Below are 229,210 nucleotides of genomic sequence, written 5' to 3'. Positions count from 1 at the left end.
TCATCGCGCTGCGGCGCATGGTGCTTCAATCGATCAAGCGGATGGAAAAGGGAGAGCCTCCGATCGGCCTCGACCCCACGATTCCGACCGACAAAATCTACAGCGAAGGCGTCATTGCGCCCAAGGGCATCCCGTGGGAGGAAGCCTGTCCGCTGAATCCGGCATTCTCGCCGGTCAAAACCGAAAAGCCGGAGCTGGCGAAGGGGGGAGCCGGATGAACGGATCCCCGGCCGCGCACGACGGAACGGCGATCGGAGCCGTGCATTTGAAAGTAAGCGATCTGGCGCGGTCGGTCCGCTATTACACCGAAACGATCGGCCTTGGCGTGCTGAACCGCTACGGCGGGCTCGTGCGGCTGACGGCCGACGGCACGTATCCGCTCGTCGTGCTCGAGGAGCTTCCGAACGCGCGCGTGCTGCCTCCCGGACGCAACAGCGGCTTGTACCACTTCGCGCTGCTCGTTCCGAGCCGCGCCGATCTCGGCGGCGTGCTGAAGCGCTTGCTTGAGACGAAAGCCGGCTTCGGCTCGGCGGACCACGACGTGAGCGAGGCGCTGTACTTGACCGATCCCGACGGCATCGGCATCGAAATTTACCGGGATCGCGACCGGTCCGAGTGGACGACGCTGCCGAGCGGAGAGGTGTACATGTCCACGGACCCGCTCGACGGCAAGGGCCTGCTGCGGGAAGCGCCGGAAGGCGAATGGAAAGGGCTTCCGGTCGGCACGAAGGTCGGCCACGTGCATCTGCACGTCGGCGACTTGAAAACGGCGGAGGAGTTCTACTGCGGCCTGCTCGGCTTCCGGCCGATGCTGCGCTTCGGGCCTTCGGCGCTGTTTACCGGCGCCGGCGGCTATCATCACCATATCGGCCTGAACGTCTGGGCGGGCGTCGGCGCGCCGCCGACGCCGGACGACGCGACGGGGCTTTCATTCTTTACGATCGTTTATCCCGATCCGGCCCATATCGAGCTGATTCTGCGGGAGCTGGAGCGCCGCGGCGTCCGGACGGAGGCGAAAGGCGACGCCTATTACTTCCGCGATCCGTTCGGCATCGGCATCCGGCTGACGACGTGCGGCATTTTGTAGACGGCGATATGCGGCGGCGATGGCCGCCGCCAACGAAACGAGGTGAAAGCGATGTCCGCTTATGCGCTTGGAATCGATATCGGCACGACGGCCGTCAAAGTCATCCTGCTGTCGGAGGACGCGATCGTCTACCAAACGAGCGCGGAGCACCATTTGCTCTCCCCCCGGCACGGCTGGGCGGAGGAGGACCCGCGGCAGTGGTGGAGCAACGCCGCGAAGGCGGTTCGCGAGACGCTGGCCGCGGTGCCGGACGCGCGGGACGGCATCCGGGCGATCGGCGTCAGCGGCATGGTGCCGGCGATCGTGCTGCTGGACGAGCGCGGCGAGCCGCTGCGCAACAGCATCCAGCAAAACGACGCGCGGGCCGTCCGGGAGATCGAGGAAGTGAAGGGCGCGCTGCCCCAGGCGGAGCTGTTCGCGGCGACCGGCGGCTTCACCAACCAGCAGCACGTGCTGCCGCGGCTGCTCTGGGTGAAGCGCAACGAGCCGGACGTCTGGAGCCGGATCCATGCCGTGATGGGCTCTTACGATTACGTCAATTACAAGCTGACGGGACGAAAATCGCTCGAAATGAACTGGGCGGTCGAAAGCGGCATGTTCGACATCCGTTCCCGGAAGTGGCTTCCGGAAACGTTTTCCGGCTTCGGGCTTGCGCCGCAGTGGCTGCCCGAGGTGTTCGAATCGGGCGACATCGTCGGCGAGGTCGGCGCCGAAGCGGCGGCCGAAACCGGCCTTAAAGCCGGCATCCCGGTCATCGCGGGAAGCGCCGATCACGTGGCGTCGACGCTGGCGGCCGGCATCGTGGAGCCCGGCGAGCTGCTGATCAAATTCGGCGGCGCCGGCGACATCCTGTACTGCACGGACGAGATTCGCCCCGTGCCCGAGCTTTTTTTCGATTATCACGTGTGTCCCGGCAGCTATTTGCTCAACGGCTGCATGGCGTCCAGCGGCTCGCTCGTCAAATGGTACGCCAAGGAGTTTCTTCAGGACGAATCGCCAGACTTGTTCGCCCGGCTGGATCGGGACGCGCAGCGGGTTGCGCCCGGCTCCGACGGCCTGATCATTCTTCCGTATTTTCTCGGAGAGAAGACCCCGATTTTCGATCCGGAGGCTCGCGGCGTCATGTTCGGGCTCAGTCTCGCGCACAAGCGGGAACATATTTTCCGGGCGATTTTGGAATCGGTCATTTACGGCTTCCGGCATCACATCGAAATCATTCGCGAAAAGGGGTTCGAACCGACCGCGATCCGGGCGACGAACGGCGGCGCCAAAAGCAGGTTCTGGTGCCAAATCGCCGCCGACGCGCTGAACGCGGACATCCGCTCTTACCCTTCGCATCCGGGCTCGGCGCTGGGCGTGGCGTTTCTGGCCGGCAAGACGGCGGGCGTCTACCGCTCGTGGGAGCAGATCGCCGGCTTTCTGACCGAGTACCGGGATTTTCGGCCGCGGAAGGACGATGCGGCGATATACGACAAAAGCTATGCGATCTACCGGAAGCTTTATGAGCAGCTCAAGCCGTCGTTTCGGCAGGTAAACGGGCTGTACGGCTGACGGACGGATCACGGACGGATAACGGGCAGATCTCGAACGGATCACGGACGGCGGCAGGGGCAGGCGGTACGGTTCCGGCGAAAACGGCAGCCGCAGGCCCCTCGCGGGCGTCCGCGGCGCGCCCGTCGGAACCGGATCGCGCCATTCCGGCCGCGGCAACCGACAGGAGGAACGAACATGGGAGAACTCGACAATCAAATCGCCGTCGTGACGGGCGCGGGCAGCGGCATCGGCCGCAGCATCGCCGTTCGTCTGGCGGAGGCGGGAGCGACGGTCGTCGTCGCCGACGTGAGCGAACCGGCCGGGAAGGAGACGCTGGCGCGGCTTCCCGCCGCCCCGGGCGGCGAGCACGCGTTCGCGCGGATCGACGTCACGAGCAAGGACAGCGTCGGGGAGGCGTTCGCGTCGATCGCGGAGCGGTTCGGACGCATCGATATTTTGGTCAACAACGCCGGCGTCTCCACGATGAACCGGATCGAGCAGTTGACCGAAGCGGAATGGGATTTCAATTTCAACGTCAACATCAAAGGAGTGTTCCTTTGCACGCAGGCGGCTTTGCCGTACATGAAGGCGCAGGCGAAGGGAAAAATCGTCAACACCGCCTCGATGGCGGGCAAGCGCGGCGTGCCGCTGCTGGCCCACTACGCGGCGTCCAAATGGGCCGTCATCGGCTTCACGAAAAGCGCGGCGATCGAATTCGCGCCGTTTAACATCACGGTCAACTGCGTATGCCCCGGCTACGTGAAAACCGGCATGCAGGACCGGGAACTGCAATGGGAAGGCGAGCTTCGGGGCATGACGCCGGACGAGGTGCGGGAAGAGTATATTCGGCTGACGCCGCTCGGCCGGCTGGAGGAGCCGGAGGACGTCGCCAAGGCCGTCTGGTTTCTGGCGACCGACCACGCCGGCTTCATCACGGGCGAAGCGCTCGACGTCACCGGCGGAGCCGATCTGCTTTGATCCGCTCCGGCCCTTATTGCGGTAAGCAAGCACTCCTACTTTACGATCGGAGGGATCGTTCATGAAGTTCGACGCGCTGCACTATCCGAACCCGTCGCGCCGGACGGCCGTGTACGGCCGGAAGGGCATGGTCGCCACCTCGCAGCAGCTCGCCGCCCAGGCGGGGCTCGAGATGCTGAAGAAGGGCGGCAACGCCGTCGATGCGGCGGTGGCGACCGCCGCCTGCCTGACCGTCGTGGAGCCGACCTCCAACGGCATCGGCGGGGACGCGTTCGCGCTCGTTTGGACGGGCGGCAAGCTGCACGGGCTCAACGCGAGCGGTCCCGCTCCGGCCGGCATCTCCATCGCCGCGCTTGCGGCGCTGGGACATCGCGAAATGCCGAAATACGGCTGGCTTCCGGTCAACGTGCCCGGAGCGCCGGCCGGTTGGGCGGAGCTGTCGCGCCGTTTCGGCCGGCTGCCTTTTCGCGAGCTGCTTGCGCCCGCGATTCGCTACGCGGAGGAGGGCTATGCCGTATCCCCGACGCTCAGCCGCTTCTGGAACATGGCGTACGACCGCCACCGCGCGGAAATGACGGGCGAGCTTTTCGACGAGTGGTACAAGACGTTCACGCTGAACGGCAAGCCGCCCGCGCCGGGGCAAATCTGGGCGTCGCCGGATCATGCCCGGACGCTGCGCGAGATCGCCGAAACGGCGGCGGAGTCGTTCTATCGCGGCGAGCTGGCCGAGCGGATCGACCGGTTCGCGCGGGAAACGGGAGGCTTTCTCCGGAAGGAGGATCTTGCCCGCTTTGCGCCCGATTGGGTGGAGCCGATCAGCGCCCGCTACAAGGGCTACGACGTCTGGGAGATTCCGCCGAACGGCCAGGGCATCGTGACGCTGATGGCGCTCAATATTTTGAAGGGGCTGGACGAGAGCGCGTTCGGTTCGCCGGAGCATGTCCACCGGCAGATCGAAGCGATCAAGCTGGCGTTCGAAGACGGCTTGTGGGAAGTGACCGATCCGGCCCGCATGGCGCCGGGAACGGTCGCCTCGCTGCTGTCGGACGCCTATGCGGCGGAGAAGCGCAAGCGGATCGGAGACCGCGCGCTCGAGCCGCGCCCGTCGCCGGTTCCGACCGGCGGCACGGTTTACCTGTGCGCGGCGGACGGCGAAGGCAACATGGTTTCCTACATTCAAAGCAACTACATGGAGTTCGGTTCCGGCCTCGTCGTGCCGGGCACGGGCATCGCCCTGCACAACCGCGGCCATTCCTTCTCCCTGAACCCCGGCCACATGAACGCGCTGGAGCCGGGGAAGCGGACGTATCATACGATCATTCCGGGATTTTTGTCCCGGGACGGCGAGGCCGTCGGACCGTTCGGCGTGATGGGCGCGTTCATGCAGCCGCAGGGCCATCTCCAGGTCGTCGTGAACGCGGTGGACGGAGAGCTCAACCCGCAGGCGGCGCTTGACGTGCCGAGGTGGCGGTGGGACGAGGGCAAAAAGATTTTGATCGAGCCGTCGTTTCCGAAAGAGCTGGCCCGGGAGCTGGCGGAGCGGGGGCACGAGCTGGAAGTCGCCGAAAACGCCGGCTTGTTCGGCCGGGGGCAGATCATCTGGCGCGATCCGGACACCGGGGTGCTCTGCGGCGGCACCGATCCCCGCACCGACGGAGCCGTGGCGGCTTGGTAGCCCCGAAGGCTTCGCAAGCGGGGAATGTCCCCCGCGCAGGCCGCAGAAAGCAAACGCGAACAGGAGGGCGACCGAATGACGGCTTTGCGGATTAACGGACAGCGCTACGAGGTCGACGTCGTCGTGTTCGATAAAGACGGCCTGCTGTTCGATTCCCAGCATTTCTGGAAAGCGCTCGCCAAGGTTCGGATCCGCTGCCTGCGCGAAACGCTCGGCGACGAGGGCGTCCGCCGCTGGTGCCGGCTGTTCGGCGTCGCGCTGAACGAGCGGGAGGAGCCGGCGCGGATCGATCCGAACGGCATATTCGCCCTCGCTTCGCCTCAGGAGGAAATCGTCGTCACCGCGTCCGTGCTGAAATCGGTCACGGGAAGCGACTGGGGCGAGTGCCGCCGGAACGCCGCCGCCGCGTTCGAGCGGTCGGACCGCGAATTCGAGCCGGCCGAGGGGTTGCTTCCGAAGCCCGGCTTCCCCGACATTTTTCGCCGGCTGAAAGAAGTTTCGATTCCGTTCGGGATCGCCACCTCCGACGACTACGAGCGGACGAAAGCTTCCGTCGAGCGGTACGGCGTCTGGGACGAACTGCGGTTTCTCATTACGCCGGCCGACGTCGAGCGAGGCAAGCCGAATCCCGACATGCTCCTGCTAGCGGCCGAGAAGATGAACGTGCCGCTTTCGCGGATCGCGATGGTGGGCGACTCGTTCGTGGACGTGCAGATGGCCCGGGCCGCGGGCTGCATCGGGATCGGCATTCCCGACGATCCGGACATGGCGCGCAAAATGCGGGGGCTCGCGACGTGCATCGCCAGCGATTTGAACGCGATCGAGACGGAGCGGGCGCCCGCACGCGCGGAGGGAACGATTTTAACTTAACTTGCGAATGGGGAGTGTGCCAAATGACCTGGCTGAAAGATGTGATCGGAACCGAAAAACCGATTATCGCGATGTGTCACCTGCTGCCGTTGCCGGGAGATCCATACTATGACCGCGACAAAGGAATGGACTTCGTCATCGCGATGGCGCGCAAGGATTTGCGAGCGCTGCAGGACGGGGGCGTGGACGCGGTCATGTTCTCGAACGAATTCAGCCTGCCGTATTTGACCGACGTCAAGACGGAAACGGTCGCCGCGATGGCCCGGATCATCGGGGAGCTCATGCCGGACATCCGCATTCCGTTCGGCGTCAACGTGCTCTGGGACGCGAAAAAATCGCTGGACCTGGCGATGGCGACCGGCGCGAAGTTCGTGCGCGAAATTTTTACCGGCGCGTACGCCAGCGATTTCGGCATCTGGAACACGAACATCGGCGAGACGATCCGGCATCAGCGGAGCATCGGCGCGCAGGACGTCAAGCTGCTGTTCAACATCGTGCCGGAAGCCGCCAAATATTTGGCCGACCGGGACATCGAGAGCATCGCGCGCTCGACGGTGTTCAACAATCGTCCGGACGCGCTCTGCGTTTCGGGGCTGACGGCCGGTTCCGAAACCGACCCGCAAGTGTTAAGGCGCGTCAAACAGACGGTGCCGGGCACGGTCGTGCTCGCGAACACCGGCGTGCGGCTGGAAAACGTCGAGCAGCAGCTGTCGATTTCCGACGGCGCGGTGGTCGGCACCACCTTCAAATACGACGGAAAGTTCGAAAACCATGTGGATCCGAAGCGGGTGGAGGCGTTCATGGGCAAAGTGAAAAGCTTCCGCGCGGGTCTCGTGGAAAAAGCCGTCTAGGGCGTGCCGGGTCTGTGCATGTTAAGCCGAATACCGTGTGCAGTTAAGCGACCGTCCGGGAATTTCCCGGGCGGTCGTTTTTCTTCACCGTGTGAAAGTGTCCGAGCAAGCTTGCGTCACAGGCGTACCGCTCGGACGCGCTCCAGTTGAGTCGTGGCGACTCAGCTCGGCCCGCCATACGCCTATGCCCGCACGCAGTTGGGTGAAAATTACCCATCTCGCCGCCTCCGCATGTCCGCCAACGCTCCAATTGAGTCGTGGCGACTCAGCTCGGCCCGCTATGCGCCTATGCCCGCACGCAGTTGGGTGAAAATTACCCATCTCGCCGCCTCCGCATGTCCGCCAACGCTCCAGTTGAGTCGTGGCGACTCAGCTCGGCCCGCTATGCGCCTATGCCCGCACGCAGTTGGGTGAAAATTACCCATCTCGCCGCCTCCGCATGTCCGCCAACGCTCCAGTTGAGTCGTGGCGACTCAACTCGGCCCGCCATGCGTATGCATGCTTGAGGCGGTCGCCTTTGCCGGGGAAATTTCATGTCCTTGATAGCCAATATTCCCATCTATCCAAGGCAAAGCGGTTTTCAGCGTCCCCGCCTTCCAAAGCGAGGCCGGCTCGTCCCTTCGTTGGATTTCTTCAGATTTCTTCCAATCTACAGGAAGAAAAAAGCGACAGAGCGGCCTATGCAGGATTTTACCAACGGGAATCGGGGATTTCGGGCGAAATGCCTCAAAACCCGTTCCTTGGTTGGATGAAATCCAATCGGGGGCGGCGAAGCCTTCAAATAGACCGCTTTTCATTTGGATGCAATCTGATGAAATCCAATGGAGCCCGCGGGCCGGGGCGGCCTCAAAACACTGCCGGCACCGCCCGCCGCGAAGGCTTGTCCGCGTTCGGCCGGTGCTTCAGCGGTTTCCGGGAGACCGATCCTTCCGCAGCGTTTGCGCGATTTCCAGCATGAGCTTGGTCAGGTACGTTCGCAGCGGCATTCGTCCGTTTCGCATCCGTCCTATCCCTCCCTTGGTTCGTATGGAAAATTGTTCTATATTCAATTTCCCCGAAACGAACCGGGTTGAAACCCCGCGCCCGCTTATGACCCGCGAATGGCTTGCCTGCTCCCGCCGGCGGCCATTTCGCGGTCGTTTCCGGCCGATGTCGCTTTCCAAGGGCGCGGCCGCTAGCCGTGATAGCTGCCTGCCGGCTCGTTCAGCACCCATTCGAGCAGCAGCATTTGCTCCTCGAGGCGGGCGATCGCCGCCTGGCCGGCGGCGGAAGCTTCGCCTCCGGCATTTGCCGCTTCTTCCAGCTGCTTTTTGCGGGCGGCCAGCTCGTTGTATTTTCGCTTGATCTGATCCGCTGTTCTCATGTCGTCCCTCCCCTTCTTGTCCCTGCATGATCCCGCCGAAGCGGTTCTTTTCCTTCCATTGATAGCACAAACCGGGCCGGCGCGCAACGGAAAAGGCGGAGCGGTCCCGCGGGCCGTTCGGAACTGCCCTGGCGGATCGAACCCGTCCGAGCCTCCGGCCCTTGCAAACAAACGTCGAATTCCCGCAAGCAAATGGAAACTTTGCCCGGCAACAGGAATAAATTGATTGTTGTAAGGGAACGATTGTTCGTATTAGAATAGGAACATAAGTTCTGTTTGGGATTATCGGAATGGAGGCGGAGGCCATGCCCATGGAGAAGTACGTCGGGCACACGGTGGAGATTATTTACGTAGACGCCGAAGGACGGTTCACGCAGAGAAAGATCACGGTCCGCTCCGTGATCGACGGGCGCGTGCGGGCCTACGACCACTCGAGACGGGCGTTTCGGGTATTCAAAGCGTCGAATATTTTGGCGAGGAAGCCGGTGAACGGCCATGCCTCGTGAACGCACCATCTTCCTGGTCGACGGCCAATCGTTCTATGCCTCGGTTGAAAAATCGGGCTACCCCCAATACCGGAACAAGCCCGTCGCGATCGGGGATCCCGACCGGCGTTCGGGTATCATTCTGGCGGCTTGTCCGGTTGCCAAAGCCCGCGGAGTCACGACGGCGGAGCGGATCTTCGAGGCCCGCGCCAAATGCCCCGACCTCGTCGTCATCCGCCCGCGAATGCAGCGCTATATTTCCATCTCGCTGTTGATCACGCAGTTATTCGAAAATTTTACCGACCTGGTGGAGCCGTACTCGATCGACGAGCAATTTTTGGACGTGAGCGGGTCGATCTCGCTTTTCGGGAGTCCTTACGAAATCGCCCGCCAGATTCAGGCGCAGGTTAGGGCCTCGACCGGCGTATGGTCGCGGGTCGGGATCGGACCGACGAAAATCCTCGCCAAAACCGCGACCGACAACTTCGCGAAGAAGCGTTCCGACGGCATTTTCGAACTTAATCGGGACAACATCGAAACCGAGCTGTGGCCTTTGCCCGTTCACCAGATGTTCATGGTCGCCAATCGGATGACGCGCCATTTTATCCGAATGGGGCTTCCCACGATCGGCGACGTGGCCCGGCTGGAGCTGGGCGAGTTCAAGCGGCGGATGCGCCGGGAAATGGGCAAGCAGAGCGACATTCAGGCGGAATACTACTGGCAGACGGCGAGGGGGATCGATCCGTCCCCGGTCGTTCCCGGCATCCGGGGCGCGCTCAAGTCGGTCAGCCACGGAAAAGCGCTGCGAAGCAGCTTGTACCGCCGGCTCGAGGATATCGAGGTGGTGCTTTTGGAGCTTGTCGTCGAGGTATGCCGCAGGGCTCGCCGTCACGGGTATATCGGGCGCGTCGTCTCCGTCGGCGCCGTCGAAACGGACGGCGAAAGAACGCTGCATTTCGGCCGGCAAACGACGCTGCCGCACGCCACCTCCCTTACCCATGAAGTGGCAGCCGCCGCCCGCAAGCTTTTCGTCGACCATTGGCGCGGATTGCCGCTTAGCCGTTTGTTCGTTTCGCTCAACGAACTGTCGGACGACAGCGCGTACCAGCTTACGTTATTCGATGACCGGCCGGCAGCGTATGCGATCGAGCAGGCAACCGACGCGATCAAGGATCGTTTTGGAGATGCAGCGATCATGCGGGCTTCCTCCCTGCTGGAGTCGGGCGTCGCGCGGGAAAGAGCGGAACAGATCGGAGGTCATTATCGATGAGCAAATTGGACGGCAACGAACGGTGGAAATCGAAAATGCTGCTTACCGAGCATCAGGAGCAATACGAACAGCGCAACGCGAAACCGGTCAACCAGCAGACGGAGGAAGAACGTTATCTCGTTCGCGACTACGTCGTTTTGCCGCATATGCTGACGATGGCCGATAACAGCCACCGCGCGATCCTTTCCACGGCCAATCCGCTAAAGTCCGTTATCGCCGTTTTCCTGCAGGTGCTGATGGACCGAATCAGCGGAGAAATTCAGCGCACCGTCCGGGAGTTCGGAAAGCGGAACATAAGAGTCATGCAGGACGAGTGCGTCGACGGGATTTATTATTATCAGGTTCGCTGCCGCGGATTTACCGAGAAGGTAGGGTTTACGCGGGAAGTCATGAGGTCGGAGATCCGAAACAAAATGACCGAATTCACGGAAGAAATCCTGCAGCGGACCGGCGGGAAAAGGGCATGAGGGACAGAAGGATCGGAAATGGCCGCTCGAAACAGGGGGCCCCGGCCCCCCCCCCCCCCCCCCCACTGCCCCCAATACCCCCCCCCCACACCCCCCACCCAGCCCAACCCCCACTCGCCCCTCCAGTCCAAACCCACAGCGGGTGGGGGCAATAAGAGTCGTGCGTCACACGGGCACGGCAGGGCCTGGAAAAACAAGGGTGACCCCCCCCCCCCCCCCCCCCCCGAGTTCGAGCGGCTTTTTTTCGCATCTTCACAGCCCAGGACCCGGGAGCGGTTAGAAACGAATCGTGACACGCGTGCCGACCGGGACGAGCGATGACAGCGCCAGCACGTCCTCGTTGTACATCCGGATGCAACCGCGCGACACTTCATAGCCGATCGAAGAGGGATCGTTCGTGCCGTGGATGCCGTAGTGCGGCCGCGACAGCCCCATCCAGAACGCGCCGAACGGACCGCCGGGATTGGCCTGCTTGTTGATGATCGTGTATTCCCCGACCGGGGTTACCGTGGCAGCCCGGCCGATGCCGACGGGAAACTCCCGTTCGACGACGTTCCCGTCCAGCAAATAAAGCCGCCGATCCGACAGATCGACGATAATCCGGTAATCGGGCACGCGCGTTCTCTCCTTTGCGGCGATGGTTGATCAAAATCAGCTTATGCGGATAAAAAGGCAGGGGTAACCGGACGAAAACGGCCATATGGATGTCATAAAAGCGCTATCGGAGGTCGATCGAAAATGAACGAGGGCCAACTGTTCACCTGGGCATCCTTGTCGGCGATAGGCGGGGCGTCGCTGCTGACGTTTTTTGTCGTGCAATACACGAAAGAGCTGGTCGACCGTTACGCGAAGCGGCTGCCGACCGATCTATACGCGGTTTTGGTCGCGTTTGTCATTTTGCTGCTGGCGCAGCTGGCGAACGGAGCGAATGCGGGGGATTGGCGCGTTTGCGTGCTGGCGCTGGCCAACGGCTTTCTCGTGGCGGCCGCGGCGGGACAAATCCAGAACAAGGCGCTTCATCCTCCGGGAGCGAAGAAAAACAGCGGAAACGGCAACGGCGGCGACAAAAGCGCAGCGGGCGAAACGGAAGGCGGCCGTGGCGATTCCGGCGACGGAAACGCCGAAAAAAACGAGTAGAACGGAATTGTCAGCCTGAAAAGTTGCAAAAAAATGTCGAAAACGCACATTTGCTGTTAGAATGTGGTTAAGGGCTTCATTCATTTTCATCAAGGATCCGATAGTGAGAAAATATTATCTTGGCTATAACGGCCAAAGAGTAGGAGAGCCGATGCAGCGGGACGAGGCGACCAGGCTGCTGTTCGCCACCCGCCGCTCGGTCAAAGGGCTTTGCCTCCTGATCTATGACGAAAAAAACCGCCTGATTCGGCAAATCCCGAAAAAGTTAAAACGATAAAAGAGGCTTTCGGGGTTCCGATGACGGGATGATCGTGATATTTTATTACGAGGAGACCATAAGCGGGAGGAAAACATGAGACTTATCCGAACTTTTGCCGAGGGCGACGAAATAACGGGCTTTTACCTGTTGAAAAACGTGGAAATCAAACAAACGAACGGGACGCCGCCCAAGGACTTTCTCGATCTCGCGCTGGCGGACAAAAGCGGCGAAATTCCGGCCAAGCTATGGGACGCCTCCCCGACCGACAAGGAAGCGTTCGTGGCCCCCATGCTGGTCAAAGTGCGCGGAATCGTGCAGTCGTACCGCGAAAAGCCGCAGCTCAAAGTCATTCAAATCCGTCCGGTCGTTCGGGAGGACGGCCTGAACATTACCGATTTTGTCCGTTCCGCCCCGGTGCTGCCGGTGGATTTGCTTCACGCGATCGCGACGACGGCGGGCAGCTTTCAGGATCAGGACATCAAACGGATCGTGGAAATGTGCCTGGCCAAGGCTTCGGACAAGTTGATGCATTATCCGGCGGGAAAAGGCATGCACCATGCGTTTTACGCCGGCTTGGCCTACCATGTCGCCCGAATGCTGGAGCTCGGAGAGTTCGTGTGCAGGCAGCGGCCGTTTTTGAACCGGGATTTGCTGCTGGCCGGCATTATTCTGCACGATATCGCGAAGACGGAAGAAATGGAAGCGGAGCTCGGCGTCGTGTCGGACTACAGCGTCAAAGGCAAGCTGCTCGGCCATCTGGCGCTGGCTTACGGCTGGATTACCGAGTCGGCCGTCGCGCTTGGCATGAGCCTGGACGACGAGAAGGTCGTCGCCCTTCAGCACATCGTGCTGTCCCATCACAATTTGGGCGAGTGGGGCAGTCCCGTGCAGCCGCAGCTCCCCGAAGCGGTCGCCCTGCATTACATCGACCAACTGGACGCGAAGCTGCAGGCGGTCGAAGACGCGGTGGACGCCGCTCACGACAACAGCAAATGGACCGCCCCGGTTCGGGTCGCGGAAAACAAGCAAATGTACGTCATGAACAAGGCGTAACGCGCCTTGAGGTTTCGCCGTTATTCGAATCCCGCTTTTTTCAAATTGCGGTAACTGATGGCCAGGCTTTCGAACGCTTCCGTCGGCCCTTGATCCCGTTCGACCAAGTACCATTTCACTCCGGCATCCTCGCAGGCGGCGAAGATAGCCGGCCAGTTCAGATTGCCCTCCATCACCTCGGACATGGTCGTCTGCTCGTCGGCGATGGCCGAAAATTTTTTGGGGAAGGCGGCATAGCCGTCGGCGCTGCGGAATTCCTTGGGCGGCGCGTCGGGCCTCTCCGCGAGCCATTTATGCCTTTTTTTCCAAGGGTTCGGGCGGGGGAAGAAAAACAGGGGCCGCCGAAATCGTTGCCGCGGCAGCCCCGCAAACCCTTATTCCATCGTAGCGTGCAGCGACCAATAAAGCCGAACCAGCTGCGATTCGTACATAAAGTGCTTTTTGTAAAAGTAGATGTGTTTTTCCGGGTCGATGTGTTCGTAATATTTGGCCAAAGTACCGTACAGGCTTGCCTTTTGCAGCAGTTGCGCCAAACGCGGATCCAATTTCATCTCTCCTTGGGGTTGATTTCAAACCAGCATATGCGGAGTAGGCGTTTACCGCTACCGGAAAGGAGCGAGGGGAGGAATAAAGAAATCGAGCCACGTCTCGCGACGTAGCCCTCATGGGAGACGGATTTGCTTTTTCTGGAAGGCATTGTCGCCGGCTCGGCGAAGGCAATGGATGAAGTCGCGGCTGCAGTACACCGCCATGTAACAAAAGCAAGCTTTTCGGCATATGCTAAATCAATTTAATCTGATTGGAGGCAGCGGCCGATCAGATACTCCCGGCTCATCATCGGCCTGCCGGATGGAGAGTGACAAAATGGACAGGACAGCGAATATGGGACTCCCGCAGTTGGATCAAAATGATCCTTGGAGCGTGGAGGACTTTAATAACTCCCTTATGCAACTGGACAAAGAAATTGCGCATCGTGGAATCAATCTGAATTGGTATGGCTTGAGTTCCGATAATGCAGATAATTTACCCCACATACTCCGCGCGATTGATGAAAATCCGCCTGGAACGACCTTTATAACGCCTTACTCTCCGGCTCCTTACAAGATTAAGGGCACGATTAAACCGAAATCAGGCATGAAATTCCTATCGACAGAAGGAGCGGTATTCGATTCCTCAGAATTTAATGGTGATTTGTTTTTGATTGACAATGTAGATGGAGTGGAAATCAGCGGGGTTACATTTATAGGACCTGCAACTCCAGGCTATAGCCGTGCCATTACAATCTCCGGCACTTCGAAAAGATGCAAGGTGAAAGACAACGAGTTTCGCAATTATTACGGCGGTGCGGTATTTGTCAACGCAAGCCGCAATTATATCCTTCACAATGATTTTTACACGGTGAATAACAAGCCGACACCCAGCGAAGCTGATTTTGGTACAATCCATATCTCAGGCGATCGGAACGTAATGATCGGAAACATCATCCGCGATAATGACTATTCGGGGATTTCCCTCTACAAGGCATCGTACAACATTGTTCAATCCAATGAAATTGTGTGTAAAGATGGATTCGGTCCCGGACAGATGGGAATTTACATTCTTTCCGGTTGCAGTTACAATGACATCTCGCATAACGTCGTTAAAAACAGCGGAAACGAAGGAATTATCCTTAATTCCAACGACAACTACGGTCCGATCGAGCACAATATCGTGAGTAATAATATTCTTGTTAATTGTTTGTATGCGGGCATTTCACTAGAAAAAGGGGGCAGTTACGGGGTTAATTATAATATCGTTGAGGCGAATCAGATCGCTTCGTTTTCAGTGCCTATACCGACCACCGATACAAGCCATGGCATTCGAGTGAACGGGGCCAATCATAATCTGATTAAAGGAAATATCATTCGATCTGACAGATCCCGCTTATTGGTTGGCATTCGAATCGAAAACGGCGCTATTGCCAATAACATCGAAGGAAATCAGATAATCGGGGCAGCTAGAGGGATAGCTGTCACAGGTGAGGATGTACATGTTCAAAACAACCATCTTTATGATAGTTTTGAGCTATCCATGAGAATAAGCTACGCAAGAAACGGGATTATTGAAAACAACACGATCAAAAACTCCGGTCCCGGCGGGTCGATTGCAATGGGCAATGATTTACACGGGTGCGTAATTCGTAATAATAAATTAGACCGAATGCCATATGATGAGGTTGGAGCAGTTGGCGTTCGCGCAATGCTTCATAGCAACCACATCCATACCATCACATATCAAGGTACGGCTACGCTTGTTTCGGGCATGGCTGCGGTTTCTACCGTAGCGATAAATCCGGATAATTCCATTGGCGAGATTCAGTTGAGTTACTTAGCTCCGGCAGGTGTGGCTGCAAATCGTGGCGCATTATTTATAGACGGCGTCTTTAAAGAGAGCAGCCAGTTCGTTATTCGATCAACGAATCCTAACGATGCCTCAACAGTCGCATGGCGAATAATTCGATAAAAACAAAAAAATCGAGCCACGTCTCGCGACGTGGCCCTCATGGGAGAGGAGAAACCGGACGAAGAGCTTATGGGGAAACGTAAGTCTTCTCCGCGGTTGTCCCCGGCGCCTTGCGAGCGCCGGTACTATCATTGTGACCGCTTTGCGCGGAAATATACGCCGAACCGAAGAAAATTTTGAAACGCCGGTTCGGCGGCCGGAGGCTGCGCTTTTGCGATGCGGCGAAATGTGGTAACATAGCACCATTGACGCCTCGGACAAGCCATGCGCTTGCGAGGCGATGCGTGCGAGGGATAACAAACGTGAGAGTCATATCGGGACAAGCCAGGGGACGGCCGCTCAAGGCGGTTCCCGGCGACGCGACGCGTCCGACGACGGACAAGGTGAAGGAAGCGCTGTTCAGCATGATCGGGCCGTATTTCGACGGGGAAAGGGTGCTCGATCTGTTCGCCGGAACGGGCGGGCTCGGCATCGAGGCGCTAAGCCGCGGGGCGGGGCATGCGGTGTTCGTGGACGCGAGTCCCAAGAGCGTGGCGGTCGTCCGAAGCAATCTGGAGGCGACGAGGCTGGCCGATCGGGCGGAAGTGTACCGGAACGATGCCGGCAAGGCGATCCGGCTGCTGGAGAAGAAGGGGCTTAAGTTCGATCTGCTTTTTTTGGACCCTCCCTATATAATGAAAGATTGCGCGGAGCGGCTGCTCGACCTGGCCGCCAGGGGGCTTGTGGCCGAAGGCGCGACGGCGGTCGTGGAGCACGAATCGGCCTTCGATTACGGAGACGGGTTCGGCCCGTTTCGACGGCGGCGGCACGCGGCGTACGGCGAGGTTGCCTTATCCATCTATCGATATGAAGGAGAAGCGTAAATGACGCGGAACACATCCAGGCAGGAAGGCGAGCATCCGAACCGGATCGCGGTCTATCCGGGCAGCTTCGATCCGGTCACGTTCGGCCATTTGGACATTATCCGGCGGGCGGCGAAGCAGTTCGACCGGTTGATCGTGGCGGTGCTGAACAACACGAAAAAAAACGCGCTGTTCACGGTGCAGGAGCGAACCGAGCTGCTGCGGGAAGTGACGAAGGACATCCCGAACATCGAGATCGACAGTTTTCGGGATTTGCTCGTCAAATATATGCGCTCCCGCAATGCGCAAGTGAGCGTTCGAGGCATTCGTTCGGTGACCGATTTCGAGTACGAGCTGCAAATGGCGTCGACGAACCGGCATCTCGACGAAGGCATCGAAACGATTTTCATGATGACGAATCCGAAGTATTCGTATTTGAGCTCGAGTATTGTCAAGGAAATCGCTCAGTTTAACGGGCAGGTGCAGGAGCTTGTGCCCCCTGCCGTGGAAGCCGCGCTCAGACGCAAGTTCGGAACGTCGTAGGCGGCGGCGCCGGCAGATCGGAACCGGCGGCGGCGCTTCGGCGGAGGCAAGCGAAAGAAAAATACCGTCCGGGCGAACGAACGCCGCGGGCGGTATTTTTTTGACGAATTTTTTGACGATATGGAAGAACGCATCAAGGCTCCGGCGGGCGCTTGGGCGGGCGAATGAGCGCGGCGAGCAGGGCCAGCAGCAAAAAAACGGCGATGGATGCGACCGCGGTCGCCAGCGTCGCCGAAGAAAGCGCCCAGCCGCCGGGGAACGATAAACCGGCGCTTTCGGTTCCGCCCGGCGGCCCGCCGGCGGCCCAAGCCGGGACCAGCTGCGCGAGCCACCCTTGCCGGACGGCCGTGGCGAGCGGATAAACGAAGGCGAGCGCGAGGGCGGCATGCAGCAGGCGTCCGGCGATAAAGCGCAGCCAGGGGAACGGGCGGCCGGCGCCGAAAACGGCCCGCGCCTGCAGCAGGCCGCTGAAGCCCGTCCAGGCAAGCACGGCGGCAAGGAGAGCGGCGGCGTGAACCGGCTCGGACTCGAACAAGGCGGAGCGGCCCGTTTCGTAAGCGCCGAGGTGCATTTCGTAGACGCCGGGCACCGCCAGCCAGGCGTCGGCGCCGGGAAACGCGACCTGAATCATGCGCAGCAGCACGGCGCTCAGCATCATAAGGCCGCCGACGGCCATCAGCGTCGCGACGGAATGGGTCACCGCGTCGGAAATTTGCTGCCCGAACGGCCGCCCGTCTTCCTGCCGCGCTTCGCGGACGGCGCGATAAGCCCGGCGCAGCGCGGCGGAAGGGGAGCCGACCGGCAGCGGCGGCGGCACGGCCGGGGCCGCCGCCTTCATCAGCCGCGCCCACAGCCCCCCCGCGGCGGCCGCCGACAGCCATACCCCCGCCGCAATCGCCCATCCGTACAGAGGAGAATGCAAAAAACCGCTGCCGATCACGAGCACGACCAGAAACGGGCTCGGCACGTGCGAAACGAGCAGCAGCGTGTCCGTATCCTCGTCGCGCACGAATCCTTTTTCCCTGAGCCGCGCCGTTTCTCTCGCGCCCGCGGGCGCTCCGGCCGCCCAGCCCAGGGCGATGGCCCAACCGGATACGCCCGGCAGCCGGAACATCTTCCGGGTAACCGGCTCCCCAATAACCGCCAGCCCGTGGAGCAGGCCGGACGCCGCCAGCAGCTCGGCCAAAATAAGCGGCGGCAGCAAGCCGGGAAACACCGTCTGCCACCACACCTCGAACCCGCCGAGCGAGGCGCGGAACGCTTCCCCCGGCGAGCGAACGATGCTGGCGACAAGCAGCAGCGCGCACGCGCCAAGCAAAACGGACACGAGAACGGATTTTTTCTTTATGCCTTCGCTCACGTCGCACCTCCTTTTTCTCCGAAGCCCGATAACCCGCCGAACCGTGAATTCGCGAGCGGGCCGCAGGGCGTAATGTTGTCGAAAAAACGTTCAATTGGCCGATGTGTCCGCGCTTGAGCCGCTGGGTTAAGCTGCCGCAGCGATGCTCGGGTTGCACGCCGCGGGACAAGCGGGCTTCAGTTATAAGTACGCTGCGAACCGGGGAGGTAGACCAAGGGAGCGAGCATGGAGGGCAAAAGGGGCGCAAAAAAAAAACGGCGCCGCACCGACGATCCGGCAGCGGCGCCGCGCCTGTCTTTAAAAGCGAACCGGAGGCTCCGTATAATCGCGCCAGGCGCCGCCGGGCGAAGCGGGGTCGAAGGCAAGCGAATAGACGGCGGTCGCTTGCGCGTCCAAGCGCAAATAAGCCCAATCGCCCTCTGCCGCGCTTTGGACGACCGGGACGGACGCGGACGTTTTCATCCGGCGCAGCAGGGTCCGGCCCCGTTCGCCGAAGCCGAGAACGCGAATATACTCGATGCCGGACGCGAGCCGCTCCGGCGAGAGCTCCTCCTTGCGGTGGCCGAGCAAAATGCGCAGCAGCGTCCGCTGCAGCTTCGTGCGCGTATAGCGCTTCGTCTTCAGCGTCTCGAGCAGCGCCTCGACGGCGTAGGACGGAAGCGCACGGAGCGACTGGCGGATGCGGAACTCCAGCCCTTCCGTCACTTCCGCGAACGCGGCCAGCTCCGCCTCGCTCGATTGCAGCAGACGGTGGAACAGCGGGCGGGCGAACGCTTCCCACGTGATCGGCGCCCTGCCGGCCGCCGCCTCCCGCCGCAAAACGTCCAACGTGCTCTCGGGCACGAACGGCGCGATGGCCGACAAGTCCGCCTGCTCGGCGAGCAGCTTGCGCAGCGCGGTGGCGCTGGCGATCCGGTCGTCGGTAATCGACGTCTGATTGTAGCCGGATTTTTCGCGGCGGATCGAATAGGGCTCGATTCGGCTGTCGAGCCGCCGGAGCGCAAGCAAATAGTGCAGGCCGAGCGTATGGTTCGGCTGATCCAGCCGAAAGCCGGCGTCCGCGATCAAGCCCTCGCCGGCCAAATACGAGCGGACCGCTTCGTTGAACGCGGTCGGGTACGGCAGTCCCGTTTTCAGCAGTTCGCCGAGCCGGGCCCCGACCGCCTCCGGCTCCTCCGCGAGCCGCTCCGCGATGCTTACGAGCGGAGCCAGCTCCCCGCTTTCGCTGCCGAAGCACAGCGCGTCGACCGCTCCGGTCGCCGCGAGCACGCCGACGGCTCCGTACGCGAACCACTGCGCCGGCTGGGCGCTGTACGCGACGGGCAGCTCCAGCACGAGGTCGCAGCCCGCGCGGAGCGCCATTTCGGCGCGCGCCCATTTGTCCGCGAGCGCCGGCTCCCCCCGCTGCAAAAAATGGCCGCTCATGACGGCGACGACCGCGTCCGCTCCCGTTATTTTCCTTGATTGCCGAATGTGATAGAGATGGCCGTTATGCAATGGATTGTATTCGACGACGATTCCGACCGTGCGCATCGCGTTCTCCTTCCGTATGGACCGCGTTTTGGCCGCAAGCGTTTTTTTTCAATATACACATCTTCGCGCCCGAACGGCAACCGCGGCGTATGCCGGGCATGCGGCCGAACCGGGGAACGAAGCGGGAAGCGGACCTGCGCCCGGCGATCCGATAACGGCGCAGGCCGATTCCCGAATCCCGTCCGCGACCGAAGGGAACGGCAATCGCCGCAATCGGCCGAGGCAAGAAAATATCCGGCAAAAGCCGTATAAGGAGAAGGGCTCCCGCGCAACACTCTAGTATGGCGAGCGGCTCTTTTCTTTTTTGGCCTGACGCGACCGGCATGCGCAACCTGCATAAATGTTGACAAAACGTTAATAACCTCGATATAATAATTTTTGTTTGTTTGGAGTGATGGTCTATGTTGCTGAACGTTCAAGAACTCGCGGCCCGCAAGGTCCCCGTACGCTTAAGCGAGTCCTTCGATGCGGCGAAAACGGTTGAAAATCTGCGCGACGTGAAGCCGCTGAGTCCCGTCTCCGCGGAACTTACCGCGGAATACGCGAACGGAATGATCGAAGTTTCGGGCCATCTCGACTGCCGACTGCAGCTTGCGTGCTCTCGTTGCCTTGATCCGATCGAGTACGATTGCAGGGTTTCGTTTCGGGAATCCTTCAAGATCGTATCGAAAGAAATGGCCGAGCGCGGGGAGCAGGACGACGAAGATTTTGTGCCGATATACGGCGACAGCCTGGAGCTTCGCCCGTATGTGGAGGAAGAATTGCTTCTTCATCTGCCGTATGCGCCGCTTTGCCGTGAGGACTGCAAGGGATTATGCTCCGAGTGCGGGCACAATCTCAATCACGGAACTTGCGGATGCAACAGGGAGAAAATCGATCCCCGGCTTGCGGCGTTGAAGGATTGGTACGATACGAGGCCGAACTGACTTTCTCTCGTTAATGAACGCCTATACAGGGGCAGCAGCTTTGAGCACTCGACTCGGATAAGGAGGTGGGAACATGGCAGTCCCTTTTGGAAAAACATCGAAATCCCGCAAAAACAAGCGCCGCACGCACTTCAAACTGGTCGTTCCGGGCATGGTTAAATGCGATCAATGCGGCGAGCTGAAGCTGGCGCACCGCGTTTGCAAAGTATGCGGTACGTACAAAGCTCGCGAAGTCATCAAGCAATAATCGAATGAACGCGTCTAGGGGTCATTGCTTCCGGGCGCGTTTTTCTTTATACTCTGGTTTAGTACCTGGTATCAGTATGAACCTTTAAGGCGGTGGCGAACGTGGAACGGCTTCCCAAACGTCAGCGCCACCAGCAGCTCAGCCGCTTGCTGGAGGAAAATCCGTTCCTTACCGACCGGGAGCTGACCCGCTTGCTCAAAGTGAGCATCCAGACGATCCGGCTCGACCGGATGGAACTGGCCATTCCCGAGCTTCGGGAAAGGCTGAAAATGATGGCGGAACGATCGTACGATTCGGTCCGTTCGCTGCCTCTGCACGAGGTGATCGGCGATATCGTGGATTTGCAGCTGGACAAGAGCGGCATTTCCATTTTCGAGATTCGGGAGGAACACGTGTTTTCCCGCAGCGGCATCGCCCGGGGCCACCACGTGTTCGCGCAGGCCAACTCGCTGGCGGTAGCCGTGATCAACGACGAAATCGCCCTTACCGCGTCGGCGGACATTCGCTTTATCCGGCCGGCCAGGCTCGGAGAGAAGTGCATCGCCAAGGCTTACGTTCGCTCGAGCGGGAGCCAGAAGGGAAAGGGCAAAGTCGAAGTATTTACTTACGTAGGTGAAGAAATGGTGTTTCAAGGGAACTTTGTCATTTATCGTTCGACGGGGGAACCGGATCGCGAAGGAGGAAGCGCCCATGAGAATCGCCATTGACGCGATGGGCGGAGACCACGCCCCCGAGGCGCCGGTCGAAGGGGCGCTGGCCGCGGCGGCCGAGTGGCCGGATACGGAGCTGATTCTCGTCGGCAAGCCCGACGCGATCGAGCCGCTGCTGGCCGGCCGGAAGCCGGCCAACGTTTCCGTCGCGGCCGCGACGGAGATTATCGGCGGCGAGGACGAGCCGGTCCGCGCGGTGCGGCGCAAGACGGATTCCTCGATGGTCGTCGCGGGAAAAATGGTCAAGGAAGGCGCGGCGGACGCGATGATATCGGCCGGCAACACCGGCGCGCTGATGGCCGTCGGCCTGCTCGTGCTCGGCCGGATGAACGGCATCGAGCGTCCGGGCCTGGCGCCGATGCTGCCGACGCTGGACAGGGTCGGCGTGCTTGCGCTCGACCTCGGCGCCAACATGGACGCCAAGCCCGAGCATTTGCTTCAGTACGCGCTGATGGGCAGCATGTACCGGGAGAAAGTGCACGGCCTGCCGAAGCCGCGCGTCGGGCTGTTGAACGTGGGAACCGAGCCGGGCAAGGGGAACGAGCTGACCAAGGCCGCGTTCGAGCTGCTCGGCGGCGCGCCGATTCACTTTATCGGCAACGTGGAATCCCGCGACGTGCTGACGCGCAACTGCGACGTGCTCGTATGCGACGGTTTTTCGGGCAACATTTTGCTGAAGGCGATGGAAGGCGTAGCCGATACGGTTTTCGGCGTGTTGAAGAAGGAGCTGACGTCCTCCCTGAAGTCCAAGCTGGCGGCCGCCATGCTTCGGCCCAACTTCCGCAACATCCGGAAGCTGATGGATTCCAAGGAGCATAACGGCGCTCCCTTGCTCGGCGTGAACGGTCTCATCGTCAAAAGCCACGGCTCGTCCGACGCGGTCGCGACGAAATTCGCGATCCGCCAGACGCGGACCGCGATCGAAAGCGGACTTATCCCCGCGCTCGCGGGGGAATTCGGCAGAAAGTGAGAGATAACGGATGAATGGATATCCCGTAGGCGTTCTGGGCGTCGGCATGTACGCGCCGGAACGCCGTCTGACGAATCAAGAGCTCGAAAAAATGGTGGACACGAACGACGAATGGATCGTCAGCCGGACCGGCATTCGCGAGCGGCGGATCGCCGCGCCCGAACAAGCGACGTCCGACCTCGCGTACGAAGCCTCGCTGAAGGCGCTCGCCGCGGCGGGCATCACCGCCGAAGAGCTCGACCTGATCGTGGTGGCGACGATTACGCCGGACATGTTTTTCCCGTCTACGGCTTGCATCCTGCAGGAGAAGCTCGGCGCGAAAAAGGCGGCCGCATTCGACCTGTCCGCCGCATGCTCCGGCTTTATTTACGGACTGGCGAACGCTTCCGGATTCATCGCGTCGGGCATGTACCGGTACGCGCTCGTGATCGGAGCGGACAGCCTGTCGCGGATTACGGATTACACCGACCGCAATACGTGCATTCTGTTCGGCGACGGCGCGGGAGCGGCGGTGCTGGGACGGGTGCCGGAGGGCCGCGGCTTCCGCTCGTTCGAGCTCGGGGCCGACGGAAGCGGAGGGGAACTGCTGAACCTTCGCGGCGGCGGCTCGCGCCTGCCGTCTTCGGAGAAGACGATCGCCGACCGCAATCATTTTATTTACATGAACGGACGCGAAGTGTTCAAGTTCGCCGTCCGGATCATGGGCAACGCGGCGGAAGAAGCGCTCCGGAAAGCGGGCAAGAGCAAAGAGGACATCGATCTGCTCGTCCCGCATCAGGCCAACATCCGGATCATTCAATCTTCCCTGGAGCGCCTGAGCCTTTCCGAAGACAAGTGCAAAATCAACGTCGACCGCTACGGGAACATGTCGGCGGCTTCGATCCCGCTCGCGCTTGCCGAAGCGGTGGAGGAAGGACGGGTCCGCGAAGGGGATTGCCTCGTGCTCGTCGGTTTCGGAGGCGGGCTGACGTGGGGCGCTTCGGTGCTCGTTTGGTAAGCCGCAAGCCGCCGGAAGACCCCCGCATGAATTAGGAGGAATCGTCACGATGGGTAAAACAGCGTTTGTGTTTCCCGGCCAAGGGGCGCAAGCCGTCGGCATGGGCCGGGACGCTTACGAACGGTTCGAATCGTCGCGCGCGATCTACGACCGCGCCGACGAGGCGCTCGGCTTCTCCGTATCGAAGCTGGCGTTCGAAGGGCCGGACGAAGAATTGAAAAAAACGGCGAACACGCAGCCGGCGCTGCTGGCGACGAGCATCGCGCTGCTCGAAGCGTTCAAGGCCCGCGGCGCGAGGCCCGATTACGTCGCGGGACACAGTCTCGGCGAGTACAGCGCGCTTGTCGCCGCCGGCGTGCTGGCGTTCGACGATGCGATCCGCCTCGTGCGGGCGCGGGGGTTGTTCATGGAGCAGGCCGTGCCCGGCGGGAAAGGCGCGATGGCCGCGACGCTGGGCGCGGAGCGCGACGCGCTGGAAGCGCTGTGCCGCGACGTGTCCGCTTCGGTCGGCCTCGTGGAGCTCGCGAACGTGAACTGTCCCGGGCAGATCGTCGTTTCCGGCACGGCCGAAGGCGTCGCCGCCGTCGCGGAGCGCGGCAAGGAAGCCGGCGCGAAGCGGGTCGTCCCGCTGGAGGTCAGCGGACCGTTCCATTCGTCGCTGATGCAGCCGGCCGCCGACAAGCTGGAAGCGGAGCTCGCTGGGGTCGCGTTCGGCGACGCGGCCGTGCCGGTCGTCGCGAACGTATTCGCGCGTCCGGTCACGTCCGGGGAGGAGCTGCGCGGCCTGCTCGTCCGGCAAGTCGTCTCGCCGGTGCTGTGGGAAGACAGCGTGCGCTTCTTGCTCGGCGAAGGCGTCGACACGTTCGTCGAAATCGGGTCGGGCACGGTGCTAGCAGGCCTGATCAAAAAGATCGACAAGACGGTCAAGATCGTGTCGATCAACAGCGCGGCAGCCGCCGAAGAGGCGGAATGGAATTGACCGCGATTACGCTTGGCATCGAAAGGAGGCGTTACGGATGGCGAATTGGGATTTGAGCGGCAAATCCGCGCTCGTTACGGGCGCGTCCCGCGGCATCGGCCGGGCGATCGCGATCGCGCTCGCGGAAGCCGGAGCCGACGTGGCCGTCAACTATTCCGGCAGCGAAGCGGCCGCGGCGGAGACGGTGCGCGCGATCGAGGCCCTCGGCCGGAAGGCGGTCACCGTCAAGGCGAACGTCGGCAAGGCGGCGGAATTCGAATCGCTCGCGCAGACGACGCTGGAAACGTTCGGAAAATTGGATATACTGGTGAATAACGCGGGCATCACCCGAGACAATCTAATCATGCGGATGAAAGAAGAAGATTTCGACGCCGTCATCGAGACGAACCTCAAGGGCGTGTTCAACGGCATCAAGGCGGCAACGCGGCCGATGATGAAGCAGCGTTACGGAAGAATCATCAACATTTCGTCCGTCGTCGGCGTGCTCGGCAACGCGGGGCAGGCGAATTACGTCGCCGCCAAGGCGGGCGTCATCGGCCTCACCAAATCCGCCGCCCGCGAGCTCGCTTCCCGCGGCATTACCGTCAATGCGGTCGCTCCCGGCTATATCGAAACGGATATGACGGACAAGCTCCCGCAGGAAGCGCGCGAAGGCATTTTAAGCCAGGTGCCGCTCGGACGCATGGGCAAGCCGGAAGACGTCGCCAGCGCGGTCGTCTACCTGGCGTCGGATGCGGCGTCGTACTTGACGGGCCAGACGATTCATATCGACGGCGGCATGTACATGTAACGGCGTCCGGGGTTTGGCCGCTTCAAGTAAACGGTTGCGCTATGGCTTTTTGTCCATGATTCACGTATAATACGTTAAGGGAGGTGAACCGGATGTCCGATATACAGGAACGCGTTAAACGCATCGTAGTCGAACGCCTGGGTGTCGACGAGGCGGAAGTGACCAACGAAGCATCCTTTAAAGACGATTTGGGCGCTGATTCTCTCGACGTGGTTGAACTCGTGATGGAGCTCGAAGATGAATTCGACTTGGAGATCTCCGACGAGGATGCAGAGAAGATCACAACGGTGGGAGAAGTCGTGAATTACATAAAATCTCATTCGTAATGATCCGACAAAAGTCCCGTTCGTGGAACGGGACTTCTCCGCATCTAGGCGCCTTTTTTGCGGTTTGCGGCGCGGATGTTTGACATGGCCATTCAGGTACCCGAAGAGGTGAACTTCTTTTGAAACAGCGTGTCGTCGTGACCGGGATGGGGGTTATCACCTCCCTCGGCGCCGATTTAAATACGTTTTGGAATCATCTTTTGGCCGGCAAATCCGGGGTCAGCCTTGTCGAGGCTTTCGATATGACCGACTACCCGACGAAGATCGCGGCCGAAATCAAAAATTTCAACCCCGAACAATTCGGCATCGACAAAAAGGACGCCCGCAAAATGGACCGCTTCGTGCAGTTCGCGATGGTCGCGAGCGGCGAGGCGATCAAGGACGCGGATTTGCGGATCGGCGACAACGCCGAAGCCGACCGCGTCGGCGTCAGCATCGGCTCCGGCATCGGCGGGCTGGGCACTTGGGAAGATCAGCATACGATTTTGATGGAAAAGGGCCCGCGCCGCGTCAGTCCGTTTTTTATCCCGATGATGATCGCCAATATGGCCAGCGGCCAGGTTTCGATCGCCACGGGCGCGAAAGGGCCGAATACGACGGCCGTCACCGCTTGCGCCACCGGCACGCATTCGATCGGCGACTCCTTCAAGATGATTCAGCGCGGGGACGCCGACGTGATGATTTGCGGAGGCGCGGAAGCGACGATTCGGCCGATCGCCATGGCCGGTTTTTCCAACATGCGCGCGATGAGCACCCGCAACGACGAACCGGAAAAGGCAAGCCGTCCGTTCGATACCGGGCGGGACGGGTTCGTCATGGGCGAAGGCGCGGGCGTACTCATTTTGGAATCATTGGAACATGCTCGGCGCCGCGGCGCCCGCATCTATGCCGAAGTGATCGGATACGGCATGAGCGGCGACGCGCATCATATGACGGAGCCGGATCCCGACGGCGCGGCCCGCTGCATGTCGCGGGCGCTCAAGGATGCCGGCATCGCGCCGGAAGCGGTCGACTACATTAACGCGCACGGCACGTCGACGCCCGTCGGCGACAAGTCGGAGACGGCGGCGATCAAGGCGACGTTCGGCGAGCACGCGTACAAGCTCGCCGTCAGCTCGACGAAGTCGATGACCGGGCATATGCTCGGCGCGGCCGGCGGCGTGGAAGCCGTCATTCTGGGGCTGTCGCTGCAGAACGGCGTCATTCCGCCGACGATCAACCTCGAGGACCAGGATCCGGAGTGCGATCTGGACTACGTGCCGAACGAGGCGCGCAAAGCGGACATCGACGTCGCGCTGTCGAATTCCTTCGGCTTCGGCGGGCACAACGCGACGATCATTATGCGTAAATATGAAGCCTAACGGCGCGAACGTGTGACGCAGGCGGCGCGAGCCGCCTGCGTTTTTGCTTGGCGGGCAGCTGGCGATTGGAAGGCTTCGTTGCGTTTTATCCAATCTGCAGAGCCAAAAAGGCAAAAGGCGCGACCCAGAGTGGATTTTATCCAACGAAAAATGGGGAATTCGGGCAAATAGCTTAAAAAGGCTGCGGCGGACGGTGCCTGGATGAAAAGTACGGACGCATCAAACGCCAATTACAATGTTACACCCATCATTAACCCCGGGTCAGGTTTGGGAGGTGCCCTCATGGACGATCATTTTCGTCGTTTGCAGGACAGGCTGAATTTGCGGTTCCGAAATCCCGCGTTGCTTCGTCAGGCGTTCACGCATACTTCGTACGTGAACGAGCAGCGCGGGGCGCGGACGCAGCATAACGAAAGGCTCGAATTTCTCGGAGACGCCGTTTTGCAGCTTACGGTTTCCGAGAAGCTGTACCGGATGTACCCGGATCGGCCGGAGGGGGAATTGACCCGGCTTCGGGCAAGCATCGTCTGCGAGCCGTCGCTTGTCCGTTTTGCCGAGGCGCTCGATTTCGGAAAGGTCGTGCTGCTCGGCAAAGGGGAGGAGCAAACGGGGGGCCGCACCCGGCCGTCGCTGCTCGCCGACGCGTTCGAGGCGTTCGTCGGCGCGCTCTATTTGGACCAGGGGCTGGAAGCGACCCGGTCGTTTCTGGACGAGCACCTGTTCGTCCATTTGCCGAAAGACACGGCAACGTCGCTTAAAGATCACAAAACCGAGCTCCAGGAGAAAATCCAGCAGCTCAATTTGGGCCAGCTCGATTACCGTACCGTCGAAGAGAGGGGACCCGCTCACGATCGGGAATTCGTCGTGATCGTCTACGTCGGCGACCGCAGCCTCGGCGAAGGAGCGGGCCGCTCCAAAAAAGAGGCCGAGCAAAAAGCCGCGGCCAAAGCGCTGCAGCGGCTGCAGGAAGGCGGCAGCCCCGGCCGGATGAAATCGGGGGAACGCAGGAGGTGATTTAAGCCGCTATGTTTTTGAGAAGGATCGAGCTAGCCGGCTTCAAATCGTTCGCGGACCGACTCGAACTCGAGTTCGGACGCGGAATTACGGCCGTCGTCGGCCCGAACGGCAGCGGCAAGAGCAACATCTCCGACGGCATCCGCTGGGTGCTCGGGGAGCAAAGCGCCAAAAGCCTGCGCGGCGGCAACATGCAGGACATTATTTTTGCCGGGAGCGACAGCCGCAAGGCGGTCAACTTCGCGGAAGTCTCGCTTACGCTGGACAACACCGACAAAGCGCTGCCGCTGGAGTTTTCCGAGGTGACGGTCACGCGCCGCGTTCACCGCAGCGGCGAAAGCGAATATTTGATCAACAAGCAGCCGTGCCGGCTGAAGGACATTACCGAGCTGTTCATGGATACGGGGATCGGCAAAGAAGCGTATTCCATTATCGGACAAGGCCGCATCGAGGAAATTCTCAGTACGCGATCCGAGGATCGGCGCGGCATTTTCGAAGAAGCTTCGGGCATCGTCAAGTACAAATCCCGCAAAAAAGAAGCGCAAAAAAAGCTCGAGGACACCGAAGCGAACCTGCTGCGGATCAACGACCTCGTCGTGGAGCTCGAAGGCCAGGTCGAGCCGCTGCGCAAGCAGTCCGAAAAGGCCGAAACGTACAAAACGTTAAAAGAAGAGCTGAAGGCGAAAGAAATCGCGCTTTACGTCCACCAGATCGAGACGACGCACAAGACGTGGTCGGAAACGAGCGAGCGGCTCGCGAAGCTGAAGGAAGAGGAATTGGCGCTGTCCGCCGAAGTCGCGCTTCACGACGCGAAGCTGGAGGAGGACCGCCAGTCGCTGCACCGGCTCGAGGAAACGCTGGAAAAGCTCCAGGACGAGCTGCTCCATACGAGCGAAGAGACGGAAAAAAGCGAAGGCTATGCCGAGCTGCTCAAGGAACGCCATGCGAATTTGCTGCGTAACCGGGAAACGATTGAAGGCAGCCTGGAGCAAACCGCGTCTCGCCTTGCCGAGGCGGAAGCGGAAGGGGCGGCTCTCGCGCAGCGGCGCGGCGTTCTGGAGACGGAGCTCGCGGCTTTGAAGGAGCGCCTCGAACGGGAAGAGACGAGGCTGGCGCTTGCCGACGGCAGCGGCGAGGCCGAAGAGAAGCTGAAAGCCGAGCTGTTCGAAACGATGAACGCGATGGCGCAGGCGCGCAACGATATCCGCTATTGCGAGCAGCAGCGGGAAGTGCTGGAGCGGCGCGTGCAGCGCTCGGCCGAGGAGAGGGCGAAGCTCGGCGAACAATCGGCGCTGCTTGCGTCCCGCAAGGAAGAAGTGGAAAGCCGGCTTGCCGAAGGGGCGGCCGCCGTCATCCAGGCGCGCGACCAATATGTCGCCGAGGGAGCGAGGTCTTCCGACCTGCAGCGCAGGCTGGAAGAAGCGCAGGCGGCGTTCCGCCGCGCCGAGCAAAAACGGGAAGCCCTCGTGTCCCGCCGGGATACGATCAAGGAAATGCAAAACGATTACGACGGCTTCCAGCACGGCGTCCGCGAAGTGCTCAAAGCGGCGAAACGGGGCCAGCTGCAAGGCGTGCACGGGGCGGTAGCCGAGCTGATCGGGGTTCCGGCCCAGCTCGAAACCGCCATCGAAACGGCGCTCGGCGGCGCGATGCAAAACATCGTCATGGAAAACGAAGCCACCTCGCGGACGGCGATCGGGTATTTGAAGCAGCGGCAATCCGGACGGGCTACTTTTCTGCCGCTCGATGTCATCCGTCCTCGCCAGCTCGGCGATCACGACCGAAAAATCGCCGGCGAAGCGGAGGGCTTCGTCGGGGTCGCTTCCGAGCTCGTCAAGTCGGAAGCCCGGTACGCGAACATCGTCGGCAGCCTGCTCGGCAACGTGGTCATCGCGCAAAAGCTCGAGCATGCGAACCGGATCGCCTCGCGGCTGCAATACCGTTATCGCGTCGTGACGATCGACGGCGACGTCGTCAATCCCGGCGGCTCGATGACCGGGGGCAGCCTGCAGAAAAAGTCGTCCAGCCTGCTCGGCCGGCAGCGCCAGCTCGAGGAGCTGGAACGCGAGATCGGCCAGGCGGAAAGCGACCGCGCCGCCTCGAAAGGCGAAGTCGACGACCTGAAGAAGGAGCTGTCGATCGTCGCCCAAAATATCGAGCAGCTGCGCGAGCTGGGCGAGCGGGAGAGGCTGAACGAGCAGCGGCTGACCGCCGAGCTTCAGCAGCTGACGCACGAGGAAAAGCAGCTCGGCGAGCAAATGGCGGCGCAGGAAGGCGAGACCGCCGCGCTCGGCGCCGAAGCGAGCGGGCTGGAGGCGGCTCGAAGCGAAGCGGACGCCCGGCTTGCCGCGTTGACGGCGGAGGAAGCGAAGCTTAACGAGCAAATGCGCGAAGCGGAAGAGCTTCGCCGCCGAAGCCAGACGGAGAAGGAAGAGCTGCAGGCGGAAGTGACCGAGCTGAAGGTGAAGACGGCCCGGCTCGAGCAGGATCGCCAGGCGGTCGACGACCAGTTCGGGCGGCACAAGAGCGAGCGGCAGCGGCTCGAGGCGGAAAGGCAGCAGCTGGCCGATGCGCTCGCGCAAAACCTGGAGGAGACGGCGCGCACCGAAGAAGAGCAGGTTCGGCAGCAGGAACGGCTCAACGAGCTGCGGCTGGCGAGAAGGGAATTCACGGAAGGAATCGAATTCAAGCGTTCCGACCGCGCCGAGCGCCTCCGGCAGCTCGAACTGAAGGAGAACGAGACGAAGGAGCAGCGCACCCGCCTCAAAAACGTCGAGGAACAGCTCCGGCAGACGGAAATCGCCGTCAACCGGATGGACGTCGAGCTGGACAATTTGCTGCGCAAGCTGAGCGAAGAGTATGAAATCGGCTTCGAATGGGCGAAGCAGAAATATCCCGTGCCGGAAGATATCGCGGCGGCGCAGAACGAGGCGCGCGAGCTGAAGCGCCGCGTGTCCGCGCTGGGCGACGTCAACATGGGCGCCATCGAGGAATACCGCCGCGTCAGCGAGCGCTTCGCGTTTTTGTCCGCGCAAAAGGAAGATCTGATCGAAGCGAAGTCGAAGCTGCATGAAATTATCCGGGAAATGGACGAGGAAATGTCGAGGCGTTTCCGGACGACGTTCGACGAAATCCGCAAGCATTTTATCGTCGTGTTCTCCCGGCTGTTCGGAGGCGGCCGCGCCGATCTGATTTTAAGCGAGCCCGACCGCCCGCTCGACACGGGCATCGACATCGTCGCGCAGCCCCCGGGCAAAAAGCTGCAAAACCTGCAGCTGCTCTCCGGGGGCGAGCGGGCGCTGACGGCGATCGCGCTGCTGTTCGCAATTTTGAACGTCAAGCCGGTTCCGTTTTGCGTGCTCGACGAGGTCGAAGCCGCCCTCGACGAAGCGAACGTGGCCCGGTATGCCCAATACATGCGGGATTTTTCCGAAGTGACGCAATTTATCGTCGTGACGCACCGCAAAGGAACGATGGAGGAAGCGGACCGCCTGTACGGGGTCACGATGGAGGAGGGCGGCGTATCCAAACTCGTGTCCGTCCGTCTGGACGAAGACGAGGATTCGGTCACGGCCACGGCCTGATGATTTTTTCGGCAATCGAACGAAGGTTGGAGGTTGGACGTTATGAGCTTTTTCAAAAGGCTGAAAGAAAGCATCGCCTCGAAAACCGAAGCGGTGACGAGCAAGTTTCGCGAAGGGCTGGCCAAAACCCGCGACGCCTTCGTCGGCCAGGTGATGGATTTATTTTCGCGTCGGTCTAAAATCGACGAAGCGTTTTTCGAGGAGCTGGAGGAAATTTTGATCGGCGCGGACGTCGGCGTGAACACGGTCATGGACTTGATCGACGACCTGCGGGCCGAAGTGAAAAAACGCAAAATCGAGGAAGCGTCGGAGCTGAAGCCGATTTTGTCGGAAAAGCTGGTCGCCCTGCTCAAAAGCGAAGACGAGTCGGCCGAGATCCGGATGAATCCTACGGGAATTACCGTCATCCTGTTCGTCGGCGTCAACGGCGTCGGCAAAACGACGACGATCGGCAAGCTCGCCTGGCGCTTCAAGCAGCAGGGCAAGTCGGTGCTGATGGCGGCGGGGGACACGTTCCGCGCCGGCGCGATCGAACAGCTTGAAGTATGGGGCGAGCGCGTCGGCGTCGACGTGATTCGGCAGCAGGCCGGTTCGGACCCGGCGGCCGTCATGTACGACGCCGTGCAAGCGGCCAAGCAGCGGGGCGTCGACGTGCTGCTGTGCGATACGGCCGGCCGGCTGCAAAACAAGGCGAATCTGATGGAGGAGCTGTCCAAGATTTATCGCGTCATCCAGCGGGAAATTCCGGGCGCCCCGCATGAGACGCTGCTCGTGCTCGACGCGACGACGGGGCAGAACGCCCTGCAGCAGGCGAAGCTGTTCGGCGAAAAAAGCGGCGTCTCCGGCCTCGTGCTGACCAAGCTTGACGGAACGGCCAAGGGCGGGATCGTCATTGCCATCCGCCAGGAGCTCTCGATTCCGGTCAAGCTCGTCGGCCTCGGCGAAAAAATGGACGATTTGCAGCAGTTCGACGCCGAGCAATTCGTGCATGCCCTGTTCGCCGGGCTCGCCGAGAGCGAACAGGCGGATTCGAAGCCGAGCGAATCGTCGGACGAATAAAGAACGAATCCGAAAACCCCGTTTAACAAAAGCTATTTCCGAAGGTCGAAAAGACTATCGGGAATGGCTTTTTTCGTAGTTCGACTGAAAGCGCTTTGAATATTATTTCCAAAAATAATAATTGACTACAAAGTGTTCTATTAGTAATATATTTCGTATGCGAAATATTTATAGGCATATCTTTTAGTAATAAGGAGTTGTCTGGAATGGAGGATGAGCTGCAAATAAGCAAACTGTTCAAATCGTTTCGCGAAGTAAACCAGGTGTTTCATCAAGCGATTTGGCGGGCGGCGGAAGGCATGGGAGTCACGCCGATTCAATTCCACGCTTTGAAGACGTTGAAGAAGCATCCGCGCATCAGCTTGACCGAGTTGGCGGAACTTATTCATATCGGCAACAGCGCGACCAGCGGCATCGTGGACCGGCTGGTCAAGGCGGGCATGGTCGCCCGCGAGAGGCCGGAAACCGACCGGCGCACCGTTGCCTTGAATGTGACCCCGAAAGGCGAGGAGCTGCTGCGGAAAGCGAACGATTCCGCAATGCTGGGAATGTCGTCGCTGACGGAGCTGCCCGAAGGGGACATCGATCAATTGCTGCGCATCCACCGGGCGATCGTAGAGAAATTACAGAACGTGGAGAGAGGGAATGAACAATGAGTCAGGCTGCTGCACAATTTAAAAGGGCGCCGATTATGGCGGCTTTGATCATCGGGGCGTTCGTGGCGATTTTGAACCAGACGCTGCTGAACGTCGCGCTGCCGAAAATCATGGACGATCTCGGCATTACGACGAATACCGCCCAATGGCTGACGACGGGCTTCATGCTCGTCAACGGCGTGCTGATCCCGATCAGCGCTTATCTCGTAGGAAAATTTTCGACTAGACAGCTGTTCAATACGGCGATGGGGCTGTTTACGATCGGTACGCTCATCTGCGCGATATCCGGCAGCTTTTCGATGCTGATGATCGGCCGTATCGTGCAAGCGGCCGGCGCCGGCATTTTGATGCCGCTGATGTCGGTCGTCACGCTGACCATCTTCCGGGTGGAAGAACGCGGCAAGGCGATGGGCGTCATGGGCATCGCGATGATTTTCGCGCCGGCGGTCGGTCCTACGCTTTCCGGCTGGATCGTCGAGCATTATGACTGGAACGTGCTGTTTTACTTGCTGCTTCCGCTTGCCGTCATCGCGCTCGTGTTCGGCGGCATCTTCATGAAAAACGTCGGCCAGCGCACGAATCCCCAATTGGATACGTGGGGCGTTATCTGGTCGACGCTCGGCTTCGGCGGCCTGCTGTTCGGCTTCAGCGAAGTCGGCAACAAGGAGGACGGCTGGAGCGATATGACCGTCATTCTGTCGCTGGTCGTCGGCGCCGTGTCGCTATTGCTCTTCGTTTTCCGCGAGCTTCGGACGAAGGTGCCGGTGCTCGAGTTCCGGGTGTTCAAGTACAACATGTTTTCGCTGACGACGGTCATCAACGTTATCGTGACGATGGCGATGTACGCCGGGATGATTTTGACCCCGATCTATTTGCAAAACATTCTGGGCTTCACGCCGATGAAGTCGGGCTTGTTGCTGCTGCCCGGAGCGATTCTCATGGGCTTGATGAGCCCGGTTACGGGGGCGATTTTCGATAAAATCGGCGCGCGCTGGCTCGCGGTCGTCGGCCTTGCCATTACGGCGGCGACGACTTGGGAATTTTCCAGACTGACGGTCGACACGTCGTACACGCACATGATCTGGATTTACTCGATCCGGATGTTCGGCATGAGCTTGCTCATGATGCCGATCCAAACGGCCGGCCTCAACCAGCTTCCGCAGCGGTTGAACGCCCACGGCTCGGCCATGTCGCAGACGCTGAGAACGGTCGCCGGAGCGCTCGGCACCGCGCTGCTCGTCTCGATCATGTCGAACAAAACGAAGAGCGAGCTGACGGAAGCGATGATCTCGCAAGGCATCGCCCAGACCGACACCGCAGCCGTGCTCGAAGCGACCCGGCATGCGACCGTCGCGGGCATCAATCACGCGTTCCTGTACGCGTTCTGGTTCACGATTGCCGCGCTGGCGCTTTCCTTCTTCATTCAAAAGACGAAGCCTAGCGAGGATTTCGCCAAAACCTCCGAGGCGCCGAAGCCCGCGACTGCCAAGTAACGGGCGGCCTCTCCAATGCCATCCTTTCGATCGCGCCGCGATCGGGGATGGTTTTTTTTGTATTAATAACCGACAAAAATCAATTTAAATGTTATGTAACTTTACATAAACTATTGCATTGAGGCGATGTCGAACCTAAAATGTTATTAATGATGACGAGGCGGAGGGGGATCCATGAGTACGATGTATTTGACCGTCGAGCAAGCCTTATCCGTCTATCCGCTTACGGAAGCGAAGCTGATTGCGGGCGATGCCGGCAAAAACCGGATCGTCAAGTCCGTCAACGTCATGGACGCGCCCGACATTACGGATTGGATCAAGGAGGGCGAAATGCTGTTTACGACCGCCTATTTGATCAAGGATCGGCCCGAGGAAGCGGCGGACCTGATCGACAGGCTCGACCGCCGAGGCTCGTCGGGACTCGGCATCAAACTGGGCCGCTTCTGGTCCTCTGTCCCCGAACCGCTCGTCGAACGGGCCGACAAGCTCGGCTTTCCTCTCATCGAGCTTCCGTTTCAGTTCACGTTTTCCGATCAGATGAACGGTTTGTTCCATGCGGAAATGAAGCGCAATACGAGCGTGCTGCAGGACGTGCTCGACAAGCAGGTCCGGCTGATGCGGTTCGCGCTCCAGGCCAACCCGGTCCGTCAGCTTTTCGATTCGGTGGCGGAGGTGATCGGCGACCCGATCGCGATCGTCGGTTCCCGGGGGAAGCTCGTCTACAACACGACCGGGCTGCCGGAAGCGGAGCTGGCGCGCGGCCGGCCATGGCCGCAGCATCCGACGTGGGTGAAGGAAGGGGGCTGGCAGGCGTTCGGCGTGCCGCTTAAACATTCGGAGCGCTGCACCGGTTACGTGCTGTTTTTTACCCCGCGAATGGCGTTATCCGCGATCGAGGAAAGCCTATACGTCCAGGCGGCCGAACTTCTTGCCTTTCATTTGAATTTTAACTACGAAAATGTTTACGAGCTGTCGGTGCGCAAGGATTTCGGGCAGCTCGTCAAGCGCCACCTGAAAAACGGCCTGTCGGCCGAGGCGCTTTCGGAGTATGCGGACCGGTGGGATATCGATTTGTTCCGGAACGCCTACCGCTGCGTGCTGACGGACGTCTCCGGCATGGCAAGCGAGGCGGCCCGCGCCGAAACGCTGGAAGCTTTGAAAGAGGAATACGTTTGCCATACCCGCCTTCAAGAGTTGAAGGGGACGCATATCGTAATGGAAGAAGGGCTCTTGTCGTTGTTTCCGGAGGCGGAAGCCGACGACGGAGGGGGGCTGGCCGCGGCGCTGGACCATTGCCTCGCCTGCTACAAAGGAGCGGAACCGAAGGCGGCCGTCAGCAGCCGAAAGAAACAGCCCGCGCTGCTTGCGGATGCGTTCAGGGAATGCGCGGAAACGCAGCGCTTGGCCCGGGACTGGGGGATCGGCGACCGGATTTTGCGTTACGAGACGCTCGATTTTGCGTTCATTTTCGAAAATGTGCCCACGGAAAAAATGCAATTTTATTGCGACCGGCTGCTCGGCGGCCTGATGAACAAAGATCCGGAATATGTTCAGGAGATGCTGCGAACGCTGGAAACGTATTTGGAAAACGACGGCCAGCTGAACGAAACCGCAAAGAAGCTGTTCATTCACCGCAACACGGCCACATACCGGATCGAGAAGCTGGGCGAGCTGCTGGATGTCGATTTTAAGCGGATAAACGATCTGCTCCGGCTCAAGATGGCGTTTCTGTTCCGGAAGCGGTTGTCGGGCGGGGCGGGAAGCCGTTCGGAGCGCGTTCGCTGACCGTTCAAAAAAAAGGGGGAGCAACAATGGCGACTACGCTTGTTCGCAATGCGATCATCATGACGATGAACGAATCGGGCGATATCGTGCATGGAGACGTTCTGGTCGAGGGGAACCGGATCAAACGAATCGGCGCCGACATCCGGGAGGAGGCGGACCGCATCGTCGAAGCCGGCGGGAAGGTTCTGCTGCCCGGCTTCGTGCAGACGCATATCCACCTGTGCCAGACTCTGTTTCGCGGGCGCGCGGACGATCTGGCGCTGATCGACTGGCTGCGCGAGCGGATTTGGCCGCTCGAGGCGGCGCATTCGGAGGATTCGATCTATTATTCCGCGCTGCTCGGCACGGGGGAGCTGATCCGGAGCGGGACGACGACGATTTTGGATATGGAAACGGTGCATTATACGGAATCGGCGTTTCAGGCGATCAAGGAAAGCGGGATTCGCGCCATATCCGGCAAGGTGATGATGGATCACGGGACGGAAGTGCCGCTTGCCCTGCAGGAGGATACGGACCGATCGCTGCAGGAAAGCGTCGATTTGCTGGAAAAATGGAACGGGGCGGCCAACGGCCGCATCCAGTACGCGTTCTGCCCGCGCTTCGTCGTTTCGTGCACGGAACGGCTGCTTGTCGGCGTGCGGGATTTGTCGGCGCAATACGGGGTTCGGGTGCATACCCACGCTTCCGAAAACCGCGAGGAAATCGCCATCGTGGAAGCGGAAAGGGGCATGCGCAACGTCGTTTATCTCGACCATATCGGCCTGGCCCGGCCGAATCTTATTCTGGCGCACAGCATTTGGCTGGATGAAGAGGAAAAGCGGATCATTCGGGACCGCGGCGTCAAGGTGACGCATTGTCCGGGTTCCAACCTTAAGCTCGCCTCCGGAATCGCCGAAATTCCGGATTTGCTGGAACGGGGCGTCGCGGTCGGAATCGGCGCCGACGGCGCGCCTTGCAACAACAACCTCGATATGTTTCAGGAAATGCGGCTGACCGCCTTCATTCAAAAGGTGCAGCACGGGCCGACCGTCATGAACGCGCGCACGGTGCTGCGCATGGCGACGATGGGCGGGGCGGAAGTGCTCGGACTCGAGAAGGATATCGGCAGCATCGAACCCGGGAAGCTGGCCGATTTTCAGCTTCTCGATCTGGAGGACTTTCATGCGTATCCTTCGCATGACGCGGACCTGTATTCCCGCGTCGTCTATGCCGCGACGCGCGGCGATGTGGATACGGTGATGATCGACGGGGAAATCGTCATGTCGGGCAAAGTCGTGCGGACGATCGACAAGTCGGCCGCGCTCAAAGGAGCGGACCGGTCGCTTGCGAAATTGCTCGCAAGAATCGGGTAGGGGGGATACGGATGGACGGTTACGAAATTTTGTCCTTTCTTCGGCGGAACGCGGAACCGGCCGTCCTGGCTACCGTCGTCGAGGTGAAAGGCCACGCTTATCGAAAAGCCGGCGCGATGATGCTGCTGAAGGAGGACGGAAGCGCGGTCGGGAGCGTCAGCCCCGGCTGCCTGGAGTCCGATCTTCGCGAGCGGGTTCGCGGGCTGCTCCGCAGCGGCCGGAGCGAGATTGTCGCCTACGATCTGCGTCCGGAGGAGGACGCGGTGTGGGGGGAGGCGGTCGGCTGCGGGGGCGCGCTGCGGATTTTGCTGGAGCCGGTCGGCGGCGAGCTGCGAAGGTTGCTCGGGCAAATCGCCGAACGCAACGCTCGGGGAGAAACCGTATGCTTGGAGCGAATCCGCGCGGATGGCGGGCTTCGGTATAAGCTCGCGTCGGCCGCGGGCAGCGAGGGCGGAAATTCGCGGGTACGAGAGCTGGAGCGAGGCGGAGCGCTTTTTTTCAGTCAGCTGTTCGAGCCCCGGCCGCGGCTGATTCTGTTCGGCGCGGGAAGGGATGCGGACCCGATCGTGCGGCTGGCCGGCCGCATCGGCTTTCAAGTGGCGGTGGCCGACTGGAGGCCTTCGCTCGTGAGCGAAGAGCGGTTTCCCGGCTTGGAGCTCGCGGTCGGATCGGCCGGGGCGATTGCCGAACGCCTGAACATCGGCGCCGGCGATTACGCGCTTTTATGCGGACACCAGCTGCAAAGGGATCGCGAAATGCTGGAGCTGCTGCTGGCGATCGGTCCCGCATACGTCGGAGTGATGGGCTCGCAAAGCCGGATCCGGCATTTGTTCGACGGATTGCCGAAGAGGGACTTCGTGCACGCTCCGGTCGGTCTGTCGATCGGCAGCGAGGGCGCCGAGGAAATCGCGGTCAGCATTGCGGCCGAGCTCATTGCGGTGAGAAGCGGTCTTCGCGCTTCGGCGGCGGGCCGGCGAACCGAAGCCGCGGGCATGCCGGCGTTAGGCGAGGCTGATGTTTTCGAGGCCCAAAACGTCTGCGAATGGAGATAAAACGTCAGGAAACTTGACTTATATCGGAAGAGAGTGCACGGCGCACAATGCGTGAGGGGTCCTTTTATTCTTACGTCCAATTAAATGTCATTTAAGTTGACTTGAAAATAACGCGACCTTATAGTATGAACTACATCCGAGATTGGACTCCAAGACGAAGACAGAGAGTCGGGGAGGAAAAAAATGAAAAGGATGAAAAGGTCATGGTCGCTGGGCGCTATCGGGATTTTGACATTGACGGCCGCGCTGTCCGCGTGCGGCGGCGGCAATAACGGAAATTCGTCCGCTTCCGGCGAGCCGGCGGCGCCGTCGTCGCAGGCGGCAAGCGAATCGCCTTCCGGGCCGGGGCCGGCTTCGGGCATCGAGAATCCGCGGGTTGCCTTCGTGTACATCGGTCCTCCCGGGGACGGCGGCTGGACGTACCAGCACGACCAAGGAAGGCTGTACATGGAAAAGGAGCTCGGCATCGAAGCGGACACGGTCGAAAACGTTCCGGAAAGCGCGGATGCCGAACGGGTGATCGCCGAACTGGCGCAAAATCACGACATCGTGTTTACGACCAGCTTCGGATACATGGATCAAACGCTGAGCGTCGCCCGGAAGTTCCCCGACGTTAAGTTCGAGCACGTCTCCGGATACAAGACGAACGACAACATGGCCACGTATTTCGGAAAAAACTGGGAAGCGAGCTATTTGAGCGGGATCGCCGCCGGCAAAATGACGAAGGTGAACAAGATCGGCTATATCGCCGCGTTCCCGATCCCCGAACTCATATACAACATCAACGCGTTTACGCTGGGCGTGCAAAGCGTCAACCGGGACGCCAAAGTTAGCGTCGTCTGGTCGAACACCTGGTTCGATCCGACGACGGAGCGAAACGCCGCCATCAGCCTTCTCGACCAGGGAGCCGACGTGCTGCTCGCCTATCAGGACTCGCCCGCGGCGCTGCAGGCCGCGGCCGAAAGGGGCGCGATGGCCGGAGGCAACGACTCCGACATGACGCGGTACGCTCCCGAAGCGTACTTGACGAACCCGGTCTGGAACTGGGGGCCGTACTACGTGAAAAAAGTGAAGGCGCTCATGGACGGCACGTGGACGAACGAACCGTACCTCGGCTCGTTCCGGGACGGCATGGTCGATATCGCGCCGCTCGGCCCGAGCGTCCCCGACGACGTCAAACAGCTGGTCGAGGAAACGAAGGCCAAATTCGTGGCCGGCGAGCTGAACGTGTTTACCGGACCGATCAAGGATCAAAGCGGAACGGAGAAAATCGCCGCGGGACAGGAGCTTGCGGATGCCGAAGTTCTTGAAATGAACTGGTTCGTCGAAGGCGTGGAAGGCACGATTCCCCAATAAGGAAGATTCGAACCGACAAATCCCTTGCTCAAGGGATTTGTTGGTTTAAGCGGAAGAAGAGCGCCGAGGGCGAGGGTGCAGGCATGGTTGCTCCCTCGAGGCGGAGCGCAAGGAGGAAACGGCAATGGCGGAAACGTTCTCGCTCGAAATGAAGCGGATCGTCAAGCGGTTCGGAAGCGTGCTGGCGAGCGACGGCGTCGATTTCAGCTGCAAGCCCGGCGAGATTCACGCTCTGCTCGGAGAAAACGGAGCCGGCAAGAGCACGATCATGTGCATGCTGTCGGGCGTTTATCGTCCGACGGGCGGCGACATTTTTATCCATGGCCGAAACGTGCGGATACGGTCCCCGAAAGACGCGGCCAAGCTCGGAATCGGCATGGTCTATCAAAACTTCCGCCTTGTGCAGACGCTCACGGCGACGGAGAACATCGTGCTCGGCGAGAAGGGCTCCTTATGGCGGGGGGCGAAATGGATGCGGCGAAAACAGGAGGAAATCGATGCGATCGCGCGGCGGTTCGGACTGGCGTTTCCGGTCGATCGGCCGATCTGGCAGCTGTCGGTCGGGGAGCAGCAGCGGGTGGAGATCGTCAAGACGCTGTACCGGGAAGCCGAATTCATCATTTTGGACGAACCGACCTCGGTTCTGACGCCGGGAGAGGCGGAACGGCTGTTCGCAACGCTGGAGCAAATGAAAGCCGAAGGCAAAACGGTCATTCTGACGACGCACAAGCTGAAGGAAGTGATGGCCGCGGCGGATCGCATTTCGGTCATGCGCAAAGGGAAGATGATCCGTACGGTCGATAAGGCCGCGACGAGCGAACGGGAATTGACGCTTTGGATGGTCGGCAAGGACGTCGCCGCCGATTCGCGCGAACGGGCGCCGCGTCCGAAAGGAAATCTATTGCTTGACGTTCGGGAGCTGGACGTTTACGCCGAACACGGACGGAAAGCGCTCGACCGGTTGACCTTGAACGTGTACGAAGGCGAAATCGTCGGCGTGGCGGGCGTTGCCGGCAACGGGCAGAAGGAACTGGCCGAGGCGCTTGGCGGCTTGATTCCATGGAAGAAGGGGAGCGTCTCGTTTGCCGGCAAGTCGTTCAACGCCGCATCCGTCCGCGCCGCGATCGAAGCCGGCATCGCCCACGTTCCGGAAAACCGGATGAAGAGCGGCCTCGCCGGCAGCCTCGGCGCCGTCGACAATCTGCTGATCAAGTCGTACCGGACGGCCGACCGTTCGAAGTTCGGATTTTTGCGGATCGGCGCGAACCGCGAGTGGGCGCAGAAGCTCGTCGAGCGGTTCGACGTCAAGACGCCGAATCTCGAAACGCCGGTTCGGCAGCTGTCCGGCGGCAACCAGCAAAAGCTTCTGTTCGCCAGGGAAATCGATCGCCGGCCCCTGCTCATGGTGGCCGTTCATCCGACCCAAGGACTTGACGTCGGGGCGGCCGAAGGCGTGCACCGCATGCTGTCCGATCTGCGCGACGATTCGAAGGGCGTCCTTCTCATCTCCGAGGACCTGGATGAAATTTTGCGGCTGGCGGACCGGATTTTGGTCATCTATGGCGGCCGGATCGTCGGAGAGATGGGAAGGGAGGAAGCCGACCGTCAGACGATCGGCATGTACATGGCCGGGCTAACGCCGGAAAAGGGGGTGGCGGGATGAGCGAGCGAACGACCGCAGCCTTGCCGCCGGAGCCGCGGACGGCGCGCGCGCCCGGACGCTTTCCGTTTCGAATCGAAATCGATCCCGCCGGCAAGGAGAGCCCTTGGTGGATGACGATCGCGTCGGTCGTCCTCGCGCTTCTCGTTTGCGCCGTCTTCATCGCCGCAAACGGGAAAAATCCGGTCGAAGTGTACGCCAAAATGCTCCAAGGAGCGTTCGGCAGCGAATTCGGGTTTACGGAAACGCTGGTCAAGGCGATTCCGCTGCTGCTATGCGGCCTCGGCGTCTCGATCGCTTACCGGATTTCCGTCTGGAACATCGGCGCGGAAGGCCAGTTTGCCGCCGGGGCGATCGCGGCGACCGCCGTCACGATTTATTTTCCGGAACTGCCGTTTTATGCGGCCATCCCGCTCATGATCGCGTTTGCGGTTGTCGCGGGCGGGGTTTGGGGCGCGCTGACCGCCATCCCGAAGGCGTTTTTCCAGGTTAACGAACTCATAACGTCGCTGATGCTGAACTATGTGGCGCTGCTGGCGCTCGATTACTTCGTGTTCGGCCCGTGGCGCGATCCGAAGGGCTTCAATTTTCCGGGCACGCCGATGTTCACCGAGGCTCAGTCGCTGCCGACGCTGGGCGGTACGCGGCTGCACTTCGGCCTTGCGATCGCGCTTGCCGCCGTCGCCGTCTACGCTTTGGCGATTCGCTACACGCGCTGGGGCTACGAGCTGCGGCTGATCGGCGCCAATCCGGAAGCCGCCAAAAACGCCGGCATCCGCCTCAATCGCCACATTCTCGTCGTCATGATCGTCAGCGGGGCGCTTGCGGGCATCGCGGGCATGGCCGAAGTGTCGGGCGTCGCGCACCGGCTGATGTACGGCATTTCGCCCGGCTACGGCTATACCGCGATCATCGTCGCCTGGATCGCCAAGCTGCATCCGCTCGGCCTGATCGCCGCTTCGGTTCTGTTCGGCGGTCTGATCGTAGGGGGCTACAGCGTGCAAACGCTGGGCCTCCCGTCTTCGATCTCAAGCATGCTGCAGGGGGCCATTCTGTTTTTCCTGATCGCCGGCAACATGCTCGCCAAATTCCGCTTGCGCCGCAACGGCCGATAGGAGGTGGGGAAATGGATTGGCTCGCCCAACTGGCAACCGCCGCGATCGCGTCCGGCACCCCGCTCCTGTTCGCGACGCTCGGAGGGATCCTGATCGAGCGTTCGGGCATCATCCAGCTCGGGGCGGAAGGCTTGATGCTGATGGGGGCGGTGACGGCCTGCATCGTGTTTCTGCAAACCGAAAGCTTCGTCCTGACGCTGCTGGCGGTCGCCGGCATCGGGGCGGCGCTCGGGGCGCTGCATGCGTTTATGTGCGTCACGCTCCGGACGAACCAGGTTGTCAGCGGGCTGGCGATGACGCTGTTCGGGGCGGGGCTGAGCGCCTATTTGGGCAAATCCGTGACGGGGCTGCCTCTTCCCGGCGCCGTGCCGAAGGTGGAACTTTCGTTTCTGGCGCCGATTCCGTTCGTCGGCGACGTGTTCGCCCGCCTCGATGCGCTTGCTTGGCTGAGCTTCGCGCTTGTCCTCGCGCTGCATCTGTTCATCCATCAGACATCCTGGGGGCTGCACCTGCGGGCGATCGGGGACGATCCGGCGACGGCGGACGTCATGGGCATCCGCGTCCAGTTGTTCAAGTACGGCTGCGTTGCCGCCGGCTCGGTTCTGATCGGGCTGGCCGGCGCGGATCTGCTGCTCGTTTATTCCCCGACCTGGATCGAGGGGATGACGGCCGGCCGCGGCTGGATCGCGGTGGCGCTTATCATTTTCGCCCGGTGGAATCCGCTGCGCGCCTTGTTTTGCGCTTATTTTTTCGGCGTCATGGATACGATCGGCTTTAAAATCCAACTGCTCGGCAGCGAGATTCCGTCCTATTTTCTGAAGATGATCCCGTACATCGTCACGATCGCCGTTCTGATGTATTTGGGCTGGCGGAACCGCAACAAGCCGACGGGGGCGCCGGAAGCGCTCGGGGTTCCGTACATTCGGGAGCAGCGATCGTGAACCGGCGAATTCAAAACCCGCTTTTTCGCCGAAACAAGTTTTTTAGCCGCCGTTAGAAACGCATGTCTTCGACTTGCGCGAAATCTCGTAACACAATTTCAGGGAGGGGAGTTCGATGACAATGCATCAAGAGGAGTTTGTTCCGTCTCCCTCCGTATGGCAGCCCGCCGATCCGGGGACGGCCGTTCGATGGAAGGAACAGTTCGGGCCGGACGCGGCATACGTGGCCGGCAGCACGCTGCTTCGCACCCAATGGGAGGCGGGGACGGCGGTTATGCCCCGGCATCTGATCGATTTGAGCTCGATTCCGGGGCTTTCCGGCGTTTCGCTTCAGGATGGGGAACTGGCGGTCGGGGCGCTGACCACGCTCGGGCAGTGCCGAAACGATCCGCTGATCGGGGAGTTCGCCCCGATGCTGCGGGAGGCGGTCCGGGCGATCGCCGGCTGGTCGGTTCGCAACTTGGCCACGATCGGCGGCAATGTCGCGTTTCGCGTCGGGGACGCGCTGCCGGCGCTGCTCGCCTTGGACGCCGATCTCGTTTGGCACGACGGGCGGGCCGAACGGGCGGAGAAGGCGGCCGACTGGCTGGCAAGTTCCGCAAGCCCGGATGCGCGGCTGCTGACGCAACTTCGGCTGCCGGTCGCGCAGGACGATGCGAATTCGAACGCAAAGCGAATGTTCGCTTATCATAAAGTCGGACGAAGGGAAGCTTTCACGCCTTCGCTTGTCACCGTCGCGCTAAGCGCGCATACGGAGCCGGACGGCGTCCTGCGCCGCGTGCGGATCGCGGCCGGCGGCGGTCAGACGCCGCCGAAGCGGCTGATGCGCGTCGAGCGGCTGCTGGAAGCGCGCAAGCCGGATCCGGAAGCGCTGGGCGAAATTTACCGGGCCGCGCTGGAAGAGTACGAGCCGAAGCCGGATCCGTTCGCTTCGAACGAATATCGCAAAGCGGCGTGCGCCAACCTTATCGTCGCGGAGCTGTGGAAACAGGCCGGCGCCGGCCCGCAACAGAAGGAGGGAGCCTGATGCTGAATCGGAAGACGAGCGGGAGCAGATGGCGGGTTCGTCCCGACGGCCCGGACAAAGTGTCCGGACGCTTGCCGTATTTGACGGATTTGTCCTCGCCCGATATGCTGTACGGCCGCGTTCTGAGAAGCCCTCATCCGCATGCCCTCCTCAAATCGATCGACACGGCGAAGGCGCGTTCGATCCCCGGCGTCCGAGCTGTGCTGACGAGCGCGGACGTGCCCGGGCTGAACCGCTTCGGCATCGCGAAGCCCGACCAGCCGGTGTTTTGCGAGGACCGGGTGCGGTTTATCGGGGACGCGGTCGCGGCCGTCGCCGCCGAATCGGAGGAGCTCGCGGCCTACGCGCTCGCGCAAATCGAGGTCGAATACGAAGAGCTCGACGTCGTCGACGATCCCGAGCGGGCGCTGGCCGAGGATAGCGTCAAGCTGTTCGAGCACGGCAACGTGCTGCACCGAAACGACTACGGATTCGGCGACGTCGAGGCGGGGTTCGCGGCATGCCGCTTTATCGTGGAAGAAACGTACGAGACGCCGAGGCAGATGCACACCTATATGGAAACCGAAGGCGGCCTGTTCGTCCCGGAAGCGGACGGCAGGCTGACGGTTTACGCGCCGACCCAGCACGGATTTATGGACCGGATGCAGCTGGCGCGCATCCTGAACCGGCCGGAGGATTCAATCAGGGTCGTATCGAGTCCGATCGGCGGTTCCTTCGGCGGAAAAGACGAGCTCAACGTCCAGCCGTACGGAGCTCTCCTCGCGCTCGCCTGCGGCCGTCCGGTCAAGGTTCACCATTCCCGCTGGGAATCCGTAAGGGCGGGACTTAAGCGGCACCCGATGAAAATTACGATGAAAACGGGCACGGACGAAAACGGCAGGCTGCTTGCCCACCGCGTCCGGGTCGTCTCGGACGCGGGACCGTATTCGACGCTCAGCGCCGAGGTGCTGAACTTCGCGGTAGAGCATGTGCTGGGGCCCTATGTTTACGAGGCGGCCGAAGTCGAGAGCGTGTCCGTCTTTACGAACAACGGAATGTCCGGCGAATTCCGCGGCTTTGGCGGCAACCAGGCGATCTTCGCCTTGGAGGGCCAGATGGACCGCCTGGCCGAGCGGCTCGGCCTCGATCCTTGGACGTTTCGGCTCATGAACATGCGGCAGCCGGAAGATCCGGGGCCGTTCGGCCAGCCGATCGCGCCGACGGACGGGGCGCGTCTCGTATGGGAGGCGCTGCCGGAATGCCGGCTATGGCGGGAAAAAGCGGCCGCAACGGCCGAAAGGGACCGGCTCCCGTGGATCAAAACCGGTTACGGAGCGGCGTTCGTCATGCACGGCGCGGGCCTCGGCGTCGGCATTCCCGATCCAGCGGGCGGCCGCCTGCGGCTCGCGGAAGACGGAAAAATCGAGGCTGCGTTCGGATACGAGGAGTTCGGCCAGGGGCTCCTCGCGTCGCTGGAGCAGATGCTGATCGAGCAATTCGGCTTTGCGGCGAGCGATTTGCGCATCGTCATCGGCGATACCGACGCCGTGCCGGACAGCGGCTCCAGCACGGCATCGCGGGCGACGAGCATGATGTGGCAGTCGCTGAGGCGCTTGCGGCCGCCGTTCGTCGGGGCGCTGCGCCGGCAGGCCGCGCTCGCGCTCGGAATCGCCGAGGAGCGGCTCATTCCGGGCGCGGGCGGGATCCGGTCGGCCGATTCCGGAGAGCTCCTGCTTTCTTACGCGGCGCTTGCGGCCGGATCGACCGAGCCGATCGCGGCGGAAACGAGCTTTTCGTTTCCGACTTCTTCCGTCGACCGCGTGGGCGCGCACTTTTTATACAGCTATGCCTCCGTTGCGGTCAAGGTCGAGGTCAACACGCTGACGGGCCGGGTCAAGGTGCTGAACCAGTTCCACGCCGTGTCCGCCGGGCCTGTCGTCAACCCGCAAGGTTATCTCGGCCAAATCGAAGGCGGGAGCGGCATGGCGCTCGGCTTTACGCTGACGGAAGACGCGGTCATGGATAAAGGCTTGTATTTGACCCGCAACCTGGACACGTACCTCGTGCCGACGATTGCCGATGCGGGCGGCGGGTTCGAGGTGCTCGCGATCGAGGATTTGCCCGACGGAGACGAACACGGACCGCGCGGGATCGGCGAAATCGGTTCGGTCGGGCTCGCTCCGGCGATCGCCCAGGCGGTGTTCGACGCGGTCGGCAAACGCGTCCGCAAGCTGCCGATCGATCCCGAGCAGCTGCAGGAACAGCCGAATTTTTTGCCGAAGGCGGTGGAACTTCGATGAGCGACGCAATTCGCCGGGCCACGGCGGAAACTTTTATACTGGAATGCGAGATTAACGGACAGAACGCAGCGCTTGACGTCGCCCCGGCCGAGCGGCTCCTTTCCGTTTTGCGGGACGGCCTCGGGCTTACCGGAACGAAGCGTTCCTGCGAAATCGGCCGCTGCGGCGCCTGCATGGTGCTGATCGACGGCCAACCGGTCAATTCGTGCCTGACGATGGCCTACCAATGCGCAGGCAAAAAAATTACGACGATCGAAGGGCTCTCTTCGGAAAACGGCCTGAACGCCGTGCAGAAGAGTTTTTTGGAGGAAGGCGGCTATCAATGCGGCTACTGCACGCCCGGCATGGTCGTGACCGTTACGGCGCTGCTTCGCGAAAATCCGCGCCCGACGGCGGAGGACATCGAAGAAGCGCTGTCGGGCAATATTTGCCGCTGCACGGGATACGCGGGCATTCTCCGCTCGGTCCGGAAGGCGATGGAAGCGAGCGGGGAAGGGGGAGCGACGGCATGAAGGGCAACGGCAGGGAACGGTTGAAGGAAAAAACGGGAGACAAAGAGGTTCACCTTACGTTTTTGCGGTTAAGCATCGAAGCTTCCGTCAAGGCGCGGCGGACCGGGAACACGCCGTTCGGCGCCGTTCTGGCCGACAAATACGGCAGGGTGCTGTGGGAGCAGGGCAATGTCGAGATGACCGAGCGCGATTGCACGGGGCACGCCGAAGCCGCGCTCATGCGCGCGGTGTCGAAGCGGTTTACGAAAGCCGAGCTTTGGGATTGCACGCTCTATACGACGGCCGAGCCTTGCGCGATGTGCGCCGGAGCGATATATTGGGGAAATGTCGGCCGCGTCGTGTACGGGATTACGGAGCATCGCTTGGCCGAGCTGACCGGCGACGACGAGCGGAATTTGACGCTCGACTTGCCTTGCCGGGACGTTTTTGCGAGGGGGAGGAAACCGATCGTCGTGATCGGCCCCTTCCCCGAAATCGAGGCGGAAGTCGTAGCCGCGCATGAGGGGTATTGGAGATGAAGGAAACGGTGAAAAAAAGTTCTGTAAACGAAATTAACGCGATGGACCGGGACGAATTCGTCCGAACGCTGGGCGGCGTCTTCGAGCATTCGCCCTGGGTGGCGGAAAGCGCGTGGGCGCTGCGGCCGTTTGCCTCTGGGCAGGAGCTGCACGAAGCGATGATGCGGACGGTCCGCCGCTCCGGCCCCGATGCGATCCTCGAGCTGCTCCGCGCCCATCCGGACTTGGGGACCCGGCTTGCGGTCAGCGATTATTCCGCGGCGGAGCAGCAGGGAGCCGGACTTGGCGAATTGACCCCGGAAGAATACGAAACGTTCCGCGGGCTGAACGAAAGCTATGTCGGGAAATTCGGTTTTCCGTTTATTCTTGCCGTTCGGGGAAAAAATAAGGAAGATATTTTGGCCGCCATGCAAAAGCGGATCGACCATTCTCCGGAAGCGGAGCGCGAGCAGGCGCTGCGGGAAATTGAAAGGATTACCGGTTTTCGGCTCGCCGATCTGATCGAAGGCGACGGGGAGGCGACGGCATGAGCGGGCGGCTGACGACGCATGTGCTGGACGTTTCGATCGGCCGGCCCGCCGCGGGAATGCGGGTGCAGCTGTGGCGGCTAGCGGAGGAGGGCGTTCGGACGCTGCTGAAGGAAGCGTTCACGAACGAGGACGGCAGATTGGACGAGCCGCTGCTCGCGGAGGGCGAAATGGCCGAAGGAACGTACGAGCTGATGTTCGATGCGGGAACGTATTTTCGGGGAACGGCGGGCGCCGTTTTCCTCGAATGGATTCCGGTGCGCTTCGCGATCGCGGAGCCGGAATCGCATTATCACGTTCCGCTTCTCGCCGCTCCCGGCGGCTACAGCACGTACCGCGGAAGCTGAATGAGAGAAATTTGCGAGGAAGAGGCGAAGCGCACGACGGCAACGGCGTCGGGACGGGAGAAATCCGCGGGTCCCGGCGCCGTTCTTCGCCATGCCGGTTTGCGCTCGCTCGCGGCGCGCGGGGGACCACCGGCGGGGCCCGGGCGAACGGGAAACCCGTGCCGGGATTGTATCGGAGCTGAGCGCCCTTATTTCCTCGTGTTTCCCCGTTTTCGCGCCGAATTATCGTCCATAGCGTTATTTCATTCCGTTTATAGGCATCCAATCCCGAATTTAGACGAATAAGATCTCCGGCAGCCGTAAGCGCCCTCTTGATCAAGCTTGTGCTCCGTCCCATCCGTCGAATCCGGACCTATGGCCGGTCGGAGGAGGGGGAATGCCCAAGCGGAGGGAGCTTATGTTGGATTTTGTCCAACCAAGGGAGCAGAAATTGGGGAAACCGCTGTCTAGAGTGGATTTTATCCAATGAGGAACTTGGAATTTTGGTCGAAAAAGCGGAAAAGGCTCCGCCAGATTGGACAAAATCCAACGAAGACGACGTGTTTTGCGAAAAAGCCGGTTTTGATTGGATGAAATCCAACCAAGCTTTGCCGAATTCAGTACCATCCCGTGCAACTTCGCAAAACCTGCGCAACCTGCGCAACCCACGCAAACTGCGCATCCCGCGCAACCCGAAAAACCCGCAAAAACCCGCAAAAACCCGCAAAAACCCGCAAAAACCCGCAAAAACCCGCAAAAACCCGCAAAAACCCGCAAAAACCCGCGTCCCCCTCGTTCATCCCGCCAGGAAGTTTGCCAAGTGCCTGCATGCTGCCGCCTCTTGCGCTATCCCGCTAACCTCCCTTTAACGGTAAGAGGAAGTCCGTCTATTCAAAGGACGCCGCCGGGGATTTTTCTTAGAGGTGTTAAGGTTAATCGCTTGACATCGCCGGGCGAATTGCGTAACATAAGATGAGTTGAAACGCTGTAAAGTGCTTTTCCTTGACAATGGCGAGGGGTGAACCTTTGTGCATGGGGAGAACGCGCTGGAGAAGACGAACCGCATCAACGTTTTGTTCGATTTTTACGGTTCGTTGCTGACGGAGAAGCAGCAGACTTTTCTCAAGTGTTATTATCAGGACGACTATTCCCTCGGCGAAATCGCCGAAGAGTTCGATATTAGCCGGCAAGCGGTGTACGAGCACCTGAAGCGGGCGGAGCAAGCGCTGGAAGACTATGAAGCCAAGCTTTCGCTGACGCTCCGGCACGAACGGCTGCGGCAAGGGTTGAACAAGCTGGAGCGGCAGGTGAGCGAGCTTCCCTCGCCGTGGCGGCAATCGCTCGAAACGACCGTTTCGCTGCTGCGGATCGCGGACAGCGGGCAGCCTCAGGGTGACGCGTAAGGTTCGGACAGGTACGATTACGATTCGGAAGGAGGGGATCCGGCATGGCGTTCGAAGGATTGACGACGCGCCTGCAGAATGTGTTCGGCAAACTGCGGGGCAAGGGCAAGCTGTCGGAAGACGACGTAAACGAAGCGATGCGCGAGGTCAGGCTGGCGCTGCTCGAGGCGGACGTCAACTTTAAAGTCGTCAAGGATTTCATCGCGAAGGTGAAGGAGAAAGCCGTCGGAGCCGAAGTCCAGAAGAGCTTCACTCCCGGCATGGTCGTCGTCGACATCGTTCACAAGGAATTGATCGAGCTGATGGGCGGCACGCAGGCGAAGCTCGCCAAGTCGAACAAGCCTCCGACGATCGTGCTGATGGCCGGTTTGCAAGGCGCGGGCAAAACGACGCTCACCGGGAAGCTCGCGAAGCTTTTGCAATCGCAAAATCATAAGCCGCTGCTCGTGGCCGGCGATATTTACCGCCCCGCGGCGATCAAGCAACTGGAAGTGCTGGCCGGCCAAATCGGCGTTCCGGTGTTCACGCTCGGCGATCGGGTAAGTCCCGTGGAGATCGCGAAGCAGGGAGTGCAGCTCGCGAAGGAGCAGGGCAACGATTACGTGCTCATCGATACGGCGGGCCGGCTTCAGATCGACGAAGCGCTCATGGAGGAGATCAAGCAAATCCATGCGGCGGTGAAGCCGGACGAGGTGCTGCTGGTCGTCGACGCGATGACGGGCCAGGAAGCCGTCAACGTCGCGAAAAGCTTCCACGAGCAGCTCGAGCTGACCGGCGTCGTGCTGACCAAGCTGGACGGCGACACGAGAGGCGGCGCGGCACTGTCGGTCAAGGCCGTCACCGGCTGTCCGATCAAGTTCGCCTCGATCGGCGAGAAGATCGACCAGCTCGAGCCGTTCCATCCCGACCGGATGGCTTCGCGGATTCTCGGCATGGGCGACATGCTGTCGCTGATCGAGAAGGCGCAGACGAACATCGACGCCGAGAAGGCGAAAGAGCTCGAGAAGAAAATGCGCACCGCCGACTTCACGTTCGAGGATTTCCTCGAACAGATGGAGCAGGTGCGCAAGCTCGGACCGCTCGATCAGCTGCTCGACATGCTGCCCGGCATGAACAAAGTCAAAAACATGCCCAACTTCAAAATCGACGAGAAGCAAATCGCCCGCACCGAGGCGATCGTCAAGTCGATGACGAAGGCCGAAAAGCAAAAGCCGGATATCATCAACTACAGCCGCCGCAAGCGGATCGCGGCCGGCAGCGGAACGACGCTTGCCGACGTCAACAAGCTGATCCGGCAGTTCGAGGACATGAAGAAGATGATGAAGCAGTTTTCCGGCATGATGGGCCCCAAAGGTCCGAAGGGCGGAATGAAAGGCCTGAAAAACATGAAAAACATGCTCGGTGGCAAAAACATGAAGTTCCCGTTTTGACCGCAGCCTGCGGATTATATTAAGGAGGTGAAAGTTTACTATGGCAACTCGCATTCGTCTGAAACGCATCGGCGCCCACAAGGCTCCGTTCTACCGCGTAGTCGTATCCGACTCCCGTTCCCCGCGCGACGGCCGCTTCATCGAAGAGATCGGGATCTACAACCCGGTCGCTCAACCGGCCGAAGTGAAGATCGACGAGGAAAAAGCGCTGAAATGGCTGCAAAGCGGAGCGCAAGCTTCCGATACCGTTCGCAATCTTCTGAGCAACGCCGGCGTTCTGAAAAAATTCCACGAATCCAAGCTCCAGAAGTAATGTCGGATTCCCGGAGGGCATAAACCATGGAACAATTAATTCGGGTTATCGCCCGAGCTTTGGTGGATCATCCGGAAGACGTGCAGATTCAGGTCAAGGAGGACGCGCGAGGCTTGGTGTACGAGCTTTCCGTTCACCCCGACGACGTCGGCAAAGTGATCGGGAAGCAGGGCCGCATCGCGAAAGCGATGCGCACCGTCGTCACTTCCGCCGCGGTCAAGGAGCGGAAGCGTGTCATCGTGGACATTATATCGGAATAAAGGGAAGAAGCGGGGTCCGGGCTGCATGCCCGGACCTTTTTAGACTCATCTTAAAGAAAAGAAGGGAGCTGTTTCCGTGACGGAAGAGCGTTTGCTCAATGTCGGCAAAATCGTCAACACTCACGGCATCCGCGGCGAGCTTAAAGTGTGGCCGCAAACGGATTTTCCGGACGTGCGCTTCCGTAACGGAAGCCGCTTGCTGCTCTGTCCGCCGGAGGCGGCAGCCGGCGAGTCGATCGAAGTGGAAGTGCAGAGCGCCCGCGAGCAAAAAAACCTGTTCGTCCTCAAGCTCAGAGGCTACGACCACATCAACCTCGTCGAGAAGTACAAAGGCTGGGAACTGAAGGTTTCTAACGAAGACCGGGTCGAGCTGGAAGAAGGCGAGTACTACTTGCGGGACATTATCGGCGCGGAGGCCGTGACGGAAGACGGAGAGAAGCTCGGGTTCATTTCCGACGTGCTGTCGCCGGGCGCGAACGACGTATGGGTCGTCAAACGCCCGAAAGGCGGCGACCTGTTGCTCCCGGTCATCGACGACGTCATTCTGGAGGTCGACGTGCCCGGCCGGCTCGTGAAGGTGCGTTTGATGGAAGGGCTGCTCTAACATGCGAATCGACGTTTTGACCCTGTTTCCGGAAATGTTCGAAGGGGTGTTCGGCAGCAGCATTTTGGGGAAGGCGCGCGATCGGGGCAAGGTCAGCTTGGCCACGGTCAATTTTCGCGATTTCGCGACGAACAAGCACAATACGGTGGACGATACGCCCTATGGCGGCGGAGGAGGGATGGTGCTCAAGCCGGATCCGATCTTCGCGGCGGTGGAAGCCGTCGTCGAGTCCGCGCGGCAAGCCGCGAGCCCCGAAGCGAAGCCTCCCCGCGTCATTCTGATGTGTCCCCAGGGAGAACCGTTATCGCAGGCGAAAGCGCGGGAGCTCGCCCAAGAGGAGCATCTCGTTTTTATTTGCGGCCACTACGAGGGCTATGACGAACGGATCCGGGAGTTTCTCATTACGGACGAGCTGTCCATCGGGGATTACGTGCTGACCGGCGGCGAGCTGCCGGCGATGGTCGTCATCGATGCGGTCGTCCGGCTGCTCCCCGGCGTTCTCGGGAACGACCGATCGGCCCTTCACGACTCGTTCAGCGACGGTTTGCTCGAATATCCGCATTACACGCGTCCGCCCGAATTTCGGGGATGGAAGGTGCCGGACGTGCTGCTGTCGGGCAATCATGCGGAAATCGACAGATGGCGGCGGCGGCAGTCGCTGCTGCGCACCGCCAAACGGCGCCCCGAGCTGCTGGAACGGGCGGAACTGTCGGACAAAGAACGGGATTGGCTGGAGCAGGCAAAAAATCGGCCGGATCTTGAAAGATAAGGTTGAGTTTGGCGGGCGCATGTGGTAAAATTTCAACTGTTGTGTAAGTCGGACGCCTGGTTTTTTCGAATCCGGCGCCGGCGATAATCGGACGGTCCTCTGCACGCCGTGAAGCGATCGTAAGGATTCGTGGAGCGGGTACGAACGTCTATGGTGGAAGGAGTGGTATCCATGAATCTTATTCAAGCGATCACGCAAGAACAATTGCGTAAGGACATTCCGAGCTTTCGTCCGGGCGACACGCTCAAAGTGTACGTCAAAGTAGTCGAAGGTTCCCGCGAACGGGTTCAGCTGTTCGAAGGCGTTGTCATCAAACGCCGCGGCGGCGGCATCAGCGAAACGTTTACCGTGCGTAAAATTTCGTATGGCGTCGGCGTCGAGCGCGCTTTCCCGCTGCACTCGCCCCGCATCGACAAAATCGAAGTGGCGCGTCGCGGCAAAGTCCGTCGCGCGAAGCTGTACTACCTGCGCGGCCTGCGCGGCAAAGCAGCTCGCATCAAGGAAATTCGATAAGGCTAATCAAAAGGGGGGCTTGGCTTTTGTTCAAGTCCTCCTTTTTGCTTTTTCGCAAAAAAACGGCCCGCCGGGCCTGACCATAGAAAGACGGACTCAGGAAAAGAGGCGAAATCGACATGGATCAGTCGCGTGACTTGAACAATGAACAATCCAAACCAAAAGCGGGCGACCGTCCGGAAACGACGGGGGCGTCCTCTACATACGAAACTCCCGAAGCCGGCCGTTTGCACGGCGTACCCGGGGCCGCGGCCGACGGCAACCCGACCGTGCCGGGCAAGACGGCCGCGCCGCGCAAAAACAACGAGCTCGTGGAATGGATCAAGGCGCTGGCGATCGCGGCCGTGCTTGTTTTGATTATCCGCTGGCTGCTCGTTTCGCCGTTCATCGTCGACGGTTCCTCGATGGAACCGAATTTCTGGGACGGAGAACGGATTATCGTCAACAAGGTGCTGTACGACATCCGCGAGCCGAAAGCGGGCGAAGTGATCGTGTTTCACGTTCCCGAAGAAGGCCGGGATTATATCAAGCGGGTAATCGCCACGCCGGGGGATACCGTCCAGGTGGACGGCGATACGGTGTACGTGAACGGGGAAGCGATCGAAGAGCCGTATCTTCAGGAAACTTACGAAGAAGCTCATGCGGCGGGCGCGTTGTACAACGAAAGAAGCTTCAGCAGCGATTATCCGAATTCGCAATTCCAGGAAACGACCGTTCCCGAAGGCGAATTGTTCGTGCTCGGGGACAACCGTCCGGACAGCAAGGACAGCCGGATGATCGGATTCGTCTCGCAGGACGAGGTCGTCGGCCGGGCCGAGCTGATTTTCTGGCCGCTTAACAAAATTCAGTACATCGGACGCGGCTGGTGACGACATGACAATTCAATGGTTTCCCGGGCATATGACCCGGGCCAAACGGCAAATCGAAGAAAAGCTGAAGCTGATCGACGTCGTATTCGAACTGCTTGACGCGCGCGTGCCGGAATCCAGCCGCAATCCGATGATCGACGAAATCGTCGGGAGCAAGCCGAGGCTTGTGCTCCTGAACAAAGCCGATCTCGCGGATGCCGAGGCGAACAAGGCCTGGAACGATCATTTTCGCTCTATGGGGCTTGAAGTGCTGGCGATAGACGCCAATACCGGAACCGGGGTGAAGGAAATTCCGGCGCGGGTCAAGGTGCTGCTGAAAGAGAAAATCGAGCGGCAGATCGCCAAGGGGATGCGTCCGAGGCCCGCTCGCGCGCTTATCGTCGGAATTCCCAACGTAGGCAAATCGACGCTCATCAACCGGCTGGCGGGGCGAAATGCGGCGGTGACCGGCGACCGGCCCGGCGTGACGAAAGGACAGCAATGGATTCGGACCGGCGGAGATCTCGAATTGCTCGACACGCCGGGCATTTTGTGGCCGAAATTCGAGGATCCGGGGGTCGGGTTCCGCCTCGCGGCTACGGGCGCGATCAAGGAGGAAGTGCTGCCGATCGAGGAAGTGGCCTGCTTTTTGCTGCAATGGCTGGCGGCGTCGTACCGGGATGCGCTGAAGGAACGGTACGGTCTCGCGGATTTGCCCGAAGAGCTGCCCGACATGGCCGCCGCCTCCGAAGTGCTGGAGGAAATCGGCCGGCGGCGCGGCTGCCTGGGGGGCGGAGGGCGCATCGATTACGAAAAGGCGTCCGGCGTGCTTTTGCGGGATTTGCGGTCCGGCAAGCTCGGGCGCATTACACTGGAGGCTCCGGGGAACGAGCCGTCCGCAAGTTCTTGAAGCCGGCTGTGGGCAGCCGGCCTTTTTATTTGCCGGCGATTCCCACCGTCGGATGTTCATCCGATTTCCAATTCGGAAAAAGCCTGCGCAATTGCAGGATTCCTCGCGGCCGAGAGGTCGCGAGCAAGGAAGCATGGAGCAAAGATGAATTGCGCAAAAAACATGGAAGAAATCCAACGCGACGGCGAGACGCCGCGAAGAGGCGGTTCGGATGGGGAAATCCCGGGTATCCGCAGAGGAGAATCCGGATTTCGCCATCCAGGCGTTTTTTTAATCTAAAAAAGCTTGCCGTCGGCGGCGCGATGACGGACAATACAAGAAAGAAAAGAGCAATCGCTTGGGGAAGGCGGGTAAGAAGTTGCCGCAGGATCATGCACGGGAAGAGCCGGATCGGCTGGAATTCGAACGAAAGCTGTGGGAAAGCGGTCTGGTCGCCGTTGCCGGCGTGGACGAGGTCGGGAGAGGCTGCCTGTTCGGCGACGTCGTCGCGGCGGCGGTCGTTTTTCGGCCGGGAACGAAGCTGGAAGAAATCGACGATTCCAAAAAATTAAGCGAGAAAAAACGAGAGCTTCTGTACGACCGGATCGTGGCCGAAGCGGCGGCGTGGTCGGTCGCCCGGGTCGACGCGGAGACGATCGACCGGATCAACATCCGGCAAGCGTCCCGCCTTGCGATGAAGATGGCGGTCGAGGGCTTAGGCCAGGCGCCGCAGCATTTGCTCGTCGATGCCGAGACGGTGAGTCTCGACATCCCGCAAACGGCGATCGTCAAAGGCGACGCGAGAAGCCAATCGATCGGGGCCGCTTCGATATTGGCCAAAGTGACCCGGGACCGGCTCTGCAAGGAAGTGTGGGACGCATTGTATCCGGGCTACGGCATAGCCGGGCACAAGGGCTATGCGACGAAGGAGCACCGGGAGGCGCTGCTGGCGCTCGGGTCGACGCCGCTGCACCGGAAATCGTTTTTGGGCGGGATTTTGTCGGTTCAGCAGGAGCTGTTTACTTGAATTTGCGACGGACTTTGCCGATACATAGGGTAAGGATTTTCGGGGGAAGGAGGGGACGCGCATGAACGCCAATATCGGATCGATGCTTCGGGCGATGATGGGTGAGACGCAGCCGACGGAAAGCGTCCGCGCGCTCGAGCTGAAAATCGGGCAAATCGTCAGGGGCGTCCTGCTGCAAATGCTGGACGAACGCGAAGCCGTCATCAACGTCAACGGGGTCAAGGTAAGGGCCACGCTCGATGCCGAAATGCCCGTCGGAAAAGGGACGCTGCTGCAGGTGATGCCGGATTCGCAAAACGGTCTTATCGTGCTGAAGCCGCTTGCCGAGACGTCCGAATCCGTTCCGGACGAGACGGTGCGAAACGCGCTCAAATCGTTCGGCCTGCCGGAGCACGATTGGGCGAACGAGCTCGTGCGCGGATTGAAGCGGGACGGGTTCGCGCTCGACCGGGACGCCGCCCGATGGTTTCGCCAGGCAGCCGAAGCCAAGCCCGCAAACGTCGGCGCGCAGGAATGGATGAACGCCGCGGGCGTGGCGTTCCGTCGCGGCCTCGAGCCGTCGGAAACGACGATCGCCTCGCTGCGGCAAGCGCTGTTCGGCCAGCCGATGCACGCGCAGCTGGCGGAAATGCGAACGCTGGCCGGAGAATTCGCCGCCTCGGTCAAGCCCGGCAGCCCGGCCGCCGAGACGATCGGCCAGCTGCAGCGCTTGCTGGCGCAAGGAGCGGCGCTGCTGGACGAAGGCGCGGCCCCTTGGACGGGGGACGCGAGCGAGGCGCCGGCCGGCCGACGCGCCGACGGCGGAGCAAGCGGGGGCCCGAATCCGGCCGGGGCGAAGCCGGAACGGGCCGATGCCGCCGGTCCGAACGCAGCTTTCGCGGCGCTCCCGCAGGCGGAGAACGGCGCGGAGCGCGCCGGGCGGGCTGCAGGGAGCGGTCCTTTGCCGCAGCAGCCCGCAGCGCCGTCGGGGGCGGTTCCGCGCCCCGCCGGGGAAACGGCCGCCGGCCGGACGCCATTGGCGGCGGCGATGGGCGGCGCGGAAACTGCCGAAACGGACGCCGCCCGTCAGGCCGGCCCGGACGAACGAGCCGACGGATCGCCGCGGCGAGCGGTCTCCGACCAGGCGCAACGCCCTCCTGCTCCCGTGGCGGCGCCCAATCAGGGGAACGCGGCGCCGGCCGCATCGCAGGAAACGGCGCGAACGGACGAAGCGCAGAGGGCGGCAGTCGGGCAGACGGGACGCGACGCCGGCTTCGAAACGGCCGCGCAGCGCCCGGCCGCCGAAAGCGCGGATCGCGCGGAGCCGTGGATCGGCCGCTTTTTGCAGTGGCTGGGCGTCGGTCACGAGCGTCAGGCGCTGATGACGGCCGAAGCGGCCAACGGCTGGCCGGCGCCGGGCGGCGGCGATCCGTCTCCGGCCCAGGACGCGGCCAAAGCCGGAGAGACGCTGAAGGGCGCGCTGCTGGCGCTGGCAAGCCAGGAAGACGTTCCCCAGGCGCTTCGCGAAGCCGCGGGCAATCTGGCGCAGCAAATCGCCGGCCAGCAGCTGCTGCTCTCTCCGGAACGCCAAAACGCGACGCTGCTCAGCCACATGACGTTTTTCGTCCCGCTCAAAAACGCGGACGGAGAGACGACGGCGACGATTCACGTCCAAACGCGCCGCGGCCGAAAAGGCGAGTGGGATTCGGATAATTGCCGGCTTTTATTTGATTTGAAGATGTCGCACCTGGGGGATACGCTCGTCGATGTGGCCGTCGTGGACAAGGTCGTCTCGCTCAGGCTGCTCAACGACCGGCCCTGGGTGGCGGAGCTGGTGGAAACGGCCAAGGAAGAAGCGGCCGAAGGCCTGCGCTCGGCGGGCTATCAGCTGCTGTCGCTTAAGGCGGCGCCGTTTCCGAAGCCGATCGCGGAAGAGGGGGAGCCGTCCAAGCCGGACGTTGTCCGCCGGGATGGCTCGGCCGACAAGACCCTGCAGGAGCCTTATGCGTCCAAGCTCTACAAGGGGGTCGATTTTCGCGCATGAGCGCCCAGAACAGCTATCCCCGCAAAGAGCCGGAGCAGCGAACGCTCACCAAAAAAGCCGTAGCCCTGAAATACAGCCCGGAGCGGGCGCAAGCGCCGATCGTCGTCGCCAAAGGGCAAGGCGCCATGGCCGAGGAAATTTTGCGCCGGGCCAAAGAAGGCGGGGTGCCGGTTCAGGAGGATGCCTCGCTTGTCGAAGTGCTTTCCAAGCTCGATCTCGAGCAGGAAATTCCGCCGGAGCTGTATCGGCTCGTGGCCGAGGTGCTCAGCTTCGTCTATCGCACGGACCGGAAAGCCGGACTCAAGTCCGCGGGCGAAGGGATCGCGGACCGGAGGGGGAGGTAGAAGGATGAACGACGGGTCGACGAACGGGCGTCCCCGCGCCGGGAAACGCGCCGATCGCCGAAAACAGGCGGGAAGGGAAGCGGAAGAGGCGGCCGCCGCCTATCTGGCCGACCAAGGATTCGTCATCCTGGAACGGAATTGGCGCTGCCGGACGGGGGAGATCGATCTGATCGCGAAGGACGGGGAGAGGCTCGTCTTCGTGGAGGTGCGTTCCAGACGCGAATCATCCCGCTTCGGGACCGCCGTCGAGGCGGTAAACGCCCGCAAATGCGCCCGGGTTCGCGCCGTTGCGGGCGTTTACTTGTCGATGTCCCGCGCGGGTTCCAAGCCGATTCGCTTCGATGTCGTAGCCGTCACGTTCGCGGGCGACGGAGGCGTCGGCGAGCTGCGGCACATTGCCGGAGCGTTTTGAGAAGGACGGCGAACGCTCGCCTCAATCGGGGACGGCGGGCTTGTCCAGGCAGCGGTATTGAACCGCTTCGGCGACGTGCTCGGCCTCGATGGCGTCGCGGCCGTCCAGGTCCGCGATCGTGCGCGCCACTTTGAGAATGCGGTCGTGGGCCCGGAAGCTGAGACCAAGCCGCTCGTACACGCTGCCGAGCAGCTTCTCGGCAGCCGGCGAAAGCCTGGCGTGCTCGGCCAGCTTTCGCCCGTAAAGCTCGCTGTTCCAGCGGATCGCGCCGCCCCGGTAGCGGGCTTTTTGCCGTTCGATCGCTTCCTCCGCGCGGGCTCGCGCCATGGCCGATGTCCAGCCCTCGGCGGACGCGGGCTCCCGGGCCGTCTGTCGCGGCATTTCCACCTGGAGGTCGATGCGGTCGGCCAGCGGCCCCGACAAGCGGGAGCGGTAACGGGCGACGGCCGCGCCCGAACAGGTGCAGGCGCGATCCCCGTCGGACCCGAAGTAGCCGCACGGACAAGCGTTCGTGGAACAACCTTGACCTTTGAGAAGGAATAGCGAGCAGTGACGGATGCCTGCGGCCGGCCGCGACCCGTTCCGTCATCGTCTGGCGTGATCGTATTAACGATGACCTCTCGCACAAGCGCCCGAACGATTTCCCTTCTAACCTCAAACGGTGGGTCGCCTTCGATTTTTTGCTTCAGGTCTGCCAGCAGGGATTCCGCCGTATCAAACTGCTGCACGAGTCCGTCCTCTGCCTCGATCGCTTCATCCAAGTCCTTGATCCGCTGCTCCAATGCCTGCTTTTCCTTCATGATCTCCTGCAGTTGCCGTTCCACGTCAGCGGCGCCGATGATTTTCTTTCGGAACAGATCGAGGATGCCCTGCTTGTCCGAGTCTTTGTCCAGCAGTGACTTGGCTACCATCGCTCTTTCTGCTGTCAGCGATTCTTTGTGCGATTTACGTTCCTCCATGCCTGCCGCAAGTTCCTGCAGGGCATCGCCTGGGTTGTTGATGAAATCCACGCATTCCTTCCAGACGGATTCCTCGATCCATTCGGCAGGCACATTCTTCGAGGTACATTTCCCCAGCAGCGACCCTCTATAAGATGTTTTCCCGCCACATACGTAGTAAGCCTTCGCCCTTCTGTTGGCTCCGGGATAGGCGGTACCATGGTACGTCAGCCCGCACACGCCGCATTTAATCAATCCGCGCAATAGGTAAAAGCGTTTGGCGTTCTTCATGCATTCCAGTTGATTTTCACGCAGGGTCTGCTGTGCCATATCCCATGTTTCCTCATCGACAATGGCCGGAACTTTTCGCTCAATCAATTCCCGATCTTTCTTTGTTCGCTTTCCGTAAGTATGAATGCCCTTGTAGGTGGTGTTCTTGATCATGTTTCCGATGCGCCCCGGCGTCCAAACACCGGCAGTCGCTTCTTTCCGTTTGCCCTTTTTCACCTTGCGACCATCCTTGGTGTAGGATGGCGGGATCGTCAGGGCATTGAAGTAGTCGGCGACCTGAATCGTTGAATACTTTTGGTGAGCGACGAGGTTATACATCAGGCGTATCACGCTGGCTTCAGTCATGTCCGGCTTGCCCGGCAGCGGTTCCTCGTTAATCTCGAGAAACCGATCCTCGTTGACGAAGTACCCATAAGGGACGATACCGCCGAGCCACTTTCCTTTACGCGCAGCGCGATTCGCCCCATGCCACATCGTTTCGAGCGTGGTTTCCCGGTCGAGCTCCGCAACGCCAGCGAGCACAGTCAGGATAAACCGGCCATGGGGGTCACCGGTATCGAACGGTTCCGTCATGCTGCGGATTTTTACGCCGTACTGCTCCAGCTTGTAGACCGAATTCAGGATATCGCGTGCTGTGCGCCCCAGACGCTTAATATTGTAGATGAGCACGAGCTTAACCTTTCCTGCCTGTGCATCTTCAACAAGCCGCTTGCCATCTGGACGTTCCTCAAGCGGTATTTTGCCGGAAACTCCGTCATCCTTGTACCAGTCACCAATATCGAACTTATGAAGGTCGCAGTATTTCGATGCGAAGTCGACCTGATTCTCGATGGTTTCTCGTTCCTGCTGATCCTCCGACGAGACCCTGCAATAGATTCTCACTTCCTTTATGGCATAGAAGCCATTGGTTTGTCCTAGCATTTGTTTCACTCCAATCAGAATATATGTTCGATGATGTGTTAAAAAGAAAAGCCCATCAGGGCATCGGCAAGTGATATCATGGTTCAAATGAATTTAAGAGCAGTTTCAATTATTTTTTCTTTATGAGAAATAATGTCCGTTGGTCCTGAAATATTAAATGTCGTTCGTTCTTCATCGTTAAATTGGATGTATTTATTACCTGTGTTGAACCCAAGCCTGCAAATCCATTTACGGATATTGTCGTCGATGAGGATGTTGAAGTAGCTCATATTATCTCTGTAAAAGACGCGGCTTGGATCGACTGTTTCACTTAAGAGGATTTTGACTGCTGCGTATCCCTCTATTTCTTCCTCTGTCGTCACGATTTGTACGTTTGCTTCTTCCTGTGGGAGATTTTTTTGCTCAACCTCTTTGGCACTGGAAATCTCGGCTGATGCATTCGTCGTTTCGATGGCCGCTTTGAATTTATCATTTAGCATTTCGCTAAGCATTTGCTTAAATGATTTTTTGACCAAATCTCCAAATTTTTCGATGACCTGCTTTGTTTTCTTTCCTGGGTAGATATCGGAAATAACCAAAGAAACAAGGGCATCAGATGGATTGTCGAATTGTTGAATTAAGAAATTTTTTATTTCGTTTGTATATTTCAGTTCTGATGCGGTAGTTAGAATGTTCTCAACATCAAAGTCATCCTTGCGAAATTTGATTAATTCTGATATTTGGCTATCTTTAATTTCTAGTAGGTTAAACTCAAAGAATGGAGCAGTATCCATCACATTTTCTTTCTCTAAATCTGTGTAGAAGCGGTAATGTATACCATTCGTTAAAATAGCAAACTTGGCACGGGTCGTTCCAAAATACCTGAACAACTGAGAATCGTGTTTGGTTAGCTTTTCTTGGATAGACTTTGCTTCTATCAATATTACAGGTTCACCATTTTGCAAGATTGCAAAGTCTACCTTCTCACCTTTCTTTATACCTACATCGGCTACAAACTCTGGAACGAATTCTTCTGGATTAAATACGTCGTAATTAAGCAGTTGAAAGAAAGGCATAATAATTGATGTTTTTGTTGCTTCCTCAGTCAAGATTCGATCTTTCAGTGTTGACACTCTCTTAGAGAGGGATTTAATTTTATCCGAAAAATTATCCATCTTTTTCACCTCGAGATTACTTCAATCTAACAGCCCACAATCGGTTCGCAGGAGTCCAGTCATTCACCATATGGTGGCGGATCGGTGTGTCGTGCGGAAGGTGGCCTTTGCGCAGAAGGTTTAGAAGTTGCGGTTCTGTAAGCGGCTCTGATGTTTTTCCGTTAAGCGAGTAATACCATACATCTATGTATTCATTAATCGAGGGTGATGCCGCCGCAGTTTGTCCATAAACCGCCTGATCCGGTTGCGCATCAATTTCTGGCTTGCTTGCATTTGAACGGTTCCTAAACCATTTAATCGTTGAACCAATCGACTTGAAAATGGGTTCTAAAATCTCATAAATAATTCCAATATAAATCAAAACTGCAATGATCATTCCCCACCATGCCGTATTCCATAATGCAAATGCGACGAAAAGTAAAATTCCATTTGTAATTAGTTTTTTTATTCCATCCTTAAATAAAACAACAATGATCAGAATGCCTAGCAACACCGTGACCATAAACATTGGTTGTCACCTCCCAAACTGATATCATTCTAAACTATGCCGAACCTCGATCACCTTACCCAGCACAAAAACATCTTTAGCAGGGTAGACCATAGTCTCCATCGCTGGATTCGACGAACTGAGGATCGCCATTCCATCTTGATACTTTACGCGCTTCAGTGTGGCTTCACATCCGTTGACGGCCACAACGGCGATATCTGTGCTGTTGACTACTTGTTGGGTAACCACAACGACGCGGTCGCCTTCATATATACGATCCCCAATCATGGAATCACCTTGCACGCGCAGCACAAATCCTGACCGTCCTCTTAATAGTTCTGGTTCCACGAGTTCGTATCCCTCAATCGATTCTAATCGATCAATGGGTTGCCCAGCACGGATTGTGCCAAGCACGGGAACGCGCAACATTCGTGACGGTTCATAAGGTGTGGCGCTCTCCATGATCGTCTGCGGGAGTTCAACATCAATATGGCCAGCCGCTCTCATTAAATCTTCGAAAGATACCCCAAGCGGTTTATGAAGTTTTTTTAGAATTTCAGGGGATGGAACGCCCCTTTTTCCATTCTCAATTTGCGACAAATAAGAATGAGACACGCCAGAATAGAGGTCCAATTGTCGAACCGTCATTTTCTTTTCATTTCGAAGTTTCCTTAAATACTTGCCAAATTCTTCTGCTTTCATTTGCAACCACCCAATTCAAATTATAGATGAAAATTAAAAGAAAGTAATCAAATCAATAAAAAAGTGGTTGCAATTGCACACAAGAACAATTAATATGGTGGTAACAAATGAATAAATACAATAGCAACCACGATTTCTGGGAGGTGAGATTAACCTTGAAAATCCTAGTCAAAGATGTCGGCGAACTTAAGAAACTGCTTCTCATCAAGGGATTCACACAAAGAAGCCTCGGCAGAGAAATCGGCATCTCTGAGCCTTATGCAACTCAAATCGTTAACGGAACGCGGAATCCTGGGCCTCAAATTGCGAAAAAGATAACAGACGCCCTCGATGTTGATTTCGACACCATTTTTTTTATCGATAGTGGTTGCAAAAGCAATCAGGAAAGCCCGACCTTATCTTAAATGAAAGGAGGTGAAATCCTTTGCTAACCCAAGAACAGAAAGATGCTTTTCGTGCTGAAGCTCTCGCTAAAATGCGCAAGGCCAGCCAAGTGGTTGATCTGGCGACCATTCCATCCGGCAATATCGGCAGCAACTGGCCGGTCAAGATTCGGGCGCGAGCAGGCGAGTATTTCGAAGTGTGCGGGCGCGGCACGAGCCTTCATCTGTATCTGACCGATACCGCTTCCGGGTATTTGGTTTCCGTTCCGAATTACAACCGCTGCGGGCTGGTTCCGGCGGATTGCGACGCCTACAACGTGATGGACTATGTCGGGCTTGAGAATCAGGTCGACGCTACGACGCTCGCCGCAGGCATTCGTTATTTGATATCTGTAGGATTGGCTTGCGGTCACCCTGCTATACCTATGGTAACCGAGGAACTTGGCGACTAGAAGTCGGTCGGGTCTACAAAGCCGACAGCGGAACGGTCAGGAAATCTACTGGGGGCGGAGGTGAAAACTTGGACGAAAAATTTTACCCGGCGACGTGCTGTGTATGCGGCACGGAATTCAAAGCTGCGAAGTCGATCCTTCACGAATTGGGGATGCACGAACACGGGCATGCGCGTTGCAAATGCGGGGCGTTCCTGAATCTTCGTTTCATCCCGGAAGAAGAGCGCATGGAGACGAAACTTTGGGAGGATCATGTTCGAGAAGTGAACGAAGAACGCGGTCTTTTTGTACCTCCGTTCTTGCATTAGTTCAGGTCTGTAAGCTGGACAAAAGGAGGCTAACCGTGGAAAAGGAAAAGCAATCAACAACCGTCGAGCCGGAAATTGAGCGCTTGGAGAAGTTGGAAAGGTACTACAAATATTTTGACGTCGAAAGTCGATATGGCCTGAGTTTCAAGGAATTTGTTCGCAGGGTTGACACGGGAACATGGGATGCCTGGTTGGCGGGATAACGAAGGGAGGTGACCACAGTGCTCATCCAAGAAAAGGAATCCAGCATGAGGCGCATTACACGAATCAACTTACTGCAACTCGCCACAATCACGAAGTCTGCCAGAGTGCGAAAAATCTGCATGAATCAATTGTTCGGAAGAAAAAAGAAAACAGCCGCCGGGCTGGGCGACTGATTCGTTAAACCTCAAATATGATGCCTCCATTGTAACACAACATGGAGGGTTGGAAAAGGAGCAGTTATCAATGATTAAGCAAACACTGCCGGAATGGCGCAAGGAAGCGGCGGAACGGTTCGGCAACAAGACGGGTAAATGGGCATTCAAGTGCTCGCGCTGCGGGAATATTCAAACCCCGATGGACTTCGTTGAGAAGGCAGGAATGAAACCGGACGATGCCGCGAGCGCTTCATACCAGCAATGCATCGGGCGGCACGTTCAGGGAATCGGATGCGATTGGGCGGCTTACGGGCTTCTCGGTACGCTGGGGAACGGCCGCATCGTCATCACGGATGATGGTCGGGAAGTGGAAGTGTTCGATTTCGCCGAAGCCGAGGAGGTGGCTGCCGTTGTTGATGGACATGAGCGAGGTTAAGGAGTTGCGCAAGACCACCAATGAGAAAGAAGTCAATTTCCTGCTTAGCGAAGGTTGGAAGGTCATAAATATCGCATTCGCTGGAACGCAGAACTATTATACGCTGGCTCGATAAAGCTGGCCGATACCCCAATCAATGAGAGGAGAAGGAGAAATGAAAGCTGGAAAAACATTGCAAGAATTGGCTGCCGAACTTGAACGGCAGAACAATGAAAAACGGGATTTTGTACTGGAAACGAGCAACCTCCGCATGGCAATCGAGGACGGAACTCCGAACCTCGACATCATTCGGGCGACTGGGGAGCACACGAACATCGACCGGTTTTCGCTTAACGACATCGCGCATCGACAGGTCGGGACGCATCTCGGCATACCTGCTAAGTACTACGATCGGATGCGGGCAGAATATCCCGATTTACTCGCCGCAAACGTCAACGTCTGGCTCCAACGGCAACCGACCCGCCGGATGGTTCGGACGCTGGACGGAACAGCGCGAGCGTTCTTAAGCGACCGCTATCGTCGCATAGACAACTATGAAATCGCGATGGCAGTGCTGCCAATCATCGGGGAAATGTCCGGGGCGCGAGTTGAAAGTTGCGAGTTGACCGAGAACCGTATGTATCTCAAGGTGGTTAACCCTCGACTTCAGGCAGACGTCAAGCCCGGAGACACAGTCCAGGCCGGGATATTGATCAGCAATAGCGAGGTCGGACATGGTGCAGTGAGCGTACAGCCGCTCGTTTACCGACTCGTCTGCAGTAACGGCATGGTGGTGAACGACCTTGGTCAGCGTCGTTATCACGTTGGACGAGCCAACCAGGCAGAGGATCTTGAACTGTACCGTGATGAGACGCTTGCGGCTGATGACAAGGCTTTCATGATGAAGGTGCAGGATACGGTTCGCGCCGCTGTTGACGAAACGAAGTTTAAACTCGTCGTCGACAGAATGAGGGAAGCGACCGAGGCTGAAATCACTGGACGTGTTCAGGATGTCGTAGAGTTGTCCGCAGCCAAGTGGAACCTGAACCAAAACGAAGCTGACAACGTCCTGCAACACCTGATTAAAGGTGGAGACCTCACGTTGTTTGGACTTAGCAGTGCCGTAACAAGGGCGGCGCAAGACGTGGAGAGCTACGACAGGTCCACCGAGATGGAAGCCCTGGGATGGAACATCTTGAATGTTTCCCGGCACGAATGGGAAGAGTTGAACGCTCCCGCCTGATGAGTTCCGGCTGGTAACCGGACGAAACCTCCCGCCCAAGCGGCGGGACGGTCGCGGGAAACCGCATTGATCTTTAATAAATCGGTCATTTGATCGCATAGGAAGGAGGTGATCGAGGTGGAGAAAATCGTCTTCGAGAAGCGGGAAATCCGGGATCAGGTCACCGGTCAGGATGGCAAAGTCGTTCAGGAAGGTACGCCTATCACGGCTGAACTGCTGAACCGCTACGAGGAAACGCTGGCGCAGTTGGTTGCAACACACAACAGCATCGTGGACAACATGCACAAAGCGGAGGAACTCGTGAAAAAAATCGAACAGGCGTTCAACTAAAGGGGGAGGGTGCCGCCGAGCCCTCACTCTTCGCTGGATTTGGATTTTTCAGAACACGACGGACAGATTGGACTTACAGATGAAATCATGCGGGTTGATTCAGACGCGACAACGGTTCCGGCGAATGTTTGCGGCACGGGTTCCTGCTCGAACTCGTTGCCGCAAGATTTACAAATCAGCTTCAAGTTTTCTTCACCTCATTGGATCCAGCGAAGACGGCACCCTTATCCAAATTGTATCACATCAATCTATTATGACTCATACATACCGGAAAGGTGGTGATCAGTTGAACCGAACGGAGAGGGAGAAGCTGGGCGTTGTCATGGTTAATCCGAGAAAGTCGAACGCACCGCAGGAGGTAATCGACATCCAGCTTTGGTGGAAAGAGAAGGCGGATGCTTATGGCGACAAAGGTTCATGCGTAATTGGCGCGGGATTTGAATTCAAGTATGGTGGTCAGCATTATTTCATGCCGCCCATCGGGTGCTGGCAAGGCTCCTATTCTTGGGAATATTGCAAAGACGAAGTCTACGAGAAACTCGAAGCGATCGGAGCGCAGGAGATTCGGTATCACTGGGGATTCTTGGATTAATTTCACCTTATCGAAAAGGAGGAAGGCATGCTTGGCAGTCGGGGAGGCAATCCGAGAAGCCCGAGATAAACGTGACATGACGCAGGACGAGGTTGGGCAGATCGGTTTTATCAGCAACAAAATGGTTTCGGCCATCGAAAGGGGAACGCGACCGGCCAGCGCGGACGCATTGAAGCGCATGGTTACGGCGCTCGATTACCACAGGCTTTACATTGAAGCGGCGGCAGAGGTCACAGGAGGGGTTTACGCTTCGCCTTGGCTTGACGGAGAATCGGTCGACCTTCACAGGACGAGCGTGTGGGCAAAAATGCAGGAGGAGCTCGAGGAGGCGCTCGAATCTGCCGAGGAAGCCAACATCATCGATATCCCCATATCTTTGGCCGAAGCGGAACGACAGGAGATTTACGGGAGCATTATGCAGGCGCTTGATGCGAGGGTGGCGATTGACCATTACGTAGGCATCATTTGCGAGGAATACAAATTCAGCCTGCTGGATGTATACCGCGAGCATCGGCGAAAATTGGAAAGCCGGGGCTATGTGAAGGGAAAGAGAAAGAGCGCCGCAGCCACGACGCTCTAAACGAAAAATCGCAAAAGTTTTAAACACACCTATTGTACCATGCCGAGAACGGTGCGGACAAGAGGGAGTCGGGAGGGGAGGCTCGGAAGCGGTGAGAACACCGAAGGGGTTTGAGATTCATTCAGTTTATGAACCGGACAACGAACGCATGGTCCGGGCATTGAGGGTCCTTCTGGATTATTCCATTGAGGATAAACAAAAACATGAGAGGAAGATGGCGAATGGCAGTGGCAGAGAATCAATTGGCGAAGCAGCCCGAGAAGGAAATTGCCAAGTTGGGCGACGGTGACGTATTTGTCAAACGGACGGGTAACGGCAAGATTTACGCGGTTCAGGCGAACCTTGCGCTACGCGAAGATCAGGGGGAAATCGCGGTCATTGAAGGAAAGGCGATGATCACGGCGGATGGCTACTACCGCGCGAACCAGATTGCAAGCCTTGCGATCATCACGCCGGACTCCATCAAGGTTCCCCTTCAGGATGGCGAGGCAGGGAGCATGGCAGTGCCGAATCCTTTCCCGCTTATCGATCCCGAATCCGGGACGCAGAAAGGCGTTTATGTGAAAAAGATCGCGGTTGGCTATAGTCCGACCGGGACTTTGACTATCAGCAGCAACATGATGTTTTACAACTACACCACGTACTTCCTTCAGGACTTGCAGAAGAAGGTGCAATTCGATAAAACGGCCGGCCGCCTGTGCTTCAAGAGCCAACTGGACAAAGAAGAGCAAAAGACCGGAATCTTCATGCCGATTGAGGGTGAGCTTGGCATCTGGGCGAACATGCAACACAAGGAGGTTCTGAAGGCGGTATCGACTTGGCTGGCAAACAAGAACTTCGGGGAGCGGAAAGCCCAGACGATCTGCGAGAGGAACGCTCTGAAGCACCACCCGGCGCTGGCGCTCAAAATCAAAGGCTTGCAGGGACCCGACAAGCAACGGCAGGGTTTAATTACGGTCATCGGCTGGCAGCATGATCACAGCCGGAAGGAGCTCGAGGATATCGCGGCCGCCGCTGACGCTGGTGAAGAGGTCATTGTCGGGAACAAGAAGGCGCAAGTCGTGGACTCCACTGGCGAGGTCGACGAGGAGGATGTACTCGCTTCGCAGGAAATGGACGAGGAAATGGCTCGCGCGGCGGAAATGGTCAACGAGGAAGCAGAAAGGGCACAGCAGAGCGGACGGTTGTTTTAGGTGGACGGCATGGGGCTGAAAAAAGGTGATCAAGTGGTATTTATCATCGGAAACGATAAAACAATTTATACCGTCGCTTCCGATGAGCGCACTCTTTATGGCAGGAAAGTAGTTGATTTAAAGGATTACCCCGGAGAAGTTGCAGTTGAATACTTGACAAAATATCAATCGGAATAAGGAGGCTTTACGCATGGCACGTATTCAAAAGCTGACACTGGCGAATTTCAAGCGCCAGAACGTCGTGGAAGAGCTTACGGGTAAGGACATATTCGTCGGCCCGAACGGGATCGGGAAAAGTTCGCGGATTCAGGCGCTCGGGACGGCCCTTCTGGGGTACGTTCCCGGCTCGCCTGGGAAGCGTCCGCAGGACACGTTCCGGGTTTCTACGGATGAGCAGATGACGGTGGGCTTGGAAACGGAGAATTTTCGTTTCGACCGCTCGTTCATCCGCAAATCCAAAACCAAGCGGGACGGTACCCGCGAAGTTACGGTCAGCCAAGAGGTAAACGTCAGTCCTTCGCGTGGGGAATCAACGCTCAAGGATAAGGAGGCGCGAATCGCCGAGGAAATGGGGAACTTCCCGGTCATGCTCGACTTCGGAGAATTCTTGAAGATGTCAGACGCTGAGCGTCGTGGCTTCTTCTACGGTCTGGCCGGAATTGACGGAGAGGCATGGACAAGAGCAGGAGTCGGAAGCCACCTGTTCACAAATTTGCTTTCTAAGGAACTCTACGAAAATAATCCAGATCGGTACAAAGCTCAAGAACAAACGATAGCGGACGCCCTTGCTGAATGGCGGGAAGGAATGGATGCAGAGTCCGGCGTGAAGGCCATGCTGGAATGGGCGAAGGCGAAAGAAAAACATTGGAATGCCGAGAAGCGGAAAGCGACCGGGGCTGTGCAGAAACTGGCCGAACTGAAAAACCAGCTTGAAGAGACGGATCGGAACATCAATGAAAACCGGGCGGAGCTCGAGCGCCTGCAGGGGGAATTGAACCAGGTATCGGCGGAAATTGCCCGCCTGAATGAAGCGAAGAAGGCCATTGACCGCCGCCTTGCCCGGCTCGCTGAAATCAAGCAAAAGGTCGAAGCCATGGAAGCGGACAACGCTCCGTTCGACTACGCTTCTGCAGAACAGCAGATCAAGGAACTGCTCGGGCAAATCGTTCAGGTGGACGCTTCAGAGCAAATAGACGAAATCGGCAAATCGATAGCCTCCATTGAGGACGAAATTTCCGCCATCGAGACGGAAATGGCAGAGGTTCAGCGCGAGGCGGCGCTCGCTGAATCGAAGGCCAAGGCGATGAGCCAGACTGTGAAACAGGCATCGGAGCGCGGCGGCATTTGCGTTATCGCCTCAAACATTGCCTGCCCGAAGGATTTCACGCCTTTCATTGGATGGGCGAAAGAGGAAGAGCAGAAGCATCTCCATGAGGCTGCGAACCACAAACAGCACCTGAACCTACTGACGGATAAGCGGAAGGAATGCCGAGCGCGGGTTGCCACTCTGCAGAAGGCACGGGATCAGCTTTATGCGGAATCGAATCAGGCGAACAAGAAGAATGATCAAATTCGCGCTCAAGTCCGGGAATTGGAGACGCAAATCGAGAAAGCCCGATCTGCAGAAACGCTTCAACGCCAGCGGCTGGCCGACCTCAAAGAAGAACGCCAGCGGCTCGAAGCCGAGCCAGCGGATACCGTTTCCGGCATTGAGGTTTTAGAGAAGCAGCTTACTGGTCTGCAGACGAACATCGCCGCGCTGAAGGAAAAGCTTCAGGAGCAGGAAAAGGCTCGGACGACGATTTCCAACATGAAGGCATCCATGATCGATTCGTCAACGGCAGAGAACTTCTACGCTGCGTCCAAGTATCTAGCTGAATCGCTGGGTCCGAAGGGCATACAAGGTGAGATGTTGGTGAACTCGCTTGACCCGATCCGCGAGGAAGTTACGGCAAACCTCACGGCGATGGGGTTTGATCATCCGTTCTTCTTCAAGACGGAAAGCGACAGCGGACAGGAAGTGTTCCGTTTCGGCTGGATCGATAACAAAGACCGCGAGGTGGACTTCGACGCATTGAGCACCGGTCAGCAGATGATTGTACTGATTGCTTTGCTGGTCGCCATCCTTGATCGAGCAAACCCCGGATGCAAGGTTCTGGCTATCGATAACATCGAGAATCTGGATAAAGGGAACTTTCAGAAGGTTCTCAAGGGGCTGGACGTTCTGTGCGAACGGCTCGACAACATCATCCTTGCCGGGGTGATTGATGTCGCTGACATTGAAGGCTGGACGGTTCATCAGCTTGGCAAGATGCCCGAGGGGGCGATTGCGTGAGCAGGGTCGACGAGGTATTGAGAAGGCTTAATCCTGAACAGTACCGCGCCGCGACTTCCCCGAGTTCATGCATTCTGTGCGTGGCCGGGGCAGGGAGCGGTAAGACGTCGGTACTGACCAGCCGGATCGGGAACCTGCAGGTGAATGAGAGGGTGGGCACGAGCAATATGCTCGCCCTGACATTCACTCGCTTAGCTGCCAAGGAAATGAAGGAACGGGTCGCCAGCTTAATCGGTGAAGAGTTTGCCAAGAAACTGACCGCTGGCACGTTCCACTCCTTCTGCGTGTCGGTACTTCGGCAACATGCCCACAAAGTAGGGCGTGACCGGGATTTTTCCGTTTACGACGAAGAGGACAGGCGCTCGCTTATCGAGAGTGTCATTGCCGATCTTCGCTACACTTCGAAGGTTCGAGCATCACAGGTGAATCCCTGGTCGGGCAACGCTGGAAATGCCGAAATGAAGGCGGTCGTTGATGAATACCACTACCGCCTTAAGGCGAACAATGCGACGGATCTCGAGGGGCTTCTTGCCATGACGGAGAAACTGCTTTCCGAGAACCCGGACATCGCCGCTGAACTGTCTGGCCGCTTTTCCTACGTGTATGTAGATGAATATCAGGACACCGACGATCGTCAGGAGCGAATCCTGAACCTGTTACGGCCGGCGAATCTGTTTGTGGTTGGCGACCCGGCGCAGAGCATTTACGGTTGGCGCGGCGCCCGAATTGAGAACATCCTGACGTTCGAAGAGCGGCATCCGGGTTGTGAGGTCGTAAGGCTTGAGCAGAACTATCGTTCCACAAAGCCAGTTATCGAATTGGCGAACCGCACCATAGAGCGGGCTGCCTATCAGAGTCCTCTGCAATTAAGGACGGACAAAGAAGGCGACGACCCTTCCGTTAACGAGTATCTGGACGATGCGCTTGAAGCGCAGGCAATTTCGGAGAAGATTCAGCAACAGGTTGCCGCCGGTGAATCGACCAAGGATATGGCAATCCTCTGCCGGACGAACTTTCAACTGCAGATCATGCAGGCGGCATTGGAGCAGGCTGGCATACCGACATTCGTGGTTGGCAGCCGGAACGATGCCATGAATCCTTACGATGTGCGCCGCATCGTCGACTATCTCGCTTTCGTGGCGAATCCGAAGGATGAACTGCCGATGAACCGGATCATCAACTGGCCGGAGAGGCGCATTGGGGACATTGCCCTTCTGCAGGCTGACCCCGAGGATATCGCCGCTTTACGGCTTCCAGAGCTTGCGGGGTTGAAACAATTCAAGGAAGGAATCAAAGCCCTTCCCTGCTGGCACAGCGTCCGCGAGACGTGGAATGAAATCGTTCGGGGACTTGGTCTTAAGGAACGCTACGAGCAGGCTGGGATCCGGAATCGGATTGAGGAGTTGGACAGGGCGGAGCAGTTCATTGCTCGGTGGGAAGTCCGCCAGCAAGAAATGGGGGAACCGTTCGATCCATACGCTTTCCTTCACTGGATGCGGACACGGGACATGCAGGAACGTCTCGCCCAGGAGGAAGCGGACGGTGTCCGGCTACTGACCATCCATGCGGCGAAGGGATTAGAGTGGGAGCGCGTATTCGTGATCGGCGTGAACGAGGAAATTCTTCCTTCCAAGCGCGGCGACATCGAAGAGGAGCGCAGGCTGTTTTATGTGGCGGTCACGCGAGCGCGGCAATGGCTCCACCTGTCACACCTTCAGCAACGCGAGGGGTACGGCGGCAAGGTGCAGGAATTGGTTCCTAGTCGATTCTTGGGGGTGATCGAGCATGGGGGATAAGAGCAGCATCGAATGGACGGATTCGACGTGGAACCCTGTCGTGGGTTGCACACGCGTTTCCGAAGGCTGCCGGAACTGTTATGCCTACGAGCTTCACGACAGGCGACACAGGGCATATACGGCGGGAAAGAAACTACCGGAGCAGTATGCCAAACCGTTTAAGGAGGTTCAGTTGTTCCCTGATCGTTTGGCTCAACCGTTCCACTGGAAGCGGCCGCGCAGGATATTCGTGAACTCACTGTCGGACTTATTTCATGACGATGTGCCGGATGACTTCATTTGGAGCGTATTCGAGATTATGGCGCAAAGCCCTCAGCACACGTTCCAAGTGCTGACCAAGCGTCCGCAGCGGATGGCGGCGTTACTCGCTGGGAGGTACTGGCGCGATCTTGGAACGCCCGACCGACCATTCTTTGCAAAGATTATCAAGGGCGAACACAGGGCTGGCGATGTGCCGTTCCTTCCGAACGTCTGGCTAGGAGTATCGGTCGAAAACCAGCGCGCAGCAGATGAGCGCATCCCATTGCTCCTGCAGACGCCAGCGGCGGTTCGGTTTCTATCGATGGAGCCGCTTTTGGGGCCGGTAGATTTGAAAGGTTGGATCTATCCTGGTTGGGACGGAGACATTCGGAAGGCAATCCCAGCTCCACGAGTATATTGGGTCATCGTTGGCGGTGAATCCGGCCCCAATGCCCGTCCGATGCATCCAGACTGGGTGCGGTCGATCCGCGATCAATGCCAAGCTGCCGGGGTGCCGTTCTTCTTCAAGCAGTGGGGGGAGTGGGCACAGGTTCACGAGCTTCGTTGTAATGAACCAGGAATCAAAGGGAAGCCCTGGTTCAACTTCAACCCCGACACATCGGTTTGCAGAATCGGCAGGAAGGCGGCGGGTCGCCTGCTGGATGGGAGAACGTGGGACGAAATGCCGGAGGTGGTCAGATGAACTGGAAGGCTGCCACAAGGGCACAGTTGCTCCTGATCTGCTCCGATTACGAGAACTGTCCTATTCACCTGAAGCTCGAAGCGGCGGCGGAATTGAGGCGAAGGAAGCGCGAGAAGCATCAGCGGATTCAATACAAGAAAAAGGCGGTTTATCCGAGGTGAACAAGGAGGTGCAGCATGCCGAAGGACTTATCTTACTGGAAGAGGGAAATACGCGCATTAAATGATCGAATGGCGGAACGTAACGAGGAAATATCTTCAAAGTGGACACCAATCGAACAGATAACGTGGCTAATTCTCCAGGAACTCGTGAAGGTGTTCGGAATGCACAATATTTCAATCATGCCGCAGGAGAGGATTGAGCGCTATCGGGTTGATTTTTTGATCCGATACGAACCTCTCCACGCGTCAGGACTTATTAAAAATCTTGTTATTGAGTGCGACGGACATGAATGGCATGAAAAAACGAAGGAGCAGGCTCAAAAGGATAAGGAGCGAGACAGGGCGCTCACTAAGCTCGGGTACACCGTCCTCCGCTATACGGGGTCAGAAATAGTAGACGACCCTTGGAAGATTTACCGGGATATTGAGGAGTTGCTCCTACCGAATGATGTAAAACGAGGATTTGGCTACCGTCCTATTGATGGTGAAGGGTGATGATGCCCTGTGAATTACTTGAAAGAAATGAACGCCTTCATTGATTGGCTCGAAACAAACCCGCTGGAAGCATCCACACAGACTTTGTGGTTTCACCTTATGGCGATCGCAAATAAGAGCGGATGGCCGGAGTGGTTTGCAGTGGCCAATCCCCTGCTTCAGGCGAAGGTAGGCATCTCAGAGAACTCGCTTATCAAACATCGGAACATGCTCATTCAGAAAGGGCGCATTGAGTATAGAAATCAGGGTAAAAAGCAAGCCGGAAAATATCGAATAATACCGATTACCTCAAATTTTGAGGTAAAGCATGAGGTAAACCGAGGGGTAAAGCGTGAGGTAAACCCTGAGGTAAAGGGTTCAGCATTATTTAAACTAAACGAAAATAAACAAGATGAATCTGGTAGTAGTATGAACCCGTTTCGGATTTTTGAAACCGAGGGCTTTGGAACGATCAGTTCGTTCATTGCCGACAATCTGAACTGTTTGATCGACGATTACGGCGAGCGCTGGGTGTGCGAAGCCATGAAAGCTGCTGTTGTGCAAGGAAAACGGAAGCTGTCATACGTGGGCGGAATCTTGAAATCATGGAAAGCTGACGGAATTGACGAGCCATGGGAGAAGGGGGCGGGGAATCTAGCGGCGGCTCGCTCATCGTGGAAGCAAAAGCCGAGGAATACCGTTCCCTTGCCTGAGGCTTTCAGAGGTGAAGATAGACTTCGAGACACGGGAGAAACAGACGCGGAACTTGATAGCCTGCTGGCTCAAATGAGAACTGGAGGTGAACGGTCATGAACAGCATAGCGAACGAGATTAATAAACTCATGCCGGATAATTTCATGGCGCGGTTGTCGCAGTTGCAAGGCGAAATCGACCGGCATCCAGCGGTTGTAAGACTCCGCGAGCAGTACCCTGATCATAAAATCGACCAGAACCAGCTATTCCACTTCTCTCGCAGTGTCGACGCCTGCTCAAATTGTCCAGGGCTGGAGAATTGCCCGCAGCAGTTGGTTGGGCACTATTTGATCCCACAAGCGGACAACGGTCGCGTGAGTTTTACATACACGCCCTGCCAATTGCAAACGGCGCACGAGAAGCAGCGCAAGATTCAAAATCTCATCAAGAGCCATTATGTTCCCGACCACATCCTGCAGATGACCTTCGACAAGCTGGACAGGGATGCGGATCGGAAGGAGGCCATCGCCGAAACCATGCGTTTCTGCCTTGGGTTCAAACGCGGGGAAACAAAGCGAGGGCTTTATTTGCACGGTGCGCTCGGGGTTGGCAAAAGCGCCATTGTTGGCGCTGCGGCCCATGAACTGGCGACGCGGAACGTCGACGTGCTGATGGTGTACGTTCCTGATTTCCTGGGCGAGATCAAGAACGCGATCAAGACAGGCGAGGTCGAGAGTAAGCTGGACGCCCTTCGTGAAGTATCGGTTCTCATTCTGGACGATATCGGGGCGGAACCGTTGACGGTTTGGACGCGGGACGAGGTGCTGGGTCCGGTTCTGCAGAGGCGCATGGAGCGACTCCCGACCCTGTTCACATCGAACCTGACAACAGCAGAGCTTCGGCAGCACTTGGAAAAAACGAAGGACGAGCAGTTTCCGAATCCGGTTAAAGCCGCGCGGCTGATGGATCGGATTGAACCGTTCGTGAAAACAGTCAGGGTCGGCGGGAAGAATCGCCGCAGACTAAACGCGGGGGAGGTGTAGCGGAATGTGTCAAACATGCAATGGTTCACAAGTGGTCTTGAAAAGTTTGGGCTTTGGTGTGATGTTCAGCCCTTGCCCTGAATGCAACCAACGGGCGGTAAATCCGGAAAGCGACGACTATCATCCCGGTCAAAGCATGACGGTCGTGGCTCCTGAACAAGCGGAACCGAGGAAGTACGCATGATTTTCCTGGACTTATTTGCCGGGATCGGCGGGTTTCGGATGGGGATGGAAATGGCGGGGCATACGTGCGCCGGGTACGTTGAAATCGACAAGTTCGCCAGAACATCCTACGAAGCCATTCATGATACAAGAGGGGAGTGGACAGCGCATGACATTCGAACCGTATCAGATGACGCTATTCGAGGAATCGGAGCTATCGATGTTATCTGTGGAGGATTTCCGTGCCAGGCTTTCTCGGTTGCTGGAAAGCGGGCGGGCTTCGACGATACACGCGGAACTCTGTTCTTTGAGATTGTCCGCTTCGCATCTATTCTCCGACCACGCCTTTTATTCCTTGAGAACGTCCCCGGACTGCTCAACCACCGGGGGGGGGATACCTTCGAGACCATCCTCAGAACCTTGGATGAAATCGGGTATGACGCGGAATGGGATTGTCTTAACTCTAAGGACTTCGGGGTACCGCAAAACCGGGAACGCCTGTTCATTATCGGACATCTTAGAGGCGGAGGTACCCGAAAAGTATTTCCTCTCGCAAGAGAAGACGGAGAAGCTGCTGGCGAGCTTAAAGAATTGACGAGCGGGCTGGCTGACGCGGATCGGGTCTATGACGCTTCTGGGCTTGCACGGACACTTAAGGCGGAAGGCGGCGGAGGCGGTGCAAAGACAGGATTATACCTGGTCGGTCATCTGCCGGATGATTCGGGAGGAACTGGCAAGGTTTACGATCCGGAAGGAATCGCGCCGACGCAACTGGCACAGCATGGGAACGCAGTAACGAAGGTGCTGGTCACCAAGCAGGGAGACGAGCTCCGCGTCCGCGATAGCGTGAACTGCATCGACGCGAATTACCACAAGGGCTTGGATAACCACCAACAGCGGACAGGCGTGATGTGTATCCATAAGACGCATGGAGCGACGACCTCCATCCATCACGATAAGACCGGGACATTGCAGGCTGCCCGGCTCGATAAAGTACCGATGGTCGTTGAGGAACCGCGAGCCGTTCTTACTCCCGACCGGGTGGATAAACGGCAGAACGGCCGGAGGATGAAAGAGCCGGGCGAGCCGATGTTTACGCTGACCGCACAGGACTTGCATGGCGTTGCATTGGAAGTGGAAAGTGGCCTGATCCACAGCAGGGGCTTTGAAACGAGGAAGGACGGGCTGTCGCATTGCTTGAAAGGAGCCGGAGGCGGATCGAGTAAGAATTTCCTCTTAGAGAAAATGGGGGCGACGAAGGATGCCGATGCCAAGAAAGAAAGAACCAGAGAAATATTGCTCTCATTGTGGCAAGAGATTGGAGAGAAGGCGTTTTGCGAATGGGGATTTAGAATCATTGACGCACTTCAAAAGGCGGAAATATTGCGATCAGATATGTGCGGCGAAAGATTCAACCGGGAAGGAAACGACGAACTCTCCAAGTTGGTATGTTTCGCATCATCGGGCGAGGAGAAAAAAACAACCGGAGAAATGCGAGAAATGCGGATCGACAAAGAATGTGGATGTTCATCACAGGGACGAGAATTGGCAGAACAACTCGCCGGAGAATTTGATCGCATTATGCAGGAGTTGTCACTTAAAGGAGCACAGGCCGAAGATGCTCTGCAAATTATGCGGAAAGCCTCAGAAGGGACTCGGGCTGTGCAACAAGCATTACATCAGATTCAAGAAATATGGAGACCCGTTGTACACGAAGTACCGCGTTGCCGAATCAGAAAGTTAACGCCAAGAGAGACATGGCGCCTGCAGGGGTTCCCCGATTGGGCATTTGACCGGGCGAAGTATTACACAGCCGAGGAAGCGGATTTGCTCATTAAAAATCAGCCGAACCGTCACGAGAAAAGGGGGATATCGCATGAGAAAAGGGTTGAGCGTATGTCAGACAGCCAGCTTTATAAGCAAGCCGGGAACACAGTCACCGTCAACGTCATCTACGCCATCGCTCGGGAGTTAGGGTAATGGAAGCGCAGAGTGAGACAAGGAAGGCGGGCTGGATGACCTTAAGGGAAGGCGAAGCGTACAGCATTACGCTGGATCTGGGACGGGAGTTCTTTCTCCTGAAGGAAGAGAACGGCTGGTGTCTGTGGTGGGGCTGGTGGACGGAAGGGAAAACAAAGCCAGTCAAGGAGAAAACGCTGGCGAGCGGTTTATCGTTTAGCGAAGCCCTGAAACGCGGCAATGAGTATGTCGACTGGTGGTTCAAACGAACTAAAGGGCGGCGGCAGAAATAATGCAGGAGGCGATTTTATGAGAGTGAGTTACGCCAATCGGGGCATGGCTTTGGAGCAGATGATCGAGTATGCGAACAGTCAATATGCCGCCAAAGGCTGGGCAGTCATCCAGAAGGTCGCCACACCGTTTAAGGTGGTTCGCCGAGGGAAAGAGATTGTCAGCGCTTATCCGGAAGAGAAGAGCACCGTCGATTTTGTAGGTGTTTCGGGTTCTCGGGCGCTGGCTTTCGATGCCAAGAGCACGATGGAACGCACTCGGTTCCCGCTAGGGAACATCGAACAGCACCAGATGGACTTCCTGAAGGCGTGGCAGGATCACGGAGGGATATCATTCTTCCTGATCGAGTTCGCTAAACATCGGGAGATTTACGTCGTGCCGTACTCGTCCATGCAGGATTATTGGGTGAAGGCTCGGGAAGGCGGCCGGAAAAGCATCCCTTTCGAGGAAATGGCTCAGTTCGCCAAAGCTAGGCAAGGTCGGGGTGTCGTACTGGACTATTTGGCGGAGGTGATGTGAATGGAGGTTTCAGCCTGGGAAATCGCGGCGTTGGCTACGGTGTGCTTAAGTTTTGGCACTATGTTCGGATACTTCCTCTGCGCACTGATGGTCATTGCGAAACAGGCAGATAAGCAAATGGGAGCAGATTCTTCTGCAGGGGGAGAGGTGGCGGAATGTGCCGACAAAGTACAGAGCCCCGATCATCATCTCATCACACGCGATCAAACGCTGGCGAGAGAGGGTCGGAAACGAGAAAGTCACCAAGATTCAGGCTGCATTAAGAAGCGCGATCCGATCGGCGATTAAGTCGGGCATGGATGTGCGGAATGGAGCATCGGTCATCAATGTCACAGAGGATGTCCGCGCGGTGGTATCGCCCAGCCTGCAGGGCGGGTGGGAAATTATTACGATCATCAGGAATTCGGATCCGGAAAGTTACCGCCTTGAACTGTTGGATGATAACGAGGATAACGAATTGGCGGAAGGAGGGGCTGCGAGTGGAAGTTATTAGCTTAGGGGCTGGTGTTCAGTCTACAACGCTTTTCCTCATGGCGGGTCATGGCGAAATTGGACCGAAGCCCGCATTCGCCGTTTTTGCTGATACAGGCTGGGAGCCAAAGAAGGTATATCGGCACCTGAACTGGCTCCGCACAAAAGCAGATGAATTCGGCATACCGATTATCGAGACACAGAAAAGCAACATACGCGACGACTTGCTGGCGGCAATTGAGACAGATGTCAAATTCGCGGATACTATCAGATTCGCCAACATCCCATTCTTTGTTAAGAACAAAGACGGCACGGTTTCAATCATGAAGCGACAATGCACTAAAGAATACAAGATCGAGCAGATTGTTCGCGAAATTCGGCATCAACTCGGATATCGTCCTCGACAGCGGGTTAAAGAACAGGTGACGGAATGGATCGGAATATCGGCGGATGAAATTCAGCGCATCAAACCATCCAGGGTACCATGGATCACACATCGCTGGCCGTTGGTCGAACTCGGAATGAGCAGGGGGGGGTGTTACTCTTGGCTCCAGCGGCATGGATATCCCATACCGCCGAAATCATCCTGCATCGGTTGTCCGTTCCATGATGATCGCCTGTGGCTGGAAATGAAGCGTGACGATCCTGAATCGTGGAAAGAAGCAGTTTTTATCGATTATGAAATACGGAAGCTGAAGAGATTTCGTGGTCAAGTGTTTCTGCACCGTTCTTGCCTTCCGCTTGACCAGGTAGATCTTAACGAGAATCAACTGGATTTATTCGACGATGGATTTCTGAATGAATGCGAGGGCATGTGTGGCGTGTGACAACACGCACTACTGCTTAGGAGGAGGGAAGCCATGTCAATAACAAAAGTCAGGAGCCCTCTCATCTGGTTTGGCGGGAAGTCGAAATATGCGGAATTCATCATCAGTCGGATGCCCTCACACAAAAAATATATTGAGCCATTCGGAGGCGCGGCTCACGTCATTGCTCAAAAGGGGCGGATCGGGCATGAGGTATACAACGACATCGACGGGAACGTAGTCAACTTCCTGCTTGTGGCCTCATCTCAGCCAGAGAAGTTACGGGAATCTTGCGAAGCAATTCCTTACAGCCGCCAGCTTTATGAGCGGTGGAAGAAAGAGCCCTTGCCGGAGGATGATTTCGAACGGGCGGTTCGCTGGTTCTACATGAACCGCTCGGGAATTTCCAAAGGGAACGCCAAGGATGTAGCGGATACAGGTTGGCGGCACAGCACGAAGTCGAATCAGAATCCAGCCAACGGCTACATCAGCGCATGTCGGCTGATTAAGGATTTTGCGGAACGGATGAAAGGCGTAATGATCGAGCATGACGATTTCCGCAACATCATCACCAAGTACGATGACGAGGATGCACTGTTTTATATCGACCCGCCCTACATAGGGCGCGAACAGTATTATGCTGGCGACTTCAGCGAGCAAGATCACCGAGACCTTGCTGAACTGCTGAACGGTATCCGGGGAAAAGCCATAATTTCATATTACGATGATCCATTGCTGGATGAGTTGTATCCGAACTGGAACCGGGAATACTTCGACGCTTATAAACAAGTCGTTGGCGGTCATGGAGAAAACTGCAGGGCGGAAGAACTGCTGCTGATGAATTTCGATAATGGGCAGATGGATTTGTTCGCATTGGCTGAATTTTCGGGGGGGGGTTGAAATCGTTGATTTTGATACGAATTAAATCCTACCCTCGCAGGACAGGAGAAGCGTCATGCCGCAAGCATGGGATGTGAAGCGTAAGCGATTGGTCAACGTCCTGCGGATGTCGGAAACTGGCGCGATTATATCATATTCGCCAGTGGATCAACCGGGATTGATATTTCTTCCGCTCATAGAGAATGGTCGAAATGTGGAGCCGTATGAAATATTAGACGACGGTCAATTGGAATTTAAATTTGACCTATAAGACGAGGGGTGAACCTATTGAAATCTTACGAACTTCCTAAGGAAACATGGGAAAATGCCGCTGAAAACGTTCGTGCTGTGGCACCTGCCATCGCAAACTGGATACTGAAAAACAGCCCACAAGGCGAAAAAGACGCGGAAGACTTTATGACTGATATGCAACTCGCATATGCCGCTATGATGTACGTTGCAGAGTTCGCACGTGACAAGTGCAGGATTGTTCCAATCGCTGAAAAATAAATTCCCCGCGCCGGGCAGGGCAACGGGGAAAGAGACAAACATTCTCACTCTGATTATACGGGAGAGTGAGCCATGAAAACAAGAGAGCTTAAGGTTGCACCAGACAATACTGTCTCGGCAGAGGTCGTCACAAAAGGGCCTGTTGTCATTCTCATCAGCGGTGGGAAGGCCAAGGAGGTAATCGTTCCGAACCATGGGGAACTGCTCATAAAGATTGCGAATGGAAAAATTCACAATTTCGAGATGAAGGAAAAAGAACTGTTTTAGGAGGCGAATCGCACCATGATCATGGAGAAAGTCCAATCCAGCAATATCGCTGCTGTCGGATACGACGAGGAAACGCAGGAATTGCGCATCCAGTTCCATTCCGGCGGAACCTATGCCTATAAGGAAGTTCCCCGCGTAATGTACCAGGCGATGATGGAGCTCGAGCGGAAGAACGGCGGGAGCGTCGGCAAATTCTACCACGCCAATATCAAGAAGCAGTTCGAGGGTGTGAAGGTTGAGGAAAAGGTTGAGGCGTATGAATAGCGCCCTTCCTCAACTGAACAAGGTATTGGAGGCTGTACGAACCATCCGGGTTCAATCCATCAAGTATGAAGTGGACATCCATAACGAGATCAAGCGGGCGCTGGACGCACACGGCATTCCTTATCACCACGAGTACAAACTCGCGCCGCGCAATCGCATAGACTTCCTCGCCGCTGGCGGGATCGGCATTGAAGTGAAGAAGGGAAAGCCTTACTCCGAAGAAGTAAAGCGGCAACTGCAACGTTACACGGCATTCGAGGAAATAAACGGAATTATCCTGGTTATTGAGCGGTACCAAGACGTGCCGGAAGAATTCAACGGCAAGCCCTGCCGGTCGATTGGCCTGCGGAAGCTCTGGGGCATTGCCAGCAAGTAAGGAGGTGATCGAATGTTGCAAACGGCGGACATACCATCCTATCTCAACCGCCCGGCGCCAGCCGACTACACCTACGGAACGCTCCGGTATGATGAGCGGACGGATTCATGGATTATCGAAGGGGAGCCGATCGTCTGCCAAATGGCAAAGCGTCTATTCCCCGGCGCGGAAGGGCGCGGGAAAGGCATTGCCCGGTTCAAGTCGAACAAGCGCACGAATGGTGAATTGAACTGGCTCATGATGCGGTACCCGCTTAAGATCGAAAACCCGGACAAATGGGAGCGCGATTATCAGCAGGCGGTGGATCATGCGGTGAAGCGCCAGCAACTATTGAAATCGCCGCAGAAACTGGAACCGTCGAGCCTGTACTTTAACGGAAAGCTGGCAGAATTCCAGAAGGAGGGCGTGGCGTTTCTGCTTCATAACGCACCGACCCTGCTCGCTGACGATATGGGTCTTGGGAAAACGGTTCAGGCGCTCGGCTGGATTGCTTCGCTGGAGAGGTTTCCCGGCTTGATCGTGGCACCGACCAGTGTCCAGACGCAGTGGAAACAGCAGATCATCAAGTTCATGCAACCACAGCCTGTAGCCGATTCCTTATTGCCAGAGATGAACGTGCATATTATTCGGGGCTTGAAGCCATACAGCCTACCGCCAGCGCAGTTTTATATCATCCACTACGGATTGTTGCGCGGCTGGAAGCAATACCTTCCTTCGTTCGGGTTTGAATTCGTCGTGTTCGACGAGATTCAGGAACTGCGGCACTCGGGAACGGAGAAGTACAGCGCGGCTTCCCTGCTGGCGCAGAGCACAGAGAAGGTGATCGGGCTGTCTGGAACTCCGATCTACGGCAAAGGCGGCGAAATGTGGAACGTGATGAACATTCTCGACTTCCAGTGCCTGGGCGATTGGGAATCGTTCACGCGGGAATGGTGCGACGGATACGGCAGTGATGTGGTGGCGGATCCGGAAATGCTCGGGGATCACTTGCGCCGAGAAGGACTCATGCTCAGGCGGTCAAAGGATGACGTGTTGACCGAGCTTCCGCCGAAGCGGCGAATTGTCCAGCAGATCGACTCGGATGAGCATGTGTTCTTAAAGGAAATGCGGACGGTGATTCGGCTCATCGGGAAGCATGACCAGGCTGAGAATCATTTCGAGAAGGGGCGCATCAAGCGAGAAATCGGTCAGCGCGTTCGGCAGGCGACCGGGGTGGCGAAGGCGCCGTATGTTGCAGAATTCGTGAAGATGCTGCTGGATGCGGGCGAGCCGGTGATATTGTACGGCTATCATCATGAGGTTTATGCCCAATGGGAAGAACGGCTTCGTGGCTACCGCCCGGCGTTCATCACAGGAAGAGAAACGCCTGCGGAAAAGGAAGCGGCAAAGAGGCGCTTCATCGAAGGCGAGACTAACCTACTCATCATTTCCCTGCGGGCTGCGGCCGGCCTCGACGGATTGCAAGAGCGGGCAAACATTAACGTATTCGGGGAGCTCGACTGGTCGCCCGGAATCCATTCACAGTGCGAGGATCGGACACATCGGATGGGTCAGAAAGATTCCGTCATCAGCTATTACCTCGTTTGCGGCGAAGGTAGCGACGAGCAGATGATGGAGGCGCTCGGGTTTAAGACGGCGCAGTTCGTTGGCATCATGGGCGAATCGGCAGAGAGCGAGGAAGATCGGGAAATCTCGCAGATTGAGGTCGGGAAGCATTTGGACAAGGTCATGGAAAAACTCAGGAAAGCAGAAGAAAGGAGGCGGACAAGTGGACAGTAAACTGGTGAGGTTAGAGGACTGGAAGCAAAACAGCAAGGCGACGAAAACCAACAGGGTGACTGTAAAACACCAGCCGCCTCCGAAGATCAAGATATCCCGCCGATCCAAACATGAAGAATGGGTCCGATCGTGGCGCAGGCGTATCGGCGCCGCACGGGAGAGGGGGAGGGAACGACGGAGATTGTATTGGGGGAAACCTCTCCGCATTTACGACGTTGCGTTTGAACCGCCGGAAGGCGGCGTGCGCATTGTCTATGTGGAGGGCGTAGTCGATGCCGCCGGTGCGATTGAGTACGTGTTGGATCGTTACGAGGTCGTGGACATCGTGAAGGTGTTCCATACCGGGTATTTGAACCCGCCGACAGAACGACCGGATACGATGCCTGACGGAAGGCCGAAGATGGAAGTTAGGCTTGACGATATATGGTAGACGTCAAATTGAACGAAAATTATTCGGGTATTCGGATTATTGAGTTGAACGGGAGTTCTAATTGACTTGTATCCCATTGGGGAGCCTACCCCTAAAACAAACGAATGGAGCTGGTAGATATGGAAAGCAATGAAAATGTAAGAACCATGGAATATGTCGGAGTTGACGACTGGGACAGACCCGTTTATAAGTGTATCGAAACTGGGGTGCTGTGGAAGGACGTAACGCTGGGAAGCGATAACCCTAAGTTGTATAGTTGCGGGAACGACTTCGACGGCGAACCTTGTTCACCTATCAAGAGCGACTTGGTTGTAACCTTCAAGACGAAGCACGAAGAGAACCCGTATAGGTTTAACTACATGATGCTGGACAGGCTACGTAGCGATTGTGACTATTACCTTGGGTATGGGAACCGAAATAAATCTCGTCTGTCCGGCGGGAGCGTAAAGGAGCATATTGAGAAGATGAAGGAGCTTCACAATTCGTTCCCTGAAAGGCAAAAACCGGAATGGCTGACGTACGAACGCATCCTTGAATACGAAAAACAAATGAACGAATAGGCTAGACTTCCGAAGGATGGTTTTCGTTTCCGGTAAATAACAGGGACTGCAATTTAGAACGGGAGAAAATTGTATGGTTATTCGGCGTTCAATACGATAATCCGAATAGCCAATTATTCCACTTCGAGAAAGGATGACTGAAATGGCAACAATCAAACAGGCAGAAGTGAACGACAATCCGGGCGAGGTCATGGTCGCCATGATGCCACTCGCCAGCAATATCAAAGGGGCGTCGCACGACCATCGGGTTTCGCGGATTATTAAATGCCCGCGCTGCGGGGAATCGTGCGCGGCGTACCCGGACTTGATCCGACAGGCTGAGGTGATCTACAAGGGGAGGATGGTGGCGCTCTGCACCAAGTGCGCCCTGTACGGGCATACGAGGAAGCCGCTCATACCGTTGTGGCTCGAGGAAATCGGCAAATCGCCGGAAGAGGTGCTGCGGGAAGTGCTTGACCAAGTGAAGGACTTATAAATATTCGTCTGATACCGAAAGCGGGAGGACGTTGAACGAGGTTGCTTAGCGGCAGCTTTGTGTTCAGCGTCCTCTTTTTGTTTCCGAGGAGGCGGTTCAATGAAAGTGCCAGATGGCTACTGCGACAAGTGTGTATGGGCGGTGTATCGGGATGGGATTGTGTTCTGTCCATTCCTGCGCTGCGTGAAACGATCCGGCTGGAAGGCTGACAAGAAATAACGAGGGGGTGCTGATGCCAAGTGAGGGACTTGATCGAGGAATATAAGAAATCATTGCGACTGACCTACCGTATGCTTCGCCGCGCGGAGTATCCGAACGACAGAGCCCTCATTGGCGGGATGATTAGCGACCTCCGGTTTGCTATCGAGTGGATGGAGACAGGGTGCATGCCGGGGCGGCGGAGGGGCATCGAGCGCCGCGCGGGGCAACAAAGAGAAATACCGACGGACCCGCAAGTCATCGAAGAAACCTTGGGGCGGATAGCAAACGAATGTTCCCATATGGGGGCAGAGCAGGATTGGGAAAGAATCGACTCCGCTCTAGAAGCTCTGACGGAAAGAGAGAAGGAAATTTTCCTGATGGCTCACGGCGGCGGCATGTCCTATGAACGGATCGCCGACTGCCTCCACATCAAGAAGGGAACCGTCCAGGATGCAATTAAGCGGGCAAGGCGGAAACTGAACCCCAATTGAGCGCCCGCCCTTATGTTTGCCACCTGTAAGTAAAGAGGATTACGCGAAGAGAGGAAGTGCGAACCGATGGAAATACGGAAAATCCCTATCAGCCAGATCAATCCGGCAGCATACAATCCTCGGCTTGACCTGAAGCCCGGCGATCCCGAATACGAAAAATTGAAGCGATCCATCGATGAGTTTGGGTACGTGGAACCGTGCGTCTGGAACGAGCGGACGGGGAACCTCGTCGGCGGGCATCAGCGTTTCAAGATTCTGCTGGGGAAGGGAGAGCAGGAAATCTTATGTTCTGTGGTTGACCTGGACGACGAACGGGAAAAGGCGCTCAATATCGCGCTGAACAAGATATCGGGGAATTGGGACCTTCCGAAGCTGAAAGATTTGCTGGAGGAATTGGATACCGGGAACCTCGACATAGAACTGACCGGCTTCACCGAGGATGAAATTGCCGATCTCATGACGCAGTTTCATGTGGAAGAGGAAACGGACGAGGACGATTTTGACCCGGAAGCCGAAGCGAGCGAGATTAAAGAGCCGATTACAAAGCCCGGTGATGTGTGGGTGCTGGGGCGGCACCGCTTGATGTGCGGAGACGCGACCTTTATCACGGACGTGGAGAAGCTCATGGATGGCGCGGAAGCTGATATGGTGTTTACCGATCCACCGTACAACGTGAATTATGAAGGCGGCACGGGCATGAAGATTCAGAATGACGACATGGCAGATGACGAGTTTAAGCAATTCCTGATCGATTCGTTCGCCAGCATGTTTGCTGTGACGAAGCCCGGAGGAGCGATTTACATCTGCCACGCGGATAGCGAAGGCATCAACTTCCGCACGGCGATGGTGGAGGCCGGCTGGCTCATGAAACAATGCATCATCTGGGTGAAGGATTCACTTGTCCTCGGAAGGCAGGACTATCAATGGAGGCATGAGCCGATTCTGTACGGCTGGAAGCCGGGGGCGAAGCATCGGTGGTTCGGCGGACGGAAGCAAACCACCGTTATCGAGAGTGACAACGTCCTCACCATTAAACCGGAAGCGGATGGCAGCGCCCTTCTCACCGTCACGGTGGGCGTACAAAGCGTGGTGCTTCGGGTACCCAAGTACGAGGTGGTGTATGCCGGGAATGACGAACACACGTCCATTTGGTGCTTCGAGAAGCCGGCCAAGAACCCGGATCATCCCACGATGAAGCCTGTCGGTATCCCGGCTCGCGCGATGCAGAATTCCAGCCGACCCGGAGATATTGTTCTTGACCTATTTGGGGGGGGCGGCTCGACATTAGTTGCTGCCGAACAGACGGGGCGCTCTGCCTATCTGATGGAATTGGATCCTGTTTACTGCGACGTCATTGTGAAGCGTTGGGAGAAATTGACGGGACAGAAAGGAGTGCTGCTTAATGGCCAGACCGATTAAGTTGACCCCGGAAGTCCAGCAGAAGATCGTTGAAGCCATCAAAATGGGGAATTACATCGAAACTGCCGCAGCTTATGCCGGAATTTCGAAGAACACCCTCTACGATTGGATGAAACGGGGAGCTCGAGAGAAAGACCGCATTGCTGGGACGAACCGTAAGCCAAAGGCGACAGAGGCTCCATTCGTTGCGTTTTCGGACGCAATAGAAAAGGCTATGGCGGATGCCGAGGTTCGGGACGTTCTGATCATCGCCAATGCGGCAAAGGAGAACTGGCAGGCAGCGGCATGGAGGCTTGAGCGCAAGTATCCCGACCGCTGGGGACGCAAGGACAAGGTACATGCCGAGGTGAAGCAGGACGTGAATGTGACCAATACCAACCGTCAGGAGATATTCGTCCGCATTGAGGAGGTTCTGAAAAATCCTGACGAAAAGGAGCAGATGCGCGATGTCATCCGTTCCGCGCTCCGTCAGCCGTAACATTCAAAGCCTGCCGCCAGAGGTGATTTGGCAGGCGGCGCTCGAAGATGCCAGACAAGACCTTGGCTGGTTCGGAGAAATGGTTTGGCGCGACGACACGGGGAAACCTGTCCGCCCGGCTCGGCATCATGAACTCTGGATTGCCGCTCTGTCGGACGAATCGCTGAATCGACTGCTCATTGTGGCTCCGCCGGAGCATGCAAAGACCGTATGGTGTTCCCAGATATGGTCGGCATGGCAAATCGGACGGAATCCGAACATGCATTTGCTTCACGTCACCGTTACGGCCACACTCTCGAAACTGAACAGCGTCGCGGTTCGTGACACCGTCGAGGGAAATGAAATCTACCGGGAGATATTCCCTGATACGAAGCCCGACCGGGTCAAAGGCTGGGGCGAGGGTGAATGGTTTCTCTGGCGCGATGATCGAGGGGATAAGGATGCCACGTTTGCGGCCGCAGGGTTTGACGGTCCGATCATCGGTCGCCGCGCACACGTTGTGCTGGTGGACGACCCTCACTCCGAGGATACAGCAAGTTCGCCGACATACCGGGAGCGCACCAAGCGTCGATTCCGCCGTCAGGTCATGAGCCGGTTGAGCAAAACGGGACGGGCGGTCATGGTCACGACACGCTGGCACCATGACGATATCGCCGCCGACCTGATCAAAGACCGCGATGGCGGCTGGGTAACCATTCATACGCCAGCCTTGAGCGAATATAAGGAGGGCGAATGGGAAGAAGAGGCGGCTTTCGCGCTCGTCCTTTCCTGGGATCGGCAGAAGCTGGAGGGGTTCGTTGAGCGCCTCGCAGCGCTAGGCTTTGAACCGGAAGAGATAGGAGCTCCGCCAGAGAATTGGGGTTACAGTAGCGAGATGTTCTGTTCTCGCGTGAAGCTACACGATAAGTCGCGGGCGCTCTGGCCGGAACGCTGGCCGGAGGAGGCGCTTGAACAGCGCAAGAGGGACGTCGGTTCGAACGGATGGCACAGCATGTACCAGGGCAAGGGTACGCCGCCAGAAGGGAAGATATTCAAGAGCAAGGACTTTCGTTACTACGAGGACATGGGCGACCATTACATCCTGCATCCGGGGGATGATAAGCCGCCGAAGAAAGTCCTGAAGCGAGACATCATTCGAATCATCCAGTATTGCGACCCTGCTGCAACGGAAGAGTCGCGTTCCGACTTCTTTGCTCTTTCCACGTGGGGGCTGACGCGGGATGGCGATGCGTTATGGCTCGATCTGCACCACGACAAGTACGAAGTGCCGAAACAGCCAGCCGTATTGGAGCAGAATTACCTGAAGCACAAGCCGGAGCGTGTCGTGTTGGAGGCAAAGTCGGCAGGACTGGCCCTGTTTCAGACAATGAAGAACCATTCCGGCATCCCGATTGCAGAGGATAAGCCGGACAAGTCCAAGGTTGCCCGCGCGGGAAGTGCTGCGGTTCATTACGAGAATCACCGCGTCTATCATCCGGCAAGCTCGACGTGGATCAGCAAGGCCGAGGAGGAACTGCTGGGGTTCCCTGATGAAGCTCCGCATGATGATATCGTCGATACGGTATCTGGTGGACTGAATGAATTATTCCTGAATAAACCGCCTTCTCGCGTGGCTCCGAGTGGGGTTGGAACGACGTCGTATTGGAGACGTTCGTGATGGGTTGGATTCCAGAACTACCGACAATCGTCAGAACGAACGGAAAGGACGGGAAGGAGCGCCTTTACATCGTTGCTTCGAACGAGTTGGACATTGCGGTCATGCTTCACGCCGCCGGACTATTCTGCGAGGGAATTCACAGGCAGAATAACGCGGCACTCAATGGGTATTACCGCATTATCAAACCGTGGGAAGAGGCGAAATTGCGCAGTGTTTTCCCTTGATTCGGGCGCCGTTCGCGATCCTGCCCTTACGTTTGCCACCTATATAGTGAGAAGGCAACATCGGAGGTGAGCTTGTTGCCAAACTATCAAACATTTTCAGAAGTTGGACGCACCGGCCTGAAACGCTGGGGCGGGCGTATCCATGAAGAATTCCTACCCGAATTGAGCGGCATGAACGCTATTCGGGTTTATCGAGAAATGAGAGAGAACGACCCGGTTGTCGGGGCGATCATGTTTGCCATCGAGATGCTGATGCGTCAGGTCAGTTGGCGAGTGGATCCGGTTTCGCAGAATAATGCGGACTTGGAGGCTGCCGAGTTCTTGGAATCCTGCTTGGAAGATATGAGCCAGACGTGGGGAGACACCATCAGCGAGATTCTTTCGTTCCTCGTTTACGGCTGGAGCTTCCATGAGACGGTGTACAAGCGCAGACTCGGCGAAAACAAAGACCCAACGAAGAACAGCAAGTACAGGGATGGCAGAATCGGCTGGCGCAAACTCCCGATTCGGGCGCAGGAGACGCTCTTGGAATGGGAGTTTGATGAATCGGGCGGGATACAGGCAATGCGACAACAACCGCCGCCGGATTTCATTTCGCGCACCATTCCCATGGACAAGGCTCTGCTGTTCCGAACGAAGATTGAGAAAGGAAGTCCAGAGGGTAGGAGTATCCTGCGGAATGCTTACCGTTGTTTTTCGTCGGATACTGAACTGCTTACCGAAAGAGGTTGGAAGTTCGTCGGCGACATCACAACGGCAGACCGGTTAGCGACCTTACATCCCGTAACTGGATGCGTTGAATATCAAAATCCAGTAGCAGTATGGGAGTACGACTATGATGGCGAGTTGATCCATGCATACAGCAGATTTGTCGATCAACTCGTGACGCCAAACCACCGCATGTGGGTTCGCAGAGATCATAAAGCCAATTTCGAATTCATCGAAGCATCTGATTGTCCGAAGAGCGTTTCATTTAGCGCGTCAGGACAGTGGGCGGCATCCGATGCGTCGACTGTTAAGGTCGGCGATTACGATATTCCAGTATCGCTCTGGTCGCCTTTCTTGGGTTTTTGGCTGTCTGAGGGGCATACGTGGTCTGATGGAGTTCGCCATGAAACCGGAATAACGCAGAACGAAGGTCCAGTTGCCGACGAAATTCGCCGTTTGGTTTCGCAGCTTCCGTGGTCGTGCTTTGAACAAAAGGACGGCAAAAAGGTGAGATGGACATTCACTCGCAGGGATATCCACGACCACCTTGCTCCATTCGGCAAGCAACAGACGCGTCATGTTCCGCTATATGTTTTCGAGTGGTCGTCCTCTCAAATCAAGGAGCTCCTGAGAGCCTATGCCGATGGTGACGGAACGGTCATTGGCGACACAGCGGATGGTTATCGCGGAACCCAAGTCATATACACGTCGAGCAAGAATATGGCTGACGACTTGATGCATCTTATTCTCCTTGCTGGACTTCGACCTGCTGTTCGTTGGCAAGATGGAACTGGTTTTGGTGAAGGAGTCTGGGTTGTAACGGCCGGCAAGCCTTTCTCGAACATGCGTGCTAAATGGGGGCGCAAGCGGTACACCGGGAAAGTATATTGTCCATCCACGAATAACGGCATCGTTTATACGAGACGGAACGGGAAGTGCTCATGGTCAGGGAACTGCTGGTACTTCAAACGCCGGATCGAGGAAATTGAGGGCATCGGCATTGAGCGCGATCTTGCCGGTCTGCCAGTTCTTACGCCGCCGGAGAATCTGAACATTTGGGACGGCAGTGACCCGGATATGGTTCGCCTGCGCCGGGAAGCTGAGGAAATGGTGCAGGGTGTTCGCCGCGACCAGATGGAGGGCGTTGTGAAGCCGAACGGTTGGGAATTCAGTTTGCTCTCTACGGGCGGCAGGCGCCAGATCGATGTCGGGGCTGTGATCGAGCGGTACGACCGACGCATTGCCATGACGGTTCTGGCGGATTTCATCCTGCTCGGGCATGAGAAGGTCGGGAGTTTCGCCCTTGCCAGTTCCAAGACGGACTTATTCGGTGTGGCTCTCGGCGCATGGCTTGATAGCATTGCCGCTGTGTTCAACCGATACGCAATACCGAGACTGTTTGCCCTGAATCCAGGGCTTCCGCAGGAGGACTTGCCGAGGCTCGTTCATGGGGATATCGAATCTCCCGACCTGAAGGAGCTTGGTGCATTCATCAAGGACATGACAGGCGTCGGCGTAATCGTTCCGGATCCGGAGCTCGAGAGTTATGTGCGGCAAGTCGCCCACCTTCCCGAGCGCATGGAGGACGAGGAATAATGCTGCTGGTGCGGAAAGGGACGGTTGTCACCAAGTCACTGAGACTGCAGGCGCTGCGGGATAATGCCGAAGTGCTGAAAGTAATGCACGAGTACCTCAATCAGGAAGAGCCGGACTTGCAGCGTGTTCTGTTCGAAGTCTGGAACGCCCAGAGAGAATCGCTGAAATATGGCGAATTGACCAACGTCTTGATGGGCGGGGATATCTCGCAGCAGACGTTGAACGAATGGCGCAACGATTACGCGGTCATGGTCAACGAGAAGATTGCTCCGAAATGGCGCGATGCCATGGAAGCGGCCGCCTCGCACATCGAGATTGACCGCTTTGTGTTTGACCCTGCCGCTCGGGCGATTACGGACTGGATGACGAACCGCACCAGTGAACTGGCTGTAAATCTTACGGAAAGCCAACACGAGGCTATACGGTTCGTCTCGCGGCGCATGTACTTGCTTGGCGAGATTACAGGCAAGCAGTTGAGCGCGGATGAATTGAGCCGTTTTCTGCGTCCGATGATCGGCATGGTACCACGAGAGGCGGAGGCGGTGCGCCGCTTCTTCCAAGAACAAATTGAGAATGGTATTCCGGTCGAAGATGCACAGCGGCAGGCACTTAATTATGCCAACCGGATTCATCGGCATCGTGCGATGCGGATTGCGAGGACAGAACTTGCGTTCGCATACAACCACGGAGCAGACCAATCCGTTCGTCAGGCGCAAGAGCAGGGGCTGATCGGTAGGGTTCGGAAGCAATTCCTAACCGCTGATGATGAGCGCGTTTGTTCGTATTGCGGTCCGCTGGACGGGAAGATCATCGAGATGAACGAGAGCTTTTTTGGCGCGACCAAGAAGCTGCCTTATGTGCCAACACCGCCGCTTCATCCACATTGCTTACTCCCCGGAACTAAGGTGATCGCACCGAACCTTGTCGGAGGCGTTAAACGATGGTTTGAAGGACGAATCATCACATTGCGCACAGCGGATGGCGATGAGCTTTCCGTCACTCCCAATCATCCGGTATTGACGCGGCGCGGCTGGGTCGCTGCCGGAGAAATTCAGGAAGGCGACCAGTTGGTGAAATCCACTGACGCTCAACGTCTCGCTCGCGCTTTTGAACCGGATTATCAGCACGTTCCAACCGCTGTTGAACAAATACCGGGTTCGTTCTTTGAGGATGGTAGCATGCTTCGGAGAAGCGTGCCAATTGCCGCAGAAGATTTCCACGGCGACGGTATTGACGGCGATGTCGGCATTGTATGGTCCTATCGCAAGCTGGCGGGAAACTTTAAATCCCGACTCGGCAAGCTTTTGAGCGACGTAATCTTCAGCATGCGAAGTGGTGTTCCTTTTAGGCTTCCTCTGCTGGGTTTTGGCAGCGTTGATTTTATGCCGTTGGCTGGATCGGCTTCCTCGACGTGCTTCATGTGCGGCAGAAGTAAGTTCGATTCTCTCACTGGCGGTCATCTTGGACAATCGGATTTTGGTCGCTTCACTGGCGTTTCGAGGTTCGATGCCATGAGCCGAGAGGATTCGGCTTACGGTTCCTCTGGTCATCTCGAAGTCTTTGGAGAGCTTAAGGACGGAATCTCCAGCGCGGTATCGCTGGATGATGTCATCGGCTATGTGGGCGTACCGCGCCAGAAACGCGACTCGGTTAGTTTGACCGATCGGTCTGATGTTGGCTCTGGCTCGCTGAAGCCATCCGTAAACGGTGGACGGGACGGTATTGAATTGCTTTGCAATCTCCTGGACAGACATTCCGCTCTCGTAAAGTTTGCGGACGTTGTCGAGGTGCGACGGTGGGAAGGCTCTACTCATGTCTATAACCTCCAAACTAAGCAAGGATGGTATTTGGCTGAGAACATCATAACACATAATTGCAGATGCACGGTGATCTACCTGGAAGAATAACGACAAGGGGGTGAGAGAGCGAATGTTCGAGGATATACGAAAGGGGCACAACGGCCTTTGGGTCGGCTTCTGGCTCCCACGACCGATTGCCGAGCAACTCGCCATTGAAGGTGGGGAAAAGCCGGAGGACATGCATCTGACGCTGGCTTACGTGCCGGGCGCTGGCAGCATGGATGACGACAACAAGCAGAAGGTGCTGGATGCGTTGTCGGACTTCGCTGGGCGATACAATCCCATGACTGGAATGGTCGGCGGGTTGGGTCGTTTCTTCGCTTCCGGCACATCGGATGGGAAGGATGTCATCTATTCGTCGTTTGATGCTCCCGAGCTTCCTGATTTCCGTCAGGACTTGGTTCGGTGCTTGGAGGCTGTCGGGTATCCGCCCAGCAAGGCGCACGGCTACACGCCGCACATTACGCTGGCTTACGTCGATCCTGATATGGACGCAGTGTTCGCCCATGGTGAATCGGTGAATGTGACGTTCCCATGGCTTCACGTTAAGTTCGGGGAAGCGACTTCGCACACCTTTCCGCTTCTCGGGCTGGGCGCATTCTTCAAGACAGGGAGCTCTCCTGAAGGAGACGATTGGCAGGCGGATGTGCAGATTGCCAAACTCAACGACGACCAGCACCTTGTGTTCGGGTGGCTCTCGGTGTCCGAGGAAGAGGACGGCACTCTGGTCATTGACCATCATGACGACATTATCGAGCCGGACGAGCTTGAACGCATGGCTTACGACTTCGTCCTCTACGCCCGCAAGGCTGGCGAAATGCACGAACGATGGGACGGGATCGGCAGGCTGGTCGAATCTATGGTTTTTACCCGCGAAAAACAGCAAGCCTTGGGCATTCCTGCAGGAACGCTCCCTATTGGCTGGTGGGTCGGGTTCAAGATAGATGAACCGGAAGTATGGGCGAAAGTCAAAAGCGGGGAGTACGACGCCTTCTCCATTGGCGGGAAGGCCATCAGGGAGGAGGTGACGATGTAGATGCCTGGAAAGTTACGAGACATTCGGGTTCATGAAGGCTCGCTTGTCGATTCTCCTGCGAATCCGCGAGCACGCGTCGTTTTGTTCAAGCGCGAGGCCTCTGGCAAATCAAAGTACAACAAAGGCGACCTCGTAGAGGCAACAGTCAATCACATGCCTGGAATGAAGGGCAGTGTTGGGAAAATCGCACTTATCGCAGATGAGCCAGTCTATGGAATTGACTTCGGCGATGGCAAGATTCACAAGTGGCTTGCTGAATCCGAGTTGAAGCCAGCGCCTGAAGGTGCAGAAGTGAAATCGGGTATGAAAATGACAGGGATGTCAAAGGGCGGCGGGAAAGGGGGTGGTAATTTGAGCCTGAGAGATAGGATTGCCGCACTTTTCAAACGAAACAGCGACCCGGTATCCTTTGCCGATGCGCTCCGCGACTCCAAGATGGACGAGCAGTGGTGGAGGCTGCAAGACGCACTGCGAACGAGCATTCGCTCGATCATGGATTCTGAAGCCCAGAACAAGGGCGAACTGATTCAGCGTTCTTTGATCCAGTACATGGGGAGCCTGATGGACTTGCTTCCTGATCTGGAAGAGAAAATGGACGAGGTCGCAATGCAGAAAACGAAGGACACACTGTCCGACATGGACAGTTTTGCCGAAGAGGTTGCAAAGGCTGGGAAAGTGATTTCCGATGCGAACATGAAGCGCCTCGAACAGGCGATGTCCGCGATTGATGAAATTCTAACCGCCGCCAAGGTGGAAAAGAAAGGGGAGAGAGGCACAATGCCGACGATGGAAGAGATTTTGAAGGGTTTTCCGGAGGATCAACGCTCCGCTATTTTGGATGCCCTGAACAAGCAGGAGAAGGAGGTTGCAGACCTCAAGAAACGGGCGGAGGAAGCAGAAGCCAAACTGAAGAAGGCGAATAACCCCGATCCCGAGGATGTGTGGAAGGGTGTAAACCCGGAAGTGCGCAAACGCTTCGAGGAAATGGAAAAGCGGGCGAAGGAAGCCGAGGATGTGGCGAAGCGCGAGCAGGAAGCCCGCGTGAAGAAGGAATTCATCGCCAAGGCTTCGGGCTATCGCGGTCTGCCGATCCAGCCGGAGGAGTTCGGCCTGGTGCTGAAGGAAATCGCCGAGAAGTCGCCGGAGCAATTCGCCAAGCTTGAAGAGGTTTTGAAGGCTGCGGATGAGGCTATCGCAACCGGCAAGTTGTTTGAGGAAGTTGGCAAGGGCGGCGGAAGCGGCGGCGCAAGCGATACTTGGGCGAAGATCGAGAAAGCCGCCGAGGAAATGATGAAGTCTGATTCCAAATTGACGAAAGAGCAAGCGATCACCAAGGTTGCCGAGAAGCATCCGGAACTGGTGGAAGCTTACCGCAAGGGGGTGTAATCCATGGCATACGAACAATACGGTCCATTCATCACTGCGCCTGCAGGAGCCGATCTGTCGGCTAGTCAGTACAAAGCAGTGAAACTCGACGCGGATGGAAATGCGGTTCTGGCTGGCGCTGGCGAGTTTGCAGTCGGCATTCTGGTCGATGACCCGAAACTGGGGCAAACAGCCACGATTCAAGTCGCCAATGTTTCCAAGGCAGTAGCTGGCGCCGCGTTCCAGGCGGGCGACCTGCTGACGCCGAACGCAACCGGTCAATTGGTTGAGGCGAACGCTGCAACTGCCGATACGGGCACCGGCGCGATCACAGGCGACAAGGTTTTGGCTATCGCGCTTCAAGATGCAGGGGCTGCCGGGCAGATCGTTCCGGTCGTTATCATTCATGCTGGGCTTACGGCCTAATAAAACAAGAGAGGTGACAAAGCATGCCTAATCCTACACCGAATCAAGGCCACGTCGATCAATTGCTGACGAATGTCAGCGTGGCCTATATCCAGAGCAACGACAAATTCGTTGCAGACAAAGTTTTCCCGGTTGTTCCGGTGGCGAAGGCCAGCGATTTTTATCTGGAATTCCCGCGCGGGCACTTCTTCCGCGACGAAGTGGGCAAGCGCCCGCTGGGCGGTCAATCCCGCGTCGCCGGGTTCGACCTGGACAAGAAGCCGTATTACGCCGAGGAGCAAGGCCTGTCCTCGAACCTCGACGATCGGGAACGCGCCAACGCTACGGCTCCGTATGACCCGGAGCAATCCCGCATTCGCTTCTTGACTCAACAGCACCTGATCCATCGCGACCGCGATTGGGCGAGCAAGTATTTCAAAACGGGTGTATGGGGCACTGACCTTGCAGGTACGTCGAGCGCTCCGAGCGCCGGACAATTCCTGCAATGGGATCAGGCGAACTCCACGCCGATCGAGGACATCGACGAGAAGAAGGATATCATTGCCGAGAATACGGGCTTTGAGCCGAACGTGCTGGTTCTGGGACGGAAAACATTCCGCATCCTGAAGAACCATCCTGACGTGGTTGATCGGGTCAAGTACACGGCTCGCGGGGTTATCACGCAGGACCTGCTTGCTGAATTGTTCGGCGTAGAACGTGTTTTGATTCCGGGCGGGGTTCACAATACCGCTGCCGAGGGCGTTGCAGATTCGTTCGAGTTCATTTTGCCGAAGACGGACGCATTGCTTGTTTATGCCGCGCCAAGTCCGGGGCTGGATCAACCTTCTGGCGGCTACACGTTTAGCTGGACCGGCCTTCTCGGCAATGCAGCATTCCAATCTGGCGTTTGGAGAGGACGCGACGAGCGGGCGCACAGCGACTGGTTTGAAGTGCGCATGGCGTATGACATGAAGGTCGTCGCGCAAGACCTCGGCATCTTCTTCAGCAACTGCGTAGGTTAAGGGGGCGGGTGCAATGTATGTTGCAATGCGAACGATTAAAGCCGACGGCGAAGTGTACGAACGCGGCAGTCGCATTCCCGCAGAGGCGTTTAAGTCTTTGCGGGCGCTCCTTTCCCTCGGGTGGATCATCCATCTGCCGGAGGTTGAAGAGGTGGAGGATGGCGCGGAGGCGCTGGATAAGCTCTCTGAAGCGGTGGCTGAACGAATCGGAGCGGTTCCGAACATTGAGGAGTTTGCCGATCGCGTAGCAGAGCAGATCGGTGCGAGCCTGCAGGCCGCCAGTGGCGGAAGCGAGCCTGCAACCGACCGACCATCCGATGGAGAGGTCGATCAGGAGTTGGTATCCTCCCTTCTGGCGATGACCAACGATGAGGTTGAGCAAGCGGTGAAAGGCATTGACGACAGCGTCAGCCTGCAGGCGGTTCTGGAGAAGGAAGAACGCAAAGGGGCGCGGGAGTCCATAATCGCCCGGCTTGCAGAACTCGCTCAAGCAAACAGCGGGGCGGAGTAAGTCATGGCATGGACGTATAGCGGAAATCCGCAATCCAGCCCGCGCGACCGCCTGCGCTTCGAGCTTGGCGATACAGATGCCGCCGATCCGCTAATCAGCGACGAGGAAGCGGATTTTTGCCTGCAGTCGGAATCGAAGTTCATCGGGGCGCTCGCTAAAGCGGCAGAAGCCATTGCTTCGAGGTTCGCGCGCGAGCTTACGACGAAGGTCGGCCCTTTAACGCTGGAGCATACGCAACGAGCGGAACTATGGGCGAAGCGAGCGGCAGACCTTCGGCGCAAAGCCAGAAGCGCAAACGCTCCATCCATCAATAGCGGCTCAAAGGGGAGCCCATACTTCTCTGCAGGCATGCACGACAATAAATAAAGCGAGGTGATCGGTCGATGAGCCTTCCGAAACTGCTTAAGACGTTTCAGGTCGAACGTAAAAAGACGGGGTTAAACGGGAAGGGCGCAAGGGCTGCTACATGGATGGCAGTCGGTACCCTTCGGGGCGTATTGGCCGATGCCTCGCCTCATGATCGCCTGCAATGGAAGCAAATGCAGCATCCGGTTACTCATCAGATTGTTCAGCCGGGTGCGCCTCAAACCAAACAGGGCGACCGCCTGCTTTACAACGGCCGCAAGTTTTACGTTCAGGGCATGGAGAATCCCGGCGAATTGAACGCATGGACGATCATCATGTGCGAGGAACGGGAAGATGCGTGACGGTGAAATCAAAGCGGCGGGCGAGCGTATTGTTCGGGACGTCGAAAAGGACACGCAGTCGCGGGCGTATCGGGCAAGCAACGCATTGAGGAACGCCTCGCAGTTTGTCCTTCGCGGACAGCGCAGCGGTCGTCGGTACCGCGTTCCATTTACGGGTTCTGGGGCGATTCGGGATTCACGGCGGAAGCCGAAGTATTACAACGCCTCTGCTCCCGGCGAGCCGCCTGCAAATCGGACAGGCTTGCTGCGTAAGTCGTGGCAGGCAAGACCTCGATCGCAGAATCATGGGAAGGTCACCACGGCTTATGCGAGCATCTATTCCAATGTGCCATATATCAAGTATCTGGAACCGGAACTGTCGGGTCGTGATCCGGGAAACACGGTGAAGCCGCGACCGTTCGTCAGGAAGATTCAAGCCAAGGCAATGCCGGGCATCAAGCGAATATACGGGAAACGGTTCAAATAAAGGAGGGTGATGTGGCGTGAACTTGGAAGAACTGATTTACCAAAAGCTCCAGCAAGACGCGACCCTCTCCGACCAGCTTTCCGTATTCGCTGAATTGCCTGCGATTTTCTGGGGGCAGGCTCCGGAAGATACCGATGAAGGTTGGGCGAATGCGCAGTATCCTCGGGTGGATTACGTGGCTGATCGGTCATGGGATCCGGAGCGAAAGGTCGAGGGGGCGCTCATTCTGAATGTGTGGTGTCTGGTTTCCTCGGCCGTTGTTCCTGAAGTCATAGAGGATCGGCTTCGTTCCCTCCTGGACGGCGCAGTCTTTCATCCTGCCGACGAGCCGGTCACCGCGCTCCGTTGGAATCGTTCCGACCCCTTTGAGGCATCGAACCGGGGCGACGGTGATGAATTGATTGTCGGCGTGACTGTTTCGTTCGACTTGCTGGCTTTCCCAGCGCAGACGACGTATTCTCCTGACCCGATTGCTTCTCTGAATGCATGGGCAGGCGATAAATATGCCGAGTTGCAAGTCGACCCTGCTTCGTGGTCGCCTTCGGATTCAACGCCTGCCCTGTACTGGCGCTTGTCGGGCGTTACGGCGGTCGAGAGGACGAATTGGGGCATATGGGTTACCGTTTCCGTTGCGGGGCACATACTGGCTCCCTCGCCTGCTACACGGTTGAATTGGATACGTCAACTGGTGGAGGCTGCGGCGAGAGCAAAGCGGATCAGGATGGACGACGGTTCTCCGATGTTCGTCACGCGAGTATCTGCGGATAGTTCGCAAGATTCATTCCGGGAAGGTCAGGTTCGCCTTTCCGCCCGGTTCGGCGTACTCAACGAAGCGATAATTGCCGAGAAACTGGGGCAGTTGACCATCAATTCCGATCATGGCGGAGGTGTAGTGAAATAATGGCAAGCGAAAAAGCAGAAACAGCCAAAACGGCCAAAGAGCCGGAAAACAAGTATTCGAAGGCGGAAGTGCTGGCCGCGTCCGCATCGTTTGGCGTATCGGTCGACCTGATGGCCGGTGCGCTTAGGCTTGCAGGGAAGCAAGAATTCACGAAGTCCGAAGTGGAAGATGCCATTCGGCGCTTCAAAAAACGGGAGGTGTAATCGATGCCGGGAGAAGTGTTTGTATTAGGCGAGCAGAAGGTTCGCCCTGATGTGTATGTTCGCTGGCATAATGCTGGCGGTTCCCGAGTGGTCACAGGTACGGTCGGTATTGCCGCAGCGGTCGTGAAATCGAACTGGGGGCCATTGGGGAAAGTGGTCACAATCGAGGCGCCGGGGAACATCAAGCGGCAAATCGGAACGGGTAACGGCCCGGACACAGTGAATGAAATCTTTAATGGCGGCGCGGTTACGGCGTTTGTCGTTCGTGTAGGTTCGGGTGGAGACGAAGCTACGCTGACGCTGAAAGACACAGCGGCAACGCCTGCGGATGTCGTGACGCTGACCACCAAATATCCAACATCCCGCGCTTTCAAAGCTACGGTTCGGGATTCTCTGCAGGATGCAACCGTTCGTGAGTTGCTTGTCCTTGAGGGCACGACGCAGTTGGAGCGTATTACGTTTGCAAAAGGCGCAACTGAGCCAGATGCTATCGTGGCAGCTGTGAATGCGGGAAGTGACTACCTGACAGCCACCAAGGTTGCGGATGGGAGCGGAACGCTTGCGGCAATTAGCGACCAAGCCCTTGCAGGCGGAACCGATCCTACGATTGCCGGTTCGGACTATACGGATGCATTCGTGTATCTGGAGAACAAGTTCTTCGATACCATCGTTGTCGATTCTGAGGACGCGACGGTTCATGCCAGCTTGCAGTCGTTTGTCGATCGCATGATTAACGGCGGCGGCGGGCGAATCATCGGCGTGGTCGGGGAACCGACAAGCGTTGAGTTCGAGACGCGCAAAACGAACGCCAAGGCTCTGAACGATTTCGCGATGGTGTATGTCGGGAATGGCTTCTCGACAGCCGCTGGCGATATCGAAGGTGCGAAAGCGGCTGGCCGCGTGGCGGGTATGATTGCTTCGAGCTCCTATAAGGAGAGCCTGACGCATGCAGCAGTTATCGGCTCCATCGGCGTGACCGGGGATATGACCAACACGCAGTACAAAGAGGCGGTTCAGTCCGGCATGCTGACGTTCTCCCTCAATCCGCAGGGGCTGGCACAGATCGATTACGGCATCAACACGAAGGTGTCACTGTCTGCTGACGAGGACGAGGGATGGAAGAAGATTCGCCGGGTTCGCACTCGGTTCGAGTTGATTGACCGCGCTGTGTTCACGTTGCATCCGTATCTCGGAAAATGGGACAACAGCGAGGACGGTCGCGCATTCGTCGTGACCATCGTGAACGGAATCATCGGCGTCATGATCCGCGATGGCGCTTTGGAATCCGGCCAGTTGATTGTGGATCCGGACAATGCGCCGGTCGGAGATTCGGCATGGTTTAAATTCGTTGATCTGGTGGACTTGGACAGCATCGAGAAGGTTTACCTCGATTTCGGCTTCCAGTTCGCAAGACAAAGCGCATAAGGAGGTGGCGTAGATGCCAACTGATGCAAGGTATGTATTCCGCAGTTGTGTGCCGGATGGAAGCATTGACGTGGCGAACGTCCAGACAGGCGACATTTTACAGCGTTCTTGGAGCTTCCGCGTGAACGAAGCGCCGGACGCACAGCAATTGTTGGACGCAGGAGCATTCGACCCGCGTAACATTTTACGCGGCAGTGACGGCGAGTTGTACGACGGCGATGGGAACTTCCTCGCCGAGGTCAATACGTGGCAGGCGCAGATCAACGTCACCAACAGCGATTACCAGCCTGCAGGCGAGAAGATCACCTGGGCGATCCCGCAGAGTTTCTCGGTTACGCTGACGTTCACGGAGACCATTGTTCGGGACGCTTCGTTGCTCCAGAAGGTACTGGCAAGCCTGCGGAAAGGTTCGCCGGACGCTGTTCTGAATTTCACTGGCGTGCTGCGGGCGCACAAATAAGGAGGATTGACCGATGTCTGAACAAGAGGAAAAGATGGCGCCGGAGGCGCTTCTTGCAAGTGAAGAAGATATCCTTCGCGGCCTGATCGATGCGGCGAGCGACGTGGAGCAGGAAACGCTCAAGATCGAAATCGTGCGCAAGGGAAGGGTATTGTTTTCCTTCCGTGTGCGTGGGCTGCTGGAGACCGAGTACAACGATTGCAAGGAAAAAGCGACCACGTACAAAAAGAACCGGCAGCTTGGCGGCATTAAAATGCCTGACGAAACCGACACAGCGAAGTACCGTTCCTTGCTGATTTACAAGGCGACCGTGGAAGAAGATCGCCAGCGGGTATGGGGCAATAAGGATGCCTGGAAGCAGCTTAACGTTCTGAATGGTCCGGCGCTTATCGACAAGGTGCTTCGGGCTGGCGAGAAAGATGCCGTCATTGCCAAAATCGACGAGCTTAGCGGATACGGCGAGGACTTGGAAGAAGTCGCAAAAAACTAATAAGTGCAGGGGGGCGCACAACTCTCCTGCACCATATTTTCATTCGGACAGGCAGAACGCCCGACGAGATTATGCAGAAGCCTGAAGGTGTTCGGGCTTTTTGTTTCGCTTCAATGCGATTGACGCTTGAAGAGGAAGATCGAATCCGGCGCGAAATCGAGAACAAAAACAGGAGGTGAGCGTAGGTGGCTGAAAGCGTTGAGACATTCAGGATCGAGATTCCTGTCGATGTGGAAGACAACACGGAGCCTGCGCTCTCTCGAGCCGAGGAACGTGTTACGAAGTTCGAGATTACCCTCCGTCGTACACAGAAGCAGTTGGAACGAATGGACAGGTCGCGCTGGGAAATGACTCTGTATGCCGTTGACCGCGCATCTGCAGTTATCAGATGGGTAGGTTCTCGGGTTCAGTCACTGGTTGGTCGTTCATACCGGATTACGATTAGGGTTCTCGACCTTGCAACACGTCCTCTGAGGGCGATCGGTAGGCTGGCCTTTACCACTGGCGGACTGATCGCGGGTCTTGGTGCTGGTTACGGCGGAATCATTAAACCAGTATCTTTGGCGGATGATTTGGAAACGGCGCGGATCGGATTTGAGACCATGCTGAAGAGCGCTGAAAAGGCGGATGCATTCATCAAGGAGATACAGGGGTTTGCAATCGCCACGCCTTTCTCTCAGTCTGACGTTATTCAACAGGCACAAGGGTTGCTTGTAAGAGGGTTTAATCAGAACGAAGTCATTCCTATGCTTGAGAAAATCGGGAACGTCTCGGCGGCGATGGGTACTGGTTCGGTTGGAATAGAGCGGATTGTATACGCCCTTGGTCAAATGCGAGCCTTGGGGCGGGTAACTGCTGAAGACATGAACCAACTCACGGATGCAGGGGTTCAGGCATGGAAGTATCTCGCTGATTCTATGGGAATGAGCATTGCAGATGTTAGAAAACTATCCGAGCAGGGGAAAGTTGATGCCGAGAGAGCCATAACGGCCATCATGAAAGGGATGGGCGAATTTGACGGCATGATGGAGAAAACCGCCACGCGTACTGCGAGGGGGCTTCTCTCGCAAATCATGGACGTGTTCAATGTGAACATATTAACTCGCTGGGGGCAAGGGCTTCAGAAATCATTCCTGCCTCGCTTGCAAAGCATTCAGGAGTGGTTCGATAAAAATCAGAACAAGGTTAAGCGTTGGGGCGACGCTCTCGAACGAACAGCAAGAGACGCGGCAGATTGGGTTCTTCGGAAATTCGAGACTTCCTTTGGCTACATCCAGCGGAGGTACTTGGACAACCCCGATTTCCAGAAACTTGATTTTGAAGGAAAGATTAAGTTCGTATTTGACGATCTGAGTCGACTTTTCAACGAATGGTGGCAAAACAGCGGGAAAGACAAGGTTACATCAGCTTCCGAGAAAATCGGAAGCACAATGGGTGGAGCCATCGGCGGATTCATCATGTCTGCATTAGGCGTGGCCGACCCCAAAAGCCAAATAAATGAATCGCCGTTCATACAAGCTGGCTCCACGGCAGGGAATGCGTTCCTGACTTCATTTCTGGAAGCATTCGATGCCGGGAAAATCGCTCAGAAAGCTGCCGAGGCATTTAAGAATATTCAGCCATCATTTTTTGGAGGCGGAAATGACAGCCTTGTTGGAGGCAGCATTGCATTGTTGCTAGACGCATGGCTTCTTTCCAAGATTGGAGGGCTATTGAAAGGGCCTGCTAAAGTTGGGAAAGGTGCATGGGATGTCGGTAAAAAAGCTGTAGGTTGGTTTCGTGGCAAGAGGGGTGGCGGAGGAAATGGACCTTCAGGCGGGACGGGTCCGCGCGGTTCCGATACCGGTATTCCGAAGACACCGGACGCTCCCAAAATGAGCCCGATTCTTGACCAGCATGGCAGGCCGCTACCGTCCACTATCAGCACTGTGGAAAAAGCCAAGGAAGCCGCCGAGACAACGAAGAGGGCAGGGCTATGGTCAAGAATAACTGAAACTGCTTCATCTGCAAAAGGTAAATTAGGGCGCATACCTGTTATCGGCAAACTATTCGGAGGCGGCGCATCGGATGCGTCCAAAGCAGATGAAATTGTGAAAAGTGCGCCAAAATCAGGAGGATTCCTCCGAAACCTTTCTCGCGGAGCAGGAAAATTATTTTTGCCAATCGGGCTAGGTATGGACGCACTTCAGATTGCATCGGCAAAGCCAGGCGAGGAGAGAAATCGTGCCATTGGAGGTTCGATAGGGGGATGGGGCGGCGCTGCGGCCGGGGCGGCTGCTGGAGCGGCTGCTGGTTCTGTGGTACCAGTAATCGGAACAGCCATTGGCGGCGTTGCAGGTGGTATTATAGGTGGCTTTGGTGGAGGCATGCTCGGAGATTGGGTTGGTGGTTTATTTTCTAAAGGCGAAAAAGCTAAAGAAGCCAAAGAAATCAAGGAAAAGGTTACTGAAAAAATTCCCGATCCGCTACAGAACGGAAAACATGTTTTGGATGTGAACATTCTTTCGGTGGCAGCGGGTGCGTTCGCGAATGCCGCGCAGATGTTTGGCCCATCACCAACGTTTGGTCCCTCATTACATTCCTTAGGACCATTAAGCAGATCGAACTTTTCTCCTTTACCAGCATCTACACCGCTTTCGCCATATAACTCACAGAGAAAAATAGATGTCGTTATTAAGGTGGAATCAAAGCCAAACTATCGCATTGATGCGGCAGTCGACGCTCAGCAAGTCTTAAGCATCATCCGGGACAATCAGAAAGAAATCGCCGATGACGTTGCAGAAGAATTAGGAAGTGCACTTGGAGATATTTTCAGTAATTTACCACAAACAGCATATTAAGGAGGTGGTGGACGCGTGGATTTTTATTTATCGGATTCAGAAGGGAATCGATTGCATTTCCCGGTTAATCCTGAACGCATCACCGCCGCCACCGCCGCTCGTATGCAAACCTATGAGGTTATCGAGCTTGGGGAAGTGAAACTGCCACAGGGGCAGACGCCTGTTCGGTTTTCGTGGGAGGGATTCTTCCCCGGCGAGGGAAGGCAGAACCTTGCGATTGTGAAGTCGTGGCGTGACCCGAAGGAGATTGCAGGCGTTCTGTCCAGTTGGCGAGATGCCGGGACACGCCTTCGGCTCATGGTGACAGAAACACCGATCAACCACGATGTGTATATCGAATCGTTTGAGCATACATGGGGCGGCGGTCATGGTGATGCGCAGTATCAGATCGAATTGGTTCAGGCTCGGGAGTTGGTCGTTCGAACCGATGGCGACAAATCCAAAGGCGCGACCGTCATGATTCTATCTGCTTCAGCATCTTCAACCAGACCGAAGCCTGCGCCTTCCAAGACCTACACGGTTAAGCCCGGCGATACGTTCTGGGGGATCGCCAAGAAAACGCTCGGCAACGGTTCGCGTTGGCGTGAAATATACGAAATATCCGAGAATACGAAGCTGGTCGGTCCAGACCCTAACCTCATCAGACCGGGACAAGTCCTCCGGTTGCCGGTATAAGGGGGGCGGGCGGTCATGATCTATGTTTCAGATATCAAGTATGACCTTATGGCTCTCTTGCCTGATGGAGGTCGCATTCACCTGCAGGAGGCGCTTCGTGGGTTAAGCTGGGAAGAGCAGCCCGGTGAGCTTGCTGTGCGGCTGCAGGCGCGAATACAGAACCAGTCCTTGGGGAACGGGTGGTTGCACCAGAAACTTCCGTTAGGCGGGCGTACGTTGCTTCACGCGGCGTGGGGAGAGGGCTTCCGGGAAATTCATCAGGGAGTCATTTTCGGCTGGGATTATCAAAAGGATCCGCTTGGGTGGTTCTCGGTTACCGCATATGACCATCTCATTTATTTGATGAAGAGTAAGGATGACCGCTTTTACCCGAACGGAACACAGGCTCGCGTTATTATCGAGGACATTTCGAAGGCATGGGGCATTCCGCTCGGTACCGTCGAGGGGCCAGACGTCGCGCTGGCAAAGCAGACGTTCCGAGGAAAGACGCTGGCGGACATGATGCTGTCCGTCCTCGATCAGGCGCAGAAGCGCGGAGGTGGGAAGTTTATCATCCGATCCAGCGGCGGCAAGATCGATGTTGTCCGGACGGGGCGAAATAGCACGATCTACCACTTCGGGCAGGAGGACAACGTCCAGACGATGAGTGACCAGCAGGACATAGAGGACTTGATTACCCGCGTGAAAATCATCGGGGCGGAGGACACCGAGGGTCGCTCTCCTGTCATCTCAACGCTCGACGGTCGCACCGAGTTCGGTGTCCTGCAGGACATTGTGTATCTGGAGCAATACGATACCGAGGCGGCCGCCAAGAAAGCGGCGCAGGAGATTTTGGACGAGCGCGGGAAGCCGCGCAAGCGCAGGAAGGTGGTCGCTCCCGATCTGCCGTTTATCCGGCGCGGTGACAAGGTGAGCATTAACGCCGGGACACTTAGCGGATATTTTATTGTATCGGGCATTCAGCACGATGCCGATACGCGGACGATGACGATGGAGGTGGAGGATGCATGAGAGGAAACGCTGGCATTAACCGCTTGGCGAAAGCAATAGACAGCAGAGCCAAGGAACGGGCACAACGTCCGAATGAATTGGAGCTCGGCTCCATTCAGGATGACAAGAGCCTGCTGCTGGATCGCTTCGCGGTACCCATCCCTCCATCGGATTATCTTGTATCGGGATTTTTGACGTTTCCCGAGGATTTCATGACGACGACGGAATTGAATAGCGGCGAACATTCGCAATATCAAGGAAACGGCGCACATGACCATCAAATCGTCACTCCTGATCAATTCAAGCCATTAAAGGCAGGGGATCGGGTATTGGTAGCTTGGGTGAATGACGGAACGGATCCGGTTGTTCTTTGCAGGGTGGTGAGCGGCGATGCCTAATAAGACGTGCTCAATGGAAGGATGCAATTCGCGGACCGTAGGGCGAGGACTTTGCAGGCACCACTACAATCAGGCTCATCACAAAGGGACTTTGCCGCCAAGGAATCAGCCTACCGTTCCGATTGAGGAATGTCTGATTGACGAAAGAACAGCGCGAATTCCTTTATGGGGCAAGGGAGGAGAAATCAGGGGCTGGGCATTGATCGACAGAAAAAATTTCGAGACCCTTAATCGGTGGAGATGGAAACTCACAGCACAAGGTTACGCCGCGCGGACGATCAAGTCAGGAGTTATGCTCATGCACCGATTTATCATGGGGTTGGAATTTGGCGACAATCGTGAAGCAGATCATCGCAACCTGAAGAAGTTGGACAACCGTGAAGAGAATCTAAGGGTCGTCACTCATGATCAAAACGGACAGAATTTGCCGGAACGCGGTAAAGCACGAGGGGTTCATTGGGATAAAAAGTTGAAGAAGTGGAGAGCAAAAGCGATGCTTAACGGTCGAATGCACCATATAGGACTCTTTGAAGATTTCGAGAGCGCTGCAGCCGCTGCGAAGGATTGGCGCAGAAAGCATATGCCATTTGCTCAAAACTAGGGGAGGTGATCTGATTGCCATCACTTTTTCCTGTTTTCGATGCTCCGGAATTGGTCGAAGAAAACCGACAATCATCGGCTCCGGCTTATAGAAGAAGCTGGCTGTTCGATCTTGAATCAGGGGATTTCGTTATTGACGGATCCGGAAGGGTGGCAGAAGCCGATGGACTGAATGCCTGGGCGCAGTGGTGCATCAAAGCGGTTATGACGGAGCGGTTCGCTTTCCTATCCTATGGACCGAATTACGGAGGAGAGCTTCGAGAAGCGAAACGGCAACCGACCAAGAAAGCGGCAGAGGCGGAAATCGCCAGAACGATCACCGAGACGTTGCTGGTCGACCCTCGTACTGAAACTGTCCGCGACTTCGCCTATGTATGGCGCGGCGATGAGGTGATGGTGTCCTTTACGATCGTGCCTGTCGTCGGCGATTCTCGGAGATTGGAGGTGAGGCTGAATGGTTGAACTGCCGCCATTTTTAGAAGATCAAACAGAAGAGGCGATTCGCCAGCGGATGCTGGATCGCATGCCGGATGATTTGGACAAATCGGAAGGATCGCTTCCTTGGGATACCATCGCTCCGGTTGCCATTGAACTGATACTGGCTGCAGAGTGGGCGAAGGAAGTTCTCCGACGCGGGTTTGTCGCCACCACGTTCGGGCAGTATCTCGACCTGAAAGCGGAGGAAAGCGGGCTGACACGCCGCGCAGCAGTAGCCGCAAAAACTGCGGGGGATGGTGTGAAGTTCATAGGCGATCCCGGTGCAGTCGTTCCTTCGGGGTACCAAGTCAGCACAGGAAGCACAGAATCGTCGCCAGCCGCGTTGTTCCGAACCCTTGAGGAAGTGGTTCTGGACGGCAACGGCGAGGCACTGGTTGCCGTTGAGGCTGTCGAAGCCGGGAAGGCGGGCAACGTGCCGATTGGCGCCATTAAGCATTTAACCGAACCATTAGATGGTGTCGCTTCGGTGGTCAACATCGCGGCGACACAGGGCGGGCTTGACGAAGAGGACGACGAGACCCTGCGCCAGCGCATCCTTGAGGAAGATCGCAAAGAAGAAGGCGACGGAAACATTGCGGATTATATTGCCTGGGCGAAAGAGGTTCCCGGCGTAGGGAACGTCCTCGTCGAGCCGCTATGGCAGGGTGAGGGAACGGTGCGAGTGATCATTCTGGATCCGGACGGGCGCCCAGCTCCTGCAGGCACAGTCGATGCGGTTCAGGAACATCTCGACCCCGACCGGCGGGGAATTGGCGAAGGGCGAGCGCCCGCAAGCTCGCGCGTAACGGTGGACACTGCCGAGACAAGGCTGGTCAATGCGACCATTCCGAATCTGGAAGCTGAACCGGGATATACGCTGGATCAAGCGAAGGCAAGCGCCGAGAACGCATTGAACAGCTACCTTCTGGCGGTGAATCCGGGCGGGAAGATCAAGGTAAGGGAAGCCGAGTCAGTGGTCATTCAAGCCACAGGCATTTCGAACGTGGGCGACCTGCTTCTTGATGGAGGGCGCGTTGATATCACTTTAGAGGTCAATGAACTGGCTGAGCTTGGGAGCGTGACGTACTCATGACAACAGCGAAGGAGCGAATGCTGAGTTATCTTGACGAGTCTTTTTATGCAAACTCCCAAATCATGCAGGCGTTGATGGATTCGCGAGGGAAGGAAATCGACGATTTGCGCTTTACGCTCGACGAAATCTTGCGCCAGTTCTCCATTCTGACAGCTACATTCACTCTGAAAGAATGGGAAGAACAGTATGGCCTGCCGGTGAATGAAGGAGTCAACATTGAAACGAGGAGACAACAGGTTCTGGCACAGAAACGCCTTGGACGACGAGGGCTGTTGAATACTTTGCAGGCGCTTGAACCTAACCTGTCGCTTGCCTGGGGGCGACTGATTCTGCCGTTTACTATCGTGTCGGAAGTTGACCAGCACGATTTCGGTCCGCTGATCGTCCTTCTGGAGAAGCGAAAGCCAGCGCATACGGGTTATTCATTCCGAATCCTGCCATCTTTACAGGATTCGGGTTATACAGTGTACGCTCATCACTTGCGGCGGAACGAGGTAAACCTCGAACTGAAGGCAGGAACGGCTATGGCAGGAAGGTGGCCGAAATGGAACAGTGCCGGAAGCGCCTTGTTGGGAACGATCGAGCTTGAGTCTGTACCTGTCAGCGGGGACGGCATCTTTGAGAAAACTGGCGGACTATACAGCGGACATATCCGCGCGGCGAGTGGTGTTGGTTTTTCGCTCGGCTCTAAGGCGGTTATTCAGGAGAATCACGTCACTGCAATATCAACTTTTCCTTTGTCCGGTATCTATAAGTCCGGCGAAGCACCTATTCCATCATCCATCGGTTCTCTGGTATCAACCAGTGCTGTTGCGATGGGTACAGCTCTGACAGGCACTGGTCACGAATTCGCCTGCGGTTCAGCCTATTGCGGAGAGGAGGTGGCGTAGTTGCTGACGGCCATAGTGTTGCAAGAGTTGGCGCAGTACCTTGATGACCGGGTCGTTTCCGCTGATTTCCGCATTGGAAGCACAAACTATCCGGCGAAGATCAGAAGATCAATCATCGAAGGGACAACTGTGCGAAAGCAAATCTACTTAACGCAAAAGGACCCATACGGCACAGTTAATAGAGCGCGGCTTCTGGGAAGCGCCGGGGAAGTGCTCGCTGAACGCACGGACTCGCAAGTCCACGAGGAAGGCAAGGGACTGCTGCTTGAATTCAAATTTACCATACAGGAGGTGTAGCGGATGTCAGTTGAAGATTTAAGAAATCAATCCTACGAGCCGATCGAGTGGGAGGATAGGGTCATTGACCAGCAGACCGGCGACGTTCTTGTCGAGGGAACGCCTGTTAATGAAACCAACCTGAACCGGATGGAATCCGGCATGTTAACTGCACATCTCGATGTTGGACTGGATGTGCTGGTTGCCATCCAGCTTGCGCTGAGTAATCGGCTGGAAATTGACAAACTGCTCAAGCAGAGGATTCTGCAGGGGCAAGCGACCATTACGGCCGCAGCGTCAAACGGTTATTTCCGTTCGGCAGAGCCGTTCGTCGAAGTCAGTCATGGCGGGTTCGCTCAGATCAACTCGCCGAACTATGACGTGATCGTCAACCCGATCTCGGCGAGCGATATGGACCGAGTCGGCAGGCTGGAAGTGTACGACAAGACGCAGAATGGATTTAAAGTAAAAATGACAGGTTCCGCATCAACGGTCACGTTCATGTGGACGCTTGTCAATCCAAGAGTTTAAAGGAGGATGAACCGCATGATCATTTCGGAAGTATCCCAAGGTCAGAAAGCAACGTATTCAGTGGCGGGTACCGTTTTGACGGTCGGCACCGTCACGATTGACCTGCAGGAGCGCCAGAAATCGGTTCAGCATGTGGTCGATGTCTGCCTGGACAACCAACTGCAGACAATGACCGAGGGGCTTGGTGCATGGTATGTTGCCACCATCGTTGTTCCGCCGATCGAGCGCGAACTGTACGATACGGGCGAGGTCGATGACCAAGGAGACCCGGTCATGGCAGAGCGCGACTTGCCACTTGATATGAGCAAGGTTCAGCTTCGCCTGTGGGGGCTGCCTGCCAATTATGGACAAGAACAACAAAATGAAGGAGTTGAGGTCTAATGCCGTTCGTTCTCAGCATTAAAGACACCTATCGCCAAGCAGTCGAAGCGGCCAGCGGCGGAAAGAACACCGTAATGTACGACGACAAAGGAAACCCATCGATCATGGTCATGGTACCGAAGTTCAATATTTCGGATGTGGTCGCTGGTGGAGCAGCTTCGCCGCATCCTGCTTTTATCGTAGACGGTGTAGTCAAATCGGAAATCTGGATTTCGAAGTATCAGAACATCGTCCATGATGGTCGGGCTTATTCGATCCCAGGACAAGACCCGCAGACTTCCATTAATTACGACACAGCGAAAGGTTACTGCACCGCGAAGGGTCCGGGATGGCATTTGATGACGAACGTCGAATGGGCCGCGATTGCTCTCTGGTGCAAGGCCAACGGGTACCAACCGCGAGGCAACAACAACTACGGCTCCGATATTTCAGCGGCTTATGAACGCGGCAAAGAAACATATTTCGATTCTGGGGCTGGCAAGACGGGGCGAGTTGCAACCGGTTCCGGACCGGCAGCATGGTCGCATGACGGGACGCCGGACGGAATCTATGACCTGAACGGTAACGTTTGGGAATGGGTCCAAGGATTGAAGATCATTGATGGCATCGCTTATGTCATGATCGACAATAACTTTAACGATCTGGAGTCTGAATGGGTGAACACCGGCGTGAACATTACGACCGGAATGACCAGCGGTCAGAAAATCTTGACCATGCGATCTGGCGCGGTTCCGAACACGCCGAGTTTGGATTGGGGTCCGCTTGCCATTCCCGCGACTGCCGATGGCACAGGTTCGAGCGACTATGGGAATGACGGATATTGGTTTGATGCTACGGGCGAACGCCTGCCGATTCGTGGTGGCAGCTGGGCCTATGGCTCCCCTGCGGGCGTTTTCGCCCTCAACTTGGGCGCCCCTCGCTCGGGCGTGAGCACGTACCTCGGGTTCCGCTCCGCTTTTATCTCGTAATCTGGAATCTGGGGAACTGGAATCTGTTTGAGCCTGCGATAGCAGGCTCTTTCTTCAAGAATAGCTATAGGGGATGAAAAATTGAGCGAAGAATTGAAGATTTTGCAGAAGACCTACGACATGGTTCAGTACGGGTATATCTGCCTTCGTCAGTACCCGAAGTCGGAGAAGTTTACGCTTGGGTCAGAAACGAAGCAGTGTATGCTGGGACTGATCCGGTTGATGATTACGGCCAATCGAAGGTATTACAAGAAAACCACAATTCAGGATTTGGATGTAGAGTTGGACACACTACGCTATTACGTGAGGCTGGCTAAAGACTTAGGGTTTTTACCGTTCAATAAATACGAGAATTGGATCAAGATGCTCAGCGAAATCGGTCGAATGATCGGCGGCTGGCAGAAGAGCATCAAGCAATGAATTTTCTGGGGGACGGGTCATATAACTGCCGATTCGTGGTGGCAACTGGAACAACGCTGGCAATGCGGGCGTTTTCGCCCTCAACCTGAACAACCTTCGCTCGAACGTGAACACGAACATCGGGTTCCGCTCCGCTCTTCCCGAAAGTCAGAAGGCAAAGCCCTACGGGGGCTTCGTCCAGTACACGGGGAAAAGGGACCCGTCTCCCTGCCGATTTGGCAAAATACATGAATTAGCGGGAAGTCATTGAGTAGCATGGTCGAAAAGTGACACGCTCGCACTCCATCACAGAGGAAGGAGGGGGTCGTGATTCGTAGATACAGCAACCTATATGAACAAATATACAGCTTTGAGAATTTGGAGATTGCGTACCGCAACGCCGCGAAGCTGAAACGTTTCCGCATGGATGTCTTGAAGTTCACGCGGAACTTGGAAGAGAACCTGATTGCTGCCCAGAATGACCTGATTTACAAGACCTATCAAGTTGGGCGGTACCGGGAGTTTTATGTATACGAACCGAAGAAGCGACTAATCATGGCGCTGCCATTTCGGGATCGGGTCATCCAGTGGGCGATATACCGCGTCATCGAACCGCTGCTGGACAAGCAGTTCATCTCCGATTCATACGCCTGCAGGCGGGGCATGGGTGTTCAGAAGGCTGCAAACCGCTTGCAATATTGGCTTAGGAAGCTGTCAAGAACAACGGTGAAGCCCTATTATCTCAAACTGGACATTTCGAAGTATTTCTATCGAATCGACCATGACATTCTTCTCGGCATTCTGAAGAGAAAGTTCGCGGATCCGGATTTGCTCTGGTTGCTTGAGACCATCATTCGAAGTGAGCACACGAAGTTCGGCGTTCCTCTGGGCGACCATGGCTTCGAAGCCGACAGGGTGGATGGGATCGGGATGCCGATTGGAAATCTGTCGAGTCAACTTTTTGCGAATCTTTACTTAAACGAATTGGATCAGTTCGCAAAGCACACGCTCCGCTTGCGCCATTACATACGTTACATGGACGACATCGTCATCTTGCATCCTAGCAAGACTTACTTGCATCAGGTTCGGCACGAGATAGAGCGTTTCTTAAACGAGAGGCTTCGGCTGACACTGAACAACAAGACGGCCATTCGACCGATTTCAACCGGAATAGAATTCTGCGGTTTTCGAATCTGGGCGACCCACCGGAAAATGCGGAAGGGAACGCTAAAGAAAATGAAAGCCCGGCTGAAGTATATAGAGAAGTTATACGCCATGGGGGAGGTGGAATTCGATGAAGTGAATGCCACAGTACAATCTTACATCGGATATCTTAGCCACGGGAACACGTACAACCTGAGAAAGCATGTATTCTCGCGGCTGTCGTTCAAAAGGGGAGGGGATCGGGATGATCGACGAGAGCGCACACAAACGATTGAACAAGCACGAGGAACGAATCCAGAAACTTGAGGACAACACAACGAAATTATTGATTTCATCGGCCGAGAATACTGCGAAGCTGGCAAACATTGAGACCGGGCAAGTGCGCCTTGAGAAGTCCTTCGCTGAAGAATCCAGAGCGAGCAGGGAACTGCTCAGTAAGCTCATAGACAGTGACGTCGAAATGAACCGCGCAAAGGTAAAGAACGAAGAACTGGCTATGAATAAAAGATGGGATTTTGCGCTGAAGGTCTGGGCAATTCTCGGACCGGTTATTGCGGCCATCATTTCCGCCGCGCTCAGCCTTAAATAAAAAATGGAGGTGATTGTCCATGGAAGGGCAATTGTTCACCTGGGTGGCTCTTTCCACAATGGGGGGAGCTTCTTTGCTTACGTTTTTTATCGTTCAGTACACCAAGTCGTTAGTGGATCGCTTTTCGAGAGGCCTGCCTACCGACCTGTACGCTGTTATGATTGCATCCATCATTCTGTTGACGGCTCAGTTAGCTCTTGGTGGCGACGCGAGCGACTGGCGCATTTATGCGCTAGCCTTTGCGAATGGTTTTCTCGTCGCCGCTGCGGCCGGACAGATACAACGGAAATCTGTTGATCCGCCGCAATTGAAGGGAGGGAAGTCCGATGCAGGAAATGCTTCTAACGAGGAATGAGTTTTCCCGACCCGGAACTAAACTACAGCCATTGCGCGGCGTAGTCATCCATTGGGTCGCCAATCCCGGAAGCAGCGCACAGGCAAACCGGAACTTTTTTGAGAACCGGAAGCTCGGGAAAACGGGCTATGGCAGTGCGCATTACATCATCGGCCTTGCCGGGGAAGTCATCCGTTGCCTGCCTGAATCGGAGATGGGCTACCATGTCGGGAGCACGACCTACACGGATGATGCTCTGCGTCGGCTGTCAAGTTATCCGAACAATTGCACCATTGGCATTGAGTGCTGCCACATCGATTGGGATGGTCGGATGACGGATGAGACGTATGATGCGCTGGTCGACCTGACAGTGGACTTGCTTCGCCGCCATAACCTCGACGAGAACGATCTGTGGCTCCATAAAGAGGTTGTCGGATGGAAGGACTGCCACCGCTGGTTTGTCAATAATCCAGGCGAATGGGCGAAATTCAAGCAGATTGTATCTGCGAAGCTGAAAGGGGAGGACGACGAGATGTTGAAGCAGGAAGTGGAACAACTGAAAAAGCAAGTAGAGGAATTGCAGAATCTCGCCAAAATGAAGGAAATCCCGGAATGGGCGAAGGAAGCTGTGGACGCAGCAGTCCAGAAGGGGTTGGTTCATAATCCCGAGGGTGGGTCCTACGACTTCTATCGGTTCGTGACCATCATGCACCGGAAAGGCATCATCTAATGCCGAAGGTCAAGAAATCAACAATCACCAGTTCGAGGGGTACCGTACCGGCTTGGATATTTGAATGCCCTGGTTGCGGATGCATGCATTATGCCGATGACCGCTGGCAGTTCAATGGGAATGTCGAAGCGCCCACATTCAGCCCATCGATCAAGGTTGAAGTTGGTCGCTATCCCGATCCGCCGGACATCTGCCACAGCTTTGTTCGGGATGGAAAAATCCAATACCTGAACGACTGTACCCACGAATTGAAGGGGCAGACAGTGGAACTGCCAAACTGGGAAGAGGATTGACAGATTAACCCAACAATGATATTGTTATCTCAAATCCGGAAGCACCGGTACAGAACGCCTCGCGAGGAAGCACCTCCGGGGCGTTTTCGTTTTGCCTTCTTCGCAATCATTGTATTGCGTTGCTTCATTTAATACATTCTCTTTCTGGTGAAATAGCATAAGAGCAAATGAAAGAGTTTATTTGCACGGATGGCGTTGACTTCGTTTTATTGGGGAGGTAAGATTCGACCAATTCAATGAAGGAGGCGTTTTCTTGTGGAAGTCAAAATTGAATCAGTTATCGAATTTTTAAAGGGTATGCAGTTGGAGAAGGTATGCGTCCTGGGGGAAAGTGGAGCTCGTTCAGATGTCGCTCGTATCCAAGCGGTCATTGACGATATCGAATCGTTCTATAGCGAGGAATTGGCGGGGGATTGACGCCCCGCCTTTGCTATTGATTAGGATGTAGGATCTCGAGGTAACTTTCGAGGATCGGCATGAACCTTGGAAGCGGTTCGTGAATTCCCATCTCCCATCCACGGAGCGTTTTTACGTCTACGCCGATTCTATCAGCCATCTCCGATTTGGTCAGCCCATGCCATGTTCTTGCTTTTGTTAGTTTCTCCGGGAAGTTCCGTTCCGGCAGTGCCTCGAAACATCCGAGGTAAGCCACCGATACATTGAGCGCCTCGGCCAATAGTCTGAGCGTCTGAAGCGATGGAGTCGACCTCTCGTTCTCGATACTGATGAGGCTGGTTTCTGTCAAGCCAATCAAAGAAGCCAGCGCACGAATGGTGTATCCTTTCTCGACCCTCTTTTTCCGTATCCGGGATGCAGTCGTGTCGCCGGTCCATTCATGACCGAGCATCCAGACCGGGAGGATTATCCTGCGCTCTATATAATAGTCAAGGTATTTATCTGCACGGTCAGGGGTTCATCGAGACCGCAAGCAAAAAGTGGGCGGGGAACTGCGTTACTCCGCGGGCTCTTCCGATCGTCACCCGAAAGTCTTCCAACGGCTGCCTGAGCGCCTCCAGGGCGCCGCGCGGAAATTCGGGCAGCTCGTCGAGAAACAGCACGCCGTGGTGCGCAAGCGTCACCTCTCCGGGCTTGGGCGACGGGCCTCCGCCGATGAGTCCGGCGATGGAGATCGTATGGTGGGGTGATCGGAACGGACGCCGGCGGATCAGTCCGTGCCGGCGGCCGCCGAGCTTTCCGCAAACGCTGTAGATTTTCGTGACGGCCAGCGCCTCCTCGTCGTCCAGCGGCGGAAGCAGCGTCGGCAGCCTGCGGCAGAGCATGGTTTTCCCGGTTCCCGGCGGACCGACGAACAGGATATTGTGCTTGCCGGCCGCGGCGATGAGCAACGCCCGCTTGCCATGGGCTTGGCCGATGACGTCGGACAAATCGGCATCGTCCGCGGGATCCGAAATCGCGTCGCCGGAGCTCGGCGCCGCGCCGCGGCCGGGCGGACGGCCGAAGCGCGTCGTTCCCCCGCCGGCCCATTCGCCGAGCCCGCGGACTCCGAACACTTCGATGCCTTCGATAAGCTGCGCCTCGCCGACGCTGGCCTCGGGAACGATCACCCGCCGCAGCCCTTCGCTTCGGGCCCGCTCCGCCATCGGCAGAACGCCGGGAACCGGCCGAATCTCGCCGCTCAGCGACAGCTCGCCGATGAGCAGGGCGCCTTCGATTTTCTCCGCGGCCAGCTGGCCGCTGGCGAGCAGAATGCCGGCCGCGATCGCCAGATCGTAGGCGCTCCCTTCCTTGCGCACGTCGGCCGGCGCGAGATTGACGGTGATCCGGTCGAGCGGAAAGGTCATGCCGCTGTTTTGAATGGCCGAGCGGACGCGCTCGACCGATTCCCGGACCGCGGGATCGGGCAGGCCGACGACCGACACCTGCGGCAGCCCGGACGAAATGTTGACCTCGACTTCGATCAGCCGCCCCTCGATGCCGACGACGCTTGCGCTGAGCATTTTCGCATACATGCCAAAAAAGCCTCCTTCTTTTTTAACGTCATTCGTTAACAAAGAAAGGTGCTTCCTTTTCCTTGACGGACCTCGCGGCTCCGCTGCGTTTATCCCCAGTCTAGCGCGCCGGAACCGGGCTGTCAATCGCTCGGCGCGTTCGCGTCTTCGGGCTTCAGCGCCGCTTTCCCGTCTCGCGGACGGGAGGGGCGCGAGCATGAATCCCTCCTTTTTGGAAAATCTATTACCGGCTGCCTGCTATTTCATCGAATCCCGAGATGAAACCATTGCCAAACGGAGCTAAAAAATTGATGAAAAACAGAGGAACGATCGGACAAATAGTGATACAATAGGGAAGGTTTCGGTACGATTCGTAAGTGCCGACATGTTCTTCAGAAGCGTGTTAAACGGGAGGATGCAGGATCATGAATATTCATGAGTATCAAGGCAAGGAAGTCTTGAGACAGTACGGCGTCACCGTCCCTCGCGGGAAAGTCGCGTTCTCGGTCGACGAAGCGGTCAAAGCCGCCGAAGAGCTGGGCACGCCGGTCACGGTCGTCAAAGCGCAAATCCATGCGGGCGGCCGCGGCAAAGCGGGCGGCGTCAAAGTGGCGAAAGGTCTTGACCAAGTGCGCGAGTACGCCGAGCAAATTCTCGGCAAAGTGCTCGTCACCCACCAAACTGGCCCCGAAGGCAAAGAAGTGAAGCGTCTTCTTATCGAAGAAGGCTGCGACATTAAGAAAGAATATTACGTCGGCCTCGTCGTCGACCGCGGCACGGGGCGCATCGTCGTGATGGCGTCCGAAGAAGGCGGCACCGAAATCGAAGAAGTCGCCGCGCACTCGCCCGAGAAGATCATCAAGGAAGTCGTCGATCCGGCGGTCGGCCTGCAAACGTTCCAAGCTCGCCGTCTCGCTTACGCGATCAACATCCCGAACGAATTGGTCAACAAGGCGGCCAAGTTCATCATGGCTTTGTATACCGCTTTCGTGGACAAGGATTGTTCGATTGCCGAGATCAATCCGCTCGTCGTCACGGGCGCGGGCGACGTCATGGCGCTTGACGCGAAGCTGAACTTCGACTCCAACGCCCTGTTCCGCCACAAGGACATTCTGGAACTGCGCGATTTGGACGAAGAGGACGAAAAGGAAATCCAGGCGTCCAAGTTCGACCTGAGCTACATCGCCCTCGACGGCAACATCGGCTGCATGGTCAACGGCGCGGGACTCGCGATGGCGACGATGGACATCATCAAATATTACGGCGGCGAACCGGCGAACTTCCTTGACGTCGGCGGCGGCGCGACGAAAGAGAAAGTAACCGAAGCGTTCAAAATCATTTTGTCCGACGCGAACGTCAAGGGTATTTTCGTCAACATTTTCGGCGGCATCATGAAATGCGACGTCATCGCCGAAGGCGTCGTGGCGGCCGCGCGCGAGCTCGGTCTGGACAAACCGCTCGTCGTCCGCCTCGAAGGCACGAACGTCCAACTGGGCAAAGAAATTTTGAACAACTCCGGGCTCAATATCGTAGCTGCGGATTCGATGGCCGACGGCGCGCAAAAAATCGTGTCGCTCGTGAAATGACAAGGGAGAACGAACCGGGGAGTGTGAAGTCATGAGCATTTTGATCGATAAAAACACCAAGGTGATCACCCAAGGCATTACGGGAGCGACGGGTTCGTTCCACGCCAAAGGGGCTCTGGAATACGGCACGCAAATGGTCGGCGGCGTTACGCCGGGCAAAGGCGGCCAAACGATCGATTTCGACCTGGAGAACGGCACGAAGGTGACGCTGCCGATCTTCAATACGGTCAAGGAAGCGGTCGAGGCGACGGGCGCCACGGCTTCCGTCATCTATGTCGCGCCTCCGTTCGCGGCGGACTCGATCATGGAAGCGGTTGACGCCGAGCTGGATCTGGTCATCTGCATTACCGAAGGCATTCCGGTCATCGACATGATCAAGGTCAAACGTTACATGGAAGGCAAAAAGACGCGCCTGATCGGGCCGAACTGCCCGGGCGTCATCACGCCGGAAGAAATCAAAATCGGCATCATGCCGGGCTACATCCACAAAAAAGGCCACGTCGGCGTCGTTTCCCGTTCCGGCACGCTGACGTACGAAGCGGTTCACCAGCTGACGAACCGCGGCATCGGCCAATCCTCCGCCGTCGGCATCGGCGGCGACCCGGTCAAAGGCTCCGAGTTTATCGACATTCTTCGCCTCTTTAACGAAGATCCCGATACTTACGCCGTCATCATGATCGGCGAAATCGGCGGCACGGCCGAGGAAGAAGCGGCCGAATGGATCAAGGCGAACATGACGAAGCCGGTCGTCGGCTTCATCGGCGGCGCCACGGCGCCTCCCGGAAAGCGCATGGGCCACGCCGGCGCCATCATTTCCGGCGGGAAAGGCACCGCCGCCGAGAAGATCGCCAAGCTCGAAGAGTGCGGCATCCGCGTCGCTCCGACGCCGTCCGAAATGGGCTCCACGCTCGTCAGCGTGCTTGAGGAACGCGGCCTGCTTGAAAAATGCAAAAGCTGATCGTAAAATAACAGCATAATCCGATTTAGCGGACAGGCAAGCAGCCTTCGGCTCTCTCCAGGGAGAGCGCGGGGGCTGCTTTTTTCATTCCGTGCGGCGCCAGGCCGCGCATGTTAGGGGGATTTGCACGATGTCCACGTTTCATCCGGACCGCGAGGTCGTCATCGCCATGCACGAGACGGAAGGCATTACGCACGACAAAATCGATCGGCTGTTCACGGAGGGCGCCATCGACGGCGCGCGGTCGAGGCGGCCCGCGGATTGGCGGGACCTGGGCCTGCGGGCGAAGGAGGCCAAAGCGCTGGCCGACCGCCTGCGGCCGGAAGCGATCGAGGCGGCGATCCGGCGGCGGGAGAAGGCCGGAATATCGATCGTCACCGCGCTCGACACGGGCTATCCGATGCAGCTGCGCCATACGCACCGGTTTCCGTGGGTTTTGTACTACATCGGGAACCTTGCGCTTGCGAGAAAATCATCCGTGGCCATCGTCGGAACGCGGTCGGCGACATCCTACGGGCGCCGCGTTGCGGAGGAACTCGCCTTTGCCTGCTCGAAGGCCGGATTGGTCGTCGTCAGCGGCATGGCCAAGGGCATCGACGCCTGCGCCCATGCCGGCGCCCTGCAGGGACCGGCGGGCACCGTGGCGGTGCTCGGCGGCCCCGTCGACTCGCCTTATCCGCGGGAGAACGCGGGGCTATACCGGCAAATTGCGGAGAGTGGGCTTGTTTTATCGGAAATTCCGCCGGATATGCCGGTGTATCCTTACTACTTCCCGCTGCGCAATCGAATTATCGCCGGCATATCGCTTGGCGTCGTCGTGGTCGAGGCCGGCGAGAAAAGCGGGGCTCTCCATACGGCGGCCTATGCGAACGATGCGTCCCGGGACGTGTTCGTCGTGCCCGGCCCGATTACGTCTCCGCGGAGCAAGGGCGGCTTGAAGCTGCTTCGGGAATCGTGGGCGAAGCCGGTTATCGAAGCCAAGGATATATTGGAAGAATACAAGCGGCAGCTCGGCGAGGGAAGCAAGCACCGAACAAAGCGGGACAAAGCCGGAGCCGGGCAGGCGGGGGACGCGGCGGAACAAGCCGAGCGGGCGGAACTGCCGCCGGAGGAGGCGGTTTTGTACGATCTGCTGCTGGACGGCCCGAAATCGATCGACGAGCTGCTCGCCGCAAGCGCCTTGGGCGCCGGGCGGCTCCATCAGTTGCTTCTGTCCCTGCAGCTCAAACAAAAAATCGAAAGCCGGCCGGGCTCCGTTTTCGCCGCGATTTAAAGGCGAAAGCGACTTTCCCGAAGGCTCGCCGGAAATCCTTTTTCGTCCGGAATTTGACCGCGAGCTACGGGATGATATACGATGTTTCCGAAGCACATGAATCGGAAGTCCTTGCCCGCGTTCGCCGGGCGCCGGAAATTGCGCTTTGTTGCGAACAGGGCGGCGAATGCATTATGCTACAGATTAAGAGTTTATGACACCAGTTTTCAGGATCCGTATATACTGTCCTTTGCGAGGCCGCCGAAACGGCGGACGAAAGGACCTGTCGACCGTTGAGAGGAGGAGTGGACGTGGCAGACTCATTGGTCATCGTCGAGTCGCCGGCCAAAGCCAAGACCATTGGCAAATATCTGGGCAGCAAATATATCGTCAAAGCGTCCATGGGCCACATTCGGGATTTGCCGAAAAGTCAAATCGGCGTAGAAGTGCAGAACGATTTTCAACCCAAATATATAACGATCCGCGGCAAGGGGAACGTCCTGAAGGAATTGAAGGACGCAAGCAAGAAGGTAAAGCACGTCTTTCTGGCGGCCGACCCCGACCGGGAGGGCGAAGCGATCGCCTGGCACTTGGCCCACTATTTGGAATTGAACGAAAACGACGCCTGCCGCGTCGTATTTAATGAAATAACGAAGCAAGCGGTCAAGGACGCGTTCAAGACGCCCCGCCCGATCAACATGGACCTGGTCAACGCCCAGCAGGCGCGGCGCGTGCTCGACCGGCTCGTCGGCTACAAAATCAGCCCGCTTTTGTGGAAAAAGGTGAAAAAAGGCTTGAGCGCGGGCCGGGTGCAGTCGGTAGCCGTCAAGCTCATCATCGACCGGGAAAACGAGATCAAGGCGTTCGTGCCGGAGGAGTACTGGAGCATAACGGCCGTCCTTTCCAAGAACGGCTCCGAATTCGAAGCGAAATTCCACGCTTTGAATCAGGAGAAGAAGGAGCTCGGCAGCGAAGCCGAGGTCAATGCCGTTTTGGAGCAGATCGAAGGCGGCGCGTTCGTCGTGGGCGAAGTGAAGGAGAAGGAGCGCCAGCGCAATCCCTCTCCGCCGTTCATCACCAGTTCGCTGCAGCAGGAAGCGGCGCGCAAGCTCAATTTCCGCGCGGCCAAAACGATGCAAATCGCCCAGCAGTTGTACGAGGGCGTCGATCTCGGCAAGGAGGGCACGGTCGGTCTCATTACCTATATGCGTACCGACTCCACCCGGATTTCCCCGGTTGCCCAGGAGGAAGCCAAAGAGTACATCCTGGGCAAATTCGGCGAAAAGTATTACCCGGAAACGCCCCGCGTCTATGCGAAGAAGAACGCCAACGCCCAGGACGCGCACGAAGCGATCCGTCCGACGTCCGTGCTGCGCGAACCCGATCAGGTCAAGCCGTATGTGACGCGCGACCAGCTGCGGCTGTACAAGTTGATATGGGAACGTTTCGTTTCCAGCCAAATGGCGTCCGCCGTCCTGGACACGATGACCGTCGATCTGCGCAACGGTCCGGCCGTATTCCGGGCCAACGGCTCGAAAATGAAATTCCCGGGATTCATGAAGGTATACGTCGAGGGCAACGACGACGGCACGACCGAGGAGGACCGGCTGCTGCCGCCGCTCGAACCGTCCGACGAAGTCGAGACGAAAGGGATCGAGCCGAAGCAGCACTTCACCCAGCCGCCTCCGCGGTTTACGGAAGCCCGGCTCGTGCGGACGCTCGAGGAGCTCGGCATCGGCCGGCCCAGCACGTACGCGCCGACGCTTGAAACGATTCAAAAGCGGAATTACGTCGCGATCGAAGAGAAGAAGTTCGTCCCGACGGAGCTCGGCGAACTGGTCATCCAATTGATGGAAGAGTTTTTCCCGGAAATTCTCGATGCCGAGTTTACGGCGCATATGGAGGACGATCTCGACCACGTCGAGGAAGGGAAGGAAAATTGGGTCGACGTCATCGGCGAATTTTACAAATCGTTCGAAAAGCGGCTGGAGGTCGCGGAGGACGAAATGAAGGAAGTTGAAATCCGCGACGAGCCGTCGGACGAAATTTGCGATAAATGCGGAAGTCCCATGGTTTACAAAATGGGGCGCTTCGGCAAGTTTCTCGCGTGCTCCGGGTTCCCGGAGTGCCGCAATACGAAGCCGATCGTCAAGGCGACCGGGGTCGCCTGCCCCAAGTGCGGCAAAGGCCATATCGTCGAACGCCGCAGCAAGAAGGGACGAATGTTCTACGGATGCGACCAGTATCCCGAATGCGACTTCGTATCGTGGGATAGGCCGGTGGCCAAGGCTTGTCCGGACTGCGGCGGCCTGATGGTCGAGAAGCGAACGAAGGGCAACGTCATGTGGCAGTGCACGCAATGCGCCCACAACGAAGCGGCGCCGGAAACGGATGAGGCCGCCGAATGACGGAGGCCGGGTTTGCGGGCGCGGCGCCCGGCGGCAGCGCGCCTTCGAACATTGCGGGAGGTAAAGGAAATTGACGACGAAAACGACCGTGACGGTCGTCGGAGCGGGACTTGCGGGCAGCGAAGCGGCTTGGCAAATCGCCGCGCAAGGCGTTCCCGTCACGTTATGCGAGATGCGGCCGCAGCGGCAGACGCCGGCGCATCATACGAGCCAATTCGCCGAGCTGGTGTGCAGCAACAGCTTGCGGGCGAACGGGCTGACCAATGCGGTAGGCGTGTTGAAGGAAGAAATGAGGAGGCTCGATTCGCTCATCCTGTCGGCGGCGGATCGCCACGCGGTGCCCGCGGGCGGAGCGCTTGCGGTGGACCGGGACGGGTTTTCCGGCGAGGTCACGGCAAGGCTGCGGGAGCACCCGCTCGTGACCGTCGTGCAGGACGAGGTGACGCGAATCCCGCAGGACGGCATCGCGGTCATCGCCACGGGGCCGCTCACGTCGCCGGAGCTTTCGGAGCAAATCCGGGAGCTGCTCGGGGAAGAGTACTTTTATTTTTTCGACGCCGCCGCTCCGATCGTGGAAAAGGATTCTATCGACATGAGCAAGGTGTTCCTCGCGTCGCGGTATGACAAGGGCGAAGCGGCCTACTTGAACTGCCCGATGAACGAGGAGGAGTTCGAGATTTTTTACGAGGCGCTCACGACGGCCGAAACGGCGGAAGTGAAGGACTTCGAGAAAAGCATGGTGTTCGAAGGCTGCATGCCGATCGAGGTGATGGCCGGGCGCGGCAAGCAGACGATGCTGTTCGGGCCGCTCAAGCCCGTGGGACTGATCGATCCGCGAACGGGCAAGCAGCCCTACGCGGTCATCCAGCTTCGCCAGGACAACGCGGCGGGCACGCTGTACAACCTGGTCGGGTTTCAGACGCATCTGAAATGGGGAGAGCAGAAACGGGTGTTCTCGCTTATCCCGGGGCTCGAGAACGCCGAATTCGTGCGCTACGGAGTCATGCACCGCAATACGTTTTTGAATTCGCCGAAGCTTCTCCGCCCGACGTACCAGTCCAACGTCCGCGAAACGCTGTTTTTCGCGGGGCAAATGACGGGCGTCGAAGGCTATGTCGAGTCCGCGGCTTCGGGACTTGTCGCGGGCATCAACGCGGGAAGGCTCGCCCGGGGGCTGGCGCCGGTCGTACCGCCCCAGGCGACGACGCTCGGCAGCATGTCGCATTACATTACGACCGCGGATTTTCGCCATTTTCAACCGATGAACGCCAACTTTGGCTTGTTTCCACCGCTGGAGCGGCGAATTCGCGGCAAAAAGGAAAAGAACGAGGCCATTGCGGCCAGGGCGCTCGAACAAATCGAAAGCTTCAAGTCCGAATTGGCAAGCGGCGCCGGTTTCGCGACTTGAACAAGGCAGAAGGCAGCGGAAGCGAACCCGCTGCTTTGCCGCGTTACTCGGACCGTTATCATTCGGGCGGCCACGGGCTCGAATGCCATGCCGCCATTCATGCAAAGGAGCGATAGGGATGGATATGAGCTTTCACGCCACGACGATTTGCGCGGTGAGGCATAACGGCAAAGGCGCGATCGCCGGCGACGGGCAAGTCACGTTCGGCAACAGCATGGTCATGAAGCACACCGCCAAGAAGGTGCGCCGGCTGTACCGGGGACAAGTGCTGGCCGGATTCGCGGGATCGGTCGCCGACGCGATTACGCTGTTCGAGAAATTCGAGGGAAAGCTCGAGGAGCATCACGGCAATCTGCAGCGGGCGGCGGTGGAGCTCGCGAAAGACTGGCGTTCCGACCGCGTGCTGCGCAAGCTCGAGGCGATGATGATCGTCGTGGACGCGACCGGAATGCTGCTCCTTTCCGGCAACGGGGAAGTGATCGAGCCGGACGACGGAATTCTCGCGATCGGTTCCGGCGGGAGCTTCGCGCTGGCGGCGGCTCGCGCCCTGCAGCGGTTCTCGCCCCAACTGGAAGCGAAAGAAATCGCGCGCAACGCGCTGCAAATCGCCTCGGAAATTTGCGTGTATACGAACGACAACCTGATCGTCGAAGAAATTTGATTTGCGAAAGCGAGGGAACAGGGGATGAATGGACAATTTACGCCGCGCCAAATCGTCGCCGAACTGGATAAATACATTGTCGGTCAAAAGCAGGCCAAGCGCTCCGTCGCGGTCGCGCTTCGCAACCGGTACCGGCGAAGCAAGCTCCCCGAAGCGCTTCGCGACGAGGTCGTGCCGAAAAACATATTGATGATCGGACCGACGGGCGTGGGCAAGACGGAAATCGCGCGCAGGCTCGCGAAGCTGGTGCAGGCCCCGTTCATCAAGGTCGAAGCGACGAAATTTACGGAAGTCGGCTATGTCGGACGGGATGTCGAATCGATGGTTCGCGATTTGGTCGAAACGGCCATTCGCATGGTCAAGGAAGAACGGATGGAGAAAGTGAAGGACAAGGCGGAGCAGGCGGCGAACGACCGGCTGGTCGCGCTTCTCGTTCCTTCGAACGCGAAGCCGAAGCCGCAGCGCAACCCGTTCGAAATGCTGTTCGGGGGCGGGCAGGCCGGGCAGCAGGAAGAAGCGGAGCCGCAGGATCCGTCGCTCGCGACCAAGCGTAGCGAAGCCAAGGCGAAGCTTGCCGCAGGCGAGCTGGAGAACGAGCTCGTGGAAATTGAAGTCGAGGACGCCGGCCCTTCGATGATGGATCTGTTCGCGGGAACGGGCCAGGAACAGATGGGACAAAACATGCAGGAAATGTTCAGCCAGTTCATGCCGAAACGCCGCAAAAAACGCAAGCTCACGGTAAAGGAAGCAAGGAAGGTGCTTGCGGTCGAAGAAGCGGGCAAGCTGATCGACATGGACGACGTCATTTCGGAATCCGTCGGCAGGGCGGAACAGGCCGGCATAATCTTTATCGATGAAATCGATAAAATTGCAAGCGCAGGCCGCGGCCAAGGGCCGGACGTTTCGCGCGAAGGGGTGCAGCGGGATATTCTCCCGATCGTGGAAGGCTCAACGATCATGACCAAATACGGGCCCGTGAAGACGGATTACATTTTGTTCGTTGCCGCCGGCGCCTTTCATATCGCCAAGCCGTCCGACCTCATTCCCGAGCTTCAGGGCCGCTTTCCGATCCGGGTCGAGCTGTCGAGCCTGACCGACGAAGATTTCGTGCGCATTTTGACCGAACCGGAGAACGCGCTGACCAAGCAGTATGTCGCGTTGCTGTCGACCGAAGGAATCGAAGTCGAGTTTACGCCGGAAGCGATCGCGGAAATCGCAAAAATGGCGCAGGACGTGAATCGGAACACGGAAAACATCGGCGCGAGAAGGCTGCACACGCTGCTGGAGAAGCTGCTTGAAGATCTGTCTTTCGAGGCGCCGGAGCTCTCGCTCGGCCAATTTTCCATTACTCCTGAATATGTGAGGGAAAAATTGTCAACCATTGCAAGCAACCGGGACTTGAGCCAGTACATTCTTTAAGGCGTTGCTTGTCGTTATGTAGGAGGATACAAAAAGATGACGTTGCTCGGAAAAACCCGTACGCTGAATACGCTGCTTCAAAAGGCGGCGGGAAAACCGCTTAACTTCCGCGAGATGGCGGAGGTGCTGGGCGAGACGCTGCAGGGCGGCGTTTTCGTCGTCAGCAGAAGGGGAAAAGTGCTCGGGGCCGCCCCGTCCCAGGACTTTCCCGAAGCGTGGCTTAGGCAGGAAGAATCAGACGAATTGCGGTTTCCGAACGAGACGAACGATCGATTTTTGCGAATCGTCGAAACGGAATCCAACGCTTCCCCGTCTGAAATGCTCGTTCCGGTAGAGGCCGCGTTCAATGGTCAAATCGTGACTATCGTCCCGATTATCGGCGGCGGAGACCGCCTGGGGACCCTTGTTCTCGCCCGGGAAAACCGGCAGTTCGGCGATGACGATCTCATCCTGGCGGAGTATGGCTCGACCATTATCGGGATGGAAATTTTGCGCGAGCGGGCCGAAGAGCGGGAGCTGGAGGCGCGCGGGAAAGCAGTCGTTACGATCGCGGTCAATTCGCTTTCGTTCAGCGAGCTTGAGGCCGTGGAGCATATTTTGGAGGAATTGGAAGGCAAGGAAGGGCTTCTCGTCGCTTCCAAAATCGCCGACCGCGCCGGCATTACGCGATCCGTCATCGTCAATGCGCTGCGCAAGCTGGAGAGCGCCGGAGTCATCGACACGCGATCGCTGGGCATGAAAGGCACCTATATCCGCATATTGAACTCCCGATTGCAAGATGAGCTGGCCTCGCGAAAACTTTAAATCCTTATAAAAAAAGTCCTAATTTTCGGAATTAGTCCAATCTTGTTCCTAAGATTAGGACTTTTTTCTTATTGTCACATTTCACTCTGTCGGAGATGATTGTTCTTAGAAAATTTTAATTTGTCATCTCCTGGCGCTTGATTGGGACGAATGACGAATTAATTGTCGAATCAAGCAGGAAAATGTTAGTCGATGTTGAATTAAAAAATTGGCCGATAAAATCGAGAAAGGTGGTGGCATTATGGATTTATTGAGCGGCGCTTCGTTTCAAAGGCTCGAAGGAGCCGTCAAAGCCGCTACTCTCCGGCAGCAGGTGCTGGCCAACAACATCGCCAATGTCGATACGCCGAATTTCAAGCGGTCCGACGTTGTGTTCGAGGAACTGTTGTCGCAGGCTATGGGAACCGGAGCGGAACAGGGCATTTCCGGCATCCGGACCGATCCGAGACATATCCCAATCGGGGCATCGGGCGCCATTCCGGCCGCGCAGGTCGTAACGGACGGCACGACGGCCATCACCAATAGCTTGAACAACGTCGATATCGACAAGGAAATGTCCACGCTCGCAGCCAATCAGCTTCGCTACAACCTGATGATTCAGCAGATCAACCACGACATTTCGATGTACCGGATCGGCATCAAGGGGCAATGATAGCGGTGCGAATCGAAGAAGGAGGCATGACAATTGAAGCTTGCGGGATTTGATATCAGCGCGACCGCCCTCACGGCTCAGCGATTAAGAATGGATGTCATATCGTCTAACATTGCCAATGCCGAAACGACGAGAGCCTCATATGTCAATGGGGAATTTGTCCCATATCGCCGTAAAATGGTCGTCGTCGAACCGAGCGAAACGAGCTTTAGCAATATGCTGAACAATCAGCTCGGAACGCTCGCCAATCAAGGAGTCAAAGTGACGGCGATCACCGAAGACCAGACTCCGTTCAAGACGGTGTACAACCCTTCTCATCCGGACGCGAACGCAGACGGAATGGTGAGCATGCCGAACGTGGATATTTTGAAGGAAATGGTCGACATGATTTCGGCAACGCGTTCCTACGAAGCGAGCGTTACGGCGCTCAACGCTTCCAAAGCGATGTTTACGAAGTCGCTGGAAATAGGGCGCGGCTAACGCCCGGAACGGCGGCGCTTGAACATCATCCGGAAGACAGGAGGGACGAACGATGATTCAAAACCATTTGATCGGGGCAGTGGGGCAAGCGGCATCCGGCATTCCCTTCGCGAGCAAGCCGACGACGACGCCAGCGGAAGCGACGGAGAGCTTTGCCTCATTTTTGAAATCGGCGCTGGACGGCGTTGCCGCCCAGGAAGCCAACGTACATAAAGTAAACGACGCTTTCATTATCGGCGAAGCCGACGTAAACGAAGTGATGATCGCTGCTTCCAAAGCCTCGCTTAGTTTGGAGCTGACTTCCCAAGTCCGCAACAAGGTGATAGAAGCCTACCAGGAAATTATGCGGATGTCGGTATAGTCGCGCCATTTTGTTGCAGCAAAGCTAGCAGTGAGGTGAAATCGTGAGCGAGAGATGGGCCCGGATCCGGGAGAAGTGGTTAAGCTTTTGGAACCAGTACAGCAAGAAGCAGAAATGGATGCTGGCTTCATCGGCTGCTTTTTTGGTCATTACGATCATTGTATTGACTTACGTATTTACGAGGACCGAATACGAGCTGGCGTTTCAGGATTTGGACAGCGCCGATGCGGCGGCCATTACCGAGTATTTGGACGGAAGCGGCATCCCGTACAAGCTTGGCAGCGGGGGCACGAGCATTTCCGTTCCGAGCGCCGACGCCTCCAAAGTCAAAATCGCCGTTGGCTCCCAAGGTCTCGTTCAAAACGGTTCGTTGGGTTTTGCGGAGATGAGCAACAACTCGTCGATGATCGGCACGACCGATCAAGAGTTCGAAGTCAAGTATCGCAACGCCCTGAACGGAGAGATTCAGCAGCTGCTGCTCGGCATGCAAGGCATTCAGAAGGCGAAAGTGCTTGTCAATCTCCCCGAAGAGAGCGTCTTTCTGAACGATTCGGAACGCGAACGCGCCACCGCGTCGGTCATGCTGACGTTCAAACCGAGCTTCCGCCCTTCCCAGGAGGAAATCGACAGCTACTTCAATCTGGTCAAGACGTCCGTCCCGAATTTAAGTGTGGAAGACATTACCATCACGAGCCAAAATTCGCAGCTCACCCCGTCCGCCGCGATCGGCGGAACCGGCGCGGTCAGCGGAACGCTTCTCGACCAGCAGTTCGAAGTGCAGCGCAAATTCGAGAACGGGATCAAAAACAATATCCAGCAATTCCTCTCCACGCTGGTCGGGATGGACAGCATGGTCGTCAGCGTCGTATCCTCGCTTAATTTCGACCAGAAGACGATGCAGGAGCAATTGGTTCAACCGTTGGAAAACAACGACAACCGCGGCATCATCATCAGCGAGTCCAACACGTCGGAAAGCTACGAAGGCACCGACGGCGCAGCTGGCGGCGTAGCCGGTACGGGAGAGACCGACATTACGAATTATCCGTCCGGAGGCGGTTCGACGGGAACGACGAGCGAACGGACGTCCACGACGACGAACTACGAGCCGAGCCGGGTCACGACTAACACGACGTTCGCCCCTTACCAGGTCAAGGACCTGTCCGTCAGCGTCGCGCTCGATTCTTCGAAGGTGACGCCGGAAACGCAGCAGGCGATCCAACAAAAGCTGGTCAACGACGTGCGCACGCTGTTGGCCGATTCCGGACAAGACTTGTCCGCGGAGGCGATGGCAAACCGGGTCTCCGTCATTACGCAGACGTTCGATGCGGCCGCAGACGAATCGTCCGGCATTTCGGCATCGACCTATTGGCTGGCGGGCTTGGGCGTTCTGGCGCTCGCGCTGCTCGCAGGCGGCGGATATTTCGTTTACCGCAGACGCAAAGCCGCTCGGGAAGCCGAAGCGGTGCCTGAAGATGTGCCGCGCGTCGAACTTCCGACGATCGACATCGACAGCGTTTCGAGCGAAAGCCAAGTTCGAAAGCAGCTGGAAGGATTGGCCAAGCGCAAGCCGGACGAATTCGTCAATTTGCTCCGGACGTGGCTTGTGGATGAATAGAGGTGGCGGGTTATGGCTAAAACGGGTCAGTATCAATTAAGCGGAAGGCAGAAAGCGGCCATTCTGCTCATTACGCTCGGGCCGGAAGTATCCGCTCAAGTGTTCAAGCATTTGCGGGACGACGAGATCGAGCAGCTGACGCTCGAAATCGCCAACGTCCGCAAAGTCGATTCGATGGAGAAAGAGCAGATTTTGGCGGAGTTCCATCAGATCTGCATCGCGCAGGAATACATTTCGCAGGGCGGCATCGCGTATGCGAAGGAAATTCTGGAGAAGGCGCTCGGTTCGCAGAAAGCGAGCGACATTCTCAATCGTTTGACGGCTACGCTGCAGGTACGGCCTTTCGATTTTGCCCGCAAGGCGGAACCGACGCAAATTTTGAACTTTATTCAAAACGAAAACCCGCAAACGATCGCGCTTGTGCTTTCCTACTTGCAGCCCGATCAATCCTCGGCCGTGCTCTCGTCGCTTCCGCAGGACAAGCAGGCGGACGTGGCGAGAAGGATCGCCCTGATGGACAGCACGTCACCGGAAGTGATCGCCCAGGTCGAACGGGTCCTGGAGCAAAAGCTGTCGGCGACGGTAACGCAGGATTACACGAACGCCGGCGGCATCGAATCGATCGTGCAAATTTTGAACGGCGTCGACCGGGGGACGGAGCGGACGATTTTGGACGCGCTGGAAATCCAGGACCCGGAGCTCGCCGAAGAAATCAAAAAGCGGATGTTCGTGTTCGAGGACATCGTCAATTTGGACAACCGCTCGATCCAGCGCATTATCCGGGACATCGAAAATGCCGATTTGCAGCTCGCGCTCAAGGTCGCCAGCGAGGAAGTGCGCGAAGCGATTTTCCGCAACATGTCCAAACGCATGTCGGAAACGTTCAAGGAAGAAATGGAATACATGGGGCCGGTTCGGCTTCGGGACGTCGAGGAAGCGCAGACGCGCATCGTAGCGACGATCCGCAGACTGGAAGAAGCGGGCGAGATCATTATCGCTCGAGGCGGAGGCGACGATATCATTGTCTAATCTGATCAAATCCTCCCATGTCATACCGTTGGAAGATTTGAAACGAATCGAGCTGCTGCGAAAGGCAACAAGTCCCAAAAATATTTCAGATTCCGACAATGCGAACGAAGGAGATTCGACGATTGATGTCGAAACAGTGTCGTTAAGGGATCAAATTTTGCGGGATGCCGAGCAAACCGCGGAACAAATCATTGCCGAAGCTCGCGAAACGGCCGACCGGCTGCGATCGGAGGCTCAGGAGCAGGCGGATGTCTGGTGGCAGCAACGGCGTCAGGAAGACGAACAAGTCGTGGAACAATCGCGAGCGGCCGGTTACGACGCGGGCTACGCGCAGGGCGCGGAGGATGCGGAGCGCGCGGTACGCGGCGAATGGGAGTCCAGACTCCAGGACGCGGGAACTATCGTTCGTCAGGCCTATGCGGCCAAAGACGATATCATCCGGGACGCAGAGCATTTCCTTGTCGAACTAAGCTGCAAAATCGCCGAGAAAGTGCTTGCCCGCCAGTTCGAGCAGCAGCCCGAGCTGACGATCGAGCTGATCAAGAAAGCTTTGACAAGGCGAAAGGAACAGGGCGTGATCACGCTGTGCGTCGCGCCGTCGCAATTCGCCTTTGTCCGGGCGTCGAAGGAAGAACTTGCGCTTTTGGTCGATTCCCAGGCGGAGCTGCAAATCGTCCCCGACGTTTCGGTCGCCGAAGGCGGCTGCGTCATTCGTTCCTCCTTCGGGAGCATCGACGCCCGAATCGACACGCAGATGGCTTCGATAAGACAAGAGCTGCTTCGGGTGGCGGCCCAATCTTCCGAGGAGAGGGAAACCGATGAGCAGAACGCTTGACGCTTCCAAGTATTCGGAGGCGCTGCAGCACTTGGACCCTGTCAAGGTCAACGGCAAGGTGACCCAGATCATAGGTCTTACGGTGGAGTCCGAAGGGCCTGACGCAGGCATCGGCGACGTATGCACGATTCATCCGCTGAAGGGCGGAGAACCGATTTTGGCCGAAGTGGTCGGATTTCGCGACAATCGAGTGCTGTTGATGCCGTTGGGCGATCTGCATTCGGTCGGCCCGGGTTGCGAAGTCGTGACGACGGGCAGGCCGCTGACGGTGCAGGTCGGGTCCGAACTGCTCGGCAAAGTGCTGGACGGGCTCGGACGTCCCCTTGACGGAAGCCGGCTGCCCGGCCGAATGGCGCATTATTCGACCCATAACAGTCCCGGCAATCCGCTGCTCAGGCCGCGCGTCGTCGAACCTCTCGGAACCGGCGTCCGCTGCATCGACGGGTTGCTGACGGTCGGACAAGGCCAGCGCGTCGGGATCTTCGCGGGATCCGGCGTCGGAAAAAGCACGCTCCTCGGCATGGTCGCCCGCAACACGTCGGCCGACGTCAATGTGATCGCGCTCGTCGGCGAACGCGGCCGCGAGGTGCTCGAATTCATCGAGCGGGACCTCGGCCCGGAAGGGCTCGCGCGTTCGGTCGTCGTCGTGGCGACGTCCGATCAGCCGGCGCTGATCCGGATCAAGGGCGCGCTGATCGCCACCACGATCGCCGAATATTTTCGCGATCGCGGGCTGAACGTCATGCTGATGATGGATTCCGTCACCCGCTACGCGATGGCGATGCGCGAGGTCGGACTCGCCATCGGCGAGCCGCCGGCTACACGCGGCTACACGCCTTCGGTTTTCGCTTCGCTGCCGAAGCTGCTGGAACGGGCCGGCACCGGCCCGAACGGATCGATTACCGCCTTCTATACGGTACTCGTCGACGGCGACGACATGAACGAACCGATCGCGGATGCGGTCCGCGGCATTTTGGACGGTCATATCGTGCTCAGCCGGCAGCTCGCGAACAAGGGACATTTTCCCGCGATCGACGTGCTGGCGAGCGTCAGCCGGGTCATGAAGGACATCGTTTCCGGCGAGCAGCAGGACGCGGCGGAACAGCTTAAGCGATTGCTCTCTATTTATAAAGATTCGGAAGACCTGATCAATATTGGGGCGTACCAGCGCGGATCGAATCCGGAAATTGATAAATCGATCCAGTTTATCGACTCGATCAACCGGTTTACCCGGCAAAAGACGACCGAAAAAGTCACGCTATCGGAAGTTCAGGAGCGTTTGGTCATCGATTTTTACAAGAGATGAGGTCATGATGGGTGAAATTTCGTTATCCTTTGCAAAAGATCGTCGATCTGAAGGAAAGCGAGAAGTCGATGGCTGAATGGGAGTACGCTTCCGCAATCGGAAATCTTCGCAAGGAAGAGCACATGCTGGAAACGCTGCGAAGGGAGAGGGAGGAAGCCGAACGCAGGCTGTTCGAGCAAGCCCAACGACCGACGGCGCTGTCCGAATTGCAGCGCATGCAGCAGACGATCGAATGGCTCGACAAAGGGATCCGCAAGCAGATCGAAATTGTCCGCCAGGCCGAAAGGCAAACGGCCGAACGAAGAGACCGGCTAACCGACAAAATGGTGGACGAAAAAGTCTGGCACAATGCGAGAGACAAGGCGCTTCAGCGTTTTCGCCATGAAGCTTTGCAGCGCGAACAGAACGAATTGGACGAAATGGCGATTATGCGCTCGGCCGCGGCCGCCCGCGGTTGATAGAGCCGGAGGCCGCAACCCGAGTCGAATGGTTGAAAGGAAGGGGATAACGTGGCGAATGCAGACGTGGAAAAAAGCGGGTATTCCGGTTTCGAGCGGTTCCTCTTTTTTCTGACCCCCATATTGTTTACGGCTGTATTATTAGGCATTTTGCTTATCGTGTTCAACCCGAACTGGCGCCAGGGGGCGCTTGAAGTCGGCAACAAAATCCCGCTTTTGAACGCGGTGCTCCCGGAACCTTCGGGTGCAGCGGAAGGCGGGGGAGAGGTCGATACCGACCAGCTCACAGTTGACAATGCAAAGGAGAAAGTTGACGAACTAAGGGCTCAGCTCGCCGAGCAGGAAGCGGCATTGCAGCAGACGACGGCGCAGGCGACCGCCCAGCAGCAGACAATCGCAAACCTGGAAGCCCAAATCGCGGCGCTGACCGAACAAAACGAGCAGCAGGCGATCACGGCGGAGGAATACGAGGCGCGCATTCGATCGCTGGCGGATATGTACGGGAAGATGACGGCCAGCAAGGCGGCTCCGATTCTGGAAAGCATGACGCTCGAAGAAGCGGCGCTCGTTCTCGGAGCGATGAACGATAACGCCCGCGGCCGGATTCTGGAAAGGATGACGCCCGCCGTCGCGGCCGAAGTGACGACCCGGCTGAAAGACGCCGATTCGGTGGCGGATCAGCAAATCGCGGCGCTGCAGGCGAGAATCCGGGAGCTTGAGCAGCAAAGCAATTCCGATACGTCGACGCTCGATACGGCGCAGCTGAAGCAGACGTTCACGTCGATGGATCCCGCCAGCGCGGCCAATCTGTTGCTGGAAATGGCGTCGACGGATCAAAGCAAGGCGCTGCGCATTCTGGGAGCGCTTGAAGATGCGACGCGCTCGAGCATTTTGTCGGCGATGTCCTCCTTGTCGACCGAAGACAACAAAACGGCGGCAAGCTTGATTGCCAAGCTCATGCCCGCAAATCCATAATTGGTAGCTTCATCCCGCTGGATGCCTTCGATTTCTCGAGGAAGGAGGTGAGATTATGGCTATGAACGTTAATTTATTTCCGACCGTGACCGGGACTGCGAATTCGGCAGGCGGAAGCGGGGCATCGCAAGGAAGCGGATCGGGCAAGGCGACGAACGCCGGCGGATTCGCGGGAGCGCTTGTCGAAGCGATCGGCGGCGAACCGGCGATCGAATCCGGAACTCAGGCGATGCCGATTAGCGCGGCTTTGCTGTTCGGGACGCTGACCGAAGCGGCCGATTCGTCCGATCCGTCGGGAGAGAAGGCGGAAGGCGAAGTCGATGCATCCGCTTTGCTTTCGCTTCTGGGAGAGCTTATCGCGAAATTGCAAGCGTCGCTTCAAGGCGATCAAGCGGAGAGCGATAGCGAGCAACATCAGGAAAACGCCGATTTGCTGGCGGCGATCCAGGCGTTTCTCGTACAGTTGCAGCCCGCGGCGACGGTCGATCCCGACGCTTCCGGAATTCCGCTGAACGGACAGGCTGGCGAAGCCGAAATTGCAGCGCTTCCGGATGACGTGCTGTCGGCATTGCTTGTCCGGTCGGAACAATTGTCGAAGCAGCTCGACGGAAAAAACGTTACGCCGGGGACGGCCGCGCAGTTTGCGGACCAAGTGATGAAGGCGGCGGCTATGTTGTCGCAAGCGGACGCCGCGAAGAACGCGGTTGTCGCGGGCCCTGCCCAGGATGTTTTGCCGGACGTTCCGGGTACGCCGGAAACGGCGCAGGAGCAACCGGGCAAAACGGCGCCTTCTTTATCGGACGCAAATTCGGCGAAAGCAGCGAGCGTCGCCGACGGCATCAAGTCCGCAGTCGAATCGCCGGAAACGGCATTGCAGCGGCAACCAGTCGCCGAGGCGGCGAATCCGCCGGAAACGGGGCGCAAAGTCGCGGCATTCCGCGAGCCGTTTGTGATGTGGAATTGGGCCGCCGAAGCGGACGCCGAATTGCCGGATTCGAACGCGGCGATCGTAAGCGGCGCGACCGAAGCCGGGCAAGCGGACAATGAAGCGAATTCGTTTGCGTTGCCGCTGTTCAACGGGGCTTCCGGCGCGGTAAAAGAAGCCGCCGTGCAGCCAAGCGTTCCGACCCAGGTGCCCGTTCAGCAGTTTGCCCGCGAAATCGGAGGCTTCCTCGTCAAGCAATTCGTCCTGCTCAACGGCAACGGAATGACCGAAGCGAAAATTTCGCTGCATCCCGAGCATTTGGGACATGTCGACGTCCGGATCGTCATGCAGGATGGGCAAATGACGGCGCAGTTCGTCGCTCAGAACGAGTCGGCCAAAGAGCTGATCGAAAATCAGCTGGGCTTGCTTCGCACCTCGTTGCTGAATCAGGATATTCGGGTCGAGCGCATCGAAGTCACGGTGCAGCACGCGGAATTGCAGGATCCGGCAGCGTACCAGGAGCAAGAGCGCCGCGAATCGAACTCGGGCCGCGATAGCGGCGGTTCCGCCGGGACCGGCGGGGACGCTTCCCTTGAAGACGCAGGCGAATTCGAAGAGGAACTTAATCGTTCGAGCGGTTTAAGGGAGGCCGGCTACGGCAGCTCGCTGAACGTGACCGCATAAACGAACGAAGGGGGTGAAGCGAGTGGCTTCCAGCAGCGTCGGCACGACGAACGTTTGGCCGTACTATTCCTCGCAAAACGTGCAAAAGGCCGTTTCGCGAAACACTTCGTCGGAGCTGGGCAAGGACGAATTCCTTAAAATTTTGATCACGCAGCTGTCCAATCAGGATCCTTTGCAGCCGATGGACAACGCGCAATTCATCTCCCAAATGGCGCAATTTTCCTCCTTGGAGCAGATGATGAACGTCGCGACGCAAATGCAGGCTTTGCGCTATTCTCCCAGTCTTTCTTCCGGCGTAATCGGCATGCAGGCGGAGTGGTACTCCACGAACAGCGACGGTTCGACCGAAGTCAAATCGGGAATCGTGGAGTCGGTCGTCATGAGGGACGGCGTTCCGTACGCCAAGATCGGGACGGACGAAGTCGAAGTCGAGAAGCTGACTTCCATCGCGTTCCCGACGGCAAACGAGGACGACGGCGAAACGACGGAGAGCGCCTCATGACCGATCGGATGCTCATCGGCCATTTGACGCCGGGGCCGGCCGGATTGCTGAAAGGCAGCCGTCCTGAAGCCGCTTCGCCGGAGCGGAGCGATTTGACCGGCAACAAGGGGCGAACGAGCTTCAAGCAGCTGCTGGCGAGGGAACAACTGCATTTCAGCCAGCACGCGGAACAGCGGCTCCTGCAAAGAGGCATCGTTTTGCAGCCCGAGCAGCTTGACCGGATCGCAAGCGCGGTCGAGCAAGCCGCGGCAAAAGGCGCGAAAGATTCTCTCGTTCTTTACCGGGACATCGCCATGATCGTCAACGTGCCGAATCGCACGGTCGTCACGGCCATGGACGGCAGTTCCATGAAAGACCACATTTTCACGAAAATCGACAGCGCGGTCGTTGTCGCCTAAGACGGGGCTGGACCTTCGATAGGAGGCCCCTGACCGCAGAACGACGGAAGCGGTCATACACATTCGGGAGGTTGAAGGGACAAATGATACGTTCCATGTATTCCGGAGTATCCGGGATGAGAGGCTTTCAAACGAAGCTGGATGTCATCGGCAACAACATCGCGAACGTCAACACGACGGGATTCAAATCCGGCCGCGTCATGTTCCAGGACATTTTGAGCCAAACCGTTGCCGGAGGCACGACGCCCGACGCCGGTACGATCGGCGGGGTCAACCCGCGTCAAATCGGTCTTGGCGTGACCGTATCTTCCATCGATACCGTTCATACGCCGGGCAGCGCCCAGACGACGAACGTGCCGACCGACCTTCGAATCGACGGCGACGGCTTTTTCGTTGTCAGCGCGGACGGCACCGACGCCACCGCCTTCCTGACGCGGGCGGGGAACTTCTCGGTCGATGCGGAAGGATACTTGGTGAACGCGGATGGCATGTTTGTCATGGACGCCGGCGTGGGCGGCCCCATTCAAATCGATCCGGCCACTTACGTTGCGTTCACGATTGAGTCGGACGGAAGCATAACGGGGACGGACGTCGACGGCGAAACCGCGGATATCGGCGTGCAAATCGGGATTGCCAAAGTGAGAAACCCGAACGGTCTCGAGAAAGCCGGAGGCAACCTGTACCGGCTGACGCCTTACGCCGATCCGGATGACCTTGCTACGATCACGACCACCGCCGGAGACGCCGGAAGAGGAACGCTCGTTCCCGGTCAGCTTGAAATGTCCAACGTCGACCTGACGAACGAATTTACCGACATGATCGTCGCCCAGCGGGGCTTCCAGGCGAACTCCCGGATCATCACCACTTCCGATTCCATTCTGGAAGAGGTCGTCAACCTGAAACGGTAATTAAAGCATCTCCGGGGAGGGCGCGATCCTCCCCCCCGGAGATACGGGAGGACCCTTATGATCTCCGTCACCCGTTTGAACGGAACTTCATTTTACGTCAATGCTTTGCTGATCGAAACGATCGAACAAACGCCGGATACGCTCATTACCCTTACGACGGGAAAGAAGTACATCGTGATGGAAAATTCTTCGGATGTGATCCGGTCCATCCGGCAATATTTGCGCAGTATCGGCGCGCTTGCGGCGGTCGCGGGACCGGCTTCGGGCGCGCAAACGGAGGGAGCTACGTCATGAGAAAAATGTTGCCTTGGCTCGTTTCGCTATTGCTAGCGATTACGCTCATCGCCATCGTTGTTCTTTATTCTTGGTCCACTTTATTCGGAGGAAAGGATTCGAGCGATCCGGAAAAGCAGGCTCAAGAGAGCGTGGAGAACGTCCAGGCTGAACCGATGTCCGCCGACGAGATTATCAAGGTCACATCCGAATTGAACGATATTAAGACGAACATTGCGGATACCAATTACGTGGTGTCTTTCAGCTTCTCGTTCCAGCTGGACTCCGAAGCCGCAAAGGAAGAATTCGACAAAGTGAAAGAAACGAAGATCAAAGCGCTCGTCAATCGCGCCTTATGGCAGCTGGAGCCGGAAGAGCTGAGCGGAACGGCCGGCAAGGACCGTTTGACCGCCGATCTTCTTAACGATATCAATCCCGTTCTCACCAAGGGCAAGCTGACCCAGGTCGAGGTAACCAACTTTATTATGACGCCAATTTGAACCTAGCCGTTTCGCACATTCCATCGGAAAGGGGTGAGAAGATTGGTAGACGTCCTTTCGCAAAACGAGATTGATGCGCTGCTAGCCGCGCTATCCTCCGGAGAAATGGATGCCGAAGAGCTCAAAAAGGAGGAAGCCCAGAAGCGGGTTCGCGCTTACGATTTCAAACGGGCCGTGCGGTTTTCCAAAGATCATATCCGCAGCCTCACGCGCATACACGAGAACTTTGCCCGGTATCTGACAACCTACTTTTCCGCGCAATTGAGGACATTCGTTCAAATCAATGTCGTGCAGGTGGAACAGCTTCCGTATGACGAATTCATCCGTTCCATCCCGAAAATGACGATCTTAAACATCTTCGAGGCGGAACCGCTTGAAGGTCGGATGGTTCTCGAGGTTCACCCCAATGTCGCGTTCGCCATGCTGGATCGCCTTTTGGGCGGGGCCGGTTCGGCTCCCAGCAAAATCGGCAGCCTGACGGAAATCGAGAACATCATCATGGAGAAAATATTCAGCCGGGCGCTGGAGACGCTGCAGGAAGCTTGGAAAACCGTCGTGGACCTGGAGCCGCGGCTCGAAGCGCTCGAAACGAATCCGCAATTCATGCAAATCGTTTCTCCTAACGAGACGATCGCGCTCATTTCCCTCAGCACGAAAATCGGCGATACGACCGGGATGATCAATTTGTGTATCCCGCACGTCGTGATCGAGCCCATTATGTCGAAGCTGTCGGTTCATCATTGGTTCGTTTCGCAGAAAAAAACGAGAGCGCCGGAAGAAGTCCATATGCTGGAGCAACGGGTGCATAAAGCCAAGCTGCAAATTATCGCCGAATTGGGCAGCTCGCACATATCCGTGAACGAGTTTCTGAATTTGGCCGTCGGCGATGTCATTACCCTGCAGAAGGGGACAGACGCCGGGCTGGAAATCAAGGTGGGCGGCAAGCTGAAGTTTGTCGGCAGCCCCGGAACCGTTCGCGACAAAATGGCCGTTCAAATCGACGAAATCGTCAGCGAAGGAGTGGAAGAAATCGATGACGAGTAAAGATTACTTGTCGCAAGAGGAAATCGACGCGTTGCTGCGCCAGTCTTCCGGAGGCGACGATAGCGCGCCCGCGTCCGGTGACAGCGCCGAGCTTAAAGTGGAGGATTATTTATCGCCTTTGGAGCAGGATGCGCTGGGCGAAATCGGCAACATTACGTTCGGCAGCGCCGCGACCGCGCTGTCCACGCTGCTCGGCAAAAAGGTAGACATCACGACGCCGACGGTGTCGATGATTCACCGCGCCCAGTTTATCGACGAATTCCCGCGGCCGCACGTTGCGGTCCACGTTCACTACGTCGACGGGTTTGAAGGCATCAATTCGCTCGTCATTCGTTCGCACGACGCGCAGGTCATCGCCGATTTGATGCTGGGCGGGGAAGGCAATGTGACCACGGAAGAGCTGAACGAAATCCATATCAGCGCCGTGCAGGAAGCGATGAACCAAATGATGGGCTCTTCGGCGACGTCGATGTCGACGATCTTTAACCGTTTCGTCAACATTTCGCCGCCGGGCATCGACATTATGGATGTGAAAAGCGGAGAAGGCCTGAACAACATTCCTCCCGAAGAAGTGTTCGTCAAAGTGTCGTTCCGGCTCAAAATCGGCGACCTGATCGACTCCACGATCATGCAGCTGCTTACCGTCAAGTTTTCGAAAGAACTGGTAAGCTCGCTGATGGGCGCGTCTTCCGCGGAATCTTCTCCTCCGCCCAAGCCGCCGGCAGCCGCCGTGCCTCCGTCGCCTCCGCCGCAGCCGCAAGCGCCGCCGCAGCACTCGGCCCCGCAGCCGGCAAGCAGACCGAGCTTCGAGGAGCCCGTGCAGGCACACCCTCAATCGCTTGGGGGAAGCGTCGGGATGAATCGGAACGTGAACGTCCAGCCCGTACAGTTTGCCAACTTCCAAGGTCCGGGCGTTCATGGAGACGAGACCAACTTGAACTTGCTGTTGGACATCCCGCTTAAGGTAACGGTCGAACTCGGCAGAACGAAGAAAGAAATCAAGGAGATTTTGGAATTGTCCCAAGGTTCGATCATCGAGCTGGACAAGCTCGCGGGCGAGCCGGTCGACATCCTCGTCAACAACAAGCTGATCGCCAAAGGCGAGGTCGTCGTCATCGACGAAAACTTCGGGGTCCGCGTAACGGACATCGTCAGTCAATGGGATCGCGTTCATAAAATTCAATGACTCTAGTGGGAGGAACCTCAAATGGCTAAACGGATTTTGATAGTTGACGACGCTGCGTTCATGCGGATGATGATTCGCGACATTTTGACGAAAAACGGGTACGAGGTCGTCGGGGAAGCGCAGGACGGCGCGCAGGCGATCGAAAAATATAAGGAGCTGCAGCCCGATTTGATCACGATGGACATTACGATGCCCGAAATGGACGGCATCGCCGCTTTGAAGGAAATCCGCAAAATCGATGCCAACGCCAAAGTGATCATGTGCTCGGCAATGGGCCAGCAGGCGATGGTTATCGATGCCATTCAGGCGGGGGCGAAAGATTTTATCGTTAAGCCGTTCCAGGCGGATCGCGTTATCGAAGCCATTACGAAGACGCTCGGCTAACCCCGGGAGACATTCGCATGTCAAACGGATGGATGGCCGCCGATATGCCCGGCAGCTCGCCCTGGGATTTGGTGCGCATCGTGGTCGTGCTGGTTCTCATCGTCGGCTTGATCATCGTGCTGCTCCGTTTTGTCGGCAAGCGCAATCGCGGCTGGTGGATGAATCGATCGCTGCGCTCGTTGGGCGGACTCGCGGTCGGGACGAACAAATCGATTCAAATCGTAGAATGGAACGGTCGGATTTACGTGCTTGGCGTAGGCGAGAACGTAACGCTGCTGGAAGGGATTACGGATCCGGAACTGGTCGCGGAGCTTCTCGACAAGCATGAGAGCGAAAACGCAACCCCGGATATCGCCATGCCTGCGTTTCTGAAGCAATGGGTATCGCGGCGCAAAGCGGAGGAGCCGCCTGCGGCCGACGATCCGGGCGCGGCGAAGCGAATCTTCGAGCAGACGCTGGAAGAACGGATGCGCGAGCTTTCGCAGCGTCGCCAGAAGGTGGAGCAGCTGCTGGATGACGGCGACTCCGGAAATCGGACGGATAAAACATGACCAAAAAATTGATTTACAGCTTTCTGATGTTGCAAGCGGTTTGGCTAACGGCCGGCGTTCCGGCTTTCGCAACGGATTCATCGATCGTCGACATCAACTTGAGCGGAGGCGAGGAAAGCGTCGGCGTTTCGGCGCTTTCGCTGCTGCTGCTCATTACCGTGCTAAGTCTGGCTCCGGCTATTCTGGTTCTGATGACCAGCTTTACGCGTATTGTCATCGTTCTCGGATTTGTCCGGACATCCCTCGGTACGGCGACGATGCCGCCGAACCAGGTGCTGATCGGTCTTGCGCTGTTTTTGACGCTTTTCATCATGTCTCCGACCTTGTCGCAGGTCAACGAACAGGCGCTGCAGCCTTACCTGGCCGGGGAAATGACGCAAACGGAGGCGCTGGAGCAGGCCGCCGTTCCGATGAAGGAATTCATGTACAAGCATACGCGGGAAAAAGACCTGCTGCTTTTCATGAATTACACGCAAACCGAAAGGCCGGAAACGTTTCAGGATATTCCGCTTACCGTGCTTGTGCCCGCCTATGCGATAAGCGAGCTGAAGACGGCGTTTCAGATGGGATTCATGATTTTCATCCCGTTTCTCGTCATCGACATGGTTGTCGCCAGCACCTTGATGGCCATGGGGATGATGATGCTGCCGCCGGTCATGATCTCGCTGCCGTTCAAGATTTTGCTGTTCGTCCTGGTAGATGGTTGGTATTTGGTCGTCCAGTCGCTGTTAACCAGCTTCCAGACGTAGAGTAGCTTGACGCAAGTATTGGGGGAAAAGCAATGAGTTCCAATTTCGTCATCGGCTTGGCAGGGCAGGCGCTGTTCGTCATATTGAAAGTCAGCGCGCCGATGCTCGGCCTGGGGTTGATCGTCGGGTTGATCATCAGCATCTTTCAGGCGACGACCCAGATTCACGAGCAAACGCTGGCCTTCATTCCCAAAATCATCGCCGTTTTCGTTGCCGTGCTCGTGTTCGGACCGTGGATCTTAAACACGCTGGTCGACTTTACCGAACAATTGCTTGGCAATCTGGCGAGCTATATCGGATGATGTCGTATGGAACAAGCGATGCAGTTGTTTCCGGCGTTTTTGCTTGTTTTATGCCGCATCAGTGCGTTTATGGTCGTCGCTCCGGTATTTTCGACCCGGACGATTCCGAATACGTTTAAAATCGGGCTCGCTTTTTTTATCTCGATTATCGTATTTTTAAACGTCGGCTTCGACGACCGGGTTACGGCCGATGCAAATTACATACTTGCAATTTTGAAAGAGGTTTTGGCGGGGCTCGTCATCGGCTTTGTCGCTTATTTGTTTTTTTCGATCGTTCATACTGCCGGTTCTTTCATGGACATGCAAATGGGACTTGGAGTGGCCAATATCGTCGATCCGTTGACGGGAGTATCGGCGCCGATTCTCGGCAATCTGAAATTTATGCTTATGGTTTTGGTTTTTTTAAATATAAACGGCCATCATTATTTGCTTTCCGCCATAATGGAGAGCTACCGCTGGCTGCCGCTCGACAATCATTTTTTTCAAACGGTATACGGAGGCAGTTTGACGCAATTTTTGGCCCGGACGTTTGCGGATACGTTTTTGCTTGCATTGCAAGTAGCGGCTCCCCTTGTCGTGGCAATGTTTCTGACGGACGTAGGTCTCGCTTTGCTCACGAGAGCGGCGCCGCAGTTCCATATTTTCGTTATCGGGATTCCGATCAAAATATTGCTGGGACTTGGGGTTCTAATTTTGCTGATGCCCGGAATCGGCATCGTGTTTCAAATGTTGTTCGATCAGATGTATAACGCGCTGGAAAAGCTGTTCGTCATTTTGCAAAACGGCGAAACGTAAACGCAACGCTTTGAAGGAGGTGCTTTTCCGATGGCCCGGTTTCATCTGTCGATGGATTTACAATTGTTCTCCGGGGAAAAAACGGAAAAGGCCACCCCTAAAAAGCGTAACGACGCCCGTAAAAAGGGACAAGTCGCGCACAGTCAGGAAATGGTGTCATCCGTCGAACTGCTGGTAGCTGTCGCCTTGTTTCTGGCATTGGGGAATTATTTTTGGGATCGAATTATCGGAATGTTTAGCGACGTGTTCATGCATCGGTTGACGACGGATATTAGCGAGTTAAACGTTTATCAATTATTTGCCAGCTACACCTTTCAGATGTTAATGTTTCTTGCTCCTATTTTTATCGGCGCTCTCGTCGTCGTATTCGCAGTCAGTTATATGCAATTCGGCTGGTTGTTTACGACGGAGCCGTTAAAATTCAAATTCAGTCCGTTGAATCCGATACAAGGCTTCAAACGCATGTTCAGCGCGCGTTCGCTTTTCGAACTGGTAAAAAGTTCGCTAAAGCTCTTTGTCGTTGCCGTTGTCGTCATTATTATATTATGGGCCGAACGCGACAGCGTGCTGGCCTTGTCTCATGTCCCGCTGCAGGATATTTATTCGTTTGCCGCGGACTTGACGATTTGGATGGGACTGATCGTCGCCGTGCTGCTGTTCGTTCTGGCGATCGGAGATTTCTATTTTCAAAAATATCAGTTTGAGAAAAGCATTCGAATGAGCAAGCAGGACATCAAAGACGAGTACAAAAATATGGAAGGCGATCCGAAAGTCAAGGCACGGATTCGAGAACGCCAACGCCGGATGGCGATTATGCGGATGATGCAGGAAGTTCCGAAAGCCGACGTCATCATCACCAACCCGACGCACTTCGCCGTGGCGCTGCAGTACGACGGCACGAAGATGGATGCGCCCAGGGTCGTTGCCAAAGGCCAGGATTACTTGGCGCTGAGAATTCGCGAAATCGCCAAGGCGAACGACGTCATCACCATGGAAAACAAGCCGCTCGCCCGCGCCCTGTTCGAACGCACGGAAATTGGCGAAACGATTCCAGGCGATTTGTTCCAGGCCGTCGCGGAGGTGTTAGCTTACGTATATCGTCTCAAAGGGCGCCGCAATGCATAACGGCCTCGCTTTTTGTAACCGCGCGTCTTTCGCGCAAGCAATCCGCAGGAGGGAGGGAACGTCATGAAAATCCGGGACATTTTCATTCTTGTCGGCATTATAGGCATCGTCCTGATGATGGTCGTCCCTATTCCTCATCAGCTGCTCGACGTTTTGCTGATCATCAACATTTCCGTTGCGCTCATGATATTGCTGCTTTCGATGAACACGACCGATGCGCTGCAATTTTCCATTTTCCCGACGCTGCTGCTCGTTACGACCGTGTTTCGATTGGCGCTCAACATTTCCACGACGCGGCTTATTTTGTCGGAGGGCGAAGCGGGCAAGGTCGTCGAGACGTTCGGGAGCTTCGTCGCCGGCGGCCAGCTGGCCATCGGGTTCGTCGTTTTCCTTATCCTGATCGTCGTGCAGTTTATCGTCATTACGAAAGGCGCCGAACGGGTGTCGGAAGTCGGGGCGAGATTTACGCTCGACGCGATGCCCGGGAAGCAAATGAGCATCGACGCCGATTTGAACGCAGGCTTGATCAATGAGCAGCAGGCCAAGGAACGGCGCGAAAAAATCGAGAAGGAAGCCGATTTCTACGGCTCTATGGACGGTGCGAGCAAGTTCGTCAAAGGGGATGCGATCGCCAGCATCATTATCGTCGTCATCAACCTTGTCGGCGGTTTTATTATCGGGATGGCGATGCACGGGATGAGCTTCGAGGAAGCGCTCAACACCTATTCGATCCTGAGCATCGGCGACGGTCTTGTCAGCCAAGTGCCGGCGCTGCTCATCAGCACGGCGACCGGCATTATCGTGACCCGCGCGACTTCCGAAGGAAACATGGCGGACGACTTGTCGGAACAATTGCTGCGTTATCCGCGGCTGCTGTATATCGTAGCCGGCACGATCGCGCTGCTCGGCCTCGCGACGCCGATCGGTCCGATCGCCACGATACCGTTTGCGGCCATCCTCGCGATCGCGGCGTATCGGCTGCAGAAGAGCATGAACCGCAAGCAAAAAGCGGAGGATCTGCTCGTCGAGGAAAAGGAGATCGAAGAGGTGCGCAGCCCGGAAAGCGTCATCAGCCTGCTTCAAGTGGATCCGATCGAGTTCGAATTCGGTTACGGGCTTATCCCGCTAGCGGATACGCAGCAGGGCGGGGATTTGCTGGACCGGATCATCATGATCAGGCGACAGTGCGCCCTGGACATGGGGCTCATCGTCCCGGTCATCCGCATTCGCGACAATATTCAACTGAAGCCGAACGAATACGTCATCAAAATCAAAGGAAATCTGGTGGCGCGCGGCGAGCTGCTGCTTCATCATTACCTGGCGATGAGTCCGGGGTTCGAGGACGATTCGATCACGGGCATCGAGACGAAGGAGCCGGCGTTCGGACTCCCGGCGCTCTGGATCGACGAGCAGATGAAGGAACGGGCCGAACTTGCCGGTTACACGGTCGTCGATCCGCCTTCCGTCGTCGCGACCCACCTGACGGAAATCGTCAAGAAATACGCGCACGAGCTGCTCGGCCGGCAAGAAACGAAATCGCTTCTCGACAGCGTCAAAGAAAATCATACCGCGCTTATCGAAGAGCTTGTTCCTTCGACGCTGTCGATCGGCGACGTGCAGAAGGTGCTTTCCAAGCTGCTGAAAGAGAAAATTTCGATTCGCGACTTGGTCACCATATTCGAAACGTTGGCCGATTACGGCAAATTCACCAAAGACCCGGATGTGCTGACGGAATACGTTCGCCAAGCGCTTTCGAGGCAAATCACGCTGCAATATACGAACCCGAACGAACCGCTCAAAGTCATCACGGTCAGCCCGGCCGTCGAGAAGAAGATCGCCGATTCCGTCCAGCAGTCCGATCAGGGAAGCTACTTGGCGATGGATCCGGCTTCTTCGCAATCGATTTATCATCGGCTTTCCGAGCAAGTGAACAAAGCCGTCCAAACCGGGCAGCAGCCGATCATTTTGACTTCGCCGAACATTCGGATGTATTTGCGCCAGATGATCGAACGCAGTCTTACGGACGTACCCGTCATATCGTACAGCGAACTAGAGCCGAGCATTGAAGTGCAGAGCATCGGGGTGGTGAGCGCATGAAGGTAAAACGTTATGTTGCGGGCGATTTGCCCGAAGCGGTGCAAAAAATTCGCAGCGAGCTCGGAAAAGATGCCGTTATTTTGAACACGAAGGAAATCCGCGTCGGCGGATTTCTTGGCATGTTCCGAAAGAAACGTGTCGAGGTCATCGCCGCGGTGGACGAGGGGGCGGCAAAGCCCGCCCCCCGGCCGCCGACCGCTTCGCCGAAATTCGTCCCACCCTCTCCGGCAAAATTAGCGCCCGCGCTATCCGAAGAGCCGAGCGACGGCAAGCCGAAGGAGGTGCTTCCGCCGCAGGCGGTCCGGGAACGATACAGCAGGGGAACGGGAGATGCCGTCTCGCCGAAAGCTTCGGCGCCATCCGCCGCGGCGACGGCCGTCAAGGCGTTGCCCGAAGCGGAAGAGCAAAGACGCGAGGTTGCCGTCAGCTCGTTCGCGGCTGCGATGCAATCGGCTTTGAACGGGCAATCGGAGGCAGCCGAATCTCCTCCGGCGCGGAAATCCGAACCGCCCGTATTGGCGCAACGGGCCGAAAGCTCTTTCGAGACGATTGAAAAAGAGGAGAAGGAAGAGGACGAAGTTTCGGCCCTGCTCCAGGAGCTTCGTTCGATGAAAGAAATGATGATCCGCATCAACCGGCAGCAAAATGCGCAAGCGATGCCGGCCGCGGTTTTGAAGCTCTCGAAGCGCTTGGCCTCCCAGGGCGTTGAACCCGTCTATGTCGAGCAGTTCGCTCAAACGGTCATCGAACGGCTGGAGGAACATCCCGATCCCGACGACGAGGAGTTTCGGCAAACGGCTCGGGAGCTTTTGCGGGAATGGTTATTGCCGTCTGTCGGTCAGGGGATCTCTCCGAATACGCGAATCGTCAACTTCGTCGGCCCGACGGGGGTCGGCAAGACGACGACGATCGCGAAAATCGCCGCGGATCAGGCGTTCATCCACCGGCGCTCCGTCGGCTTCATCACGGCGGATACGTACCGGATCGCCGCCGTCGATCAACTCCGGACGTATGCGGATATTTTGAACGTTCCGCTGGAAGTCGTATTTTCGCCATCGGAATTGACCCGCGCCTACAAAAAGCTGGAGGACCGGGATCTGCTACTGATGGACACGGCCGGCCGCAACTACCGGAACGAGCTGTTCGTTTCCGAGGTAAACAGCTTGCTGGCGCCCGGTCAGCAGGCGGAAAACTTGCTCGTGCTCAGCCTTACCCATAAATATTCCGACTTGAAGGAGGTTGCCTCCCAATTCGCGAAATACGGCGTCCGGCGCCTTCTGCTGACGAAGACGGACGAGACGGATTCCTACGGATCCGTGCTTAATCTGGCACGGGAATTCGATTTCGAGATTTCCTATATCACCTGCGGCCAGACCGTCCCGGACGATATTCGCGCCTTCGAACCGGACGAGTGGGTAAACCGGTTGCTGGGGGATGCGTCCGATGGCTGATCAAGCGCAAGCGCTCAGGCATATGGTTTATTCCAAGGACAAGCAGTCCCCTCATTCCACCCGGATCCTTACTGTTACGAGCGGAAAGGGGGGCGTCGGGAAGTCGAATTTCAGCCTGAACTTCGCGATGGCTTTGCAAAAAAGAGGCTTCCGGGTGCTGCTGTTCGATGCCGATATCGGCATGGCCAACATCGACGTGCTGCTGGGCATTCCGGCGACGTATAACCTGTTCCATTTGTTGAAGCGCGAGAAAACGATTTGGGAAATCATTCAAACGGGACCGAGCGGCCTTCAGTTTATCGCGGGGGGCTCGGGGTTTCAGGATCTGATTCGCTTGTCGGACAAGGATCTGGAGTATTTCGCCGGCGAGATCGGAAAGCTTCACGGACATGTCGATTTTCTTCTGTTCGATACGGGAGCGGGGTTATCGAAGGAAACCGTGCGCTTCATCACCGCGGCGGACGAGACGCTCATCGTCACGACGCCCGAGCCGACGTCGATAACCGATGCCTACGCCCTGATCAAAATGGTTAAATCGATGGGCCACGACGTGACGTTCAAGCTGATCGTCAATCGCGTATCCGACGATCGCGAAGGCCGGCAAACGGCGGACAACATCCGGCAGGTCGCCAGCCGATTTTTGGGGCTCGACATCCCGCTGCTCGGCTTCGTTCCGGATGACGCAAGCGTGTCCAAAGCGGTGAAGCGCCAAACGGCGCTTGCCGTCGCTTTCCCGGAAAGCCCGGCATGCAGAGGCATCGACAACATCGCCTCTCGCTATCTCGCGGAAAAGCCCGATGACGATCGCGGGGGGACGGCCGTGCGCTTCATGCAAAAAATTCGCCGGCTTTGGAGCAGGTAAGCCGTTCGGGTTCACATCTTAGAGACTTGTAAAGGGGGAGCACCATGTCGCTCTATAAAGTGCTTGTTGTTGACGATTCCCCTTTCATGCGCAAAGTTTTCAGCGATTTCATCGCAGCCGATCCGGCTTTCGAGGTCGTCGGCATCGCGCGTGACGGCGTGGAGGCAGTCGAACGGACAACGCAGCTGCAGCCCGATATTATTACGATGGATCTCGAAATGCCGCACATGAACGGGCTGCAGGCGCTGCGCAAAATCATGTCCGTGCGGCCGACTCCCGTCATCATGCTGTCGGCGGTGACGGACAACGGAACCCGCGATACGATCAAGGCGTTGCAGTACGGCGCCCTCGATTTTATCCGCAAGCCCGACGGCGCGGTGAAGCTGGACATCCGGAAAGTCGGGGAACAGCTTCTGGAGAAGCTTCATATGGCGGCCGAAATGGCCGGCAGCGTCAATTTCCGCGCGTTGAAAGATATGGAGGAGCGGGAACCGGAGGAAACGGAAATATCCGCGCCGTCCGCGCGGGATCTTCCGCCGCCGGAAGGGAGAAAGCCGGAGACGGCCGCCCCCGCCGCGCCGGGCAAGCCCGCGCCCGAAGTCGGCGCCAAACCGCCGCTTTCAAGAAAAGCGCCCGTATCCCGCCCGCTTCCGGAACGGCCGGCTTCGCCGAAGACGACGAACCGGCCGGATTCAAGGCTCATGTCCAAAACGCCCAGGGACGGATCAGGGGAACAAGGGCGCGCGAAAAAGCCGGGAGAAGCGATGGCGTCTGCCAAGACGCCGCCAACGCCGCCGGCAGCGCCCGGGAAAACGGAGGCCAGGCCGGAATCGCCTTTGCGGAAGATCGGCGGGGCTTCCCCGTCACCCGTCCCGCCGGCGGAAAGCCGCGAGAGGGAAGGGCCGAAAGGACGCACCGATTTTACGGAAATCGTCGTGATCGGGACGTCGACGGGCGGCCCCCGAGCGCTGCATGAAGTGCTGTCGGGCATCCCGCAGTCGTTTCCGGCGCCGATTCTCGTCGTGCAGCATATGCCGCCCAAGTTCACGCACTCGCTGGCGCAGCGCCTCGATTCGTTCGCGGCGATCGACGTCCGCGAAGCGAAGGACGGCGAACCGCTGCTGACGGGGACGGCTTACATCGCGCCGGGAGGCCGGCATATGGCCGTAAAGCGGGAGGGCGCGGGCCGTTACCGGATCGAGTTGTCGGACGGGCCGCCCCAAAGCGGCCATCGGCCGTCGGTCGATTGGCTGTTTGAGTCCGTCGTCGGCATGAAAGAACTGAAAAGGCATGCCGTTCTCATGACCGGCATGGGCAGCGACGGAGCCAAAGGCATGAAGGCCTTGCGCGACGACGGCGCGGCGACGACCATCGCCGAAGCGGAGCAAACGTGCGTCGTTTACGGTATGCCCCGTTCCGCGGTTGAGCTCGGAGCGACGACGCATGTGCTCGACTTGCAGCAGATCGCCCCGATTCTCGCGAAAGTGGTAAGCGGAAGCGGAAAACGATAATACGAGAGCGGCTGGTTCAGCCGACCAGGAGGTGTCCGGACAGTGGAAATGAATCAGTACTTGTCCATTTTTATCGACGAAGCGAACGACCATTTGCAGTCTCTTAACGAAAATATGCTTCGGCTCGAGCAGGAGCCGGAAGACATCAGCATCGTTCAAGTGATTTTCCGTTCCGCGCATACGCTCAAGGGAATGTCCGCGACGATGGGGTTCGAGGACTTGGCGTCGCTGACTCATGAAATGGAAAACGTGCTCGACCTGGTTCGCAACAATCAATTGAAAATGAACGAAGTCATTTTCGACGCGTTGTTCAAGTGCCTCGACTCGCTCGAAGGCATGGTTCAGGACGTCGTCGGCGGGGGAGACGGCAAAGCGGACGTCTCCGATTTGGTGGAACAGCTGAAGGCGATCGTAAGAGGAGACGTGGGCGGGTCCTCCGGCAAATCGTCCGCTTCTTCGCCGCCGAACGACGCGCCGCTGGTCGCGACGGAAATGCTTCTCGACCAGTATCAGCTTTCGATATTGGAGCAGTCGGTCGACAACGGGCTGAGGGTGTTCCACATCGAGGTGATCGTCCGGGAAGATTGCGTGCTCAAGGCGGTTCGGGCCTACATGGTGTTCGAAGTGCTGGAGCGCAACGGCGAGGTGATCAAATCCCATCCTTCCGTCCAGGACATCGAACAGGACAAATTCGAACGCAGCTTCTCGGTGTACTATATTTCCCATATCGACGAGGACCAGCTGAAGAAAAGCATTTCGGGCGTATCCGAAATCGAAGAAGTCAAAATCATGGCGGTGGATCGCTCCTCGCTCGCCGAGCTCGATCAATCCAAGCAGCGGGAAAACGAAGCGACGGTTCAAGCGATTCAATCCGCCCGCGAAATCGCCGCGGCAGCGGCAGCGGCCCCGCAAGCCGCCGCCCAACCCGCGTCCCAGGCGGCTTCCGCCGAAACGGCCAAAAAAGCGCCGGCGGCTCCGGCCAAAGCTGCCGGCGCCGCAGCGGCCGGCGGCCGAACGATTCGCGTGGACATCGAGCGGCTGGACAAGCTGATGAATCTTTTCAGCGAACTGCTGATCGACCGCGTCCGGCTGGAACAGCTCGCTTCGGAAGTGCGCCGCAACGATTTGACGGAAACGGTCGAACATATGGCGCGCGTCAGCAGCGACCTGCAAAATATCGTGCTGAAGCTGCGCATGGTTCCGGTCGAAAGCGTCTTTAACCGGTTTCCCCGGATGGTGCGGGACCTGGCGAAATCGCTGGACAAAAAAGTCGATCTGGTCATTACGGGCGCGGAAACGGAACTGGATCGGACGGTGATCGACGAGATCGGCGACCCGCTCGTGCACCTGATCCGCAATTCGGTCGATCACGGGGTCGAATCGATCGCGGACCGGGCGGCCGCCGGCAAGCCTGAAACCGGCACCGTCCAGCTTCGCGCTTTTCACAGCGGCAACCACGTATTTATCGAAATCGAGGATGACGGCAAAGGCATCAACCGGGATAAGGTGCTGGACACCGCCGTCAAGCGCGGCGTCGTCACGCCGGAAGCGGGCAAGAAGCTGACGGACGAAGAGGTATACATGCTGCTGTTCGCGCCGGGCTTCAGCACCGCCGACAAAATTTCCGACATTTCCGGCCGGGGCGTCGGGTTGGACGTCGTCAAATCGAAAATCGAATCGCTCGGCGGCCAGGTTACCGTAACGTCGGCATTCGGCCACGGCTCCACCTTTTCCATCCAACTGCCGCTCACGCTGTCGATCATTTCGGCGATGCTCGTCAAGCTCGGCTCGGAAAAATACGCGTTTCCGCTGTCTTCGATCGTGGAGACGGCGGCGATCCGCCGCGAGCAAATCCGGGAGCTGCACGGCAATCGCGTCATCGAGTTCCGCAAATCGATCATTCCGGTCGTATCGCTTGCCGAATTGCTGGAATGTCCCGATTACCGGGACGACGAAGAAGCGGAAACGGAAATGCTCGTCGTCCGGAAAGGGGATAAGCTGGCCGCCGTCCTGGTGGAAGATTTCATTTCCCAAAGCGAAATCGTGCTGAAAACGCTCGGCAAATATTTGACCAACATTCCGTTCGTTTCCGGCGCGACGATTTTGGGCGACGGCCAGGTCGCGCTCATCGTCGATCCGAACTCGCTCATCAAATAATTTTCCGCATCCAAAAGGAGGAACGCCACATGGCAGAGGAATTGAAGGTCATCGTTTTCACGCTTGCGCATGAGGAATACGGCATCGAGGTAGACAAGGTTCGCACGATCGAGCGCATGGTTCCGATAACCCGCGTTCCGAAAACGCCTGCCTTCATCAAAGGCGTCATCAATTTGCGCGGTGTCGTCATCCCGGTCATCGATTTGCGGGGCCGGTTCGGGCTCCCCGAGTCGGAAACGACGGAAAATTCCCGGATTATCATCGTCGCCGTGAACGATCTCGAAGTCGGCTTCATCGTCGACTCGGCCAACGACGTCATCGACATTATGAGCGATACGATCGACGTGCCGCCGGAAGTCGTCGGCGGAATCAAGGCGAAATATTTGAGCGGCGTCGCCAAAATCGGCGAGGATCGCCTGCTGATTTTGCTTAACTTGTCGGAGGTGCTGAGCCGCTCCGAAATTATTCAGCTGGAACAAGCCGGGGAATAACCGTGAACATGTTCAGTCAGGACGCCGATTTTAAAATGGACGTGCTGCGGGAAGTGGGCAACATCGGAGCCGGAAACGCCGCTACGGCTTTGTCCCGCTTGCTGGACAGGCCCGTCGACATGGCCGTCCCCAAAGTCAATTTGCTTCCCTTCGAGTCGATCGCCGAACAGGTCGGAGGTTCGGAAGAGGTGGTGGTGGCCATCTTCCTCCGGATGGAGGGAGACGTTCCCGGCAACATGTTTTTTCTGATGAGCCGCAAACAAGCGAAGCAGCTGCTCGTCGGCTTGCCGGGCTTCGATGCGACCGAAGAAGGCGGGTACAGCGAGCTTGAACTGTCGGCGCTATGCGAAATCGGCAATATTTTGGCCGGCTCTTATTTGTCTTCTCTCGCCGATTTGACGGGCCTTTACATGACGCCTACCGTGCCGTCCGTCGCGGTGGACATGGCCGGCGCGATTTTAAGCTACGGCTTGCTGCAATTCGGAATTATGGGGGACGACGCGCTGCTGATCGATACGACGTTCGTTCAGGACTCCCGGGAGGCGGAAGGTCATTTTTTCCTTATTCCCGATCCCGAATCGTTCGAGAAACTGTTCCGGGCATTAGGAGTGCCGATCTGATGGTCGAAGCGAATTTGATCAAAATCGGAATGGCGGATTTAAACGTCGCGACATCGGGAGGTTTGCTCCGGACGACGGGACTCGGCTCTTGCGTCGGCTTGACGCTGCACGATGCCGAGATCCGGGTGGCCGGCATGGCCCATATCATGCTGCCCAGCTCGGATATTGCCCGAGAAGGAACGCTGAATATCGCCAAATACGCGGATACGGCCGTGCCGGAGTTGCTTGCGAGGCTGTTGAAGCTGGGGGCCGATCGCCGGAGGCTGGTGGCCAAGCTTGCCGGCGGCGCGCAAATGTTCGCGTTTGCGGGCGCGAGCGACAGCATGCGGATCGGGCCGCGCAACGTGGAGTCGGTCAAGCACGCGCTATCGTTGTTGTCGATTCCGGTCGTGGCGGAAGATACCGGCGGAAATTACGGCAGAACGATCGAACTGGACAGCATTAGCGGCATTTTGAATATCCGAAGCGTGCAGTTCGGAATAAAGGAGATTTGAGAATGAGAGGCACATGGCGGTGGGTCGTCGTTTTTGCCGCTTTCGGCGCGGTTCTGACCTTTCTTTTCTCTTTGTCCAACAATCCGCTCGCGACGACGGCGCTTCGCAGCCTGTACGCCTTTTTGGCGTTCGGTCTGGTCGGCGCGGCCGTTCACGTGGCGGTCGGCCAACTGCTTCGGCCGGCGAACGCCGCGCCGCCGGAACGCGGGGACGCGGACGGCAGAGGTTCGGTGGTGGACCTTTCCACGCCGGACGACGACGGTTTGCTAAACGATATGTTGAAGGAGCAGAGGGAAGGGAGGGCGCCGGGAACGGCGGAGGCGGCGCCCGCGGGAGAGTTTCAGCCTCTCGCGCCAAAAAAATTGGTTTCGGTGGAATCTCCCGAGCCAGAGGCAGTTGTCCAGGCAATACGTCAAATGTCGGACGAATAAGGACGGTGAGCACGAATGATCGATCATCATGCCCGGTTATCCCATCGCGAAGTCTGGAAGCGCTGGAAGGAAAACGGGGATCCCGATGCGAGAAAACAGCTGATCGAGCATTATTTGCCGTTGGTTGATTACGTGTCCAGCCGCATGGCCGTCGGACTGCCCAAAAACGTGACGAAAGACGATTTGGCTTCGAGCGGGGCCATGGGACTTATCGATGCCATCGAAAAGTTCGATTACGAGCGGGGCCTTCAATTCGAAACGTACGCATCGTGGCGAATCCGAGGCTCCATTATTGACGGGCTGAGGCAAGGGGACTGGGTTCCACGCTCGGTGCGCGACAAAGCGAAAAAAATGGAAGACGCATATGCCGCGCTGGAGCAGCGCAACCTGCGAACCGCCACCGACGAGGAAATATGCGCCTACTTGAACATAACGAACAAAGAATTTCAGCACATGCTGCAGGAGGTAGCCGTCGCGACGGTATGTTCGCTCGAGGATCCGATTCGCGAGGAAGAATCGGAAACCCGAATGTCGCTGCTAATCGACGAGAAGGCGCTGAATCCCGAGTCGAAAGTTCATGAAACCTATTTAAAAGAAGCGCTGACGGCCGGCATCGAGAGGCTGACGCCGAAAGAACGGACGGTCGTCTCCTTGTTTTACTATGAGGATCTGTCGCTTAGCGAAATCGCGGAAGTGATGTCCTTGTCGCCTTCCCGCATTTCGCAGCTGCATTCGAAAGCGATTTTGAGGCTGAGGGCCGCCCTCGCCAAGCAAAAGGATCAGCTGCTGCAAAAATAACCACGGTTAAAGGAGGCGCTTTTGATGGTCCAAGATGCCGATTTGACGGAAATGCTGCAAATTACCGTCTCCGACGATAAAATGCACGCGTTTTTGACGTTCAAACGGGTCGAAGGAGATATCAAGCTTACGGTGCCGGACTTGGAACTCATGTTGGCTTCGAAGGGGATCACGTACGGCATTCAAAAAGATTTGCTCGCCCAGATCGCCCACCGCCCCGCGAATTTTTTCCTGAGTCAAACCGAAGTCGCGACCGGCCTGTCTCCGCAAAAAGGAACCGACGGTTACATAACAGTGCTTTTTGAATCGGACAACCAGTATCGTACACCGACGGAACGCGAAGACGGAAGCGTAGATTATCGGGAAGTATCTCGCCTGGCCAACGTAAAGGCAGGCCAACTGATCGCGGAGCGGCATCCGCCCGGCCCGGGAATTCCCGGAAAAACGGTCACGGGAGAAGAAGTTCCGCCGAAAGAGGGAAAGGAAGCCCATTTCAAACTGGGCAAAAACGTCGTCGTCAACCCGGAAAGAACCGGGATGTACGCGGCGATCGACGGGCTCGTGACGCGTACCGACAAAGACAAGCTGAACGTATTCCCCGTATTCGAAGTGAACGGGGACGTGGATTACAATATCGGCAACATCGATTTCGTCGGAACCGTCGTCGTCAGGGGGAACGTGCTCACCGGCTTTCGGATCCGCGCATCCGGGGATATCCGCGTAACGGGCGGCATCGAAGGGGCGGACGTGGAGTCCGACGGCTCGATCGAGATCAACGGAGGCATTATCGGCAGCAACAAAGGTCTTGTCAAAGCCGGGGGCAGCGTTCGTTGTTCCTTCATTCAGGAAGGGAACGTCATGGCCGGAGAAGACGTGCTGGTGACGCAAAGCATCATGCATTCCAACGTCAGAGCCGGCCGCAACGTAATCTGCCTGGGGTCCAAAGGCCTTATCGTCGGCGGCCTGACGCAGGCGGGGGAGAAGGTCACCGCGAGAACGGTCGGCAACGCGATGTCCACCGCAACGGCGATCGAGGTCGGCGTCCGGCCGGAACTGCGGCAGGCGCTGAACGACCACCGGACCAGCATCCGGCAATTGACGGACAGCCTGGACAAGACGGACAAGGCGCTCGCCATGCTCAATCAGATGGCGGCGGCCGGCAATTTGACTCCGGACCGGCTCGCTTTGCGCATCAAGCTGACGGCAACCCAGCGTCAGACTTCGCAGGAGCTGCAGGACGCGAAGGAGGCCGTGCTCGAAATCGAAAAGACGCTCGAAGACGCGGAATCATCGAAGGTGGACGTCGTCCATACGATATATGGCGGCACGAAAATCGTCATCGGAAGGTACACCCGATTTATCAAGGATACGATCATGCGCGTGTCGTTTCGCTTTATCGACGGAGAAATCGTTCCCGTGCCTTACGTTTAACCGACTAATTTGCGAAAAAGGCGGGTGTTTAAGGTGGGCTTCAAGCCGATCGATTTGCAAACGTCCATGCCGCGGGTTACGGAAGTATCGCCTCTCCAGCAAATTCAGCAGCAGCGGCCCGCGATGGAGCAGGAGATGCTGGGTCAGCAAGCGGAGAAGCTGAGGCAGAAGCAGGCGCAGAGCAATACCAAAACGGAGGCCTCGTCGCAGCGCACGATATCGGAGCGGGAGCCCAGGCAGCAAGGGAGCAAGGACCGTTCCCGAAAAAAGCGGTCGAACGGAGAAAAGACGGAGGAAAAGGGCGATGCGTCCGGACATCCGTATAAAGGCAAACACATCGATTTCACGCTGTAACGGTTCAGGAAAGGTGGCCATTGTATGCAGCCATGGGTAAGCATCGCGTTGACGGGCGCGGCGATCGCCGGATACGGCTTGCTGCTGCTGCCCAAACCGGATCGAAAAGAAAGCTCCCCTGGCTTTCAAGCCGAAGAAGCCTACGACCGGCTGCTCACCGATCTCGAGGCCGAAAACCGGGAATTGGTCGATGCCGTCGAAAAATATAAAGCGGAGCAAGACCGGACGGTCGAACGTCTGAGCCGCCGGATCCGCGAAATGGAAAAGCAGATGTCGGAGCTCGCGGAGCGGCCGGCTGCCGCAAGCGGCGGTTCGGATTCCGGGCTGGCGGGCGTTCCGCAGGCCGGGCCGCCGGCTGCGCCGGCCGTCGAGACGTCCGCCCAGGCGGAGCCGCCGGTCACTGCGGCGGCAAGCGCGGACGATGCGGCGATCGCGGCGGAGCCGCAGTCGATTCGGGAGCGCTACGCCGAGTTGCTGAACCTCGACGCAAAGGGACGCTCCGTCGAACAAATGGCAAAGGCGCTGAACATGAACAAGGGAGAAGTGCAATTGATTTTGCAACTGGCCAAACGGGAGGCGGAACGGCTTGCGTAAGTACCGGGGCTTGATCATCGGTCTGGGACTCGGGCTTATGCTGGGGGCCGCGATGCTGCAGCTGATTTTGACCGCGGAATCGATGAGCTTGCCGAGCGGCGGCATCGCATCGGAAACGCTGGAGGAAGAAGCGGAGGCCCAAGGCTTCGCGCTCGTTCCCGCCGGAGAGAAGACGTATTCGCAGCAAGAGCTGGATCGGGCCGTCGCGGAAGCCGTGAAGAATGCGGCGGCAGGCGGCGGCACGGAGACGGGAGGAACAAGCGAAGCCGACGCCTCGGCATCTCCGTCGCCGGAGGCGTCGCCCGCGCCCGCACCCGCACCCGAGAAATTGGTGTTTTACATCCGCGCGAACGCCACCTTGAAGGAAGTGGCGACGGCGCTCAAGGGGCTTGCGCTCATCGAGGACGAGGATGCGTTCATCCGGGAAGCAAGGTCCTACAGCGGCAAGCTTCGCGTCGGTCCGAGCGTGTTCGTCGGGAAGCCGTCGTTCGAGGAAATTATCGAAGAAATTACCCGGGCCAAGTACTAGCTCTCGCGGGAGTTGTGTTGTCCCATTTTCAAAATAAGAGCCGGCGGAACGCATTGCCAGTTGTCCGCCGGTTCTTATTTTGTGTAAAATACAATTTGTAAGTGCTTACATTCGAGTTGGCGATATCGCGCTGCGATGCAAGGGGATGGCGGGCATCGCGGGAAGGGGCGAATCAGATGTACGACATATTGATCGTGGACGACGAAGCGTCCGTCCGGGAGATGATCGTCGAGCTGGTGGACTGGAACGGCCGCGGCTTCAACTGCGTCGGCCATAGCGAAAACGGAATGGATGCTTTGGAAGCGGCGATCCGTCTTCGCCCCGACGTCGTGCTGACCGATATTTGCATGCCGTTCATGGACGGGCTCGAGCTTGCCCGCAGGCTCTCCGACGAGCTTCCCCGCTGCAGGGTCGTGTTCCTGACCGGGCATGACGATTTCGAATACGCCAGGCAGGCGGTAAGGCTCGGGGCCGAGGATTATTTGATGAAGCCGATGACGGCGGCCGAACTTTGCGCGCTGCTTGACCGGCTGCGGCAGCAGCTGGACGAGGAACGTTACCGGCTCGAGGATATGGACCGTCTGCGCCGGCAATTGAACGAAAGCTTTCCGGTTTTGCGGGAGCGCTTTCTTGAACGGCTAGTCATTGCGGGCGTGCGCAAAGGGGAAGCGGAGGAACGGCTTGCCTATTTCGGGATCGACCTGGGCGGACCGGATTACGTCGTGCTCGCGGTCGATCCGGACCGGTTCGACGACCGGCTCGGCGCCGAAGATCGGGAGCTGCTCCGGTTCGCCGTCTATAATATCGTGCAGGAGCTGACGGGAGCAGAGGCTGCGCCAGCCGTATTTCAAAGCCGCGAGGAGCGGGTGCTCGCGGTTTTGTCGGGCGACGCGTCGCGCGATCTGGAAGCGCGCGCGCAGCATCTCGCGGAGCAAATTCGCGACGCGGCCGAGCGGTATTTGCCGATTACGGTGACGTCCGGCATCGGGCGGCCGGCTTGCGGCCTGCGGGATTTGCCGCGCTCCTATGCGGAAGCCGCGACGGCGCTCGAATATCGTCTGCTGCTCGGCGGCAACCGGGTGATCGGCATTTCCGACATGGAAGGGAGGGAGAGCGCCCTTTATTTCGAGTCGGCGCAAGAAGAGAAGAAGCTGGTCACGGCGATCCGGACGGGAAACGCGAGCGAAGCGGAAGCGGCGATCTCGGAAACGTTCGCCCGGCTGCGCGGCGCGTTTCCGACCGTCGAGCGCTGCCGGATCCAAATTCAGAAATGGATCATGGCAATCGTCCAAACCGTGGCGGAGCTCGGGGGAGACGAGTCGGAGGCGTTCGGCCATCAAGCCCATCCGTTCGACATCCTGTCCTCCTGCAAGACGCTGGACGAAATCGAACGCCGCCTGACCGAGGCGGCGCGGCGGGCGATCGCCGCCGTATCCGCGGCCCGGACCGATTTTTGCCGGCTGCAGATGCTGAACGCGGAAGCTTTTATCCGGGAGCGATACGGCGACCCGGAGCTTTCGCTCATGACCATATGCCGGCATCTGCACATGAGCACGAGTTATTTCAGCGCAGAATTCAAACGCCATACCGGCAAGACGTTCGTGGAATACGTAACCGCCGAACGGATCGCCAAGGCGAAGGAGCTGCTCAAGTTTACCGATGCGAAGACATACGAAATCGCGGCGAAAGTCGGCTATAAAGACCCGCATTACTTCAGTCTCATTTTCAAAAAAGCGACCGGAGAGACGCCGAAGGAGCATCGGCAGAAGGCGGCCATGCCATGATGGCGCCCATGAGGAGGCTTTCGTTCGGCAGCATTCAGACGAGCATGGCGGCCGCGTTCGCGAGCCTGATTTTGCTGACGGTGCTGCTGCTCGGTTTTATCGCTTACCAGCTGTCGACGGCGGCTGTCCGGAGGTCCGCGGAAGATTATACGGCCGAGCTTGTCCGGCAGGTGAACGCGAACATCCGAACCTATGTCGACAACATGCGAACGATATCGTCTCTCGCGCTGAACAACCGCGACGTCCGCTCGTTCGTCGCGGGCGCGGATGCGCTGCCGGAGGACGAGCGCAGGGCAACGGAGGAGCGAATCTCGGACTTTTTCCGCTCGATCCTCCTTTCCCGAAACGACATCGCCTCGATCCAGATCGCGGGCTATGACGGCTCGTTCGTCTCCGACCGGCGGGACGCGGAGCTTAACCCTTACGTCAGCATTCCGGAGCAATCGTGGTACAAGCTGGCCCGTGCCGCGGAAGGCGGGATCGTCGTTTCGTCGTCGCACATTCAGCCTATTTACACGAACGAGTATCGCTGGGTCGTATCGCTCAGCCGCGAATTGCGCCGGGACGATGGGACCGGGGTGGGCATCCTGCTCGTCGATCTCAACTTCAACGTGATGAACGACATGCTTTCGCAAATCGATTTGGGACAACGCGGCTACGTATTTATCGTCAGCGATGACGGCAATCTCGTCTACCATCCGCAGCAGCAGCTCGTGTACAGCGGCTTGAAGACGGAGCGCATCGACGACGTTCTTCGCCGGGGCGGCGGCAGCTTCGAGACGGACGAAGGAAGCCAAAGCCGGATTTATACGATTCAGGACAGCGGCTTCGGCTGGAAAATCGTCGGCGTCTCGTACGTGAGCGAACTTGTCGGCAACAAGCGCCAGATGGATCTCTCGCTCCTGGCGTGGGGAGGGTTTTGCCTGCTCGTCGCGATCGCGCTGTCCGTGCTGCTCTCCCGCGGGCTTTCCCGTCCGATCAAGCGGCTGCAGGAACGAATGCGCGAGGTCGAGCGCGGCAATCTGGACATATACGTGCCGCCGGACGGACAGCGGGAAATCGGGCTGCTTGCGCGCACGTTCAATATGATGGTGGCCCAAATCAAGGAGCTGATGAGTCAGGTGGTGCGGGAGCAGGAGTTCAAGCGCCGAAGCGAGCTGAACGCGCTGCAGGCGCAGATCAATCCGCATTTTCTGTACAACACGCTCGATTCGATCGTCTGGATGGCCGAAGCGAAAAAATCGGAGGAAGTCGTGCTTATGGCGTCCGCGTTGGCCCGCTTGTTCCGCAGCTCGATCAGCAAAGACCGGGAGCTTGTTCCCGTGCGAACGGAAATCGAACATATCGCGAACTATTTGACGATTCAGAAGATGCGCTACAAAAATAAAATCGATTACCGCATCGACGTCGATTCGGCCATTCTCGACTGTTTGACGATCAAGGTGCTGCTGCAGCCGCTCGTCGAAAACGCGATTTACCACGGACTGAAAAACAAATACGGTCCCGGATGCATCGCGATCTCCGGCGAACGCGTTGCAGACCGCATCGTCTTTCGGATCGCGGACGACGGCGTCGGCATGGACGAGGACATGCTAGTGAAGCTGATGCGCCCGGACGCCCGGAAAGCCGACGGCCGAGGGATCGGCGTCGCGAACGTGCACGAGCGGATCCGGCTTCACTTCGGTCCCGAGTTCGGACTGGTTTACGAAAGCGAGCCCGAGGAAGGGACGACGGTAACGGTGACGATTCCCGCCGTGGAGCCGCGCGAGGAAGAACGGTGCGACAAGGTCTCCGGCGAGCCGGAGGGGGGGAGGGAGGCCGCGCTCCCGACTCCCATATCCGCGAACCGGCCGGCGGGGCGGTTTATTACGCGACCGGCCGGTTCGCGGATATGGGAGTCGGGAGCGACAGGCCCCGCATCGTCGTCATCATCAAGGAATCGAAATCGATGGAGTTTTGGCAGGTGTTCGAGAGCGGGGCGGAAGCCGCGGCCAAGGAATTCGAAGCGGATATCGCGGTGATCGGGCCTGGCAAGGAAACCGACGTCGACGCGCAAATCGCGATGGCGGAGAAGGCGGCGTCCGAAAGGCCAGACGCGATCGTGCTCGCGGCGGCGGATTACAACCGTCTCGCGCCGGCCGCCGAATCGATCGGCAAGCTTGGCATCCCGCTGATCATGGCCGATTCGGCGGTGAACAGCGATCGCCCGAAAAGCTTTATCGCGACGGACAACGTGGCGGCGGGCGAAAAGGTCGGCCGATTGATGGCGGAGCAGCTGTCGGGCACCGGAGGAAAAGTCGCCGTCATCAGCTTCGTTCAAGGATCGGCGTCGCAAATCGACCGGGAGCGGGGCGTGCGCAACGCGCTGGAGAAGGCGCCGGGCGTCGAGGTAGTCGGCACGTTTTACAGCGACGGCATTGAACGGAAAGCCTACGAGACGACGCTCGAGCTGCTGAAGGAGCATCCCGATCTGAAGGGCATCGTCGGTCTGAACGAGGCGTCGTCCGTCGGCCCGGGAAAGGCGCTTCGCGACGCCGGCGCGGCCGGGCGGGTCAAGCTGGTCGGCTTCGACAGCTCGGTCGAGGAGGTCAAGCTGCTCGAAGAGGGCGTCATGCAGGGGACGATCGTGCAGCGGCCGTTCAATATGGGCTACCTGGGCGTCAAAACGGCGGTTCAAGCGATCCGGGGCGAGAAGGTGCCGGAGACGATCGACACGGGTTCCGTGATCATTACGAAGGCGAACATGTACGAGGACGAAAATCAAAAGCTGCTCTTCCCGTTCGTGGGAGAGTAGCTTTTTTCGCATTAGGCAAGCTGGGGGAGCGATCGTAAAATATTCGACTTTTTACGGAAGTTTTTCTATTCTTCTCGGAATTGAATCCGCTTACAATCAAGGCGTGAAGTTGAAATACCATGCCGGTTTCGACGGCGGGAAGGGGAGTGGCTTTGGAGATGAGCGAAATACGGGTCCGGATGGAGGACATCAGCAAATCGTTCCCCGGCGTCAAGGCGCTCGACCGGTGCCGGTTCGAGCTCCGGGCCGGCGAAGTGCACGCGCTCGTGGGCGAGAACGGCGCCGGCAAGTCGACGATGATGAAGGTTCTCACCGGGGTTTATACGAAAGATTCCGGATCGATCCGGTACATGGGGCGGGAGTTCGAGCCTGTCGGGACGAAAGCGGCGCAGGACGCGGGCATTATCATGATTCACCAGGAGCTCAACCTGGCGCAGGATTTGACCGTCGCGCAAAACATTTTCATCGGCCGGGAACCGCGGATTGCCGGATTGTTCCTCGACGAGAAGCGGCAGGAGCGGATGGCCCGGGAACTGCTGGACCGGCTGCGTCTGAACGTGGATCCGCGGGCGCCGGTGTCGAAGCTTACGGTCGCCAAGCAGCAGATGGTGGAAATCGCCAAGGCGCTCTCCTTCGACGCCAAGGTGCTGATCATGGACGAACCGACAGCCGCGCTGAGCGATTCGGAGATCGAGGACTTGTTCGCGATCGTCAACCGGCTTCGGCGGGAAGGCGTAGGGATCGTCTACATTTCCCACCGGATGGACGAACTGAAGACGATCGCGGACCGCATCACGGTGATGAGGGACGGCGCCTACATCGATACCGTTCACGCGACGGACGTGACGAGCGACCGGATCATTTCGATGATGGTCGGCCGGGAGTTCTATTACAGCAAGCGCTCCGACATCGCCTCCGGCGGCGGGGAGGTCGTCCTCGAGGCGAAGGGGCTCAGTCGGGGGAAGACGCTGAAAAACGTCGATTTCCGGCTGAAAAAAGGCGAAATTCTCGGTTTTGCCGGCCTGGTTGGGGCGGGGAGGACCGAAGTGGCGAGAGCGGTGTTCGGAGCGGACCCCGTGGATTCTGGGGACATTTACGTCCGCGGCAAAAAGGTCAAGCTCAGAAGCCCGTACGACGCGGTGCGCCACGGCATCGGCTATTTGTCCGAAGACCGCAAGCGGTTCGGCTGCATCGTCGACATGGACGTCAAGACGAACGCGACGATCGCCGCTCTCCGCTCGTTTTGCGGGCCGCTCGGCGTCATGAAGGACAAAGCGATCGCCGGATCGTCCGAAAGAACCGTCGAGAAGCTTCGGGTGAAAACGCCCGGAATCGGGCAGAAAATGAAGCTTCTGTCCGGCGGCAACCAGCAAAAAGTCGTCATCGGCAAATGGCTGACCCGCGACTGCGACATCCTCATTTTCGACGAGCCGACGCGAGGCATCGACGTCGGGGCCAAAAGCGAAATTTACAAGCTGCTCGACGAGCTTGCGGCGCAGGGCAAATCGATCATTATGATTTCTTCGGAGCTGCCGGAAATATTGCGGCTGAGTCACCGGATCGTCGTCATGTGCGAAGGGCGCATTACGGGCGAGCTCTCGCACGACGAAGCGTCCCAGGAAGCCATCATGCGTCTCGCCACGAAGCATATGGCGTAGGCCGGAGGCTTCGGGCGACAGAAACAACAAAGGGGGAAACGGATATGAATCCGTCCGTCGCAACGACCAAGGCGTCATCCCGCTTCCGCATTCCGCCGGGAGCGCTGCAGCAATTGCTGGCCTTTGCCAGCCTGATCGTTCTCGTTGTCGTGTTTTCGCTTTCCTCGGGCAATTTCCTGCAGTTTTCCAACATCGTCGGCATTTTGATGTCGACGGCGGTCATCGGCGTTTTGGCGCTCGGGTCCACGTTCGTCATCATTACCGGCGGCATCGACCTTTCGGTCGGCACCGTCATGACGCTAAGCGCCGTCATGACCGGAGTGTTCATCACATTTTGGGGAATGCCGGTGGCAGTCGGCGTCGTCGGGGGCATTTTGACCGGCGCGCTGTGCGGCTTTCTGTCCGGCGTCTTCGTCTCGAAGCTGAAAATTCCCCCGTTCATCGCGACGCTGGCGATGATGATGGTGGCCAAGGGACTTGCGCTCGTCATTTCCGGCGCCAAGCCGATTTATTTTACGGATCCGCACGCGACGAATTTCTCGCGAATTTCGCTCGGCAGCTTGCTCGGCATTCCATTCGCCGTGCTCGTCTTTTTCGGGGCGGCGATCGTCGGCGGTCTCGTGTTGTCCAAGACGATCGTCGGGAGGTACAATTTCGCGCTCGGCAGCAACGAGGAAGCGACCCGGCTTTCCGGCGTCAACGTCAACTTCTGGAAAATCGTCATTTATACGATCACCGGGACGTTTACGGGTCTCGCCGGCGTTCTCATCGCCTCGCGCCTGAACTCGGCGAATCCGGCTCTTGGCCAGGGCTACGAGCTGGAGGCGATCGCGGCCGTCGTCATCGGCGGCACCTCGCTCAGCGGGGGCAAGGGGACGATCGTCGGCACGGTGATCGGCGCCCTCATCATGAGCGTGCTCACCAACGGTCTCCGCATTTTGTCGGTGCCCCAGGAATGGCAGACGGTCGTCGTTGGCCTGGTCATTTTACTGGCGGTATATACGGACATTTTGCGCCGCCGGAAATCGGCGTAACGGTCCGGCGCGGCTTCCGCCGTCCGGCGAGCCGGGCGGGGAAGCGAAGGCCGCTTTTGAAGCGGCTGCGGACCTTCATCAATCATATCTTGTTGCCTTGACAGGGACAAAAAGGGGAGAAAACGGGGATGAGAAAAACATTCGGGAAATTCGTTGCCGGCGCGTCGGCTCTGGCGCTGTTGGGGTCGCTGCTCGCCGCCTGCGGGACGAACGCTTCGCAGAACGCCTCCGGGGGCGCCGGGGAAGCCGGAGGAGACGGCGGCAAAATGTATATTCCGATCGTATCCAAAGGCTTCCAGCACCAGTTTTGGCAGGCGGTCAAGCAGGGGGCCGAGAAGGCGGCCGCGGAGCTGAACGTCGAAATCACGTTCGAAGGGCCGGAGTCCGAATCCCAGGTCGACAAGCAAATCGAAATGTTGCAGGTCGCGCTTGACAAAAAGCCGGACGCCATCGGCTTCGCGGCGCTTGACAGCAAAGCCTCGGCTCCGCTGCTGGAGCAGGCGAAGGCGAATGACATTCCGGTCGTCGCCTTCGATTCCGGCGTGGAAAGCGACATCCCGGTCGCGACCGCGGCGACCGACAATATCGCCGCCGCGGGACTTGCCGCGGACAAGATGGCCGAGCTGATCGGCGGCGAGGGCGAAATCGCGATGATCGTGCACGATCAGACGAGCCGTACCGGCGTCGACCGCCGCGACGGCTTCAAAAACCGGATCGAGGAGAAATACCCGAACATCAAAATCGTCGACATTCAGTACGGCGGCGGCGATCATCTGAAGTCGACGGACCTGGCGAAGGCGATCATGCAGGCGCATCCGAATCTGAAAGGCTTCTTCGGGGCGAACGAAGGCTCGGCCATCGGCGTCCTGAACGCCGTCAAGGAAATGAACATGCAAGGCAAAATCACGATTATCGGATACGATTCGGGCAAACAGCAGATCGACGCGATCAAAAACGGCGAAATGGCCGGCGCTATTACGCAAAATCCGATCGGCATCGGCTATGAAACAGTCAAGGCGGCCGTCGCGGCGGCAAAGGGCGAAACCGTCGAACCGAACATCGACACCGGATTTTTCTACTACGACAAATCGAACATCGACAACGAAGAGATCAAGGCCGTTTTGTACGAATAGAAGCCTGAGGGATGCCATGCCAAAGTCCGGCGGGCATGAAAGCAAGAGAGGCGGCGAAGGGAACATGAACGTGGAATTTTACATCGATACGGCGGATCTCGCGCAAATTCGGGAGGCGATGTCGTGGGGCGTGCTCGACGGGGTGACGACCAACCCGTCGATCGTCGCCCGGGAAAAGCGCGGCTTCGAGGAGCTGATCCGGGATATCGGGCGCGCGACGACCGGCAAGGTGTGGTGCGAAGCCGTCGGCGCGAATGCCGACGCCATGGTCGAGGAAGCGCGGGCCTTCCGGCAATGGGCCGACCGCGTCGTCGTCAAGCTGCCGATGGGCGCGGAGGGTGTCAAGGCGGCGAGCCGGCTGGCGAAAGAAGGCATCGAGACGAACATGACGCTCGTCTACTCGGTCGGCCAGGCGGTGCTGGCGGCCAAAGCAGGAGTTCAATACGTCAGTCCCTACCTCGGGCGTGTCGACGACGTCGCCTGGTCGGGAGCCGAGCTGATCGGCGGCATCGCGAGAACGTTCTCGCGCCTTAGCCTTCCGACGAAGGTGATCGCGGCCAGCGTCCGCGGGCCGCAGCAGGTGCTGGATATGCTGAATCTCGGCGTCCACGCGGTGACGACGTCCTACCCTGTTTGGGCGGCCATGATGAAGCATCCGATGACCGATATCGGGCTGGAGGGCTTTATGCGGGACTGGAAGGAAGCCGGATTATAGCCTGCCGGCGCGTTGTGGATCGCATGGCCGGTTCGGGCCGCCTGGAGCTGGACGTTCCGCGGCCGAACCGGCCTTTCGCTTGCAATTAGGAGGTAGACGATTCGAATCTGGGGGTGAATTCGGCAATGCCGCGCTATATTATGGCTCATGATTTGGGAACGTCCGGTCACAAATGCTCGGTGTTCGACGAGACCGGGCATGCGGTCGCGTGGGCTTCCTTGGCCTATCCGACTTATTACGGGGAGGGCGGCGAAGCCGAGCAGCATCCCGACGACTGGTGGGATGCCGTCGTCCGCTCGACGCGCCTCGTGCTGGACCGCGTCCGGCCATCCGACATCGCCGCGGTCGGCTTCAGCGCTCACATGATGGCCGTCTGTCCGGCGGACCGCTGCGGCCGCCCGCTCGGCCGGGCCCTCATTCACGCGGATACGCGCAGCGCTCCTCTTGCGGGCGAAGCGTTCCGGCTGCTTGACTCCGACCGTTTGTACGAGCGGACGGGCAACCGGCTCGACAGCCGCTATCCGCTGCTCAAGCTGATGTGGCTCAAGCGCCGCCGTCCCGACGCATATCGCGAGGCGGCGTACTTTTTGCAGCCGAAAGATTATCTTGCGGGGCGCATGTCCGGGACGTTCGGCGTCACCGATTATTCGGACGCCTCGCTGACCGGGATTTTCGACATTCACGGCTGCCGCTGGGACGACGGGATCGCGGAGGCGTTCGGCATCGACCGGGCGAAACTGCCGGACATCGTGCCGTCGGCGACGCTCGTCGGCGGCGTAACGGCGGAAGCGGCGGCGGAAACCGGGCTCGCGCCGGGCACGCCGGTCGCGCTCGGAGGCGGCGACGGCTCGTGCGCCGCGCTCGGCGCCGGCGCGATCGCGCCGGGGGAAGCGTACGTCTATATCGGGACGACCGCCTGGGTGTCTCGCGCGGCCGCGGCGCCGGCAGCGGACGAAAAAAAACGGATTTTCACGATGTGCGGACCGGAGGCCGGGCTGTACTACGGAATCGGGACGATGCAGGCGGCCGGGGCCGCCCATCAATGGGCGGCGCGGGAGCTCGGCTCGCGCGGGGCGCCGCAGGAGGACCCGTATGTACGGTTGGAGGAAGAAATCGGGCGGCTGCCATGGGGCTCGAACGGCCTCGTGTTCCATCCGTATTTGCAAGGCGAGCGGTCTCCGGTCTGGAACGAGGAGGCGCGAGGCCTGTTTTTCGGCCTGGAATCGGGTCACACCCGGTTCCATATGGCGCGGGCGGTGATGGAGGGGGTCGGATACGGGCTGCGCTCGATCGCCGAGGCGCTTCGGGGAACCGAACCCGCGGCCTGCTACGCGGCGATCGGCGGCGGCATGAAAAGCCCGGCGTGGCGGGAAATCGTCGCATCCGCCCTTGACGCGCCGATCCGGGTGCCGGCCCAAACGGAGGCGGCGACGTCGCTCGGCGCCGCGATGGCGGCCGGGGTGGCCGTCGGCATGTACGCGGATTATGCGGACGCCCGGCGCCGGTTCGCGCGGGAGACGGCCGAAGTCGCGCCGAAGGCCGACCGCGGGCGGGTGCTGGAAGGATACCGGCTTTACGTCGAGCTTTACGAAAGGCTGCGCGATTTGTACCCGCGTCTGCGGACGCTTCGCGGCTATTGATTCTTCAGGCACGATATGGTATAGTATCATGCAGTGTGAAAAAACGCACGCCGTTCAATTTCGCCGGCGGTGCTCTTCCTAGGTTCCTGCAAGGGGAGTTCCGGCGAAAGACGCGAAGCGGCGGAGGAGATTCACCTAAAACCATTTTACGGAGGTGCAGGAAAGATGGCAGTTATTTCCATGAAACAGCTTTTGGAAGCAGGGGTACACTTCGGACACCAAACCCGTCGCTGGAACCCGAAAATGGCGAAGTACATCTTTACCGAACGGAACGGCATTTACATTATCGACCTGCAAAAAACGGTCAAAAAAGTCGACGAAGCTTACAATTTCGTACGCCAGCTCGCCGAGCAGGGCGGAACGATGCTGTTTGTCGGCACGAAGAAGCAAGCGCAAGATTCCGTTAAAGAAGAAGCGGAGCGCAGCGGTCAATTTTACATCAACCAACGCTGGCTGGGCGGCACCCTGACGAACTTCTCGACGATTCAAAAGCGGACCGACCGTCTGCACCAGTTGGATAAATGGGAAGAAGACGGCACGTTCGAACGCCTTCCGAAGAAGGAAGTCATCATTCTCCGCAAGGAAAAAGAACGTCTCGAAAAGTTCCTCGGCGGCATCAAGAACATGCGCAAGCTGCCTGACGCGCTGTTCATCATCGATCCGCGCAAAGAACGCATCGCCGTGGCCGAAGCCCGCAAGCTCGGCATTCCGATCGTCGGCATCGTCGATACGAACTGCGATCCGGACGAGATCGATTACATCATCCCGGGCAACGACGACGCGATCCGCGCTGTGAAGCTGTTGACGTCCAAAATGGCCGACGCCATCGTCGAAGCGCATCAAGGCGAAGAGACGACGGCTTAAGCGAAGCGATCACAGGGCGGTCAGAAGAGAACCTTCTTGCCGCCCTTTTTTTACGAAACATAAGCATCTTTAAAAACGAAACATACGATCAGGAGGTTGTTGGGCGTGGCAGTGAATGCAGCAGACGTAAAAACGCTCCGCGAAAGAACCGGAGCCGGCATGTTGGATTGCAAAAAAGCGTTGGAAGAAGCGGGCGGTGACCTGACCAAGGCGGCGGAGCTTCTGCGCGAAAAGGGTCTTGCGGCAGCCGCCAAAAAAGGCGACCGCGTCGCGACGGAAGGCCGCGTGGAGTCGTACATTCACGGCGCCGGCCGCATCGGCGTGCTCGTCGAGGTCAACTGTGAGACCGACTTCGTGGCGATGACCGACCAGTTCAAGGAATTCGTCCGCGACCTGGCGATGCACATCGCCGCGGCGAACCCGAAATACGTCCGCCGCGAAGAAGTGCCGCAAGGCGATCTGGACAAGGAGCGCGAAATTCTCCGCAACCAGGCGCTCAACGAAGGCAAGCCGGAGAAGATCGTCGACAAGATGGTCGAAGGCCGCCTGAACAAGTACTACGAAGAAAACGTGCTGCTTGAGCAATCGTTCGTCAAAGATCCGGACAAAACGGTTCAAACGCTGCTCAACGAAAAAATCGCGACGATCGGCGAGCAAATTTCGATCCGCCGTTTCGTCCGTTTCGAGCTGGGCGAAGGCATGGAAAAGAAACAAGACAACTTCGTCGATGAAGTTATGGCCCAAGTGAAAGCATAAAGCAGCATTTCGTCCAACCAAGGGGAACACGCCGTGTTCCCTTTTTTCGAGGGGCTTAAAGCCGTTCCGGCGCCAGGGCAATCGAAAGAAATAGAACCAGTGGAGGTACAAACGTTGAATCGTCCCGTTTACAAACGCGTCGTATTGAAAGTCAGCGGAGAGTCGCTTGCCGGCCAGAACGGCTACGGAATCGACGCCGCGACCATTTTGTCGATTGCCGAACAAGTCAAGGAAGTCGTCGAGCTTGGCGTGGAAGTCGCCATCGTCTGCGGCGGCGGCAACATCTGGCGGGGCATTTCCGGCAGCCAAAAAGGCATCGACCGGGCCACCGCGGATTATATGGGCATGCTGGCCACCGTCATGAACTCGCTTGCCCTTCAGGACGCGTTGGAGCAAATCGACGTGCCGACGCGGGTGCAGACCTCCATCGCCATGCAGCAAATCGCCGAGCCTTACATTCGCCGCAGGGCGATCCGCCATCTGGAAAAGGGCCGCGTCGTCATTTTCGCCGCCGGAACCGGCAATCCGTTTTTCTCGACGGACACGACGGCTGCGCTGCGCGCCGCCGAAATCGAAGCCGAAGTCATTCTGATGGCGAAAAACAAGGTCGACGGCGTCTACAGCGCCGACCCGTTCAAGGACGCGAACGCGCAAAAATACGAGCAATTGACGTATATGGACGTGTTGAACAAAAATCTCGGCGTCATGGATTCTACGGCATCATCCCTATGCATGGACAACAACATTCCGCTGCTTGTGTTTGCCATTACCGAAAAAGGAAACATTAAACGTGCCGTCCTCGGCGAGAAAATCGGCACGATTGTGAAGGGGAGCGTGAACTAAAAGTGCCTCAAGCGATCAAGAAAAACGCGGAAGAGCGGATGGAAAAAGCGATCGGAGCGTTGAAGCGGGATTTGGCGACGCTCAGGGCCGGCCGCGCGTCGGCCGCCATTCTGGAACGCGTGCAGGCCGAGTACTACGGAGCGATGACGCCCGTCAACCAGCTCGGTACGATCAACACGCCGGATTCCCGCACGCTGATCATCCAGCCGTGGGACAAGTCCGCCCTCGCCGCGATCGAAAAGGCGATCCTGAAGTCCGATCTCGGCCTTACGCCGGCCAATGACGGTTCGATCATCCGCATCGTCATTCCGCCGCTGACGGAGGAGCGCCGGGCCGACCTCGTCAAATCGACCAAAAAATTCGGCGAAGAGGCGAAGGTCGCCATTCGCAACATTCGCCGCGACGCCAACGACGAAATCAAGAAAAAAGAAAAAGGCGAAATTTCCGAGGACGAATCCCGCCGCCATCAGGAAGACGTTCAGAAGCTGACAGACCGCTTCACGGCGGAAGTGGACAAAATTCTCGCCGCCAAAGAAAAGGAAATAATGGAAGTTTAATCGTTATCGACCCCATCGACCGGTGGGGTTTATTGTTCATCAGGGGGAAAGACCATGATCAATCCTTTCCGCGGCGGTTTGTTCCGCAAGCAGCAAGACGACGGCACGGAAGCGGATAAGCGGTCCGTCCGGGAAGACGGGTTGCCGGAAACGGATAACGTGCCTCAGCATGTCGCCATCATCATGGACGGCAACGGGCGTTGGGCGAAGGAACGGGGCTTGCCACGGATTGCCGGCCACCACAGCGGAATGAAGGCGGTCAAGCGCATTACGAAGGCGGCCGACCGCATCGGGGTCCGCTATTTGACGATGTACGCCTTTTCGACGGAAAACTGGAAGCGGCCCAAGTCGGAAGTGGAATTTTTGATGAAGCTGCCCCAGGAGTTTTTGTCGCTCGAGCTGGACGAATTGATCGAAAACAACGTTCAGGTGCGCATGATGGGGCTGCAGGACTTGCTTCCCGATCATACGCTGAGCGCGGTCGACGAAGCGGTCCGAAAGACGAAAAACAATACGGGACTCGTACTTAATTTTGCGTTGAATTACGGCGGGCGAACGGAGCTCGTGCAGGCCGCGCGGCAGTTGGCCCGCAAGGCCGCGTCCGGTCAATTGGACCCGGACGCCATCGACGAGGAAACGTTCCGTTCGTGCCTGCTGTCGAGCGACTTGCCGGATCCCGATCTGCTCATTCGGACGAGCGGCGAAATCCGGCTGTCGAATTTCATGCTCTGGCAGCTGGCATACAGCGAATTTTGTTTCGTGGACGCCTATTGGCCCGATTTTTCGGATCGGCATTTTTATGACGCGATTTGCGAATACCAACGGCGGGCGCGTCGTTACGGGGGGCTCTGACCGGATGGGTCAACGCATTGTGACGGGGGTTGTCGCGGGCGCGGGCTTTCTCGCGCTGCTGTATGTCGGAAGCGGGTATTATTCCGCCCTGCTGGCGCTGCTGGCCCTTATCGGGTTTTTCGAGTTCGTCCGGCTCAACGGAATGCCGCCCGCGCGGCTCGATGTCGCGATCGGCTATGCCGCCGTGCTGCTGCTGGCGCTGCCGACGCTCCCGTTCGGCTGGCAGCCGCCTTCCGTCGCGACGGTCGCATGGCTCGCGATGCTGGCATTCCTCGCCGCGACGGTGCTCAGCAAAAACCAAATAGACCTCGGGCACGCGGCTCTGCTGCTGCTCGGCGTTTTTTACATCGGTCTCGGTTTCCGCTATATGTCGGCGACCCGGGAGCTCGAGCACGGCCTGTTCTGGTCGCTGCTCGCGTTTTTTTGCATTTGGGGCTCCGATGCCGGGGCGTACTTCGTCGGCAAGGCGATCGGCAAGCGCAAGCTGTGGCCGGCCATCAGCCCGAACAAGACGGTGGAAGGCGCGATCGGCGGCCTTGCGGTCGCGGCGGCCTGCGGAGTCGCCTTCGCCTTGGTCCGGCCGGAGCTGCTCTCGATCGGAAGGGCGCTCGCGATCGCCGTCTGCGCCGCCGCGGGCGGAACGCTGGGCGATTTAATCCAGTCCGCCTACAAACGGCTGAGAGGCGTCAAGGATTCCGGCGCGCTGCTCCCCGGCCACGGCGGGGCGCTCGACCGGACCGACAGCTGGATCGTCGTCTTCCCGCTGCTGCACGTTTTATCGCTGCTGCCGGTTTAAGCTGCCGACGCGGCCTGTTCATGTTTCGGATACATACAAGAAAGACGGAGGAAATCGCATGGCGAAGAAATTGGCTGTCCTCGGCAGCACGGGCTCGATCGGCACGCAAACGCTGGATGTCGTCGCCGGCGATCCCGACAGCTACGAAATTACGGGGCTCGCGGCCGGACGGAACATTCGGCTGCTGCTGGAGCAAGCCCGCCGGTTTCGCCCGAAGCTGGTGTCGGTCGCGACCCGGGAGCTCGCCGAAGAAATTCGCCCCGGCTTGCCGCCGGGCACGAAAGCCGTTTACGGCGAAGAGGGGCTCATCGAAGCGGCGGCCGGGTCCGGCGCCGACTATGCGGTGTGCGCGCTGGTCGGCAGCCTCGGCCTGAAATCGACATTGGCCGCCATCGACGCCGGGCTGTCGATCGGCCTGGCCAACAAGGAATCGCTCGTCGCGGCCGGACATATCGTCACAAAACGCGCGCGCGACAAGGGCGTGACGATTTATCCGATCGACAGCGAGCATTCGGCCATTTTTCAGTGCCTGAACGGGGAAGACGGCCGCGCCGTCAAGCGCCTGGTCATCACGGCTTCCGGCGGAAGCTTTCGCGACCGGACGCGGGACGAGCTTGCGGACGTGACGGTCGCCGACGCCCTGAAGCATCCGAACTGGTCGATGGGCGCCAAAATCACGATCGATTCCGCGACGATGGTCAACAAAGGCCTGGAAGTCATCGAGGCCCACTGGCTGTTCGACCTTCCGTACGACAGGATCGACGTGCTGCTACATCCGGAAAGCATCGTGCATTCGATGGTCGAATTTACCGATACGAGCGTCATCGCCCAGCTCGGCAACCCGGATATGCGGGTGCCGATCCAATACGCGCTTACGTATCCGGCCCGCAAGCCATCGCCGGCTTCCCCGCTCGATCTGGCGAAAGCCGGCACGCTGCATTTTCGCGAAATGGATTTCGAGCGTTACCCCTGCCTGAGACTCGCTTACGAGGCGGGGCGGGCGGGCGGCACGGCGCCCGCCGTGTTCAACGCGGCCAACGAGGCGGCCGTGGCGCGTTTTCTGAAAGGGGAAATTCCTTTTCTGGCCATCGAGACGATCATCGAACGGATGCTTCGGGAGCACCGGACGATCGGAGATCCGGACCTGGAGACGATTTTGTCCGTCGACGAGCGGACGCGCGCCGAAGCGGCCGTTCTCCGATAAAATTGCGACTGATAGCCTACCGATCCCGTATTCTCTTGTAACGGCCTGGAGAATAATGATAATCTAAGGACAGCCGTCACAGGCATCGGGGGTTGAACAACGATATGGAAATGATTCAAATCGTATTATTGACCGTGCTCGTTTTTTTCCTGCTTGTTTCGATTCATGAATTCGGTCATTTCTATTTTGCCAAACGGGCGGGCATTCTCGTTCGCGAGTTTGCGATCGGCTTCGGACCGAAGCTGTTTTCGATCAAACGAGGCGAAACCCGGTTCACGTTGCGCTTGCTGCCCGTCGGCGGCTTCGTGCGGATGGCCGGCGAAGATCCGGAAGTCGTCGAGGTGCAGCCGGGGCAGACGATCGGCGTTCGCGTCAAGGAAGACAAGGTTGCGAAGCTGTATTTGGATAAGCTGGACGAAAGGTCCAATATCGTTCTCGGCGAAGTGAAGTCGCTCGATTTGGAAAAGGAGCTTTACGTCGCGCTCGACGTCGACGGCGAGGAACAGCGCTACGCCCTGCATCCGCAGGCGATGATCGTCTCGAGAGGGCAGGAGACGCAGATCGCGCCGGCCGACCGGCAGTTCAACGGCGTCTCCCCGGGCAAGCGGGCCATGGCGATTTTCGCCGGCCCGATGATGAATTTCGTGCTCGCGTTCGTGCTTTTCGCCGTTTATCTGCAGCTTGCCGGCGTTCCCGTAGAAAATTCGTCCAAAGTGTTCGTCAGCGGACTCGAATCCGGGATGGCGGCGGAGCAGGCGGGACTTCGGGAAGGCGACTGGATCAAAAAGGTGAACGACGTCCCGGTCGAAGGCGACAGCACCGCGCTCGTCGAGCAAATCCAGGCGTCGGCCGGCAAGCCGATGAACTGGGTGGTCGAGCGGGACGGAGCGGAAGTGACCGTTGCCGTTACCCCGGACGAAGAAACCGGGAAGGTCGGCATTTATTTGAGTCCGGAAATGCGCCGCGCGGGCTTCGGCGAAACGATTTCGTTCGCGGGGACGACGATGGTCGATATGACGGGCCGGATTTTCGAAGGCTTTCGAAAGCTCATCTTCGGGGAATTCAAATTGGACGACCTGGGAGGCCCGGTCCGGACGGCCGAGATGACGGGCCAGATCGCCAAGCAGGGCATTCCGGAGCTTACCTCCTGGGCGGCCGTATTGAGTTTGTATTTGGGGATTTTCAACCTGCTGCCCATTCCGGCGCTCGACGGCAGCCGCCTGCTCTTCATCGGACTTGAAGCGGTCCGCGGACGGCCCGTCGACCCGAATCGGGAAGGGCTCATTCATTTTATCGGCTTCGCGATGATCATGCTGCTCATGATCGTCGTCACGTACAACGACATTTTGCGTTTGGTCAAAAATTAAGCTAGCTTCCGGGGGGCAGAGAAACCGCCATGTCGAAGGACAAAGCGTTTGTTACCGAAATAACGCCGCAAGGCGAAGATTTCAGCCGTTGGTATATCGACGTTATCAAGAAAGCCGAACTGATGGATTACTCGCCGGTGCGCGGCTGCATCGTTTTCCGTCCGGACGGCTACGAACTGTGGGAAAACATGCAGCGAGAGCTGGATCGCCGCTTTAAGGACACCGGCCATCGCAACGCGTATTTTCCGCTGTTCATCCCGGAAAGCTTTTTCCAGAAGGAAAAAGAGCACGTCGAAGGCTTTAATCCGGAGCTGCCGTGGGTAACCGAGGCGGGGGGAGAAAAGCTGGAGGAGCGACTCGCCATTCGGCCGACGTCGGAAACGATGATCGGTCATATGTACGCGAAGTGGATCAATTCGTACCGCGATCTGCCGCTGCTCGTCAACCAGTGGGCCAACGTCGTGCGCTGGGAGAAGCGGACGCTGCCGTTTTTGCGCACGAGCGAGTTTTTGTGGCAGGAAGGGCATACGGCGCACGAGGACGAGGCGGACGCCCGCAAGGAAACGATGACGATGCTGGACGTCTATACCGACTTCGTCGAAAACGTGCTGGCCATTCCGGTCATCAAGGGGCAGAAGACGCCTTCGGAAAAATTCGCCGGAGCGGTCGACACGTATTCGATCGAGGCGATGATGAAGGACGGCAAGGCGGTGCAGGCGGGAACGTCGCACTATTTGGGCACGAATTTCGCCGTCGCGTTCGACATCAAGTATTTAAGCCGCGAAAATACGCAGGAGTTTTGCCATACGACGTCCTGGGGCGTCAGCACCCGGCTCATCGGCGCGCTCATCATGGTGCACGGCGACGACCGCGGGCTCGTCATGCCGCCGAAGGTGGCGCCGACGCAGGTGATCATGATTCCGATCGGCCCGCCGAAAACGCGGGAAGCGGTCATCGCCAAAACCGACGAGCTTTACGCGCAGCTCAAAGCCGCCGGCGTCCGCGTCCGCGTCGACGACCGCTCGGACGTATCGCCCGGCTGGAAGTTCAACGAATACGAAATGCGGGGCATTCCGCTGCGGCTGGAGCTTGGACCGCGGGACCTCGAGAACGGCGTCTGCGTGCTCGTCTCCCGCGTCACCGGCGAGAAAAAGCAGGTGCCGCTGGACAACCTCGTCGCCGAAGTTCAGGCGCTGCTCGACCAGGTTCACGGCGAAATGTTCAACCGCGCCGCCGCTTTCCGCGAGGAGCATTCGTTCTCGGTCGAGACGCTGGACGAGCTGAAAGGCTCGCTCGAGGAGAAGCGCGGCTTCGCGCTGGCGGGCTGGTGCGGTTCGGAGGCCTGCGAGAAGCAGGTGAAGGACGAAACGGGGGCCACGAGCCGGAACATCCCGTTCGAGCCGGCCGAGAAGAAGACCAAATGTCTCGTTTGCGGTTCGGATGCAAAGCATACGGTCGTCTTCGCCAAAGCCTATTAATCGTTGCGGCAAAGCCTAGAGTACGGCCGGCTTTCCGGTGCACACGCACGCGGGGGCCGGCTTTTTAGCATTGATGGCGTAATGCCGATGGGGTAAAATAGATTGCGAGAGTCGGTCCGGCGGACGGACGCCCGGCAATCGCAAGGCCTCCGGATCATGACGGTGCGTTTGGCGCGAGGCATGCGCCTTGCCTCCATAGAAGCGGAGGCTTTTGTTTTTTCATGGGAAAAAAAGGAGGGATTTCGGATGCAGCCGAGTACGGACCGGAGAAAGAGGTTCGAGCTATTGCTGGAACAGGCCGAAATACCGGTCGATTGGATCAATTCCTATTTCCAGGACGGTTACATAGAGAAGGTGGAAGTGAGCAAGGCGAAGAAAACGTGGACGTTTCACTTCGTGAAGAAGACGCTCGTGCCCGCCGCCGTTTACGGAGGGTTCAGTTCTCGCGTCGCCGCCAAGCTGGGGCATCTTGCGAACATCGCCATGGTCACGCGCTACGAGGAATCGGTGCGGACGGACGAACTGCTCAGCGATTGCTGGCCGCTGTTCGTCGAGTGGATGCAGTCGGAGTTCGCCTCGGTCAACGGCTGGCTGGCCAAAGCCCGGCACCATGCGGAAGGGGACCTGCTGACGGTTACGCTCATGGACGAGCTGGGGCTGGAGATGGCCCGAAAGAAAAACGTCGAAGCCCATGCCGTCCGCTTTTTCGAGGAGCGGTTCGGCCGCAAGTGCCGGGTCAAGCTCGTGGCGGGAGAGTCGCGGCAGGAATTTTACGAGGAGTTCGCCGCGAAGCTGCAGGAAGAGGAGCGGCAAGCGATTCAAAAGCTGATGGAAAGCTCGGCCCCCGAGCCGGCCGCCGCGGGCGACGAGCCGCCGCAGTCGCTTCAGTACGGCTATGAGATCAAGGACGACCCGGTCCCGATTCAAAATATCGTCGAAGAAGAGAAAAAAATCGCGATACAGGGCCTCGTCTTCGGCCACGAGACGAAGGAGCTGCGCAACGGCAGCACGCTCTATCAATTTTTCGTCACCGATTACACGGACTCGATCGCCGTCAAGATGTTCGGCAAGACGAAGGAAGACAACAAGGTTCTCGCGCTGATCGCCAACGGCAAATGGCTGAAGCTGCGCGGCCGGGTCGAATACGACCGGTTTCTGAACCCGCCGGAGCTCGTCATGATGCCGAGCGACGTGAAGGAAGTGCCGCCCCCGCCCGCCCGCAAGGACGAAGCGGAGGAAAAGCGCGTCGAGTTCCATCTGCATACGACGATGAGCACGATGGATGCGGTCACGCCCGTCGACGTTTACATCAAGACGGCCGCCAAATGGGGACACAAGGCGATTGCGGTGACGGACCACGGCAACGTGCAGTGCTTCCCGGACGCCGCCAAAGCCGGCAAAAAAAACGGCATCAAGGTCATGTACGGCATCGAGGCGAACGTCGTCAATGACGCGGTGCCGATGGTGCTGATGCCGCGCGCGGAACGGCTGGAGGACGCGACCTACGTCGTGTTCGACATCGAGACGACCGGCCTGTCCGTCACCGCGAACAAAATCATCGAAATCGCCGGCGTCAAGATGAGCGGGGGCAAGGAGCTGGACCGGTTTTCGACGTTCGTCAACCCGCACGAGCCCATCCCTTACAACATCCAGCAGTTGACGAACATTACGGACGAGATGGTGCGGGATGCGCCCGAGCTCGAGCCGAAGCTGAAGGAATTCGTCGAATTCGTCGGCGACGCCGTGCTTGTCGCGCACAACGCGCGGTTCGATATCGGGTTCATCCAGGAAAACTGCAAGCGAATCGGTTTGCCGCAGCTGACGAATCCGGTGCTCGATACGCTCGAGCTGGCGAGATTCCTCCACCCGACGATGAAAAACCACCGGCTGAACACGCTCGCGGCCTTGTACAAGGTAAGCCTCGAGAACCACCACCGGGCGATCGACGATACGATCGCGCTCGCCGGCATATTGAACGGCCTGATCAAGGACTCGGTCGCGAGGGGCGTGACGGAGCTCGCCAAGCTCAATTCCGTAAACGTCGACAGCTGGAAAACGACGCGGCCGTTTCACTGCGGCATTTACGCGCTCAACGCCCAAGGCAAAAAAAATCTGTTCAAGCTCGTCTCGCTGTCGCATACCGATTACTTCCACCGCGTCGCCTGCATTCCGCGGAGCAAGCTGATCGAAATGCGGGAAGGCCTGCTCGTCGTTTCCGGATGCGAGAAGGGCGAACTGTACGAAACGGTGCTGAACAAATCGGAGGAGGAAGCCGAGGACGTCGCCGCGTTCTATGACGTGCTCGAAATCCAGCCGCTCGATTTTTACATGCACCTGCTGGACAAAGGGCTGGTCGGCAGCCGCGCCGAGCTGGAGGAATCGCTGCGCCGCATTTGCCGGATCGGCTACAAGCTCGGCAAGCCGGTCATCGCCACGGGCAACGTGCATTACCTCGAGCCTCGCGACAAGCTTTACCGGGACATTACGATTCACGGGATTACCGGCTTCAGCCCGCTGAAGGACCAGCGCAAGCCGGACGCGCACTTCCGGACGACGCAGGAAATGCTGGATGCGTTCTCCTTCCTCGGAAAGGACAAAGCGTACGAAGTGGTCGTCCGCAATCCGAACGAGCTGGCCGACCGTTTCGAGGACATCGCCATGTTCCCCGACAAGCTGTACACGCCGATCATCGAAGGGGCGGACGACGAAATCCGCAATACCTGCTACGAAACGGCGAAGTCGATGTACGGGGAGCCGCTGCCGGACATCGTCGTCCAGCGGCTGGAGAAGGAGCTCGTGCCGATTATCAAGTACGGCTTTTCGGCGAACTACCTCATTTCCGAGCGGCTCGTCAAAAAGTCGAACCAGGACGGCTATCTCGTCGGCTCGCGGGGATCGGTCGGCTCATCGGTCGTCGCGACGTTTCTCGGCATATCCGAGGTCAACCCGCTGCCGGCGCACTATTTGTGCCGCAATCCGGAGTGCAAGCACAGCGAATGGATTACGGACGGCAGCGTGCCCAGCGGCTTCGACCTGCCGGACAAGCCATGTCCGAACTGCGGCACGATGATGCGGGGCGAAGGCCAGGACATTCCGTTCGAAACGTTCCTCGGCTTCAAAGGCGACAAGGTGCCCGATATCGATTTGAACTTTTCGGGCGAATACCAGCCGCATGCGCACAACTACACGAAGGTGCTGTTCGGGGAGAAAAACGTGTTCCGGGCGGGCACGATCGGCACCGTGGCCGAGAAGACGGCTTACGGCTTCGCGCGAAAATACCAGGAGGACCACGGCAAATCGTGGCGCGGCGCGGAATTGAACCGGCTCGCCTCCGGCTGCACGGGCGTCAAGCGCAGCACCGGCCAGCACCCGGGCGGCATCGTCGTCGTGCCCGATTACATCGAAGTCGAGGACATTACGCCGGTGCAATACCCGGCGGACGACACGAGCTCCGAATGGAAGACGACGCATTTCGACTATCACGCGTTCGACGCGAACCTGCTGAAGCTCGATATTCTGGGACACGACGACCCGACGATGATGCGGATGCTCCAGGACTTGACCGGCGTCGATCCGACGACGATTCCGATGAACGATCCGAAGGTGATGAGCATCTTCAACTCGGTCGAGGCGCTCGGCGTCACGCCGCAACAGATCCGCACGCCGGTCGCCACCTACGGGGTTCCCGAGATGGGGACCCGGTTCGTCCGGCAAATGCTCGAGGAGACGAAGCCTTCGTCGTTCGCGGATTTGCTTCAAATTTCCGGACTGTCCCACGGAACGGGCGTCTGGCTCGGCAATGCGCAGGAACTGATCAAAAACGGCACCTGCACGATCAAGACCGTCATCGGCTGCCGCGACGACATTATGCTGTTCCTGATTTACAAGGCGGGCATGGACGCTTCGCTCGCGTTCAAAATTACCGAAAGCGTCCGGAAGGGCAAGGGACTGACGCCCGAATGGATCGAGGAAATGAAGCGGTGCGGCGTTCCGCAGTGGTACATCGATTCGTGCCTGCGCATCGAGTACATGTTCCCGAAGGCGCACGCCGCCGCTTACGTCATTTCGGCCGTGCGCACCGCATTTTTCAAATTGTATTATCCGATCGAGTTTTACGCGACCTATTACTCCGTGCGCGCCGCCGATTTCGACGTCGACCTGTTCTGCCAGGGATACGATGCCATCCTGAAGACGCTGATCGAGATCGAGGCGAAAGGCTTTCAGGCGACGCCGAAGGAAAAGGCGATGATTTCGATTTTGGAGATGGGGCTGGAAATGACGGCGCGCGGCTTCCGCTTCAAGCCGATCGATTTGTACCGTTCGGACGCGACGCGCTTCATCATCGACGGGGACTCGCTCATCCCGCCGTTCTCGGCGATCGCCGGCATCGGCGAAAACGCGGCGAAAAATATCGCGGCGTCGCGGGAGGACGGAGAATATTTGTCCGTCGAGGACTTCCAGCAGCGATCGAAAGCGAGCAAGACGATCGTCGAGGTGCTCGCCGGCATGGGATGCTTCCGCGGACTGCCGGAATCGAACCAGCTCAGCCTGTTCTGAAGATAAGCGGTCCCCGGGCGGACGGTAAAATCAGGTTGCCAGCCCGCGACAGGTTATGGTATATTATTTTTGGTAATCATGTGGATATCACTGTCTGCAGAAGAGTGGGGAAACCCACTCTTTCCGTTTTGCCAAGGGCCTTTTTCGGTATGCGCGGCGGCGGAAAGCGGACGATCCATTTGAAGCAATCGGGAGGGTCACACATTTGAGCGCACCGAAAATCAAATCCGCCGTCGAGGAGCTGGCGACGCCGTATCTGGAAGAGAACGGCTTCCAACTGGTGGACGTGGAATATGTGAAGGAAGGCGGCAATTGGTTCCTGCGCGTATTCGTGGACAAGGAAGGCGGCATCGACATCGACGATTGCAGCCGCATTTCCGAATATTTAAGCGCGAAGCTGGACGAGACGGATCCGATACCGGATGCGTATTTTCTCGAAGTCAGTTCCCCGGGCGCGGAACGGCCGCTGAAGAAGCCCGAGGATGTGGCGAAAGCGGTCGGTCGTCATGTCTTCATCACGACATACGAGCCGGTAGACGGCGCCAAGGAATTTGAAGGAAGGCTGGACGGTTTTGACGGGGCGATGATCCGGATGACGATCGGAAACCGCAAACAGGCCATCCCTTACGATAAAGTGGCTTCGGCTCGCCTGGCCATTGTGTTCTAATCCCGAAGGAGGAATCATCTTCACATGAGCATGGAATTTATCGAAGCGCTCTCCGAAATCGAGCGCGAGAAGGGCATCAGCAAAGATGTCCTCATCGAAGCGATCGAAGCGGCTCTGATTTCCAGCTACAAGCGGAATTTCAATACCGCCCAGAATGTGCGGGTAGACGTCAACCGAACGACCGGCCTGATCAAGGTGTACGCGCGCAAGACGGTCGTCGAGGAAGTGCTCGATCCGCGCCTGGAAATTTCGATCGAAGCCGCCCGTGCGATCAACCCGCATTACCAGCTCGAAGATATCGCCGAAATCGAGGTGACGCCGCGGGATTTCGGGCGCATCGCCGCCCAAACGGCGAAGCAGGTCGTCACCCAGCGCATCCGGGAAGCGGAGCGGGGGCTGATTTACAACGCGTTCGTCGACAAGGAGCAGGACATCGTCACCGGCATCATTCAACGGATGGATACGCGCAACTTGTACGTGGATCTCGGAAAGGTCGAAGCCGCCCTTCCGCTGACCGAGCTGATGCCGACGGACAAATTCAAGCAGCTCGAGCGCGTCAAGGCTTATATTACGAAAGTCGAAAACACGAGCAAAGGGCCGCAAATCATTTTGTCGCGCACGCATCCGGGACTGCTGAAACGGCTGTTCGAGCTGGAAGTTCCGGAAATTTTCGACGGCACGGTCGAAATCCGCTCCGTCGCGCGGGAAGCGGGCTTCCGCTCGAAAATCGCGGTCCATTCCCGCAATCCCGAAGTCGATCCGATCGGTTCGTGCGTCGGCCCGAAAGGAGTTCGCGTGCAGACGATCGTCACCGAATTGAAAGGCGAAAAAATCGACATCGTCCGCTGGTCCGAGTTCGTGGAGGAGTACGTCGCGAACGCTCTCAGCCCGTCCAAGGTGCTGGAAGTGATCGTGTTCGAAGCGGAAAAAATGGCCCGGGTCATCGTGCCCGACTACCAGCTGTCGCTCGCCATCGGCATTAAAGGGCAGAACGCGCGCCTCGCGGCGAAGCTGACCGGCTGGAAAATCGATATCAAGAGCGAGACGCAAGCGGAGCAGGAGTACGGCAGGCCGCGGACGCTGACCGGCGAAGTGATGCATCAGGACAGCGTGACCATCGACTAGCCGCAGATCCGGCCGTTCATATAGCTGCAAGACAGGGGGAGAGGACGATGAAGCAACGTAAAATTCCGCTGCGCAAATGCGTCGCCACGCAGGATATGATGCCGAAGAAGGAGCTGATCCGCATCGTCCGCACGCCCGAAGGGGAAATCCTGATCGACATGACGGGCAAAAAGCCCGGGCGGGGCGCCTATTTGTGCGGCAAATCCTCCTGCTTCAAGCTGGCCAAAAAAAACAAGGCGCTCGACAGGGCGCTCAAAACGACGGTGCCGCCGGAAATTTACGATCGGCTGGAAGCGGACTTCATCAAGGTGCAGGACGAGTTCAACGCGGCAAAGGAGCTGGCGGACGAAGATGACGACGAATAAGGCGCTGTCCCGTCTGGGGCTCGCGATGCGGGCGGGGAAGCTGGCATCCGGGGAAGAAATCGTGCAAAAAGCCATACGCTCCGGCGATGCCAAGCTGGTGCTGCTGGCGGAAGACGCATCGGAGCTGACGCGTAAAAAAGTGGCGGACAAATGCGCAAGCTACAACGTTCCGCTATTGATCGGATATACGCGGTACGAGCTGGGCGGCGCCGTCGGCAAGCCCGAGCGCGTTTTGTTTGCCGTGACGGATCGAGGCTTTGCCGACATGATTCGAAGCGGCTGGGTTCAACATTCGGAGGTGGACAATATTGACTAATAAACAAGAGACGCAAGACAACAAGGATAAGGTTCGCGTATACGAATACGCCAAAAAGCTCAACATGAGCAGCAAGGAAATCATAACGATTCTGAAGCGGGTCAATCTGCCCGTGAACAACCATATGAGCGTCATGGAAGACAACATGGTTCACGCCGTCGAGAAGTTTTTCCGCGACGTTAAAGCGAACGCGGCGGCCAAAATGGCGCAGTCGAAGCCGGCCGGCGGCGGAGCTCGTCCGGACGCTCCGGCGGGCGGCCGCAAGGCGGAAGACGGAGCTGCCGTGAAGGCGGCGCCGAAGCCGCCGCAAGCGGAGCAGCCGCAGCCGGCGCAAAGCGGCCAAAGCGAGCGCCCGCAAGCGGAAGGCGACCGCGCGGGCGGCCGGCAAGGCGAGCGCGCGCATGATCAGGGCGGCCGCGGCGACCGTCCGCAGGGCCAAGGGCAGGGCGGCAACCGCTTCGGCGACCGTCCGCAAGGCCAAGGGCAGGGCGGCAACCGCTTCGGCGACCGTCCGCAAGGCCAGGGGCAGGGCGGCAACCGCTTCGGCGACCGCCCGCAGGGCCAAGGGCAGGGCGGCAACCGCTTCGGCGACCGCCCGCAGGGCCAAGGACAGGGCGGCAACCGCTTCGGCGACCGTCCGCAAGGCCAAGGGCAGGGCGGCGGCAATCGCCCGCAGGGCCAAGGGCAGGGCGGCAATCGCTTCGGCGATCGTCCGCAGGGCCAGGGTCAAGGCGGCGGCAATCGCTTCGGCGACCGCCCGCAGGGTCAAGGCGGCAACCGCCCGCAAGGACAGGGCGGCGGCAACCGTCCGCAAGGCCAAGGCGGCGGCAATCGCCCGCAAGGTCAAGGCGGCGGTCGTCCGCAGGGCCAAGGCGGCGGCTTCGGCGCGCGCATTCCGGCTCCGCCGGCAGCGGCGGCGGCTCCCGCGGGCAGCCGCGGCGGCGCGCGTCCGGGCGGCGGCAAAGGCCGCGAGGATTTCAACCGCAACGGGGGCGCCGGCGGCAAGCGCAAGGAGAACGATTTCGGCAAACGGTTCGACGACGGCCGGATGAACTTTAAATCGCGCGGCAAAGGCGGCAAAAACGGGAAAAACCGCAACAACCAGCCGCCCCGCGAAAAAATCGACAACACGCCGAAAAAAATCATCGTCCGCGGCGAGATGACGGTCGGCGAGCTCGCCAAGCTGCTGCACAAGGACGCGTCGGAAGTCATCAAGAAGCTGCTCTTCCTCGGCGTCATGGCGACGATCAACCAGGATCTCGACCTCGACACCGTGCTGCTCGTCGCGAGCGAGTTCGGGGTCGAAACCGAAGTGAAGATCGTCGTGGAGGACACGAACTTCGAGACGATCGAAGAGAACGACGATCCGGACGATCTGCTCGAGCGCCCGCCGGTCGTCACGATCATGGGCCACGTCGACCACGGGAAGACGACGCTGCTGGACGCCATTCGCGAGACGAAGGTCGCTTCCGGCGAAGCCGGCGGCATCACGCAGCATATCGGCGCCTATCAAGTCGAAGTCAACGGGAAGAAGATCACGTTCCTCGATACGCCGGGTCACGAAGCGTTTACGACGATGCGCGCCCGCGGCGCCCAGGTAACGGATATTACGATTCTCGTTGTCGCGGCCGACGACGGCGTCATGCCGCAAACGGTCGAGGCGATCAACCATGCCAAAGCGGCCAACGTTCCGATTATCGTGGCCGTCAACAAAATCGACAAACCCGGCGCGAATCCGGATAAAGTCAAGACGGAACTGACGGAATACGGTCTCGTGCAGGAAGAGTGGGGCGGCGACACGATTTTCGTCGAAGTGTCCGCGAAGCAGCGCCTGAATCTCGACAACCTGCTGGAAATGATTTTGCTCGTCGCCGAAGTGAACGACTACAAGGCGAATCCGGACAAACGCGCGCGCGGCACGGTGCTCGAAGCCGAGCTCGACAAGGGCAAGGGCCCGATCGCCCGCATTCTCGTCCAGAACGGAACGCTCAAAGTGGGCGACGCGTTCGTTGCCGGCGACCGGTTCGGACGCATCCGGGCGATGACGAACGACCGCGGCCGACGCGTCAAGGAAGCGGGACCGTCGACGCCGGTCGAAATTACGGGCCTCACGGAAGTGCCGCAAGCCGGCGATCCGTTCATGGTGTTCGAGGACGAGCGGAAGGCGCGCGAAATCGCCGAAAAGCGTTCGATCAAAACGCGCCAGGAAACGCTCAAGTCCAACTCCAAGGTTACGCTGGACGACTTGTTCAACAAGATCAAGGAAGGCGAGATCAAAGATCTCAACGTCATCCTGAAGGCCGACGTGCAAGGCTCGCTCGAAGCGCTGAAAGGCTCCCTCGAGAAAATCGAGATCGAAGGCGTGCGCGTCAAGGCGATTCATACCGGCGTCGGCGCCATTACCGAATCGGACATTACGCTCGCCCTCGCTTCGTCGGCGATCGTCGTCGGGTTCAACGTCCGTCCCGAGCCGCGGGCCGCGGCCTTCGCGGAACAAGAGAAGGTCGACGTCCGCCTGCACCGGATCATTTACAAGGTGATCGAAGAAATCGAGCAGGCCATGAAGGGAATGCTCGATCCGGTCTTCAAGGAGAAGGTCATCGGGCACGCCGAAGTCCGGGAAACGTTCAAGGTCAGCAAGGTCGGCACGATCGCGGGCTGCATGGTCACGGACGGCAAGGTGACCCGCACCGCCGAAGCGCGGCTCGTCCGCGGCGGCATCGTCGTGTACGAAGGGAAAATCGATACGCTCAAAAGGTTCAAGGACGACGCCAAGGAAGTGTCGGAAGGCTACGAGTGCGGCTTGACGCTCGAGAAGTTCAACGACATTCAAATCGGCGACGTGATCGAGGCCTTTGTAATGGAATCTGTCCAGCCTTGACGTAAGGGCTGGCGGCATGAGGTGAAGCAGGCATGGCCAAATTTCGCGTCGGACGCGTCGGCGAGGAAATAAAGCGGGAAATCAGCACCCTGATCCAGACGGAACTGAAGGATCCGCGCATCGGATTCATCACCGTTACCGGGGTGGATGTTACGAACGATTTATCTTTGGCCCGGGTGTTTTTGAGCATTCTCGGGAGCGAGGAGCAGAAGGAAGCGTCGCTGCACGCGCTCGGCAAGGCGAAGGGCTTCCTCCGGAGCGAGCTCGGGCGGAGAATGAGACTCCGCCACACGCCCGAAATCGAATTTCGCTTCGACCATTCGATCGAATACGGCAGCCATATCGAATCGCTGCTGCAAAAAATCAACCGGGAGAGCGGAGAATGAACGATCGGTCCGGGCAATTCGAGGCGGCGGCGCGTTTTTTGCGGGAGCGCGACGATTTTCTCGTCGTCGCCCACGTACAGCCGGACGGCGACGCCATCAGCTCCACCGTCGCGATCGGATGGCTGCTCGATCGGTTGGGAAAGCGATTTACGATGTACAACGACGGGCCGGTTCCGTCGCGGCTGTCGTATTTGTGGCGAAGCGGAGACATCGCGACGGCGGCCGGCGACGGCGGCATGAAGCCTTTCAAGCATGTCGTCACGGTCGACTGCGCGGATTTCGGCCGCGTCGGGGAAGCTGCCAAATGGTTTGCCCCGGATCGCGAGCTGCTCAACATCGACCACCATGCGACGAACGACGGCTTCGGGACGGTCAACCTGCTCGATTTCGACGCCGCCGCGACGGCTCAGATCGTTTTTGAACTGATGAACGCGATGGGGCTGACCCCGGACGCGGAAATGGCGACGGCCCTGTATACCGGGCTGATGACCGACACGGGCGGCTTTCGGTATTCGAATACGAGTCCGCGCGTCATGGAAATCGCGTCCTCGCTGCTTGCCGCGGGAGCGGACGGCGCCGCGCTGGCGGAGCGGCTGCTGGAGCGAATGACGATGGGACAAATGCTCATGATCCAGAGGGCGCTGTCGCGCCTTGCGTTCAGCGATGACGGGAAAATCGGCTGGCTGTGGGTCACTGCCGACGATTTGACCGAGACGGGCGCTTCGAACGAAGATTTGGAGGGGCTCGTCAACTATCCGCGGAATATCGAGGGCGTCGAGGTCGGGCTGCTGTTCAAGCAGTTTGCGGACGAAGGCGTAAAAGTGAGCTTTCGCTCGGCGGGCCTCGTCGACGTCGCCGCCGTCGCGCAGCAATTCGGAGGCGGCGGCCATATCCGGGCATCCGGCTGCCGGATCGCGGCGCCGCTCGCGGAGGCGATCGAACGGGTGCTGGCGGCGCTGCGGGCGGATTTGGAGGCCAAACGCTCATGAACGGCAACCATTCGTACGAAGGCGTGCTCGGCGTTTGGAAACCCGCCGGCTGGACCTCCCACGACGTCGTGGCCAAAGCCCGCCGCATCATCGGCGTCCGGCGGATCGGGCATACCGGCACGCTGGATCCCGCCGTAACGGGCGTTTTGCCGATTTGCGTCGGACGGGCAACCCGGATGGTGGAATATTTGCAGGAGATGCCGAAAGCGTACGAAGCGACGCTCCGGTTCGGCATCGCGACCGATACGGAGGACGCCGGAGGACAGGTCGTCGAACGAGCGGAGGTTCATCATCTGACCGAAGGGGATATCGTTGCGGCGATCCGGTCGTTCGTCGGCGACATCGAGCAGACGCCGCCGATGGTTTCGGCGGTCAAGGTGAACGGCAAGCGGCTTTACGAGCTCGCGCGGCAAGGCGTGACGGTCGAGCGCAAAGCCCGGCCCGTGACGATTCACGGCATCGAAGTGCTGGAATTGAACGCGGCGGGACCGCATCCGGAGGTTCGCTTTTCGGTTCGCTGCTCGAAAGGGACTTATATACGGACGCTATGCGTCGATATCGGCCGCAAGCTTGCGGTGCCGGCCGTCATGGCCGAGCTGAAGCGCGTGGAGAGCTCCGGGCTGACGGAGCGGGATTGCCTGACGCTGGAACGGATGGCGCAGCTGAAGCAGGATGGAGCGCTGGAGGAGAAGTTTATCCCGGCCGACCGGCTGCTCGGCTTTCTTCCGAGCGCCAGGGCTTCTTTTGCCGAAGCGAGAAACGCGCTGAACGGGAAGACGATCGAGGCGAAAGCGCTCGATCCGGAGCCGAAGCAGCCGGGACTGTGGCGACTGTACCGCGAGGACGGAGCTTTTCTCGGATTGTTCGACGCCGATGCCGAAAGAGCTTCCCTTCGTCCGGTCAAAGTGTTTCATCCGGCGGACGAAAACGGACAGGCCGTTCGGTAGTCGGAAATGGCAGGAGGACAGCAAGTGGAACGTTATGACATTTCTTTTTCGACTGTGGCGCAAGCTTTCGACATACCGGAGCAAGCCGCAAAGCCGGAAGGCGTCTCGCTCGCCATCGGTTTTTTTGACGGCGTCCATCTCGGCCATTCGGAAGTGATCAAGAAAGCCGTCGCGCTCGCCAGGGACCGGGGACAACGCTCGGCGGCGCTTACGTTCGACCCCCATCCGCGCGTCGTATTGGGCAAAGACCAATACAACACGATTTTGACGCCGCTGGATCGGAAAGCGGCCCGCTTCGCGGAGCTCGGCGTGGACATCGTCTATGTCGTTTCGTTTGATTTGGGCTTTTCGCAAGTGACGGCCGAGCAGTTTGTCGGCAGCCTGCTTGCGCCGCTTAACGTTTCGACCGTCGTCGTCGGGTTCGATTTCCGGTTCGGCCACCGGGGGCAGGGCGATCCCGCCACGCTTCGGGAGCTGGCCGGAGGCCGCATCGACGTTAAAGTCGTCGAACCGGTATACCTCGACGGGGCCAAGGTGAGCAGCACCCGCATCCGCGCCGAGCTGGCGGACGGCCATTGCGACCGGGCGGCGCTCCTGCTCGGCCGGCCGTACGAACTGACGGGGACGGTCGTGCACGGCCAGGCTCGCGGGCGGCTGATCGGGTTTCCGACGGCCAATCTTTCGGCCGACGAGCCGTACGTGCTTCCGCGCCACGGCGTCTATGCGGTCCGGGCAAAAGACGGCGGCGCGGAATACGGAGGCGTCATGAACGTCGGCATCAGGCCGACCGTCGACGAAGCGGGCGGGGAACCGAAGCTGGAGGCGCATTTGTTCGATTTCGACGGGGATCTTTACGGCCGCGAGCTTGCCGTGCAGTTTGTCAAGTACATTCGCCCGGAGAAAAAGTTCGGCTCGCTCGAAGAACTGAGCCTGCAAATCAAACGGGACGCGGACGAAGCCCGCGAAATTTTGGCCGAGACGCGCTCGCTCGCCTAGCGATCGGGCGAAAGCGACGCTGGCGTCCGATCGCCCGCTTCGTCGATAACGAACAAAACTTGACCGCGCCATTGTAACCGGCATTCGTCCTATGCTATACTGATAGTTGTTGCCTATGCTCCGGCATATGCAGCGGTATTTTGGAACCTTGGCTTGGCCGTTTGCTCTCACCGGCGCCAGCTGGGCCAATGGCGATTCGAACGAACAAGGAGGTGAACGAGGATGGCACTGACGCAAGAACGCAAGCAAGAACTGATCGAGCAATTCAAGACGCACCCTTCGGACACCGGGAGCCCGGAAGTCCAAGTTGCTATCCTGACGGAGAACATCAACAACCTGACGGGCCACTTCCGGGAGCACAAGAAGGATCACCACTCCCGCCGCGGTCTGCTCAAGATGGTCGGCCAACGGCGCAAGCTGCTGGCATACCTGAAAAACAAAGATGTCAACCGCTATAGCGCTCTGATCGCAAAGCTCGGCCTGCGCCGTTAATTTGCGCGTTGCAAGAAGCAACCTGTCGTGTCGCACGGGAACGATCCCGACGGGCACCGGGTTGCTTTTTAATTGAGCGAGCGAACCGAAGAAACGGTTCTTAAGATGACTCCGGCAGGAAATAATGAAAGTGTGTCGAAAGTACATAAGGCCGAATAGAGGAGGGATATGCTTGGTACATCGTGTAGAAATGCAGCTTGGCGGTCGTCCGCTCGTTCTGGAAACCGGTCGTCTGGCCAAGCAAGCGAACGGAGCCATTTACGTCCAATACGGCGAAACGGTCGTTCTGTCGACGGTAACGGCATCGTCCGAGCCGAAGGATCTCGATTTTTTCCCGCTTACCGTCAATTATGAGGAGCGTCTTTACGCCGTAGGGAAAATTCCGGGCGGCTTCATCAAACGGGAAGGACGTCCGAGCGAAAAGGCGATCCTGGCCAGCCGGCTGACGGACCGTCCGATTCGCCCGCTGTTTCCGGAGGGCTTCCGGAACGACGTGCAAATCGTCAATCTCGTTATGAGCGTCGATCAGGACTGCTCGCCGGAAATCGCCGCGATGATCGGCACGAGCGCCGCATTGTCGATTTCGAACGTTCCGTTTAACGGACCGATCGGCGGCGTCATCGTCGGAAGGGTCGACGGGCAGTTCGTCATCAACCCGACGGTCGCCCAGGAAGAGAAGAGCGACATGTACGTCGTCGTCGCCGGCACGAAGGACGCCATCATGATGGTCGAGGCGGAAGCCGACGAGGTGCCGGAGACGGAAATGCTCGAAGCGATCATGTTCGGGCACGAAGAAATCAAAAAAATCGTGGCGACGATCGAGCAGCTCCAAGCGGAAGCCGGCCAGCCGAAAATGGAAGTCGTGCTGCACGCCGTCGACAAAGCCGTGGAAGCGGACGTAAACGCGTACGCCAAGGATCGCCTCGTCGATGCGGTGCGAATCGCCGAGAAGCATGCCCGGCAGGAAGCGATCGACGCGATCAACGCCGAGACGGTGGAACACTTCGCGAACGCATACGCGGATGCTCCCGAGAAGCTGGGCGACGTCAAGGAAGTGCTGTACGACATCGTCAAAAACGAAGTCCGCCGGCTCATCACGCATGACAAAGTGCGTCCGGACGGCCGCAAGCTCGACGAAATCCGTCCGATCTCCGGCGACACCGGCGTGCTGCCGCGGACGCACGGCTCCGGTCTGTTTACGCGCGGCCAGACGCAGGCGCTCAGCGTTTGCACGCTCGGCCCGCTCGGCGACGTGCAGATTTTGGACGGCATCGGACTCGAGGAGTCGAAGCGGTTCATGCACCACTACAATTTCCCGCCGTTCTCGGTCGGCGAAGCCCGCCCGCTGCGTCCCCCGGGCCGCCGCGAAATCGGGCACGGTGCGCTCGGCGAACGCGCCCTGCTCAAGGTCATTCCGAACGAATCCGAATTCCCGTATACGATTCGTCTCGTATCCGAGGTGCTGGAATCGAACGGTTCGACGTCCCAGGCAAGCATTTGCGCGAGCACGCTCGCGATGATGGACGCCGGGGTGCCGATCAAGGCGCCGGTAGCGGGCGTGGCGATGGGGCTGATCAAGGACGGAGACCACTTCTCCATTTTGACCGATATCCAGGGCATGGAAGACCATCTCGGCGATATGGACTTCAAGGTGGCGGGCACAGCCAGAGGCGTGACGGCGATTCAGATGGACATCAAGATCGACGGCATCGACCGCTCCATCCTGACGCAATCGCTAGAGCAAGCGAAGGAAGGCCGGATGTTCATTCTCGGCAAAATGATGGAAGTGCTTGCGGAACCGCGCAAAGAGCTGAGTCCGTACGCGCCGAAAATCGTCACGATGAAAATCCATCCGGACAAAATTCGCGACGTCATCGGCTCCGGCGGCAAGATCATCAACAAAATCATCGAAGATACCGGCGTCAAAATCGACATCGAGCAGGACGGCACCGTCTACATCGCTTCCTCCGACGCGGCGGCCAACGAGAAAGCGCGCTCGATCATCGAAGGCATCGTGCGAGAAGTCGTCGTCGGCGAAGTTTACATGGGAACGGTGAAGCGAATCGAAAAATTCGGCGCCTTCGTGGAAATTTTGCCGGGCAAGGACGGACTCGTTCACATTTCCCAGCTGGCGAACGAGCGGGTGGCGAAAGTGGAGGACGTCGTCGCGATCGGCGACAAGATCGAAGTCAAAGTCACGGAAATTGATTCGATGGGACGCATCAACCTGTCGCGCAAAGTGCTGCTGAACGCGAGCGCCCCGCAAGTTCCTGCCAATTAAGGCGAACCGAATACCTGCTGAAAAGAGACCGATACCGTCAGTCTCTTTTTTCATGTTTGCGATAAGATCGGCCCGCCTTAGGTCTCGTACATAATTTAAGTCGATTTGGCATAAGATGGAGGCGAGGAAACTCGCTGCCTCGCACGGGTTGTCCTGGATTGAAGCGCGCGAGCCCGCGCGCGGACGAGGAGGGAATCCGATGCGAACGACGTCGCCGATTCGGCTGGCGGCGCTGCTGGTTTGCCTGGCGGCGCTGTTGGCCGCCGGCCGCTACGGTCCGATCGCGCCTTATGTACAAGCCGTAAAAAGCGACAAAACCGCCTCCATCGCGTTTGGCGGGCTGGAGAAGACCGACGCGGGACCTGCGGATCTTGCGGAATGGATAAAAGCGGAAGCGCCGAAACTCGCGATACCGCCGGTCGACGCGAAAATCGACCGGGTGTGGAAAGCGATCCCCGGCTACAACGGCCGGGAAGTGGACATCGACGCCACGCTGGCGCGGGCGAAAGAGCTTGGACTCGGTCCGGGCGGGGAGCCGGGCCGATTTCCGTGGGTGTTCCGCGAACTTGAGCCCGCGGTGCAATTGGATCAATTGGAGCCGGCTCCCGTCTATCGCGGAAATCCGAACAAGCCGATGGTCGGTTTGATGATCAACGTCGCCTGGGGCGACGAATATTTGCCTTCGATGTTAAAGACGCTTGCGGACGAAAAGGCGAAAGCGACGTTTTTTTTCGACGGCACCTGGCTGAGCAAAAATCTCGACAAAGCCCGGGAAATCGTGAAAGCGGGCCACGAGGCGTCCAACCATGCGTATACCCATCCGAACATGAGCCGGCTTGGCGCCGAGCGCCAACGAAGCGAGATTGCGAAGACGGAGGCGCTGCTGAGAGACGGGCTCGGGACGAGCAATAAATGGTTTGCGCCGCCGTCGGGCGACTTTAACGAGCTGACCGTGCGAACGGCATCCGGGCTGGGACTTCGAACGGTGCTGTGGACGCTCGATACGATCGACTGGAAAAAGCCCCCCGCCTCCGGGGTCGTGGCCAAAGTTTCCGCCCAGGCGGAGCCCGGAACGCTTATTCTCATGCATCCGACTTCGACGACGGAGCAGGCGCTCGCGGGCATCATCCGCGCCGTTCGCGAAAAGGGGCTGGAGCCGGGCACGGTGACGGATACGCTCTCGTCGGCGCGAACGGAAGACCGTCCGGCCGCATAGGCGCGGCGATTGGCCGGCTTTTGTTCGCGTCGTTCGGCAGGCGTCTCGTTTGGCCGCGTGTCGGATTCTCCCGTCCGCGCGGTTGAGACGCTTGTCGATATTTGGTATAGTGTTACTACTGATCAGTAGGGGGAGAATGGGTGAACAAATATCAATTAAAAAACGGCCTGCGCGTCATGATCGAATCGATTCCGACCAGCCGTTCCGTCGCTTTCGGAATTTGGGTCCGGACCGGTTCCCGCAATGAAACGCCGGACAACAACGGGATCTCCCACTTTATCGAACATATGCTGTTCAAAGGCACGGAACGTTTTTCCGCCAAGGAAATCGCGGACCGGTTCGACGGCATCGGCGGCAACGTCAATGCGTTTACGTCCAAGGAATATACGTGCTACTACGCCAAAGTGTTGGACCAGCACTTGCCGATCGCGGTCGACGTGCTGTCGGATATGTTTTTCAGGTCGCAGATGGCGGACGAAGAGCTCGCCAAGGAAAAGAACGTCATCCTCGAAGAAATTTCGATGTACGAAGACACGCCCGACGATACGGTGCACGATTTGGCTTCCCGGGCCTCCTTCGGCGACCATCCGCTCGCCTACCCGATTTTGGGCACGGCCGAGCTGCTGAACGCGATGGGGCCGCAAGATCTTCGCGGCTATATGAAGGATCGTTACCGGATCGAGAATACGGTCGTCAGCCTTGCGGGCAACGTCAATGAAAGCGTGCTGGAGCTGCTCGAGAAGCATTTCGGGCATTTCGACGTTCGCGGCTCCGACGCCGCGCTGCAAGCGCCGAAATTTCGTTCCGACGCGTTGTTTCATAAGAAGAAAACCGAGCAAAATCATCTCTGCCTGACGTTTCCGGGCTGCGCGATCGACGATCCGAAGCTTTATGCCATGATTCTGCTCAATAATTCGATCGGCGGCGGCATGAGCTCCAGGCTGTTCCAGGAAATCCGGGAAAAGCGCGGCCTCGCATATTCGGTTTACTCTTACCATACGTCCTATGCGGACAGCGGCCTGCTGACGGTATACGCGGGCACCGCGCCCAAGCAGACGCGGGACGTCTACGATTTGACGATGGAGATGCTCCAGGAGCTGAGAGACAAGGGCCTGACCGAGGCGGAGGTTGTCCGGGGCAAGGAACAGCTTAAAGGGAATCTCATTTTGAGCCTGGAAAGCACGAGCAGCCTGATGAACCGCATCGGGAAAAACGAGCTCATGCTGGGAAGGCATTTCACGCTCGACGAAATGCTCGAACGCATCGATTCGATTTCGATGGAAGACGTTAAAGGCATGCTGGAAAAAGTAATGGCGGAACCTTGTTCGATCGCGCTGGTCGGCGGACAGGAGAAAGCGCTTGAAGGAATCGGGAGGGAATTCATTGTATCCAGTACAGTTGAAGCGGCTGCCGGGGAATGAAGACATCGCGCTCCCGCAAAAAATGTCCGAATGGGCGGCGGGGTTCGATCTTCACGCGGCCGTAACCGAGCCGGTCGTTCTCGGGCCGGGAGAGCGGGCTTTGATCCCGACGGGCTTTGCGATGGCGATGCCCCGCGAATTGGAGGCCCAGGTGCGGCCCCGCAGCGGGCTGGCCTACAAACACGGCATTACGTGCCTCAATTCGCCGGGCACGATCGACGCGGATTACCGGGGCGAAGTGAAGGTGCTGCTGATCAACCTCGGCCGGGAACCGTTCGCGATCAACCGCGGCGAGCGCATCGCGCAAATGGTGTTTCAAACGGTGCCGCAAGTGCGGTTTGCCGAAGTGGAGGAGCTTTCCGAAACGGTGCGGGGAGCGGGCGGCTTCGGCCACACCGGGACGTAAAGCGCAAGTGGCGTTCACCTCGAAAGAGAACGGCCGGAACGGCCGCTCATTTTCCGAAAAGCGAGTTTGCGGACAATGAAGCGGCCGGTTCCGGCCGTTTTTTCGCTTCTTTTTATTTCCCGCGCACCAACTGCATCCGGTACACGTATTCGAACAGGAATTCGAACGCTTCGAGATGCTTTTTCGCTTCGAAGGCGTCGCGTCCCCACGCGTAAATGCCGTGCTTGCGCAGCAGGATGCCGGGAATGCGCGGGTCGAGCCGCTCGGTCACTTCCGGCACGATGCTCGGGATGTGGGCGAAGTTGGAGACGATCGGCACGTCGATGACCGCTTCCTCGTCCCAAATGTTGAACGCCTTGATCAGCTCGACGCCTTCGACCGGGACGGCTTTGCGGTCCCAGAACAGCTCGGACACGATGCTGTTGAACACCGAATGGATATGAAAAATGGCGCCGGCGCCGGTCAGGCGGTAAATTTCGCAATGGATGAGCGTTTCCGCGGACGGCTTGAGCCGGGTTTCCTCGCACGGTTTGCCGGTCTGGTCGACCAGCAGGAAGTCCTCGGGGGTCGAGGCGGCTTTGTCCTTGCCGCTTGCGGTGACGGCGAACGTAAAGGCTTCCGGCGAGAAATCGCCGACGCGCATGGACAGGTTGCCGCTCGTGCCCGGGAACCAGCCGCGGGCGGCGAAATCGGACTTGACGACGGACAGCTCGCGGTAAACCCGCTGCTTGTCCTCCAGAAGAATCGGTTGCTTGGCAACTTCGCTCATCGTTTCCAGTCTCCTTGTTCCAAATGTGCCACAATGTCGTGAAAAGTTTCGAACGGGACGTGGGGGAGCCCCAGCTCGCGGCATTTTTCCGTCAGGTGCGAACGCGAGTAGACGAGATCGGCCAGCTTCGCGCCGGGAAAATCCGTGACGCTGTCGCCGATCAGAATGCGCCGGTACTGTTCGCGCGGATAGCGGCGAATGATCGTCGTTTTGCACATGCCGCAGCCGCCGGCATTGTCGCAATCGTCATCGCACGGGTTCGGCCACGTAATCCGGATGCGTTCCCCGCTAAAATCGCTTCCGTTGCAAAAAATATGATCCCGCGGAATATCGAACGGCGCAAGCAGCGGATACACGAAAAAATCGATGCCGCCGCTCGTGACGAAAAATTCGACTCCGTTCTTTTCGCACCAAGCCAGCAGCTCCGGAAATCCGGGACGGATGCCGGCGTTTTCGAGAACGAACCGCGTCACTTCTTCCCGCATGGACGAGGGCAGCAGGGCGAACATTTCGCCGACGCCTTGGCGCACCTTTTTCCTTTCCGCGACGATGTCCTTCACGATCGGCTCCCAGCCGGGCGGGTCGAAATGCTTCATGATCGCGACGATGTTGTCGCTCATCGTGATCGTGCCGTCGAAGTCGCAAAACAGCACCGGAGGGCGTACGTCTGTCGCGCTCATGCGTGGCGGACCCCCCAACGCTCGATCGCGAGCCGCAGTTCTTCGCGGTCGGCCGCGTACGCTTCGAGAGACGCCCCGGCGGCGACCGCGTCGATCGCTTGCCGGAAGGCCCGTCCGCCGGCCGCGGCCCCTTGCGGATGGCCGTGAACGCCGCCGCCGGCGTTGACGACGACTTCTCCGCCGAAATCCCGGATGATGAGCGGCACGAGTCCCGGATGAATGCCCGCCGACGGAACCGGGAACGCCTTTTTAAGCGGCAGCGCGGGGTCGACGAGGGCTGCCTGGACGGCGAGATTTTCCTCCTTCGGCATGACGACGGAGCCGTAGGGCGAAGGGAAGAGCGACAGATCGGCGCCCGCGATCCGCGTCAGCTTGCCGAGCAGCAGCGGCGCGGCGATGCCGTAGTGGGGCGACGGATAAAACGCGCCGGCCATCGCCGGGTGAGCCGCGATCGGAACGGAGACGGCCGGATCGGCGGCCAGCTCGGCCAGCGCGTCGAAGCCGTAGGCGAGCACGTTGAACAGCAGGCCGCTTGCGCCCGCGCCGATCGCCTTCAGCGCGTTTTCCCGCAGCTTGAACGTCGGACCGGTCAAATTCGTAAAGTAAATCAGCTTTTGCCCGGTCGTTTTTTCCGCTTCCCGGGCCGCTTCGACGCACGTTTCGACGCGGCGTTCCAGAGGCGTGAGGGGATTTTCGAACAAAATTTCGTCGTCCTTGATCAAATCCACGCCGCCGAGCGCCTGCTGCAAAAACTGCTCGCGCAAATTCGGCAGGTCGTAGCCGATGACCGATTTGAAGATGCTCATGAGCAGCGGACGGTCGAACACGCCGAGCCGCTCGCGGACGCCTTCGATGCCGAATTTCGGACCGGCGAACGCGCCGAGGAAAGAGGCCGAAGGGGAGAGGTCGAGCAGCTTGATGCGTCCGTCCATCGACAGTTTGCCGAATGCGGTGACGAGCAGCGCCGGCAGATCGCGGCTGAAGTTCAATTCCGGGTACGCGATCGTAATGTCGGCGTAGCGCTCGCCGGGAGCGGCGTTGACCGGCTCGTGAGCGTCGATGGAAACGACTTTGCCCAGGTGCTTTTCCATTTTTTGCTTTGCAACTTCGGGAAGCTCGGTCCAGCTGCCGACGGTAAGGCCGACGGCGATGCCTTCCGCTTTTTTCGCGAAATCGGCTTTATCGTCGAACAGCCGGTATGTGGCCGTCGTGTAGGCTTGGTTTTCGCTCATCGTAGATCCCTGCTTTCTTCTCGTTCTTTATTTCCGGCTCAGCGAATCCTCGGCGATCGCTTGTCCCATTTCCGCCGCCCGCGCCGCGCAGCGGTCGAGCGCCCGGCCGACCGTCTCGACGAAGCCGAGGCGGTCCATCGTTTCGATCGCCGCCTGCGTCGTACCGTTCGGCGAGGTCACTTTCCGGCGCAAGTCGGCGGGGGATTCGCCGGTTTGCCGGACCATTTCGGCCGCGCCGCGAACCGTCTGCACGGTCAGCGCGTGCGCGGCTTCGGGCGACAGCCCCTGGGCGACGCCCGCCGCGATCATCGCCTCCATCATGTAATAGATGTAGGCGGGACCGCTTCCGGAAACGGCGGTGACCGTTTCCATCAGCCGCTCTTCGACGACCGTCGTCATGCCGACGGCGTCGAACATCGCAAGCGCCAGGGCGCGGCCTTCGGCGGCGACGGTTTCGGAGAAGCTGAGGCCGGTCGCGCCGAGGCCGATCGTGCTGGACGTGTTCGGCATCGTGCGAACGACGGGTTGGGGTCTGCCGAGCAGCAGCTGGATCGTTTCGATCGACAATCCCGCGATGACCGAAACGATCAGCTGATCCTCGCGCAGAAAGGATTTAAGGCCGAGCAAGGCTTCGGCCGCGTCTTTCGGCTTCATGCACAGCACGATGACGCCGGCTCCGGCGAGCGCCTGCCGCTTCTCGGCATCGGTTGCCGCGGGCCGAACCCCGTACAGCTGCCGCAGTTCGGCCAGGCGGGCCGCGTTTTGCCGGTTCAGGACGGTCATTCGTTCCGGGGACGCGGCCCCGGTAGCGGTAAGTCCCCGAACGATCGCTTCGGCCATCGAGCCGGCCCCGTAAAAGCATAAATCGACGTTCGCGAGAGGGGAGACGTTCCCTTGGCGTTGTTCGGACATTTGAAACACTCCAATTTTGCCGGCGGCCTTCAGCCTCAAGTTTTAAGTCTTCCGTCGTCACTTCGGCCGCCGTTATTTTTCATCTATTACTTGCGTATTTGACCGCTGCCGACGATTTTGAATTTCGTCGAGGTGAGGGCGGGCAGGCCCATCGGTCCGCGGGCATGCAGCTTCTGCGTGCTGATGCCGATTTCGGCGCCGAAGCCGAATTCGAACCCGTCCGTGAAGCGGGTGGACGCGTTGTGATACACGGCGGCCGCATCGACCTCCTGCAGGAAGCGCTCCGCATGTTCGGGCGTTTCCGTCACGATGCATTCGGAATGCTTCGTGCCGTATTTCCGGATATGCTCCAGCGCCTCATCCAAACGATCGACGATTTTGACGTTCAAAATGTAGTCGTTGTACTCGGTCGCGAAATCCTGCTCGGTTACGGCGTTCGCCCACGGCACGAGCTTGCGGACGCGATCGTCGCCGCGAAGCTCGACGCTGCTGCTCTTGAAGCTTTCGGCGAGGGCGGCCAAATGCGCCTCCGCGAATTCGCGGTGAACGAGCAGCGTCTCCATCGAGTTGCACACCGACGGGCGCTGCACCTTGGCGTTGAGCGCGATCGCTTCGGCCATCGCGGCCTTGGCCCCGGCGTCGATATACGTATGGCAAATGCCGGCTCCCGTCTCGATGACGGGCACGGTCGCGTTTTGCACGACGTTTTGGATCAGCGACGCGCCTCCGCGGGGGATGACGACGTCGAGCAGGCCGTTCAGCTTCAGCATTTCGTCGACGGAAGATCGGTTCGTGTCCTCGATCAGCTGCAGCGCTTCGGGAGGAACGGCCGTATCCGCGAGCGCCTTGCGGAGCGCTTCGACGATCGTCTTATTCGAGGAAATGGCCGCCGATCCGCCGCGCAGCACGACGGAGTTGCCGGTTTTCAGGCACAAACCCGCAGCATCGACCGTGACGTTGGGACGGGATTCGTAAACGATCCCGATGACGCCGAGCGGAACGCGGATTTTTTGAATGCGAAGCCCGTTCGGGCGTTCGATATGCTCCAGCTCGTCGCCGACCGGGTCCGGCAGCGCGACGACTTCGCGCAAGCCCTGCGCGATATCGGCGATCCGCTCCGGCGTCAGCTTCAGCCGGTCGAGCATGGAGGGAGCGGTGCCGTTTTCCCGGCCGCGGCGCAAATCCTCTTCGTTGGCCGCGAGAATGTCCGCTTCCGCGGCGATCAGCGCGTCGGCCATGCGCAGCAGGGCTTCGTTTTTTTGTTCGGTCGATAGTTTGTTCAACGTCGCGGCGGCGTCCTGCGCCAGTCCCGCTTTCGTTTTCACTTCGCTCATTCGGTTCGCCTCCTGTGGGAAATAGATCGTATCAAGTGCCTGATCATTGCTTGACGAGCGTCGTCACCCATTCGTCGCGGTGAACGACTTCGACCCGGGCGACTTCGACCCGTCGCAGCGCCTCTTCGCTGGACAGTCCTGCAACGGCGGTCAGCTGCCAGGCGTCGTAATTCGACACGCCGCGGCCGAGCGTTTTGCCTTCGGCGTTGGCCACCTCGACGACGTCTCCGGGGTGAAAATCCCCTTCGGCACGAAGCACGCCAGCCGGCAGCAGGCTGCTTCCCTTGTGCAGCAGGGTGGCGACGGCTCCGTCGTCGACGATGATGCGTCCTTGCGGGACGGACAAAAAGCCGATCCACTGCTTTTTGGCCGGGAGCGAGTGCAGCGAGCCCGCAAAGTAGGTGCCCCGGCCGGTTCCGCCCGCCGCCGCGGCCAAATCGCCCGGCTCGGTGACCCGGCCGATGAAGGTGGCGACGCCGCCGCCCATCGCGATGCGGGCGGCTTCGATTTTCGAGCGCATGCCGCCGGTGCCGACCGCCGAACCGGCGCCGCCCGCGATTTTGTACAAGTCCTCGGAGATGACTTCGACCCGTTCGATGCGCCTCGCCTCGGGATCCTTGCGCGGGTCGGCGGTGTACAGCCCTTCGATGTCGGTCAAAATATACAGGCTGTCGGCCTTCGCCAAATTCGCGACGAGCGCCGACAAGGAATCGTTATCCCCGAATTTGAATTCGTCGACCGCGACTGTGTCGTTTTCGTTGATGATCGGCACGACCCGCTGCCTGAGCAGCTCTTCGATCGTCCGATGCGCGTACCTGGAGCGGGAGCGGCTTGCGAAATCCGGCCGGGTGAGCAAGATTTGCGCGGCGGAAATGCCGTGCTCCTCGAACGCTTCCTGGTATGCTCTCATCAGCAGCGCCTGGCCGACGGCCGCGGCAGCTTGCTTCTCGTGAATCTGCTTGGGGCGGACGGCATAGCCGATCTGCCGGAAGCCCGCGGCGACCGCGCCCGAGGTGACGAGCAGCACCTGAACGCCTTGCTTGTGCAGGGCGGCCAATTCGCCGGCGTAAAACCGGACGCGTTCGCCGCTGAGGCCCCCTTCGCTCGTCGCCAGCGAGCTGCTGCCGATCTTGACGACGATCCGTTGCGTCATGGAAAACAGTCCTTTCGCTCATAGCTTTCTTTCATCGATGCCATCGCATGCCGGTCGGAAAAACAAAAAAACTTTCGCCCTGAACTAAAGGACGAAAGTTGCCTTCCGCGGTACCACCTTCATTGATGCCGCCTTCACGCGCAAGGCCGCATCCGCTTGGATTCCCCGTAACAGAGGGAACTGTCCGGCTCTTCGCCGGCCGCTCAGGGCTGGGGGAAGCGGGGGGCAAGGCGAATTCTCGCAGCCAGGCGAATTCGCTCTCTGGACAGGCCCGTTGACGCTTCGTTTCCCTTCGTTGCGTTTACCGATCCGTCGCCGCCAAAATGGCGGCTTGCTTGTGAAAATAGCATAGCACGAGCGGCGCCGGTTGTAAAGGAACCGTCAGCGGAAAAGCCGCAGCCGGCCGATCCGCCGCGCGGCTTCCTCGAGCCGCTCCTCGGAGGCGAGAAGGCCCAGCCGCACGTAGCCTTCACCGTGCGTTCCGAAGCCGATGCCGGGCGCGACGACGAGATCGGCCTCCTCGAGCAGCAGATCGGCGAACGACGCGGACGTGTAGCCTTCGGGCACCGGCAGCCAGCAGAAAAAGGAGCCGGCCGGCTTCGGCGCGTTCCAGCCGAATTCGGCGAGCGCGTCGTACAGCGCGTTCCGGCGCCGCTCGTACGTCCGCACGAGCGACGCGACGCAGTCCTGCGGACCGGTCAGCGCCGCCGCCGCCGCTTCCTGGATGCCGCCGAACAGGCTGCAGTAATAGTGGTCCTGAATGAGATTCAGCATTTCGATCACGTCGCGGTTGCCGAGGGCGAAGCCGACCCGCCAGCCGGCCATGTTGTACGTTTTGGACAGCGTGTAAAACTCGATGCCGACCTCCTTGGCGCCCGGCGTTTCGAGAAAGCTGACCGGCCGCTTGCCGTCGAAGCCGATGGCGCCGTAGGCAAAGTCGCTGGCGACGACGATGCCGTTTCTCTCGGCGAATCGGACCGTATCCTCATAGAACGATTTCGTCGCGGTCGCGGAAGTCGGATTGTTCGGGTAATTGAGGAACATCAGCTTGGCTTTGGTCAGCGCGTCCGCCGGAATCGCTTCGTAATCCGGCAAAAAGCCGTTTTGCGCGAGCAGCGGCATGAACGCCATCGTTCCGCCCGCAAGGGCGACGCCCGACCAGTAATCGGGATAGCCGGGGTCGGGAACGAGCGCGACGTCGCCGGGGTCGAGCAGGCATTGGCTGATTTCGATCAGGCCGGTTTTGCCGCCGAACAGCACCGCCACTTCGGTTTCGGGGTCCAGCTCGACGCCGTAATCGTCTTTGTAACGCTTCGCGATCGCTTCCTTTAAAAAGGCGAAGCCGCGAAACGGCGGATATTTGTGGTAGAGCGGATTGTCGGCAGCTTGCTTCAAGGCTTCGACAATGTGCGGAGGCGTCGGCATATCCGGATTGCCCTGCCCGAAATTGAGCACGTCGCGGCCGGTTGCGGCCCGGGCGTTCGCTTTCGCGACGAGCGCGGCGAAAAATTGCTTCGGCAGCTCTTGAATGCGCTGCGCCGGCGTTATCGTTTTGACCATGGGTTCTATTCACACTCCAGCTAAGTTGAGACCGATTTTCCACGTCGCGCGTTGCCCGGCATGTGATCTCGACATTTTATCATGATAAATAATGAACTTCCGGAAGACAAGCGGGACTGAAATCGCATATTTTAAAATGTAGCATACGGCCTGAAGTTAAAGCAATCGGAAAAGAAGGAATAAAGGCGCTTGCCGCCGGGCTTCGAATTGCGCTACGATGAATGCGTGCTGTGTTTGTTGCGTATTGCGATAATTGCGATAATTGCACGCTGCGAAAGTTGCGGTTCGTGGCAAATCGTCGCCATAGCCGCCATGAATGAACATCATACAGGAGGACTGCCGAATGAGCAGCAAAATGCGCGTCGCGCTTGTTCAAATGCATATAGAAGCGGGAAACCCCGACCGGAATTTCGAGCGCGCGGAGCGGATGCTCGCGCAGGCCGTAACCGCGGATCCGAAGCCGGACGTCCTGCTCGTTCCGGAAATGTGGAACACCGGGTATGCGCTCGATCGGATCGGCGAGCTGGCGGATCCGGAAGGGGCCCGCACGAAGGCGTTCGTATCCGCGTTCAGCCGCCAGCACGGCGTCAACGTGATTGCCGGATCGATCGCGAATCTCCGCGAAGGCGGGACGGACCGTTCCGGCCGCGTGACCAACACCGTCTACGTCTTCGACCGCAAGGGAGAAGTTACGGCGGAATATTCGAAAATCCATCTGTTTCAACTGATGGACGAGCATTTGCACCTGGAGGCGGGCGACCGGCCGGGACGATTCGAGCTGGAAGGGACCGCCGCGGCCGCGATGATCTGCTACGACATCCGCTTTCCGGAGCTGTCGAGAATGCTGGCGCTGGGCGGCGCGAAGGTGCTGTTCGTTCCGGCCGAATGGCCGCACCCGCGGCTCCACCATTGGCGGACGCTGCTGCAAGCGCGGGCGATCGAAAACCAGATGTACGTCGTCGCCTGCAATCGCGTCGGCAAAAGCGGGACGAGCGAGTTTTTCGGCCACTCCATGATTATCGACCCGTGGGGCGAGGTGATCGCCGAAGGCGGAGAGGACGAGACGATCGTGACGGCGGAGCTCGACCTGGCGCTTGTCGACGAAGTGAGGGGACGGATCCCGGTGTTTGCCGACCGCCGTCCCGCGCTGTACGAGTTTTGATTAGCCGCCGCCGGAGCCGCTCCTCCCGCTTTCGGCGCCCCCGATGACGCGGCGAATCGTCGAGATGAACGCCTCCGCGGCATTGGACAAATAGCGGCCCTTCCGATAGGCGATGACGAGCGTGCGCGTCGGCGCGCCCAGAAGCGGCACATACTTGGGCGCGAGTCCCTGTCCCGACTGGCGGGTAACCATCTCCGGCACGAACGCGATGCCGAGGCCGGCGGCGACGAGCGACTGCACGGTCTCGATATTGCCGCTTTCGAAGGCGATTTTCGGTTCGAACCCCGCTCCTCTGCACATGCGCAGCGAAATGTCCCGAAAGCCCTGCCCTTTTTTCAGCAGCACGAACGATTCCTCGCGCAGCTCTTCCACCGCGACGGGTTCGCCGGCGCGACGGGCGGCAAGGCGGTGTTCGGAAGGAACGGCGAGCAGAAGGCCTTCCTCCATGATCGGCTCGTACGTCAGCGCTTGCTCGACCAGCGGAAGCGACAGGACGCTGACGTCGGTCCCGCCGCTCGCGGTCAGCTGCTCGAGCTCCGCCGACGTTTCTTCGACGAGGGCGATTTCGATGTCCGGGTACGCGGCGCGAAAAGCGGGAATGACGAGCGGGAGCACGTGCGTTCCCGTCATCGGAAGGCTGCCGATGACGATCCGGCCTTTGCGCAAGTCCGCGATGTCTTCCATTTCGCGGCGCAGCTGCTCCGTCATATCGACGATCCGCTGCGCCTTGTCGACGAAGACGGAGCCGGCGTGGGTGAGCTCGACCGAGTTCGTGCTTCGCTTGAACAGCAGCACGCCGAGCTCCTTTTCCAGCTTGGACAGCTGCTGGCTGAGCGACGGCTGGGCGATGTGCAGCTTTTCGGCGGCGCGGGAAAAATTGCGCTCGGCCGCGATTTGAATGACGTACTGGAGCAAGCGGAATTCCATTTTCTTTCCTCCGGCGATCGAATAGTACCCATATTATAACATGGAACTATCAACCTTATAGATATTATATGTTGGAACAATGAGTGCCGCGGTGTTATGATAGAGTCATCTTAAACCTAATTGTTCACATAACGTTCACGAACAAGACCACGACGGGGTGAAAATCATGAGTAAAAAGACGATGTTCGAGAAAATTTGGGACAATCACGTCATCCACTCGGAAGAGGGGAAACCTAGCATTTTGTACATTGACCTGCATCTCGTGCACGAGGTGACGAGTCCGCAAGCGTTCGAAGGCTTGCGCATGAGCGGCCGCAAGGTTCGCCGTCCGGATCTGACGTTCGCGACGATGGATCACAACGTTCCGACCCGGGACCGTTTCAACATCAAGGATCCGATTTCCAAGCAGCAAGTCGACACGTTGACCAACAACTGCAAAGAGTTCGGAGTCAAGCTTTACGACCTGAACACGATCGACCAAGGCGTCGTGCACGTCATGGGGCCGGAACTGGGCCTCACGCATCCGGGCAAAACGATCGTCTGCGGCGACAGCCACACGTCGACCCACGGCGCGTTCGGCGCGCTCGCGTTCGGCATCGGGACGAGCGAAGTCGAGCACGTGCTGGCTACCCAGTGCTTGCAGCAGGCAAAGCCGAAGACGATGAAGGTTCGCTTTATCGGACAGCGTCCGACGGGCATTACGGCCAAAGACTTGATCCTCGGCCTCATCGCCAAATACGGCACCGATTTTGCGACCGGCTACGTCATCGAGTATACGGGCGAAGCGATTCGCGCCCTGTCGATGGAGGAGCGGATGACCGTCTGCAACATGTCCATCGAAGGCGGCGCCCGCGCCGGCCTGATCGCGCCGGACGAAACGACGTTCAACTACTTGCGCGGACGCGAGTACGCGCCGCAAGGCGAAGCGTTCGACCGCGCGGTCGAGCAATGGAAGCAGCTGGTCAGCGACGAAGGCGCCGAGTACGATGCGGTCGTCGATCTCGACGTCTCGACGCTCGTGCCGCAAGTTACGTGGGGAACGAGCCCCGGCATGGGTACCGGCATTACGTCGACCGTTCCTTACCCGGAACAGCTCCCGACGGAAAACGAACGCAAAGCCGCGGAAAAAGCATTGGAATACATGGACTTGAAACCGGGCACGCCGATGTCGGAAATCCCGATCGACTATGTGTTTATCGGTTCCTGCACGAACGGCCGGATCGAAGACCTGCGCGCCGCCGCGAAAGTTGCGAAAGGCTACAAAGTCAAGCCGACCGTGACCGCGATCGTCGTTCCCGGCTCCGGGCGCGTCAAACTGCAGGCCGAGAAGGAAGGTCTCGACAAGATCTTCATCGAAGCGGGCTTCGAATGGCGCGATGCGGGCTGCTCGATGTGTCTGGCGATGAACCCGGACGTGCTGAAGCCCGGACAGCGTTGCGCGTCGACTTCGAACCGCAACTTCGAAGGCCGCCAAGGCCGCGGCGGCCGGACGCACCTCGTTTCGCCGGAGATGGCGGCAGCGGCAGCGGTTACGGGCAAGTTCACCGACGTCCGCAATTGGAAATTCGAATCCGAAGTAACGGCTTAAGAAAGGGGCACGGACAGATGCAACCATTTGACAAATTGACGGGCCTTGTCGCCCCGGTCGATCGCGTGAACGTAGATACGGACGCCATCATCCCCAAACAATTTTTGAAACGGATCGAACGGAGCGGCTTCGGCCAGTTCCTGTTCTACGAATGGAGATTCGACGAACAGGGCGCCACGATTCCCGATTTCAGCCTGAACTTGCCGCGGTTCCAGGGCGCTTCCGTCCTGATCTCCCGCGCCAATTTCGGCTGCGGCTCCTCTCGGGAGCATGCGCCTTGGGCGATTCTCGATTACGGCTTCCGCGTCGTGATCGCGCCTTCGTTCGCCGATATTTTTTACAACAACTGCTTTAAAAACGGCATTCTTCCGATCAAGCTGAGCGAAGAGCAAGTCGAGGAACTGTTCCAAAAAACGAACGCCAAGGAAGGCTACTCCCTGACGGTCGATCTGGAGAACAAACGGATTTCCGACGAAGACGGGCTGGCCATTTCCTTCGACCTCGACGAGCATCGCCGCCAGTTCCTGCTCCAAGGGCTGGACGACATCGGGCTTACGCTTCAGCATGACGACAAAATCGCGGAGTACGAGATGCAGCATAAGGCGCGGCTTGCCAATACGTTTTAATCACTCATAGGCCCTCTGTTCCCGGTTCGGCAGAAATCGGGACAAAGGGCCTTTTTTTCCTATTATTCTCGCAACTTTTACCTTTTATTCACGTCTAATTTTTCATGGACAAGCCCGGAGTGAGAACGCATTCTTCCGGTAGCTGAAAAGAGATTTCGTACACCGAGGTGAAGCATGAAAAATTGGACGTCCCTGTTGTTTGTCGCCATCGCCATGCTGTTCCTGACGGCTGGGGCCGCTACCGCGCAAACGGTTACCCCTAAGCTCATCCTGGACGGCAAAGTATTGGAACCGGCCGAACCGCCGCAAATTATCGGCAATTTTACGATGGTTCCGGTTCGGATCGTGACGGAAAATCTCGGGTACACGGTCGATTACAACAAAGACACGAAGCAAGTCACCGTCAATAACGGCACGTCGGTCGTCGTTATGACGATCGGCAAGAAGACCGCGACGGTCGACGGAGCGGAACAAACGATGCTGGCTTCGCCGGTCGCCAAGTCGAACACGACGCTCATTCCGCTGCGTTTTACCGGCGAGGCGTTCGGTCTGCAAGTGTATTGGGACAACGTCGCCAAGTCCGCGTTTCTCTACAGCGCGAACGGCAGCGGCGGAACGACCGGAGAGGAACCGGCCGAATCGCCTCCTCCGGACGGAGGAACGGTCGGGGTGGTCGACCCCGATGACGGAACCGGCGCGGGGGAAGCGCCCGGCGATAACGCCGGCGGAAGCGAAACGCCGGGCGGAGAGAACGGAAACGGCGGCGGGACCGTGACGAATCCGTCCGCGAATACCGGCACGGTCAACGAAGTGCGGTTCGAAAACGAAGCCGTCATTTTTACATACGAAGGCATCCTTCAGCCCCGAATTTCTACGCTTACCGGTCCGGACCGGATTATCGTCGATATCCCGTATTCGGCATTCGGACCATCGTTTAGTCCCGGCTTTGCCGCCGATCCAAACGTTCAGGCCGGCGAGCTTGTCGTGGAAGGACACGCCGTATTGCAAAAAATCCGTTACTCCAAGTTTTCGGACGAACCGCCGACGCTGCGTTTCGTGCTCGATCTCAGTCAGGCATCCGGATTCGAAATGACGAACGATCTGACGAGCCGGCAATTGAAAATCGCGTTGACGTCGCCGTCCGTGCAGGCGCCTTCGGCGCCGGAGAAATCCGCATATACGATCGTGATCGATGCCGGTCACGGGGGCTCCGATCCCGGCGCTTCGAGCATTACGAAAAAAAGGGAAAAAGATTTCAACCTGTCGGTCGTGCTCAAGCTGCAAGCGCTGCTCGCGACGGAATCTCGGCTGAACGTCGTGCTGACCCGTTCGGACGATACGTACCCGACGCTGGCGGATCGGGCGAATTTGGCCAACTCGATCGGCGCCGATCTGTTCTTGTCCGTGCACGCCAACAGCAATTCGCCTTCCATCAACGGCAGCGAAACGTATTATACCCGCGCGGACAGCAAAGCGTTCGCCGAAGCGATTCATAAATACGCCGTTCCGGCGGGCGGGTTGAAGGATAACGGGCTGCGCACGGCCAATTATTATGTAACGCGGGAAACGAAAATGCCCGCAGTATTGTACGAGGCCGGGTACCTGTCCAACGCCTCCGACGAGGCGCAATTGTTCACGGAGGATTTTCAAAACAGGTTGGCGCAAGGGCTGGCTACCGCAATCAAAACGTATTTGAATCTGGCATAAGGGAGAAGAGACGATGGCGCTCGCGGCAAACGGGAAAAAATGGGTTACATTGATCGTCATGCTGGCGCTCGTATGGACGGGAGCGGTGGCGGCTAGCCCGTCCGCTTCGGCGGCAACGACGCCGTTCAGCGACGTCCCCTCGGGGCACTGGGCGGAGAAGCATATCGCCAAGCTGGCATTGCAAGGAATCGTGAAAGGCAACGAAGGCAAATTCGATTTGAACGGTTCGGTTACCCGTCAGGATGCGGTCATCATGGCGCTGCGATTGCTCGGATTGGAAAGCGAGGTCGACAGCGATAAAGTCGTTGCCTATCCGAGCACGTTCCAGGTGAGCAATTACGCTAGCTCGTATGTGGATTACGCATTTACGCAAGGACTCATCAATCGAAACGAAGAATACGCATTGGCGGAAAAAGAGTCCGGATCTTCCTGGGGAGCAACGCCGGCTACCCGCGAATGGATCGCGCGGCTCCTCGTGCGCGCGGTCGGCAAGGAAGCGGATGCCGCAGCGGCAAAGGACCGGGCGACAACGTTCAACGATAATTCCGCCATCGACACGTCCATGCTCGGCTACGTTAACGCTGCCGTAAGCCTGGGCCTGGTCAAGGGAACGGACGGCAACAAGTTCGATCCGAAAGGCAAGGTTTCCCGCGCGACGGCCGCGACCTTGATCAGCCGGGCCGAACCGTTGGTCGAAACGGCCTATCCCGGCCAGGCTTCGGGAATCTGGATCGGCATTTCGGCGGGTCAGCTCACGATGCTTCATGCGGACGGATCGATGACGACATATGCCGTTTCGGATAAAACGTTGTTCTCTCGCTTCGATTCGGAGAAGTTGACGTCCGTCGACAGCCTTACGCTGTACGGCAAGGCGCTCGTCATCGGCGACGGAGCCGGCGGCGCCGCTTACGTCGAGCAAACGGACGATACGCCCCAGGTCAAAACGGTCGAGGGCAAGCTGATCGTTGTCAATACGACGAAATATCAAGTTTCGCTGTTAAGCGGAGAAGAAGTGGCCACGTACGATTACGATCCGGAATTTCCGCCGGTCGTGACCGACGCGGAAAATAACGCCTTGCGGCTTGCCGATTTGCCGGCGGATGCAAATGTCAATCTGAGCATCGATGCCATTCGCCCGAACGGAAAAATCGTATCCATCTCGCTGGGCCAATCGACGGTCAACAAAAGCGGCCAAGGGACGGTCGTTTCGTGGGATGCGGCTAACCGGTCGCTGACCGTTAAAGACGAGACGACGGGAATTGCCGAGTCCCGTATGGCATCGGCCACCGCCAAATATCAGAAGGACGGCAATTATGTCGGCGCAGAAGTATTGAAAGTCGGCGACACGATTTCCTATGAGGTTTCGAACGGAGAAGTAACCTCGATCGTCATCACCAGTTCGCCTGTGGCCAGCACGATCGGCGGAACGATTTTTAAAGTCGATACGAGCGCCAAAACGATCCAGTACACGGAGACCGGAGACGACGAAGTCGTTCTCAAATTTTACGCCGACAACGTTGCGGTGAAAATCAACGGCTTGACGGATGCAACCGTCGCCGATCTGATGAGCGGCGACCTCGTGACGATGACGCTGAACGGGGAAGGCAAAGTGGCCTCCGTCGAAGTGAGCGACAGCACGGTCGTCAATATCGCCGGCGCGGTCGTCTCTTCTAACTATGACCCAGACTCAAAAGTTTTAACTGTCAAGGATAGTTCAGGAAATCCCAAAGCATTTTTTATTACTGATTCAACACGCTACTATATGGACGGCAACTTGATCGATGCCCAGGCCGCCGCCCTCATGCTCTATAAAAACAAAAAAATCGACATCGGCTATATCGACGATCGGGCCATCAAGATTACGTTTATCGCCAAGTATACGGGCACGGTGACCGCGAACAACACGACGACCAAAACGTTAACGCTGCAGCAATCCAACGGAACCTCGGTAACGATTCCGTACACGACGCCGATAGTCGAAATTTACGGTCAAACCTCGCCGACGTTTTCCAATATCGCGGTTGGCGACACGGTATCGGCCATTCTCAATGCGACGCAAGATTACGTATCGACGATCTACGTTCAACGGAAAGTCCAATTCGAAGTCGTTTCGGTCGATTCGGCGACGAACAAAATTGCGCTGAAATCCACTTCGGGCGTTACGAACGAGTGGACGCTCGGAACGGGCACGTCGTTCCTTGACGAGAACGGCAACGCGACCGGAATCGGCAAATTTGCCTCCGGATCGTTTGCAACCGTCACGATGCTCGGCAATACGCCGACCGTTCTCAAATATGTGCCGACCTTTTACGGCAAAGTGACGGCCGTCGATTCCGCAGCGGGCACGCTGCAAATTCAAACGAATTCCGGCGCCGTCGTATCGCAGTCCGTCGGAACGTCGCCAATCGTTTACAAGGATAGCGTCGTTCAATCCTCGCTTGCTTCCGTCCAAGTAAACGACCGCGTCGAAGTTCGCAAGGACGAGCAGGACCGCAACGTGGTAATGATCGTTCCCGGAGTCGCCAAAACGTTCTTCCGCTTCGACGGAAATCTTCTTTACTGGAAAGTAGCCTCCATCTCGGAAACGAACAATTTCGTCAGGCTTCATCCGCAAGCTTATCTTCACGACGCGAGCTCGACGCTGACGACGGGCAGCTTCATTAACGGCAACGCCATCACGATCTACACACTTCGCGGCCAAGCCGTCGAAGTAGTCAAGCAATAAATAGATAACTCGAATGCCAGCAAATCAGTTTAGCGGTCGGGTCCGGACAGCTCCGGGCTCGGCCGTTTTTCTTAGCGGTCGAACATTCGGCAACTGGACACTCGTTCATCGCTCGATGATCGTCGATAGCCTTTCGTAATTTGCCGCTCGATGATCGTCGTTTAATGTTTAATGTTTAATGTTTAATGTTTAATGTTTAATGTTCGCTTGTTCGATGTTCATTGTTCATTGTTCGTCCTTCTTCATTCAATATTCGTTGTTTGCCGTTCCGTCCGCTGTCCTCCGAATGCTATATTTTCTTTTCGCATGCTCTTATCCGTATCCCCTTGACTCAGAAAAAACGATCTTACTACCTCTATACTTCCTTAACTTCATTATTTATCTCATTCAATCCCCTTTAATTACCATAAATACCCCTTAGTTCCTTCCTTTTAATTTCGTGGGAAAGAGGGACTTATCGATACTGAGATGAGGAGGAAAAAAGGCGAAGCCAGGGAGGGACAAAAGGCGTAAAAATCTGCAAAAAGGCACAGTCATGGCTGTAATGGCTGTGTTCAAAGCAACGCCCGGTTACGATTTTAAATTGCGGTTTTGGACCTTTGATTCGAAAATTGCCTCAGCCTGCGATAACGAGCAGAAGCGTTAGAGCCCGTAAGCTTCGGATAGGTAACGGTCTTGAAGGCTGCGCAGTCCTTTAAGAGGCAGTCAAGGCGGGTATCGGTTTTTCGGTTTTGCATGTAGCAAAAATGATCCAGATAAGCCTGAAAGTGCTTGGAGCCAAGCATGCCGAATCGGCCCATAAGCCAACATTCAGCACGCCATCCCAGCCGCCTCAGATTTCTCTTGGAATCGCTTTGATTTGCGGGGGTGAAAAGCACGCAATTCGCGTTTTGATCGACATATTCGTCAATAAATAGTTTTTCGTCCCATCGAGAGGCCCGAAAAGCGTTAACGGATTTAGGCTGAATTTTGATTTTCAAATGTAAGGCGCGCTCTTCCGAATCCATCGATGCCCCGATAATAATGGGGTGTTCGTGTTCGTCTAGCGTTGCGAAGAAGTGCCGTTTTTCGCCATAAATGGCGCTCATGATATGCACGTTTCCGTTCAACAAAAATTCCGCGTCTCTCCGACTCATCGCGAAACGCAATTTGTGGCAAATCAGCCAGGCTGTTTTATATGTAACGCCAAGAATATCCCGCAGCGACATCGCATTAATCCCGCCGGGACGGCAATGAAGAAAAATTGCTTGAAACCATAACCGAAGCTCCGTTTTGCTTCCTTCCATAATCGTGCCCGCGATGAGGGAAGTCTGGCTGCGGCAAGATCTGCACTGATAAAGAGGGAGACGGCGAGTAGAAATAGTATAGGCGCTGGAATGACCGCACTTGGGACAGCGGAATCCGTTCGGCCATTTGAAGCGATACAAGGCGGCAATGCATTGATCCTCCGTGCGAAATTGTCGGCAAAATTGCTCGAAAGCCAGTTCTTCCTCCAACATGCTCTCATCGCTCCCTCCATTTTTTACAAACGGGAACAAATGTTCTGATTTAAATATACCAAACAAACGTTCTTGTTTCAAGGGTTAAATGGAATGAAAAGGTGTGAAAAATCGGCTTGATCGAGGCATGGAATATAAAAAATTTTTGCGCAGCGGCAAGTTCTGAAACAAGGGGATACGGATAAGCGTCAACTGTTTGAATATTGGTCCCCTTCGCTGAACGATGGGGATGCAGATAAGCGTCACCCGTTCGAATATTGGGCACCTCCCGCTGAACGATGGGGATACGGATAGGCGTTCAACCGTTCGGATACTGGCGCACGCCCTCTGAGCGAAGGGGATACGAATAAGCGGGGGGATGGGAAGGTATATCCGACTTGACACGCGATGCTTGTCGATCCGCCCAAGTTCCGGTACACTTTCTTTATGAAAATGAACGTCGCTTTTCACGTGAAGAAGGAGCCAGTTGCATGAATGCCGCTAAAATGAGACACATTCTGGACGTCATCGCGGAGATGTTCCCGGACGCGCACTGCGAGCTGAATCACCGCAACCCGTTCGAATTGACGATCGCGGTGCTGCTTTCCGCCCAATGTACGGATGAAACGGTGAATAAAGTCACGTCGACGCTGTTCGAAAAATATCGTAATCCGGAAGACTATTTGAGCGTTCCGTTGGAAGAGCTGGAAAACGATATTCGCCGCATCGGGCTTTTCCGCAACAAGGCGGCCAACATACAGAAGCTTTGCCGGCTGCTGATCGACCGTTTCGGCGGGGAGGTACCGAGCGACCACGAGTCGTTGACGCAATTGCCCGGAGTCGGGCGGAAAACGGCGAATGTCGTGGTGTCCAACGCCTTCGGCGTTCCGGCTATCGCCGTGGACACCCACGTGGAACGCGTCTCCAAACGGCTGGCCGTGGCCAAGCCGGACGATTCGGTGCTGGAGGTCGAAAAGAAACTGATGAAGCTGGTGCCGCGGGAGGAATGGACGCTCACTCACCATCGGCTAATCTTTTTCGGAAGATATCATTGCAAGGCGCAAAATCCGCAGTGCGATGTTTGCGCTTTGCTTGACGTTTGCCCGGACGGGAAAAAGAGAATGAAAGAACGCAGCCGCAAGACGCCGGCCAAAGGGCAGCGCAAACCGGCAGCCGCAGCCAAGAAAGCGCAAGGAGGCGAGGCCCTGTGAACGGAATAAGCGAACGCGTGTATGCGGATATTTTGCGAGAAATGGCCGACAAAGCGGCGGCCGGCGGGGACCCTCTTTTAAAGGAAAAATATGACGAGTTGGCGAAAAAGGCGGCGCAGGGGAACGTTACGCTTGCGTTTTGCGGCCATTTTTCGGCGGGGAAGTCGACGCTCGTCAACGCCCTGTGCGGAGAGCGGCTGCTTCCGTCCTCGCCGATTCCGACGAGCGCGAACGTCGTGACGATCGCCAACGGGAAGCCCGCGGCGCGCGTCGTTTTTCGCGCGGCCGACGGCTCGGTGACCGCGAAGCCGGAGCTGCCGGTGGAACGGCTGAAGGATCTCGCGATCGACGGAGAAGGGGTGGCGTCGATCGACGTCACGTATCCGATTCCGCTGCTGGGCGATCATATGGCGTTCGTCGACACGCCGGGGGTCGACTCGACCGACGGCGCGCACCGGGCGGCAACCGAATCGGCCCTTCACCTGGCCGATGTGGTGTTTTTCGTCACGGACTATAACCATGTGTTGTCGGAAGTGAATTTTCGTTTTTTGCGAACCTTGCATCGGTGGGGAAAGCCGACCTACCTGATCGTCAACCAGGTCGACAAGCATCGGGAACGGGAAGTGGCCTTCCGCTCGTTCCGCGAAGGGGTGCTGCAGGCGCTTGCGAATTGGCGGATCGAAACGGCCGGCGTCCTGTTTTTGTCCTTGCGGGAGCCCGATCATCCGTTGTCGCAATGGAACGAACTGATTCGCGTGATCGAAGGCCTGAAGCCGCTTCGCGAGGAGCTGCTGCTGCAGAGCGCGGACCGCTCCGCCCGGCATCTGGCGGAACAGTTTCGCGAGAACGCAAGGCAGCGGCATCTCATCGAGCGGGAATCGCTTCTGGAGCGTTTGGGCGGGGAGGAAGGCGCGCGGCTCGTCGCGAAAAGACGCGAGGAGCTCGAGCTGAAGCTTTCGTCTTTGCGGGCGGAAACGGAAAAGCGCAGGGACTTGTTCAGAAGCGAACTGGATAAACTGCTGAGCAATGCGAATCTGACGCCCGCGGAAACGCGGGAAAAGGCGCGTCTCGCGCTGGAAAGCATGCAGCAAGGCTTTAAGGCGGGCTGGTTCGCCGGCGCCGCGAAGACGGAAGCGGAACGGCAGCGCCGATGGAACGAGCTGGCGGCCGATTTCAATTCGCAGCTCGGGGCGAATTTGCTCGGCCATGTGCGCGATTTGCTGCGCAAGGAAGCGAAGCTTGCCGGAAGGGAAGGCGCGGCGCTCGAAGCCGAGCTCGCGGCTGCTTTTCCGGAAGCGACCGCCGAATGGATGCGGGAGCGGGTGAAGCCCGGCGCCGGGGCGGACGGCCAGGCGACGCTGCACTTTGCCGCCGAATTGAGCTCCGAGCGGAAGGCGTCCGTTCGCAAGGAGGCGCTGCGGTTTTACGGCGGGCTGGAAGAGGCGCGGGAGCCGCGGCGGCTGGCGGCGGAACGGGAAGCCATGCGCGAAATCGAAGCGCTGGCGCAGCAGGAGCAGTGGGCAAGGCGACTCGAGGAGCTGGCGGGGCAGGAACGGGAAGCGGAAGCGGAGCTGCTGGCGATGCTGCCCGAACCGAGCGCGCTTGCGCCCGGATTGCTGCCCCGGCCGGAGGCACCCGATCCGGCGGAAAGCGCGGCGAACCTGCAAGCGGCGGACGAAGGAAGCGCCGCGGCGAACGGGCCGGGAGCGAATGCCGAGGCTCCGCCGGGGCATGAAGCTGGACCGGCGCGGCCGACAGGGCAGGCGGATGAAGGAGCCGTCGGCGAGACCGGCGGAGACGCCTTGAGCGGGGCGAAGGAAGCGGCGGCGCTGCTTGCCGCCGCCGCCGAGCTGCTGGAGCCGCTCCCGCCGCTGCGCAAACAGGCGGCGAGCCTGCGCGCGAAGGCGGAGCGCTTCCGCGAGAGCCGGTTTACGATCGCGCTGTTCGGCGCGTTCAGCGCGGGCAAATCGTCTTTCGCGAACAGTCTCGTCGGCCTGCCCGCGCTGCCGGTTTCGCCGAATCCGACGACGGCGACGATCAACCGCATCGTCCCGCCGGCCGAGTCGTTTCCTCACGGCACGGCGCGAATCCGGATGAAGTCCGCCGAGGATATGCTGGACGACATCCGCCATTCGCTTCATCGGCTCGGCGTCGCGGAGCCGGATATCGCGGCAGCCGGAGACGATGCGGGAGCGCTGCTCGCGCTGGCGAGCCGAATGTCGCCGGATGAGCTCCATCCGCGCGGGCGGCCGCACCTTGCGTTTCTGAACGCGGCTGCTGCCGGATGGCCGCGCTACGGGGCGCTGCTCGGCCGTGAGCTGAAGGTCGCCGAAGAGGAGTATCGCCGGTACGTGGCCGAAGAGGAGGCTTCGTGCTTCGTCGCGTCGGTCGATTTGCACATCGACGCGCCTCTCACCCGCAGCGGCGCGGTGCTGGTGGATACGCCGGGGGCGGACTCCATCAACGCGCGCCATACGGGCGTCTCGTTTCAATATATAAAAGACGCCGATGCCGTTCTTTTCGTCACGTATTACAATCATGCGTTCACGGAGGCGGACCGCGGCTTTTTGAATCAGCTGGGCAGCGTCAAGGACGCATTCGAGCTGGATAAAATGTTTTTTATCGTCAACGCGGCCGATTTGGCGGCTTCCGAGGAGGAGCTGCAGGCCGTCCTCGGCCACGTGGAGGCGCAACTGCTCAAGCACGGCATTCGCAAGCCGCGGCTGTTCCCCGTCTCCAGCCTGAAAGGGCTGGAGGCGAAGCTGTCGCGCTCGGACGAAGGCATGCGTTCCTCCGGCCTCGCCGCGTTCGAGACGGCGTTTCACCGTTTCTCGCGGGAAGAGCTCGGCGGTCTTGCGGTTCAGGCCGCGCACAAGGAGCTCGACCGGATCGATTCGCTTATGGCCCGGATCGTCCGGTCGGCGAGCGAGGACGCGGCGGCACGGCAAGCCCGCGGCCGGAAAATGCTGGAGGAGGCATCCGACCTTAAAGCTCGGCTGCTTCGCTCGATGAACGATACGGCCGTCCAGCCGCTCGTCCAGGAGACGAACGATCAGCTGTACCATTTGCGCCAGCGGGTGCGGTACCGGTTCAACGATTTTTTTGCCGCGGCGTTTCATCCGTCGGTTTTGCAGGATGACGGCCGCGACCTGAAAAAGATGCTGCTCGCTTGCTGGGCGGATTTGAAGCGCAGCGTAGGGGAGGACCTGCTTCAGGAAATGCGCGCGGCGGGGCTGCGTTTGGAAGGAACGCTGCACAAGCGCATTTCGGAAAGGGTGGCCGAGGAAGCCGCCCGCGCCGATCTGGACGGATTTTCGCCGGAGCAGCCGCCGAAGCCCGAATTGACGCTGCCGATGGCCGATCCGCTGGAGGCGGCTCAGGCGCCCGACAGCCGCCGGCTGTGGAACGCGTTCCGCAACCCGAAGCATTTTTTCGAGAAGGATGGCCGGACTGCGCTTCGTTCCGAGCTGGAAAAAGAGCTCTTCGAAGCGGCGGACCGGGCGCTCGCCGAAACGAAGGAGCTGTGGAGCGCAAAGGTGGAGGAGGCGTTTGGCGCTTCCCTGCTGGCGGCGGCGGACGGAGCGGTCGCCGAGGTCGCGGCGTTCGCGGAGGGAATCGAGCAAGCGCTCGGGGAGCCGGGCGAGGAGCGGATGTGGGCGGAAATTCAACAAAAATGGGCCGTCCTGCGATCGGCAAAATAGGGCGGCCTCGGCCAAAGGAACGGGGTGCGCATAATCAGGCTTCTTCCCGAAAATAACGATCGGGAAGGGGCCTTTTCTTTCGTTTTCGGCATTTTGCACCCGCTTTCACATCAAACAGGGGATATCGTGGCTTAAATCCGATCATATGGGAGATTTTAACTCGTTCCGGGCCGCTCAGCCGCGTTCGTTCCGGCTTGCGGACGATATTCCCCTTTTCTGCCGTTTGAAGGGGTGTGACGATCCTGTTACACTTCCGAGGTAACGACCAACAGGGAGGTCAGTCGACAATTGGATATTTTCCGAGGTTTAAAGGCGTATTTTTGGCAGGACAAAGGATTTCTCGCAGGATCGGTGCTGGGCTTGGCATTCGCTACCGCGCTCGGACTCGTGTATCCGCTTTTGCTGGGCGTATTGATCGACGACATGATCGTCGTCGGGCAATACGACGGGCTGGTGGGACTTGCCCTGGGGGCGGTCGGCCTTGTCGTCCTCAAGGCGTCTTTTCAGTACGTTCACGGGTTCAGCGGAGGCAGGCTCGGCAACAGACTGGCATACCGACTGCGCAATGCGAGCTACGAAAAACTGCAAAAGCTTTCCTTCTCGTTTTACGATTCCGCCAGAACCGGGGATTTGATGTCCCGCTTGACGGCGGATATCGAAGGGATCCGCAACTTTATCGGTTTCGGCTTCGCGCAATTGCTCAATACGTTTTTCCTGCTCGTATTCGGATTCATCATGATGGCAATTATCGATTGGCCCCTGACGTTATTGATTCTCGCGCTCATTCCGGTCATCGGCTTCGTCGCGATCCGGTTCGAACAGCAGATCCATCCGGTATTTCGTTCGATCCGCGCGGCCATCAGCAGCCTGACCGTCAGCGTTCAGGAAAACATTATGGGCGTTCGCACCGTCAAATCGTTTGCGAGCGAAGACCATGAAATGAAAAAGTTTTCGACCGGCAACGAAAAATACCGGGACAACCATTTGCATCTTGCCGGCGTATGGGCGAAATATTTTCCGATTATCGAATTTCTCGCCAATATTTGCGTGGCCGTGCTCATTCTGGTCGGCGGCCTTCGGGTCATCTACGGGGCGATGACGCTCGGCGACCTGATTTCGATGAATTTCATGCTCGGCATGATCGTGGCGCCCTTATGGAACCTTGGCTTCCAAATCAACAACTATACGCAATCGAAGGCGGCCGGGGAGCGTCTTTTGGAGCTGCTTCATAAGCCTTTCGCGATTCGCGACAACGACCACCCGGTCCGGCTGGAAGGAGACGCCGTCAAAGGGCACATCCGCTACCAGAAAGTCAGCTTCCGGTATCCGAATCACGATCACCAGCCGGCCGCGCTGATCGACTTCAATCTCGACGCGCCTCCGGGCTCCGTCATCGGGTTCCTGGGCGGAACCGGTTCCGGCAAATCCACGATCGTCCAACTGCTCCTGCGCGCGTACGACGTCGGGGAAGGGGCGGTCACGCTGGACGGCGTCGACGTTCGCGACTGGGAGCTCGAAACGCTGCGGAAGCAGACCGCGATCGTCTTTCAGGAAACGTTTTTGTTTTCGACGACGATCAAGGAAAACCTCTCCTACGGGCGCTCGGACGCGTCGATGGAGGAAATCGTCGAAGCCGCGAAGCTGGCCCAGGCGCACGATTTCATCATGGAGCTGCCGGACGGCTACGACACGATCGTCGGCGAGCGCGGCATGGGGCTTTCCGGCGGCCAGAAGCAGCGGATCGCCATCGCCCGCGCGCTGCTCGTAAGGCCCAAGGTGCTGATCCTCGACGATTCGACGAGCGCGCTCGACATGGAAACCGAGCATCAAATCCAGCTCGCGCTGCGCAAGGTGATGGCCGGCCGGACGACGTTCGTCATCGCCCACCGCATTTCCTCCCTGCGGAACGCGGACGAAATCGTCGTGCTGGATCGCGGCCGCGTCGTGCAGCGCGGCAAGCACGAGCAGCTGATCCGCGTGCCGGGGCTTTACCGGGAGACGTACCGCATCCAGTATGCGGATCGGCCCGAAGAGACGGAGAACGCCTCCGAGAATACGAGGAGGGTGACGGGATGAGCCGGCAGTTTTTATACCAGGACGACGTACTCATTGAAAAATCGTTCAACTGGAAGCAAATGGGGCGTTTGTTCACGTTCGTCAAGCCATACCGAAAGGAAGTGATCCGGGTCGCCTTCGTCATGACGGTGTTCGGCATGCTGACCCGGCTCGCGATACCGCTGGTCATCAGCTTCGCGATCGACAAGGCGCTCGACGTCACGGGCAACGGAGGCCGCATTCCGCTGCTGTATATTCTGGTCGCGACGATGCTCGTCCTTTACGGGCTTCGGTGGTGGGCGCAACAATATACGATACGCCGCACGAACGAAATCGGTCAAAAAGTGATTTTCGATCTTCGGGAAACGCTGTTCAAGCATATTCAAAATCTTTCGTTCCGGTTTTTCGATAAACGGCCGGCCGGTTCGGTGCTCGTCCGGGTGACGAACGACGTCAACTCGCTGCAGGATTTGTTCAGCAACGGCGTCGTCAACTCGGTCATCGACATCGTCCAGCTTTGCGGCATTACCGTCATTTTGCTCGTGCTCGAACCGAAGCTCGGCCTTGCGGTCATGATCACGGTTCCGCTCATGTTCATCGTGTCTTCCTCGCTGCGCAAGCGGATGCGCTTCGCCTGGCAGACGGTGCGGATCAAGCAGTCCCGGATCAACTCGCACTTGAACGAAAGCATTCAGGGGATTCGCGTGACGCAGGCGTTCGCCCAAGCGCAGGAAAATACCGAATTTTTCGAAGGGATGAACAACAGCAGCATTCGTTCCTGGAACCGGGCATCGGCGCTCAACCAGCTGTTCGGCCCGATCATCGAAGTGACGTCCGCCGTCGGAACGCTCATCCTGCTGTTGTACGGCACGCATTTGATTCGAACCGACGCAATCACGGTCGGGGTTCTGGTCGCCTTTTTTTCCTACGTAAGCAACTTTTGGGAGCCGATTACGCGGCTCGGGCAAATGTACTCGCAATTGCTGATCGCGATGTCTTCCGCGGAGCGGATTTTCGAGTACTTGGACGAAAAGCCGGTCGTCGCGGAACGTCCGGACGCCCGCGAGCTGCCTGCGGTAACGGGCCATGTCCGGTTCGACCAGGTGGAGTTCGGCTACGAAGCGGACCGGCCGGCCTTGCGAAGCATCGATCTCGACATCAAGCCGGGCATGACGGTCGCGCTCGTCGGCCATACCGGCTCGGGCAAGAGTACGATCGTCAATCTGCTTTGCCGATTTTACGACACGGTGAAGGGCCGGGTGCTGATCGACGGAATCGACGTCCGGGACGTCAAGCTCGACGACCTTCGCTCGCAAATCGGCATCGTCATGCAGGATACGTTCATCTTCTCGGGCACGATTCGCGACAACATCCGCTACGGCCGTCCGGACGCGACGGACGCCGAGGTCGAAGCGGCGGCGCGCTCGGTGCGCGCGCACGACTTTATCGCGAACCTGCCCGACGGCTACGATACGGAAGTGCAGGAACGCGGCAGCGCCTTGTCGATGGGGCAGCGCCAGCTGCTGTCATTCGCGCGGGCGCTGCTCGCCGACCCGCGCATCCTGATCTTGGACGAAGCGACGGCCAGCATCGACACGGAGACGGAGCTTCGCATCCAGGAAGCGCTCGGCACGCTGCTGGAAGGGCGCACGTCATTCATCGTCGCGCACCGGCTGTCGACGATCCGCCATGCGGACCTGATCGTCGTGCTGGACCACGGCGTGATCGTCGAGCAGGGCAATCACGAGCAGTTGATGCGCCACGGCGGCCATTATCGCGGCCTGATCGACGCGCAGTACCGATTTTTGTCCGCTTGACCTTGACCGTTAGGGTTCAAGATGAAACGAAGCCTCGCCTTTTGCGGCTCGGATGCTGCAAAGGGCGAGGTTTTTTTGCCGCGGCGCGACTTGGAATAGGATATTCATACCAAAAAAATAGTAGAAAGGTCGCGAATCTAGTGTTACAATTTTCTGGTTGAGCTAGAAAAAGGGAGAGATAAGTCGAATGAGTAAAGTGAAACGGGTGCTCGCCGCCGCCATGCTGTCGGCCGCCGTTATCGGGCTTGCCCCCGCCGTGTCTTCGGCGGCGGACGAGCAGCGAATTGTCGATGTCGCAGGCAACGCGCTGCTTATGGAGGACGGCTCGCTATGGATCGACAATTTGATGGGGCCGGTCCGACACAAGCTCGATTTGACGGAGATTGCCGGCATGGACGGGTACGGTTACGGTTTGACGAAGAATGGCGAACTCGTCACGTGGGCGAGCATCGGCAAGCCGGAGATCGATCCCGACCTGACGGGCATCAAGCAGTTGAACGCTCGCGGATTCGCGCTGAAAAGCGACGGCACCGTCTGGAGCGGCGCCGGCAAAATCGACGGCATGACGGGGGTCGTCCGAATTTCCGAAGACAACGGGCTTGCGGCTCTTACCGAGGATGGGCGCCTGCTCGGCGTCGGCGCGAAAAATTTGAAAGCGACGGTCCCGAATCCGCAAAACGTATCCATGATCGCCAGCGCGGGGGATCGTGCGGCGGTCCTCGACAACGACGGGGAAATCACGCTGTATGAAGG

General features: G+C 58.1%; 238 protein-coding genes and 3 pseudogenes (2 of these 241 only partly in view). 217 read left to right on the top strand and 24 right to left on the bottom strand.

Annotated features, from left to right (window positions below; translation table 11 throughout):
* From B7E11_RS25845 to B7E11_RS25815, 7 genes are all read left to right on the top strand, one after another.
* On the top strand, positions 1-218 hold the end of the coding sequence (locus tag B7E11_RS25845) for a Rieske 2Fe-2S domain-containing protein (RefSeq protein ID WP_080840198.1). 1,096 nt of this gene lie to the left of the window's left edge; only the last 218 of its 1,314 coding nucleotides appear in the window; its start codon lies beyond the left edge, outside the window; its stop codon occupies positions 216-218.
* Positions 215-1,087, top strand: coding sequence for a VOC family protein (locus B7E11_RS25840; RefSeq protein WP_080840196.1), 873 nt, complete (start codon positions 215-217; stop codon positions 1,085-1,087). The genes B7E11_RS25845 and B7E11_RS25840 overlap by 4 nt, the downstream gene beginning before the upstream one ends.
* 51 nt (positions 1,088-1,138) lie before the next feature.
* Positions 1,139-2,638 (top strand): FGGY-family carbohydrate kinase, encoded by a 1,500-nt coding sequence (locus B7E11_RS25835; protein WP_080840194.1) that lies wholly within the window; start codon positions 1,139-1,141, stop codon positions 2,636-2,638.
* A 177-nt stretch (positions 2,639-2,815) separates the two neighbouring features.
* On the top strand, positions 2,816-3,598 hold the full coding sequence (locus B7E11_RS25830) for an SDR family NAD(P)-dependent oxidoreductase (protein ID WP_080840192.1): 783 nt from the start codon (positions 2,816-2,818) through the stop codon (positions 3,596-3,598).
* A gap of 61 nt (positions 3,599-3,659) precedes the next feature.
* Complete coding sequence (locus B7E11_RS25825) at positions 3,660-5,273, top strand: gamma-glutamyltransferase family protein (protein WP_080840189.1); 1,614 nt, start codon at positions 3,660-3,662, stop codon at positions 5,271-5,273.
* Between the two features lie 75 nt (positions 5,274-5,348).
* The gene (locus B7E11_RS25820; protein WP_176220907.1) at positions 5,349-6,143 is read left to right on the top strand and encodes an HAD family hydrolase; all 795 of its coding nucleotides are present in this window, start codon (positions 5,349-5,351) and stop codon (positions 6,141-6,143) included.
* 23 nt (positions 6,144-6,166) lie between these two features.
* Positions 6,167-6,994, top strand: coding sequence for a BtpA/SgcQ family protein (locus tag B7E11_RS25815; protein ID WP_080840185.1), 828 nt, complete (start codon positions 6,167-6,169; stop codon positions 6,992-6,994).
* 473 nt (positions 6,995-7,467) lie between these two features.
* Here B7E11_RS25815 and B7E11_RS29225 read toward each other — a convergent pair whose 3' ends face one another.
* Entirely contained in the window at positions 7,468-7,791 is a 324-nt protein-coding gene (locus B7E11_RS29225) for a hypothetical protein (protein WP_139787314.1), read from the bottom strand.
* A gap of 377 nt (positions 7,792-8,168) precedes the next feature.
* Complete coding sequence (locus tag B7E11_RS25810; protein WP_080840183.1) at positions 8,169-8,357, bottom strand: hypothetical protein; 189 nt, start codon at positions 8,355-8,357, stop codon at positions 8,169-8,171.
* A 305-nt stretch (positions 8,358-8,662) separates the two neighbouring features.
* Between B7E11_RS25810 and B7E11_RS25805 the strand changes: the two genes are divergently transcribed.
* Genes B7E11_RS25805 through B7E11_RS25795 form a run of 3 tightly spaced genes read left to right on the top strand, consistent with a single transcriptional unit; the run spans position 8,663 to position 10,579 of the window.
* Complete coding sequence (locus B7E11_RS25805) at positions 8,663-8,863, top strand: hypothetical protein (RefSeq protein ID WP_240353354.1); 201 nt, start codon at positions 8,663-8,665, stop codon at positions 8,861-8,863.
* The gene (locus B7E11_RS25800; protein ID WP_080840179.1) at positions 8,853-10,112 is read left to right on the top strand and encodes a DNA polymerase IV; all 1,260 of its coding nucleotides are present in this window, start codon (positions 8,853-8,855) and stop codon (positions 10,110-10,112) included. The genes B7E11_RS25805 and B7E11_RS25800 overlap by 11 nt, the downstream gene beginning before the upstream one ends.
* Entirely contained in the window at positions 10,109-10,579 is a 471-nt protein-coding gene (locus B7E11_RS25795) for a YhjD family protein (RefSeq protein ID WP_080840177.1), read from the top strand. The genes B7E11_RS25800 and B7E11_RS25795 overlap by 4 nt, the downstream gene beginning before the upstream one ends.
* A 276-nt stretch (positions 10,580-10,855) precedes the next feature.
* Here B7E11_RS25795 and B7E11_RS25790 read toward each other — a convergent pair whose 3' ends face one another.
* Positions 10,856-11,194, bottom strand: a complete 339-nt coding sequence (locus tag B7E11_RS25790; protein WP_080840175.1) for a L,D-transpeptidase — start codon at positions 11,192-11,194, stop codon at positions 10,856-10,858.
* Between the two features lie 123 nt (positions 11,195-11,317).
* Between B7E11_RS25790 and B7E11_RS25785 the strand changes: the two genes are divergently transcribed.
* The 3 genes from B7E11_RS25785 to B7E11_RS25780 all read left to right on the top strand — a co-directional run bounded on the left by B7E11_RS25785 (position 11,318) and on the right by B7E11_RS25780 (position 13,028).
* The gene (locus tag B7E11_RS25785; RefSeq protein ID WP_245809826.1) at positions 11,318-11,716 is read left to right on the top strand and encodes a hypothetical protein; all 399 of its coding nucleotides are present in this window, start codon (positions 11,318-11,320) and stop codon (positions 11,714-11,716) included.
* A 103-nt stretch (positions 11,717-11,819) separates the two neighbouring features.
* Entirely contained in the window at positions 11,820-11,993 is a 174-nt protein-coding gene (locus B7E11_RS29855; protein WP_176220906.1) for a hypothetical protein, read from the top strand.
* Between the two features lie 75 nt (positions 11,994-12,068).
* Positions 12,069-13,028, top strand: a complete 960-nt coding sequence (locus B7E11_RS25780; protein WP_080840174.1) for a 3'-5' exoribonuclease YhaM family protein — start codon at positions 12,069-12,071, stop codon at positions 13,026-13,028.
* Between the two features lie 20 nt (positions 13,029-13,048).
* On the opposite strand, the gene B7E11_RS25775 is transcribed toward B7E11_RS25780, so the two are convergent.
* Positions 13,049-13,213, bottom strand: coding sequence for a hypothetical protein (locus B7E11_RS25775; RefSeq protein WP_240353356.1), 165 nt, complete (start codon positions 13,211-13,213; stop codon positions 13,049-13,051).
* Between the two features lie 189 nt (positions 13,214-13,402).
* Complete coding sequence (locus B7E11_RS29850) at positions 13,403-13,573, bottom strand: hypothetical protein (RefSeq protein WP_176220905.1); 171 nt, start codon at positions 13,571-13,573, stop codon at positions 13,403-13,405.
* Between the two features lie 319 nt (positions 13,574-13,892).
* On the opposite strand from B7E11_RS29850, the gene B7E11_RS25770 reads away from it, so the two are divergent.
* The 3 genes from B7E11_RS25770 to coaD all read left to right on the top strand — a co-directional run bounded on the left by B7E11_RS25770 (position 13,893) and on the right by coaD (position 16,915).
* Positions 13,893-15,530: a right-handed parallel beta-helix repeat-containing protein gene (locus B7E11_RS25770; protein ID WP_176220904.1), complete on the top strand. Its 1,638-nt coding sequence runs from the start codon at positions 13,893-13,895 to the stop codon at positions 15,528-15,530.
* A 302-nt stretch (positions 15,531-15,832) separates the two neighbouring features.
* Positions 15,833-16,393: a 16S rRNA (guanine(966)-N(2))-methyltransferase RsmD gene (gene rsmD, locus B7E11_RS25765; protein WP_245809825.1), complete on the top strand. Its 561-nt coding sequence runs from the start codon at positions 15,833-15,835 to the stop codon at positions 16,391-16,393.
* Positions 16,394-16,915, top strand: a complete 522-nt coding sequence (gene coaD, locus B7E11_RS25760) for a pantetheine-phosphate adenylyltransferase (RefSeq protein WP_080840170.1) — start codon at positions 16,394-16,396, stop codon at positions 16,913-16,915. It begins immediately after the preceding gene.
* Positions 16,916-17,048: 133 nt separating this feature from the next.
* Here the strand turns inward: coaD and B7E11_RS25755 are convergent, their stop codons facing one another.
* Positions 17,049-18,275 carry a hypothetical protein gene (locus B7E11_RS25755; protein ID WP_080840168.1) on the bottom strand — a complete coding sequence of 409 codons (1,227 nt, stop codon included), beginning with the start codon at positions 18,273-18,275 and terminating at the stop codon, positions 17,049-17,051.
* 297 nt (positions 18,276-18,572) lie between these two features.
* On the bottom strand, positions 18,573-19,808 hold the full coding sequence (locus B7E11_RS25750; protein WP_080840166.1) for a nucleotidyltransferase: 1,236 nt from the start codon (positions 19,806-19,808) through the stop codon (positions 18,573-18,575).
* 401 nt (positions 19,809-20,209) lie between these two features.
* Here B7E11_RS25750 and B7E11_RS25740 point away from each other — a divergent pair, with 401 nt between their 5' ends.
* The 41 genes from B7E11_RS25740 to B7E11_RS25540 all read left to right on the top strand — a co-directional run bounded on the left by B7E11_RS25740 (position 20,210) and on the right by B7E11_RS25540 (position 60,205).
* Positions 20,210-20,734 carry a YceD family protein gene (locus B7E11_RS25740; RefSeq protein ID WP_080840162.1) on the top strand — a complete coding sequence of 175 codons (525 nt, stop codon included), beginning with the start codon at positions 20,210-20,212 and terminating at the stop codon, positions 20,732-20,734.
* A 73-nt stretch (positions 20,735-20,807) separates the two neighbouring features.
* Positions 20,808-20,981 carry a 50S ribosomal protein L32 gene (rpmF, locus tag B7E11_RS25735; RefSeq protein ID WP_080840160.1) on the top strand — a complete coding sequence of 58 codons (174 nt, stop codon included), beginning with the start codon at positions 20,808-20,810 and terminating at the stop codon, positions 20,979-20,981.
* A 101-nt stretch (positions 20,982-21,082) separates the two neighbouring features.
* Entirely contained in the window at positions 21,083-21,688 is a 606-nt protein-coding gene (gene fapR, locus B7E11_RS25730) for a transcription factor FapR (RefSeq protein ID WP_176220903.1), read from the top strand.
* The gene (gene plsX / locus B7E11_RS25725; RefSeq protein WP_080840157.1) at positions 21,672-22,661 is read left to right on the top strand and encodes a phosphate acyltransferase PlsX; all 990 of its coding nucleotides are present in this window, start codon (positions 21,672-21,674) and stop codon (positions 22,659-22,661) included. The genes fapR and plsX overlap by 17 nt, the downstream gene beginning before the upstream one ends.
* A 10-nt stretch (positions 22,662-22,671) precedes the next feature.
* Complete coding sequence (locus tag B7E11_RS25720) at positions 22,672-23,658, top strand: beta-ketoacyl-ACP synthase III (protein ID WP_080840155.1); 987 nt, start codon at positions 22,672-22,674, stop codon at positions 23,656-23,658.
* Positions 23,659-23,707: 49 nt separating this feature from the next.
* Positions 23,708-24,637, top strand: a complete 930-nt coding sequence (fabD, locus tag B7E11_RS25715; protein WP_080840153.1) for an ACP S-malonyltransferase — start codon at positions 23,708-23,710, stop codon at positions 24,635-24,637.
* Between the two features lie 37 nt (positions 24,638-24,674).
* On the top strand, positions 24,675-25,427 hold the full coding sequence (gene fabG, locus B7E11_RS25710; protein ID WP_080840151.1) for a 3-oxoacyl-[acyl-carrier-protein] reductase: 753 nt from the start codon (positions 24,675-24,677) through the stop codon (positions 25,425-25,427).
* 92 nt (positions 25,428-25,519) lie between these two features.
* Positions 25,520-25,753, top strand: a complete 234-nt coding sequence (gene acpP, locus B7E11_RS25705; RefSeq protein WP_080840149.1) for an acyl carrier protein — start codon at positions 25,520-25,522, stop codon at positions 25,751-25,753.
* 119 nt (positions 25,754-25,872) lie between these two features.
* Entirely contained in the window at positions 25,873-27,114 is a 1,242-nt protein-coding gene (gene fabF / locus B7E11_RS25700; protein WP_080840148.1) for a beta-ketoacyl-ACP synthase II, read from the top strand.
* A gap of 282 nt (positions 27,115-27,396) precedes the next feature.
* A complete protein-coding gene (gene rnc / locus B7E11_RS25695; RefSeq protein ID WP_080840146.1) occupies positions 27,397-28,128 on the top strand; it encodes a ribonuclease III in 732 nt (243 codons plus the stop codon).
* 11 nt (positions 28,129-28,139) lie between these two features.
* Positions 28,140-31,712 carry a chromosome segregation protein SMC gene (gene smc, locus B7E11_RS25690; RefSeq protein WP_080840144.1) on the top strand — a complete coding sequence of 1,191 codons (3,573 nt, stop codon included), beginning with the start codon at positions 28,140-28,142 and terminating at the stop codon, positions 31,710-31,712.
* A gap of 42 nt (positions 31,713-31,754) precedes the next feature.
* Positions 31,755-32,771: a signal recognition particle-docking protein FtsY gene (gene ftsY, locus B7E11_RS25685; protein WP_080840142.1), complete on the top strand. Its 1,017-nt coding sequence runs from the start codon at positions 31,755-31,757 to the stop codon at positions 32,769-32,771.
* A 206-nt stretch (positions 32,772-32,977) separates the two neighbouring features.
* A complete protein-coding gene (locus B7E11_RS25680; RefSeq protein WP_080840140.1) occupies positions 32,978-33,427 on the top strand; it encodes a MarR family winged helix-turn-helix transcriptional regulator in 450 nt (149 codons plus the stop codon).
* 35 nt (positions 33,428-33,462) lie between these two features.
* Positions 33,463-34,920: a DHA2 family efflux MFS transporter permease subunit gene (locus B7E11_RS25675; protein WP_080840138.1), complete on the top strand. Its 1,458-nt coding sequence runs from the start codon at positions 33,463-33,465 to the stop codon at positions 34,918-34,920.
* Positions 34,921-35,094: 174 nt separating this feature from the next.
* Entirely contained in the window at positions 35,095-36,705 is a 1,611-nt protein-coding gene (locus B7E11_RS25670) for a PucR family transcriptional regulator (protein ID WP_245809824.1), read from the top strand.
* 26 nt (positions 36,706-36,731) lie between these two features.
* Positions 36,732-38,057 carry a 5'-deoxyadenosine deaminase gene (locus B7E11_RS25665; RefSeq protein ID WP_080840136.1) on the top strand — a complete coding sequence of 442 codons (1,326 nt, stop codon included), beginning with the start codon at positions 36,732-36,734 and terminating at the stop codon, positions 38,055-38,057.
* An 11-nt stretch (positions 38,058-38,068) separates the two neighbouring features.
* On the top strand, positions 38,069-39,109 hold the full coding sequence (locus tag B7E11_RS25660) for an XdhC family protein (RefSeq protein WP_080840134.1): 1,041 nt from the start codon (positions 38,069-38,071) through the stop codon (positions 39,107-39,109).
* Positions 39,110-39,301: 192 nt separating this feature from the next.
* Positions 39,302-40,465 (top strand): BMP family ABC transporter substrate-binding protein, encoded by a 1,164-nt coding sequence (locus B7E11_RS25655; RefSeq protein ID WP_420830694.1) that lies wholly within the window; start codon positions 39,302-39,304, stop codon positions 40,463-40,465.
* A 124-nt stretch (positions 40,466-40,589) separates the two neighbouring features.
* Positions 40,590-42,128 carry an ABC transporter ATP-binding protein gene (locus B7E11_RS25650; RefSeq protein ID WP_080840130.1) on the top strand — a complete coding sequence of 513 codons (1,539 nt, stop codon included), beginning with the start codon at positions 40,590-40,592 and terminating at the stop codon, positions 42,126-42,128.
* Positions 42,125-43,240 carry an ABC transporter permease gene (locus tag B7E11_RS25645; protein ID WP_080840128.1) on the top strand — a complete coding sequence of 372 codons (1,116 nt, stop codon included), beginning with the start codon at positions 42,125-42,127 and terminating at the stop codon, positions 43,238-43,240. The genes B7E11_RS25650 and B7E11_RS25645 overlap by 4 nt, the downstream gene beginning before the upstream one ends.
* An 11-nt stretch (positions 43,241-43,251) precedes the next feature.
* Positions 43,252-44,181 (top strand): ABC transporter permease, encoded by a 930-nt coding sequence (locus B7E11_RS25640; protein ID WP_080840126.1) that lies wholly within the window; start codon positions 43,252-43,254, stop codon positions 44,179-44,181.
* A 115-nt stretch (positions 44,182-44,296) separates the two neighbouring features.
* Positions 44,297-45,208 carry an FAD binding domain-containing protein gene (locus tag B7E11_RS25635; RefSeq protein WP_080840124.1) on the top strand — a complete coding sequence of 304 codons (912 nt, stop codon included), beginning with the start codon at positions 44,297-44,299 and terminating at the stop codon, positions 45,206-45,208.
* On the top strand, positions 45,205-47,487 hold the full coding sequence (gene pucD / locus B7E11_RS25630) for a xanthine dehydrogenase subunit D (RefSeq protein ID WP_080841012.1): 2,283 nt from the start codon (positions 45,205-45,207) through the stop codon (positions 47,485-47,487). The genes B7E11_RS25635 and pucD overlap by 4 nt, the downstream gene beginning before the upstream one ends.
* Positions 47,484-47,999, top strand: coding sequence for a (2Fe-2S)-binding protein (locus tag B7E11_RS25625; protein ID WP_080840122.1), 516 nt, complete (start codon positions 47,484-47,486; stop codon positions 47,997-47,999). The genes pucD and B7E11_RS25625 overlap by 4 nt, the downstream gene beginning before the upstream one ends.
* Entirely contained in the window at positions 47,996-48,517 is a 522-nt protein-coding gene (locus B7E11_RS25620; protein WP_080840120.1) for a nucleoside deaminase, read from the top strand. The genes B7E11_RS25625 and B7E11_RS25620 overlap by 4 nt, the downstream gene beginning before the upstream one ends.
* Complete coding sequence (uraD, locus tag B7E11_RS25615; protein WP_080840118.1) at positions 48,514-49,047, top strand: 2-oxo-4-hydroxy-4-carboxy-5-ureidoimidazoline decarboxylase; 534 nt, start codon at positions 48,514-48,516, stop codon at positions 49,045-49,047. Before B7E11_RS25620 ends, uraD begins: the two co-directional genes overlap by 4 nt.
* The gene (gene uraH / locus B7E11_RS25610; protein WP_080840116.1) at positions 49,044-49,391 is read left to right on the top strand and encodes a hydroxyisourate hydrolase; all 348 of its coding nucleotides are present in this window, start codon (positions 49,044-49,046) and stop codon (positions 49,389-49,391) included. The genes uraD and uraH overlap by 4 nt, the downstream gene beginning before the upstream one ends.
* Positions 49,392-49,873: 482 nt before the next feature.
* Positions 49,874-50,239, top strand: coding sequence for a hypothetical protein (locus B7E11_RS29845; RefSeq protein WP_176220901.1), 366 nt, complete (start codon positions 49,874-49,876; stop codon positions 50,237-50,239).
* Between the two features lie 159 nt (positions 50,240-50,398).
* Positions 50,399-50,773 (top strand): YlxM family DNA-binding protein, encoded by a 375-nt coding sequence (gene ylxM / locus B7E11_RS25600; protein ID WP_080840112.1) that lies wholly within the window; start codon positions 50,399-50,401, stop codon positions 50,771-50,773.
* Between the two features lie 44 nt (positions 50,774-50,817).
* The gene (gene ffh, locus B7E11_RS25595; protein WP_080840110.1) at positions 50,818-52,203 is read left to right on the top strand and encodes a signal recognition particle protein; all 1,386 of its coding nucleotides are present in this window, start codon (positions 50,818-50,820) and stop codon (positions 52,201-52,203) included.
* A 40-nt stretch (positions 52,204-52,243) separates the two neighbouring features.
* The gene (gene rpsP / locus B7E11_RS25590) at positions 52,244-52,516 is read left to right on the top strand and encodes a 30S ribosomal protein S16 (protein WP_080840108.1); all 273 of its coding nucleotides are present in this window, start codon (positions 52,244-52,246) and stop codon (positions 52,514-52,516) included.
* 26 nt (positions 52,517-52,542) lie between these two features.
* Positions 52,543-52,776, top strand: coding sequence for a KH domain-containing protein (locus B7E11_RS25585; RefSeq protein ID WP_080840106.1), 234 nt, complete (start codon positions 52,543-52,545; stop codon positions 52,774-52,776).
* A gap of 76 nt (positions 52,777-52,852) precedes the next feature.
* A complete protein-coding gene (gene rimM / locus B7E11_RS25580; protein WP_080840104.1) occupies positions 52,853-53,380 on the top strand; it encodes a ribosome maturation factor RimM in 528 nt (175 codons plus the stop codon).
* A 1-nt stretch (position 53,381) separates the two neighbouring features.
* Entirely contained in the window at positions 53,382-54,149 is a 768-nt protein-coding gene (trmD, locus tag B7E11_RS25575) for a tRNA (guanosine(37)-N1)-methyltransferase TrmD (protein ID WP_080840102.1), read from the top strand.
* Between the two features lie 171 nt (positions 54,150-54,320).
* Positions 54,321-54,662: a 50S ribosomal protein L19 gene (rplS, locus tag B7E11_RS25570; RefSeq protein WP_080840100.1), complete on the top strand. Its 342-nt coding sequence runs from the start codon at positions 54,321-54,323 to the stop codon at positions 54,660-54,662.
* Between the two features lie 119 nt (positions 54,663-54,781).
* Positions 54,782-55,531, top strand: a complete 750-nt coding sequence (gene lepB, locus B7E11_RS25565) for a signal peptidase I (RefSeq protein WP_080840098.1) — start codon at positions 54,782-54,784, stop codon at positions 55,529-55,531.
* A 4-nt stretch (positions 55,532-55,535) separates the two neighbouring features.
* On the top strand, positions 55,536-56,420 hold the full coding sequence (gene ylqF / locus B7E11_RS25560) for a ribosome biogenesis GTPase YlqF (RefSeq protein ID WP_080840096.1): 885 nt from the start codon (positions 55,536-55,538) through the stop codon (positions 56,418-56,420).
* A 337-nt stretch (positions 56,421-56,757) separates the two neighbouring features.
* Positions 56,758-57,426, top strand: coding sequence for a ribonuclease HII (locus B7E11_RS25555; protein ID WP_342744487.1), 669 nt, complete (start codon positions 56,758-56,760; stop codon positions 57,424-57,426).
* 61 nt (positions 57,427-57,487) lie between these two features.
* The gene (locus B7E11_RS25550; protein WP_080840092.1) at positions 57,488-59,449 is read left to right on the top strand and encodes a hypothetical protein; all 1,962 of its coding nucleotides are present in this window, start codon (positions 57,488-57,490) and stop codon (positions 59,447-59,449) included.
* Positions 59,446-59,793, top strand: a complete 348-nt coding sequence (locus B7E11_RS25545; RefSeq protein WP_080840090.1) for an EscU/YscU/HrcU family type III secretion system export apparatus switch protein — start codon at positions 59,446-59,448, stop codon at positions 59,791-59,793. Before B7E11_RS25550 ends, B7E11_RS25545 begins: the two co-directional genes overlap by 4 nt.
* A gap of 4 nt (positions 59,794-59,797) precedes the next feature.
* Positions 59,798-60,205, top strand: coding sequence for a YraN family protein (locus B7E11_RS25540; protein WP_080840088.1), 408 nt, complete (start codon positions 59,798-59,800; stop codon positions 60,203-60,205).
* A gap of 21 nt (positions 60,206-60,226) precedes the next feature.
* Here the strand turns inward: B7E11_RS25540 and B7E11_RS30485 are convergent, their stop codons facing one another.
* The 5 genes and pseudogenes from B7E11_RS30485 to B7E11_RS25515 form a co-directional block, all read right to left on the bottom strand.
* Entirely contained in the window at positions 60,227-60,763 is a 537-nt protein-coding gene (locus tag B7E11_RS30485; protein WP_245809870.1) for a magnesium chelatase subunit ChlI family protein, read from the bottom strand.
* 464 nt (positions 60,764-61,227) lie between these two features.
* A pseudogene (locus tag B7E11_RS30480) lies at positions 61,228-62,355 on the bottom strand (recombinase family protein); the annotation flags it as partial.
* Positions 62,356-62,438: 83 nt separating this feature from the next.
* Positions 62,439-63,509 (bottom strand): type I restriction endonuclease, encoded by a 1,071-nt coding sequence (locus B7E11_RS25525; RefSeq protein WP_080840085.1) that lies wholly within the window; start codon positions 63,507-63,509, stop codon positions 62,439-62,441.
* 16 nt (positions 63,510-63,525) lie between these two features.
* Positions 63,526-64,017, bottom strand: a complete 492-nt coding sequence (locus B7E11_RS25520; protein ID WP_080840083.1) for a GYF domain-containing protein — start codon at positions 64,015-64,017, stop codon at positions 63,526-63,528.
* Between the two features lie 24 nt (positions 64,018-64,041).
* Positions 64,042-64,698: a helix-turn-helix domain-containing protein gene (locus B7E11_RS25515; RefSeq protein ID WP_080840081.1), complete on the bottom strand. Its 657-nt coding sequence runs from the start codon at positions 64,696-64,698 to the stop codon at positions 64,042-64,044.
* Positions 64,699-64,853: 155 nt separating this feature from the next.
* Between B7E11_RS25515 and B7E11_RS25510 the strand changes: the two genes are divergently transcribed.
* The 41 genes and pseudogenes from B7E11_RS25510 to B7E11_RS31065 form a co-directional block, all read left to right on the top strand.
* Entirely contained in the window at positions 64,854-65,102 is a 249-nt protein-coding gene (locus B7E11_RS25510) for a helix-turn-helix domain-containing protein (RefSeq protein ID WP_245809823.1), read from the top strand.
* 20 nt (positions 65,103-65,122) lie between these two features.
* Positions 65,123-65,533: a hypothetical protein gene (locus B7E11_RS25505; protein WP_080840078.1), complete on the top strand. Its 411-nt coding sequence runs from the start codon at positions 65,123-65,125 to the stop codon at positions 65,531-65,533.
* A 68-nt stretch (positions 65,534-65,601) separates the two neighbouring features.
* Positions 65,602-65,841 (top strand): hypothetical protein, encoded by a 240-nt coding sequence (locus B7E11_RS25500; RefSeq protein ID WP_080840076.1) that lies wholly within the window; start codon positions 65,602-65,604, stop codon positions 65,839-65,841.
* 35 nt (positions 65,842-65,876) lie between these two features.
* Positions 65,877-66,044: a hypothetical protein gene (locus tag B7E11_RS29840; RefSeq protein WP_176220900.1), complete on the top strand. Its 168-nt coding sequence runs from the start codon at positions 65,877-65,879 to the stop codon at positions 66,042-66,044.
* 223 nt (positions 66,045-66,267) lie between these two features.
* Complete coding sequence (locus B7E11_RS25495; protein ID WP_245809822.1) at positions 66,268-66,636, top strand: VVA0879 family protein; 369 nt, start codon at positions 66,268-66,270, stop codon at positions 66,634-66,636.
* Positions 66,637-66,790: 154 nt separating this feature from the next.
* Positions 66,791-67,858: a DUF932 domain-containing protein gene (locus B7E11_RS25490; RefSeq protein ID WP_080840072.1), complete on the top strand. Its 1,068-nt coding sequence runs from the start codon at positions 66,791-66,793 to the stop codon at positions 67,856-67,858.
* A gap of 117 nt (positions 67,859-67,975) precedes the next feature.
* Positions 67,976-68,188 carry a hypothetical protein gene (locus tag B7E11_RS25485; protein WP_080840070.1) on the top strand — a complete coding sequence of 71 codons (213 nt, stop codon included), beginning with the start codon at positions 67,976-67,978 and terminating at the stop codon, positions 68,186-68,188.
* A gap of 286 nt (positions 68,189-68,474) precedes the next feature.
* Positions 68,475-68,780: a hypothetical protein gene (locus tag B7E11_RS29835; RefSeq protein ID WP_176220899.1), complete on the top strand. Its 306-nt coding sequence runs from the start codon at positions 68,475-68,477 to the stop codon at positions 68,778-68,780.
* 31 nt (positions 68,781-68,811) lie between these two features.
* Positions 68,812-69,360, top strand: a complete 549-nt coding sequence (locus B7E11_RS25480) for a helix-turn-helix domain-containing protein (protein ID WP_176220898.1) — start codon at positions 68,812-68,814, stop codon at positions 69,358-69,360.
* Positions 69,361-69,581: 221 nt separating this feature from the next.
* Positions 69,582-70,553, top strand: a complete 972-nt coding sequence (locus B7E11_RS25475) for a hypothetical protein (protein WP_080840066.1) — start codon at positions 69,582-69,584, stop codon at positions 70,551-70,553.
* 9 nt (positions 70,554-70,562) lie between these two features.
* Entirely contained in the window at positions 70,563-70,730 is a 168-nt protein-coding gene (locus B7E11_RS29830) for a hypothetical protein (protein ID WP_176220897.1), read from the top strand.
* 13 nt (positions 70,731-70,743) lie between these two features.
* Complete coding sequence (locus tag B7E11_RS25470; RefSeq protein ID WP_080840065.1) at positions 70,744-72,888, top strand: SMC family protein; 2,145 nt, start codon at positions 70,744-70,746, stop codon at positions 72,886-72,888.
* On the top strand, positions 72,885-74,684 hold the full coding sequence (locus B7E11_RS25465) for an ATP-dependent helicase (protein ID WP_080840063.1): 1,800 nt from the start codon (positions 72,885-72,887) through the stop codon (positions 74,682-74,684). Before B7E11_RS25470 ends, B7E11_RS25465 begins: the two co-directional genes overlap by 4 nt.
* Positions 74,674-75,627, top strand: coding sequence for a DUF5131 family protein (locus B7E11_RS25460; protein WP_080840061.1), 954 nt, complete (start codon positions 74,674-74,676; stop codon positions 75,625-75,627). The genes B7E11_RS25465 and B7E11_RS25460 overlap by 11 nt, the downstream gene beginning before the upstream one ends.
* On the top strand, positions 75,624-75,788 hold the full coding sequence (locus B7E11_RS29825) for a hypothetical protein (protein ID WP_176220896.1): 165 nt from the start codon (positions 75,624-75,626) through the stop codon (positions 75,786-75,788). The genes B7E11_RS25460 and B7E11_RS29825 overlap by 4 nt, the downstream gene beginning before the upstream one ends.
* Before the next feature lie 15 nt (positions 75,789-75,803).
* Entirely contained in the window at positions 75,804-76,283 is a 480-nt protein-coding gene (locus tag B7E11_RS25455) for an endonuclease domain-containing protein (protein ID WP_080840059.1), read from the top strand.
* A 9-nt stretch (positions 76,284-76,292) separates the two neighbouring features.
* A complete protein-coding gene (locus B7E11_RS25450; protein ID WP_176220895.1) occupies positions 76,293-77,075 on the top strand; it encodes a DnaD domain protein in 783 nt (260 codons plus the stop codon).
* A complete protein-coding gene (gene dnaI, locus B7E11_RS25445; RefSeq protein WP_080840056.1) occupies positions 77,072-77,998 on the top strand; it encodes a primosomal protein DnaI in 927 nt (308 codons plus the stop codon). Before B7E11_RS25450 ends, dnaI begins: the two co-directional genes overlap by 4 nt.
* 180 nt (positions 77,999-78,178) lie before the next feature.
* A pseudogene (locus B7E11_RS30475) lies at positions 78,179-78,655 on the top strand (DNA cytosine methyltransferase); the annotation flags it as partial.
* A 766-nt stretch (positions 78,656-79,421) separates the two neighbouring features.
* Positions 79,422-79,904, top strand: coding sequence for an HNH endonuclease signature motif containing protein (locus tag B7E11_RS31075; protein WP_425430083.1), 483 nt, complete (start codon positions 79,422-79,424; stop codon positions 79,902-79,904).
* Positions 79,793-80,140, top strand: coding sequence for a DNA cytosine methyltransferase (locus B7E11_RS31070; protein WP_425430082.1), 348 nt, complete (start codon positions 79,793-79,795; stop codon positions 80,138-80,140). The genes B7E11_RS31075 and B7E11_RS31070 overlap by 112 nt, the downstream gene beginning before the upstream one ends.
* Positions 80,140-80,412, top strand: coding sequence for a hypothetical protein (locus B7E11_RS25430; RefSeq protein WP_080840053.1), 273 nt, complete (start codon positions 80,140-80,142; stop codon positions 80,410-80,412). The genes B7E11_RS31070 and B7E11_RS25430 overlap by 1 nt, the downstream gene beginning before the upstream one ends.
* A gap of 16 nt (positions 80,413-80,428) precedes the next feature.
* Positions 80,429-80,929: a Holliday junction resolvase RecU gene (locus B7E11_RS25425; RefSeq protein WP_080840050.1), complete on the top strand. Its 501-nt coding sequence runs from the start codon at positions 80,429-80,431 to the stop codon at positions 80,927-80,929.
* Positions 80,930-81,217, top strand: coding sequence for a hypothetical protein (locus B7E11_RS25420; RefSeq protein ID WP_080840048.1), 288 nt, complete (start codon positions 80,930-80,932; stop codon positions 81,215-81,217).
* A 191-nt stretch (positions 81,218-81,408) separates the two neighbouring features.
* On the top strand, positions 81,409-82,227 hold the full coding sequence (locus B7E11_RS25415) for a hypothetical protein (RefSeq protein ID WP_245809821.1): 819 nt from the start codon (positions 81,409-81,411) through the stop codon (positions 82,225-82,227).
* 33 nt (positions 82,228-82,260) lie between these two features.
* Positions 82,261-83,106, top strand: a complete 846-nt coding sequence (locus B7E11_RS25410) for a DNA adenine methylase (RefSeq protein ID WP_080840044.1) — start codon at positions 82,261-82,263, stop codon at positions 83,104-83,106.
* A 267-nt stretch (positions 83,107-83,373) separates the two neighbouring features.
* Entirely contained in the window at positions 83,374-83,595 is a 222-nt protein-coding gene (locus B7E11_RS25400; RefSeq protein ID WP_080840040.1) for a hypothetical protein, read from the top strand.
* A 72-nt stretch (positions 83,596-83,667) separates the two neighbouring features.
* On the top strand, positions 83,668-83,862 hold the full coding sequence (locus B7E11_RS25395; protein WP_080840038.1) for an XtrA/YqaO family protein: 195 nt from the start codon (positions 83,668-83,670) through the stop codon (positions 83,860-83,862).
* A 15-nt stretch (positions 83,863-83,877) separates the two neighbouring features.
* The gene (locus tag B7E11_RS25390) at positions 83,878-84,126 is read left to right on the top strand and encodes a KTSC domain-containing protein (RefSeq protein WP_213084154.1); all 249 of its coding nucleotides are present in this window, start codon (positions 83,878-83,880) and stop codon (positions 84,124-84,126) included.
* Positions 84,119-84,502 (top strand): hypothetical protein, encoded by a 384-nt coding sequence (locus tag B7E11_RS25385; RefSeq protein WP_080840036.1) that lies wholly within the window; start codon positions 84,119-84,121, stop codon positions 84,500-84,502. Before B7E11_RS25390 ends, B7E11_RS25385 begins: the two co-directional genes overlap by 8 nt.
* 12 nt (positions 84,503-84,514) lie before the next feature.
* Positions 84,515-86,281 carry a DEAD/DEAH box helicase gene (locus tag B7E11_RS25380; RefSeq protein WP_080840034.1) on the top strand — a complete coding sequence of 589 codons (1,767 nt, stop codon included), beginning with the start codon at positions 84,515-84,517 and terminating at the stop codon, positions 86,279-86,281.
* The gene (locus B7E11_RS25375) at positions 86,271-86,711 is read left to right on the top strand and encodes a hypothetical protein (RefSeq protein ID WP_080840032.1); all 441 of its coding nucleotides are present in this window, start codon (positions 86,271-86,273) and stop codon (positions 86,709-86,711) included. The genes B7E11_RS25380 and B7E11_RS25375 overlap by 11 nt, the downstream gene beginning before the upstream one ends.
* Before the next feature lie 119 nt (positions 86,712-86,830).
* Positions 86,831-87,271 carry an LPD11 domain-containing protein gene (locus tag B7E11_RS25370; RefSeq protein ID WP_080840030.1) on the top strand — a complete coding sequence of 147 codons (441 nt, stop codon included), beginning with the start codon at positions 86,831-86,833 and terminating at the stop codon, positions 87,269-87,271.
* Between the two features lie 142 nt (positions 87,272-87,413).
* Positions 87,414-87,746, top strand: a complete 333-nt coding sequence (locus B7E11_RS25365) for a hypothetical protein (protein ID WP_080840028.1) — start codon at positions 87,414-87,416, stop codon at positions 87,744-87,746.
* A gap of 239 nt (positions 87,747-87,985) precedes the next feature.
* A complete protein-coding gene (locus tag B7E11_RS25360; RefSeq protein ID WP_080840027.1) occupies positions 87,986-88,438 on the top strand; it encodes a sigma-70 family RNA polymerase sigma factor in 453 nt (150 codons plus the stop codon).
* Between the two features lie 66 nt (positions 88,439-88,504).
* On the top strand, positions 88,505-89,857 hold the full coding sequence (locus B7E11_RS25355; RefSeq protein ID WP_080840025.1) for a site-specific DNA-methyltransferase: 1,353 nt from the start codon (positions 88,505-88,507) through the stop codon (positions 89,855-89,857).
* On the top strand, positions 89,841-90,335 hold the full coding sequence (locus tag B7E11_RS25350; protein WP_080840023.1) for a hypothetical protein: 495 nt from the start codon (positions 89,841-89,843) through the stop codon (positions 90,333-90,335). The genes B7E11_RS25355 and B7E11_RS25350 overlap by 17 nt, the downstream gene beginning before the upstream one ends.
* Positions 90,304-91,992, top strand: a complete 1,689-nt coding sequence (gene terL, locus B7E11_RS25345; protein ID WP_080840021.1) for a phage terminase large subunit — start codon at positions 90,304-90,306, stop codon at positions 91,990-91,992. The genes B7E11_RS25350 and terL overlap by 32 nt, the downstream gene beginning before the upstream one ends.
* Entirely contained in the window at positions 91,992-92,216 is a 225-nt protein-coding gene (locus B7E11_RS25340; protein ID WP_080840019.1) for a hypothetical protein, read from the top strand. The genes terL and B7E11_RS25340 overlap by 1 nt, the downstream gene beginning before the upstream one ends.
* 75 nt (positions 92,217-92,291) lie before the next feature.
* Complete coding sequence (locus B7E11_RS29815; protein WP_176220893.1) at positions 92,292-94,520, top strand: Hint domain-containing protein; 2,229 nt, start codon at positions 92,292-92,294, stop codon at positions 94,518-94,520.
* Positions 94,520-95,395 (top strand): annotated as a pseudogene (locus B7E11_RS31065) (phage minor head protein); the annotation flags it as partial. The gene B7E11_RS29815 and the pseudogene B7E11_RS31065, both read left to right, overlap by 1 nt.
* Before the next feature lie 12 nt (positions 95,396-95,407).
* Here B7E11_RS31065 and B7E11_RS31060 read toward each other — a convergent pair.
* Positions 95,408-96,274, bottom strand: a complete 867-nt coding sequence (locus tag B7E11_RS31060; protein WP_425430081.1) for a hypothetical protein — start codon at positions 96,272-96,274, stop codon at positions 95,408-95,410.
* A 175-nt stretch (positions 96,275-96,449) separates the two neighbouring features.
* On the opposite strand from B7E11_RS31060, the gene B7E11_RS29210 reads away from it, so the two are divergent.
* The 32 genes from B7E11_RS29210 to B7E11_RS29805 all read left to right on the top strand — a co-directional run bounded on the left by B7E11_RS29210 (position 96,450) and on the right by B7E11_RS29805 (position 119,415).
* Positions 96,450-97,415 (top strand): XkdF-like putative serine protease domain-containing protein, encoded by a 966-nt coding sequence (locus B7E11_RS29210; RefSeq protein ID WP_139787310.1) that lies wholly within the window; start codon positions 96,450-96,452, stop codon positions 97,413-97,415.
* A complete protein-coding gene (locus B7E11_RS25320) occupies positions 97,416-98,801 on the top strand; it encodes a DUF1541 domain-containing protein (protein ID WP_080840015.1) in 1,386 nt (461 codons plus the stop codon).
* 3 nt (positions 98,802-98,804) lie between these two features.
* The gene (locus B7E11_RS25315) at positions 98,805-99,206 is read left to right on the top strand and encodes a hypothetical protein (protein WP_080840012.1); all 402 of its coding nucleotides are present in this window, start codon (positions 98,805-98,807) and stop codon (positions 99,204-99,206) included.
* A gap of 23 nt (positions 99,207-99,229) precedes the next feature.
* Complete coding sequence (locus tag B7E11_RS25310; RefSeq protein ID WP_080840010.1) at positions 99,230-100,207, top strand: major capsid protein; 978 nt, start codon at positions 99,230-99,232, stop codon at positions 100,205-100,207.
* Between the two features lie 13 nt (positions 100,208-100,220).
* A complete protein-coding gene (locus B7E11_RS25305; RefSeq protein WP_080840008.1) occupies positions 100,221-100,718 on the top strand; it encodes a hypothetical protein in 498 nt (165 codons plus the stop codon).
* A gap of 3 nt (positions 100,719-100,721) precedes the next feature.
* Positions 100,722-101,084 (top strand): hypothetical protein, encoded by a 363-nt coding sequence (locus B7E11_RS25300; RefSeq protein WP_080840007.1) that lies wholly within the window; start codon positions 100,722-100,724, stop codon positions 101,082-101,084.
* A 17-nt stretch (positions 101,085-101,101) separates the two neighbouring features.
* Positions 101,102-101,425, top strand: coding sequence for a head-tail adaptor protein (locus B7E11_RS25295; protein WP_080840005.1), 324 nt, complete (start codon positions 101,102-101,104; stop codon positions 101,423-101,425).
* Complete coding sequence (locus tag B7E11_RS25290; RefSeq protein ID WP_080840004.1) at positions 101,418-101,891, top strand: hypothetical protein; 474 nt, start codon at positions 101,418-101,420, stop codon at positions 101,889-101,891. The genes B7E11_RS25295 and B7E11_RS25290 overlap by 8 nt, the downstream gene beginning before the upstream one ends.
* A 16-nt stretch (positions 101,892-101,907) precedes the next feature.
* On the top strand, positions 101,908-102,792 hold the full coding sequence (locus B7E11_RS25285; protein WP_080840001.1) for a hypothetical protein: 885 nt from the start codon (positions 101,908-101,910) through the stop codon (positions 102,790-102,792).
* Positions 102,792-102,995, top strand: a complete 204-nt coding sequence (locus tag B7E11_RS25280; protein WP_080839999.1) for a YqzN/YkzM domain-containing protein — start codon at positions 102,792-102,794, stop codon at positions 102,993-102,995. The genes B7E11_RS25285 and B7E11_RS25280 overlap by 1 nt, the downstream gene beginning before the upstream one ends.
* Before the next feature lie 3 nt (positions 102,996-102,998).
* Positions 102,999-104,420: a phage tail sheath subtilisin-like domain-containing protein gene (locus B7E11_RS25275; protein WP_080839996.1), complete on the top strand. Its 1,422-nt coding sequence runs from the start codon at positions 102,999-103,001 to the stop codon at positions 104,418-104,420.
* Positions 104,421-104,433: 13 nt separating this feature from the next.
* Positions 104,434-104,880, top strand: coding sequence for an endoglucanase (locus B7E11_RS25270; RefSeq protein WP_080839994.1), 447 nt, complete (start codon positions 104,434-104,436; stop codon positions 104,878-104,880).
* Between the two features lie 13 nt (positions 104,881-104,893).
* The gene (locus B7E11_RS25265; RefSeq protein ID WP_080839992.1) at positions 104,894-105,370 is read left to right on the top strand and encodes a phage tail assembly chaperone; all 477 of its coding nucleotides are present in this window, start codon (positions 104,894-104,896) and stop codon (positions 105,368-105,370) included.
* A 185-nt stretch (positions 105,371-105,555) separates the two neighbouring features.
* A complete protein-coding gene (locus B7E11_RS25260; protein ID WP_080839990.1) occupies positions 105,556-108,210 on the top strand; it encodes a tape measure protein in 2,655 nt (884 codons plus the stop codon).
* Between the two features lie 15 nt (positions 108,211-108,225).
* The gene (locus B7E11_RS25255; protein WP_080839989.1) at positions 108,226-108,885 is read left to right on the top strand and encodes a LysM peptidoglycan-binding domain-containing protein; all 660 of its coding nucleotides are present in this window, start codon (positions 108,226-108,228) and stop codon (positions 108,883-108,885) included.
* A 15-nt stretch (positions 108,886-108,900) separates the two neighbouring features.
* A complete protein-coding gene (locus B7E11_RS25250) occupies positions 108,901-109,896 on the top strand; it encodes an XkdQ/YqbQ family protein (protein ID WP_080839987.1) in 996 nt (331 codons plus the stop codon).
* Positions 109,893-110,273 carry a hypothetical protein gene (locus tag B7E11_RS25245; protein ID WP_080839985.1) on the top strand — a complete coding sequence of 127 codons (381 nt, stop codon included), beginning with the start codon at positions 109,893-109,895 and terminating at the stop codon, positions 110,271-110,273. Before B7E11_RS25250 ends, B7E11_RS25245 begins: the two co-directional genes overlap by 4 nt.
* A 298-nt stretch (positions 110,274-110,571) precedes the next feature.
* Entirely contained in the window at positions 110,572-110,874 is a 303-nt protein-coding gene (locus tag B7E11_RS29810; protein WP_176220892.1) for an HNH endonuclease, read from the top strand.
* Positions 110,875-110,888: 14 nt separating this feature from the next.
* A complete protein-coding gene (locus B7E11_RS25235) occupies positions 110,889-111,335 on the top strand; it encodes a DUF2634 domain-containing protein (RefSeq protein ID WP_080839982.1) in 447 nt (148 codons plus the stop codon).
* Entirely contained in the window at positions 111,328-112,443 is a 1,116-nt protein-coding gene (locus B7E11_RS25230) for a baseplate J/gp47 family protein (protein WP_080839980.1), read from the top strand. Before B7E11_RS25235 ends, B7E11_RS25230 begins: the two co-directional genes overlap by 8 nt.
* Positions 112,440-113,333 (top strand): putative phage tail protein, encoded by an 894-nt coding sequence (locus B7E11_RS25225; protein ID WP_080839978.1) that lies wholly within the window; start codon positions 112,440-112,442, stop codon positions 113,331-113,333. Before B7E11_RS25230 ends, B7E11_RS25225 begins: the two co-directional genes overlap by 4 nt.
* Positions 113,334-113,630, top strand: a complete 297-nt coding sequence (locus B7E11_RS25220; RefSeq protein WP_080839975.1) for a hemolysin — start codon at positions 113,334-113,336, stop codon at positions 113,628-113,630.
* Positions 113,631-113,633: 3 nt separating this feature from the next.
* Positions 113,634-114,140: a signal transduction protein gene (locus B7E11_RS25215; RefSeq protein WP_080839973.1), complete on the top strand. Its 507-nt coding sequence runs from the start codon at positions 113,634-113,636 to the stop codon at positions 114,138-114,140.
* 15 nt (positions 114,141-114,155) lie between these two features.
* Positions 114,156-114,521 carry an AAA family ATPase gene (locus tag B7E11_RS25210; RefSeq protein ID WP_080839971.1) on the top strand — a complete coding sequence of 122 codons (366 nt, stop codon included), beginning with the start codon at positions 114,156-114,158 and terminating at the stop codon, positions 114,519-114,521.
* Positions 114,521-115,489, top strand: a complete 969-nt coding sequence (locus B7E11_RS25205; RefSeq protein ID WP_080839969.1) for an SUMF1/EgtB/PvdO family nonheme iron enzyme — start codon at positions 114,521-114,523, stop codon at positions 115,487-115,489. Before B7E11_RS25210 ends, B7E11_RS25205 begins: the two co-directional genes overlap by 1 nt.
* Positions 115,490-115,570: 81 nt before the next feature.
* Positions 115,571-115,909, top strand: a complete 339-nt coding sequence (avd, locus tag B7E11_RS25200; protein ID WP_080839967.1) for a diversity-generating retroelement protein Avd — start codon at positions 115,571-115,573, stop codon at positions 115,907-115,909.
* Between the two features lie 306 nt (positions 115,910-116,215).
* Complete coding sequence (locus B7E11_RS25195; protein WP_245809820.1) at positions 116,216-117,358, top strand: RNA-directed DNA polymerase; 1,143 nt, start codon at positions 116,216-116,218, stop codon at positions 117,356-117,358.
* Positions 117,297-117,641: a hypothetical protein gene (locus B7E11_RS25190; RefSeq protein WP_080839965.1), complete on the top strand. Its 345-nt coding sequence runs from the start codon at positions 117,297-117,299 to the stop codon at positions 117,639-117,641. Before B7E11_RS25195 ends, B7E11_RS25190 begins: the two co-directional genes overlap by 62 nt.
* A 19-nt stretch (positions 117,642-117,660) precedes the next feature.
* A complete protein-coding gene (locus tag B7E11_RS25185; RefSeq protein ID WP_080839963.1) occupies positions 117,661-117,996 on the top strand; it encodes a hypothetical protein in 336 nt (111 codons plus the stop codon).
* A complete protein-coding gene (locus B7E11_RS25180) occupies positions 117,968-118,705 on the top strand; it encodes a peptidoglycan recognition protein family protein (RefSeq protein ID WP_080839961.1) in 738 nt (245 codons plus the stop codon). Before B7E11_RS25185 ends, B7E11_RS25180 begins: the two co-directional genes overlap by 29 nt.
* Positions 118,705-118,998, top strand: coding sequence for a ubiquitination-like system serine protease family protein (locus tag B7E11_RS25175; RefSeq protein WP_080839959.1), 294 nt, complete (start codon positions 118,705-118,707; stop codon positions 118,996-118,998). Before B7E11_RS25180 ends, B7E11_RS25175 begins: the two co-directional genes overlap by 1 nt.
* 255 nt (positions 118,999-119,253) lie before the next feature.
* The gene (locus tag B7E11_RS29805; RefSeq protein ID WP_176220748.1) at positions 119,254-119,415 is read left to right on the top strand and encodes a hypothetical protein; all 162 of its coding nucleotides are present in this window, start codon (positions 119,254-119,256) and stop codon (positions 119,413-119,415) included.
* Between the two features lie 13 nt (positions 119,416-119,428).
* Here the strand turns inward: B7E11_RS29805 and B7E11_RS31055 are convergent, their stop codons facing one another.
* A complete protein-coding gene (locus B7E11_RS31055; protein ID WP_080839957.1) occupies positions 119,429-119,845 on the bottom strand; it encodes a helix-turn-helix domain-containing protein in 417 nt (138 codons plus the stop codon).
* A gap of 58 nt (positions 119,846-119,903) precedes the next feature.
* Positions 119,904-120,968 carry a YifB family Mg chelatase-like AAA ATPase gene (locus B7E11_RS25165; RefSeq protein ID WP_139787309.1) on the bottom strand — a complete coding sequence of 355 codons (1,065 nt, stop codon included), beginning with the start codon at positions 120,966-120,968 and terminating at the stop codon, positions 119,904-119,906.
* A gap of 404 nt (positions 120,969-121,372) precedes the next feature.
* On the opposite strand from B7E11_RS25165, the gene sucC reads away from it, so the two are divergent.
* From sucC to dut, 77 genes are all read left to right on the top strand, one after another.
* Complete coding sequence (gene sucC, locus B7E11_RS25160; RefSeq protein ID WP_080839956.1) at positions 121,373-122,533, top strand: ADP-forming succinate--CoA ligase subunit beta; 1,161 nt, start codon at positions 121,373-121,375, stop codon at positions 122,531-122,533.
* 31 nt (positions 122,534-122,564) lie between these two features.
* Complete coding sequence (sucD, locus tag B7E11_RS25155; protein WP_080839954.1) at positions 122,565-123,491, top strand: succinate--CoA ligase subunit alpha; 927 nt, start codon at positions 122,565-122,567, stop codon at positions 123,489-123,491.
* Positions 123,492-123,621: 130 nt separating this feature from the next.
* Complete coding sequence (gene dprA, locus B7E11_RS25150) at positions 123,622-124,764, top strand: DNA-processing protein DprA (protein ID WP_080839953.1); 1,143 nt, start codon at positions 123,622-123,624, stop codon at positions 124,762-124,764.
* 290 nt (positions 124,765-125,054) lie between these two features.
* Complete coding sequence (topA, locus tag B7E11_RS25145; protein ID WP_080839952.1) at positions 125,055-127,151, top strand: type I DNA topoisomerase; 2,097 nt, start codon at positions 125,055-125,057, stop codon at positions 127,149-127,151.
* Between the two features lie 70 nt (positions 127,152-127,221).
* Entirely contained in the window at positions 127,222-128,559 is a 1,338-nt protein-coding gene (gene trmFO, locus B7E11_RS25140) for an FADH(2)-oxidizing methylenetetrahydrofolate--tRNA-(uracil(54)-C(5))-methyltransferase TrmFO (protein ID WP_080839950.1), read from the top strand.
* Between the two features lie 118 nt (positions 128,560-128,677).
* Positions 128,678-129,220, top strand: coding sequence for an ATP-dependent protease subunit HslV (hslV, locus tag B7E11_RS25135; RefSeq protein WP_080839948.1), 543 nt, complete (start codon positions 128,678-128,680; stop codon positions 129,218-129,220).
* 24 nt (positions 129,221-129,244) lie between these two features.
* The gene (hslU, locus tag B7E11_RS25130; RefSeq protein ID WP_080839947.1) at positions 129,245-130,639 is read left to right on the top strand and encodes an ATP-dependent protease ATPase subunit HslU; all 1,395 of its coding nucleotides are present in this window, start codon (positions 129,245-129,247) and stop codon (positions 130,637-130,639) included.
* A gap of 36 nt (positions 130,640-130,675) precedes the next feature.
* Positions 130,676-131,443, top strand: coding sequence for a GTP-sensing pleiotropic transcriptional regulator CodY (codY, locus tag B7E11_RS25125; RefSeq protein WP_080839945.1), 768 nt, complete (start codon positions 130,676-130,678; stop codon positions 131,441-131,443).
* A 241-nt stretch (positions 131,444-131,684) separates the two neighbouring features.
* Positions 131,685-132,095, top strand: coding sequence for a flagellar basal body rod protein FlgB (flgB, locus tag B7E11_RS25120; protein ID WP_080839944.1), 411 nt, complete (start codon positions 131,685-131,687; stop codon positions 132,093-132,095).
* Positions 132,096-132,128: 33 nt separating this feature from the next.
* A complete protein-coding gene (flgC, locus tag B7E11_RS25115; protein WP_080839942.1) occupies positions 132,129-132,575 on the top strand; it encodes a flagellar basal body rod protein FlgC in 447 nt (148 codons plus the stop codon).
* A gap of 52 nt (positions 132,576-132,627) precedes the next feature.
* Positions 132,628-132,936, top strand: coding sequence for a flagellar hook-basal body complex protein FliE (fliE, locus tag B7E11_RS25110; protein ID WP_080839940.1), 309 nt, complete (start codon positions 132,628-132,630; stop codon positions 132,934-132,936).
* A gap of 43 nt (positions 132,937-132,979) precedes the next feature.
* On the top strand, positions 132,980-134,551 hold the full coding sequence (fliF, locus tag B7E11_RS25105) for a flagellar basal-body MS-ring/collar protein FliF (protein ID WP_080839938.1): 1,572 nt from the start codon (positions 132,980-132,982) through the stop codon (positions 134,549-134,551).
* A 12-nt stretch (positions 134,552-134,563) separates the two neighbouring features.
* A complete protein-coding gene (gene fliG / locus B7E11_RS25100; protein ID WP_080839936.1) occupies positions 134,564-135,580 on the top strand; it encodes a flagellar motor switch protein FliG in 1,017 nt (338 codons plus the stop codon).
* Entirely contained in the window at positions 135,573-136,415 is an 843-nt protein-coding gene (locus B7E11_RS25095; RefSeq protein WP_080839934.1) for a FliH/SctL family protein, read from the top strand. The genes fliG and B7E11_RS25095 overlap by 8 nt, the downstream gene beginning before the upstream one ends.
* The gene (fliI, locus tag B7E11_RS25090; RefSeq protein ID WP_080839932.1) at positions 136,399-137,721 is read left to right on the top strand and encodes a flagellar protein export ATPase FliI; all 1,323 of its coding nucleotides are present in this window, start codon (positions 136,399-136,401) and stop codon (positions 137,719-137,721) included. The genes B7E11_RS25095 and fliI overlap by 17 nt, the downstream gene beginning before the upstream one ends.
* Before the next feature lie 11 nt (positions 137,722-137,732).
* Positions 137,733-138,179 carry a flagellar export protein FliJ gene (fliJ, locus tag B7E11_RS25085; RefSeq protein WP_139787308.1) on the top strand — a complete coding sequence of 149 codons (447 nt, stop codon included), beginning with the start codon at positions 137,733-137,735 and terminating at the stop codon, positions 138,177-138,179.
* A gap of 51 nt (positions 138,180-138,230) precedes the next feature.
* A complete protein-coding gene (locus B7E11_RS25080; RefSeq protein WP_080839930.1) occupies positions 138,231-139,154 on the top strand; it encodes a MotE family protein in 924 nt (307 codons plus the stop codon).
* A 55-nt stretch (positions 139,155-139,209) separates the two neighbouring features.
* The gene (locus tag B7E11_RS25075) at positions 139,210-140,763 is read left to right on the top strand and encodes a flagellar hook-length control protein FliK (RefSeq protein WP_080839928.1); all 1,554 of its coding nucleotides are present in this window, start codon (positions 139,210-139,212) and stop codon (positions 140,761-140,763) included.
* 22 nt (positions 140,764-140,785) lie between these two features.
* Positions 140,786-141,265, top strand: a complete 480-nt coding sequence (locus tag B7E11_RS25070; RefSeq protein ID WP_080839926.1) for a flagellar hook capping FlgD N-terminal domain-containing protein — start codon at positions 140,786-140,788, stop codon at positions 141,263-141,265.
* On the top strand, positions 141,262-141,663 hold the full coding sequence (locus B7E11_RS25065) for a TIGR02530 family flagellar biosynthesis protein (protein ID WP_080839925.1): 402 nt from the start codon (positions 141,262-141,264) through the stop codon (positions 141,661-141,663). The genes B7E11_RS25070 and B7E11_RS25065 overlap by 4 nt, the downstream gene beginning before the upstream one ends.
* An 83-nt stretch (positions 141,664-141,746) precedes the next feature.
* Positions 141,747-142,571, top strand: coding sequence for a flagellar basal body rod protein FlgG (flgG, locus tag B7E11_RS25060; protein WP_080839923.1), 825 nt, complete (start codon positions 141,747-141,749; stop codon positions 142,569-142,571).
* Positions 142,572-142,628: 57 nt separating this feature from the next.
* Positions 142,629-142,865 carry a flagellar FlbD family protein gene (locus tag B7E11_RS25055; protein ID WP_080839921.1) on the top strand — a complete coding sequence of 79 codons (237 nt, stop codon included), beginning with the start codon at positions 142,629-142,631 and terminating at the stop codon, positions 142,863-142,865.
* A complete protein-coding gene (locus B7E11_RS25050) occupies positions 142,862-143,344 on the top strand; it encodes a flagellar basal body-associated FliL family protein (RefSeq protein ID WP_080839919.1) in 483 nt (160 codons plus the stop codon). Before B7E11_RS25055 ends, B7E11_RS25050 begins: the two co-directional genes overlap by 4 nt.
* 42 nt (positions 143,345-143,386) lie before the next feature.
* A complete protein-coding gene (gene fliM, locus B7E11_RS25045; RefSeq protein WP_080839917.1) occupies positions 143,387-144,388 on the top strand; it encodes a flagellar motor switch protein FliM in 1,002 nt (333 codons plus the stop codon).
* Positions 144,378-145,574: a flagellar motor switch phosphatase FliY gene (gene fliY, locus B7E11_RS25040; protein ID WP_080839915.1), complete on the top strand. Its 1,197-nt coding sequence runs from the start codon at positions 144,378-144,380 to the stop codon at positions 145,572-145,574. The genes fliM and fliY overlap by 11 nt, the downstream gene beginning before the upstream one ends.
* A 21-nt stretch (positions 145,575-145,595) precedes the next feature.
* The gene (locus B7E11_RS25035; RefSeq protein WP_080839913.1) at positions 145,596-145,958 is read left to right on the top strand and encodes a response regulator; all 363 of its coding nucleotides are present in this window, start codon (positions 145,596-145,598) and stop codon (positions 145,956-145,958) included.
* A 17-nt stretch (positions 145,959-145,975) separates the two neighbouring features.
* Entirely contained in the window at positions 145,976-146,509 is a 534-nt protein-coding gene (locus B7E11_RS25030; protein WP_080839912.1) for a flagellar biosynthetic protein FliO, read from the top strand.
* A complete protein-coding gene (gene fliP / locus B7E11_RS25025) occupies positions 146,506-147,258 on the top strand; it encodes a flagellar type III secretion system pore protein FliP (protein ID WP_080839910.1) in 753 nt (250 codons plus the stop codon). The genes B7E11_RS25030 and fliP overlap by 4 nt, the downstream gene beginning before the upstream one ends.
* Before the next feature lie 32 nt (positions 147,259-147,290).
* Positions 147,291-147,560: a flagellar biosynthesis protein FliQ gene (gene fliQ, locus B7E11_RS25020; protein WP_080839908.1), complete on the top strand. Its 270-nt coding sequence runs from the start codon at positions 147,291-147,293 to the stop codon at positions 147,558-147,560.
* 6 nt (positions 147,561-147,566) lie between these two features.
* Entirely contained in the window at positions 147,567-148,355 is a 789-nt protein-coding gene (gene fliR / locus B7E11_RS25015) for a flagellar biosynthetic protein FliR (protein WP_080839906.1), read from the top strand.
* 30 nt (positions 148,356-148,385) lie between these two features.
* Complete coding sequence (gene flhB / locus B7E11_RS25010) at positions 148,386-149,480, top strand: flagellar biosynthesis protein FlhB (protein WP_080839904.1); 1,095 nt, start codon at positions 148,386-148,388, stop codon at positions 149,478-149,480.
* Between the two features lie 63 nt (positions 149,481-149,543).
* Positions 149,544-151,577: a flagellar biosynthesis protein FlhA gene (gene flhA / locus B7E11_RS25005; protein WP_080839902.1), complete on the top strand. Its 2,034-nt coding sequence runs from the start codon at positions 149,544-149,546 to the stop codon at positions 151,575-151,577.
* Entirely contained in the window at positions 151,574-153,028 is a 1,455-nt protein-coding gene (gene flhF, locus B7E11_RS25000; protein WP_080839900.1) for a flagellar biosynthesis GTPase FlhF, read from the top strand. Before flhA ends, flhF begins: the two co-directional genes overlap by 4 nt.
* Positions 153,021-153,890, top strand: a complete 870-nt coding sequence (locus B7E11_RS24995; RefSeq protein WP_080839898.1) for a MinD/ParA family protein — start codon at positions 153,021-153,023, stop codon at positions 153,888-153,890. Before flhF ends, B7E11_RS24995 begins: the two co-directional genes overlap by 8 nt.
* A 44-nt stretch (positions 153,891-153,934) precedes the next feature.
* Entirely contained in the window at positions 153,935-155,401 is a 1,467-nt protein-coding gene (locus tag B7E11_RS24990) for a protein-glutamate methylesterase/protein-glutamine glutaminase (protein WP_080839896.1), read from the top strand.
* Between the two features lie 42 nt (positions 155,402-155,443).
* On the top strand, positions 155,444-157,558 hold the full coding sequence (locus B7E11_RS24985; protein WP_080839894.1) for a chemotaxis protein CheA: 2,115 nt from the start codon (positions 155,444-155,446) through the stop codon (positions 157,556-157,558).
* A gap of 29 nt (positions 157,559-157,587) precedes the next feature.
* Positions 157,588-158,049, top strand: a complete 462-nt coding sequence (locus B7E11_RS24980) for a chemotaxis protein CheW (RefSeq protein ID WP_080839892.1) — start codon at positions 157,588-157,590, stop codon at positions 158,047-158,049.
* A gap of 8 nt (positions 158,050-158,057) precedes the next feature.
* Positions 158,058-158,669, top strand: a complete 612-nt coding sequence (locus B7E11_RS24975) for a chemotaxis protein CheC (protein WP_080839890.1) — start codon at positions 158,058-158,060, stop codon at positions 158,667-158,669.
* Positions 158,669-159,163: a chemotaxis protein CheD gene (locus B7E11_RS24970; protein ID WP_213084152.1), complete on the top strand. Its 495-nt coding sequence runs from the start codon at positions 158,669-158,671 to the stop codon at positions 159,161-159,163. The genes B7E11_RS24975 and B7E11_RS24970 overlap by 1 nt, the downstream gene beginning before the upstream one ends.
* A gap of 2 nt (positions 159,164-159,165) precedes the next feature.
* Complete coding sequence (locus tag B7E11_RS29205) at positions 159,166-159,594, top strand: hypothetical protein (RefSeq protein ID WP_139787307.1); 429 nt, start codon at positions 159,166-159,168, stop codon at positions 159,592-159,594.
* A gap of 15 nt (positions 159,595-159,609) precedes the next feature.
* Positions 159,610-160,392, top strand: coding sequence for a FliA/WhiG family RNA polymerase sigma factor (locus B7E11_RS24965; RefSeq protein ID WP_080839888.1), 783 nt, complete (start codon positions 159,610-159,612; stop codon positions 160,390-160,392).
* 24 nt (positions 160,393-160,416) lie between these two features.
* The gene (locus B7E11_RS24960; protein ID WP_080839886.1) at positions 160,417-161,823 is read left to right on the top strand and encodes a flagellar assembly protein A; all 1,407 of its coding nucleotides are present in this window, start codon (positions 160,417-160,419) and stop codon (positions 161,821-161,823) included.
* 33 nt (positions 161,824-161,856) lie between these two features.
* On the top strand, positions 161,857-162,177 hold the full coding sequence (locus B7E11_RS24955) for a hypothetical protein (protein ID WP_080839884.1): 321 nt from the start codon (positions 161,857-161,859) through the stop codon (positions 162,175-162,177).
* A gap of 24 nt (positions 162,178-162,201) precedes the next feature.
* Complete coding sequence (locus tag B7E11_RS24950) at positions 162,202-162,771, top strand: DUF6115 domain-containing protein (RefSeq protein ID WP_080839882.1); 570 nt, start codon at positions 162,202-162,204, stop codon at positions 162,769-162,771.
* The gene (locus tag B7E11_RS24945) at positions 162,764-163,300 is read left to right on the top strand and encodes a hypothetical protein (RefSeq protein WP_080839879.1); all 537 of its coding nucleotides are present in this window, start codon (positions 162,764-162,766) and stop codon (positions 163,298-163,300) included. Before B7E11_RS24950 ends, B7E11_RS24945 begins: the two co-directional genes overlap by 8 nt.
* Positions 163,301-163,476: 176 nt before the next feature.
* On the top strand, positions 163,477-165,084 hold the full coding sequence (locus B7E11_RS24940; protein WP_080839877.1) for a response regulator: 1,608 nt from the start codon (positions 163,477-163,479) through the stop codon (positions 165,082-165,084).
* Positions 165,081-167,105, top strand: a complete 2,025-nt coding sequence (locus tag B7E11_RS24935; protein WP_080839875.1) for a cache domain-containing protein — start codon at positions 165,081-165,083, stop codon at positions 167,103-167,105. Before B7E11_RS24940 ends, B7E11_RS24935 begins: the two co-directional genes overlap by 4 nt.
* Positions 167,033-167,878, top strand: a complete 846-nt coding sequence (locus B7E11_RS24930) for a substrate-binding domain-containing protein (protein ID WP_176220747.1) — start codon at positions 167,033-167,035, stop codon at positions 167,876-167,878. Before B7E11_RS24935 ends, B7E11_RS24930 begins: the two co-directional genes overlap by 73 nt.
* Before the next feature lie 158 nt (positions 167,879-168,036).
* The gene (locus B7E11_RS24925) at positions 168,037-169,536 is read left to right on the top strand and encodes a sugar ABC transporter ATP-binding protein (RefSeq protein WP_080839872.1); all 1,500 of its coding nucleotides are present in this window, start codon (positions 168,037-168,039) and stop codon (positions 169,534-169,536) included.
* A gap of 44 nt (positions 169,537-169,580) precedes the next feature.
* Positions 169,581-170,570, top strand: a complete 990-nt coding sequence (locus tag B7E11_RS24920; protein WP_080839870.1) for an ABC transporter permease — start codon at positions 169,581-169,583, stop codon at positions 170,568-170,570.
* A gap of 128 nt (positions 170,571-170,698) precedes the next feature.
* Entirely contained in the window at positions 170,699-171,703 is a 1,005-nt protein-coding gene (locus B7E11_RS24915) for an ABC transporter substrate-binding protein (RefSeq protein ID WP_080839868.1), read from the top strand.
* 64 nt (positions 171,704-171,767) lie between these two features.
* Positions 171,768-172,418, top strand: a complete 651-nt coding sequence (locus B7E11_RS24910) for a transaldolase family protein (RefSeq protein WP_176220891.1) — start codon at positions 171,768-171,770, stop codon at positions 172,416-172,418.
* Positions 172,419-172,543: 125 nt separating this feature from the next.
* Positions 172,544-174,058 carry a xylulokinase gene (locus B7E11_RS24905; RefSeq protein ID WP_080839865.1) on the top strand — a complete coding sequence of 505 codons (1,515 nt, stop codon included), beginning with the start codon at positions 172,544-172,546 and terminating at the stop codon, positions 174,056-174,058.
* Positions 174,059-174,223: 165 nt separating this feature from the next.
* Positions 174,224-174,922 carry a 30S ribosomal protein S2 gene (gene rpsB / locus B7E11_RS24900; protein WP_080839864.1) on the top strand — a complete coding sequence of 233 codons (699 nt, stop codon included), beginning with the start codon at positions 174,224-174,226 and terminating at the stop codon, positions 174,920-174,922.
* A gap of 105 nt (positions 174,923-175,027) precedes the next feature.
* Entirely contained in the window at positions 175,028-175,678 is a 651-nt protein-coding gene (gene tsf / locus B7E11_RS24895) for a translation elongation factor Ts (protein WP_080839863.1), read from the top strand.
* Positions 175,679-175,792: 114 nt separating this feature from the next.
* On the top strand, positions 175,793-176,521 hold the full coding sequence (pyrH, locus tag B7E11_RS24890; RefSeq protein WP_080839862.1) for a UMP kinase: 729 nt from the start codon (positions 175,793-175,795) through the stop codon (positions 176,519-176,521).
* Positions 176,522-176,523: 2 nt separating this feature from the next.
* Positions 176,524-177,078 (top strand): ribosome recycling factor, encoded by a 555-nt coding sequence (gene frr, locus B7E11_RS24885; protein WP_080839860.1) that lies wholly within the window; start codon positions 176,524-176,526, stop codon positions 177,076-177,078.
* A gap of 54 nt (positions 177,079-177,132) precedes the next feature.
* Positions 177,133-177,930 carry an undecaprenyl pyrophosphate synthase gene (locus tag B7E11_RS24880; RefSeq protein WP_080839858.1) on the top strand — a complete coding sequence of 266 codons (798 nt, stop codon included), beginning with the start codon at positions 177,133-177,135 and terminating at the stop codon, positions 177,928-177,930.
* Between the two features lie 4 nt (positions 177,931-177,934).
* Positions 177,935-178,726, top strand: a complete 792-nt coding sequence (locus B7E11_RS24875; RefSeq protein WP_080839856.1) for a phosphatidate cytidylyltransferase — start codon at positions 177,935-177,937, stop codon at positions 178,724-178,726.
* A gap of 58 nt (positions 178,727-178,784) precedes the next feature.
* The gene (locus B7E11_RS24870; protein ID WP_080839855.1) at positions 178,785-179,930 is read left to right on the top strand and encodes a 1-deoxy-D-xylulose-5-phosphate reductoisomerase; all 1,146 of its coding nucleotides are present in this window, start codon (positions 178,785-178,787) and stop codon (positions 179,928-179,930) included.
* Between the two features lie 104 nt (positions 179,931-180,034).
* Positions 180,035-181,297, top strand: a complete 1,263-nt coding sequence (gene rseP / locus B7E11_RS24865) for an RIP metalloprotease RseP (RefSeq protein WP_080839853.1) — start codon at positions 180,035-180,037, stop codon at positions 181,295-181,297.
* 29 nt (positions 181,298-181,326) lie between these two features.
* Positions 181,327-182,775 (top strand): proline--tRNA ligase, encoded by a 1,449-nt coding sequence (gene proS, locus B7E11_RS24860; protein ID WP_080839851.1) that lies wholly within the window; start codon positions 181,327-181,329, stop codon positions 182,773-182,775.
* A 246-nt stretch (positions 182,776-183,021) separates the two neighbouring features.
* Entirely contained in the window at positions 183,022-187,332 is a 4,311-nt protein-coding gene (locus tag B7E11_RS24855; RefSeq protein WP_080841000.1) for a PolC-type DNA polymerase III, read from the top strand.
* Between the two features lie 205 nt (positions 187,333-187,537).
* The gene (gene rimP, locus B7E11_RS24850) at positions 187,538-187,999 is read left to right on the top strand and encodes a ribosome maturation factor RimP (RefSeq protein WP_080839849.1); all 462 of its coding nucleotides are present in this window, start codon (positions 187,538-187,540) and stop codon (positions 187,997-187,999) included.
* A gap of 24 nt (positions 188,000-188,023) precedes the next feature.
* Positions 188,024-189,124 (top strand): transcription termination factor NusA, encoded by a 1,101-nt coding sequence (nusA, locus tag B7E11_RS24845; protein ID WP_080839847.1) that lies wholly within the window; start codon positions 188,024-188,026, stop codon positions 189,122-189,124.
* Between the two features lie 47 nt (positions 189,125-189,171).
* Entirely contained in the window at positions 189,172-189,489 is a 318-nt protein-coding gene (rnpM, locus tag B7E11_RS24840) for an RNase P modulator RnpM (protein WP_080839845.1), read from the top strand.
* On the top strand, positions 189,476-189,805 hold the full coding sequence (locus B7E11_RS24835; RefSeq protein ID WP_080839843.1) for a L7Ae/L30e/S12e/Gadd45 family ribosomal protein: 330 nt from the start codon (positions 189,476-189,478) through the stop codon (positions 189,803-189,805). The genes rnpM and B7E11_RS24835 overlap by 14 nt, the downstream gene beginning before the upstream one ends.
* Complete coding sequence (gene infB, locus B7E11_RS24830; protein ID WP_080839841.1) at positions 189,798-192,686, top strand: translation initiation factor IF-2; 2,889 nt, start codon at positions 189,798-189,800, stop codon at positions 192,684-192,686. The genes B7E11_RS24835 and infB overlap by 8 nt, the downstream gene beginning before the upstream one ends.
* 32 nt (positions 192,687-192,718) lie before the next feature.
* Positions 192,719-193,072 (top strand): 30S ribosome-binding factor RbfA, encoded by a 354-nt coding sequence (rbfA, locus tag B7E11_RS24825; RefSeq protein ID WP_080839839.1) that lies wholly within the window; start codon positions 192,719-192,721, stop codon positions 193,070-193,072.
* Complete coding sequence (locus B7E11_RS24820) at positions 193,069-194,061, top strand: DHH family phosphoesterase (protein ID WP_080839837.1); 993 nt, start codon at positions 193,069-193,071, stop codon at positions 194,059-194,061. Before rbfA ends, B7E11_RS24820 begins: the two co-directional genes overlap by 4 nt.
* A complete protein-coding gene (gene truB, locus B7E11_RS24815) occupies positions 194,058-195,008 on the top strand; it encodes a tRNA pseudouridine(55) synthase TruB (RefSeq protein WP_080839835.1) in 951 nt (316 codons plus the stop codon). Before B7E11_RS24820 ends, truB begins: the two co-directional genes overlap by 4 nt.
* 24 nt (positions 195,009-195,032) lie before the next feature.
* Entirely contained in the window at positions 195,033-196,004 is a 972-nt protein-coding gene (locus B7E11_RS24810) for a bifunctional riboflavin kinase/FAD synthetase (protein ID WP_245809819.1), read from the top strand.
* A 222-nt stretch (positions 196,005-196,226) separates the two neighbouring features.
* Entirely contained in the window at positions 196,227-196,496 is a 270-nt protein-coding gene (rpsO, locus tag B7E11_RS24805; protein ID WP_080839831.1) for a 30S ribosomal protein S15, read from the top strand.
* A 190-nt stretch (positions 196,497-196,686) separates the two neighbouring features.
* The gene (gene pnp, locus B7E11_RS24800) at positions 196,687-198,777 is read left to right on the top strand and encodes a polyribonucleotide nucleotidyltransferase (RefSeq protein ID WP_080839830.1); all 2,091 of its coding nucleotides are present in this window, start codon (positions 196,687-196,689) and stop codon (positions 198,775-198,777) included.
* 199 nt (positions 198,778-198,976) lie between these two features.
* Positions 198,977-199,993: a polysaccharide deacetylase family protein gene (locus B7E11_RS24795; RefSeq protein ID WP_080839828.1), complete on the top strand. Its 1,017-nt coding sequence runs from the start codon at positions 198,977-198,979 to the stop codon at positions 199,991-199,993.
* A gap of 140 nt (positions 199,994-200,133) precedes the next feature.
* Complete coding sequence (locus B7E11_RS24790; RefSeq protein ID WP_080839826.1) at positions 200,134-201,414, top strand: M16 family metallopeptidase; 1,281 nt, start codon at positions 200,134-200,136, stop codon at positions 201,412-201,414.
* On the top strand, positions 201,377-201,820 hold the full coding sequence (gene dut, locus B7E11_RS24785; RefSeq protein ID WP_080839824.1) for a dUTP diphosphatase: 444 nt from the start codon (positions 201,377-201,379) through the stop codon (positions 201,818-201,820). Before B7E11_RS24790 ends, dut begins: the two co-directional genes overlap by 38 nt.
* A gap of 112 nt (positions 201,821-201,932) precedes the next feature.
* Here the strand turns inward: dut and mtnB are convergent, their stop codons facing one another.
* The 7 genes from mtnB to B7E11_RS24750 all read right to left on the bottom strand — a co-directional run bounded on the left by mtnB (position 201,933) and on the right by B7E11_RS24750 (position 209,460).
* Positions 201,933-202,589: a methylthioribulose 1-phosphate dehydratase gene (gene mtnB, locus B7E11_RS24780; RefSeq protein WP_080839822.1), complete on the bottom strand. Its 657-nt coding sequence runs from the start codon at positions 202,587-202,589 to the stop codon at positions 201,933-201,935.
* Positions 202,586-203,269: a 2-hydroxy-3-keto-5-methylthiopentenyl-1-phosphate phosphatase gene (locus B7E11_RS24775; RefSeq protein WP_080839820.1), complete on the bottom strand. Its 684-nt coding sequence runs from the start codon at positions 203,267-203,269 to the stop codon at positions 202,586-202,588. Before B7E11_RS24775 ends, mtnB begins: the two co-directional genes overlap by 4 nt.
* The gene (locus tag B7E11_RS24770; RefSeq protein ID WP_080839818.1) at positions 203,266-204,501 is read right to left on the bottom strand and encodes a 2,3-diketo-5-methylthiopentyl-1-phosphate enolase; all 1,236 of its coding nucleotides are present in this window, start codon (positions 204,499-204,501) and stop codon (positions 203,266-203,268) included. The genes B7E11_RS24775 and B7E11_RS24770 overlap by 4 nt, the downstream gene beginning before the upstream one ends.
* Positions 204,502-204,528: 27 nt before the next feature.
* A complete protein-coding gene (gene proC, locus B7E11_RS24765; protein ID WP_080840998.1) occupies positions 204,529-205,413 on the bottom strand; it encodes a pyrroline-5-carboxylate reductase in 885 nt (294 codons plus the stop codon).
* Between the two features lie 86 nt (positions 205,414-205,499).
* Positions 205,500-206,747 (bottom strand): glutamate-5-semialdehyde dehydrogenase, encoded by a 1,248-nt coding sequence (locus B7E11_RS24760; protein WP_080839816.1) that lies wholly within the window; start codon positions 206,745-206,747, stop codon positions 205,500-205,502.
* 43 nt (positions 206,748-206,790) lie between these two features.
* A complete protein-coding gene (gene proB, locus B7E11_RS24755; RefSeq protein WP_080839814.1) occupies positions 206,791-207,900 on the bottom strand; it encodes a glutamate 5-kinase in 1,110 nt (369 codons plus the stop codon).
* Positions 207,901-208,281: 381 nt separating this feature from the next.
* Complete coding sequence (locus tag B7E11_RS24750) at positions 208,282-209,460, bottom strand: pyridoxal phosphate-dependent aminotransferase (RefSeq protein WP_080839812.1); 1,179 nt, start codon at positions 209,458-209,460, stop codon at positions 208,282-208,284.
* Between the two features lie 343 nt (positions 209,461-209,803).
* Here B7E11_RS24750 and B7E11_RS24745 point away from each other — a divergent pair, with 343 nt between their 5' ends.
* Entirely contained in the window at positions 209,804-210,622 is an 819-nt protein-coding gene (locus tag B7E11_RS24745; RefSeq protein ID WP_080839810.1) for a carbon-nitrogen family hydrolase, read from the top strand.
* Here B7E11_RS24745 and B7E11_RS24740 read toward each other — a convergent pair whose 3' ends face one another.
* Positions 210,623-211,549, bottom strand: coding sequence for a LysR family transcriptional regulator (locus B7E11_RS24740; RefSeq protein ID WP_080839808.1), 927 nt, complete (start codon positions 211,547-211,549; stop codon positions 210,623-210,625).
* 166 nt (positions 211,550-211,715) lie between these two features.
* On the opposite strand from B7E11_RS24740, the gene leuC reads away from it, so the two are divergent.
* The 4 genes from leuC to B7E11_RS24720 all read left to right on the top strand — a co-directional run bounded on the left by leuC (position 211,716) and on the right by B7E11_RS24720 (position 218,195).
* Positions 211,716-213,137 carry a 3-isopropylmalate dehydratase large subunit gene (leuC, locus tag B7E11_RS24735; protein WP_080839806.1) on the top strand — a complete coding sequence of 474 codons (1,422 nt, stop codon included), beginning with the start codon at positions 211,716-211,718 and terminating at the stop codon, positions 213,135-213,137.
* 17 nt (positions 213,138-213,154) lie between these two features.
* Positions 213,155-213,763: a 3-isopropylmalate dehydratase small subunit gene (gene leuD / locus B7E11_RS24730; protein WP_080839804.1), complete on the top strand. Its 609-nt coding sequence runs from the start codon at positions 213,155-213,157 to the stop codon at positions 213,761-213,763.
* A 174-nt stretch (positions 213,764-213,937) separates the two neighbouring features.
* Complete coding sequence (locus B7E11_RS24725) at positions 213,938-215,470, top strand: N-acetylmuramoyl-L-alanine amidase (RefSeq protein WP_080839802.1); 1,533 nt, start codon at positions 213,938-213,940, stop codon at positions 215,468-215,470.
* A 13-nt stretch (positions 215,471-215,483) separates the two neighbouring features.
* Entirely contained in the window at positions 215,484-218,195 is a 2,712-nt protein-coding gene (locus B7E11_RS24720) for an S-layer homology domain-containing protein (RefSeq protein WP_080839800.1), read from the top strand.
* A 578-nt stretch (positions 218,196-218,773) separates the two neighbouring features.
* On the opposite strand, the gene B7E11_RS24715 is transcribed toward B7E11_RS24720, so the two are convergent.
* Complete coding sequence (locus B7E11_RS24715) at positions 218,774-219,694, bottom strand: transposase (protein ID WP_080839798.1); 921 nt, start codon at positions 219,692-219,694, stop codon at positions 218,774-218,776.
* A 470-nt stretch (positions 219,695-220,164) separates the two neighbouring features.
* Between B7E11_RS24715 and nth the strand changes: the two genes are divergently transcribed.
* From nth to B7E11_RS24690, 5 genes are all read left to right on the top strand, one after another.
* Positions 220,165-220,884, top strand: a complete 720-nt coding sequence (gene nth / locus B7E11_RS24710; protein WP_080839796.1) for an endonuclease III — start codon at positions 220,165-220,167, stop codon at positions 220,882-220,884.
* Positions 220,881-224,585 (top strand): dynamin family protein, encoded by a 3,705-nt coding sequence (locus tag B7E11_RS24705; RefSeq protein WP_080839794.1) that lies wholly within the window; start codon positions 220,881-220,883, stop codon positions 224,583-224,585. Before nth ends, B7E11_RS24705 begins: the two co-directional genes overlap by 4 nt.
* 288 nt (positions 224,586-224,873) lie before the next feature.
* Complete coding sequence (locus B7E11_RS24700) at positions 224,874-226,661, top strand: ABC transporter ATP-binding protein (RefSeq protein WP_080839793.1); 1,788 nt, start codon at positions 224,874-224,876, stop codon at positions 226,659-226,661.
* Positions 226,658-228,457 carry an ABC transporter ATP-binding protein gene (locus tag B7E11_RS24695; RefSeq protein WP_080839791.1) on the top strand — a complete coding sequence of 600 codons (1,800 nt, stop codon included), beginning with the start codon at positions 226,658-226,660 and terminating at the stop codon, positions 228,455-228,457. Before B7E11_RS24700 ends, B7E11_RS24695 begins: the two co-directional genes overlap by 4 nt.
* Before the next feature lie 187 nt (positions 228,458-228,644).
* A protein-coding gene (locus B7E11_RS24690; RefSeq protein WP_080839789.1) for a stalk domain-containing protein crosses the window boundary here: on the top strand, positions 228,645-229,210 show its start. It continues 1,372 nt past the right edge of the window; 566 of the gene's 1,938 nt are visible here — the first part of the coding sequence; it begins with the start codon at positions 228,645-228,647; its stop codon lies beyond the right edge, outside the window.

It is taken from the genome of Cohnella massiliensis (assembly GCF_900169535.1).
Classification (GTDB): domain Bacteria; phylum Bacillota; class Bacilli; order Paenibacillales; family Paenibacillaceae; genus Cohnella; species Cohnella algarum.
Note: the sequence above shows the minus strand (reverse complement) of the source record. Positions and strands in the feature narration are given on the sequence as shown.

Bases quoted from the DNA above. Each gene is read 5' to 3' on its own strand.
- B7E11_RS25840 (WP_080840196.1), top strand. From the start codon at position 215: ATGAACGGATCCCCGGCCGCGCACGACGGAACGGCGATCGGAGCCGTG.
- B7E11_RS25835 (WP_080840194.1), top strand. From the start codon at position 1,139: ATGTCCGCTTATGCGCTTGGAATCGATATCGGCACGACGGCCGTCAAA.
- B7E11_RS25830 (WP_080840192.1), top strand. From the start codon at position 2,816: ATGGGAGAACTCGACAATCAAATCGCCGTCGTGACGGGCGCGGGCAGC.
- B7E11_RS25825 (WP_080840189.1), top strand. From the start codon at position 3,660: ATGAAGTTCGACGCGCTGCACTATCCGAACCCGTCGCGCCGGACGGCC.
- B7E11_RS25820 (WP_176220907.1), top strand. From the start codon at position 5,349: ATGACGGCTTTGCGGATTAACGGACAGCGCTACGAGGTCGACGTCGTC.
- B7E11_RS25815 (WP_080840185.1), top strand. From the start codon at position 6,167: ATGACCTGGCTGAAAGATGTGATCGGAACCGAAAAACCGATTATCGCG.
- B7E11_RS29225 (WP_139787314.1), bottom strand. From the start codon at position 7,791: ATGAAAAGCGGTCTATTTGAAGGCTTCGCCGCCCCCGATTGGATTTCA.
- B7E11_RS25810 (WP_080840183.1), bottom strand. From the start codon at position 8,357: ATGAGAACAGCGGATCAGATCAAGCGAAAATACAACGAGCTGGCCGCC.
- B7E11_RS25805 (WP_240353354.1), top strand. From the start codon at position 8,663: ATGCCCATGGAGAAGTACGTCGGGCACACGGTGGAGATTATTTACGTA.
- B7E11_RS25800 (WP_080840179.1), top strand. From the start codon at position 8,853: ATGCCTCGTGAACGCACCATCTTCCTGGTCGACGGCCAATCGTTCTAT.
- B7E11_RS25795 (WP_080840177.1), top strand. From the start codon at position 10,109: ATGAGCAAATTGGACGGCAACGAACGGTGGAAATCGAAAATGCTGCTT.
- B7E11_RS25785 (WP_245809826.1), top strand. From the start codon at position 11,318: ATGAACGAGGGCCAACTGTTCACCTGGGCATCCTTGTCGGCGATAGGC.
- B7E11_RS25780 (WP_080840174.1), top strand. From the start codon at position 12,069: ATGAGACTTATCCGAACTTTTGCCGAGGGCGACGAAATAACGGGCTTT.
- B7E11_RS25775 (WP_240353356.1), bottom strand. From the start codon at position 13,213: ATGTCCGAGGTGATGGAGGGCAATCTGAACTGGCCGGCTATCTTCGCC.
- B7E11_RS25770 (WP_176220904.1), top strand. From the start codon at position 13,893: ATGGACAGGACAGCGAATATGGGACTCCCGCAGTTGGATCAAAATGAT.
- coaD (WP_080840170.1), top strand. From the start codon at position 16,394: ATGACGCGGAACACATCCAGGCAGGAAGGCGAGCATCCGAACCGGATC.
- B7E11_RS25750 (WP_080840166.1), bottom strand. From the start codon at position 19,808: ATGCGCACGGTCGGAATCGTCGTCGAATACAATCCATTGCATAACGGC.
- B7E11_RS25740 (WP_080840162.1), top strand. From the start codon at position 20,210: ATGTTGCTGAACGTTCAAGAACTCGCGGCCCGCAAGGTCCCCGTACGC.
- rpmF (WP_080840160.1), top strand. From the start codon at position 20,808: ATGGCAGTCCCTTTTGGAAAAACATCGAAATCCCGCAAAAACAAGCGC.
- plsX (WP_080840157.1), top strand. From the start codon at position 21,672: ATGAGAATCGCCATTGACGCGATGGGCGGAGACCACGCCCCCGAGGCG.
- B7E11_RS25720 (WP_080840155.1), top strand. From the start codon at position 22,672: ATGAATGGATATCCCGTAGGCGTTCTGGGCGTCGGCATGTACGCGCCG.
- fabD (WP_080840153.1), top strand. From the start codon at position 23,708: ATGGGTAAAACAGCGTTTGTGTTTCCCGGCCAAGGGGCGCAAGCCGTC.
- fabG (WP_080840151.1), top strand. From the start codon at position 24,675: ATGGCGAATTGGGATTTGAGCGGCAAATCCGCGCTCGTTACGGGCGCG.
- acpP (WP_080840149.1), top strand. From the start codon at position 25,520: ATGTCCGATATACAGGAACGCGTTAAACGCATCGTAGTCGAACGCCTG.
- rnc (WP_080840146.1), top strand. From the start codon at position 27,397: ATGGACGATCATTTTCGTCGTTTGCAGGACAGGCTGAATTTGCGGTTC.
- smc (WP_080840144.1), top strand. From the start codon at position 28,140: ATGTTTTTGAGAAGGATCGAGCTAGCCGGCTTCAAATCGTTCGCGGAC.
- ftsY (WP_080840142.1), top strand. From the start codon at position 31,755: ATGAGCTTTTTCAAAAGGCTGAAAGAAAGCATCGCCTCGAAAACCGAA.
- B7E11_RS25680 (WP_080840140.1), top strand. From the start codon at position 32,978: ATGGAGGATGAGCTGCAAATAAGCAAACTGTTCAAATCGTTTCGCGAA.
- B7E11_RS25675 (WP_080840138.1), top strand. From the start codon at position 33,463: ATGGCGGCTTTGATCATCGGGGCGTTCGTGGCGATTTTGAACCAGACG.
- B7E11_RS25670 (WP_245809824.1), top strand. From the start codon at position 35,095: ATGAGTACGATGTATTTGACCGTCGAGCAAGCCTTATCCGTCTATCCG.
- B7E11_RS25665 (WP_080840136.1), top strand. From the start codon at position 36,732: ATGGCGACTACGCTTGTTCGCAATGCGATCATCATGACGATGAACGAA.
- B7E11_RS25660 (WP_080840134.1), top strand. From the start codon at position 38,069: ATGGACGGTTACGAAATTTTGTCCTTTCTTCGGCGGAACGCGGAACCG.
- B7E11_RS25655 (WP_420830694.1), top strand. From the start codon at position 39,302: ATGAAAAGGTCATGGTCGCTGGGCGCTATCGGGATTTTGACATTGACG.
- B7E11_RS25650 (WP_080840130.1), top strand. From the start codon at position 40,590: ATGGCGGAAACGTTCTCGCTCGAAATGAAGCGGATCGTCAAGCGGTTC.
- B7E11_RS25645 (WP_080840128.1), top strand. From the start codon at position 42,125: ATGAGCGAGCGAACGACCGCAGCCTTGCCGCCGGAGCCGCGGACGGCG.
- B7E11_RS25640 (WP_080840126.1), top strand. From the start codon at position 43,252: ATGGATTGGCTCGCCCAACTGGCAACCGCCGCGATCGCGTCCGGCACC.
- B7E11_RS25635 (WP_080840124.1), top strand. From the start codon at position 44,297: ATGACAATGCATCAAGAGGAGTTTGTTCCGTCTCCCTCCGTATGGCAG.
- B7E11_RS25625 (WP_080840122.1), top strand. From the start codon at position 47,484: ATGAGCGACGCAATTCGCCGGGCCACGGCGGAAACTTTTATACTGGAA.
- B7E11_RS25620 (WP_080840120.1), top strand. From the start codon at position 47,996: ATGAAGGGCAACGGCAGGGAACGGTTGAAGGAAAAAACGGGAGACAAA.
- uraD (WP_080840118.1), top strand. From the start codon at position 48,514: ATGAAGGAAACGGTGAAAAAAAGTTCTGTAAACGAAATTAACGCGATG.
- uraH (WP_080840116.1), top strand. From the start codon at position 49,044: ATGAGCGGGCGGCTGACGACGCATGTGCTGGACGTTTCGATCGGCCGG.
- ffh (WP_080840110.1), top strand. From the start codon at position 50,818: ATGGCGTTCGAAGGATTGACGACGCGCCTGCAGAATGTGTTCGGCAAA.
- rpsP (WP_080840108.1), top strand. From the start codon at position 52,244: ATGGCAACTCGCATTCGTCTGAAACGCATCGGCGCCCACAAGGCTCCG.
- B7E11_RS25585 (WP_080840106.1), top strand. From the start codon at position 52,543: ATGGAACAATTAATTCGGGTTATCGCCCGAGCTTTGGTGGATCATCCG.
- trmD (WP_080840102.1), top strand. From the start codon at position 53,382: ATGCGAATCGACGTTTTGACCCTGTTTCCGGAAATGTTCGAAGGGGTG.
- rplS (WP_080840100.1), top strand. From the start codon at position 54,321: ATGAATCTTATTCAAGCGATCACGCAAGAACAATTGCGTAAGGACATT.
- lepB (WP_080840098.1), top strand. From the start codon at position 54,782: ATGGATCAGTCGCGTGACTTGAACAATGAACAATCCAAACCAAAAGCG.
- ylqF (WP_080840096.1), top strand. From the start codon at position 55,536: ATGACAATTCAATGGTTTCCCGGGCATATGACCCGGGCCAAACGGCAA.
- B7E11_RS25550 (WP_080840092.1), top strand. From the start codon at position 57,488: ATGAACGCCAATATCGGATCGATGCTTCGGGCGATGATGGGTGAGACG.
- B7E11_RS25545 (WP_080840090.1), top strand. From the start codon at position 59,446: ATGAGCGCCCAGAACAGCTATCCCCGCAAAGAGCCGGAGCAGCGAACG.
- B7E11_RS25540 (WP_080840088.1), top strand. From the start codon at position 59,798: ATGAACGACGGGTCGACGAACGGGCGTCCCCGCGCCGGGAAACGCGCC.
- B7E11_RS25525 (WP_080840085.1), bottom strand. From the start codon at position 63,509: ATGGATAATTTTTCGGATAAAATTAAATCCCTCTCTAAGAGAGTGTCA.
- B7E11_RS25520 (WP_080840083.1), bottom strand. From the start codon at position 64,017: ATGTTTATGGTCACGGTGTTGCTAGGCATTCTGATCATTGTTGTTTTA.
- B7E11_RS25515 (WP_080840081.1), bottom strand. From the start codon at position 64,698: ATGAAAGCAGAAGAATTTGGCAAGTATTTAAGGAAACTTCGAAATGAA.
- B7E11_RS25490 (WP_080840072.1), top strand. From the start codon at position 66,791: ATGAAAGCTGGAAAAACATTGCAAGAATTGGCTGCCGAACTTGAACGG.
- B7E11_RS25475 (WP_080840066.1), top strand. From the start codon at position 69,582: ATGGCAGTGGCAGAGAATCAATTGGCGAAGCAGCCCGAGAAGGAAATT.
- B7E11_RS29830 (WP_176220897.1), top strand. From the start codon at position 70,563: ATGGGGCTGAAAAAAGGTGATCAAGTGGTATTTATCATCGGAAACGAT.
- B7E11_RS25470 (WP_080840065.1), top strand. From the start codon at position 70,744: ATGGCACGTATTCAAAAGCTGACACTGGCGAATTTCAAGCGCCAGAAC.
- B7E11_RS25460 (WP_080840061.1), top strand. From the start codon at position 74,674: ATGGGGGATAAGAGCAGCATCGAATGGACGGATTCGACGTGGAACCCT.
- B7E11_RS29825 (WP_176220896.1), top strand. From the start codon at position 75,624: ATGAACTGGAAGGCTGCCACAAGGGCACAGTTGCTCCTGATCTGCTCC.
- B7E11_RS25455 (WP_080840059.1), top strand. From the start codon at position 75,804: ATGCCGAAGGACTTATCTTACTGGAAGAGGGAAATACGCGCATTAAAT.
- dnaI (WP_080840056.1), top strand. From the start codon at position 77,072: ATGAACAGCATAGCGAACGAGATTAATAAACTCATGCCGGATAATTTC.
- B7E11_RS31075 (WP_425430083.1), top strand. From the start codon at position 79,422: ATGCCGATGCCAAGAAAGAAAGAACCAGAGAAATATTGCTCTCATTGT.
- B7E11_RS31070 (WP_425430082.1), top strand. From the start codon at position 79,793: ATGCGGAAAGCCTCAGAAGGGACTCGGGCTGTGCAACAAGCATTACAT.
- B7E11_RS25430 (WP_080840053.1), top strand. From the start codon at position 80,140: ATGGAAGCGCAGAGTGAGACAAGGAAGGCGGGCTGGATGACCTTAAGG.
- B7E11_RS25425 (WP_080840050.1), top strand. From the start codon at position 80,429: ATGAGAGTGAGTTACGCCAATCGGGGCATGGCTTTGGAGCAGATGATC.
- B7E11_RS25420 (WP_080840048.1), top strand. From the start codon at position 80,930: ATGGAGGTTTCAGCCTGGGAAATCGCGGCGTTGGCTACGGTGTGCTTA.
- B7E11_RS25410 (WP_080840044.1), top strand. From the start codon at position 82,261: ATGTCAATAACAAAAGTCAGGAGCCCTCTCATCTGGTTTGGCGGGAAG.
- B7E11_RS25395 (WP_080840038.1), top strand. From the start codon at position 83,668: ATGAAAACAAGAGAGCTTAAGGTTGCACCAGACAATACTGTCTCGGCA.
- B7E11_RS25390 (WP_213084154.1), top strand. From the start codon at position 83,878: ATGATCATGGAGAAAGTCCAATCCAGCAATATCGCTGCTGTCGGATAC.
- B7E11_RS25385 (WP_080840036.1), top strand. From the start codon at position 84,119: ATGAATAGCGCCCTTCCTCAACTGAACAAGGTATTGGAGGCTGTACGA.
- B7E11_RS25380 (WP_080840034.1), top strand. From the start codon at position 84,515: ATGTTGCAAACGGCGGACATACCATCCTATCTCAACCGCCCGGCGCCA.
- B7E11_RS25370 (WP_080840030.1), top strand. From the start codon at position 86,831: ATGGAAAGCAATGAAAATGTAAGAACCATGGAATATGTCGGAGTTGAC.
- B7E11_RS25365 (WP_080840028.1), top strand. From the start codon at position 87,414: ATGGCAACAATCAAACAGGCAGAAGTGAACGACAATCCGGGCGAGGTC.
- B7E11_RS25355 (WP_080840025.1), top strand. From the start codon at position 88,505: ATGGAAATACGGAAAATCCCTATCAGCCAGATCAATCCGGCAGCATAC.
- B7E11_RS25350 (WP_080840023.1), top strand. From the start codon at position 89,841: ATGGCCAGACCGATTAAGTTGACCCCGGAAGTCCAGCAGAAGATCGTT.
- terL (WP_080840021.1), top strand. From the start codon at position 90,304: ATGTCATCCGTTCCGCGCTCCGTCAGCCGTAACATTCAAAGCCTGCCG.
- B7E11_RS25340 (WP_080840019.1), top strand. From the start codon at position 91,992: ATGGGTTGGATTCCAGAACTACCGACAATCGTCAGAACGAACGGAAAG.
- B7E11_RS31060 (WP_425430081.1), bottom strand. From the start codon at position 96,274: ATGTCTGTCCAGGAGATTGCAAAGCAATTCAATACCGTCCCGTCCACC.
- B7E11_RS29210 (WP_139787310.1), top strand. From the start codon at position 96,450: ATGTTCGAGGATATACGAAAGGGGCACAACGGCCTTTGGGTCGGCTTC.
- B7E11_RS25320 (WP_080840015.1), top strand. From the start codon at position 97,416: ATGCCTGGAAAGTTACGAGACATTCGGGTTCATGAAGGCTCGCTTGTC.
- B7E11_RS25315 (WP_080840012.1), top strand. From the start codon at position 98,805: ATGGCATACGAACAATACGGTCCATTCATCACTGCGCCTGCAGGAGCC.
- B7E11_RS25310 (WP_080840010.1), top strand. From the start codon at position 99,230: ATGCCTAATCCTACACCGAATCAAGGCCACGTCGATCAATTGCTGACG.
- B7E11_RS25305 (WP_080840008.1), top strand. From the start codon at position 100,221: ATGTATGTTGCAATGCGAACGATTAAAGCCGACGGCGAAGTGTACGAA.
- B7E11_RS25300 (WP_080840007.1), top strand. From the start codon at position 100,722: ATGGCATGGACGTATAGCGGAAATCCGCAATCCAGCCCGCGCGACCGC.
- B7E11_RS25295 (WP_080840005.1), top strand. From the start codon at position 101,102: ATGAGCCTTCCGAAACTGCTTAAGACGTTTCAGGTCGAACGTAAAAAG.
- B7E11_RS25290 (WP_080840004.1), top strand. From the start codon at position 101,418: ATGCGTGACGGTGAAATCAAAGCGGCGGGCGAGCGTATTGTTCGGGAC.
- B7E11_RS25280 (WP_080839999.1), top strand. From the start codon at position 102,792: ATGGCAAGCGAAAAAGCAGAAACAGCCAAAACGGCCAAAGAGCCGGAA.
- B7E11_RS25275 (WP_080839996.1), top strand. From the start codon at position 102,999: ATGCCGGGAGAAGTGTTTGTATTAGGCGAGCAGAAGGTTCGCCCTGAT.
- B7E11_RS25270 (WP_080839994.1), top strand. From the start codon at position 104,434: ATGCCAACTGATGCAAGGTATGTATTCCGCAGTTGTGTGCCGGATGGA.
- B7E11_RS25265 (WP_080839992.1), top strand. From the start codon at position 104,894: ATGTCTGAACAAGAGGAAAAGATGGCGCCGGAGGCGCTTCTTGCAAGT.
- B7E11_RS25250 (WP_080839987.1), top strand. From the start codon at position 108,901: ATGATCTATGTTTCAGATATCAAGTATGACCTTATGGCTCTCTTGCCT.
- B7E11_RS25245 (WP_080839985.1), top strand. From the start codon at position 109,893: ATGAGAGGAAACGCTGGCATTAACCGCTTGGCGAAAGCAATAGACAGC.
- B7E11_RS29810 (WP_176220892.1), top strand. From the start codon at position 110,572: ATGCACCGATTTATCATGGGGTTGGAATTTGGCGACAATCGTGAAGCA.
- B7E11_RS25230 (WP_080839980.1), top strand. From the start codon at position 111,328: ATGGTTGAACTGCCGCCATTTTTAGAAGATCAAACAGAAGAGGCGATT.
- B7E11_RS25225 (WP_080839978.1), top strand. From the start codon at position 112,440: ATGACAACAGCGAAGGAGCGAATGCTGAGTTATCTTGACGAGTCTTTT.
- B7E11_RS25215 (WP_080839973.1), top strand. From the start codon at position 113,634: ATGTCAGTTGAAGATTTAAGAAATCAATCCTACGAGCCGATCGAGTGG.
- B7E11_RS25210 (WP_080839971.1), top strand. From the start codon at position 114,156: ATGATCATTTCGGAAGTATCCCAAGGTCAGAAAGCAACGTATTCAGTG.
- B7E11_RS25205 (WP_080839969.1), top strand. From the start codon at position 114,521: ATGCCGTTCGTTCTCAGCATTAAAGACACCTATCGCCAAGCAGTCGAA.
- B7E11_RS25190 (WP_080839965.1), top strand. From the start codon at position 117,297: ATGATCGACGAGAGCGCACACAAACGATTGAACAAGCACGAGGAACGA.
- B7E11_RS25185 (WP_080839963.1), top strand. From the start codon at position 117,661: ATGGAAGGGCAATTGTTCACCTGGGTGGCTCTTTCCACAATGGGGGGA.
- B7E11_RS25180 (WP_080839961.1), top strand. From the start codon at position 117,968: ATGCAGGAAATGCTTCTAACGAGGAATGAGTTTTCCCGACCCGGAACT.
- B7E11_RS25175 (WP_080839959.1), top strand. From the start codon at position 118,705: ATGCCGAAGGTCAAGAAATCAACAATCACCAGTTCGAGGGGTACCGTA.
- B7E11_RS31055 (WP_080839957.1), bottom strand. From the start codon at position 119,845: ATGCTCGGTCATGAATGGACCGGCGACACGACTGCATCCCGGATACGG.
- B7E11_RS25165 (WP_139787309.1), bottom strand. From the start codon at position 120,968: ATGTATGCGAAAATGCTCAGCGCAAGCGTCGTCGGCATCGAGGGGCGG.
- sucC (WP_080839956.1), top strand. From the start codon at position 121,373: ATGAATATTCATGAGTATCAAGGCAAGGAAGTCTTGAGACAGTACGGC.
- sucD (WP_080839954.1), top strand. From the start codon at position 122,565: ATGAGCATTTTGATCGATAAAAACACCAAGGTGATCACCCAAGGCATT.
- dprA (WP_080839953.1), top strand. From the start codon at position 123,622: ATGTCCACGTTTCATCCGGACCGCGAGGTCGTCATCGCCATGCACGAG.
- hslV (WP_080839948.1), top strand. From the start codon at position 128,678: ATGGATATGAGCTTTCACGCCACGACGATTTGCGCGGTGAGGCATAAC.
- hslU (WP_080839947.1), top strand. From the start codon at position 129,245: ATGAATGGACAATTTACGCCGCGCCAAATCGTCGCCGAACTGGATAAA.
- codY (WP_080839945.1), top strand. From the start codon at position 130,676: ATGACGTTGCTCGGAAAAACCCGTACGCTGAATACGCTGCTTCAAAAG.
- flgB (WP_080839944.1), top strand. From the start codon at position 131,685: ATGGATTTATTGAGCGGCGCTTCGTTTCAAAGGCTCGAAGGAGCCGTC.
- fliE (WP_080839940.1), top strand. From the start codon at position 132,628: ATGATTCAAAACCATTTGATCGGGGCAGTGGGGCAAGCGGCATCCGGC.
- fliG (WP_080839936.1), top strand. From the start codon at position 134,564: ATGGCTAAAACGGGTCAGTATCAATTAAGCGGAAGGCAGAAAGCGGCC.
- fliI (WP_080839932.1), top strand. From the start codon at position 136,399: ATGAGCAGAACGCTTGACGCTTCCAAGTATTCGGAGGCGCTGCAGCAC.
- B7E11_RS25075 (WP_080839928.1), top strand. From the start codon at position 139,210: ATGGCTATGAACGTTAATTTATTTCCGACCGTGACCGGGACTGCGAAT.
- B7E11_RS25065 (WP_080839925.1), top strand. From the start codon at position 141,262: ATGACCGATCGGATGCTCATCGGCCATTTGACGCCGGGGCCGGCCGGA.
- flgG (WP_080839923.1), top strand. From the start codon at position 141,747: ATGATACGTTCCATGTATTCCGGAGTATCCGGGATGAGAGGCTTTCAA.
- B7E11_RS25055 (WP_080839921.1), top strand. From the start codon at position 142,629: ATGATCTCCGTCACCCGTTTGAACGGAACTTCATTTTACGTCAATGCT.
- B7E11_RS25050 (WP_080839919.1), top strand. From the start codon at position 142,862: ATGAGAAAAATGTTGCCTTGGCTCGTTTCGCTATTGCTAGCGATTACG.
- fliY (WP_080839915.1), top strand. From the start codon at position 144,378: ATGACGAGTAAAGATTACTTGTCGCAAGAGGAAATCGACGCGTTGCTG.
- B7E11_RS25035 (WP_080839913.1), top strand. From the start codon at position 145,596: ATGGCTAAACGGATTTTGATAGTTGACGACGCTGCGTTCATGCGGATG.
- B7E11_RS25030 (WP_080839912.1), top strand. From the start codon at position 145,976: ATGTCAAACGGATGGATGGCCGCCGATATGCCCGGCAGCTCGCCCTGG.
- fliP (WP_080839910.1), top strand. From the start codon at position 146,506: ATGACCAAAAAATTGATTTACAGCTTTCTGATGTTGCAAGCGGTTTGG.
- fliQ (WP_080839908.1), top strand. From the start codon at position 147,291: ATGAGTTCCAATTTCGTCATCGGCTTGGCAGGGCAGGCGCTGTTCGTC.
- fliR (WP_080839906.1), top strand. From the start codon at position 147,567: ATGGAACAAGCGATGCAGTTGTTTCCGGCGTTTTTGCTTGTTTTATGC.
- flhB (WP_080839904.1), top strand. From the start codon at position 148,386: ATGGCCCGGTTTCATCTGTCGATGGATTTACAATTGTTCTCCGGGGAA.
- flhA (WP_080839902.1), top strand. From the start codon at position 149,544: ATGAAAATCCGGGACATTTTCATTCTTGTCGGCATTATAGGCATCGTC.
- flhF (WP_080839900.1), top strand. From the start codon at position 151,574: ATGAAGGTAAAACGTTATGTTGCGGGCGATTTGCCCGAAGCGGTGCAA.
- B7E11_RS24995 (WP_080839898.1), top strand. From the start codon at position 153,021: ATGGCTGATCAAGCGCAAGCGCTCAGGCATATGGTTTATTCCAAGGAC.
- B7E11_RS24990 (WP_080839896.1), top strand. From the start codon at position 153,935: ATGTCGCTCTATAAAGTGCTTGTTGTTGACGATTCCCCTTTCATGCGC.
- B7E11_RS24980 (WP_080839892.1), top strand. From the start codon at position 157,588: ATGGCAGAGGAATTGAAGGTCATCGTTTTCACGCTTGCGCATGAGGAA.
- B7E11_RS24975 (WP_080839890.1), top strand. From the start codon at position 158,058: ATGTTCAGTCAGGACGCCGATTTTAAAATGGACGTGCTGCGGGAAGTG.
- B7E11_RS24970 (WP_213084152.1), top strand. From the start codon at position 158,669: ATGGTCGAAGCGAATTTGATCAAAATCGGAATGGCGGATTTAAACGTC.
- B7E11_RS29205 (WP_139787307.1), top strand. From the start codon at position 159,166: ATGAGAGGCACATGGCGGTGGGTCGTCGTTTTTGCCGCTTTCGGCGCG.
- B7E11_RS24965 (WP_080839888.1), top strand. From the start codon at position 159,610: ATGATCGATCATCATGCCCGGTTATCCCATCGCGAAGTCTGGAAGCGC.
- B7E11_RS24960 (WP_080839886.1), top strand. From the start codon at position 160,417: ATGGTCCAAGATGCCGATTTGACGGAAATGCTGCAAATTACCGTCTCC.
- B7E11_RS24950 (WP_080839882.1), top strand. From the start codon at position 162,202: ATGCAGCCATGGGTAAGCATCGCGTTGACGGGCGCGGCGATCGCCGGA.
- B7E11_RS24940 (WP_080839877.1), top strand. From the start codon at position 163,477: ATGTACGACATATTGATCGTGGACGACGAAGCGTCCGTCCGGGAGATG.
- B7E11_RS24935 (WP_080839875.1), top strand. From the start codon at position 165,081: ATGATGGCGCCCATGAGGAGGCTTTCGTTCGGCAGCATTCAGACGAGC.
- B7E11_RS24930 (WP_176220747.1), top strand. From the start codon at position 167,033: ATGGAGTTTTGGCAGGTGTTCGAGAGCGGGGCGGAAGCCGCGGCCAAG.
- B7E11_RS24925 (WP_080839872.1), top strand. From the start codon at position 168,037: ATGAGCGAAATACGGGTCCGGATGGAGGACATCAGCAAATCGTTCCCC.
- B7E11_RS24920 (WP_080839870.1), top strand. From the start codon at position 169,581: ATGAATCCGTCCGTCGCAACGACCAAGGCGTCATCCCGCTTCCGCATT.
- B7E11_RS24915 (WP_080839868.1), top strand. From the start codon at position 170,699: ATGAGAAAAACATTCGGGAAATTCGTTGCCGGCGCGTCGGCTCTGGCG.
- B7E11_RS24910 (WP_176220891.1), top strand. From the start codon at position 171,768: ATGAACGTGGAATTTTACATCGATACGGCGGATCTCGCGCAAATTCGG.
- B7E11_RS24905 (WP_080839865.1), top strand. From the start codon at position 172,544: ATGCCGCGCTATATTATGGCTCATGATTTGGGAACGTCCGGTCACAAA.
- rpsB (WP_080839864.1), top strand. From the start codon at position 174,224: ATGGCAGTTATTTCCATGAAACAGCTTTTGGAAGCAGGGGTACACTTC.
- B7E11_RS24880 (WP_080839858.1), top strand. From the start codon at position 177,133: ATGATCAATCCTTTCCGCGGCGGTTTGTTCCGCAAGCAGCAAGACGAC.
- B7E11_RS24875 (WP_080839856.1), top strand. From the start codon at position 177,935: ATGGGTCAACGCATTGTGACGGGGGTTGTCGCGGGCGCGGGCTTTCTC.
- B7E11_RS24870 (WP_080839855.1), top strand. From the start codon at position 178,785: ATGGCGAAGAAATTGGCTGTCCTCGGCAGCACGGGCTCGATCGGCACG.
- rseP (WP_080839853.1), top strand. From the start codon at position 180,035: ATGGAAATGATTCAAATCGTATTATTGACCGTGCTCGTTTTTTTCCTG.
- proS (WP_080839851.1), top strand. From the start codon at position 181,327: ATGTCGAAGGACAAAGCGTTTGTTACCGAAATAACGCCGCAAGGCGAA.
- B7E11_RS24855 (WP_080841000.1), top strand. From the start codon at position 183,022: ATGCAGCCGAGTACGGACCGGAGAAAGAGGTTCGAGCTATTGCTGGAA.
- nusA (WP_080839847.1), top strand. From the start codon at position 188,024: ATGAGCATGGAATTTATCGAAGCGCTCTCCGAAATCGAGCGCGAGAAG.
- rnpM (WP_080839845.1), top strand. From the start codon at position 189,172: ATGAAGCAACGTAAAATTCCGCTGCGCAAATGCGTCGCCACGCAGGAT.
- B7E11_RS24835 (WP_080839843.1), top strand. From the start codon at position 189,476: ATGACGACGAATAAGGCGCTGTCCCGTCTGGGGCTCGCGATGCGGGCG.
- rbfA (WP_080839839.1), top strand. From the start codon at position 192,719: ATGGCCAAATTTCGCGTCGGACGCGTCGGCGAGGAAATAAAGCGGGAA.
- B7E11_RS24820 (WP_080839837.1), top strand. From the start codon at position 193,069: ATGAACGATCGGTCCGGGCAATTCGAGGCGGCGGCGCGTTTTTTGCGG.
- truB (WP_080839835.1), top strand. From the start codon at position 194,058: ATGAACGGCAACCATTCGTACGAAGGCGTGCTCGGCGTTTGGAAACCC.
- rpsO (WP_080839831.1), top strand. From the start codon at position 196,227: ATGGCACTGACGCAAGAACGCAAGCAAGAACTGATCGAGCAATTCAAG.
- pnp (WP_080839830.1), top strand. From the start codon at position 196,687: ATGCAGCTTGGCGGTCGTCCGCTCGTTCTGGAAACCGGTCGTCTGGCC.
- B7E11_RS24795 (WP_080839828.1), top strand. From the start codon at position 198,977: ATGCGAACGACGTCGCCGATTCGGCTGGCGGCGCTGCTGGTTTGCCTG.
- mtnB (WP_080839822.1), bottom strand. From the start codon at position 202,589: ATGAGCGAAGTTGCCAAGCAACCGATTCTTCTGGAGGACAAGCAGCGG.
- B7E11_RS24775 (WP_080839820.1), bottom strand. From the start codon at position 203,269: ATGAGCGCGACAGACGTACGCCCTCCGGTGCTGTTTTGCGACTTCGAC.
- B7E11_RS24770 (WP_080839818.1), bottom strand. From the start codon at position 204,501: ATGAGCGAAAACCAAGCCTACACGACGGCCACATACCGGCTGTTCGAC.
- proC (WP_080840998.1), bottom strand. From the start codon at position 205,413: ATGTCCGAACAACGCCAAGGGAACGTCTCCCCTCTCGCGAACGTCGAT.
- B7E11_RS24760 (WP_080839816.1), bottom strand. From the start codon at position 206,747: ATGAGCGAAGTGAAAACGAAAGCGGGACTGGCGCAGGACGCCGCCGCG.
- proB (WP_080839814.1), bottom strand. From the start codon at position 207,900: ATGACGCAACGGATCGTCGTCAAGATCGGCAGCAGCTCGCTGGCGACG.
- B7E11_RS24750 (WP_080839812.1), bottom strand. From the start codon at position 209,460: ATGGTCAAAACGATAACGCCGGCGCAGCGCATTCAAGAGCTGCCGAAG.
- B7E11_RS24745 (WP_080839810.1), top strand. From the start codon at position 209,804: ATGAGCAGCAAAATGCGCGTCGCGCTTGTTCAAATGCATATAGAAGCG.
- B7E11_RS24740 (WP_080839808.1), bottom strand. From the start codon at position 211,549: ATGGAATTCCGCTTGCTCCAGTACGTCATTCAAATCGCGGCCGAGCGC.
- leuC (WP_080839806.1), top strand. From the start codon at position 211,716: ATGAGTAAAAAGACGATGTTCGAGAAAATTTGGGACAATCACGTCATC.
- leuD (WP_080839804.1), top strand. From the start codon at position 213,155: ATGCAACCATTTGACAAATTGACGGGCCTTGTCGCCCCGGTCGATCGC.
- B7E11_RS24725 (WP_080839802.1), top strand. From the start codon at position 213,938: ATGAAAAATTGGACGTCCCTGTTGTTTGTCGCCATCGCCATGCTGTTC.
- B7E11_RS24720 (WP_080839800.1), top strand. From the start codon at position 215,484: ATGGCGCTCGCGGCAAACGGGAAAAAATGGGTTACATTGATCGTCATG.
- B7E11_RS24715 (WP_080839798.1), bottom strand. From the start codon at position 219,694: ATGTTGGAGGAAGAACTGGCTTTCGAGCAATTTTGCCGACAATTTCGC.
- nth (WP_080839796.1), top strand. From the start codon at position 220,165: ATGAATGCCGCTAAAATGAGACACATTCTGGACGTCATCGCGGAGATG.
- B7E11_RS24695 (WP_080839791.1), top strand. From the start codon at position 226,658: ATGAGCCGGCAGTTTTTATACCAGGACGACGTACTCATTGAAAAATCG.